Genomic DNA, 230686 nt, shown 5'->3' on the forward strand with positions numbered 1-230686 from the left:
CACCTTCAACATCGCCGGCACTTCGGCCCTGCGTACCGGCAACAAGCGACTGCCGGGCGTGATGATCGGCTGACCGTCCGGCTCCAGTAACCAGCGCTTCAACCAGGGTTCAAACATTCACTCTCCATGATGCTCGCGATGATGTTCGCGGGCCTTGGCGCTGGTTTTCAGAAACTCTTCGATATTGTTCATCTGCTCATCCCAACCGCGGCTGTCCATGCGGAAGGCCTTGAGCCTGCGCTCTTGGGGAATGTGATCGAAACCGGATTCGGTCACCTTCAGCAAGGTGCCGTCATCCATGTCTTCAAGTTCGAACAGCACCAGGGTGGTGGGCTCCTGGGAATAGTCGATGTGCGGCTCCACGGCATACGGGTGCCAGCGAAACGAAAACACCCGCTCCGGCTCGACCCGCTCCACCAGGACATTCCACAGCAAGTGCTCATAACCGGGGTAGGTAGTCTGCCCCTGGGTCCATTCACCGGCGACAAAGCGCTTGCCCTCCAGCGCCACGCCAAACCACTGGCCGAACGCCTCGGCATTGGCCAACACACGCCATACATGCGAACGCGGCGCCTTGAGCACAATCTTCCTTTCGATGCGATCTGATGCTGGGTTCATAAGTCACCTCCTGTACTGAACAGTAGGCCTGTAAGACCACAAGACCAACCCTAAAGTTGTATCAAGCGAGTGCGATCGTCGCTCTCGGGATCTTGGTTACGCCTCGAAAAGTGCGCGAAGGTGCATGTTAAAGTGCGCAACGTGTGAATTTCAGGCCAAGGACGATCCATGCCACTCCCCCCCCTGCGCGGCAGCTGCCTGTGCAAAACCATCGAATATCAGCTCGACGGCCTCGACATGCCGATCGTTCATTGCCACTGCCAGACTTGCCGCAAGGCCCACGCCGCGGCGTTCGCCTCGACCGCCGGAGTCTTGCGAGAGCATTTCCGTTGGACCAGGGGGCAGGATCGGTTGAGTACCTTTGAATCGTCGCCGGGCAAACTTCGCCATTTTTGCTCGGTGTGTGGTTCGCATTTGATGGCGCAACGGCTGGCTCAGCCGCATGTGATCGTGCGGGTGGCGACGCTGGATGATGATCCGGGAATGTTGCCGCAGGCGCATATCTGGACATCTCATGATGTGCCTTGGCTTGACGATGAAGGCGTTGAAAAATTCCCTGAATGGCAGACATGAATGGTGAGTCGCAGATTCGCTACACTGCCCTTCACTTCCCCACTACACCACGAGAATCCCCCATGCACCCACGCTTTCTCCTGGCCCTGACGCCGCTGCTGTTCATCACCGCCGCTCACGCCGTGGACTGTGACAACGCCACCACCCAGGGCGATATGAATCAGTGCGCCGGCCAGCAGTTCAAGGCTGCTGATAAAGAGCTGAATACGCTGTATCAGCAGATCACCAAAAGGTTGAAGGACAGTCCCGATGCCAAGAAGCTGCTGGTCAGCGCCCAGCGCAATTGGGTGGCGTTCAGGGATGCCGAGTGCAAGTTCTCCGCTTCCGGGGTGGATGGCGGCAGTGTTTATCCATTGATTTACAGCAACTGCACGACCAGTCTGACGAAGTCGCGGGTCGAGGCGTTCAAGAATTATTTGAAGTGTGAGGAAGGGGATTTGAGTTGCCCGGTGCCTGGGGCTTGATGATTGTGTGTCTGTGAGGGCCTCTTCGCGGGCAAGCCTTGCTCCTACAGGGGAATGTGATCATCTGTAGGAGCGAGGCTTGCCCGCGAAGGCGTCCGTCCAACCGCCGCAATTACCGAACAAATATCTGCGCCGTAGTAATCGCCATATCCCCACCCGGCAACTTGATACTCCCCACCTGCTTCAAGCTGTCGGCATCAAAAATCGCCACATCATTGAACGTCCCGGCCAGGTAGATCTTGCTGCCGTCCTTGTTGAAGGAAATGCAGTAGTAGGAATGATCCAGCGTCGCCGCCTGGAGCATTTTCTTCTGCTTGATGTCGTACTTGGCCAGGCGATTGAGTACGCCGAACATCAGGTTCGGGTCCTTGGGCGAGCGCATGCCGCTGAAGTAGATTTCCGTTAGCGGGCCGAAGTCGGTGGTTTCGGTCTTGCCCGTTTTCAGGTCGATGCTGAACAGCCCGTAGAGGTACTCGGCGGTTAAAGGATCCTGCTTCTTGTCCTTGAATTTCGCCGCGGTGTAGAGCAGCGAGAAGTCATGGCGATACGTCTGCTGGTTCCACACGTAGAGCACGTCCGGCGCACTGTAGTTCTCGCGTTTCCAGTGCCGGCTCGGGATCAGCACGTCGAACTTGCCGGTTTTTACATCGACCTTGTAGACATCCGCCCCCGCCACATACAGCGTGCCATCGTCGCCACTTTGCATGATGGTCAACTGCCGTGGCGCCGGGAAGCTGCGCACAGGTTTGGCGTCCATGCCGGCGTCGGTGGCGTACACGTCGAGCCGAGGCTGTTGCACTTCGTAGCGGTCGTTAAGCATCAACGTCGGGTTGGCGATGGCAAACAGTTCCTTGCCATCGTGGCTGAGGGTGAAGGCGAACATCGACTTGGCTTTCTCACCCGGTTTCTGAGTGATGCTGGCGTGGAACACCTGTTTGCAGCTGTCGAGTTCGACGCCGTAGATGTCCGCGTAGTGGTTGTTCAACACGTAGGCGGTCTTGCGATCCGGCGCCAGCTGCACGGTGCCCGGGCCGAAGGCGTCCGGCAGCTTGCAGGTCTTAAACAGGGTGTCGGTGGCGAGGTCGATCACGTGCAGGTTGTTCGGGTAATTGGTGGTCAACATGTACTCGTGACCGTCTTGCAGTGCAGTGTTTTCATCGGCCAGAACGTTGAGCGAACAAACGCTCAGGACGGCGAACGCGGCCAGGCCGCAGGCTTTGATGCTAGGCATGCTGGAATCCTTTTATCTGACCGATCACTTGTCTTTTGGAAAGACAGTCCCGAGGTTGCGCCAGTTTTCGTTGGACGCCTGGGCGTCCTTGTTCCAGTCCGGGTAGGTGCTCATCATGTCGGGCACCTGGGCCGGCCACCAGCACGGGTCGGAGCAGCCATACAAGTCGGCTTCCATCGGCTGGCACAGCGACGACACCCCGCCAAACGCATCGATTTCCCAACCCGGGTCGGTGGTCGAGGCGCAACCGGCAACGGAACTCATCGCCACCACTTCTTCAATGCGGTTTTCGGCGGCGGCCTGGTCGAGCTTCAGCGCTTTGTTATTGATTGCCTTGAGATGTTTCATATCAGTGAGCCTTGCGCGGAGTGATGTAGCTGCTGATAAACGCAGGGTTGTGGGCCATGATCCGGGTGTAGACCTCGATGCCGAAGTCGACCCAGTCACGCATCAGTTCGCAGTAGTGATAGGTCGGGTGGGTCGGGTCACCGTAACGGGCATAGCTTTCGTGGTAGCAGCCGCCGGAGCACAGGTTGCGGATCTGACAGTCCTCGCAGCCGGTGTTGGTGCGGTCCAGGCGTTGGGACAGGAAGTCGTTCAATTCCACCTGTTTCACGCCGCTGTGGACATTGCCGAAGGTCGGCAATGACGAACCAGTGAAGCGATGGCACAGGTTCAGCTCGCCCTTGTGATCCACCGCCAGCATCTTCAAACCGGCGCCGCACGGCAGGGCTTTTTTGTGGCCTTCGTGGATGTCGGTGATCAACTGGTGCAGGTTGGAGAAACCGATGTTGCGGTGCTCCAGCGCCGCTTCCAGATACCGCCGACCGAGCTTCTTCATGTTGGCGAAGACTTCGATCAGCTCATCGCTGGACAGGTTGAACGTGCTGATATCGCCCGAAGTCACCGGGGCAAACCCGACTTCGGCAAACCCCAGTTCGTTGAACAGGTGATCCCAGATGGTTTCGACGTCAGTAACCCCAGTGGTCAGGGTCACCCGCGCGCCCACCGGGCGGCTGTTGTAGCGCGACAGCAGCATCTCGGCTTTGCGCCGCACCACGTCGTACGTGCCCTGCCCGCCTACGGTGATACGGTTGCGATCGTGCACGGTTTTCGGCCCGTCGATACTCACCGACAGCCCGAAGCGGTGGGCGTTGAGGTAGTCCACGGTGTCTTCGGTGAGCAGCGTGGCGTTGGTGGTCATGACGAATTCGACGAACTTGCCGGCTTCCGAAAACCGCTTCTCACAGTAATCGACCATGTACTCGATCAGCTTGCGATTGCTCAGCGGTTCGCCGCCAAAAAACACCACGGTGAACCGTTCTTCATCCGGGGACTCACGCAGCAGCATTTCCACCGAGGCGACCGCGGTTTCGACGTCCATTTTCTTGCCCGCCGACGGCTTGTCGAGGTCTTCCTTGTAGCAGTAGGTGCAGCTCAAGTTGCAACCGGTGTTGACGTTGAGCACCACGGTGTTGATCGCCGTGCGTTCCACCCGTTTGGTGCCGATGTCCGGGGTCAGGGGCGAGCCGTCGCTGACCAGTTCCAGGGCCATCAGCTCGCGCAAGGTCTCGGTGATTTCCTCACCGTTGAAGCGCGCGGCCAAACGCTGGATCAGGTCGTCCGACGAGCAGCCGGGACCGCGCAAGGTATCGATGATGGCGCCGGTCAGCTCATCGCTGGCGAACAGCGAACTGCTGGGAATGTGAAACAGCATGCGGTCGGCATCGACGTGCACTTCGTGCAGGTTCCGTTCGACCAGATTCAAAATAGCGCCCATTGCAACCTCCTGTGCAAACCCCGGTTGGCGGGGCCTGCGGTCATTCCAAAAAAGTGTCTGAAACCGTTAACGATCAGCCAACTCATGGAATGGGTGGATTGTTCCAGCGTTGCACCGTGACGATCATGTGGCCTTCGCCGGTCAGGGATTTTCCTGCGTCGTCGACGGCGGCGATCACCTTGAGGTTGCCGGCATTGTTGGTGGACATCTTGCGCTGCGGGTTCGGCCCGGCATCGCCTGGGGTGAACACGCCGCTGTCGGCCTGCATGGTGCCGGCGAACTTGACGTCTTCGTCTTCCTTGGCGCGGTCGTCGAACGCTTCGACTTTCCATTGCGCCGGGAACACGCCGATGCGGTACGGCTTGCCGTCAGCACCTTTGCCCCACGCTTCCGCATCGAAACGGCCCTGGACTTTCGGCGTCGAACCGCCCCCCTCGCCGATCCGCGCCACGGAGAATTGCGGCACGACTTTGACGCTGGCAATCGAGCTGTAGACCGACAGGGTCGGGCCTTTCAGCGTGCCGACGGTGACATTACGCAGCCCCGGTTGGGCATTGGCCGCAGCCTTGAGTTTGACGCGCATCCGCTCAGGACTTTGCTCGATGACAGATACCACTTCCACGCCTTTGCCGAAGTTCGGTTTGCCGCTGAGCCCGCTGCCGATCAACGTCACTTCAGTTTCAGCGCCCGCCTTCAGATAGCCCGGCTGCACCGCCAGCAAACGACTGCTGCCCTGCTTCGCTGCGACGAAGTCCAGACCGCGCTCATCGTGCTCGGCCTCGAACATCCGGCCTTGCATCGCGTTGCCCTGGGCGGCGAATACCTGGCGCATGGTCACGCCATCGACGGTCACGTTGCCGCGCCATTCGTAGCCGCTGTAGAGAATCGCGCTGCCGTCGCCGTTGAACGGGCTGCCATCGGCGTATTGGCCTTTGACGCTGACCTTGAAGGTGTCGCCGGCATCGGCGCTGACGCTCATCACGCCGGCCAATTCACCCTTGCCCGGCAAGTGACCGCTGAAGCTCCAGTCGCCCACCAGCGCATCGCTTTTCGGCGCGGTGCTCAGCCACTTTTTCCAGGCCGGGTTGTCCAGTGGATATCGCTTGGCCAACAGCGGCACCATGTCCTTGCGGGCAATGTCGAACCAGTCGCGATCCCGGGCCAACGCCTGGTACTCCAGGGACGGCCATTGACCGAGGTGGAAGTTGACCAGGCGTTCCCATTCCTGGGCGGGACGCCGTTGCAGGGCGACCCGCGCACCGGAGTGGCAGCGGCCGCACATCTGGCTGGTCTGGTCGTCGAATTTTTCGACGGTGTTGAGTCGCCGTTCCAGCGCATAGCGCACGCCGTCGGTTTCGCTCGGCGCCAGGCCCTGGGTGTCGGCCAGGTATTTGACCAGGGTGCGGCGGTCGTCATCGCTGATCTGCAAACCGTGCATGGTCTGCATCCGGGCGATGCTCATCAGCCAGCCTTCGGGGGTTTTGCGCTGGTGGCTGATGCGGCTCAGGGTGTTATCGGCTTCAGGGGTGTGACAGCCCTGACAGGTTTCCTTGAGGATGGTCTGGGCATCGCGGGCTGCCAGGCTGTCAGGCGAATGCAGCGCCACACAAGCGGCCACGGCCAGCAGGCCGGCGCTTATGCCTGATCGGAGTCTTCTCTTCATCAACGTCGAACCTCGCACGGTGCTTTCTTATTGTTGTGGCTTATCGTTTTTATGGTTTCTACCGCCGGCGGCGCACCGCAGACGGAGGCAAGAGAAACGTCTGCCATGAGCAATACACGGAGCGTGCCAGCTTATCGATATCCTTATTAATCAATTAGTTACTTGAATATTCCTGCCGAAAGCCCGGCCCGACCCGGATCGCCTGCGTCTAATATCGCGACAGCTGTTGCAACCTGAGACAAGCGTAGCTGCCCCGGCGCGAACACTTCATCGCCCGACGATTGACGGCTGATCGGCCCGGGTGCGAAATGGCTGTTCACCGATTGCCAAGCAGGGGATACCACAATGGCAAGCATCACTGTCCTGGCGGGGGACTTTCTGCAGGGTGATGGAGAGTACCTGGACGGCGTTTTTACCCTTCGAACGTCGCTTCATCCATGGCCCGGCATTACCCTTCCACTGTCATCGTTCAAGCATCTGGAAGTGGCCAACGAGGATTCGATCAAGGACGTCAAGGACGCCATCGGCTTCGGCGTGGCCGGGGCCATGCTGCTGGGCCCGATCGGCGCGATCGCCGGGTTCATGCTGGCCGGGAAGGAAACCGAAGTGACCTTCCTGGCCACGCTCAAGGATGATCGAAAGTTGCTGGCTGCGGTGGATGGCCACACGTTCGAGGATATTTACCGCAAGATGGCGTCATAAGCCTACGGCGTCATGCCGCCCCGTCGCGTGGGGGCGGCATGCCGTCGGTTCAGATGTAGAAGGTCGGGTGAACGCCTTTGTGAACCTCGATTTCCTGGCGCATGTCAGCCACCAGCGAGGCGATGGCATGGGGACTGTCCAGGGTCCAGAGCGGGACGTGGGTCGCCACCATGTCGACTTTCCCGGTCATGCAGTCGCAGACCCGAATCGTCAGCGACTGGTCTGCCTCCATGTTGCAGGTGCAGACCGAGGGCAAAAAGCTGCGTTCAATGATGTTTTGAATTTCCAGGGTTGAAAGGAACATCGTTACCTCCCTCACGCCAGATATGTGGCCGGGCAAAGGCTCCCTCGTTTCGCCCGTCGAGCCTGAAAATTCTAGTCCTCAAAAGTGAGTGCCTCAAGGGCGCAACACGGCTGCTCGTCGTCTCAGGCGCTGTCGCAATTTGCGAAAAAATCCAGCGTTACCTCCTTCGTGAAAGCCTGCAAAACCCGGCCAATCAAGGGTCGTCCCGCGCTTGTCGACACTTGGCACAGCCATTGCGAAAGCCTGGATCTCATGAATAAAAAGAGATCGCGCCATGTCCCTCCCTTATCTGCTTCCCGCCACCTCGGCGTTCATCCAGCGCGCCCCGCGCATGTTGATCGGCGGTGACTGGGTCGAGGCCGCCGACGGCCAGACCATGCCCCTGCATAACCCGGCCACTGGCGACGTGCTGTGCGTGGTGCCGCGAGCCACGCCCGAAGATATGGACCGCGCCGTGCTCGCCGCGCGCCGGGCCTTCGATGATTCAACCTGGACCCGCACCCGCCCCCGGGAGCGGCAGAACCTGTTGTGGAAACTCGCCGACCTGATGGAGCGCGACGCCGAGCTGCTGGCGCAACTGGAATGCCTGAACAACGGCAAGAGCGCGGCGGTGGCGCAGGTGATGGACGTGCAACTGTCCATCGACTTCCTGCGCTACATGGCGGGTTGGGCGACCAAGATCGAAGGTTCCAGCGTCGAGGTGTCGTTGCCACTGATGCCCAACGATCAATTCCACAGCTTCATCCGCCGCGAAGCGGTGGGCGTGGTCGGCGCCATCGTGGCCTGGAACTTCCCATTGCTGCTGGCCTGCTGGAAACTCGGCCCGGCCCTGGCCACCGGTTGCACCGTGGTGCTCAAGCCTGCGGATGAAACCCCGCTGAGCGCACTGAAACTCGCCGAACTGGTGCTGGAAGCGGGCTACCCCGAAGGCGTGTTCAACGTCGTGACCGGCACCGGCATCACCGCCGGTTCCGCGCTGACCCACAACCCGTTGGTGGACAAGCTGACCTTCACCGGCTCCACCGCCGTGGGCAAGCAGATCGGCAAGATCGCCATGGAGTCCATGACCCGCGTGACCCTAGAGCTGGGAGGCAAATCGCCGACCATCGTCATGGCCGATGCCGACCTGAAGACTGCCGCCGCCGGTGCCGCCAGCGCGATTTTCTTCAACCAGGGCCAGGTCTGCTGCGCCGGTTCGCGACTGTATGTGCAGCGCAAGCATTTCGACAATGTAGTGGCGGACATCGCCGACATCGCCAACGCCATGAAGCTCGGCAACGGTATGGACCCGACCGTGGACATGGGGCCGTTGATCTCGAAACGTCAGCAGGAACGGGTCTACGGCTACATCGAACAGGGCCGGGAAAGCGGCGCGACCATCGCCTGCGGCGGTGAGCAGTTCGGGCCGGGGTTTTTCGTCAAGCCGACAGTGATTGTCGATGTCGATCAGAAGCACTCGTTGGTGCAGGAGGAGATCTTCGGCCCGGTGCTGGTGGCGATTCCGTTCGATGACGAGGCCGATGCGTTGCGCATGGCCAATGACAGCCCTTATGGGTTGGGCGCGAGTATCTGGTCCAACGATCTGGCGGCGGTGCACCGGATGATTCCGCGGATCAAATCGGGGTCGGTGTGGGTCAATTGCCACAGCGCGCTGGATCCGGCACTGCCGTTCGGCGGGTACAAAATGTCCGGGGTCGGGCGGGAGATGGGGTATGCGGCGATTGAGCATTACACCGAGTTGAAGTCGGTGTTGATCAAGCTTTGACACACTGATCGTTCCCACGCTCTGCGTGGGAACGCATCCCGTGACGCTCTGCGTCACCTTCAGACGCGGAGCGTCCCTGGCGGCATTCCCACGCGGAGCGGGGGAACGATCAGTGTCAGGGTTTGAATCCTTGGGCCAACAGCCAACTACGAACAACCCTGCCCTGCTCCACCGTCAACCCGGCCAACGCCTGCTCAGCCGGTTCAGCCCACAACCGCCGCACCAATGGCGCCAACTCAACCCCCTGTACATGCCAGATCCCCAACGGCTGATCCGCCGTGATCACCACCTCGGCCTCATCCACAAACCCATCGCGCAGTACGGGCGCCCGCTCAATTCGCAACAAGGCAAAATCCGCCTCGGCGTGGGCCACTTCAGCATCCGGCCAACAGCGCCGCGCCTGCCAGAAAGGCCGCTCCCGCCAGCGCTGCTCATCGGCATAAAAATCCCGGCCAATGCGCGCAAAGCGCAAAAACAATTGCTCCACCCGCTGCTGATGAAAGTGCCGGGCCAACGCCGCTCGCTCGGGTTTACGCAACAACGTGTTGATCACCGTCGGCGCCTGCAACGCCGAGGACAGGGACTGGAAAATCCCGTTGCCCGACAACGGATCCACCGCCATCGCTGCGTCGCCTACGCGAATCCAGTTATCACCACAGACCTGCGGAGACAAAATCGCCGTGCTGCTACGGGCGTGCAATTGCAGATCGTTCTGCGGCTGATCACCGAAAAACGCCCGAGCCACTGCCGATTCGTGGCGCCGCTGGCGACAGTACTCGAGCAACATCGCCTTACCCGGTAACGAAGCGCTGGCCACGTCCACCGTCCATTGCCAGTAACACTGCCCGTCGGCCCGTCGCGCCATCCAGGCCCAGCCGTCCTCAAGGCTTTCCACGGCGCTGGCGGTGTCGCCCGGCGTGCCTTGCCAGCGATTGAGCAGGCTAACCGTCTCCGGGCCGCGCAGGCCTTTGCCGAGGGCAGGCGCCGACCGTCCGCGCGCTTCCACCAGGAAATCCGCGACCAATGTTTCGCGCCCTTCGATCTCGACCCGATGCCCCGCCGCTGAGGTCTGCACCGTCAGCACTCGGCCTTCGATCAACTCGACCCCAGCCCCACGCAAATCCTCGCGCAGGCCGCGATCAAAACTCGGGCGATCCAGTAAAAATTCGATGTTCTGCGCGTGCTGCTGGCCGTTCCACGACACCTGCCGTTGTGAAGGCAGCGCCGCGTCTGCCAACGCGTGGTTCAGACCCGCGCCACGCAACGCCTCCAGCACCCGTACGGAAACGCCTTCCAGCGCAGCAAAACGTCGCCATTCGCTGACCAGCGTCACCGGGTAACCGAGCCGGCGCAAACCCAAAGCCACCGCCGCGCCCGCCGGGCCTGCGCCTAGAATACAAATCACGGTCCGAAGCGCCGTTCAGGGCCGCGATAACGGGCGTGATCGCGCAGCCATTCGATGACCTGCTGATTGCTCGCATCGGGATACACCACCAGAAACCCGGCGATATGCCCGCTCAACGCCGCACACCCCAGACTCGCGCCGGACTGCCCCGGATACGTCCCATGCACACACGCGGCGAAATCCGCCTGGGCGCTGTTGAGCCACGACCATTCGTGCTCGGCGCATCGCGCATCGCCGGTCACCCGCAACACCTGCGGATACTTCGCCGGAAACACGCCCTCGCCCTGGGCCGGACTCGATGCACACAGCAAGACGCCTCGCGCCACGGCTGCCGCACACGCTTCGCGCAACAGGCTGCGATCCTGACGCAATCCGAGGCTCAGATTAATCAGCCGCACGTCCTGCGCCACCAGCCAATCAATCGCCGAGGCAATCTGCAAGGCACTGGTCACGCCACGCTGGTCGAACACCTGCGCCACACAGAACACCGCTGCCGGCGCTCGCCGCCCAATCGCCTCGATCACCGCGCTGCCGTGACCGAGCGGATCGTCGCGCAAATCCCCTTGCGCCAATCCATCCTCCAGCAACGAAAACCTGCGCCCCGCGACCACCTGCACCCGCTGCGCCGCCGAGTGACCGCTGTCCACCACGCCAATCCGCAGTTCAGGCTTCATGCAGCACCGTTTTTGATGTGAGCACGCCGTCGAGCAATTCAAAGCGCAGATCGGCGTCAGCCAACGTCGAAGGGCGATGGCTGATGAGGATGCGCGTGCGTCCGGCAAACAAGCGGTCGATGGCTTCGATCACTTCGCGCTCGGTGGCTTCATCCACCGCCGAAGTGGCCTCGTCGAGCACCAGGATCAACGGGTCCTGCAACAGCGCCCGGGCAATGGCGATCCGTTGTTTCTGCCCGCCGGACAACTGCTGGCCACGCTCGCCCAACGGACTGTCGAGGCCTTCGGGCAAGGATGCGATCAGGCTGTCGAGTTGCGCCAGCCGTGCGACTTCAGCGATGGCGTCGCGACTGGCGTCCGGCACCGCGTAGGCCAGGTTATCCGCGAGGCTGCCGCGAAACAGCACGATGTCCTGACTGACCACCGCAATGCGCCGCCGCAGCTGGAACAGGTCCAGATCCCGCAGGTCTACGTCCCCGAGCAGCACCTGGCCCGACTGTGGATCGTGATGCCGTTGCAGCAGGTCGATCAGGGTTGTTTTACCCACGCCAGAGCCGCCGCTCAGGGCGACTTTCAAGCCGTAAGGGATGCGCGCATCGATCCCGCTCAAGGTGCTCGGGCGCCCCGGATGACTGAAATGCACATTGTCGAAACGCAACTCGCCAGAGCTCGGCATCGGCTGCGGCGTGACCGGGGTGAGCACGGTCGGTTCTTCGCCGCGCAACTCCATGACCCGCCCGAGGCTGACGGTCATGCGCTGGATCGCCACGTAGAGCCCGAGCAGGCTCTGCACCGGCCCCACCGCCATCCCGAGGTAAGTGGAAAACGCGATCAGCGCACCGAGCTGCCACGTGCCCTGCACCACCCAATAACCGCCGATCAAGAAGGCACAGGCACGGGACAATGAGGTCAAAGTGCCCGGCACAGCCTGGGTGAAAAACTCGGTGACTTGCAGGCGCAGCAACTGGCTCATATAGCCCTGGCCCAACGTCTCCAGCCGTCGCGCTTCGCGCTGTTGCTGGCCGGCAGACTGGATGAATTTCATCACCGGCAAGGTCTCGACCATAAACGAAGACATGTCCGCCGAACGCTCGCGTAATTGCCGAACATCGCGCTCGACTTTGCGCCGCATCCAGCGCAGCCACAGCACGTCGAGGGGAATCAGCACCAGCGCCAGCAGCGACAGTTTCCACGACAAGGTCAGCAGCATCGCCACGGAAAAGAACAGGCCGATGACGCTCGATACCGCCGAAAACAGCGAGTCCACGGCAAAGCGCTGGATCTCCGCCACATCGCCATCCAGGCGCGACATCAAATCGCCGATGCGCCGCTGGCCATAGAAGCTCGGTGACAAGGTCTGCAAGTGCCGATACAAGTCATCACGCAGGGCAAACAGAATCCGCCCGGAGAGCCGCGTGTGCAGGTAACGGTTGATCCCCGACAGCGCAGTGCCAAGCAAACCGGCGACGATCATCAAACCGGCAATCAGCACCAGCATCGGGAAGTTGCGCCCCAGCAGGCCATCGTCGATCAGCAACTTGGTCAGCCAAGGTTGCACCAGCACCAGCAACGAAGCGCAGACTGACAACCCGAGCAACCCGGCAATCGCCAGCCGATGGGGCCGCACAAAACTGTAGAGCCAGCGCAGCGCCGCTTGCAGGGCTTGCGGGTCGCGGCTGTCGATCAGCCGCACGATCAGGCGCTGCATCACAGGCGCAACTGCTTGAGTTTGCGATACAGGGTCGCGCGGCTGATGCCGAGGGCGTCGGCGGCGGCCGAGACGTTGCCCTGGTGCGCGTCCAGGGACTGGCGAATCAGCTCCAGTTCGTTCTCACGAATGCTGCCGGCCTGGGGGCGTTCGGTGGCGGTGAGGTCGTCGAGCATGCTGTCGGGCAAGTGGTCGAGGGTGAGCACGGTGTCGCCCGCCTCGCGCATGGCCAACGCGGTGCGCAACACCATCTCCAATTGGCGAATGTTGCCCGGCCAGTGATAGCCGCCGAGCAACTTGCTCAAGTCATCGTGCAAGGTCACGGCCGGGGCATCGAGTTTGGCCAGCAGGCGACCGACCAGACCGCTGAAATCCTCGCGCTCGCGCAGGGCCGGGAGCATCACGCTGATGCCGTTGACCCGGTAGAACAGGTCTTCGCGAAAGTGTTTGTCTTCCACCAGGCGCTTGAGGTCGCGGTGGGTGGCGCAGATCAGGGCGACGTCGATGTCTTGCTCTTCGCCAGCGCCCAACGGCGCGACTTTGCGATCCTGCAACACCCGCAACAACCGGGCCTGCAAGGCCAGTGGCATGTCGCCGATTTCATCGAGGAACAAAGTGCCGCCGTGGGCCTGTTGCAGGCGCCCGACCATACCGCCACGCCGGGAACCGGTGAACGCGCCTTCGCGGTAGCCGAACAGTTCCGACTCGATCAGGCCTTCGGGAATCGCCGCGCAATTCACTGCGACGAAGGGTTTATCGCAACGGGTGCCGGCCATGTGCAGGGCGCGGGCGATGACTTCCTTGCCGGTGCCGGTTTCGCCGAGCAGTAGCACCGGCAACTCATTGGCCAACCCTTGGCGGGCCATGCGCAAGGCGCGGGCGTAACGGACATTGCTGCCGGCCAGGGATTCAAGATCCGGTTGCGGTTTGGCGGGTTTGGCCACCGGGCGGGTTGTGGTGCCAACGTTGATCGACCGCTGGGGCGCGCGCAGGGTTTTGTAGAAGAATTCGCCCTTGGCGGTTTGCAGACTGCCGATGCCGCCCTGTTGTAAACGAGCCAGCAATTGCAGGCCATCGACGCCGAGAAACTCTTCGCAACGATGCCCCACCAGCGCCGAACGCTCGGCCCGCAGCAATTGGCAGGCCTGGGCGCTGACCGCGAGAATCTGTCCGCCGAGGCTCACCGCCAACAGGCCCTGCCACGGGGATTCGAGGTACTGCCGACGGCTGTGGAACGCGAGGACGATTTGATCCGGATAACTGGCGTTGAACACCCGGCTTTCGATCTGGCTGACCGCCATGGCCAGCAGCGCGGTGCTGTCGTGGACGCGGCCGAGAGGGCCTTCGCGGGTCAGGTCGAGGACGCCGAGGATATCGCCTTGGGGGCAGTGAATCGGCACCGAAGTGCAGGAGAAATCGCTCAGGCGATCCAGGTAGTGTTCGCCGCAATCGATCAGGGTTGGCCGGGCTTCCACCAAAGCGGTGCCGAGGGCATTGGTGCCGCGAGCGGCTTCGCTCCAGCAGGCCCCAAGGGTGATGTCCTGCAGGCCGGAGCCCTTGAGGCGGTCGGCGCGGCCTTCGACGGCGAGGATGGTGGCGTCGGAATTGGCGAGGATGATCAGGCCTTCTTTGCCCTGGCGTTCGGCCAGGTAATCGATGGCCGGCATCGCGGCGTCGATCAGCAAACGGTTGCTGGCCAACAGCGCTTCAAGGCTGGCGCTCGATTCCAGGGTCAGCTCGTGCTTGCCATTGAAATGCACGCCATGGCTGAGGCTGCGCCGCCATGAAGCGTCGATTTCCGCACGCAGTACGCCATCAGGGACTTCGCCTTCGAGGTGAAGCTTTTCCCGGGCCAGCCGGGCTTCCTGATGGGGTTTGGGGTGTGTTGTTTTTATGAGTGTCATCAAGCGCTCCGCAGCGGTCCGCTTTGCGCTTTTTGAGATCAGCGCCGTGGCGTCAATCTTTACGTTAACGTCAGGGCGATGGCAAGTGCCTTACAGCGCTAGTGGTGCATCAGACGTGAGGATCGCCCGGTGGTTTGGCCGGCGTGGCGTATTGCGGCTTGAGATGGCCGTCCTGGTCGAGTAGCCAGGCGTCCATGATCTGCCGCACCACAGGACCGGCCACCCGACCACCGGCTTCGCCGTTTTCGATCATCACCGAGATCACAATCTTCGGGTGTTCGGCCGGGGCGAAACCGACGAATAAGGCGTTGTCGCGGTTACGCTCCAGGGTTTTCGCCCGGTTGTAACGCTCACCCTGCTTGATCGCCACCACCTGCGCGGTACCACTCTTGCCGGCGATGCGGTACTGGGCGCCCACCGCTGCTGCCCGGGCGATGCCGCGTGCATCATGCATCACCATTTGCATGCCATGGTTGACCTGCTCCCAATCACGCGGATCCTTGAGCAGGATATTCGGCATCGGGTTCTCGTCCACCGGCGCAACGCCATCGACAGTCTTGGCCAGGTGCGGCCGGTTCCACACGCCTTTGTTGGCAATCAGCGCCGTGGCCTGGGCCAGTTGCAGCGGCGTGACCTGCATGTAGCCCTGGCCGATGCCGAGGATCACCGTTTCACCCGGGTACCATGGCTGACGGCGCGTGGCGCGTTTCCAGGCTTGGGATGGCATCAGGCCGGCCGATTCTTCGAACATGTCCAGGGAGACTTTCTCGCCAAGGCCGAACATGGCCATGTAGTCGTGCAGCCGATCAATGCCGAGCTTGTGCGCCAGGTCGTAGAAGTAGGTGTCGTTGGAACGCATGATCGCCGCGTCCATGTCCACCCACCCGTCGCCGCTGTGATTCCAGTTGCGGTATTTGTGATCGAAGTCCGGCAGTTGGTAGTAACCCGGATCGAAGACGCGGGTTTGTGGGGTGACCACACCGGAGTCGAGGCCGGCAATGGCCACTTCCGGCTTGATGGTCGAGCCCGGCGCATAGAGACCGCGCAGGACGCGGTTGAACAGCGGCCGGTCGATGGAATCGTGCAGCGCCGCGTATTCCTTGAAGCTGATGCCGGTCACGAACATGTTCGGGTCGAAGCTCGGCTTGCTGACCATGGCCAGCACTTCGCCGGTCGATGGATCGAGGGCGACCACCGAACCACGGCGATCCCCCAAGGCATCCTCGGCGGCTTCCTGAAGGTGGACGTCGAGGCTCAGTACGATGTTTTTGCCGGGGGTCGGATCGGTGTGCTTGAGCACCCGCAGCACGCGGCCCTGGGCGTTAGTCTCGACTTCTTCGTTTCCGACGTGGCCGTGCAACTCGGACTCGTAGAATTTTTCGATGCCGGTTTTGCCGATGGACTGAGTGCCGCGGTATTCCACCCCGTCCAGCGCCTTGGACTCTTTTTCGTTGATGCGACCGACGTAACCGATCGAGTGGGCAAAGTGCGCACCCATCGGGTAATGGCGGACGAATTGCGGCTCGACATCCAGACCCGGCAGACGGAATTCGTTAACCGCGAGGACAGCGATCTGCTCTTCGGTAAGCTCGTAAAACAAGGTCACCGGGACGAACGGATGCCGTGCCTGCTTCATCGCCTTGTCGAACAACGCGCGGTCTTCGGACGGCAGGTGCAGGAGATTGATCACCTCATCCAGTTCTTCTCTGACGTCTGTGGCGCGTTCGCGGGTGATGGTCAGGTTGAAGCTGGGCCGATTGTCCGCCAGGACCACCCCATTGCGGTCATAGATCAGCCCGCGTGTCGGGGTGATCGGCAAAACGTGGACGCGGTTGTTTTCGGAGATGGTCGAGTGGTAGTCGAATTCGACCACTTGCAGCACGTACATGCGCACGACCAGTGCGCAGGTGATGGCGACCACAAACAAGGCGCAGGCCATCAGTCTTTTATTGACCAGGCGCGTCTCTTTTTCGTGATCCTTGATGGGTATCGGTTCGGGCATTTCTGCAGCAGCTCTTTGACTATGAAGGGGGTGCCGATCCTCAGCGTTGTCATCAGTCCATTAAAAAACGAGCTGCACCATACCAAAAATGACGCCGGCACTTTAGCGCGATTTCCTCGAACGGTTGTCCTTGAGGGCCAAAACGACGGTCGGGCGTGTGTGGTTTTTTGGGTGAACTCGTGCGTTTTACTCAAGATTGATATTCCCATTCATGCATTTTTCTTGCAGATGGGCCTGTAGATACTGGGTGCATGTCATTCCCTCTCTGGAGTTTTTCATGCACTCACGATTTCAACGATTACTGGGCTCGAATGGATTTTCCATTGGCCTTGAATTGCCGCTGGATAACGATTGGTCCAGTGATGGGCAACGGTTGCGAATGGCCGAGGACAGACCTTTTGGTGTTCCTGACCTGAAGCAGCACGCCGCCATGGCACGCTTGGCCGACAAAGCTGGGTTTGCTGCGCTTTGGGTTCGCGATGTACCGGTGTACGACCCCAATTTCGGCGATGCGGCGCAGGTATTCGAAGCCTTTTCGTATTTGGGTTATCTGGCGGGGATTACTGACAACATCATGTTGGGGACGGCAGCGGTGGTATTGCCGTTGCGTCAGCCGTGGTTGACGCTCAAGGCTGCCAATAGTGTCGATGAGCTGAGTGATGGGCGGCTGCTTCTGGGCGTCGCCAGTGGTGACCGGCCGATGGAGTATCCGTTGTTTGGTGTGGACTACGGCCAGCGTGGCGAGATCTTTCGCGATACGGTTGAGCTGTTGCGTAGCCAGGGTGAAGGTCGCTTGCCTGAAGGCGCTCGGTTGCTACCAGAGCGTGATCAGGCGGTGCCGTTGCTGGTGGCGGGGCTTGGTCAGCAGTCACCGGCCTGGATAGGTCAGCATATGGACGGTTGGCTCGCCTACCCTGGCACGCCGGATGAGCATCGTCGTCGCGTGGGGTTATGGCGTGAGGTCGGCGGCGATAAACCTTACATCAGCTTTGTTCATCTGGATCTGGAGGCCAATCCGCATGCACCGATGCGACGTGTACGCTTCGGCGGCAGTTGCGGACGCCTGGCATTGATTGATGAGCTGCAGGCTTTGCGGGACACCGGTGTGCAGCATGTCGGCCTGCACGTGCGCCGTAGCGAACGACCGGTGGCGGAAGTGATTGAGGAGATCGCTGAACACGTACTGCCAATGTTTCACTGAGGGTGCGGTTGGTTGTATTCAGGGATAGCCATTGAGCTGTCCCTTTTCTTTGCGCCACTTTTTCGAGGGCAAAAACAAAACCCCTACCTGCATACGCAGATAGGGGTTTCGGAATTTAATCTTGACGATGACCTACTCTCACATGGGGAAACCCCACACTACCATCGGCGATGCATCGTTTCACTGCTGAGTTCGGGATGGGATCAGGTGGTTCCAATGCTCTATGGTCGTCAAGAAATTCGGGTACTGAGTCGCGGCCAGCTGGCCTCGCTTCAGCAAATTGGGTATGTGATAGCCTTCGGTGTTTTGTGAGTCTTTCGAACTTTCGGTTCGTTTCGTCTTCACACACCGCAATCTGCTCTTTCGACGCAAATTGCTTGGGTGTTATATGGTCAAGCCTCACGGGCAATTAGTATTGGTTAGCTCAACGCCTCACAGCGCTTACACACCCAACCTATCAACGTCGTAGTCTTCGACGGCCCTTCAGGGGACTCAAGGTCCCAGTGAGATCTCATCTTGAGGCTAGTTTCCCGCTTAGATGCTTTCAGCGGTTATCTATTCCGAACATAGCTACCCGGCAATGCCACTGGCGTGACAACCGGAACACCAGAGGTTCGTCCACTCCGGTCCTCTCGTACTAGGAGCAGCCCCTCTCAAATCTCAAACGTCCACGGCAGATAGGGACCGAACTGTCTCACGACGTTCTAAACCCAGCTCGCGTACCACTTTAAATGGCGAACAGCCATACCCTTGGGACCGGCTTCAGCCCCAGGATGTGATGAGCCGACATCGAGGTGCCAAACACCGCCGTCGATATGAACTCTTGGGCGGTATCAGCCTGTTATCCCCGGAGTACCTTTTATCCGTTGAGCGATGGCCCTTCCATACAGAACCACCGGATCACTAAGACCTACTTTCGTACCTGCTCGACGTGTCTGTCTCGCAGTCAAGCGCGCTTTTGCCTTTATACTCTACGACCGATTTCCGACCGGTCTGAGCGCACCTTCGTACTCCTCCGTTACTCTTTAGGAGGAGACCGCCCCAGTCAAACTACCCACCATACACTGTCCTCGATCCGGATAACGGACCTGAGTTAGAACCTCAAAGTTGCCAGGGTGGTATTTCAAGGTTGGCTCCACGCGAACTGGCGTCCACGCTTCAAAGCCTCCCACCTATCCTACACAAGCAAATTCAAAGTCCAGTGCAAAGCTATAGTAAAGGTTCACGGGGTCTTTCCGTCTAGCCGCGGATACACTGCATCTTCACAGCGATTTCAATTTCACTGAGTCTCGGGTGGAGACAGCGCCGCCATCGTTACGCCATTCGTGCAGGTCGGAACTTACCCGACAAGGAATTTCGCTACCTTAGGACCGTTATAGTTACGGCCGCCGTTTACCGGGGCTTCGATCAAGAGCTTCGCGTTAGCTAACCCCATCAATTAACCTTCCGGCACCGGGCAGGCGTCACACCCTATACGTCCACTTTCGTGTTTGCAGAGTGCTGTGTTTTTAATAAACAGTCGCAGCGGCCTGGTATCTTCGACCGGCATGGGCTTACGCAGTAAATGCTTCACCCTCACCGGCGCACCTTCTCCCGAAGTTACGGTGCCATTTTGCCTAGTTCCTTCACCCGAGTTCTCTCAAGCGCCTTGGTATTCTCTACCCAACCACCTGTGTCGGTTTGGGGTACGGTTCCTGGTTACCTGAAGCTTAGAAGCTTTTCTTGGAAGCATGGCATCAACCACTTCGTGTTCTAAAAGAACACTCGTCATCAGCTCTCGGCCTTAGAATCCCGGATTTACCTAAGATTCCAGCCTACCACCTTAAACTTGGACAACCAACGCCAAGCTGGCCTAGCCTTCTCCGTCCCTCCATCGCAATAACCAGAAGTACAGGAATATTAACCTGTTTTCCATCGACTACGCTTTTCAGCCTCGCCTTAGGGACCGACTAACCCTGCGTCGATTAACGTTGCGCAGGAAACCTTGGTCTTTCGGCGTGGGTGTTTTTCACACCCATTGTCGTTACTCATGTCAGCATTCGCACTTCTGATACCTCCAGCAAGCTTCTCAACTCACCTTCACAGGCTTACAGAACGCTCCTCTACCGCATCACCTAAGTGATACCCGTAGCTTCGGTGTATGGTTTGAGCCCCGTTACATCTTCCGCGCAGGCCGACTCGACTAGTGAGCTATTACGCTTTCTTTAAAGGGTGGCTGCTTCTAAGCCAACCTCCTAGCTGTCTAAGCCTTCCCACATCGTTTCCCACTTAACCATAACTTTGGGACCTTAGCTGACGGTCTGGGTTGTTTCCCTTTTCACGACGGACGTTAGCACCCGCCGTGTGTCTCCCATGCTCGGCACTTGTAGGTATTCGGAGTTTGCATCGGTTTGGTAAGTCGGGATGACCCCCTAGCCGAAACAGTGCTCTACCCCCTACAGTGATACATGAGGCGCTACCTAAATAGCTTTCGAGGAGAACCAGCTATCTCCGAGCTTGATTAGCCTTTCACTCCGATCCACAGGTCATCCGCTAACTTTTCAACGGTAGTCGGTTCGGTCCTCCAGTTAGTGTTACCCAACCTTCAACCTGCCCATGGATAGATCGCCCGGTTTCGGGTCTATTCCCAGCGACTAGACGCCCTATTAAGACTCGCTTTCGCTACGCCTCCCCTATTCGGTTAAGCTCGCCACTGAAAATAAGTCGCTGACCCATTATACAAAAGGTACGCAGTCACCCAACAAAGTGGGCTCCCACTGCTTGTACGCATACGGTTTCAGGATCTATTTCACTCCCCTCTCCGGGGTTCTTTTCGCCTTTCCCTCACGGTACTAGTTCACTATCGGTCAGTCAGTAGTATTTAGCCTTGGAGGATGGTCCCCCCATATTCAGACAAAGTTTCTCGTGCTCCGTCCTACTCGATTTCATGACTAAGAGATTTTCGCGTACAGGGCTATCACCCACTATGGCCGCACTTTCCAGAGCGTTCCGCTAATCTCAAAGCCACTTAAGGGCTAGTCCCCGTTCGCTCGCCACTACTAAGGGAATCTCGGTTGATTTCTTTTCCTCAGGGTACTTAGATGTTTCAGTTCCCCTGGTTCGCTTCTTAAGCCTATGTATTCAGCTTAAGATACCTAACTTATGTTAGGTGGGTTCCCCCATTCAGACATCTCCGGATCAAAGTCTGTTTGCCGACTCCCCGAAGCTTTTCGCAGGCTACCACGTCTTTCATCGCCTCTGACTGCCAAGGCATCCACCGTATGCGCTTCTTCACTTGACCATATAACCCCAAGCAATCTGGTTATACTGTGAAGACGACATTCGCCGAAAATTCGAATTTCTCAATTAAGAGAACTCACAAATTTTACCTTAGCCTGATCCGTTACCAGTGAAAGTAACGTTCAGTCTATCTTTCTATCACATACCCAAATTTTTAAAGAACGATCTAATCAAAGACTAGAAATCAACATTCATCACCGTCTTGGTGGAATGCTCATTTCTAAGCTTTCAACAATCAGAAGCAGTAGTGGTGGAGCCAAACGGGATCGAACCGTTGACCTCCTGCGTGCAAGGCAGGCGCTCTCCCAGCTGAGCTATGGCCCCGTATTTCTACAGGCGTTTCCCACACAAGCAAAATTGGTGGGTCTGGGCAGATTCGAACTGCCGACCTCACCCTTATCAGGGGTGCGCTCTAACCAACTGAGCTACAGACCCAATTTCGGGCTGCTTCTTTATCGTCTTCTTCAATGAATCAAGCAATTCGTGTGGGAACTTATGGAGCAGCTGATGTCGTCGATTAAGGAGGTGATCCAGCCGCAGGTTCCCCTACGGCTACCTTGTTACGACTTCACCCCAGTCATGAATCACACCGTGGTAACCGTCCCCCCGAAGGTTAGACTAGCTACTTCTGGTGCAACCCACTCCCATGGTGTGACGGGCGGTGTGTACAAGGCCCGGGAACGTATTCACCGCGACATTCTGATTCGCGATTACTAGCGATTCCGACTTCACGCAGTCGAGTTGCAGACTGCGATCCGGACTACGATCGGTTTTCTGGGATTAGCTCCACCTCGCGGCTTGGCAACCCTCTGTACCGACCATTGTAGCACGTGTGTAGCCCAGGCCGTAAGGGCCATGATGACTTGACGTCATCCCCACCTTCCTCCGGTTTGTCACCGGCAGTCTCCTTAGAGTGCCCACCTTAACGTGCTGGTAACTAAGGACAAGGGTTGCGCTCGTTACGGGACTTAACCCAACATCTCACGACACGAGCTGACGACAGCCATGCAGCACCTGTCTCAATGTTCCCGAAGGCACCAATCTATCTCTAGAAAGTTCATTGGATGTCAAGGCCTGGTAAGGTTCTTCGCGTTGCTTCGAATTAAACCACATGCTCCACCGCTTGTGCGGGCCCCCGTCAATTCATTTGAGTTTTAACCTTGCGGCCGTACTCCCCAGGCGGTCAACTTAATGCGTTAGCTGCGCCACTAAGAGCTCAAGGCTCCCAACGGCTAGTTGACATCGTTTACGGCGTGGACTACCAGGGTATCTAATCCTGTTTGCTCCCCACGCTTTCGCACCTCAGTGTCAGTATTAGTCCAGGTGGTCGCCTTCGCCACTGGTGTTCCTTCCTATATCTACGCATTTCACCGCTACACAGGAAATTCCACCACCCTCTACCATACTCTAGCTCGACAGTTTTGAATGCAGTTCCCAGGTTGAGCCCGGGGATTTCACATCCAACTTAACGAACCACCTACGCGCGCTTTACGCCCAGTAATTCCGATTAACGCTTGCACCCTCTGTATTACCGCGGCTGCTGGCACAGAGTTAGCCGGTGCTTATTCTGTCGGTAACGTCAAAACACTTACGTATTAGGTAAATGCCCTTCCTCCCAACTTAAAGTGCTTTACAATCCGAAGACCTTCTTCACACACGCGGCATGGCTGGATCAGGCTTTCGCCCATTGTCCAATATTCCCCACTGCTGCCTCCCGTAGGAGTCTGGACCGTGTCTCAGTTCCAGTGTGACTGATCATCCTCTCAGACCAGTTACGGATCGTCGCCTTGGTGAGCCATTACCTCACCAACTAGCTAATCCGACCTAGGCTCATCTGATAGCGCAAGGCCCGAAGGTCCCCTGCTTTCTCCCGTAGGACGTATGCGGTATTAGCGTCCGTTTCCGAGCGTTATCCCCCACTACCAGGCAGATTCCTAGGCATTACTCACCCGTCCGCCGCTCGCCACCAGGTACAAGTACCCGTGCTGCCGCTCGACTTGCATGTGTTAGGCCTGCCGCCAGCGTTCAATCTGAGCCATGATCAAACTCTTCAGTTCAAACATCTTTGGGTTTTTAAGAAACCCTAAACTTGGCTCAGCAATCGTTGGTTACATCTTTGATTTCTCGCGGAGTAACTTGTGATGCTGATAATCTTGTTGACTATCAGTCTGACTCCACAAGCACCCACACGAATTGCTTGATTCAGTTGTTAAAGAGCGGTGGGTTAAGATCTTTCGTCTCAACCGAGGCGCGCATTCTACAGCAGCGCCAGTTACTGTCAAGCGGTTATTTTCAGAAGTTTTCAAAGTTTCCTTTGCAACTTCAACCACTTGCGCTTCCGATCTCTCGTTAGCGGGAGGCGAATTCTACAGCGTTACTCGCTGCTGTCAACACCTCTTTTGCTCCGCTTTCGACCGAGAAGATCGAACCGTTAACAAGGCGACAACACACTGCCTTATCAACTCCTTCTGGGCTTCGATGACCTGAAGCAACTCGCTATCGAAAACTGCATAACTCTTTGTTTACCAAGGAGTTTTCCGTTTCGACTGCGCCGGAAGTGGGGCGAATTATAGACTTCCAGAATCTGCCGTCAAGCACTGATTTGGCTTTTCTATCGACAGGTGCAAAATCACTGCTTATATATAGACGCGCCCGCAATCAATGCGCAGTATATTGCCCAACACCTAGAACATTACTTTGCTCCCCACCTCGGACGATGCCTCGCAATGAATGACCAACCCCGCAGCCTTGCCTCGACCCTCTTCTCGGTTGGCCTGCTATTAATAGCCATGGCATCAATCCAGTCCGGCGCCTCCCTGGCCAAAAGTATGTTCCCCATTGTTGGCGCCCAAGGGACCACCACTCTGCGACTCATCTTTGCCAGCGTGATCATGTTGCTGATCCTGCGGCCGTGGCGGGCGAAGCTCACCGCAAAATCACTGCGCACCGTCATCATCTACGGGATGGCGCTGGGCGGCATGAACTTCCTCTTCTATATGTCGTTGCGCACCGTCCCGCTCGGCATTGCCGTAGCCCTGGAGTTCACCGGCCCTCTAGCCGTCGCTATCTATGCCTCACGGCGCGCCATCGACTTTCTGTGGATCGCGCTCGCGGCGGTGGGCTTGCTGCTATTGATACCTACGGGAGCAACATCGGCCGGGATTGATCTGGTGGGTGCCGGTTATGCACTCGGTGCCGGCGTCTGCTGGGCGTTATACATTCTGTTCGGCCAGAAGGCCGGGGCCGACAATGGCGTAACGACCGCCGCCCTGGGCGTCATGATTGCCGCACTCTTCGTCGCCCCTATCGGTATCGTTCACGCAGGCGCCGCCCTGCTGACTCCATCACTGATCCCCGTGGCCCTCGGCGTTGCGATTCTATCCACCGCCCTGCCCTATACCCTGGAGATGGTTGCGCTGACCCGAATGCCAGCACGCACCTTCGGCACGCTGATGAGCATTGAACCTGCGATCGGCGCGCTCTCAGGCCTGCTGTTTCTCCATGAGTACCTTTCCTTGTCACAGTGGATGGCCATCCTGTGCATTATCCTGGCTTCCGTCGGCGCCACCATGACCATGGGCAGTACCGCCAAGCCTGCGGTCGCGGCGGATTGATACAGGATTTGACGAAGCTCTGGTATTTGCCGCTCAATTAGGCCATGTTTAGGCCCGCAACCCAGTGTCACGCATGGACTTTTTCAGATAGGGATATCGGAGCGCGTCAAGCGAAAGTAAAAGCGAACGCAGCCAGACCCGGGCGTAAGATCCGGGCGCTTAAGGACAGTAATGAAACGAATTTTGATACTGATCGCCATACTTGCAGTTGCGGGCTGCGCGGCGACCTCGAAAACCCAGGTCAGACACGGCAAGAAAGGGCTGCATATCAACTGTTCAGGGCTCTCGTCCTCTTGGGACAAGTGCTACACCAGCGCCGCCAATTCGTGTGCGCCAAAAGGTTACAAGGTCATCGCCAAATCCGGGGACGCCGTGGAAGAGCCCGGTGACTATCCGTTCGGCCTCAACCCCGCCGGTTACACCAGTCGCAGTATGATCGTCATTTGCAAGTAGCTTGATGCCGCCCGGCAATCTGGCGGCCAATCTCGTCTTGACTGGACTGCAGCACGGTTCGCTGTATATCCGCAGTGGCCAACATTCGCGCCACGACCAGTGCACCGATGCATTGCGACAGAATCGCCCACGCCAGGCTGTCGCTGTCCAGGATCCGTGCCCAAACCTCCTGAAGCCGACAAATCCAGATCTCTGCCTGCTGGCGTACCGCAAGGTCTGAGCGGGCAATCTCCGCCCCCAGCGCCGGCAAAGCACACCCGGACTCAGGCTGCTCGACATGGGCCATGCTCAAGTAATGCTTGAGGCAGCGTTCAAGCCTGGCGTGATCCTGCTCACCACTGCCGCCCAACCGCGCCAGACTTTGGCACAGCTCTCGTTCGACGATCGCTGCGAACAACTCGTCCTTCGACGAAAAGTGACTGTAGAACGCCCCGCCGCTCAAGCCGATCGCCTTCATCAAACTGTCGACGCCGACCATAGCAAAACCAGACTTCTTGGCTGACACCGCACTGCTTTCCAGCAGTTTTTCTTTGGTTTCCTGCTTGTGATTGGGCGAGTAGCGCATTGCCTTGTCCTCGGAATTGATCGCCTTGACGTTCGCCGGATCGTAGCATAACGTTCGTTCAGTTAACGATCGTTTACCAAAGGGATCTACCTATGAATAACAAGAAGGTCGTACTGGTTGTCGGCGCCGGAGATGCTACCGGCGGCGCCATCGCTAAACGTTTTGCCCAGGAAGGCTTCATTGCTTGCGTCACCCGTCGCAGCGCCGACAAACTCCAACCGCTGGTGGATGCCATCAAGGCCAGCGGTGGCGAGGCTCACGGTTTTGCCTGTGACGCACGCAAGGAAGAGGATGTGATTGCACTGGTCGAGCAGATCGAAACCCAGATCGGCCCGATCGAAGCATTCGTCTTCAATATCGGCGCCAACGTGCCGTGCAGCATCCTCGAAGAAACCGCCCGCAAGTATTTCAAGATTTGGGAAATGGCCTGCTTCTCCGGATTCCTTAACGCTCGGGAAGTGGCCAAGCGTATGGCGAAACGCCAACAAGGGACGATCCTGTTTACTGGTGCCACCGCTGGCCTGCGTGGTGCGGCAGGGTTTGCCGCATTCGCCGGTGCCAAGCACGGCATACGCGCCCTCGCACAAAGCATGGCCCGGGAACTGGGGCCGATGAACATCCATGTCGCCCACATCGTGGTCGACGGCGCCATCGACACCGACTTCATCCGCGACAATTTCCCGGAAAAGTACGCGACCAAGGATCAGGATGGCATTCTCAACCCCGAGCACATCGCCGAAAACTACTGGTACTTGCACAGCCAGCCGAGGGACGCCTGGACGTTCGAACTCGACCTGCGCCCGTGGAACGAACGCTGGTAAGTCCTCCCCCACAACAACAATAAGCAGAGTGCATCAACCATGAGCAAAACCGTGGAGTTCTATTTCGACCTGGGTAGCCCCGCCACCTACCTGGCCTACACCCAACTGCCAAAGATCTGCGCGCAGACCGACAGCCGGCTGACCTACATCCCCATCCTGCTGGGCGGCGTTTTCAAAGCCACCGGCAATGCCTCACCCGCGACCATCCCGGCCAAGGGTCGCTATATGTTCGAGGATCTGGACCGCTACGCCAAACGCTATGGTGTGCCGCTGAAATTCAACCCGCATTTCCCGATCAATACGCTGATGCTGATGCGCGCCGTCATGGGCATGCAACTGCGGCATCCGCAGCGTTTCCAGGCATTTATTGATTGTCTGTTCACTGCGCTGTGGGTCGAAGGTCGGAGCCTCGATGACCCGGCGACCGTCGCGGCCGTGCTGACGCAGAAGGGTTTTGATCCGAACGAGGTGCTGGCCCTGACCGCCGACGAGGAAGTCAAAGCCGCCCTCAAGGACAATACCGAGAAGGCGGTGCAACGCGGCGTGTTCGGTGCGCCGAGCATGTTTATCGATAATCAGCTGTTCTTCGGCCAGGACCGGCTGGACTTCGTCGCTGAAGCCCTGAGCTGAATGGCATGAGCCAGGCGCTCGTTGGAGCGCCTGAACTCACTCCGCTCAGATGGCCGCAGTCCGCGTGTTCAACCACTCCAGCGCCGCACCGTCGAGCAACGGGCTCAAGCGTTCGCGCACTTCAGCGTGATAACCGTTGAACCACTGTTTCTCATCCTCAGTCAGCAGCGACGGCTCCAGGCAACGGGTGTCGATCGGGCACAGGGTCAGGGTTTCGAATTTCAGGAATTCACCGAACTCGCTTGTTCCCGCCTCACGGTTCAACACCAGGTTTTCAATCCGCACGCCCCAGCGCCCTGGACGATACGTCCCCGGCTCGATAGAAGTGATCATCCCTGGCTGCATCGCGGTTTGTGGCGCGGCCGCGGCTTGATAGGCAATCACTTGCGGGCCTTCGTGAACGTTGAGGAAGTAGCCGACGCCATGCCCGGTGCCGTGACCATAATCGACGCTTTCCGCCCAGATCGGCGCACGAGCGATGGCGTCCAGCAACGGCGACAAAATCCCTTTTGGAAACTGCGCCCGGGACAAGGCGATCACGCCCTTGAGCACCCGCGTGCAATCGCGTTTCTGCTCGTCGGTTGGCGTACCGACCGGCACCATCCGCGTAATGTCGGTGGTGCCGCCCAGGTATTGGCCGCCGGAGTCGATCAGCAACAGACCGTCGCCCTCGATCACCGCGTGTTCTTCTTCAGTGGCGTGGTAGTGCGGCATCGCGCCATTGGCGTTAAACGCGGCGATGGTGTTGAAACTCAGCGACACATAATCCGGGCGCCGCATACGCGCTGCGGTCAGATGCTCGTCGATGGTCAGTTCGGTGATGCGTTCACGGCCCCAGGCCGACTCCAGCCAGGCGAAGAATTCGCACAGCGCCGCGCCGTCCTGCTCCATGGCCTGGCGGATGTGTTTGGCGTCATCCAGGCTTTTTTTGGATTTGGCCAGGGTGGTCGGGTTCAACCCTTCCAGCAGCTTCACGCCGCTGTTCAGGTTTTCCAGCAGCCCGGCGGTGACGCGGGCCGGGTCGACCTGCAGGCTCGCCCCGCCTGGCACGGCGCGCAATGCGTCGGCCACTTCGCTGTAATCGCGCAGGGTCACGCCGTCTTGTTCCAGGATTGCGCGCAGTTCGGCGCTGACTTTGCTCAAGGCGACGAACAGGGTGGCCTGCTCCTGGCTAATCAAGGCGAAGGAGACAAACACCGGGTTGAACGACACATCGCCGCCGCGCAAGTTAAACAGCCACGCGATGTCATCCAGGGTCGCAATGAAATGCCAATCGGCACCGCGCTCTTTCAAAACCTCGCGCAACTTGCCGAGTTTCTCGCCACGGCTGACCGTCGCTTGCGGCGGCAAATGTTGATAAATCGGTTCGTTCGGCAGGCTTGGCCGGTCACTCCAGACTTCGCTCAGCAGGTCGATGTCAGTGCGCAGGCGAGCACCGCGCTCTTCGAGCTTGCCCCCCAGCGTGCGCGCCGAAGCCACGGCCATCACCGCACCATCAACGGCAACCACGCCACCTTCGGGGGTTTGTTCGGCCAGCCAGTCCAGTGGGCTCGGTTGACCCGGTTGCAGCTTGACCAGTTCGATACCGCTGCCCTTGAGCTCCTTGCTCGCTTGCTCCCAGTAACGGCTGTCGGCCCAGACGCCGGCGAAATCCGGCGTAACAATCAGGGTGCCCACCGAGCCGTGAAAGCCCGACAGCCATTGCCGTCCTTGCCAGTAACCCGGCAGGTATTCGGACAAGTGCGGGTCGGCCGACGGCACCAGCAGGGCGTGAATGCCCTCCCGGCTCATCAGCTCACGGGTTTGCGCCAGGCGCTGGGGTACCAATCCATTGGTCAAAGGCTGCGTACTCATCATGTCTCCTGCTAACCACTTCATCATTATTGTTGAGTGCCGATCTGAGTCGGCGCTTTAACGGCTTACTGCCAGAACGCCGGCGCGCTGGCACAGGCCGCTTTAACCAGTTGAACCGCTTGGTCGATATCCTGCTCGGTGGTGAACCGCCCCAGGCTTAAGCGGATGGTGCGACCGGCCGAACGGGCGTCGTGCCCCAAGGCTAGCAGCACATGGGAAGGCGTATTGCTCGCGGAGTTGCAGGCCGAGGTCGCGGAAAACGCGATCGACTGGCCCAGCGTCGCGGCATTGAACTCGCCTTCGCCGAAGGTCAGGCTCAAGGTGTGAGGAATACGCTGGGCCGCGCTGCCGTTAAGGCGCACGCCGGGAATACTCAATAGGTGTTCGAGCAAGCGCTCGCGCAGATGAACGATGGTGGCTTTCTCGTCATCGAACAAGCTCGCCGCCAACGCAAACGCTTCGCCCATGGCCACGATCTGATGCGTGGCCAGGGTGCCGGAACGCAACCCGCCCTCGTGACCGCCGCCGTGGATCTGCGCCTGCAAGCGCTGTTGCGCCCGCGGGCCGACATACAGCGCGCCGATGCCTTTGGGGCCGTAGATTTTGTGCGCGGAAAACGACATCAGGTCCACCGGCCACTCGGCCAGATCGATCACGACTTTACCCGCACCCTGGGCGGCGTCGACGTGAAACAACGCGTCGCGATTACGCACCACCTGACCGATGGCCGGGATGTCGTTGACCGTTCCCAATTCGTTATTGACCAGCATCAGCGACACCAGGAAGGTGTCGTCGCGCATGGCTTCGCTGACCGCTTGCGGAGTAATCAGGCCATCGGCGTCCGGCACCAGATAGGTCACCGCCACACCGGCGTCCTGCAATTGTTTCGCTGTGTCCAGAATCGCCTTGTGTTCAATCTGGCTGGTGATGATGTGGCCGCCGGACACACCCCGGGCCTGGGCGACGCCCTTCAACGCCAGGTTATTCGATTCGGTGGCGCCGGAAGTCCAGACGATCTGATCGGCCTGGGCACCGACCAGTTCGGCGACTTGCTGGCGCGCTTGCTCGACCGATTGCCGGGCCTGTTGGCCAAACGCATGGGAGCTGGACGCCGGGTTGCCGAAATTTCCGTTGAAACCCAGACACTCGACCATGACCTTGATGACCCGTTCATCCACCGGCGTGGTGGCGGCGTAGTCGAAATACAACGGACGTTTATTCATAAAAAGGCTCGCAGAGCGTGTTCCGGGATCAGGTATGCGGGGTAAGGACACCAGCAATACCTGATCGGATGCTGTTAAAGAAATACGACTTCATTTCAAAGTGCGTAGGAACGCTCCTGAAGTCGAGCTTAACAGGCATCGGGCAACCGGTTGAAGCAATGCGTCAGCTAAAGCTTTCGATCAACAACGGATACAGCGAAGCCACCAGCAGCAAGGCCATGCCCCAGTTGAAGACGCGCAACCAGCGACGATCCTTCAATACATTGCGCAACAACGTGCCGCAACCGGCCCAGACGCCGACGCTCGGCAGGTTGATCAAGGCAAAAACCGCGGCAATCACGATCACATTGGTGAAATAACCCTGCATCGGCGTGTAGGTGCTGATGGCGCCAATGGCCATGATCCAGGCCTTGGGATTGACCCACTGAAACGCCGCGGCGCTGAGGTAACTGATCGGTTTGCTCTCACCCTTATCGCTGTCGGAAACCGGCCCGGAGTGGGCGATTTTCCAGGCCAGGTACAGCAAATATGCCGCGCCGACGTAACGCAGCACGGTGTAGAGCAACGGATAGGTCTTAAACACCGCGCCCAGGCCAAAACCCACCGCGACCACCAGGACAAAGAAGCCGCAGGTGATGCCAAGCATATGGGGGATGGTGCGGTTAAAGCCGAAGTTCACGCCCGATGCCAACAACATGGTGTTGTTTGGGCCTGGGGTGATGGAGGTCACGAGGGCAAACAGGGCGAAGCCCAGCAGCAGATCGAACGAGAGCGTCATCGGTGGCAGTCCGTCAGGGTCAGTCAGGTATTGACCCTATCCCACACCTACCGGGAAACCCACGGACAGTTGCGTAAAAGTTCGAGCGGTACAGTCGCGGCTTAGCTTGGACGACCGTGCAGGTGTATGGCACGTTCGGCGTTCATCTCGCCCTGGCTATCGAAACCGAATGACTTCTGTGGCTGGCCGAGCAGCGCGGCTTTTTTCGCGTGGTATTCGTCGAAGGACAACCCCTGGCGGTTCAAGGTTTCCAGCGCCAATTCCCTGGTTTCTTCAGCGGTATAGGGCCGCAATTCCGGTGAAACATGGCTGGCACATCCGGCGAGAACAGAAACGGCGAGGAGCAAGGAAACAGTGAGTAGGCGGTTCATGGGGAGCGTCCTGACAAAGTTGTGTTTGGCGATGGGTGAAGGCTACGCCCGGCCTGGGTCTGGCAGAAATCAACGCTCTCGATAGTGGGTATCAGGATCAAACGCCCGCATCTCACATATTCAATAAAGATCTATAAATATCTTTTAATGATCTTTTACGGAATAACAGAGAGCCTTTATAACAACGACATCGCTGCACCCACTGTTGCCCACGCAACTGTTTGCCTGGCAACAGTCATTCAACAAACAGCCCTGCCAATCGCACAGTTCGCGTCGATCACCGCGCTCAAAGCCCCGGAAAACGGGGCTCCGAAGGATTGGTACAGGTCTTGCTCAAGCCCAGTGACTCTTCACTGCTCCCTGAGCAACTGTTTAAAAAGGAACTGATCATGTCGCGTCCATTGAAAGTCGTTGCCCTCTCCGGCGGTACCTGGCGTCCGTCCCGCACCCTGGTGCTGACCCAAGCGCTGTTGGCCGAACTCGGTGAACAGTTGCCGATCGAGAGCAAGCTGATCGAACTGGGCGACATCGCCCGACCACTGGGTGCGGCGCTGGCCCGTCAGGAACTGAGCGCCGAGGTCGAAGCCGAGCTGCAAGCCATCGAAAGCGCCGACCTGCTGATCGTCGCCGCGCCGGTTTACCGCGGTTCCTACCCCGGCCTGCTCAAGCACCTGTTCGACCTCATCGACCTGAATGCGCTGATCAACACCCCGGTGCTGTTGGCGGCTACCGGTGGCAGCGAACGTCACGCGCTGGTGCTCGATCATCAACTGCGCCCGCTGTTCAGTTTCTTCCAGGCCCTGACCTTGCCGATTGGCGTCTACGCCACCGAAGCCGATTTCTCGAATTACCAAATAACCAGTGAGCCCTTGAAGGCCCGCATTCGTCTTGCTGCAGAACGCGCCGCGCCGCTGTTTGGCGTGCACCCCAAAAATCTGCTGAAAATCGCTTAAGGATCTCTTCATGGATGTTTTCTGGTTTCTGCCGACCCACGGCGACGGCCATTACCTGGGCACCACCCAGGGCGCCCGCCCGGTGACGCTCAACTATTTGAAACAAGTGGCCCAGGCCGCCGACAGCCTCGGCTACCACGGTGTACTGATTCCCACCGGCCGCTCCTGCGAAGACTCGTGGGTGATTGCCTCGGCGCTGGTGCCGTTGACCGAACGCCTGAAATACCTGGTGGCGATTCGTCCGGGAATCATCTCGCCGACGGTATCGGCGCGCATGGCTGCCACCCTGGATCGACTGTCCAACGGCCGTTTGCTGATCAACGTGGTGACCGGCGGCGATCCGGATGAAAACCGGGGCGATGGGATCTTCCTCGATCACAGCGAACGCTACGAAGTCACCGATGAGTTCCTGCAGATCTGGCGTCGCGTGCTGCAAGGCGAGTCGGTGGATTTCGAAGGCAAACACCTGCAAGTGCAGAACGCCAAGGCGTTGTATCCGCCGGTGCAGAAACCCTATCCGCCGTTGTACTTCGGCGGTTCCTCGGAAGCGGCCCACGAACTCGCCGCCGAGCAGGTCGACGTTTACCTGACCTGGGGCGAGCCACCGGCCGCCGTGGCGGAAAAACTCGCCGATGTGCGTGAACGTGCCGCACGCAATGGGCGCACGGTGAAGTTCGGGATTCGCCTGCATGTGATCGTGCGCGAGACCGCCGAAGAGGCATGGAAAGCCGCGGACAAACTGATCGAGCACATCAGCGACGAGACCATCGCCGCCGCGCAGAAATCGTTCTCGCGCTTTGATTCCGAAGGTCAGCGACGCATGGCGGCGTTGCACGACGGGCGTCGCGACAACCTGGAAATCGCGCCCAACCTGTGGGCCGGTGTTGGCCTGGTGCGTGGCGGCGCCGGGACCGCGTTGGTGGGCGATCCGCAGCAAGTGGCGGCGCGGATCAAGGAGTACGCGGACCTGGGGATCGAGAGTTTTATCTTCTCCGGCTATCCACACCTTGAAGAGGCGTATCGCTTTGCCGAGCTGGTGTTCCCGCTGTTGCCGGAACCGTACGCGAGCCTGGCCGGACGTGGCGTGACCAACCTCACCGGGCCGTTTGGCGAAATGATTGCCAATGATGTGCTGCCGACCAAAGCCACGGCTTGACCGCCACGCCTGATCGTTCCCACGCTCTGCGTAGGAATGCAGCCCGTGACGCTCCGCGTCACTGGACGCGGAGCGTCCCCAGAGGCATTCCCACGCAGAGCGTAGGAACGATCGGTCACCAGAAATAAGGAATCCCCCGCGTGACGGCCAAACCACAAAGCGCCCTGCTCTCGCCCTTGCACACCACTCGCCAACTGGCGGCTGAGTTTGCCCTGACCGCCGTTGAGCGCGACGAACGTGGCGGCACGCCCAAAGCGGAGCGTGATGCCCTGCGCCGCAGCGGTCTGCTCGCGCTGAGCATCCCCACCCAGTACGGCGGCCTCGGCGCCAGCTGGAGTGAAACCCTGACCATCGTGCGCGAGTTCGCCAAGGTCGACAGCTCCATCGCGCATGTCTTCGGTTTCCATCACCTGATGCTCGCCACCGTGCGCCTGTTCGCCAAGCCCGAACAGTGGCAGCCGTGGTTCGAGCAAACGGCGCGCAAGAACTGGTTCTGGGGCAACGCCCTCAACCCGCTGGACACCCGCACCGTGGTGAAAAACCTCGGCGGCTGGCGCGAGTTTTCCGGCAAGAAAAGCTTCTGCTCCGGCGCCAGCGATTCACAAATGCTGATCGCCTCGGCGGTGGATGAAAGTGCCGGCGGCAAGCTGTTGATCGCCGCAATCCCCAGCGGTCGCAGCGGCATCACCCTGCACAACGACTGGAACAACATGGGCCAGCGCCAGACCGACAGCGGCAGCGCGACTTTCGAACGGGTGCGGGTCGAAGAGTCGGAATTGCTCCTCGATCCCGGCCCATTGAGCACGCCGTTCGCCTGCCTGCGGCCATTAATCGCCCAGCTGACTTTCACCCATATGTTCCTCGGCATCGCCGAAGGTGCCTTCGAAGAAGCGCGGCAATACACCCTGACCGAAACCCGGCCCTGGCATAAATCCAGCGCCCAGGATGTGCGCGAAGACCCGTATGTGCTCGCCCATTACGGCGAATTCTGGGTCGCCCTTGAAGGCGTCCGCCTGTTGGTGGAACGCGCCGCCGACCTGCTCGACAAGGCCTGGGCCAAAGGCCCCAATCTCAGCGCCGAAGAGCGCGGGCATCTGGCAACCGCCATCGCCACGGCCAAGGTCGCCGCCACCCGCAATGGCCTGGAACTGTGCAGCCGTCTGTTCGAAGTGACCGGCGCGCGCTCGACTCACGCCTCGCTGCGCCTGGATCGCCACTGGCGCAACCTGCGCACGCAAACCCTGCACGACCCGGTGGATTACAAACTCCATGAACTGGGTGATTGGGCGCTGAACCAGTCCCTGCCGATTCCGACTTTCTATTCCTGACCTTCTCTTCATGGAGCCTGCCATGCAACTGCTGACCCTACCGCCCTCGCCCGCCCTCGCCACGTCGATCCGCGCCACCGCGCAGGTGTTCGAAGACCCGAAATCCCAGGCCTTGCTCGCGCATTTGCAACAGGTCGCACCGAGTGAAGCCAGCGTGCTGATCATCGGTGAAACCGGCACCGGCAAGGAGTTGGTGGCGCGGCACATCCACAACCTCAGCGCCCGGCGCAACCGGCCATTCGTGGCGGTGAACTGCGGTGCGTTCTCCGAATCTCTGGTGGAAGCCGAGTTGTTCGGTCATGAGAAAGGCGCCTTCACCGGCGCCCTGAGTGCCAAGGCTGGATGGTTTGAAGAGGCCGACGGCGGCACCTTGTTCCTCGATGAAATCGGCGATTTGCCGATGGCGATCCAGGTCAAGTTGCTGCGGGTATTGCAGGAGCGGGAAGTGGTACGCCTGGGCTCGCGCAAGAGCATTCCCATCAACGTGCGGGTTCTGGCGGCGACCAATGTGCAACTGGAGAAAGCCATCAACGCCGGGCATTTCCGCGAAGACCTGTATTACCGCCTCGACGTGGTCAGCCTGGAGTTGAGCCCCTTGCGCGACCGCCCCGGCGACATCCTGCCCCTGACCCGGCATTTCGTCGAAGCCTACAGCCAGCGCCTCGGCTACGGCACCATCACCATCAGCAAAGAGGCCGAGCTGAAACTGCGCAGCTACAGTTGGCCGGGCAATATCCGCGAACTGGAAAACGTCATTCACCACACCCTGCTGATCTGCCGTAACGGCGTTATCGAACGGGATGACTTGCGCCTGTCGAACATGCGCATCGAGCGTCAGGACGATCACCACGGCACGGTCGACGATTCACCGGAAGCCTTGCTCGACCGGGCGTTTCAAAAGCTTTTCGAGGAACAGGCCGGAGCGTTGCACGAAAAAGTCGAAGACGCCCTGCTGCGCGCGGCGTATCGCTTCAGCCATTACAACCAGGTGCACACCGCCGCATTGTTGGGATTGAGTCGCAACGTGACCCGCACGCGCTTGATCAAGATCGGCGAACTGGCGGTGAACAAGCGCCGCCCCACGGAGAACGTGCAGGGCGAGCGCTTGATGCAGTTGTCGATCTAACTCACTAGGTTGCAGTGCAGCGCATCGTCGTGACTGCGCTCCAGGCTATGCAGCACCTGGAAGGAACCGAAAGTGACGGTTTTCGCCTGATGGGCGCGGATCAGGTGCCAGAAATCCTGCTCGCCGCTTTCAAAGCGCTGGAACGCGGCTTCCCCGGCCTCCCGGGATTGCCATTGCAAGTAATTGAGCACCCGCCGGCCGTCGTCGCTGGCCTGGATGCTCGCGCTCAAGAAGCCGCTGAAATCCTGGGCCAGGCGCTCGGTCTGAGCGGACAGCGCCGAGACCAGCGCGGGTTGTTGATGCGGCTCGATCTCGAATTCGATCAGCTGGGTGAAACTGCGGTTTTTCGCTGACGTTGGCATGAATAGTCCCCACTCACCTTTTAACCGGATCTTGCGATCCGAAGGCCTGCAGGGTAAAACCTCTAGTTAACTAGAGGTCAAGAGGCTTTTTTAAATGGTTACCCCGGAAAACCTGCACAAGGAACTGACCGTCGGCCAAGTCGCCACCCGCAGCGGCGTGGCCGTGACCGCCCTGCACTTCTATGAAACCAAGGGCTTGATCAAAAGCCATCGCAACCAGGGCAACCAGCGCCGCTATCCGCGGGAAGTGTTGCGCCGAGTGGCGTTGATCAAGGTCGCGCAACGGCTAGGGATTCCGTTGGCGGAGATTGCCGAAGCCTTGAAGTCGCTGCCGGACAACCGCGCGCCGACGGCGGCGGATTGGCAGGTGTTGTCGGCGCGGTGGAGCCGGGATCTGGATCAGCGGATTCATCAACTGACCTTGTTGCGGGACCGGCTCAATGGCTGCATTGGCTGTGGGTGTCTGTCGATGGAGGCATGTCCGTTGCGCAACTTTGGCGATGTGCTCGGGGAGCAAGGACCTGGGGCGCAGCTGCTGGAGTGATCGTTCCCACGCTCCGCGTGGGAATGCAGCCGGGACGCTCCGCGTCCCATTGGAACGCGGAGCGTCCCTTGAGGCATTCCCACGCAGAGCATGGGAACGATCGTTTAGAACCCCGGCGCAATCTGCCCTTTATAGCGGGTCAGAATGAACTGCCGTTCCGGGAGGTTAAACGGCGTTAAAGGTGGCAAACCCTGGCAATCTGCTGCTTCGCTGTTGATGGCTGAACAGTGGCGCTGCTGCTCGTCGGGCACTCGGTATCGGCGGTAGCCCTGACCTATAGTTATCCGACCGGAAACCGGCGAAGGAACACCTTCAACTCACAACAACAAGGGAGAACCGTTATGAGCGTCCAACCCATTCCAGAGGGTTATCACAGCATCACCCCCTATCTCGGCATCCAGAAAGCCGCCGAGGCCATCGAGTTCTACAAAAAAGCCTTCAACGCCATTGAAGTGATGCGCCTGAGCATGCCCGACGGCGGTATCGGCCACGCCGAACTTCGCATCGGCGACTGCCCGATCATGCTCGGCACGCCGTGCGATCAAGGACCGCTGAGCAACCCGGACAGATCACCGTCCGTGGGCCTGCACTTGTATGTGACCGATGTCGACAAGTCCTACAAACAGGCGATTGCCGCCGGGGGCACGGTGGTGTCCGAGGTCAAGGATCAGTTTTATGGCGACCGCTCGGGGACTTTGAAGGATCCCTATGGGCACTTGTGGTTCCTGGCGACGCGCAAGGAGGATCTGACCCAGGAGCAGATTGAGCAACGGGCCAAGGAGATGTTTCAGCAGGGTTGAGCACCATGATCGTTCCCACGCTCTGCGTGGGAATGCCTCCACGGACGCTCCGCGTTCGGCTTTGGAGGGACGCGGAGCGTTCCGGGCTGCATTCCCACGCAGAGCGTGGGAACGATCAATGCATTCGCAGATTTCAGGGCCGCTTCGCAACCCAACGGGGGCAAGCCCCCTCGCCACAGGTGGTTCTACACACTTCATGAACAACCACCCCACGCTTTGCGCCTTGCCGTAGCCGCCGAACAATTTCAGGATGCAGGCAACTACAACAAGGAGTCATTCCCCATGTTCGCCGGATTCCTGAAAGACCAGCGCCACGTCAACGGCGTGGACATCGCCTACCGCATCGGCGGCACCGGCCCAGGCTTGCTGTTGCTGCACGGGCACCCGCAAACCCACGTCATCTGGCACAAGATCGCCGAGCAACTGGCCGAGCATTTCACCGTGGTCGCCGTCGACCTGCGGGGCTACGGCGACAGCGGCAAACCGCCGGCCAACGACCACCACACTAACTATTCCAAACGGGAAATGGCCAAGGACGGCGTCGAACTGATGAAGTCCCTGGGCTTCGAGCAGTTCTCGGTGCTGGCCCACGACCGTGGCGCCCGGGTTGCCCATCGCCTGGCGCTGGATCACCCCGCCGTCGTGCAACGCATGGTGCTGCTGGATATCGCGCCGACCCTGTCGATGTACGCCCAAACCAACGAAGCGTTCGCCCGTGCTTATTGGCACTGGTTCTTCCTGATCCGCCCGGCGCCGTTGCCGGAAACCCTGATCGAAGCTGATCCCGAATCCTACCTGCGCAGCGTGATGGGCAGCCGCAGCGCCGGGCTCAAGCCGTTCACCGCCGAGGCGTTCGGCGAATACCTGCGCTGCCTGAAGTTGCCCGGCACCGCCCGGGGGATCTGCGAGGACTACCGCGCCAGCGCCGGCATCGACCTTGAGCATGACCGCGCCGATCTCGACGCCGGCCGTCATTTGAACCTGCCCTTGCTGGTGCTGTGGGGCGCCGAAGGCACTGTCGGCCGTTGCTTCGAGCCGCTGAAGGAATGGCAACTCGTCGCCACCGACGTACGCGGTAAAGCGCTGCCCGCCGGCCATTACATCGCCGAAGAAGCCCCCGAACTGTTGCTCGCCGAGGTCCTGCCTTTCCTGCGCTGACACCCGAAACAGCCTGACCTGAATCCACCTCCCATCGCGGGCCTTAACGGGCCTGCGCGGGATCGTCATGCCCAAAAACCGTCTCGAGATAATAAAAATGACAATCAGAAAACTGCTGGGAACCCTCTATGTGCAGGTGCTTATCGCCATCGCGATGGGCATTGTGATCGGTCATTACTGGCCGCAGATCGGCATCGACCTCAAGCCGTTGGGCGACGGTTTTATCAAACTGATCAAAATGATCATCGGCCCGATCATCTTCTGCACCGTGGTCTCCGGGATCACCAGCATGCACGACGTGAAACAGGTGGGTCGGGTCGGCGGCAAGGGGCTGTTGTATTTCGAAGTGGTGTCCAGCATCGCGTTGTTGATCGGCTTGCTCGCCGCCCATGCGTTGCATCCGGGCGCGGGTTTCAACATCGACGTAAAGACCCTCGACACCTCGGCCATCGCCGGTTTTGTTGGCCAGGCGCAACACGGCGAAGGCGTGACCGGGTTTCTGCTGCATGTGATTCCCACCACGTTTTTCGAGGCGTTCTCCCAAGGGGAAATCCTGCCGGTGCTGTTCGTTTCAGTGCTGTTCGGCATTGCCCTGGTGATGGTCGGGGAAAAGGCTCGGCCGCTGGTGGGCATCATCAATCAGGCCAGCGAGGTGTTTTTCCGCATCGTCGGCATCATCAGCCGCGTGGCACCGATCGGGGCGTTTGGCGCGATTGCGTTCACCATCGGCAAGTACGGTCTCGGCTCGCTGCTGCCGCTGCTGAAGCTGATCGGCACCTTCTATCTCACCGCGTTTATCTTCGTCGTCTGTGTGCTGGGCAGCATTGCCCGGTATGCCGGGTTCAGCATTTTCAAGTTGCTGGCATACATCAAGGCTGAGTTGTTGATTGTGCTCGGCACCAGTTCTTCGGAATCGGCGCTGCCGCAGTTGATCCAGAAACTGGAAAGCCTCGGTGCGTCGAAAGGCGTGGTGGGGATCGTGGTGCCGACCGGCTACACCTTCAACCTCGACGGCACCAACATCTATATGACCCTCGCGGTGTTGTTCCTCGCTCAAGCGACCAATATCGACCTGACGCTGGAGCAGCAACTGACCTTGCTGGCGGTGGCGATGCTCACGTCCAAAGGTGCGGGTGCGGTGGTGGGTGCCGGTTTTGTTGCATTGGCGGCGAGCCTGGCGGTGGTGCCAACGGTACCGGTGGCGGCGATGGTGCTGATCCTCGGCGTTGACCGCTTCATGGCGGAATGCCGATCCCTGACCAACATCATCGGCAACGCCGTGGCAGCCTTGGTGGTCGCCGCGTGGGAAGGTGAACTGGACCGCAGCAAAATGGCGCCTATTGCCCTCAAGCGTGGGCGACATGCCCGGGCGGCCGCCAACGTTACCGCTGAATAAATCCTGCAAACGGCGATGCTATGCTGGCGGCTCATGCCGCCAGTGCTCGTTCTGCCATGACCCTCAAGAAAGACACCGTGCCCCTACCCGAAGACCTGCGAGTCCTGCTCACCGTCATCCGCAAAAACGGTTTCGCCGCAGCCGCCGATGAGCTGGGGCTGTCCCCTGCTTATGTCAGCAAGCGCATCCAGATTCTCGAAACCACCCTCGGTACCCGCCTGCTGCATCGCACCAGCCGACGCATTGCGCTGACCGAGGACGGCGAGCGGGTGCAGCGCTGGGCCTTGCGCATTCTCGATGACTTCCAGCAACTGCAAGACGAACTCTCCGACGCCCACGACAGCCCTCGTGGGCGCCTGCATGTGTGCAGCAGTTTCGGTTTCGGCCGTAACCATGTGGCGCCGGCCGTGTCGCTGTTGGCCGAGCGTTATCCGGAACTGGAGATTCGCCTGGACCTGTTCGACCGGGTCGTGGACATCGTCAGCGAAGGTTTCGACCTGGAGATCCGCGTCGGCGATGACATTCCCGGCCAGCACATCGGTCGGCGGCTGGTGAGCAACCGGCGCGTGTTGTGCGCGGCCCCCGGTTACCTGCAACGCCACGGCACACCGCAGACCCTGGCGGATCTGGAGCAGCATCATTGCCTGGTGATCAAGGAGCGCGACAACGCGTTCGGCATCTGGAACCTGGAACGCGACGGGGTCCAGGAAAGCGTGCGGGTCAGCGGGCCGTTGTCGTCCAACAACGGCGAGATTGTCTTGCAGTGGGCACTGGATGGGCGCGGGGTGTTGTTGCGCTCATTGTGGGATGTGAAGCCGTTGCTGGAGCAAGGCCGGCTGGTGCAGGTGCTGGCGGATTACACCCAGAGTGCGAATGTGTGGGCGGTGTACCCGACGCGGTTGGCGTATTCCGGGAAGTTACGCGCGTGTGTGGAGTTTTTGCAGGCGCATTTCAAAGAGCTGTCGGTTTGAAGTGCGGTGAATGGGCGGGCCTCTTCGCGGGCAAGCCTCGCTCCAACGGTTCAACGTAGACCGTGTAGGAGCGAGGCTTGCCCGCGAAAGCGATGTCAGCCCAACCAGGGATTCGCAGCCAGATGCTCACGCTCAAAGGCTTTGATCTGTTCGCTGCGCTGAAGGGTGCTGCCAATGGCATCAAGCCCCAGCAACAACGCGGTCTTGCGCAAGGTATCGATTTCGAACGGGATGACCTGGCCATCGCTCAAGCGAATCTGCTGCGCCTCCAGATCGACGCTGATTTGCGCACTGTCCGGCTGGCTGACAACCCGCCCCAGCCGCTGCACCACCGCCTCGTCCAAGGTAATCAGCAACACCCCGTTGCGCTGGCAGTTGTCATAAAAGATCCCGGCAAAGCTCGAGCCGATCAGCGCGCGAATGCCCATCTGTTTCAACCCCCAGACCGCGTGTTCCCGGCTCGATCCGCAGCCGAAATTCGGCCCGACCACCATAAAACTCGCGCCCTGCCACGCCGGTTGATTCAGCACGAACTCAGGATTGAGCGATCCGTCCGGCAAAAACCGCAGGTCGAAAAACAACCCACGATCCAGCCCCGCGCGGTCGATGCCCTTGAGGAATTGCTTGGGCATGATCACGTCGGTGTCGATGTTGGCTGCGAGCATCGGCGCGGCTTTGCCGCTGACGTGGGTGAAGGGTTGCTGGCTCATGGGCGATCTCCAAAATGACGGATGTCGGTCAGGCGCCCGGTGATCGCGGCGGCGGCGACCATCGCCGGGCTCATCAGGTGGGTGCGGGCTCCGGCGCCCTGGCGGCCTTCGAAATTGCGGTTGGTGCTGGAGGCGCAGCGGTCGCCGGGGGCCAGCACGTCGTCGTTCATTGCCAGGCACATCGAGCAACCGGACTGGCGCCATTCGAACCCGGCCTCGATAAAGATCGCCGCCAGCCCTTCGGCCTCGGCCTGATCGCGCACTTCGGTGGAACCGGGCACGATCATCGCCCGCACATGCTTGGCCACGTGTTTGCCGCGCACCACGCTGGCGGCATCGCGCAGGTCTTCGATGCGCGCGTTGGTGCAGGAACCGATAAACGCATGGCTGATGACGATCTCGCTCAGGGGCATGCCGGCTTCCAGGCCCATGTAGGTAAGGGCGCGGCGCATGTCCTGGCGCAGGATCAGGTCGCTGACGGCTTGCGGGTCCGGAACCCGTGCGCCGATGGGTGAGGCCTGGTCCGGGCTGGTGCCCCAGGTGACCATGGGTTCCAGAGAACTGGCATCGACTGAAACTTCACGGTCGAACTGCGCATCTGCATCGCTGTGCAGGCTTCGCCATTGCTCGACGGCGCGGTCCCACAACTCGCCTTTCGGGGCGCGAGGTTTGTCCTTGAGGTAGGCGAAGACTTTTTCGTCCGGGGCCATGAATGCGCCTCGGGCACCCGCCTCTACCGCCATGTTGCAGATGGTCATCCGCGCTTCGACGCTCAAGGCATCGATGGTCGAGCCGCGAAATTCGATGGCGTAGCCGGTGGCACCCGATGCGCCGATCTGGCCGATGAGCGCCATGATCACGTCCTTTGAGGTCAGCCCGGTACCCAATTCGCCTTCGACGCTCACGCGCATGCTTTTCAGGCGTTTGTAGACCAGGGTCTGGGACGCCAGCAGGTGTTCGATCTCCGAGGTGCCGATGCCGAAACCGAAGGCCCCGAGAGCGCCATAGGTGGTGGTGTGGCTGTCGCCGGCGGCGATGACCATGCCCGGCAGGATGAAGCCCTGCTCCGGGGCGATCACGTGTTCGATGCCCTGGCGTTTGTCGAGGATGTCCAGCAACTCGATGCCGAAGTCCCGGCAGTTTTCCGCCAGGTACGACACCTGCCGCGCCCCGCCGGCATCCGGCATGGCGGCAATGCGTACCGGGGCCGTGGGGTTGACGTGATCGACCACGGCCAGCGCGGTGTCCGGGCGCCACACAGCGCGCTTGGCTTCGCGCAAACCGCTGAAGGCTTGGGGGCTGGTGTATTCGTTGATGACCTGGCGATCGATGTACAACAGGACATGGCCCTGGTCATCGAGGCGGCACACCGTGTGGGCGTCGATGTGTTTGTCGTAGAGGGTTCTGGCTCGGGTCATGGAGGTGCTCGCTCGGGGGACGTCTGGGTTCCATCTTAAGGAGCGGGGGTTGGGCATCAATGGCCGCAGAGTGATGGCTTGGAACATGGATCGTGTTGGATGAAGGAGGGCTGCGATCTTTTCCCACGGTCTACCCCACTCCCAAACTGCAATACGAAACATTTACTTTCATATCACCCTTCGGGATTTTCGTTGCTCATCCGTCTTATGTAGATGCAGTCAGGCCGCGTAGGCAAAAGCCACGGCCTGGCCTTTCAGGGGTCACCGTGCGACGAAGCCCGTGGCAGAGGCCCTCTCATCGAAACAAGACCTTTAATCATGTCGAAGAAATCCCGTTCCAAACTCTGGTTTCTGGTGCATAGCTGGCTGGCGCTGCCGATCTGGTTTTTCGTGCTGATCGTCTGCGTGACCGGCACCCTGGCCGTCGTCAGCCAGGAGATCGTCTGGCTGGCCAACCCGCAAATGCGCGCCAGCCCACCGTCGGACGATGCGCCGCTGCTCAGCTACGACCAGATTCTGGCGGCCATGAAAAAAGCCGAGCCGCAAACCCTGGTCCAGGCCATCAGCCGTCCCGATGAATCGCATTTTGCCCTCGACGTTGACGTCAGTTACCCCGACGGGCGCTCGGTGACGGTGTACGTCAACCCGTACAGCGGCGTGATCCAGGGTGTCGCGCCGGAGTTCAACTTCAAGGCCTTCACCCGCGCCTTGCATGGCTGGTGGCTGGTGCCGTTCACCAATGGCTACAGTTGGGGCTGGTACCTGGTGTCGTTCCTCGGCTTGCCGCTGCTGGTTTCACTGATTACGGGGCTGGTGGTCTACAAGAAGTTCTGGAAGGGTTTCCTTCGCCCGACGTTACGCATTCGTCACGGCGCGCGGATTTTCTGGGGCGACTTTCACCGCCTCAGCGGGATCTGGTCGATCTGGTTCATCGCCGTCATTTCCATCAGCGGCACCTGGTTCCTGATTGAGGCCATTCTGTTTGACAACCAGGTGTCCATTTCCAGCGCACAAATCATTCCCGCCATGGCCCGTGAAGCCGTGCCGCTCTCGCCGGACGGTACGCCACCCGCGCAGATCGACATTGATCGCGCGATTGAAATCGCCATGCAGAAAATACCGGGGCTGGAGGCCAGTTTTGTCAGCCTGCCGGGCAACGCCTATAGCCACCTGGATGTGGGGGGACGTGGTTGGTATCCGCTGATGTTCCAGACCGCGACCATCAACCCGTACAACGGTGAAATCGCCGCCTCGCGGTTGATCTCGGACCGCAGCACGCTGGAGTTCGTCACCGAATCCATGCGCCCGCTGCACACCGGGGATTTCGGCGGCCTGTGGATCAAGCTGATCTGGTTTTTCTTCGGTCTGGTGCTGAGCATGATGGTGCTCAGCGGCCTGCTGATCTGGACCAAGCGCACCGCCCTCGCTACCGCCAATGCGCTCAAGCGCAGCCACAAGAAACAGCGCAGCGCCACGGCGCCAGTCAACCGCGAAACGTCGGAGGCCAGCCTGTGAGCAAAATCACTGTCGCCCCAACACCCTCGCGCCTGAGCGTGCTGTGGCACAAATGGCGTTTCCACTTGAACATCCTGTTGCTGCTGATCCCGCTGGGTTTCATGCCCAAGTACTTCAGTGACGCCGCGTTGTTTCGCGGTGACAGCGGCCTCGGCGAACGGGAAATCGGCGAAATCCAGGTCGGCCCCTGGAGCCTGCGCCTGGCCGAGTTGCGCAATGAAGCGCCGCGCCGCGATGGCCCGGCCGGCTACATGAAAGGCTTCAATGCCGCGCTGTGCGATGCCTGTATCGAGCCGGTCAAGGCCACCTACCTGCGCATCGGCAAACCCCGCAGCCTGCGCGCCGCCGGGGTGATTTTCTTCGGCACGCCATACCGCATGGGCGCCTCGATGCCGGTGCCGGAAAAAACCAAAGCCGACGCCGAGCTGTGGATCACCATGGAAGGCTGGGACGGCAGCATGCACCAGGCCTCGATCCCCCTGAGCCAGGCATCCCCGGCCACCATCGCCTGGCTGAACCAACAAGGAGGCAAACCATGATCAACCTTTTTCGACCTCTACGCGTCGCACTGCTGGTACTCGGTGCCGGTTTCAGCGCCCATGCCCTGGCCCACAACCCGATGTGCGAGTGCAAAGCCATCGACGCCGAGCAGATCAAGTGCACCGGCGGTTTCTCCGACGGCAGTGGTGCGCCGGGGGTGACGCTGGATGTGATCGGCTACGACGAAACCATTCTCGTGCCGGGCAAGCTCGGTGCCGATTCGACCGTGGTCTTCAAGAAACCCGCCGCCGAGTTCTACGTGCTGTTCGACGCCGGCCCCGGCCACGTGGTCGAGATCGACCAAGCCGACATTGAGGCACCGTGAACATGAGTACGCCCACCACCCAACTCGTGCGCCCGGCCGGTGCCGGTCATGAAACCCTCTATGTGTTGCTGTTGTGCCTGATGATCCTTGGGGTTGCCGGCTCGGTGGTTGCCTGGCGCCACGAGTCCCAGGAAACGAGCAGCGTCAGCAGCCATCAACTGGATGCGCGCCGCGACCTGAGCGCCTCCGAACAAGGCATCTACGCCGACCTGCGAGTGACCCTGGACGAGATTCACCTGCTGCGCCAGGAGCAAACCACGCTGCCGACTCCCGAAGCCCTGGCCGATGAAGGTTTTGCGCCGTTTGCCCAGGACGCCAGTTCAGTCAGTCGCGGCGGACATGCCTGGCAGTTGCTCGATGCCAAGGCGTATTTCGGCCAGAGCCAGACGCCGACCGTGGCCGGTTCATTCCTGATGCGCCTGACCGCTGACGATGATGCGCCGGACGTCTGGCTCAATCGCGGCAAAGCCCTCACGACGCCGACCGACCTGACTGACGCCGCGCTGGAAAGCGCCGGCTGGCAGCAGATCGTCGCGCAATTCGATGCCGGCGTGACCCGCCAGCACCGGCACTGAACCCTCGCCATCACCCGAGAGAAGACCGCTTTCCCATGCCTATTTCATCGCTTCGTTCTTTCTCGCGCCTGATCGTGGTCGGCCTCCTGGCTTGCCTGTTGACGCCACTGGCCAGCGCCGATCAGGCCAAGCGCCTGCGCATCGGCATCACCCTGCACCCTTATTACAGCTACGTGGCCAATATCGTCGGCGACAAGGCCGAAGTGGTGCCGCTGATTCCGGCCGGTTTCAATCCCCACGCCTACGAACCCCGGGCCGAAGACATCAAGCGCATCAGCGGGCTCGACGTGATCGTGCTCAACGGCGTGGGCCATGACGACTTCGCCGACCGCATGATCGCCGCCAGCGAAACCCCGAACATCCCGGTGATCGAAGCCAACGAAAACGTGCCGCTGCTGGCCGCCACCGGCACCGCCGCCCGGGGTGCCGGCAAGGTAGTCAACCCGCACACCTTCCTGTCGATCAGCGCCTCGATTGCCCAGGTCAACAACATCGCCCGGGAACTGGGCAAGCTCGACCCGGACAACGCCAAGACCTACACCCTGAACGCCCGCGCCTACGGCAAACGCCTGCGGCAGATGCGCGCCGACGCCCTGGCCAAACTGACCCAGGCGCCGAACGCCGAACTGCGAGTGGCCACGGTCCACGCGGCCTACGACTACCTGCTGCGCGAGTTTGGCCTGGAAGTCACCGCCGTGGTCGAGCCGGCCCACGGCATCGAACCGAGCCCGAGCCAGTTGAAAAAGACCATCGATCAACTGCGTGAACTGGACGTGAAGGTGATCTTCTCCGAGATGGATTTCCCCTCCACCTACGTCGAGACCATCCAGCGTGAATCCGGGGTGAAACTGTATCCGCTGTCGCACATTTCCTACGGCGAATACACCGCCGACAAATACGAAAAGGAAATGACCGGCAACCTCAACACCGTGGTACGGGCGATTCAGGAGTCCGGCGCATGACCGCTCAAGAAAACCTGGCGCTACAAAGCGCCGGCCCGACCCTGGATTTCGCCGACGTCAGCCTGACCCTCGGGCGCACGACAATCCTCGACCAGGTGACCTTCCAGGTCCAGCCCGGCAGCGTGCATGCGCTGGTCGGCCCCAACGGCGGCGGCAAGAGTTCGCTGATCAAGACCTTGCTCGGGCAAATGCCCCATCAGGGTCGCTTGAGCCTGCAGTGGCCCGGCGCGCCCGGCACCATCGGCTACGTGCCGCAAGCGCTGGAGTTCGACCGGGGCTTGCCGATGACCGTCGACGATTTCATGGCCGCCATGTGTCAGCGGCGCCCGGCATTTCTCGGCTTGAGCAAGCATTACGCGGCAGCGATTGGCGAAGCACTGGAGCGGGTCGGCATGCAGGACAAACGCAAGCGGCGCATGGGCGCGTTGTCCGGCGGTGAGCGCCAGCGCGTGTTGCTGGCCCAGGGGCTGATCCCGGCGCCGCAATTGCTGGTGCTCGACGAACCGATGTCGGCGCTGGATGAAGCCGGGATTCAGGTGTTTGAACGCCTGCTGGGCGACTGGCGCCAGAGCGGCATCACGGTGCTGTGGATCGAGCACGATCTGGAAGCGGTCGGGCGTCTGGCGGATCGGGTCACCGGGCTCAATCGCCGGGTGCTGTTCGACGCCACGCCGAAACAGGCACTGACCCCGGAGCGTTTGCTGACCCTGTTTTCGACCCATCCACGGAGCGCGGCCTGATGAGTTATGAAGCCTTTCGCTTGATGGTCCAGGGCTGGGCCTCTGCGGGTTATCTGCCGGAGGCGCTGGCCTATGGATTTGTGGTCAACGCGCTGCTCGCCGGGCTGTTGATCGGCCCGGTGCTCGGTGGTCTGGGCACGCTGGTGGTGGTCAAGCGCTTCGCGTTTTTCTCTGAGGCGGTGGGTCACGCGGCGCTGACCGGCGTGGCCATCGGGATCCTGCTCGGCGAACCCTACACCGGGCCGTATGGCAGCCTGTTCGGTTATTGCCTGTTGTTCGGCATCCTGCTCAATTACCTGCGCAACCGTACCGGCCTGGCGCCGGACACGCTGATCGGGGTGTTCCTGTCCGTATCCCTGGCGTTGGGCGCGAGCCTGTTGTTGATTCTGGCGGGCAAGATCAACGTGCACATTCTGGAGAACGTACTGTTCGGTTCAGTGCTGACGGTCAACGGCAATGATTTGCTGGTGCTGGCGATTGTCGGTTCGCTGGTGATGGCCCTGGCCCTGCCGCTGTACAACCGCATCATGCTCGCCAGTTTCAACCCGCAACTGGCGGCGGTGCGTGGGGTGGCGGTCAAGACCCTGGATTACCTGTTCGTGATTCTGGTGACGTTGATCACCGTCGCGGCGGTGAAGGTAATCGGCGCGATTCTGGTCGGTGCGTTGTTGGTGATCCCAGCAGCGGCGGCGCGGTTGCTCAGTCAGTCGTTGAAGGGTTTCTTCTGGTGTTCGGTGGCGATCGCCACGGTCAGCACGTTGTGCGGGATTCTGGCGCCGATTGTGTTCGACCTGCCCATCCCGTCCGGCGCCGCAATCATTCTGGTGGCCGGTATCGCTTTCGCCCTGTCCGCCATTGCGCGCGGTGTCGTTCCAAGCCTGAAAGGGAATCTCGGATAAATGACTTTTAATCTGCGTCAACTGACCCTGGCCATGGCCCTGTGCGGCGTGGTCCACACCGCTTTTTCGGCGGACAGCGCCAAACCGTTGCGGGTGCTGGCGTCCTTGCCAATCACTTACGGCTTGGGCGAAGTCTTGCTCAAAGGCACCGACGTCAGCCTCGAACGGGCCGCACCCGACAATCTGCCCGGCAGCCGCCAGACCGCTTACTTCACCGGACGCGGCGCCCCGGCGCTGGCCAAACTGGCAACCGACGCGGATGCGGTGATCGGCCTGCGCTCGCTGTGGGCGGATGACCCGCTCTACCCCATCGCCCGGCGCAGCAATATCCGCATCGTCGAAGTCGACGCCGCGCGGCCGGTGGACGGTGCCCTGCCCGGCATCGCCGTGCAACCGGGTAACAAGGTCGATGGCTTGAACAGTCAGCCATGGTTTTCCAGCAACAACATGGGACGCATGGCGGACGTGATGGCGGCGGATCTGGTGCGCCTGGCGCCGACGGCCAAACCGAAAATCGAAGCCAACCTCGCCACGCTCAAGCAGCGTTTGCTCAAGCTCAGCGCCGACAGCGAAGCGCGCCTGGCCAGTGCCGATAACCTCACGGTGCTGAGCCTGAGCGATCACTTCGGCTACCTGATCAGCGGGCTCAATCTGGAACTGGTCGGCCTCGATGCCCGGCCGGATGCCGAATGGACACCCGAAGCGCTCAAGCAACTGGGCGCAACGCTCAAGGGCAATGATGTGGCGGTGGTGTTGCATCATCGCCAACCGTCAGAGGCGTTGAAAGCGGTGATCAGCGAGGCCGGGAGTCGGTTGGTAGTGTTGAGTACCGATGGGGTCGATCCGGTGGCCGAACTGGAAGGGAATGTGGATTTGCTGATCAAAGGATTGAGCGGCGCATAACCCTGCAGGAGCGAGGCTTACCTGCGAAGGCGGCCTCACAGACAACACAAATCCCGAACCTGAAAAACGGACGCTCCGCGTTCGGCTTTGAAGGGACGCGGAGCGTCCCGGGCTGCATTCCCACGCAGAGCATGGGAACGATCATGCGTCCTTCTGTAGGAGCGAGGCTTGCCCGCGAAGACGGCCTCACAGTCAACATAAATCCCGAACCTGAAAAAGCCCGCTGACCTTCTCGGTCCAGCGGGCTTCTCGTTCCCACGCTCTGCGGGGGAATGCCTCAACGGACGCTCCGCGTTCGGCTTTGAAGGGACGCGGAGCATCCCGGGCTGCATTCCCACGCAGAGCGTGGGAACGATCATGCGTCCTTCTGCAGGAGCGAGGCTTGCCTGCGAAGGCGGCCTCACAGACAACACAAATCCCGAACCTGAAAAAGCCCGCTGACCTTCTCGGTCCAGCGGGCTTCTCGTTCCCACGCTCTGCGGGGGAATGCCTCAACGGACGCTCCGCGTTCGGCTTTGAATGGGACGCGGAGCGTCCCGGGCTGCATTCCCACGCAGAGCGTGGGAACGATCATGCGTCCTTCTGTAGGAGCGAGGCTTGCCCGCGAAGACGGCCTCACAGTCAACATAAATCCCGAACCTGAAAAAGCCCGCTGACCTTCTCGGTCCAGCGGGCTTCTCGTTCCCACGCTCTGCGGGGGAATGCCTCAACGGACGCTCCGCGTTCGGCTTTGAAGGGACGCGGAGCATCCCGGGCTGCATTCCCACGCAGAGCGTGGGAACGATCATGCGTCCTTCTGCAGGAGCGAGGCTTGCCTGCGAAGGCGGCCTCACAGACAACACAAATCCCGAACCTGAAAAAGCCCGCTGACCTTCTCGGTCCAGCGGGCTTCTCGTTCCCACGCTCTGCGGGGGAATGCCTCAACGGACGCTCCGCGTTCGGCTTTGAATGGGACGCGGAGCGTCCCGGGCTGCATTCCCACGCAGAGCGTGGGAACGATCATGCGTCCTTCTGTAGGAGCGAGGCTTGCCCGCGAAGACGGCCTCACAGACAACACAAATCCCGAACCTGAAAAAGCCCGCTGACCTTCTCGGTCCAGCGGGCTTCTCGTTCCCACGCTCTGCGGGGGAATGCCTCAACGGACGCTCCGCGTTCGGCTTTGAAGGGACGCGGAGCGTTCCGGGCTGCATTCCCACGCAGACCATGGGAACGATCATGCGTCCTTCTGTAGGAGCGAGGCTTGCCCGCGAAGGCAGCCTCACAGTCAACATAAATCCCGAACCTGAAAATGCCCGCTGACCTTCCCGGTCCAGCGGGCTTCTCGTTCCCACGCTCTGCGGGGGAATGCCTCAACGGACGCTCCGCGTTCGGCTTTGAATGGGACGCGGAGCGTCCCGGGCTGCATTCCCACGCAGAGCGTGGGAACGATCATGCGTCCTTCTGTAGGAGCGAGGCTTGCCCGCGAAGACGGCCTCAAAGACAACACAAATCCCGAACCTGAAAATGCCCGCTGACCTTCTCGGTCCAGCGGGCTTCTCGTTCCCACGCCGAGCATGGGAACGATCACAAAAAAACCGCTGACCGTTACCGGTCCAGCGGTTTTTTATGCGCAGTGACTTTAGTGAGCCACAGCCGCCTGCTCATCCATCTTCTGGCGCAAGCTCAGCGGACGCATGTCGGTCCAGGTCTCTTCGATGTAGGCCAGGCATTCTTTCTTCAAACCGCTCTTGCCCACGGTACGCCAGCCTTGTGGCACGGCTTTGTAGTCGGGCCAGATCGAGTATTGCTCTTCGTGGTTGACCACGACCTGAAAGAGGATGTCCTCGCGGTCGAATACTGACGTCATGGTGTGTCTCCATCGCTGTAGGGGTGGGCTGCACGGCGTGTGCAGCCGGTATGTAGAAGGAACGTTCGGGGCCGCGGAAAATTTAGAGCGTGGCGGTGGCCGCCGCCAACGCACGGCCGAAAATCTCTGCGACGCGGTCGATTTCGGCAGCGGTGATCACCAGCGGCGGCAAGAAACGCACCACCGCCCCGTGGCGACCGCCCAGCTCCAGGATCAAGCCGCGCTTGAGGCATTCGCGCTGCACCAGCGGTGCCAGACGCCCGAACGCCGGCGGATGGCCTTGCACGTCCGGGATGCCGCTCGGGTTGACCAACTCGACGCCGAGCATCAAGCCGCGACCGCGAATATCCCCCAGTTGCGGGAAGTCCCGTTGCAGGATGCGCAGGTGTTCGCTCAGGCGTTCGCCCATGGCAGCGGCGTGGGCGCAGACATTGTTGTCTTTCAGGTAACGCATCACCGCGGAGCCGGCGGCCATGGCCATCAGATTACCGCGGAAGGTCCCGGCGTGGGCGCCCGGCAGCCAGGTGTCGAGCCAGTCGCGATAGACCACCACCGCCAACGGCAGGCTGCCGCCGATGGCCTTGGACAGCACCACCACGTCCGGAATGATCCCGGCGTGTTCAAAGGCAAACATTTTGCCGGTGCGGGCAAAACCGCTCTGGATTTCATCGACAATCAGCGCCACGCCGGCCTGCTCGGTGATGCGCCGCAAACCGCGCAGCCAGTCGAGATCCGCCGGAATCACCCCGCCCTCGCCCTGCACCACTTCGACGATCACTGCCGCCGGCAATTGCACGCCAGCCTCGGGGTCGTTGAGCAGGTTTTCCAGGTAGTTGAGGTTGACCTGTACACCCTGCGCGCCGCCGAGGCCGAACGGGCAGCGGTAGTCGTAAGGGTACGGCATGAATTGCACGCCGCTGCTGAGCAACGCGCCCAAGGGCTTTTTCGGCCCCAGGCTGCCCATCAGGCTCAGCGCACCCTGGCTCATGCCGTGGTAACCGCCCTGAAATGACAACACGGTGCTGCGTCCGGTGGCGGTGCGCACCAGTTTCAGCGCGGCTTCCACGGCATCGGTGCCGGTGGGGCCACAGAACTGGATCTTCGCTTGGGCGGCCAACGCGGGCGGCAGCAAGCCAAACAGATCCTGAACGAATTGATCCTTGACCGGCGTGGTCAGGTCGAGGGTGTGCAGCGGCAATTCATCGGTCAGCACTCGCTGGATCGCTTCGATCACCACCGGGTGGTTGTGCCCCAACGCCAGCGTGCCCGCACCGGCCAGGCAATCGATAAAACTGCGGCCTTCGACGTCTTCGACGTAAATGCCCTTGGCACGCTTGAGGGCCAGGGGAATCCGTCGCGGGTAGCTGCGGGCGTTGGATTCCTGCTGGCTCTGACGGGCCAGCAACGGCGATTCGTTGAACTGGTAAAGCGTCTCGGCAGGCGTCGGGGCGACCCGGACCGGCTGATCTTCGATAAGGCTGGTAGCGACTGACATCTCTCGACCCCTCAATACGCTGTGGATAGTGACCAAAACTGCACACCGGGCAGGTGCGCGTTCCGGTCATGGGGCGCACTTGCAGGTTTTCCTGTTCTGGAAACGCATCAGGGGCGTGGGGATTTAGACCCGCGATCAGCTTTCTATGAAGGTGGCGTCAGCGCCTTGTGCATCGGAATGGCGTGAAGCCCCGCCACGCTGAAGGTTTCAGCGCTGGCGCGATAACCCAGGTGCCGATAAAAGGCTTCGCTGGTGCGGGTGCTGTTGAGGTGTACCTGGTGCACGCCCTGATTGAGCAACCAGGCTTCCAGGTCGTGAATCAAGGCCTGCCCGGCGCCGCGACGAAACCATTCCGGCTGCACGTAGCAGAAGGCGATTTTGCCGCTGATCGCCGCCATGGCCACGCCGATCGGTTTGTCCTGAAGCAGGGCAATGCTCAGGTAAAACCGTTGGTCGGTGAGCCAGGTGTGGATATGTTCGGCGGTTTTGTTGTGGGTCCAGGCGGCGACGATTTTCGCGTCGTTGCGGTGGTCGAGTGCGCAACCGATACGGATCGAGCGATCAACGATGCGGCTGATGATTCCGGCGTCGGCAGGCGTTGCGTTGCAGATGTGCAGGGCTGTTTCCATGGCGCTGTTACCTCAATCCATTGAGTCAAAGCTGCCGGGAAGATAGCCCCGAGGGCGGCTGGATGGCTAATGGAGAGAAGTTACATTTGATGTGCAACACAGATCCCGTGTAGGAGCAAAGCTTGCTCGCGAAAGCGGTGTGTCATTCAACAACGTCGTTGCCTGACACACCGCTTTCGCGAGCAAGCTTGGCTCCTACAGGGGTTGTGGTGTCAGACCGTTTGCAGCGGCATCGTCAGTTCAACCCGCAACCCGTCCGGCCGGCTGTCGAAATGCAACGTGCAGGCACAGCGCTGAACAATCGCCTGAACAATCGCCAACCCCAGCCCGCAACCGGTGCTCTGGCCGTTGCGCCAGAAGCGCTGGGTCAGGTGCTGCAGATCATCTTCGGCAATCCCCGGCCCATGGTCGCGGACCACGAAACGCACGCGGTTGCCGGTGGTTTCCAGGCTCAGTTCCACTGCGCCGTCGCTCGGGGTATGGCGCAGTGCGTTGTCCAGCAGGTTGCGCAGCGCGGCTATCGACAACACCGCCGGCATTTGCACCGGGGCGGCCGAGCACTTCGCCGGCGCTTGAAACTTGATGCGCTGGCGATCACCGCTGGCGGCATCCTGAATCGCCAGTTTCGCCACCTGCTCGGCGCTGCATTGCACGCCGTCATCGAATGACAAACTGCCCTCGACCCGCGCCAGCAACAGCAATTGTTCAAGGGTGCGGTGCAGGCGATCGGCCCCCTCCTCGGCCCGGGCCAGGGATTGATCCCGGGCTGCGCCGTCGGTCATGCGCGCCACTTGCAGGTGGGTCTTGATCGCGGTCAACGGGCTGCGCAGTTCATGGGCGGCGTCGCCGGTCAGGCGACGTTCGCGCTCGATGGTGCGGCCGATGCGCTGGAACAGTTGATTCTGAGTATCGAGCAACGGCTGCAACTCGCTGGGCAACGGTTGGATCTGCAACGGTTCGAGGGAATCGGCGCTGCGGCGCATCAAGGCATCGCGCATGCGATTGAGCGGCGCCAGCCCCTGGCCGATGCCCAGCCAGAGCAGGCACAGGCAACCGAGCAACGCCACACCGACTGGCACCGAAGCGGCCAACAGGATCGACATGTTCAGGGCTTCGCGCTCGATCTGCCGGTCCGCCGTGGTGATGCGCAAATCACCGCGTGCCAGGGTGAAACTGCGCCACGGCGCGCCATCGATAATCTGGTCGTGGAAGCCCATTTTCTCGGCTTCCAGCTTCTGTTGCGGGTCGGTGTGGCTGCGGGCAAGGATTTCACCGCGCAGCGAGCTGACCTGACAGGCCATACCACCGGGGACGTTCAATTGTTCGGCACTGAAATGCGTGCCCTCGCCCTTGGTCGGCAGCGCCGGCAATTGCTCCATCAGCCCGGCAACCATCCGCGCCGAGGCCACCAGGCGCTGGTCGAGGGAAAACATCATCTGGTTACGCAGGTCGCTGAGCATCCAGGCCGCCGCCAGCGCCCAGATCAGCGCAAACGCGGCGCCGAGGGTCAGGCTCAGGCGCAAACGCAGGCTCATCACTTCGATTGATCTCCGCCATCGGCTGGCCCGAGGCGATAGCCCAGGCCGCGCACCGTTTCGACGATGCCATTGCCGAGTTTACGCCGCAGGTGATGGATATGAACGTTGAGCGCATTGCTTTCCAGCTCATCGTTGAAGCCGTAGACGCTGTCTTTCAATTGCTCGGTGGACAACACGCGGCCACGGTTGTGTAGCAAGGCTTGCAGCAGCGATTGCTCGCGCCGCGACAAGTCCACCGGCTGGCCGGCGAGCAGGGTTTCGCGGCTGCTCGGGTCGTAGGTCAGCGCACCGTGCTCGATCAGGTTGACGCTGCGCCCGGCCACCCGCCGCAACAAGGTGTGCAGGCGCGCGGCGAGTTCACGCAGGTCGAAGGGTTTGAGCAGGTAATCGTCGGCGCCGGCCTGCAAACCATCGACGCGGTCGGTGACCGAGTCCCGCGCCGTCAGGATCAGCACCGGAATTTCCAGGCCACCATTGCGCAATTGTTGAAGCAACTTGAGGCCGTCTTCGTCCGGCAGGCCGAGGTCGAGCACCATGACGTCAAACTCGGCGACCTTGAGCATCGCCCGCGCCGACGATGCGGTGGCGACATGTTCCACGGTCAGGCCCTGGGCGGTGAGGCCGGCGACGATACCGCTGGCGATCAGCTCATCGTCTTCACAAACCAGTACGTGCATGGGAGCTCCATCAGCCAAAAAGGCGAGTCAAACAGAGAAGGATTAAGCCGCAATTATGGCAGGGCCACAACCGATCGGAATGGAGGGAGGCCAGCGACGCCGCAGCGGTATAGGACGCTATAGCCCCGAACAGCGTTATTCAACAGGGCGTTATTTAAACAATCAAACTTCCAGAAGAAACAATCTTCAATACTTTGCAACTATACAGCGCCCCGACCCACTCACTAACCTGCCCACCCATCGCACTGACAACCACACCTTATTTAAAAGATATTTTTATATGCCCGCACTGAGCAGTTTTGTTGCCGTCGATTGGCGCTCCGGCCCCGACCAGATCTATTTCTTCTTTAAGGAAACCAACACTTATTCACGTTTCAGCATCGCTGACAATCGGGTGCCTTCGGGTTATCCTCGGCCCGTTCCGTCCCACTGGGATACCTTTAACAACGCACAAGATCTTCGCTTCGGATTCAGCACTACGGGAATAAGCCCTGCGCAACCATTCGGATTTGATTCAGATATCTTATGGCTGTTCTATAAGGAAGACGGCGTTCCCATGGTCTGCAAATATGATCAGGATACGGACAGCGTCAATGGCACCTACCGACTGGTGGACTCCATCTGGTATCAGCTACTGCCCTTTTTCGACAACATCGTTGCAGGTACATGGTGGCAAAGATCGCCGCAGCCTCGCTTATTTCGTTTCCTGATGAATAACGGGCACTTCCTGTCCCTTAACCTCGCTATCAATAAACTGAACCAAGAACCCATCACCCATAAAACCTGGCCGGGACTGGAGCCGTACAAGGACCGAATCATTACAGCCGCACAAAATGACCGGACATTCGCCCACAGTTACTTCTATATTTTTCTGAACGATAACGAGTACCTGAGATACGACGTCCAAGGCAACAGATTGGACGCCGGTCCCATTGCCGTGGATGACGTCTCCTGGCCCGGGTTATTGCGCAACTGAACACGTCACTTCAATTTGAAAGGAATCAATAAATGCCAGTGCTTAAAAACGTGGTTGCCGTCGATTGGCGCGCCGGGATGGACCGCTGTTATTTCTTTTTCAAGGACAGCCTCACATATTCCCGTTTTGATATCGGTGATAACAAAGTTGCGCAAGGCTACCCCGCCAACGTCAGTGCCAGCAACTGGGATGACTTCCATTCCCATATCAAGAACCTGCGCTTTGGATTCACCACCACCGGGATACACCCCACTCGCTCGGGAATCAATGGCGTAGATTCAGATATCTTATGGCTCTTCTATTATGAAGAGGGTTTGCCCATGGTCTGCCAATACGATCAGGACACTGACAAAGTACACAGTCTTGCCCGCTTGGAGGATTCACCGTGGAATTCCCTGAGTCCTTACTTCAGCCGCATTGTCGCTGGTACCTGGTGGCAAAATTACCGTGACGTGCAACTGTTCCGGTTTTTATTGAATGACGCAAAGGCGCTCTCCCTTGATCTGCGCACAAACAAACTGACCCTGGAAGCCATTACACACACCACGTGGCCCGGCCTGGAAAACTATAAACATCGCATCATTACCGCTGTACAAAATGATCGAACCTGGGCAGACAGCTATTACTACATCTTTCTGACTGATAACGAATACATCCGATACAACATCCCGAAGAACAAGGCTGAATCAGGCCCGATCAAAGTGGATGACGTAAGCTGGCCCGGATTGTTGCGAGACTGAAATGGGTGAGGGTGCAGAAAACGATAAATATGTAACGCACCCCGCCCTGCTTTGCTCAATACCCTGTGTGGACGTTCAATCAACTCACTCACACAGGTATTGACCATGCAAGCCTACCCCGACGATTTAACCGCCCTGTTCAACCTGCTCAACAACGTGACCGCCCTGATCGCCGACTTGAACATCCATCAGGAAAACGCCCGCAAAAAGGGACTGGAACTCTACAACCTCGGCAGTTTCAGGGCGTCGGAGCCCTACCTGACCATCGCGGCCGCCGCCGGTGAACGGGCCTCGCAATATGCCTTGGGCGAAGTGCTCAGGCGCCGTGAAGGCAGCGTCACCGAGGACGCTAAAAAGTGGTACCGACTGGCTGCCGCCCAAGGCGATGTCTACGCCTTGTTACGGCTCGGCGACAGCGACTCGCTGGACACGGCGCGGCAACTCCTGACGCCCCGTATCGAACAGGGTGATGGTGAAGCCATGCTGCAGATGTACGAGCTGACCCGGGAGATCAAGTGGCTGAAAAAATCGGCCAACACCCGATTCCCGGAGGCCATGTACATCCTGGCGTTGGCGTACGACCGGGATAACAGCCTCGTCCCCCAGGGCCAGGATGCCGACACCCTGATTGATGTGTGGCTGCGAAGGGCCGCCCTGGCCAATCTGCCCCTGGCAATGAACTGGTACAGCAATCGCCCGGAGGTGACCCGGTTCCCATCGCTAAGGCGTGAATGGCTGGAAAAGACCGCCAATGCGGGTGATCTCTACGGCATGCTCAAATATGGCTTCGCCGTCGGCCACGGTGAAAGCGGACGCGACCCGGAATACGGCTACGCTAAAAACTATCCCTTCAGCTATATGCTGATCTGGCTGGTGGTAGACGCCGCCAAGGAGTATCAACTCCACAACAGCGCCGCTACGTTCCTGACAGAACTGGCCAAGGACATGAGCCAGGAACAAATTGACCAGGCCGTGGGTTTTGCCCACAGCTGGAAGAGCACCCATCCCCCCATGTCGGAGAACCGCCTGACCTATCACGGCGCCTGACCCGCGCCATGACGGTGTGACCCGATCTCGTTGCCGGGCTGGCCCGCCCGGCAACCTTCTATTAATCACCGGTTAATCGCCACCCACCATTGTGCTTCTCACTTGCACCGGGACAAGGCTTAACCCATGCGTCGATTGTTTTTCCTCTTTGCTCTCTTGATCTCGGGTCTGGCCCAGGCCGGGACCAATCCGTTTGAAACCAAACCCGACTTTCTCCCCGTCGAGCAGGCTTTCATCTTCACCTCCGAACGTCTTGAAAGCGGCGAAACCCAGCTGTTCTGGCAGATTGCCGACGGTTATTACCTGTATCAGAAACGCCTGAAACTCGATGGCCTGGCCCCGCAGCAGATGCCGGTGTTGCCCGAGGGCGAGTCCCACAGCGATGAGTTCTTCGGTGAACAACCGGTGTATCGCCAGGGCCTGGAACTGAAGATCCCGGCCGGTGCCACCGGTCAGATCAAGGTCGGGTTCCAGGGCTGTGCCGATGCCGGCCTGTGTTATCCGCCGCAGACCCAAGTGGTCGATCTGGGTGGCGTGGTGGCAACAGCGATTGCCAACGAAGCCCCGGACCAGGCCCTGGCCAGCAACCTGCAACAGCGGGCGCTGGGCTGGAGTTTGCTGGTGTTCTTTGGTCTGGGCCTGTTGCTGGCGTTCACCCCTTGTACGCTGCCGATGCTGCCGATCCTTGCGGGTTTGATCGTTGGCAGTGGCGCCACGCCCAAACGCGGTTTCGCCCTGGCCAGCAGTTATGTGATCTGCATGGCGCTGGTGTACGCGGCGATGGGGGTGCTGGCGTCGTTGCTCGGCGCGAACCTTCAGGCGCTGCTGCAAAACCCGTGGTTGCTCGGCAGCTTCGCCGCCGTGTTTGTGTTGCTGGCATTGCCGATGTTCGGCTTCTTTGAGCTGCAATTGCCGGTGGCGCTGCGCGATCGCCTGGAAAACGTCTCGCGCAATCAGCGCGGTGGCAGTCTGATCGGCGCCGGTGTGCTCGGGGCCTTGTCCGGTCTGTTGGTCGGCCCGTGCATGACCGCGCCTCTGGCCGGCGCCCTGCTTTACATCGCCCAGAGCGGCAACGCGGTGCATGGCGGGCTGATTCTGTTCGCCATGGGCATCGGCATGGGGATTCCGCTGTTGCTGCTGGTGACCGTTGGCAACCGTTTCCTGCCCAAGCCCGGCGCTTGGATGAACTTGCTCAAGGGCGTGTTCGGTTTCCTGTTCCTGGCCACTGCGCTGCTGATGTTGCGCCCGGTGCTGGATCAATCGTTGTGGATCGGCTTGTGCGGCGCCTTGCTGTTGATCGCTGCTTATAGCGCCTGGAAGCAATCCGAAGGGTTTGGTCGAGTGGCCCAAGTGTTCGGCGCCAGTTCGTTGTTGCTGGGGGTGTGGGGCAGTCTGTTGATGGTCGGTGCGGCGGGTGGCAGTGATGATCTGTTCAAGCCGTTGCAGGTGTATAGCGCTGCACGGGCAGACGGCGCCCCGGTCGGCCACGACGCTTTCACGACGATTAAAGATCCCGCCGCGTTGCAACGGGAACTCGACGCCGCCCAGGCCCAGGGTCAATGGGTGCTGCTGGACTACTACGCCGACTGGTGCGTGGCGTGCAAAGTCATGGAAAAACAGGTTTTCGCCAAACCCCAGGTATTGGACGCGCTGAAAGATGTGCGCTTGCTACGGCTGGACGTCACCGCTGACAATGCCGCCAGCCGCGAGCTGCTCGGCCGCTATAAAGTGCCGGGGCCGCCAAGCCTGTTGTGGATCGGTGCCGATGGCAGCGAGCGCCGCAGCCAGCGCATCACCGGCGAGGTGGATGCCGAGACTTTCCTGCAACGCTGGAACACTACCCGAGAAGCCCGTTAATGCTGACCTTTACCCTCGGCACCTTTGCCATCGCGCTTAACCACCTGCTGCTGATCAGTGCCCTGGCGCTGGCGACCTTTGTCGGTTGGCGGGTGGCCAAGCGCGGCGGCGACAACCCCGAGTCGGTGCTGTTCAGCCTGTTCCTGCTGGGCATGCTGGCGGCGCGGGTCAGTTTCGTGGCCGCCTACTGGGCCCACTATCGCAACGATCCATGGCAGATCATCGACCTGCGCGACGGCGGTTTCCTCGCCTGGCCCGGGGTGATCGTGCTGGTGCTGGCGGCGTTGTATCGCGGCTGGCGCCGGCCGGGGTTGCGGCGGTCATTGGGGTTCGGCGTCGGCAGCGGTTTGCTGTTCTGGCTGCTGGCGACCTTCTCCCTGAGCCTTTACGAACAAGGCACGCGCCTGCCGGAGATCACCCTGCGCAATGCCGCCGGGGAAACCGTGCAACTGACCGACTATCAGGGCGGCCCGCTGGTGATCAACCTCTGGGCCACCTGGTGCCCGCCATGCCGCCGGGAAATGCCGGTGCTGGAAAAGGCCCAGCAACAACGCCCGGACCTGACCTTCCTGTTCGTCAATCAGGCCGAAAGCATGCAGAGCGTCAGTACCTTCCTGGAAACCCAGGGCCTGAGCCTGTCCAACGTGCTGTTCGACGGCAGTGGTCGCCTGGGCCAGGCCGTCGGCTCCATGGCCTTGCCGACTACGCTGTTCTATAGCAACGACGGTCGCCTGCTGGGCAGCCACCTGGGCGAATTGTCGGAAGCCAGTCTGGCCCGCGCCCTGGAAAACTTCGACGCCCCCACTCACGCCACAAGGAAATTGCCATGCCCCGCCTCCGCCACCTGCTGACCCTGACCCTGGGCGCAGCCCTGCTGCACCTGCCGTCGGCGCAGGCTGTTGAAGAACTGCCCGAGGCGATCAAGAAGATCGAAGCCAAAGGCGCGAAAATCGTCGGCCAGTTCGATGCACCCGACGGCTTGCGCGGCTATGCGGCGCAATATCAGAACCGTGGCATGGCGCTGTACCTTACCCCGGATGGCAAGCATGTCTTGCTCGGCAACCTGTACGACGCCGACGGCAATGACCTGAGCAGCGCACCGTTGCAGAAACTGGTCTACGCGCCAATGTCCAAGGAAGTCTGGGGCAAGATGGAAGCGAGCAACTGGATCGGCGACGGCAACAAGGACGCCCCGCGCGTCGTCTACCTATTCAGCGACCCGAACTGCCCTTACTGCAACTTGTTCTGGGAACAGGCGCGGCCATGGGTCAAGTCCGGCAAGGTGCAGTTGCGGCACATCATGGTCGGCATCATCCGCGAAGACAGCCCGGGCAAATCCGCCGCGCTGCTGGCGGCCAAGGACCCGAGCAAAGCCCTGGCAGAACACGAAAAGGCCGGCAAGGAAAGCGCGCTCAAAGCCCTGAAAGACGTGCCCCCGGCGATCCAGGCGAAACTGGCAGCCAACATGCAGTTGATGGAAGACCTGGAGTTGCAGGCCACCCCGGCGATTTTCTACATGGACGACAAGGGCGAGTTGCAGCAACAGCAAGGCGCGCCGTCGCCGGACAAGTTGTTGAAGATCCTGGGGCCGAAGTAATCCCTACCGACGCCTTCGCGGGCAAGCCTCGCTCCTACGGGTTTTGCGTCGGCCGCATATGTTGATCGTTCCCACGCTCTGCGTGGGAATGCATCCTGTGACGCTCTGCGTCACGCCTGCGAAGGGACGCGGAGCGTCCCGGGCGGCATTCCCACGCAGAGCGTGGGAACGATCTTGATCAGCGTTGCGCCAAAAACGTCAACAAAGTCTCGGTGACAAACCCGGCATTCTCCAGATTGGAGATATGCCCCGCCTCCGGCACCAGCACACACGGGCAGCCAATCAACTCAGCCATCTCTCTGGCTTCCGATGGCGGCCGCGGCTTGTCCTGATCGCCGCACATCACCAACGTGGTTTCAGCATCCAGTTCCGCCAGACGCGGCAACAGATCATCCCGGCCAAAGGTAATGCGCCCCATCGGCACAATGCTCTCGCGCAAACGCTCGGCGGGCAGCGCCGCCAGGGATGCGCGAAATTCCTGATACAGCGCCGACTGCGGATCGATGCCCGGACGGAAGAAAATCGGCACCACGATGTCCAGCAACTGCGGCGCAATCACGCCGCTGTCTTCGATCTGTTTGAACAGCGAGAAATAGTACTGGCGCGTCGGCTCGGGCTCGACACCGACGTAAGTGTCCATCAGCACCAGGCCGTTGAGCCGCTCGGGTGCCGACAGCGCCAGGCGTACGCCCCACATGCCGCCGACCGACAACCCGACCAGAGTGACGCGATCGATGTCCAGATGGTCGAGCAATGCCAAGGCCTGGCGCGCGATGTCATCCAGCGAGGTCGTGCCTTCGGGGAGTTTTCCGGATTGACCGTGGCCCCAGAGGTCCAGGGCGATCACCCGGTACTGCCGGGATAACGCGGCAATCTGCGGCGCCCACATGGCCTGGTCCCACAGATAGCTGCCCGCCAGCAGCACGGCGGGGCCGGTGCCTTGGTCGGTGTAGTGCAGGGGTTGTCCGTCTATTGTTGCGAAGGGCATCAGCTGTCTCCTCACCAAAATGGAGGGGGAAGACTGGGCCGCTGTGGCTTGGCAGTCAACCTTGGGGTGTCTGGGCTGACGCCTTCGCGGGCAAGCCTCGCTCCTACAGGTATGTGTCGATCACAAGGGTTGTGATCACTCGATACCTGTAGGAGCAAGGCTTGCCCGCGAAGAGGCCATAACAGACGCTAGAGAATCAAAGCCCCTCCAACTCCGCCATCAGGTCATTCAACCGATCCACCTTCTCCTCGGTGATATCACTCGCCGCCAACCCTTCGATGTACTCCGCCAATTCCTCCACCGAACTGCACTCGAACATCGCCCGCAGCGGCACGTTGCGTTGCAGGGCTTTTTGCACCCGCGAGGCAATCTGGGTCGCCAGCAGCGAATGGCCGCCCAGTTCGAAGAAGTTGTCGCGCACGCCGACCTGCTCGACTTTCAGCACCTCAGCCCAGATATCCGCCAGGGTCTGCTCCAGATCATTGCGTGGCGCCAAGTAATCCTGGCTCTGCAACTGACCGATCTCCAACGCCGGCAGGGCCTTGCGATCCAGTTTGCCGTTAGCGTTCAGCGGCAACTTGTCCAGCCACAACCAGTGCAGCGGCACCATGTATTCCGGCAGCTCGGTGCGCAGGCGTTGCTTGATGCGTTCCAGGCGTTCACTCGGGTTAAGCGCCGAATCCGCCGCCACCAGATAGCCGACCAGATGCTTACCGTTGACGCCTTCCTGCACACCGACCGCCCCGTCGCGGACTTCCGGTTGCTCATGCAGACGCGCTTCGATTTCCCCCAACTCGATGCGGTAACCGCGAATTTTCACTTGATGGTCGATGCGTCCCACGTATTCCAGTACGCCATCGCTACGCCGACGGGCCAGGTCGCCGGTGCGATACAAACGGTCCCCGGGTTCGCCAAACGGGTTCGGCACAAACACCTGGGCGGTGCGCAGCGGGTCGCTGACATAACCGCGACCGACGCCCGTACCGGCGACACACAACTCCCCCACCGCGCCCAACGGCATCAGTTCCAGCGCGCCATCGAGCAGGTACAAACGGTTGTTGTCGGTCGGCGTGCCAATCGGCAAATAGCTGCCGCGAGTCGAGGCCATGTCGACGCGGAAGAACGCCACGTCATCGGAACATTCCGCCGGGCCATAGGCGTTGACCAGTCCGATCTGCGGGTAGCGCAGCAGCCACTGGTGCGCCAGTTCCGGCGGCATCGCTTCACCGGTCGGCAACATCCAGCGCAGACCGTCGAGGCTCATGCGCTCCTGGGCGAGCATGCCCTGGATCAGCGACGGCACGCTTTCCAGCACGGTGATGCCCTGGCTCTGGACGTGGGCCAGCAAGCCTTGCGGATCATGAGCAATGGTGTTCGGCACGATGTCCACCCGCGCCCCGAACAACGGCGCGGCGAGGAACTGCCAGACCGAAATATCGAAGCTTTGCGACGCGGTTTGCGCGATCACATCGGCGGTGCTGAGGTTCAGGTACGGCACTTTGCTCAACTGGTTATTCAGCATGCCGCGCTGTTCGACCATCACGCCTTTCGGCAACCCGGTGGAGCCCGAGGTGTAGATCACGTAGGCCAGGTTATCCGGGGCGCTGTAGATGCCCGGGTTTTGCACCGAGGCATCGCTCGCTTGCACCTCTTCCCAGACCAGCAACTTCGGCCGATTGGCACACCCAAACTCTTCCAGCAATGCCACCGCTTGCTCACGGCAAGCCTGGGTGCAGACCAGCAACGGCGTGCGGCTCAGGTCGATGATGCGGCTCAGGCGCTGACTCGGCAGACCCGGGTCCAGCGGCAGGTAACCGGTACCCGCCTTGAAGCTGCCGATGATCATGCCGAGCAAATCGAGATTACGTTCCGCCAGCAACGCCACCGGTTGATCCAGCCCGACACCCGCTGCGATCAACGCATGACCGAGACGGTTGCTGCGCTGATTCAACTCGACGTAGCTGTGCAAGCGGTCGAGGCAACTGGCGGCGATGCGCTGCGGGTGCTGCGCGACCTGGGCTTCGAACAGCTCGACGTAGCTTTTCTCCAACGGGTAGTCGTGTTCGCTCTGGTTGCAGCCATGGACCAGGAAGTCCTGTTCCTCGGCGCCCAGCAGCGGCAAGTCAGCCATGTCGCCATGGAAGCCTTCGACCAACGCCAGCAACAGTCGCTTGAACTCACCGAGCATGCGCTCGACCGTGGTTTCGTCGAAATAGCGTTGGTCGTAGGACAGGTGCAAGCCGAGGTCATCCCCCGGATAGCACACCGCCGTCAGCGGGAAGTTGGTGTGGGTGCGGCCCGAATCCGAGGTGGCATTGAGGCTTTGCGCACGGTCCAGCACCGAGACTTCCACCGGGGCGTTTTCGAACACGAACAGGCTGTCGAACAGCGGCTGGCCTTTGGGCAATTCGCTGTTTTCCTGGATCGTCACCAGCGGCAGGTATTCGTACTCGCGCAGTTGCATGTTGCTGTCGAGCAAGCCGCTGAGCCATTGGCGCACGCTGACACGCTGATCGTCTTGCGGCATCTTCACCCGCAGCGCGATGCTGTTGATGAACAGCCCGACGGTGCGTTGCATCTGCGGCATGTCCACCGGACGCCCGGCCACCGTGACGCCGAACAGCACGTCGCGATCACCGCTCAAGCGCCGCAGCACCAGGGCCCACGCTGCTTGGGCGAAGGTGTTGATGGTCAGTTGATGGGCCTGGGCCAGTTCACGCAGTTGCGCGCCGTCGCGGGCATCGAGCCGGGTGTAGCGGTCGCCAACGATCATGCCGCCGCTGTCGCCCGCATGTTCACGCAGGAACGGACGGTCGCTCGGGATCGGCGTGGTGCGCTCGAAGCCTTGCAGGTTGGTTTTCCACCACTGCCGCGCCTCGGCCAGGCTCTGGCGTTGCAGCCAGCCGATGTAGTCGCGATAACGCGGCGGCCCGGCCAGTTGCGCGTCCCGGCCTTCGCCCAGAGCCATGTAGATTTCAAAGAAATCGCTCATCAGCAGCGAGCGGCACCAGGCATCGATCAGGATGTGGTGGTTGCTCATCATGAACCAGTAGCGCGCCGCGCCGACCTTGATCAGGCGCAGGTGGAACGGTGCCTGGTTGAGCAGATCGAACCCGGCCTCGCGCTCGGTTTTTAGCAGTGTTTGCAGCTTCGGTTCTTGCTCGGTTTCGGCGATAGCAGTCCAGTCGAGGTACTCGATCGGCGTGCTGCCCGGTTTGTGGATAACCTGCAACATGTCTTCGCCGACGTTCCAGCAGAACGACGCACGCAGGGCTTCATGACGGGCGATCACCGCTTGCCAGGCCTGGGCGAAACGCTCGGGGTCGAGTTCGCTGTTGATGCGGTAGCGGTCCTGCATGTAGTAGAGGCCGGTGCCCGGTTCCAGCAAGGTGTGCAGCAACATGCCTTCCTGCATCGGGGTCAGCGGGTAGACGTCTTCGATCACAGCGGCCGGGATCGGCAGCGCGTCGAGTTGTGGCTGGGTCAGTCGGGCCAGCGGGAAGTCGGACGGGGTCAGGCCACCGGCCTCATCGAGCAGGCAATGTTCGATCAGGCTTTGCAGCTCGCCCACATACGCATCCGCCAGATCGCTGATGGTTTGCAGATCATGGCGTTCGGCGCTGAAGGTCCAGCGCAGCACCAGTTCGCCGCCGTAGACCTGACTGTCGACGCTCAGCTCATTCGGCAGCGGCGCATGGGGATCGTGGGCCGCACCGACCGGTTCATCGAGGGGCCGGAACAACGCGTCCGCGCCGAAGCTCTGGTCGAACTGGCCGAGGTAGTTGAAGGTGATCGGCGCCGCCGGCAGCGCGGCCATGGTCTGGCGGCACAGGTCATCGGCGAAATAACGCAGCACGCCATAACCCAAACCTTTGTGGGGCACGGCGCGCAGTTGTTCCTTGATCGCTTTGATCGAGTCGCCCTGCTCCGCCGCTGGCACCAGACGCAGCGGATAAGCGCTGGTGAACCAACCCACGGTGCGGGTCAGGTCGATCTCGTCGAACAGGGTTTCGCGGCCGTGGCCTTCGAGTTGAATCAACGCCGATGCGTGACCGCTCCAGCGGCACATCACCCGAGCCAACGCGGTCAGCAGCAGGTCGTTGACCTGGGTGCGATACGCGCTCGGCGCCTGTTGCAGCAATTGCCGGGTGCGCTCGGCATCCAGCTTCACACTGACGGTTTGCGCATGCCGATTCTGCTGCCCGCCCTGAGGCCGCTCACACGGCAGGTCGGTGCTTGGCCCGGCCAGTTGCGCTTGCCACCAGTCCAGTTCTTCGCGCAGGGATTCGCTGCCGGCATAGGCTTGCAAGCGTGCTGCCCAGTCCTTGAAAGCGCTGGTCTTGGCCGGCAACTTCACCGACTGCTCGGCGTCGAGTTGACGATAGACCGTTTGCAGATCGTCCAGCAAAACCCGCCACGAAACACCGTCGACCACCAAGTGGTGAATGGCGATGAACAAGCGTTGCCGGCCTTCCGGACCATCGACCAGCAAGGCACGGACCAACGGCCCCTGTTCGAGGTCGAGGCTGCGCTGGGCATCGGCGAACAGCGCCGGGCATTTGTCCATGGACGCGACGCGCACCTGCCACAGCACCGGGGTGTCGTTGATCGCCTGGTGCTCGGCGTGCCACTGGCCATCGGCCTTGGTGAAGCGCAGGCGCAAGGCGTCGTGTTGCTCGATCACCGTCAGCAGCGCTTGCTCCAGGCGATGGGGTTCCAGGGCCAGGGTCGGTTCCAGCAGCAACGCCTGGTTCCAGTGCTGACGCTCAGGGATGTCGGTGTCGAAGAACCAGTGCTGGATCGGGGTCAAACCCGACTCGCCAACCAGCAAACCTTGCTCGGCGCGGACCTGCTCGGTGCGGGTCGCCATGGCGGCGAGGGTCTGCACGGTCTGGTGCTGGAACAGGTCGCGCGGGCTGAAGTGAATGCCCTGCTGCCGTGCGCGGCTGACCACCTGAATCGACAGGATCGAGTCGCCGCCCAGTTCGAAGAAGTTGTCGTTGAGCCCGACCTGCGCCACGTTCAGCACGTCGCACCAGATCCCGGCCAGGGTCAGCTCCAGTTCATTGCTCGGTGCCACGTAGTGCTGGCGGTTCAGCTCCGGGTCCGGCGCCGGCAGTGCGCGACGGTCAAGTTTGCCGTTGGCGGTCAGCGGCATGCTGGCCAGCAGGATCAGGTGCGTCGGCACCATGTAGTCCGGCAGTTGCGATTTGAGGTGGGCTTTCAACGCTTCGCGCAGTGCGGCTTGTTGCGCTTCGTCCTGTTCGGCCACTTCAGTCACCAGATAGCCGACCAGTTGTTTGCCGCTCGGCGCATCCAGCGCCAGGACCACGGTTTCACGGATGGATTCGTGCTCCAAGAGGCGGGTTTCAATCTCGCCCAACTCGATGCGGAAACCACGGATTTTCACCTGATGGTCGATACGGCCGAGGTACTCGACCAAACCGTCGGCACGCTGACGCACCAGGTCGCCGGTGCGATAGATGCGCCCGCCATGGTCGGCAAACGGATCCGCAACAAAACGCTCCGCCGTCATCCCCGCCCGTTCGTGATAACCCTGGGCCAGGCCGGCACCGCCGACGTACAACTCGCCGGTCGCGCCTTGGGGCACCAAGGCCAGGTCGGCGTCGAGGATGTACGCCACACGGGCGCCGATCACGCTGCCAATCGGCACACTGCCCAGGCCTTCTTCCAACACTTGCGGGGCCAGACTGGCCAGCGGCATCACAACCGTTTCCGTCGGGCCGTAGGCGTTGAAGAACAGGCCCGGTTTGAACGCCGCGCGAATCCGCGACAGGTGTTCGCCGGTCAGGGCTTCGCCGCCGGTGATGATCATGCGCACCGGCAGGGTTTCACCTTGGGTCGCCAGCCATTGCGCCAACTGGCTGCCGTAGCTGGGGGTGAAGCCGAGGATGTTGATCTGATGCTGGCGAATCAGGCCGCAGATTTCTTCCGCGTCCCATTGCCCTTGGGCACGCAACACCACTTGCGCACCACTCAACAGCGGCACCAGCAGACGCTCGGTGGCGGCATCGAAGTTGATCGAATAGAAGTGCAGTTCGCAGTCGTCGGGACGCATGCCGAAGCGCTCGATCACCGCTTGGCAGTGCATGGCGATTTCGCCGTGGGACACCACCACGCCTTTCGGTTTGCCGGTGGAGCCCGAGGTGTAGATCAGGTACGCCTGATGCTGCGGCAGGCTGATAAACGGCAGCTCGGTGGCCGGGTAATTGGCCAGTTCGGCGGCATCGTCTTCCAGGCACCAGCGGGCCACGGTCGCCGGCAATTCACCGAGGGCGTTGAACAGGGCGGTGTCACTGAGCAGCAGACCAATGCCGCTGTCTTCGATCATGTAATGCAGGCGATCGAGCGGGTATTCCGGGTCCAGCGGCACGTAGGCGCCGCCGGCCTTGAGGATCGCCAGCAGGCCGACGACCATTTCCAGCGAGCGCTCCAGCGCCAGGCCCACCCGAACCTGCGGGCCGACACCCCGCTCACGCAGCACCCAGGCCAGGCGATTGGCGCGGCTGTCGAGTTCGGCGTAGCTCAGGGTTTGCCCGGCGAAGGTCAGGGCCGGCGCATCTTTACGCACCAGGGCTTGTTCGCTGAACAGGTGATGGATGCATTGGTCGAGGCGATGTTCGCCCGGTTCGATGCCGAGGCTGTCGAGCAGGTTTTGCTGCTCCGTGGTTTCGAGCAACGGCAGTTCGCTGAGGCGCTGTTGCGGATTGGCCAGCAGCGCTTCCAGCAGATTGCGCCAATGCCCGGCCATCCGTGCGATGCGCGGTTCGTCGAACAGGTCGGTGCTGTACGTCAGGCAGCAACCCAGGCGATGGTCGAGGTCGGTGACTTCCAGGTTGAGGTCGAACTTGGTGGCGCGGGCATCGTTGGCCAGGTACTCGACGGTCATGCCGGCCAGGGTGCGGCTCTGCTGGAATTCCCAGCGCTGCACGTTGCACATCACCTGGAATAACGGGTTGTACGCGGCGCTACGCGGTGGTTGCAGGGCTTCCACCAGATGATCGAACGGCAGGTCCTGATGGGACTGGCCTTCGATCACGGTGTGGCGAACCTGCTCGAACAACTCGCCAACGGACATCTGCCCGTCGAGTTGGCAACGCAACACTTGGGTGTTGAGGAAGGCGCCGATCAGCCCTTCACTTTCCGGGCGAATGCGGTTGGCCACCGGTGCGCCGATGCGCAAATCGGTCTGGCCGCTGTAGCGGTAAAGCAGCACGGCCAGGGCGGCGGTCATGGTCATGAACAGGGTCAGGCCGTTTTGCGCGTTGAAGGCTCGAACCCGGGCGGCGAGATCATCGCTCAGGTCGAAACGGAACAGTTCGCCCTGGTGGCTTTGTACCGGTGGACGCGGACGGTCGGCGGGCAATTCCAGCAGCGGATGTTCACGGCCCAGTTGCGCGGTCCAGTAGTCGAGCTGGCGTTGACGCTCACCGGATTCCAGCCACTGGCGCTGCCAGACGCTGTAATCCAGGTACTGCACCGGCAGCGGTTGCAGCGGCGATTCGCGGTCATCGACGAAGGCCTCATAAAGTGCACTGAGTTCCCGGGCAAAGATGTCCATCGCCCAGCCTTCGGTGACGATGTGGTGCAGGGTCAGCACCAGGTAGTGTTCCTGCTCGGCGGTCTTGACCAGGCAGGCGCGCAGCAGCGGACCGGTTTCCAGATCGAACGGTTTGTGCGCTTCGTCATCGGCCAGGGTCTGAACCCGTTGCTCGCGCAGGTCGGCGTCCTGGGCCGAGAAATCTTTCCAGTCCATGCGCAGGCCAGTGTCAGCATGCACCTGTTGCCGGGCCACGCCATCGACGCTCGGGAACGTGGTACGCAGGGTTTCGTGGCGCATGATCAGCGCTTGCAGCGCCGCTTCGAACCGCCCGACATCCAGCACCCCGCGCAGCCGCGCCATGCCACCGACGTTGTAGGCCGGGCTGTCCGGCTCCATTTGCCAGAGAAACCACATGCGTTGCTGCGAATAAGACAGCGGCACCGCTTGGCTGCGGTCGACTTTTTCGATCGGCGGCTGCTGGTTGGTTTTGCCGCTGGCCTGGACCAATTGAACCTGTTCGGCGAAGGCGCCCAGTTCGCTGTTTTCGAACAACGCCCGCAGGGGCAATTCGACGTCGCAGGCCTGGCGGGTGCGGGAGATGATTTGTGTCGCCAGCAGCGAATGACCGCCGAGGGCGAAGAAATCGTCGCGCAGACCGATTTGCTTCTGGCCCAGCACTTCACGCCAGATGCCGGCGATTTGTTGCTCCAGCGCGGTGACCGGTTCGACGTGTTCGCGAACCTGCCATTGCGGTTCCGGCAAGGCGCGGCGGTCGAGTTTGCCGCTCGGGCTCAAGGGCATTGCATCCAGGCGCATCAACTGCGCCGGGACCATGTAGTCCGGCAGCTCGGCGGCCAGCGCGGTTTTCAGGCGTTGGGTTTGAACATCAATGTCTTCGGCGTAATCAGTTGAGGTGTAGTAGCCGATCAACTGCCCACCCGCTGATGTTTCGCGCACCAGCACCACGGCTTGGGCAATGCCGTCCTGGGCCAGCAGACGCGCTTCGATTTCTTCCGGTTCAACCCGGAAGCCGCGCAGTTTGACCTGCTGATCGAGACGGCCGAGGTACTCGATCACGCCATCAGCGGTCCAGCGCGCACGGTCGCCGGTGCGGTACAGCCGCGCACCGTTCTCGCCCAATGGATCGACGACAAACCGTTCGGCAGTCAGGGACGGACGACCGAGGTAGCCACGGGCCAGGCCGATACCGCTGATGCACAGTTCACCCGGCACACCGGCCGGCACGGGGTTGAGGTCGCTGTCGAGCACGCGGCAGACCACGTTGCCCAACGGCCGGCCAATCGGCGAACGCTCGCCATCGGCCGTGGTGCAATGCCAATGGGTGACGTTGATCGCGGTTTCGGTCGGGCCGTAGCGGTTGTGCAGTTGCACCGCCGGCAATTGCTCCAGCACGCGGTTGCGCAGTTCGGCAGGCAAGGCTTCGCCGCCGGAGAACACCCGGCGCAGGCGGGTGCATTCGGCGGTCAACGGTTCTTCGATAAACAGCGCCAACAGCGGTGGCACGAAGTGCAGCGTGGTCACGCCGTATTGCTGGACAAGCTGCGCAATGCGATGGGGATCGCGGTGCTCGCCGGGGCCGGCAATCAGCAAACGCGCACCGGTGATCAGCGGCCAGAAGCATTCCCACACTGACACGTCGAAACTGATCGGCGCTTTTTGCATCAGCACGTCGGTTGCGTCGAGGCGATAAGTGTTTTGCATCCATTGCAAACGTTCAGCGAGGGCGGCGTGGGTGTTGCCGACGCCTTTTGGCTGACCGGTGGAGCCCGAGGTGTAAATCACGTAGGCCAGGTTGTCGCCGTGCAGGTGCAAATCGGGTGCCTGGCTCGGCCAGTTCTCCAGGTGCAAGGCGTCCATCGCGATCACGCTGACACCGTCGGTGGCCGGCAAGCGGTCGAGCAGTTCGGTCTGGGTCAAGAGCAATTCGACGCCGCTGTCGCTGAGCATGTAGGCCAGGCGTTCGGCCGGGTAATCCGGGTCCAGCGGCACGTAGGCGCCGCCGGCCTTGAGGATCGCCAGCAAGCCGATCAGCAGTTGCGGCGAACGCTCGGCGGCGATGGCCACGCACACATCCGGGCCCACGCCTTTGTCGCGCAGGTAATGGGCGAGGCGGTTGGCCTGGGCGTGCAGTTCGGCGAAGTCCAGTTGGCCGCCGTCCCAGATCAACGCAGTGCGCTCCGGGGTCAGACGCAGTTGCTCGTTCAGACGTTCGGGCAGCCATTGGCTGGCCGGGGTGCAGGTTGCCGTGCCCCACGAGGCTTGCTGATCATGCTCGCTAGCGGTCAACAGATGCAGATCGCCAATGACCTGCTGTGGACGTTCGCAAACGTCGCGCAGCAGGTTGGTGAAGTGCTCGGCCAGGCGCTCGATCGTCGCTTTTTCAAACAACTCGTCGGCGTAGTCGAAGGACAGGCTCAGGCGACCATTTCGGTCTTCCTCACTGTGCAGTTGCAGGTCGAACTTGGCCTCGCGGCTGTGCCACGGCAGTTCTTCAGCCAGCAACCCCGGCAGGCGGCGCAGGGCGCTCAAGTCGCGCTGTTGGTGGTTGAACATGACCTGGAACAAACCGGATTCGCGAGCCTGGGGGAAGGCTTCCAGCAGTTGCTCGAACGGCAAATCCTGATGGGCTTGCGCACCCAACGCCGCTTGGCGGGTTTGTGCCAGCAGCTCTACGAACGGCAGACGCGAATCGACGTCGGCACGCAGCACTTGGGTGTTGATAAAGAAGCCGATCAGCCCCTGGGTTTCCAGGCGTGGACGGTTGGCGTTCGGCACGCCGATGCGGATATCGCGTTGGCCGCTGTAGCGGTGCAACAGGCTCTGGAATGCCGCGAGCAATAGCATGAACGAGGTGGATTCGTGGGCCTGGGCGGTCTGGCGAACGGCTTCGCTCAGGCTCACGCCCAACCGCACGGAGTGGCGGGCGGCACTGTGGACGTGATGCGCGGAACGCGGATGGTCGGTGGCCAGACTCAGCACCGGATGCTCATCGCCCAGCTGGTTTTTCCAGTAGGCCAGTTGCCGCTCGCCCTCGCCTTGCGCCAGCCATTGACGCTGCCAGCCGCCGTAATCGGCGTACTGGGTCGGCAATGCCGCGAGCGTGGCTTTCTGGCCTTGGGACGCCGCCGCATACAGCCGCGAGAACTCGTCGATCAGCACGTTCAGCGACCAGCCGTCGGCGATGATGTGGTGCATCGTCACCAGCAGTTGATGGTCCTCGTCGTCGAGACGTACCAGGGTTACCCAGAGCAGCGGGCCCTTTTCCAGATCGAACTGGGTGCGGGCTTCGTCTTCACGGATTTGTTGCGCGCGGACTTCACGTTTGTCGACGGGCAAATCACTGATGTCGATCAGTTGCAGGTTGAACTCACCGGCCGCATCGACCTGTTGCAGGGCCACGCCGTCACGTTCGAAGAAGCGCGTGCGCAGGGATTCGTGGCGTTCGATCAACTGCTGGAAACTGGCGCGCAACGCGTCTTCGTCCAGCTCGCCACGCAGACGCAGGGCACCGGGAATGTTGTAGGCGCTGCTCTGGGGGTCGAGTTGCCAAGTGATCCACAGACGGTTTTGTGCCAGGGATTGCGGCATCGCTTCAATGCGCGACAGCGCGGTGATCGTGCCTTGGGCAAGACCGCCGTCGTGTTGCTGTTGCGCCACAGCGGCGGCAAATGCGCCCAGCGTCGGCGCTTCGAACAGCAGGCGCAGGTTCAGCTCCAGACCGAGTTCTTCACGCAACCGCGCGACCACTTGGGTGGCGGCGATGGAGTTGCCGCCGAGCAGGAAGAAGTGATCGTCGGCGTTGACCTGTTTGACGCTGAGTTGCTCGCGCCAGATGTTGGCGATCAGGGTTTGCAGCTCGGAAGCGGATTGCTCAGCCAGGATGTTTTCGGCGTCTGCCGAGGGAAACAGCGCATAACTGTCGAGGCTGCCATCCGCCAGGCGATTGCGGCACGCCGAGCGCTGCAGTTTGCCGCTGGAGGTCTTGGGCAATGCGCCGGGGTTGAGCAATACAACCACGCTCGGCGCTTCCTGATACGCCTCGGCCACCGCTTGACGGATGGCTTTGATCAGGGCGTCGGGCGGGAGGATTTTCTGCACGCTGCGGCTGATTTCCGCGGCGATGCCGATGCCTTCCTGGCCGTCGATAGTGACCGCGAACGCTGCGACGCGGCCCTTGCGCACCACTTCCACTTCGCGCTCGACGGTTTGCTCGATGTCCTGCGGGTAGAGGTTGTGGCCGCGCACGATCAGCATGTCTTTCAGGCGCCCGGTGATGAAAAATTCACCGTCACGCTTGAAGCCCAGGTCACCGGTGCGCAGCCAGGTGCGGCCGTCGTGCTGGACGAAGGTCTTGGCGCTGGCCTCGGGGTTGCGCCAGTAGCCATGGGCGATGCTCGGCCCGCTGGCCCAGACTTCGCCGACGAGGTTGTCGGCCAGTTCGGTGAGTGCATTGGGCTCGACAATCAGCACCGCGTGATCCGGCTGGCTGATGCCGCAACTCATGATCGCCGCGCCCTCGCCCGCTTCGGCACGGTTTTGCGCCAGGGCCTGATCGTCGACCCGCAGGTTGCCAATCCCCTGGCCACGAGGGGTGCCGGCGACGAACAGCGTGGCTTCCGCCAGACCGTAAGACGCCATGAAACTGCCCGGGGTAAAACCGCACGGGGCGAACTTGTCGGCGAAGCGTTCCAGGGTGTCGAGGCGGATCGGCTCGGAGCCGGAATAGGCCACGCGCCAGCCGCTCAGGTCGAGGCGTTCCAGGGCCGATGCGCTGACCCGTTCGCTGCACAGGCGATAGGCAAAATCCGGCCCACCGCTGATGGTGCCGCCGTATTCGCTGATCGCTTCGAGCCAGCGCAATGGTCGGCCGAGGAAGTAGGCCGGTGACATCAACACGCACGGCACACCGCTGAAAATCGGCTGCAACAGGCCGCCGATCAAGCCCATGTCGTGGTACAGCGGCAGCCAGCTGACGATCACGTCGTCCGGGTTCAGGTCGATGCCGAAGCCGTGACGGATCAGCAGTTCATTGGCCACCAGGTTGCCGTGGCTGACTTGCACGCCTTTGGGCAATGCGGTGGAGCCGGAGGTGTATTGCAGGAAGGCGATGTGGTCGTGCTCAAGGTTCGGCAACACCCAGCCGTCGGCCATCGATGGGTCGAGGGTATCGACACTGAGCAGCGGCGGCGCGCCTTCAATTTGCAGCAAGGCTTCTTGCAGGCCGGCGCTGGTCAGCAGCAGGCGCGGCTCGGCGTCGCTGATGATCGAAAGCAATCGGTCCTGGTGATGACGCTTGGTCGATTCCGGCGGGTAAGCCGGCACGGCGATCACGCCCGCATACAGGCAACCAAAAAACGCCGCGACGTAGTCCGGGCCGCTGGGAAACAGCAGCACCGCGCGGTCGCCAAATTCAGCCTGGGCCTGCAACGCGCCGGCAATGGTCCGCGCGCGCTGATCCAGATCGCGATAACTGAGCACCACCGTTTGATCCGCGGTCTCGGCGAGAAAACGCAAAGCGACTCGGTCCGGCGTCAGGGCCGCGCGGCGCTGGAGGGCTTGGACCAGTGTGCTGGGGAGTTCGAACGCGTCGGTCATGAGGTTTCCTGCCTGAATTCGGCTTACAAGTTGGAATCGGTTTTCCTACGTCACGCTCATAAAAATGGCGTGCAGGGCGCGGTCTTCGCCGACCGCGCAAGGCTTGGGAATGCGGTTATGGCCGGAGCGTGTCCGGAACCATTCACCAATGAGAACGATTGATGTCTTGAAATAATTAGTCCGCAGGCCTCAACCCCAACAGCGACGGGCGCGACAGCGTGTCGCAGTTCGCACTCAGCATTTTTGCGGCGCATTAATTCTCTTTCTCAATTGACAATCATTATCATTCAACATAATTTGTCGCTCGATGTGTAGGACGGCTCCCCAACGCTTGTCGTCCCACAACCCTATTTGCAGCAAGGTGATTTCCATGACGGAACAAGTATCCACAAGCAGGTGCGATTCACCGCTACTTCAGGCCTTTGTCGACAACCGACTGATTCTGGTCAAAATTGCCGCCCGCATTACCGGCTGCCGCTCGCGAGCTGAGGACGTGGTGCAAGATGCGTTTTTCCGGCTGCAATCGGCGCCGCAGATCACGTCTTCGATCAAGGCCCAGCTCAGCTACCTGTTCCAGATCGTGCGCAACCTGGCGATCGACCACTACCGTAAACAGGCGCTGGAGCTGAAGTACTCCGGCCCTGAAGAAGAGGGTTTGAACGTGGTGATCCAGGGCGCTTCGCCGGAAACCTCGCACATCAACTTCTCGACCCTGGAGCACATCGCCGACGCGCTGACCGAGCTGCCGAGCCGCACGCGCTACGCGTTCGAGATGTACCGCTTGCACGGCGTGCCGCAAAAGGACATCGCCAAGGAACTCGGCGTCTCGCCGACCCTGGTGAACTTCATGATTCGCGACGCGCTGGTGCATTGCCGCAAAGTGTCGGGCAGTCGTGCGGATACGTTTGCCCGTCGTTGAGATCCGATATTTTCGTCGCCCCGTTCGCGGGCAAGCCTCGCTCCTACAGGTTTTGCGCCAACCCGCAATGGCACGGTTGGCGTTAAACCTGTAGGAGCGAGGCTTGCCCGCGAAGGCTGACTCAAGATCGATGCAAACCTTGAGTCATACCCCATCAAGCCAATTTGCACCGATCAAAAAACCGCTCACGCCCCAACACCATCAACGCCGCGCGCTTGTGCGGGAAGTCGAATTCTTTCTCGCAGTGGAAACACTGGTTGTGCAGGTGCCCGATCATCTTTGCGTTGTCGGCGCGGGGTTCGGCGACGACTTTCTGCGTGCGCGGATCGTCGAGGAACAGGTAATGCACCAGCGCCGATAACCAGCTCGCCACCTTGTGCGGGCCGCGGTGCGCTTCTTCACCCACCAGCATGTGAATGCCGCGGTCGTAATCGCCGGCGTCGTAGAACGGCGCGATGCGATCTTCCTTGGCCCAGTAGGCTTCAAAGTACGCAAATGGCTGATCATCGAAACAACCGATCAGCGTCAGCGTGTGCGGATCGGCGTCGAGCTTGCTCAGGTATTCGCGATGTTTGTCGAGACTGCCCTCCTCCTGCCAGAAACTGGCCACCCGCGGGCTGTTCTGCCAGCGATTGAAACGCGGCAAATCCTGTTCGATTTCGACCGTGCGCAACGACACCCACGCACCCAGGCGCGCATCGAAACGTCGATAGACTTCGCCGCGCGGTTTGGCCGGGCGCAAGGGATGACGCTTGCCGCCGCTGCTGACCATCTGCTGCGGATAGCTGCCCGTCAGCGATTCGCCGAGCCACGGCTGCGGCAACTGCCAGAACAGGGTGCGTTCGCAGCGGTACTCGCCCGCCGTTTCGGTCGGGATCAGCAAACCGCTGAACAGCGCTTCGGTGGGCGCCTCGTCCAGGCGCCAGGTCAGGCGCTGGCACGCCGGATCCCGGGCAAACAGCCAATAACAGGCGGCCCAGAAAGCTTGACCCGCTGGCAAGCCGAAGCGTTCGTCGACTTCGATATGCAACGCGGGTTCACGACTCAGGCGCAAGCGGATCAGCGGCTGCCCTTCCAGGGTGAGGCTCAGGCGGCTTTCGGTTTCATCGGCTACAAGACTGCGCCCTGACGGCAAGGCCAGGGCAGTCAGGTCATTCAGATTGGACATGGGTCGGGCTCACAGTAATCGTCGACAGTTCAACGATGTGACGTGAGCCGGAGCGGGAAATTTAAGCGAACGCGTTAAATCCGCGACCTGCGGCAGGTTTTCAGGATTTTGGCACCGGCACCACGGCAATCTTGTACGGCTGGAAGATCTTCAGCATCTGGCCGTTATCACGCAAGCCTTGCAGCAATTTGCTGAATGCCGGGCCACTGATCGGCGCGGCCGGGCTGAGCAGCGCGTAGTGGTGATAGACCTGATCGATGCGCTGGGACACCAGCAGTTGATCAGCGACTTGCTCGTTGCGCAGCAGGTAATCGCTCAGGTAAGAGCGCGTGACCAGAGCAATGTCGGCCCGGTCGCGCAAGACCATCAGCAGGTTGCTGTCATGGGAATAGGTCAGCGTGGCGTTGAAGTTCTGCGCGAGGAATTTCGGGTCGGCGTTAAAGTTGGCGAACTCATAGTGATAGCCGCTGAACAAGGCCAGGCGCTTGCCCGTGAGGTCGGCAAAATAGCTCTCGTGGCGCTCGGGTTTGCGTTGGGCGACAAAAATCTCGGCGTCTTCCAGGCCCATGTCGACGGTGGTGTGAGGAATCTCCTTCCAGCCCCAATCCGGGTTCTCGAAGATCGCCATGTCCACCCGACCTTGCTTGAAATCGCCGAAACGCCGGGGGATGGAGGTCGGCACCAGCACGAACTGGTAATCGGTTTGCAACTGGTTCAAGGCTTCCACCAATTGCGGCAGCAGGCCCGTGTCGGCGCCGGACTCCGGGCGCACGGTGTAAGGCGGGAAATGTGCAGCACCGACCCGCACCAGTTGTGCCGCCTGGGACGGCAACACCCATAGCACCGCTAATGCCGCCAGCAAGAGCCGCGACACCGTCCACATTGGCGAAGACATCAAAACAACCCACTCCCCAAATAAAATACGCATCAATGCATTCAAGCTAGGCGGTTTCGCCTACTTAGCCAGTTTATCGTCGAGATAGACGTCTCACGGCTTCTCTTCAAGCACCAGAATCAACGCCTCTTCGGCCAATTGCTCAAGGCTCATGCTGCCGCCGGCGCGAAACCAGGTGGTGGTCCAGGACAAGGCGCCCGTCAGGAACCGCCGGGTGATGAACACATCACCGCGGATAAAACCGGCTTCCTTGGCTTCCCCGAGCACCTGCAGCCAGATCGCTTCATAGATGTCCCGCAGCGCCAGCACCTGGACCTGGCCGTCTTCGGACAGCGAACGCCATTCGTAGACCAGCACCGCCATGGCTTCGCCGCTGCCGCCCATGATCGACTGCAATTCGCAGCGGATCAGCGCCAGCACCCGCTCGCGCACGTTGCCGGCCTCGGCCAGGGCCGCTTGCATCAACGCGGTGTTGTAGCGAATGGTCTCTTCCATCACGGCGCGCAGGATCTCGTCCTTGCTTTTGAAGTGATGAAAAATACTGCCCGACTGAATGCCCACCGCGCCGGCCAGGTCGCGCACCGTGGTGCGTTCATAGCCTTTATTGCGGAACAGGTGAGCCGCCACTTGCAGCAGTTTGCCGCGGGCGCTGTCCGGGTCGGTCAATTGGCCGTTGTCGACCAATTCGCGCATCACCCCGAGGGCTTTTTGCTCGTCCACCCGTTATCTCCTACAGTCGTTCAGTCAAATGCGCCCTTCGCCGCTAAAACAGCGGGGTTGCGCGGGCAATTTAAGCTGGCCGGGACGACCAAGCAAGCGCTTGGGCCGAAGATATTTCAGGCGTTTACAAACCAAGCGCTTGCTTGGTAGTCTCGGAGCACTTCTGTCGGAGCTGAGCATGGAGTCGACTGTGCCAAAAACAATCCGCATCGGTTGCGCCAGTGCCTTCTGGGGCGACACCTGCACCGCCGCTGCGCAACTGGTGCAAGGCGGGCGCCTGGACTATCTGGTGTTCGATTACCTGGCCGAGATCACGATGTCGATCATGGCCGGCGCCCGGATGAAAGATCCCCAGGCCGGCTACGCCACTGACTTCATCGAAGTCCTCGGTCCTTTGCTGCCACAACTCGCCGAACAGAAGATCCGCGTCATCAGCAACGCCGGCGGGGTCAACCCGCAGGCCTGCGCCGCCGCCCTGCAAGCGGCGTGCGACAAGGCCGGGGTGGCACTGAAGATTGCCGTGCTGCTGGGCGACGACCTGCAACCACAGTTCAAACAACTCGCCAGCCAAGGCCTGCGCGAGATGTTCAGCGGCGCGCCGTTGCCGCCGATGTGCGTGTCCACCAACGCCTACCTCGGCGCGCCGGGCATCGTCGAAGCCCTGCGCCTGGGCGCGGACATCGTGATCACCGGCCGGGTGGTCGACAGCGCCGTGGTCAGCGCCGCACTGGTGCGTGAATTCGGCTGGTCGTGGCACGACTACGACAAACTGGCCCAGGCCGCGCTGGCCGGGCACATCATTGAGTGCGGCGCCCAGTGCACCGGCGGCAATTTCACCGACTGGCGCGAGGTGCCCGACTACGAGCACATCGGCTTCCCCATCGTCGAAGTCAGCGCCGACAGCCAGTTCATCGTCAGCAAACCCGAGGGCTCCGGCGGATTGGTCACGCCGCTGACCGTCGGCGAGCAAATGCTCTATGAAATCGGCGACCCACGGGCCTATCGGCTGCCGGATGTGGTCTGCGATTTCAGCCAGGTCAAGCTTCAGCAACAGGGCAAGCATGGGGTGCAGGTCCACGGCGCGAAAGGCTTGCCGCCGACCGATCAATACAAGGTCAGCGCCACTTACCCCGACGGTTTCCGCTGCACCGCCAGTTGCCTGATCGCCGGCATCGATGCGGTGGACAAGGCACGGCGGGTCAGCGCAGCGATCATCAACAAGACGTCAGAGATTTTCAGCCAGCGCGGCTGGGCACCCTACAGCGAAGTGAACATCGAACTGCTCGGCAGCGAAGCCACCTACGGCCCCCACGGCCAGCGCCACGACAGCCGCGAAGTGGTGATCAAACTCGCCGTGCGCCACCCGAGCAAACAGGCGCTGATCGTGTTCTCCCGGGAAATCGCCCAGGCCGCCACCGGCATGGCACCCGGGTTGACCGGGATCGTTGGCGGGCGGCCTTCGGTGTATCCGTTGATCCGGCTGTTCTCGTTCCTGATCGACAAAAACGCCTGCACGCTGGAGATTGAACTCAACGGTCAGCGCCATGCCTGCGCCCTGCCCAGCCTCGATCCGCTGGACACCGACGCCCTGCCCGCCCCGCATGAACTGCCCAAGCCCCTGGGCCGGGCCGACGCCAGCGTGGCACTGGTCAAACTCGCGGTGGCGCGCTCCGGCGACAAGGGCAACCACAGCAACATCGGGGTCATGGCGCGGCAGCCGCAGTTCCTGCCCTGGATCGCCGAAGCGCTGACACCGGAAGTGATCGTCGACTGGATGAGCCACGTGCTCGACCCGGTCCACGGCCGTGTCGAGCGCTGGTACCTGCCCGGCACCCACAGCTTGAATTTCCTGCTGGAAAACGCCCTCGGCGGTGGCGGCGTGGCCAGCCTGCGGATCGATCCGCAAGGCAAGGCCTTCGCCCAGCAACTGCTGGAGATCCAGATTCCGGTGCCCCAGAGCATCGCCGACCAGGTCAACTAGAGGACCGCTGCCATGGCTTACGACTCGATTTTCAAACCCGACCTGTTCGCCGGCCACACCATCATCGTCACCGGCGGCGGCAGCGGCATCGGCCGTTGCACCGCCCACGAACTCGCAGCCCTCGGCGCCCATGTGCTGCTGGTGGGGCGTAACGCCGACAAACTGCGCAACGTCGCCACCGAGATCGCCGAGGACGGCGGCAAGGCGGACTGGAAGACCTGCGATATTCGCGAGGAAGAAGCGGTCAAGCATCTGGTCAGCGAGTTGATCCGCCTGTTCGGACCGATCCATGGCCTGGTCAACAACGCTGGCGGCCAGTTCCCGTCGCCCCTGGCCTCGATCAATCAGAAAGGTTTCGAAACCGTGATGCGCACCAACCTGGTGGGCGGTTTCCTGATGGCCCGGGAAGTGTTCAACCAGTCCATGAGCAAACACGGCGGGGCCATCGTCAACATGCTCGCCGACATGTGGGGCGGCATGCCCGGCATGGGCCATTCGGGGGCATCGCGCTCGGGCATGGACAACCTGACCAAGACCGCCGCGTTCGAATGGGGTTATGCCGGGGTGCGGGTCAACGCCGTGGCGCCGGGCTGGATCGCCTCCAGTGGCATGGACACTTACGAAGGCGCGTTCAAGGCCGTGATCCCGACCCTGCGCGAACATGTACCGCTCAAGCGTATCGGCACCGAATCGGAAGTGAGTGCGGCGATTGTGTTCCTGCTCAGCCCGGCGGCGGCGTTCGTCAGCGGCAGCACCTTGCGCATCGATGGCGCCGCGAGCCTGGGCGGTCGGGCGTGGCCGATTCACAAGGCGCAGAACAGTGAGTCGTACAACGGCTTCCATCGCGCCTATTTGCCGGACGTACTCAAGGACAAGGAATAAACCATGCCGGTGATCGAGTCCCAGATCGACCCTTTCAGCGAACAGTTCAAGCAAAACCGTGCAGCGATGCTGGTGGGTATCGAGCATATCCGTCAGCTCGAACAGAATTTGCTGAACAAGGCCTTGGAGGCCAAAGCCAAGTTCGACAAGCGCGGGCAATTGCTGCCCCGTGAACGCCTCAATCTATTGCTCGACCCCGGCGCACCGTTCCTCGAACTGGCAAGCCTGGCCGGCTACAAGCTGCACGACGACAAGGATGGCAGTTCGGCCGGCGGCGGCTTGATTGCCGGGATCGGCTACGTGTCCGGCGCACGGGTGCTGGTGGTGGCGAACAACAGCGCGATCAAGGGCGGGACCATTTCCCCCAGCGGTTTGAAAAAATCCCTGCGCCTGCAACAGATCGCCATGGAAAACAAACTGCCGGTGATCACCCTCGCCGAAAGCGGCGGCGCCAACCTCAATTACGCCGCCGAGATTTTCATTGAAGGCGCGCGCAGCTTTGCCAATCAGGCGCGGATGTCCGCCATGGGTTTGCCGCAGATTACCGTGGTGCATGGCTCGGCCACCGCCGGCGGCGCCTATCAGCCGGGGTTGTCGGATTACGTGGTGGTGGTGCGCGGCAAGGCCAAGCTGTTTCTCGCCGGCCCGCCGCTGCTCAAAGCCGCCACGGGCGAAGTCGCCACCGATGAAGAATTGGGCGGCGCCGAAATGCACGCGCAAACCGCCGGCACCGCCGAATACCTGGCGGAAAACGATGCCGACGGTGTGCGCCTGGTGCGCGAGATTGTCAGCCTGATGGCGTGGAACGAGCAGTTGCCCTGGCTGCCCGAACCGCAGTGGAAAGAACCGCTCTACCCCATCGACGAACTGCTGGGGCTGATCCCGGATGACCCGAAAAAACCCTACGACGTGCGCGAAATCATCGCCCGGATTGCCGACGCCTCGAACTTCCTGGAATTCAAGGGCGAGTTCGATCAACAGACGATTTGCGGCCATCTGAAAATCCAGGGCCGCGCTTGCGGGTTTATCGGCAATAACGGCCCGATCACACCGAAGGGCGCAAGCAAGGCGGCGCAGTTTATTCAGCTGTGCGACCAGAGCCAGACGCCGCTGCTGTTTTTCCACAACACTACCGGGTTCATGGTCGGTACCGAATCGGAGCAGCAAGGGGTGATCAAGCACGGCGCGAAAATGATCCAGGCGGTGGCCAATGCCCGGGTGCCCAAACTGACCATCGTCGTCGGCGGTTCCTACGGCGCCGGCAACTACGCGATGTGCGGCCGTGGCCTGGACCCGCGTTTCATTTTTGCCTGGCCCAACAGTCGCACCGCCGTGATGGGTGGCGCCCAGGCCGGCAAGGTGCTGCGGATCGTCACCGAGGCCAAGCAGCTCAAGGACGGTTTGGTGCCGGACCCGAAAATGCTCGACATGCTGGAGCAGGTCACTGCGCAGAAACTCGACAGCCAATCCACCGCGCTTTATGGCAGCGCCAGTTTGTGGGACGACGGGCTGATCGATCCGCGGGATACCCGGACCTTGCTCGGTTACTTGCTGGACATTTGCCACGAGGCCGAGGTTCGGCCGCTGCAAGCCAACAGTTTTGGTGTCGCCAGATTTTGATCGTTTGATCGTTCCCACGCTCTGCGTGGGAATGCAGCCCGGGACGCTCCGCGTTCCAAAGCGGACGCAGAGCGTCCATAGAGGCGTTCCCACGCTGAGCGTGGTAACGATCATGGATATAAGGAGAACAATAAAAATGATCTTCACCCAGGAACACGAAGCACTGCGCCGCACCGTTCGCCAGTTTGTCGATCACGAGATCAATCCGCACGTCGAAGCATGGGAAAAGGCCGGACGCTTTCCGATCCATGAGATTTTCCGCAAGGCCGGCGACCTCGGTTTGCTGGGGATTTCCAAGCCGGAGAAGTTCGGCGGCATGGGCCTGGACTACAGCTATTCGATCGTCGCCGCCGAAGCGTTCGGCACCATTCATTGCGGCGGGATTCCGATGTCCATCGGCGTGCAGACCGACATGTGCACCCCGGCCCTGGCCCGCTTCGGCTCCGATGAGTTGCGCGAAGAATTCCTGCGCCCGGCGATCACCGGCGAGCAGGTCGGTTGCATCGGTGTCTCGGAAGTCGGCGCCGGTTCCGATGTCGCCGGGCTGAAAACCACCGCGCGCAAGGACGGCGACGACTACGTGATCAACGGCAGCAAGATGTGGATCACCAACTCGCCGAGCGCCGATTTCATTTGCCTGCTGGCCAACACCTCGGACGACAAACCCCACGTCAACAAGTCGCTGATCATGGTGCCGATGAACACGCCCGGCATCAGCCTGAGTTCGCACCTGGACAAGCTCGGCATGCGCAGCTCGGAAACCGCCCAGGTGTTTTTCGACAACGTGCGCGTGCCGCAACGCAACCGCATCGGCCATGAAGGCGCGGGGTTCATGATGCAGATGTTGCAGTTCCAGGAAGAACGCCTGTTCGGCGCGGCGAACATGATCAAGGGCCTGGAATACTGCATCGACAGCACCATCGAGTACTGCAAGGAACGCAAGACCTTCGGCAACGCGCTGATCGACAACCAGGTGATTCACTTTCGCCTGGCCGAACTGCAAACCGAAATTGAATGCCTGCGGGCGCTGGTCTATCAGGCCACCGAGCAGTACATCAAAGGCCAGGACGTCACGCGCCTGGCGTCGATGGCCAAACTCAAGGCCGGACGCCTGGGCCGGGAAGTCAGCGACAGTTGCCTGCAATATTGGGGCGGCATGGGCTTCATGTGGGACAACCCGGTAGCCCGGGCTTACCGCGATGTGCGGCTGGTATCGATTGGCGGCGGCGCCGACGAAATCATGCTGGGGATCATCTGCAAACTCATGGGCACCCTGCCGGGGAAAAAGAAATGAACAGCCTGCCGGTTTGCCAGACGCTGTTGCTCGAACTGCACAACGGCGTGCTGCACATCACCCTCAACCGCCCGGAAAGCCGCAACGCCATGAGCTTGCAGATGGTCGCCGAATTGCGCGCGGTGCTGGCGGCGGTACGCGATGACCACGCGGTTCGCGCCCTGGTGATTGGCGGTGCCGGCGGGCACTTCTGCGCCGGTGGCGACATCAAGGACATGGCCAACGCCCGCGCCCAAGGGCCGGAGGCTTATCGCGACTTGAACCGGGCATTCGGTGCCTTGCTGCAAGAAGTGCAGCACGCGCCGCAAGTGGTGATCACCGTGCTGCAAGGCGCGGTGCTGGGCGGTGGTTTTGGTCTGGCGTGCGTCAGCGACGTGGCGCTGGCCGATCATCAGGCCCAGTTCGGTTTGCCGGAAACCAGCCTCGGCCTGCTGCCGGCGCAGATCGCGCCGTTCGTGGTCCAGCGCATCGGCCTGACCCAGGCCCGGCGGCTGGCCCTGACGGCGGCGCGGTTCGATGGCACTCACGCGCGTCGCATGGGCCTGGTGCATTTTGTCGAACACGACGCGCAAGCCCTGGCCGAGCGCCTCGAAGAGGTGTTGGCCCATGTCTTGTGCTGCGCGCCGGGGGCGAATGCCTTGACCAAAAAACTGTTGCTGGCGAGCGCCGGGCAACCTTCCGATGCCTTGCTGGATCAAGCGGCGCAGTGGTTCAGCGAAGCGGTGTCCGGGGTTGAAGGGGTCGAGGGGACGATGGCTTTTGTGCAAAAACGTAAGCCGGGGTGGGCCCTGTAGGAGCGAGGCTTGCCCGCGAAGAGGCCGTCACATCCACCGCAAAACCAAGGGAATAAGCCATGCCCGGATTCAACAAAATCCTGATTGCCAACCGCGGTGAAATCGCCTGCCGCATCCAGCGCACCGCCCAGGCCCTGGGCTACCGCACTGTCGCCGTATTCAGCGACGCCGACGCCGATGCCCTGCACGTGCAAATGGCCGACGAAGCCGTGAACATCGGCCCGGCCCCGGTGCAGCAGTCCTACCTGAATATTCCGGCCATCATAGACGCCGCCCGCCGCACCGGCGCCGATGCAATCCATCCCGGCTACGGTTTCCTCTCGGAAAACCCCGGGTTCGCCCTTGCCTGCCAACAGGCCAACATCACCTTCATCGGCCCCAGCCCCGAAGCCATCGAGTTGATGGGCAGTAAACGCCTGTCGAAACTCGCCATGCTCGCGGCCGGCGTGCCTTGCATCAAAGGCTATCAAGGCGCCGAGCAGGACGACGCCACCCTGAGCCGCGAAGCCGAACGCATCGGCTATCCACTGATGATCAAGGCCAGCGCCGGCGGTGGCGGACGCGGCATGCGTCTGGTCCACGACGCCAGTCACTTGTTGGAGCAGTTGCGCACCGCACGGTCCGAAGCCCTGCACGGGTTTGGCCATGACGAGCTGATCCTTGAGCAAGCGCTGATCGATCCGCGCCATGTCGAGGTGCAAGTGTTCGGCGACCAGCATGGCAACCTGATCTACCTCGGCGAACGCGACTGTTCGATCCAGCGCCGGCACCAGAAAATCATCGAGGAAGCGCCCTGCCCCGTCATGACGGCCGACCTGCGCCAGGCCATGGGCGAAGCGGCGCTCAAGGCCGGGCGAGCGGTGAACTATGTCGGCGCCGGCACCGTGGAATTCCTGCTGGATGCTCGCGGGCAGTTTTACTTTCTGGAGATGAACACCCGGCTGCAGGTGGAACACCCGGTGACCGAACTGATCACCGGCCTCGACCTCGTTGCCTGGCAGTTGCACGTCGCCGAAGGCTTGCCGCTGCCGCTGCGCCAGGAGGAAGTGCAGCTCAACGGACATGCCCTGGAAGTGCGCCTGTACGCCGAAGACCCGGCCCGGGGTTTCCTGCCGCAGACCGGGCAGATCAGTGCCTGGGAACCGGCGATGCACGGTGGCGTGCGCATCGACCATGGCCTGATCGACGGCCAGCACATCAGCCCCTTCTACGACCCGCTGCTGGGCAAGCTGATCGCCCACGGCGCCACCCGCGAAGAAGCCCGGCGCAAGCTGCTGCGAGCGGTGCAGGACTGTGTGTTGCTGGGGGTGCAAAGCAATCAGCGCCTGCTCGCCAGCCTGCTGCAACACCCGCAATTTATCCGCGGTGAATTCGGCACCGGGTTTATCCCGACGCATTTTTCCGACCATCCTTGCCTGCACGCCCATGTTCCGAGCGCTGAAGAACTGGCGATCGCGGCGGCGCTGCTCTATCACGCCTGTGCGCAACAGCACCGCGCGCCATTGGCCGGTTGGCGCAACAACGCCAGTGTGCCGCTGCACTACCGCCTCGGAGTGGAAGACAAGGACTGGGCCGTGGAACTGAACGCGGTGCCGGACGAGCCCTACCGGCTACAGGTCGGCGAGCGGAAACTCGCCCTGAAAATGATTCATTGCGACGGACACCAGGCCACCCTGGAAATCGACGGCATCCGCCAGCGCCACGCCTATCGCCTCGACGCCGGGCAACTGTGGCTGTTCACCCGCCCCGGCAGCCTGCGCCTGGAAGATCGCACCCAGTTACCGGTCAGCAGTCAGGCCAGCATCAGTTCCGGCACACTCAAGGCGCCGATGGACGGAGCGATCGTCGATGTGCTGGTCAGTGAGGGCAGCCCGGTCAGCAAGGGCCAGCTCCTGGTGGTGCTGGAGGCGATGAAAATGGAACATCCGCTCAAATCCGGCATCGACGGCGTGCTTAAACGGTTGCAGGTACGGGTCGGCGATCAGGTCAAAAATCGCCAGATTTTGCTGGAGGTCGAATAAGGCGCTAGGCGGATCCGCCGGGTTTGGCTACGCTCAAGCCCTATCAGCACGCGGATACCAGGAACCCTGCGATGCCTCACTGGTTGGTCATTGATCTGGAAGCCACCACCGATGAGGGCGGCTGGCCAGTTACAGAAATGGAAATCATCGAAATCGGTGCCACCCTGGTGGACCGAAAAGGTCGAGAGCTGGACCAGTTCCAGCGCTTCGTACGCCCGACGCGCCGGCCTTTGTTGACGCCGTTTTGTCGGGAGCTGACTCACATCACCCAGGCCAATATCGACACCGCGCAGCCACTGACCGAGGTCTGGCCGGCGTTCGAGCGCTGGCTCGGCCAGCATCACTCGCGCCTGGAAGGCTGGGCCAGTTGGGGCGATTACGATCGCAAGCAACTGCTACAGGAATGGCAACGCCTGCAACTCGACAGCTTCCTGAGCCAGGTGCCGCACATGAACCTCAAGCAGCGTTTCGCCAAGGCCCGGCGGCTGGAGCGTCCGCTGGGTCTCAACGGCGCGCTGCAACTGGCGGGCATGCAATTCAATGGGCAACAGCATCGGGCGCTGGAAGATGCGCGCAATACCGCGCGGCTACTACCGCTGGTGCTGCCCCTCTAGGAAGGTGACGGCGCCAGGGGTGTTGTGCATACTGGCCGGCCCTTTTCAGCCCTTTTCGAGGAATCGCCCATGTTTAAAGTCAACGAATACTTCGACGGCACCGTCAAGTCGATCGCTTTCGGCACCGCTGAAGGTCCGGCGACCATCGGCGTCATGGCACCGGGCGAATACGAATTCGGTACCAGCCAGCGTGAAATCATGCACGTGGTCACCGGTACCCTGAGCGTCAAACTGCCGGACAGCAGCGACTGGGAAACCTTCGCCGCCGGCAGCCAGTTCAACGTGCCCGCCAACAGCAAGTTCCAGTTGAAAGTCGCCGTCGACACCGCTTACCTGTGCGAATACCGCGGCTAAACCCCTGGGTTTTCACAGCGACAAAAAAAATGCCCGTGTCCAACGACACGGGCATTTTTCATTCACGGGGCGGCTATTCGAGGATCGTCACCGGCATGCCGACTTCCAGTCGACCGTTGCTGTCGTTGACCAGGTTCTGGCCGAACATCGCCCCGTCCGCCTCGGCCCGATACTTCTGCAGCGTGGCCAGGGGCTCGCGATCATCACTACGGGTGCCGGTCTGCGGGTCGATGGTGGTCAGGATGCACCGTGAGCACGACTTGACCACCCGGAACTCGACATCACCGATGCGGATGCGCTTCCAGCCATCCTCGGCGTAGGCCTCGCTGCCCTCAATGACCAGATTTGGCCGGAAGCGCAGCATTTCCAATGGACGCCCGACTTTTTGCGACAAGTCTTCCAGTGACGCCTGGCCGATCAGCAACAACGGAAAACCATCGGCGAAGGCCACCTGATCGTCGTCCTTGCCGTAGCCGGCCTGGGTGGTGCGCGCGCGATCCAGCGGCACTTGCACCAGCCGTGTCGGTTTGCCGATGAACTCACTGACCCAGGCCCCCGCCACGTCGCCGGCATCGGGCACGCGCAAGGTGTCGCGCCAAATGGTCACGCCGCGCAGTTCGGCGTCGCTGCCGGGCAAGGCGATATCGATCGGTGAATGGCCTGGGGCGTTGAGGGTCAGACCGCCGTCGGTATTCCATAGCGCCGACAACTGGCTCATCTGCGCCACCGCGCGTTGGGTCAGGAAGCGCCCGCTGGCCTCGTCCACCAGCATCCAGCGTCGATCTCCGTCCAGGCCCAGTTTGTCGAGGCTGACCTGTTGCAGGGTCTCACCCTTGCCGGATTTCAACGGATAACGATAAAGCGCGCTCAGACGCAGCATGGCCAGCTCCCTGGTGGGCAAAAAACGCCACCCTATACGAGCTTGATCGCCGAATCAAAGGCTGACGCGATGTCAGCCTTTGGCGTCGGGATCAGGCCGGCACTTCGTCGAGCATCAGGCGCTGGCGCACCACGTCGACGAGTTTGTCTGGCTGGAACTTGGAGAGGAAGTTGTCGCAGCCGACCTTTTTCACCATCGAGTCGTTGAAGCTGCCGGACAGCGAGGTGTGCAGGACCACATACAGACCGCGCAGACGCGGGTCGTTGCGGATCTCGGTGGTCAGGCGGTAGCCATCCATTTCCGGCATTTCGGCGTCGGTGAAGATCATCAGCAACTTGTCGGTCATGACCACGCCGGTATCGGCCCAGGCCTTGAGCATGTTCAGTGCCTTGAGGCCGTCGCTGGCGATGTGCATCTTCACGCCCAACTGGCCGAGGGTGTCGCGCAATTGCGAGAGCGCCACGTTGGAGTCGTCCACCAGCAGCACTTCACGGCCACGGGCTCGTTCCAGCACCGGATCATCCAGTTTTTCCTTGGAGACCTTGGCGTTGTACGGGACGATTTCAGCGAGGACTTTTTCCACGTCGATGATTTCCACCAACTGGTCATCGACCTTGCTGATGGCGGTCAGATAGTGCTGGCGACCGGCGCTGGTCGGCGGCGGCAGGATGGCTTCCCAGTTCATGTTGACGATGCGGTCCACGCCACCGACCAGGAACGCCTGCACCGAGCGGTTGTATTCGGTGACGATAATGGTACTGGTGGGGCTTGGCACCAACGGACGCATGCCGATGGCCTGGGACAGGTCGATCACGGGCAGCGTCTGGCCACGCAGATTGACCACACCGCAGACAAACGGATGGCGCTGGGGCATCAAGGTCAGTTTCGGCAGTTGCAGCACTTCCTGGACTTTAAATACGTTGATTGCGAACAATTGCCGCCCGGCCAGCCGGAACATGAGAATTTCCAGGCGATTCTCACCCACCAGTTGCGTGCGTTGGTCTACCGTGTCGAGAATGCCGGCCATCAATGACTCCTGGGCTTGTTCTGATGAATTCACTAAAGAGGGTTATCGGCTGTTATTGCTAGAGCTTGACCCCCAGACAAAATGCCACGTCCAGGCATTGATGCCACATTAACATCATGCTTTACTGGCCTCGCGATTTCATCTGCTTCATCCCCTGCCGCGCGACCTCGGTTTGCACGTTAGGTTCCCCTGCGTAAGGGATTCCCCTAGTAACAATCAGGCCCAACCTGATATTCGCAATATCCAATAGCCATTAATGTGACGCCATTCTCATTGCATGAACGGAGTCAGGCTTTTGTGTGCGATCGCAGGTCAGTGGCCCCCCACCCTCTCGAGTTATCCAGCGCACGCAATAGCGAGGCGGAGCATGCTCGGGCGACAACTCGTGATCTTCGACACACACGACATTCCCTCATCAGCCATGACGTGGTGGAAATAAGTATGCCGAACGACCATAAAGAGGGGGCTCAACGCCTTCCCGAGTTTCTCGTCGAGGCTGAAACACTCCTGGCCAAGTCCGAGGAATGCCTCAGTCATCTGCAACTGATCAGCAATGATACGGACGCCATCGACTGCATGCTCAGCAGCCTGCTCAAGCTGGCGAACAAGGCCGATGCCCTGGCGCTGGAGGCAGTCTCGGAGTTTTCGCTGCACATCCATGGCTTGTTGAACCATGCCCAACACCACATGGCCCTGCACGAGCAGGCCCTTGAGGCGTTGAAAGACTGCTTTACGCTGATGGCCTGGCAACTCGAACTGATCGATCCTGCAACCGGCCAGTTGAGCCTCGATGACAGCGAGCAGGCGTTGCTGATCGAAGCCTTTGCCTTTCAGGTCGGACAAAGCCGCTTTCAGCCACCGGCCCACGCCAAGCCGCTCACCCTCGTGGCATTTTCGGAACGGCAGGCTTAGATTTGCCGGGGCGCTCTACGACGCCTGGTTCTCGTATTGCCCAGCCCCGACTCGTAACTAGAATGCCCATGTCGCAATTGAATAGTTCATACCTGCCAGCGACAGCTGAATAAACACAATTAATCTAGTTGTGCGCGGACTGTCTGTTCCGAGCGCAGGTAATGCAGGACTTTAAAAATAAATCCCGGGCGTGCTCACTATATTCGAGAGGCAAGAAACCAATCTTTTTCCATTATGGAACCATCGTCCAGATAACGTAATTCCTGACTGTCTGGACATATATACCAAACGCGACCAACGGTATCTTAAGTGGTATTATGCCGGCCATTAGTTGGCTTCAAATAATGGCACTGTGATTCAAGACGAGAGCAGCCCGCTAACTTCATGGCTGGATTTCGTCCTCTGGTTTGCCCCATTGAAGTTGGTGATTCACCCTACAGTTTTTCAGACAGAGACCCGTCAGCCATCATGGCCGGTCTGCCCGCAGCGAACATCCATTGGCTCCATCTGCTATGTACGCCAGCCTCAAGTCAATTACCACGTGGCCCCCTTCCCGAGAAAACGCGCGCCGGTTCACGCTGTTGCTGTGCACCTGCTCGGCGCTTGGCAGCTTGTTGGTCTATGGCTTTTCCACTCGCCTGCCGGCAAGCCTGCTGTTCCTCAACATGGCCGCACTGGCCTGTGTCTGGGTCGGGCATCGCCTGTCGCGCAAATCGATCAAGTTTCAACCTCAAGAACTGGCCGACCGCCTCCTGCAAGTACAGGAGAACGAACGTCATCGGCTCAGCCGCGAGTTGCACGACGACATCGGTCAGTTGCTGACGGCGGCAAAACTGCAAAGCGAATGGCTCAAGCGCCGCCTGCCCGACGAGTTGCAGGGCCAATGCTCGGTGCTCTGTGAAACCCTGGAAGAAACCCTGACCAAGGTGCGTGACGTCTCGGCCATTCTCAACCCCCGGCAGTTGACCAGTCTCGGGCTGGAAGCCAGCCTGCGGGCACATTTGCTCAAGACGCTGGCCAATACCTCGGTGCACTGGAGCCTGGAATGCCACCAGCGCCTGACCGGCATCCCGGAAGAAATGGCCGTGGCCGCGTTTCGGATTACCCAGGAAGCGGTGACCAATATTCTGCGCCATGCCGACGCCAGGAACCTGCTGGTGCGCGTGCAGCGCCTGCCTCAGGGCCTGACACTGCTGATCAGCGACGACGGCCTGGGCTTTGCGCCCGCGGCCAACCCCGGGCGCGAAGGGCAACGCGGCATGGCCGGGATGTCGGAACGGATCGAACAATTGGGCGGGACCTTGGCCGTGACCAGCGAGCCGGGCAAAGGCACTCAAATCGAAGCACTTTTCCCCTGGGCGCCCCGTGCGCTCGAGCGGGCCAGTACGAATAAGGTTATGCGTTGACTTGTAACTTACTTCTGGTGGATGACCACTCGCTTATCCGGGCAGGCGTACGCGCTCTGGTGCTGGATATTCCCGGCTACGCAGTCGTCGGCGAGGCCAATGACGGCTCGCAACTGCTGGAGATGGTCGAGCAACTGTCCCCGGACATCGTCCTGCTGGACATTTCCATGAAGGAAACCGGCGGCCTCGAAGCCTTGCAGCGCCTCAAAAAGGTACGCCCGCAAAGCAAGGTGCTGATCCTGTCGATGCACACCGACCCGGCGCTGATCATGCAGGCGCTGGAATCCGGTGCCCATGGTTACTTGCTCAAAGACACCACGGCCACCGAACTCGAACACGCCCTGGACGCCTTGCGCAACAACGAACGTTACCTGAGCCCGGCGATTGCCCACACGGTGATCAACCAGGCGCTGACCCGCACCCAGAAAAACCAGGCGCCGGCCCCGGACACCCACAACCTAACGGCACGCCAGTTGGAAATCCTGCGGTTGATCGTTCGTGGCAAATCCACCCGGGAAATCGCCAACGGCCTGGGCCTGAGCATCAAGACCGTCGAAACCCACCGTTCGCAAATCATGAAACGCTTGCAGATCTACGACGTGGCCGGCCTGGTGCTGTTCGCCGTGCGTGAACAGATCATCAGCCTGGACGATTGACGGTCCGGGATGAACCCAGCAACGGCGAGTTTGGCGGCAAGTGCACGCGCAAGGCCCCCGGACGCGCCTCGAAACGCAGGTTGTCACCCTCCAGGGGTTCACCATCGAGGTTGATGTGCAGGCCTTCCGACACCTTGATCTCGACCCACGGCAAACGCGCTCGCACAAACATGTTGTCGATGCCGAAGCCCTCGGTCAGCAGGTTTTTCAAGGTGCCGACCACCTCCTGCGGTGCCGGCAGAATGCTGATATCCAGCAATCCATCGTCCGCCAGCGCCTGCGGGCACAACACACGGCCGCCACCGGCCTGTCGACCATTGCCGATACCCAACGCCAACAGCTCGCCACGCCAGTGAAAGTCCGGCCCCTGCAATTCGCCATAGGCCGCGTGCAATTCGCTGAAGCGTGATAAACCGGTGAACAGGTACGCCGCGCCCCCCAGGATTTTTTTCAGGTCTTCCGAGGTATTGGCCGTGACGTTACTGCCAAAACCGCCCGTGGCCATATTCAGAAACACTTGTCCGCCGACCTCGCCCAGATCAATCGGCACCGCCGCGCTGTCCAGTAGCTCCAGAGCCTGGGCAGGCTCCAGGGGAATGCCCGCGGCACGCGCGAAATCGTTGGCAGTGCCCAAAGGCAGCAGCACCAGGCTGGCCTCGTTCGGATGCGCTGCCATGGCTTCGGCGATATCGCGCAACGTGCCGTCACCGCCACCGGCAATCAGTTGCCGATACCCCGCCGCCAGTGCTTCATCCACCAGGCGCCGGGCATCGCCGGCCTCCCAGGTCACCCGAACGGCCAGTTCCCACCCCTGCTTGCGCTTGCTTTCAACCGCCGCGCGGACTTCCTCGTTGAGTGCCTGCTTGCCATGCAGAATCAACAGCGCCTTGCGCTCATCCATTGCGATCACTCCCATGATTGGCATCCGTATGGGAGATGTTGACCACACAGATACGCAAAAAAGTCAGCTGAACTTCAATAAATTCAAAGCCACAGCGTCTTGCGTCCTACAGAGCGGTATTTTTTCTTACAAACTGTGAGGAATCGGCTCAATTGACCGACTCGGGTGATTGGTACACCGTGGGGCCCTGCGGTATCAATCATGAAATTACAAACACACAAGGATGTGCACGCAATGAATGCAAACGCCCTAAGGGCTCATCAGGCAGAGTTCAAAAACGGCGCAAAAGCCGCTGGAGAAGTTGATATGGAACCTCGCGTCGTCGAACTGGAGACACACCTCAAATACATCCGTCGGGACATGGACGAAGTGCGTGGCGACGTCAAATCCATCAAGCACCGACTGGCCTACTCTGCCGGCGCAATCGGTGTGATCCTGGGACTTCTGGGGTGGATCGCCAACAGCCGGTTTGAACAGGTTGTGACGCTTCTGTCGCAATAAGGCGAGGGTGGACGCAAGGCCCGGCTTGATCAACCGGGCTTGCAGGGTCAGTCGATGGCAGGCATCAGCTCAAGACTTCACTCAAGGGAATGAAGCTGACCTGATCGCCCTCGACCAGGGTGCGGCCTTCCAGGACCTCCACAAGGCCTTCGGCCCAAGCGGCGCTGCGCAATACACCAGAACTCTGATTCCGGTAAATGGTGGCCCTACCCTGTTCGAGACGCCCACGCAGGTACTCGCGTCGATTGCCAGCCTTGGGCCAGACGAACCCTGCCGGCACCTGGAATTTCAGCGGCTCGACGTCCTGGACACCTTGGCGCCGCAAGAGATAAGGCCGGGCCAGCAACGCGAAGGCCACCAGCGTCGACGCCGGGTTACCCGGCAAACCGATCACCGGCACGCCCCGGAAATGCCCGAATGTCAGCGGCTTGCCGGGTTTGATGGCGAGCTTCCACAGGCTCAGCTCTCCCTCCTCTCGCAAGGCAATACCGAGGAAGTCGGCTTCGCCCACTGACACACCGCCAGTGGACAGGATCAGGTCGACATCAGTCAGTTCACCCAAGCGAGCGCGAGTCACCGCCAGGTCATCCACCAGGATGCCGGCATCAATCACCTCGCAGCCCAAGCGCTGCAACCAGCTGCACAGCAAGACACGGTTACTGTTGTAGATCTGCCCAGGCCCCAAGGCCTGGCCGGGTTCGATCAGTTCATCGCCGGTGGACAGCACTGCTACACGCACTTTGCGCACGACATCCAGCTCGGCACATCCCAGGGAGGCCGCCAGCCCCTGCTCGATAGGCCCCAGACGCGTGCCGGCCGTCAGGACCAACTCACCGACTGTGGTTTCCTGGCCTTGAGGTCGAATGTTCTGGCCAGGGGTGATGATTTCGGTAAACACCACACGCTCATTCGCCTGGACTTCGGCGTTCTCCTGCATTTCGACACAGTCAGCGCCCTCAGGCACCGGCGCACCGGTGAAGATTCGCGCACAGGTCCCTGGCTGCAAGGGTTGCGGTGCCTGGCCAGCGAAAATCTTCTGACTGACCACCAACGGTTCACCGGTCCAGTCGGCCACGCGCAATGCATAGCCGTCCATGGCACTGTTGGGCCAGGGCGGCAGGTCGAGTGTCGAGACCAGATCCTGCGCCAGTACGCGCCCCTGAACCTGCGCCAACGGCAAGCGTTCCCGCTCGCGAATCGGCGCCGCTTCGGCCATTTCCAGCAAGCGCGCCAGCGCCACCTCGACAGGCATCAAGCTGCCGGTCTTGCCGGGCTTACCCGCGGGATTCACAGGGTGCCGCCTGTTTCAGGTGAGGGACGAAATTGCACGGACGGTGCCGCGAATCCAGCTGCTCGGCGAGAATCCCATCCCAACCGGTACGCACCGCGTTGGTCGAACCCGGCAAGCAGCACACCAGCGTGCCGTTGGCCAAACCGGCGAGTGCGCGGGACTGCACCGTCGAGGTGCCGATGTCGGCCACGGAAATCTGCCGGAACAGCTCGCCAAAGCCATCGACCTGCTTATCCAGCAGGCAGCTCACCGCTTCCGGCGTGCTGTCGCGGCCGGTGAACCCGGTGCCGCCGGTGATCAACACCACCTGCACCACATCGTCGGCAATCCAGGTGGCGACTTGCGCGCGAATTTTGTAGAGGTCATCTTTAAGCAACACCCGCGCCGCCAGGTTATGACCGGCAGCGCCCAGGCGGTCGACAAAGACCTGGCCGGAGGTGTCGGTTTCCAGGGTCCGGGTGTCACTGACAGTCAGTACCGCGATGTTGAGCGGTGCGAAAGGTACATCAGCCTTGGCTTTCATAGGCTCGTCCAGTTGTAGGGGAAACAGCCCGGTGTTATATCACAGCGCCTCAATTTTTCGCCGCCCCCATGGAGAGCTGCCATGACTTCGAATACTGCGCTACCCCCCTGTTCAATTCTGCTCCTGGCGGGCGGGCGCGGCCAGCGTATGGGCGGCCAGGACAAGGGGCTGATTGAGTGGCACGGCGAACCGCTGATTGCGCACCTGCATCGCAAGACCCGCGCGCTGAGCGATGACCTGATCATCTCCTGCAACCGAAACCAGGACACCTACGCGCCTTACGCCGACCAACTGGTGGTTGACGATCACGCCGGTTTTCCCGGCCCCCTGGCGGGTATCCGGGCCGGCCTGAAGGCTGCCCGTCATGCTCACCTGCTGGTCCTGCCCTGCGATGTGCCGCGCATCGATGCCGCCCTGCTTCAAGACATGCGCGAAACCGCCGCCCAGCATCCGGATAAGCCGCTAATGCTGCGCCACGGCGATCATTGGGAACCGCTGCTCTGCGTTATCCCCGTGGCCCTTTCGCAGGCGTTCGAAAATGCCTGGGACGAGGGTGAACGCAGTCCGGGCCGAATCATGCGGCAGCTGGGCGCCACAGCCCTGCAATGCCCCGACAATGACCCTCGCCTGGCCAACCTGAACACACCGGAACTGTTAAGTGCACACCACAGTGTGTCAGACTGACACGAGAAGGAACTTGCACGCGTTGCATACGTCTACAAGCTCAGTAACCAAAAGAATTCATATTCGGAGATACACTCATGACTCAACGGACCCTCGCCACTTTCATGCTCGCACTGGGCCTCGCTACCCTCGCCGGTTGCGCATCGCCAACAGTGATCACCTTGAATGACGGTCGTGAAATCCAGGCCGTCGACCAGCCTAAATACGATGAAGAGTCGGGTTTCTACGAATTCGAACAGCTGGACGGCAAGCACACCCGTGTCAACAAGGATCAGGTGCGTACCGTTAAGGATCTGTAATCCTTGCGGTGGTAACCGGATACAAAAAAGCCCGCTGATTGCGGGCTTTTTCATGGCTGGAGAAAAGTATGGTGCGCTATCACCACTGCAAGGTGATGCTGCTCTCGAAGCTACGCTCCTGACCAGTCACCGGGTCGACAAAACGTAGCCCCTGGGCCAGCAGCTTCAACGGATTGGCGTAGTCATCCTCGACATCCTTGAGCACCTGCGGATAGAACGGATCATTGCAGATACTGGCGCCCAACGCCGTCATGTGCACCCGCAACTGGTGCTTCTTGCCGGTCAGCGGGTAGAGCCCGTAACGCCAGAGATCGCCGTTTTTCTCCCTGACCTCGACCGCCGTCTCGGTGTTGCTGACGCCCGCCCCTTCCTGCATGCGAAAGAACGGCTCGCCATCCACCAGTCGGCTTTTATGGACTAACGGAAAGGACAATTCCGGCAATGCCCGGGCAATGGCCTCGTAGCGCTTCTCGATCTGCCGCGTCGGAAACAGCGACTGATACGCCGAACGCGTCTGAGGGTTGGCGGAAAACAGCACCAGCCCCGCCGTATGCCGGTCGATGCGATGCAAAGGCACCAGATGCGGGTTGTCCAACCGGCGGATCAGCCGCCGCAGCAGGGTTTGCTCAACGTATTCGCCAGCAGGCGTCACGGGCAGGAAGTGCGGTTTGTCCGCAACCACCAGGTGCTCATCGGCGTACAGGATCGTCTCGATCACCGGGATCGGCTTTTCGTCCGGCACCTCGCGAAAATAGTGAATCCTCAGGCCTTCCTTGTACGGCAGGTCAATGGCGATTGGCAGGCCCTGGCCGTCGAGGACCCGACCACGCGCGATCCGGTCCAGCCATTGCTCACGACCGATAGCGCGAAAATGTTCGCACAGGCAATCGAGTACGGTCTGCCACGAGCCGGGCGGCAGGTAGAGGGTGCTGGCCTGGCTGTGTGCAGCGCAAAACGATGAAGTGGACATACGAAAAGCTCTAACCCTCAATGCAGGGCGGCATTATCCAACAGTGGCCAGCACGAACCTAGCGCAGAATCCTCACGCCGGTATCGACTGTGCCCGCGCAGCCGCTTCGGTGAACTCCTTGAGCCAGCGCAACACATCCACCGCTTCCCAGCGGCCGGGATCGTAAAGCGCATACATCAAGCCCTGGTAACCCACGACATCCAGTTGCCGGTGATACCCCGCGCGCTGGAACAACGCCTCGATTTCGGCAAAACAGGTATTGAAGTGCAGCTTGTTGAAAGGGGTTTTACCTTCGGTGACCAGGCCATCCAGGCGCAGTTCGATCACTGCCTCGCGCACCACGTCGATCGACATCCGGTTCACGCTGCTCTTCAATTGTTCGACATTGACCACGATTCATCCCTCTGACTAGCGGGATCACCTGGCCAATTCCGAAATAGGAGGATGCGAGGCAGGCAATCCGAATAACTGTATGCACGTACAGTAACCGAATAACCGGTTTTTCGCCAATGGACGAACACAACGCCGCGACGGGCGGGAAGACTTAGCGCAAGAACGCCACAACCTGCTCGGCATCGAAAGGCCAATCGAGTTCAGCCCCGGTATCCAGGCGCCGCAACACCGGGATACGCAACCCGTACTCATCGACCCAGGCTTCGTTTTCCGCGATATCGACCAACTCCACCATCAAACCGTGCTCGACCAAGGGCATCAGTTCTTCTTCGGCCACTTCACAAAGATGGCAACCCAGGGTGCTGAACAGCTGACATTCAGGAGGCATGACAAACAAACTCGTTCAAGTAAGGGTTCATTCTAGGCCCACCATCGCCGCCGAGCCAATGAGCGCAAGCCCTGCAGACGCCCGTCAGTAAAATTTCAAAAAATTTCGGCAATTTCCTGATGCATATCATTTGCCCTGAATCCCGTCTGCGCGATGCTCTGGTCTTTTTTTGCCTCTACGCTTGGGTTGCCCGCACCCGTCACCGGAGTTTTTTGTGTTTGCCAATCTGTTGATCATCCTCGCCTCCTCCCTGGTGGTCATTGCCCTGTTTCGGCGCCTGCGTTTGCCGCCGGTGCTGGGCTACCTCTGCGTGGGCCTGATGGTCGGGCCCTCGGCACTCGACTGGGTCAACAAAAGCGACGAATTGCCGGATCTCGCGGAGTTGGGCGTGGTGTTTTTGCTGTTCTCCCTGGGGCTGGAGTTTTCCCTGTCGAAAATGATCGCGCTACGCCGGGTGGTATTCGGACTTGGCAGCCTGCAAGTGTTGATTTCCGGGCTGCTGCTGGGGATCTTGCTAATGCTGTTCGGCATGTCGGTCACCCCGGCCTTGCTGCTCGGTGCCGGTCTGGCGTTGTCGTCCACGGCCATCGTCAGCAAGGAGCTGGGCAGCCTGGGGGAAATTTTCAGCAGCCACGGCCAGAATGCCATCGGCGTATTGCTGTTCCAGGACGTGGTGGCGGTGTTGTTGCTGACCCTGGTGCCGGTGTTCGCCGGCAGCAGCGAACAAGCCTGGTATTGGGCGCTGCCCCTGACCCTGGCCAAGACCGCGCTGTTGTTCGTCGGCCTGCTGCTGGCCAGTCGCTGGTTGCTGCCCCGGCTGTTCCACGAAGTCGCCGCCTCCCGCTCCGCAGAACTGTTCGTACTGCTGGCGTTGGTGATTGTGCTGCTGACCGCCTGGCTGACCCACCTGCTCGGCCTCTCCCCTGCCCTCGGCGCCTTCCTCGCCGGCATGCTGCTGGGGGAAAGCCATTACCGGCATCAGATCGAGGCCGATATCCGGCCATTCCGCGACATCCTGCTTGGGTTGTTTTTCGTCAGTATCGGCATGCTGATCGACTTGCAGCTGTTTGCCAGCCACGGCGTGCTCATCCTCGGCTTGACCCTCGGGTTGCTGCTGATCAAGGGCAGCGTGGTGGCGCTGCTGGTCAAATGGCGCGGCAGCGATGGCGAGACCGCCTGGCGCAGCGGCCTGGCATTGGCTCAGGGCGGCGAGTTCTGCTTTGCCTTGATGGCCCAGATGCAGCAGAACAAGATAATGCCCGCCGACCTCGGCGCACTGCTGCTGGCAGCGACCTTCTGCTCAATGCTGGTCACGCCATTGTTGCTGCGCGCCGCACCGCGGATCGCCGCCAGCCTGCACCGCAAGCCCAACGAAGAAGCCAAGCTCGAAGAAATCAGCGCACTCAACGCCGGCCTGCACGGCCATGTGGTGATTTGCGGTTACGGGCGCGTGGGGCAATCCATCGGACGGTTCCTGCACAACGCGCAACAAACCTACATCGCCCTGGACAATGATCCCGTGCGGGTTCAGGAAGCCGCCGCCGGTGAAAGCAGCGTGCATTACGGCGACTCACGGCGCGGCGAACTGCTGGCCGCCGTCGGGCTGGAACGCGCCCGGTTGCTGGTGATCGCGGTGGACCAGACCGACATCGCGCTGCTGATCCTCAAGGAAGCGCGCCGATTCAACCCAAGCGTGCCGATCCTGGTGCGCACCCGGGACGACAGTCAGTGGGCCGAATTGAAAGCAGCCGGCGCCAATGAAGTGGTGCCGGAGTTGCTGGAGTCGAGCCTGATGCTCGCCTCCCATGCGCTGATCATGCTCGGCTTGCCCGCGCATCAGGTCCAGGAGCGGGTCGATCAGGTCCGGCATGACCGCTACAGCCTGCTGCACCGGTTTTACCCCGGTGCTGAAGATGTAGAAAACTAGTCCTGGCTCACGGCGCCGATCTTGTGCACCGACAAGTCCGCGCCGTAATACTCTTCTTCCTGGCTCAGGCGTAAACCATGGAATGCCTTGATCGTGCCATACACCGCAAAGCCACCGGCGAGCGCCACGATCACGCCCAGCGAGGTGCCGATCAACTGACTGATCAGACTCACACCGCCCAAGCCGCCAAGCGCCGTCTGACCGAAAATGCCGCAAGCAATCCCGCCCCACACGCCACACAAACCATGCAACGGCCACACACCCAGCACATCGTCGATGTGCCATTTGCCTTGAGCGGCGGTAAAGCACCAGACGAACAACGCCCCGGCGATCGCACCGGTCAGCAGCGCGCCCACCGGGTGCATCAGGTCGGAACCGGCGCAGATCGCCACCAGCCCGGCCAACGGGCCGTTATGCAGGAAGCCCGGGTCATTGCGCCCGACGATCAACGCCGCCACGGTGCCGCCGACCATGGCCATCAACGAGTTCACCGCCACCAGGCCGCTGACGCCTTGCAGCGTCTGCGCGCTCATGACGTTAAAGCCGAACCAGCCGACGATCAGAATCCACGAACCCAAGGCCAGGAACGGAATGCTCGACGGCGCGAACGCCACCAGTCGACCGTCGCGATAGCGCCCCTGGCGTGGCCCGAGCAACAGCACCGCCGCCAACGCCAGCCAGCCGCCCATGGCGTGGACCACCACGGAGCCGGCGAAGTCATGGAAACTGGCGCCAAAACGCTCCAGCAACCAGGCCTGCACACCGAAGTTGCCGTTCCAGATCATGCCCTCGAAAAACGGGTAGATGAACGCCACGATCAATGCGGTCGCGCACAACTGCGGAACGAAGCGTGCACGTTCGGCAATGCCGCCGGAAATGATCGCCGGGATCGCCGCCGCGAAGGTCAGCAGAAAGAAGAACTTCACCAACGCGTAACCGTGATCGGCATTGATCACTGCCGCCGGGTGCATGAAAGTGACGCCGTAGGAAATCCAGTAGCCTATAAAGAAATACGCGAGGGTCGAAATGGCGAAGTCGCTGAGGATCTTCGACAAGGCATTGACCTGGTTCTTTTGTCGAACCGTGCCGACTTCCAGAAACGCAAACCCGGCGTGCATGGCCAGCACCATGACTGCACCGATCAAAATGAACAACGTATTGGAGCTATGGACCAGACTGTCCACAGCGCTTTGCAGATTTTCCATGGGGTTGGCAGACCTGAAGGCTAAAAAGCACCAAAGCAGTTCGCGCAGGCAATCCATGCACCAATTTGCGACGCATTGGAACCAACGCATTAATTCCAATGAACCGCTTTGGCGCACAAGGTCACGACCTTTGCGCGGGTTTTGATTATTTGAGTTATGGTTTTGCTCAAATCACGCCCGGCAACAGCGCAACGGCGCGGGCTGACGCACCATGACATAGCAAAAGTTGTACCAGTCATTTGTACTGAACCTTCACCCAAGGCTCATACTCGAACGCATCAGAAGCCACTTACGGAGATCCACCCATGGCCAGCATCAAGGCAAAGACTGCTCAAGAAATCCTGATGAACGATTTTCAAACCCTGGTCAGCGACACCGAACGGTTGCTGGAACACACCAAATCCATCGCCGGTGATCAGGCCGATGAATTGCGTGACCAGATCCACGACAGCCTCCTGCGTGCCCGGGAAACCTTGAAACTGACTGAAGACTCCCTGCGCCAGCGCGGCCAGGCAGCCGTCACCGCGACCGAAGATTACGTCCAGGCCAACCCATGGCAATCGGTCGGGATCGCCGCGGGCGTGGGCTTCCTGATTGGCCTGCTGGCCACGCGGCGCTGATATGTCTATCGGCGAATCCGGCCCGTCCGCGACGGGCACAAGCGCTTCCTCGCGGCGGCTGGGTGCGGCATTTCTAGGGTTGCTGCACAGCCATGTCGAGTTGTTCGGCATCGAATTGCAGGAACAGAAAGCCCGCACCGTCAGCCTGTTGCTGTTTGCAGGCCTGGCGCTGGTGTTTGCCTTGCTGTTGCTGGTGGGGTTGTCGACGCTGGTGTTGATCCTGTTCTGGGACACCTATCGCCTGGCTGCGATCATCGGGCTGTGCGTGTTCTACACCCTGGCTGCGATTTTTTGCGGGATGCGGCTCAAAGCGGCCGTGTTCGATGAGTCCTCGCCCTTCCACGGTACTTTGGAAGAATTGGCCAACGACCGGGAGCGCCTGCTGCCATGAGCCTGCCCCAATTGCCTCACAACAGTTCGCGCACGGAAATGCGCAAGGCGCTGATCCGCTTGCGCATGGAAATGCACCGCCAGGAAATCCGCCAGGAATCCCGGCAACTGCTGCAACCCTTGCAGCGGGTGCGCGGGATGACGCAAAACCTGCAAGACGGTTTCGGCATCAAGCACGCTCCGCTCTGGGGCATGGCCGCCGTAACCCTGCTCGGTTTTCTGACCGGCAAGGGTACCAAAAGCGGCGGCGTCAGCAGCGTGACGCGCCTGGTTCAGTTGGGCACCAGCCTCGGTCCGCTGATCAAACTGGTGATGCAGGGTTCCTCGCGTAAACCCTGATCACCCGTTATCTGGCTGCATTCTTGCAATAACACCGGGATGAACCTCTTTATCGAGGGGTTCCATCCTGCGTGCCTACCCGGCACCGGGTCTATCCAAAAACAAGACCTTACTAAGGAGGCCTCGTGATCGACGGGCAACCGCTCGCCTGCTTTCAGCCGTTCATTGATACCGCCACCGGCCGTATCGCCGGCGTCGAGGCACTGGGTCGACTGCGCCAGGCCGATGGTCAATTAACCTCGGTAGGGCCGCTGTTCGCCGACCCGCGAACTCCCGCCATTGCCCTGCGGCGCCTCGATCGGCAGATCCGTGATAACGCCCTGAGCCGTTTGCACGAAGCCCCTGCGGAATGGTTTCTGAGCCTGAACATGTCGCCGCGCTGGATCAGCCGCTTACGCCCGGACCAGGCGCTGCCGAGTCTCAAGCAACTGGCCAAGCATGGGGTCGACCCACAACGCATCGTCTTCGAGATCACCGAACTGGGCGGCGACAGCCAACGCCTGGCCGACGTCGTGGTGCGCTACCGCCAGGCCGGCGCACGGATCGCGATCGATGACTTCGGCGCCGGGTATTCGCAACTCGATCGCGTGCTGGCCCTGCAACCGGACATTCTCAAGCTCGACATGCGCCTGTTTCAAGCCGCCGCCCTGGGCGGACCGAGCAGCGAAGTGGTCAAGGCCCTGGCGCTGATGGCCGAGAAAACCGGGTGCTGGATCATTGCTGAAGGGGTGGAAACCGAAGCCCAGCTGAATTTCGCCCTGGAGTGCGGTTCGCGCTATGTGCAGGGTTTCCTGTTCGCCCGGGCGCAAACCGATTTCTTTGCCACCGACGCCTTCGTCGAACAGTTCGCGCAACTGCGCCAACGCTACGTGCAGCGCAAACTGATTGAACGCGGGCAATTGATGGTCATGCGCCGGCAACTCACCGAACTGATGGCGATCCTGCAACACTGGGCCCAGACCCGCGCGCCCCTCAGCGCCCTGCCACAGCTGGATGCTTTCCCCTGGTTGTTGCGCTTCTACCAATGCGACCGCCACGGCACGCAACTGACACCCAACCTGGAATGGCGCAACAACGCCTGGGAAGCCGATAACCGCTACCTGGGCCACAACTGGTCATGGCGGCCGTACTTCTATCACCTGTTGGCCGAGGGTTGGGATGAGCGACGGCTGACCCTTTCCACGACCTATCGCGATGCCACCAGCAACCAGTATTGCCTCACCGCCGGACAGTTTTTCGATAATGGCGAGCGCCTGCTGCTCATCGATATCGACGCCGCCGGGCTGTAGTTCTGCTTGCAGGCCTTGATGCGAGACAGGACACTGGCCCCATCAGTCCCTTGACGGAGAGAACCAGCCTTGGATTGGCAAACCCTGCTTACTCGCGAACGCCTCGGAAAGCCTGTGCACAGCCCGGAAGAACTCGGCCGCAGCCCTTTCCACAAAGACCACGACCGCATCATTTTCTCCGGTGCGTTCCGCCGCCTGGGGCGCAAGACCCAGGTCCATCCGGTGTCCAGCAACGATCATATCCACACGCGCCTGACCCACTCGCTGGAAGTCAGTTGTGTCGGCCGCTCCTTAGGCATGCGCGTCGGCGAAACCATCCGCAGCGCCCTGCCCGACTGGTGCGACCCGAGCGACCTGGGCATGGTCGTGCAATCGGCCTGCCTGGCCCATGACATCGGCAATCCACCGTTCGGTCACTCTGGTGAAGATGCGATCCGTCACTGGTTCCAGCAAGCCGCCGGGCGGGGCTGGCTCGATGGCATGAGCGAGGTCGAACGCAATGACTTCCTCAACTTCGAAGGCAACGCCCAGGGCTTTCGCGTGCTCACGCAGCTGGAATATCACCAGTTCGACGGCGGCACCCGACTGACTTACGCCACCCTCGGCACGTATTTGAAATACCCCTGGACCGCCAAGCACGCCGATTCCCTGGGCTACAAAAAGCACAAGTTCGGCTGCTACCAGAGCGAACTGCCGCTGCTGGAACAGATCGCGCACAAGCTCGGCCTGCCACAACTGGAAGACCAGCGCTGGGCGCGTCATCCGTTGGTGTACCTGATGGAAGCCGCCGATGACATCTGCTACGCGCTGATCGATCTTGAAGACGGCCTGGAGATGGACCTGCTGGAGTACGCCGAAGTCGAGTCCCTGCTGCTGGACCTGGTGGGTGATGATATTCCGCAGACCTATCGCCAGCTCGGCGCGCAGGATTCGCGTCGGCGCAAACTGGCGATCCTGCGCGGCAAAGCCATCGAACACCTGACCAACGCCGCCGCCCGCGCCTTTGTCGAGCAACAGGACGCGTTGCTGGCCGGCACGCTGCCCGGCGATCTGGTGGAGCACATGCACGGCCCGGCCAAGCGATGCGTGCTGAATGCCAAGGACATGGCGCGTAAAAAGATCTTCCAGGACAAGCGCAAGACGCTGCATGAAATCGGCGCCTACACCACGCTGGAAATCCTGCTCAACGCCTTCTGCGGCGCGGCGCTGGAACAGCACAACGGGCGCTCGCCGTCCTTCAAGAGCCGCCGGGTGTTGGACCTGTTGGGTAACAACGCGCCCGATCCCCACGGCCCGTTGCATACCTCGTTTCTGCGCATGATTGATTTCATCGCCGGCATGACCGACAGCTATGCCAGTGAGATGGCCCAGGAAATGACTGGCCGCTCGATCCACGGATAAAAACCTCAAGATCAGCCGTGTCAGACGCTTCTGACCGGCTGATTGAAGGCGCTCGCCCTTCAACGCCCTTTCAACAGCCGCTGAATCTCCCTACGCGCCGCGCTGAGCTGACTGATCGAATACCCGGCCGGCTCGCGCAATCATCAGGCGCTCACTGCTGGCGGCGTATTCCATTCAATGCAAACCCCACTGTTCGACTTCGACTTGCACATCCTGCTGGTGGAAGACCACCCCTTTCAGTTGCGGGAAAAACGCGCGATTTTCTGATACGTCTCATACGCAATCAACTACTGCGCATTACTTACATACCAACCCTAATCAATTTCCGATTACACAATCAGAACTTTCACATTCCTTATGCAAAACCCAGTTTATACGTAGCCCCATTCTTTTTCATTTGTAGGAAAAGTCCTATATTGCCGCTACAGCCCCGTCCGTTCATGCGCCCTCACAATTAACTGAGCTAAGGTGCGCGCTTTATTCGCGCACGTATGGGACTTGATTATGAACTCCGTTTTTATTGTCGACGATCACCCCGTCATCCGCCTTGCCGTGCGGATGCTGTTGGAGCATGAGGGTTATAAAGTCGTGGGCGAAACCGATAATGGGGTCGATGCCATGCAGATGGTTCGTGAATGCATGCCCGACTTGATCATTCTTGACATCAGCATCCCCAAACTGGATGGACTGGAAGTTCTCGCCCGTTTCAATGCCATGAGCACACCGCTGAAAACCCTGGTGCTGACCGCGCAATGCCCGACACTGTTCGGCATTCGCTGCATGCAATCCGGTGCCTCGGGGTATGTGTGCAAACAGGAAGACCTCAGCGAACTGATGAGCGCCATCAAGGCCGTATTGTCAGGTTATAACTACTTCCCCAGCCAAGCCTTGAATCCCGTACGCCCGGATGATGTGCGTTATGCCGAACTTGAACTATTCAAATCCGTCAACGATCGGGAATTGATGGTCTTGCAACTCTTCGCTCAAGGACGCACCAATAAGGAAATCGCCAAAGGCATGTTCCTGAGTAACAAGACAGTCAGTACTTACAAGAAACGCCTCATGCAAAAACTCAAGGCCAAATCCCTGGTAGCACTCATCGAGATGGCAAAACGTAACGCGTTAGTGTGAGAGACAGGATGCCCAGTCGCCTAAAGGACTATCTAATAACATTGAGTGCAGGTTTATGCCTGAGCGCCTCAGTTTGTGCAGCACCCACCGCCTTCGAGAACTACTCCCTGCTCAGCCGCTCAACGGGTGGACACCTGGAAGTCCAGCTGGATAAAACACAACGCCAATGGGCACAGAACAAACGCGAACTGATACTGGGCTCCTCCGCCCCGGACTATCCCCCTTTCGACCTGACCGTCAGTGGCCAGGACTATGAAGGTTTCACCGCTGACTATGCCGGGATCCTCGGGCAGGCCACGGGATTGCCGGTCAAGGTCCAGCGCTACGCTTCGCGCCAGGCCGCCATCAAGGCATTGCAACTGGGAGAGGTCGACCTGCTCGGCACGGCCAATGGCTTCGAAGCCCAAAACCCCGACATTGTGCTGTCTGCTCCCTATGCCGTGGATCGGCCGGTGCTGGTAACCCGCGAGGGCGAAACCCGATCGTTGACCGATGGCCTCGCCGGGCTGCGACTGAGCATGGTGTATCACTACCTGCCGCTGGAGGAAGTGAAGGCGCTGTACCCCAAGGCGCTCATCATCGACTACCCGTCCTACCAGAATGCAATCAATGCGGTGGCTTTCGACCAGGCGGACGTCTTCCTCGGCGACACCATTTCCACCCACTACATGATCAACAAGGGTTACCTGAACAACATCCGCATGGCCAACTTCGGTAAACACGAAGCACACGGTTTCAGCTTTGCGGTGCGCAAGGACAACCCGCAACTGCTGCAGATCGTCAATGCGATCCTCGCGGCCGTCCCCACCAGCGAGCGAGACAACATCGCCAAACGCTGGAGTGCCGGCAGCGACATTCTGCTCACTGATCACAAGCTGCAACTGACCGACCGTGAGCAGCAGTGGCTGGTACAGCACCCGGTGGTGCGCGTGGTGGTCAACGAAGCGTTCGCACCCCTGACGTTTTTCGACAGCGACGGCAATTTTCGTGGTGTCACCGCCGACCTCCTGGAGCTGATCAGGCTGCGTACCGGGTTGCGCTTCGAGATCCAGCGCAGCCGCGGCGACGATCAAATGATCGCGCGCATCAAAGACAATCAGGCCGACCTGATCGCCGCGCTGCTCCCCAGCGTTCAGCGTCAGACCCAGTTGAATTTCAGTCGCCCCTATCTGGAAAACTCCTTTGTGCTGGTGACCCGCAAGTCCGCCGACAGCGCGACCCACCTGGCGCAACTGCAAGGCAAACGCCTGGCCATCGCCCAGGGCAATCCGCTGATGGACTACTTGCGCAGCGAATTTCCACGGATTCACCTGATTGAAACGCCGGACACCTTTCATGCCGTGGAACTGCTCGCCGAGGGCCAGGTCGAGGGCGCCGTCAATTCATTGGTCATCGCCAACTACTTTATTTCGTCGCACATCTTTGAACACAAACTGCAGATCAGCACCACCATCGGTACCCGGCAAGCGGCGTTCTCCCTGGCCACGGCCCGGGGCGCCACGGAACTGAGTTCGATCATCGACAAAGCGCTGCTGAGCATCGCCCCGGAAGAGCTGGGCGTGATCAACAGCCGCTGGCGTGGTTACTCGGCGGCCTCGGAAAAAACCTGGAACAACTTTCACCGGGTGTTCTATCAGATCGTCGCCGCCGCCAGTTTCCTGTTGCTGATTTCCATGGCCTGGAATGCCTGGATGCGGCGCCAGATCAACCAGCGCAAAGCAGCCGAGCGGGCGCTGAACGATCAGTTCGAGTTCATGCGCTCGCTGGTCAACGGCACGCCTCACCCGATTTACGTGCGTGACCGCCAGGGGCTGCTGAAAAGCTGCAACGACAGTTACCTGGAGGCGTTCCAGGCGAAACGCGAAGATGTGATCGGCAAAAACGTCATGCAGGGCAAGATGAGCAATGCCTTCGAAGCCCGGGAATATCAGGCTGACTATCAACGGGTCGTCGCCGAAGGCACACCGTTGATCCTTGATCGCCCGCTGCACATCGGCGGCCGTCGACTGACGATCTATCACTGGATTCTCCCCTACCGTGATTCGAGCGGTGAAGTGCAAGGCGTCATCGGTGGCTGGATCGACATCAGCGAACGGCGGCAATTGTTCGACAAGCTGCGGGCCGCCAAGGAACAGGCCGATGAGGCCAACCGGGCCAAGAGCACCTTCCTGGCGACCATGAGTCACGAAATCCGCACGCCGATGAACGCGGTGATCGGCATGCTCGAGCTGACCCTCAAGCGCATGGATCAGGGGCGCCAGGAGCGTTCCGCGATCGAAACCGCGTACAGCTCGGCGAAAGACTTGCTGGCCTTGATCGGCGACATTCTGGACATTGCCCGGATCGAATCCGGGCGCCTGAGCCTGAGCCCGGAGCGGGTCAATCCGGGCGAAATCGTCGCCTCGGTGGTGCGGATTTTCGACGGGCTGGCCCGGCAGAAAAATCTGCGCCTGCTGTTGGTCTTCAATCCGCCGCAACCGCCCGTCGATGTGCTGCTCGACCCGCTGCGCTTCAAGCAGGTGCTGTCCAACCTGATCAGCAACGCGATCAAATTTACGGAGCAAGGTGAGGTCAGGATTACCGTTGACCTGCTTGCGGGTGAAGAACCCGAACGAACGCAGCTGCAAGTGCAGGTCCAGGACAGCGGGGTCGGCATCAGCGAGAAGGACCAGCAGCGCCTGTTCGAGCCCTTTGCCCAGGTCGGCAACAGCGGACAGCTGGCCCGGGGCGGCGCGGGGCTTGGGCTGGTGATCAGTCGCAGCTTGTGCGAAATGATGGGCGGCAGCCTGCAACTGCGCAGCCAGCCCGGGGTAGGCACCCAGGTCAGCATTTCACTGTACCTGCCGACGCTGCCACCCAAGCAGGTGCCGGACCGGGTCGAGCCGGCCATCCCTACCAGCGGCGCGTCCTTGAACGTGCTGGTGGTCGACGATCATCCCGCCAATCGCCTGCTCATGTGCCAGCAACTGGAATACCTGGGGCATCGGTTTACCGGCGCTGATGATGGCCGTGCGGGACTGGAAGCCTGGCAGCGCGAGCCCTTCGATCTGGTGGTGGTCGATTGCAACATGCCGATCATGAATGGCTACGACCTGGCCAGTACCATCCGCCAGCAGGAGCAGCAGGCCCAACGCTCGCCCTGCACCATCCTCGGCTTTACCGCCAATGCGCAGCCGGAGGAAATCCAGCGCTGCAAGCACGCCGGAATGAACGATTGCCTGTTCAAGCCCCTGAGCCTGACGGTATTGAGCCAATGGGTCGAAGGCATCAAGCCAGCGGTCCGTGAACAGGCATTCAATCTGGAAGGGCTGGCGCTGTTGACCGGCGGCAACCCGGAAATGGCCCGGCGCCTGCTGGACGAGCTGCTGAGCAGCAACCGCCTGGATCGCCAGGAGCTGCTGGGCTTATCCGGACTTGGGGACCGCCAGGCACTGGTGGACGTCGCGCATAAAATCAAAGGTGCGGCCCGCATCGCCCAGGCGTGCCGATTGATCGATTGTTGCCAGGCCCTTGAGCAAGCCTGCCACGACGCAGCACCCGCGGATGACATCGCCCACTGCATAAAAACCATGAACCAGGTCATGCTCGAACTGGAGCAAGCATTACTGCACCAGATACGCTGCAACGACAACGGCAAAACGGTGACGCCTTAACTATGCTTGGACGCTGAGCAGTGCGTTAATCACTATGGAGAGAACCGTAATGCCCAGCCCACTGCGCCCGGATCGACGCCGGTTCCCCTTGCACGTGCATATCAGCGTCATGTTTACCTTCCTGTTGCTGTTGACCGGTGTGGTGCTGGGCATTTTCAACTACAGGCAAACCACGCAGATCATTCTTTCGAGCAGTGAAAAGCTCTTCGAGCGCATCGATCAGGATGTACGCCTGGACCTGCAGGCCACCTATGAACCGATTCGCCACCTGCTGAGCCTGCTGGCCGAGACCCCGGCCACCCAGGCCCCGAACCTTGAGCAGCGCCTGGCGCTGCTCAAACCGTTCAGCCAATCGCTCCAGGACAACCCCAACCTGGCCTCGCTGTACCTGGGCTACGCCAATGGCGACTTCTTCATGGTGCGTCCGCTGCGCACCGAGGCGTTGAAGGCGCTGCTCAAGGCCCCGGACATGGCGGCCTATCAGGTGTGGAGCATCGAGCACCCCGCCAGCGGCACTGCGGTCGTCTCGCAATCCCTTTTCTACGATCAGGCCCTGAACCTCATCAGTCGCCAGGACATGCCCGACGAAACCTATGACCCGCGAACCCGCGCCTGGTTTACCAGCGCTCGGGCGGAGGCGGACCAGATCACCACCGAACCCTACGTTTTTTTCTCCACCCACAACGTCGGCACCACCCTGGCCCGACGCAGCGGCGACGGTGCGGTGATGGCCGCGGACCTGACCCTGGCCGAACTTTGCGCCACCCTGGCCAAACACGTGGTGACCCCCAGCACCGAGATCGTGCTCTTCGATGCCGAGGGCAATGCCATTGCCTACCCGGACAGCGGCAAACTGATCATCGACGACCAGACCGCCCGCCTCGGCAAAGCCGCAGACCTGAATCCGGCCCTCGCTGCCCTGCTGGCCAGCCCGGCGGCGGGTAATCGTCTGGACGTCGCCGGCCGGCAGTGGATCGTCGCCCGCAGCCACATGCCGGAAGGAGGGCCCCAGGGTTTGCAAATGGCACTGCTGGTGCCCGAGGATGAATTGCTCGTCGATGCCTACCGCATGCGCTGGCAAGGGGCGCTGATTACCCTGGCCACCTTGCTGCTGTGCCTGCCGATGGGCTGGCTGACCTCGCGCATCCTGGTCAAGCCGCTGCGTGCGCTGGTGAAGGAAGCTGATGCGATTCGCAGTTTCGATTTCAACTTTCCCGTCAGCCGCCGCTCGCCGGTATTAGAGGTCGATCAATTGAGCCTGTCGATGGCGCGAATGAAGGACACCCTCGGCAGTTTTTTCCAGATCACCGACAGCCTGTGCGCTGAAACCCGCTTCGCGCCGCTGCTGCAACGGGTGCTGTTTGAAACCGTGAAAATCGCCCAGGCCCAGGCTGGCCTGATCTACCTGCGCGAAGGTGACGGCGAGCGCATCGAACCCCAAGGCCTGATCATCAATGGCACTTCCCACCCCTTGCCGTCGTTCGACCTTCAAGGCCACGAACTGCAGAACCCGCAGAACCCGGCGTGGCTGCAACAGCTGGCGAATGCGGACAATGTGGTCGCCAACCTGGGTTACGAACAAGCGGGGGATTTGCAGAAAGTCTTGCTCGCCATGCAGAGCCCGCGGGTGCACCTGATCGGCATTCGCCTGCGCAACCGGCATAACGAGACGGTTGGTCTGCTGATACTGCTGCTGGCCGACAGCGGCAACCAAAGCGACCTGGAAAAACTGCGCCCGGATCGCATCGCCTTTCTGCAAGCGGTGTCCGGCGCGGCGGCGGTGAGTATCGAAAGCCAGCGTCTGCAAGCCAAGCAAAAACAGCTGCTCGACGCCTTCATTCAACTGCTGGCCGGTGCGATCGACGCCAAAAGCCCCTACACCGGAGGCCATTGCCAGCGCGTACCGGCGCTGACCCTGATGCTCGCCCAGGCTGCGGCGGCCAGCCAGGACCCGGCGTTCAGCGGCTACCACCCCACCGAAGATGAGTGGGAAGCCTTGCACATCGCGGCCTGGCTGCACGATTGCGGCAAGGTCACCACGCCCGAATATGTGGTCGACAAGGCCACCAAACTGGAAACCCTGAACGATCGCATCCACGAGATCCGCACCCGTTTCGAAGTGCTCAAGCGCGATGCCTGGATCAACTACTGGCAGGCCATCGCCCTGGGTGGCGACGAGCAGCACCTGGCTGAATTGCGCAACGCCAACCTCGCCGGTCTGGACGATGACTTCGCCTTTATCGCTCGCTGCAATCTGGGTGGCGAGGCGATGGCCGAGGCCGACCTCCAGCGCCTGAATGTGATCGCCCAACGGACCTGGACCCGAACCCTGGATGATCGATTGGGGGTTTCCTGGGAAGAGAACCGGCGTCAGGCGCGCACCCTGGCGCCGACGCTACCGGTCAGTGAACCGCTGCTGGCGGACAAACCCGAACATCTGCTGGAACGCGCCGAAGGCGAACTGATCCCGCCAGACAATCCCTGGGGCTTCAAACTCGATGTGCCGCCGCACAAATACAATCGCGGCGAGCTGTACAACCTGAGCATTGCCCGCGGCACCCTGACCCGCGAAGAGCGCTACATCATCAATCACCACATGGTGCAGACGATCCTGATGCTCAGCCACCTGCCCTTCCCCGGCCACCTCAACAACGTCGCGGAAATCGCTGGCGGCCACCACGAAAAAATGGACGGCACCGGTTATCCCAAACGGTTGAAGCGCGAAGACATGAGCCTGCCGGCGCGGATGATGGCGATTGCCGATATTTTCGAGGCGCTGACCGCAGCCGATCGCCCCTACAAGAAAGCCAAGTCCTTGAGCGAAGCGCTGGGCATCATGGCGACGATGTGCCGTGATGCCCATATCGACCCTGAGTTGTTCGGGCTGTTTATCAACGAACAGATTTACCGGCAATACGCCGAGCAGTTCCTCGACCCGAAACAGATCGATGCCGTGGACCCGGCAAGCCTGCTGGTCAAGGCAGGCTTGCGGGCGTGATCAGCAATCGGTCAGGCGCAGGAAAATCGCGGCCAACTGTTCGATACCGGCCTGGTCGTCGGCAGTGAAACGCGCCAGTTTCGGGCTGTCCAGGTCCAGCACGCCGATCAGTCGGCCGTCCTTGACCAGTGGCACCACCAGCTCGCTGTTCGAGGCGCTGTCGCAGGCGATATGCCCGGGGAACGCGTGCACATCCTCGACCAATTGGGTTTGCAAGGTAGCGGCTGCCGCCCCGCACACGCCCCGACCGAACGGAATTCGCACGCAGGCGATCTGGCCCTGGAACGGACCCAGCACCAGTTCTTCATTGCGATTGAGGTAGAAACCGGCCCAGTTCAGGTCATCGAGCTGGTTGTACAGAAACGCGGAAAACTGCGCGGCGTTGGCGATGAAATCCCGCTCGTCCGCCAGCAAGGATTCCAGTTGCGCCCACAGCATGCCGTAGCCTTCAAGGCCCTGGCCGCTTTGTTTTAAATCGATCATGCCTTGTGCTCCAACAGCTTTAACCCAACCCAATAACGCGCAAATTGATAGGCGCAACGGCCATTGCGATTGCCCCGGCCAGTGGCCCAGCGGACGGCGAGAATGTCGAGTTCCTCGTTGCGTTGCCAGGCCAGGTCGGCCTTGTCGGCCAGTTGCCCGATCCAGTGCTCGACCACATTAAGGAAGTGTTCTTGAGTGAACGGATAAAACGACAGCCACAGCCCGAATCGATCCGACAACGCGATTTTGTCTTCCACGGCCTCGCTGGGATGCAGTTCGCCGTCAACGCGTTTCCAGTTTTCGTTATCGCTTTCCTTTTCCGGCACCAGGTGGCGACGGTTGGACGTGGCGTACAGCAGCACGTTGTCCGGCGCCTGTTCGAGAGAGCCGTCGAGCACGCTTTTGAGTACGCGGTAATCGCCTTCGCCGGATTCGAACGACAGGTCATCGCAGAACAGCACAAAACGCTGGGGCAGCTTGGCGACCTGCTCGACGATACGCGGCAAGTCCGCCAGGTGATCGCGCTCGATCTCGATCAGGCGCAAACCGGCCGCGTGATGTTCGGCCAGCAACGCGCGAACCAGCGACGATTTGCCGGTACCCCGCGAGCCCCAGAGCAACGCGTGGTTGGCCGGCATGCCGTCGATGAATTGTTGGGTATTGCGCCCCAGTTGCTCCACCTGGCGGTCGACACCGATCAGGTCGGTCAAGCGGGTGTCGAGGCTGACTTGCAGCGGCAACAGGAAACCGATGCGGCCCTCACGCTGCCAGCGCGCGGCCAGGCAATGCACCCAGTCGATGGTTTGCCGAGGGGCCGGCAGCAGGGGTTCGATACGGGCCAGAACGGCATCGGCGCGTTCAAGAAAAGCATTCAATCGGGAATCCACGTCTTCTCCTCGGGCACGTTTCACAGTAATGATGGTGATACGGCAACTTACATCAACCGCCCCCCTCAAACTGGGGCGGTGCGGGAACATCGGTATCCATGCATGATCGACTATGCTTGAGCAGCGAAGGGAAACGGAAGTGGTTCAACACCCCATGGATATCAAGTTCACCCACCGGCTTTCATACAAACAAGCCCGGCTCACTGTGCTGGTCGGTTTCATATTGGGCACCTTGCTCAGTCTGGTGCAAATAGGCATCGATTATGCCAGCGAAGACGCCTCCATCAACCGTGAAATACTGTCTTTACTGGAAATCAGCCACAACCCGGCCTCACGCATCGCCTACAACATCGATGCCGAGCTCGCCCAGGAACTGACTATGGGCCTGCTACGCTCGCCCGCGATCATCAGCGCGCAATTGACCGACAACAACAATACCGTGCTCGCCAGCGTCAAACGCCAGGGCCAGCAGGACGGTTATCGGCTGATCAGCGACTTCCTGTTTGGCGCCAACCGCCAGTTCGAAGACCGCCTCTACCTCGACCACTTGCCTGCCGAATCCCTCGGCACCTTGCAACTGGAGGTCGACACCTATGCCTTCGGCAGCCGTTTCCTGCGCCGGGCCGAAGTGACGCTGCTCAACGGGTTCGCCCGCAGCCTGATCCTGACCGGGATCCTGCTGGCGTTGTTCTACGTAATGCTGACCAAGCCACTGGTGCGGGTTATCCGCGAACTCAGCGGCCGTGATCCGCGCAGCGCGGAACCGACGTGGCTGGAGTACCCGGCGGGGCATGAAAACGATGAAATCGGCGTGTTGGTCAAGGTCGCCAATCAACAGTTCGAAAACATCGCCACCGAAATCCAGCAACGACGCAACGCCGAAAATCGCCTGACCGATTACCTCGGGCAACTGGAAAATATCGTCTCGGCCCGCACTGCCGAACTCAAGGCGATCAACACCCGGCTCAGCCAATCCAACGAGGAACTGGAAGTCGCCCGCCGGACGGCCCTGGACATGGCCGAAGCACGCTCGGCGTTCCTGGCCAACATGAGCCATGAAATCCGCACGCCGCTCAATGGCCTGCTGGGGATGATCGCGCTCTCGCTCGATGGACCGCTGAATGCCGAACAACAGCAACAGCTGTCCATCGCCCATGACTCGGGCAAGGTGTTGGTGGAGCTGCTCAACGATATTCTCGACCTGTCGAAATTCGATGCCGGCCAACTGGAGCTCGAACACATTCCGTTCGACCTCGGCTCGCTGATCGAGGACACCGCCAACCTGCTGTCGCAGAACGCCGCGCCCAGCGTCGAACTGGCCTGCCTGATCGATCCGCAGTTTCCGGCCCTGGTGCTGGGCGACCCGACCCGGGTCCGGCAGATTGTCAGCAACCTGCTGTCCAACGCGCTCAAGTTCACCCGTTTCGGGCGGGTCGATGTGCGGCTGTCCACCTTTGAGGACGGCGTGCGCATCGAGGTCTGCGACACCGGCATCGGCATCGCCCAGGACGCCCAGGTGAAAATCTTCCAGCCCTTCACCCAGGCCGGCGCCGGCATTACCCGGCAATTCGGCGGCACCGGGCTGGGGCTGGCGCTGACGTTCAACCTCTGCGAAGCCATGCAGGGACGGTTGACGATCAGTTCCGAAGCCGGGTTCGGCAGCCAGTTCTGCGCTGACCTGCCGTTGCCCGCCCACACCCGCGCCATCGCGCCGCAGCCGTTGCAAGGCAAGGTCATCGCGATTACGGCCGCCAGCAGTGGCCTGGCGGAACTGTTGAAAGGGTTGTTGCCGTTATGGGGGCTCGACTATCAGCAGCGCTCCATCGAGGATTCCTTGCTCGGCCTGGAACCGGATGTGTTGATCACTGACTGCCCGGAATGCCTGTTCGGCCTGCGTACCACGCTCAGCGCACCGATCCTGCTGGTCACCGCTTATGGCAGTTTCATGCCCAGCGAAGAAGCCGCGGCCCTGGCGCCGTTGCAGCAACAGGCGCGGCCATTGGCACGTAACGCGCTCTATCAGACATTGCGCCGGATCCTGCAACCGGACACCAGCACAATCAACGACGCCCGCCTCGACGCCCTCACCCCTCAACGCCGCGGTCGGGTGTTGCTGGTGGAGGACAACCCGGTCAATCAATTGGTGGCCAAGGGCATGCTCGGCAAACTCGGTTGCGAGGTGATTGTCGCGGCTCACGGTGCCGAAGCCCTGGATCAGCTGGAGCTGAGTGAATTCGATCTGGTACTGATGGACTGCAACATGCCGGTGATGGACGGCTACGAGGCCAGTCGGCACATCCGCCGCAGCGGGCGCTGGCCGCAGCTGCCGATTGTCGCCCTGACCGCCAACGCCATGTCCGAAGAACGCGAGCGCTGCCGTGCGGCGGGCATGAGCGACTACCTGGCCAAACCCTTCCGCCGGGAAGAACTGGCCGCCCTGCTCGACTTGTGGATACCGACTACGACAGTGCTTTGATCTGCCCCAACAGCTGATCAAGGCCCTCGCGCAGTTCATTCAAGTGATTGAGATCAACGCCGCTGTCGCAGAGCAGGCGCGCCTTGAGCGGCCCGACCTGCTCGCGCAAGGCCAGGCCGGCTGGCGTCAGGCTCAGGTGCACCTCACGCTCATCCCGCGCCGAACGCTGGCGCTGGACCAGTTGCAGTTGCTCAAGCCGTTTGAGCAACGGCGTGAGCGTGCCGGAATCCAGCGCCAGGCGTTCACCCAGGGCTTTGACGGTTGGCTGCTGCGGAGCCGCTTCCTGCCATTCCCACAACACCAGCATCGCCAGGTATTGCGGGTAGGTCAGGCCGAGCTGATCGAGCATCGGCTTGTAGCCACGAATCACCGCCCGGGAAGCGGCATACAGCTTGAAGCACAGTTGGCTGTCGAGCTTCAGCGAATCGGCGGACACGCTGTTCATTTGAGCAGGGCTTCAATCTCGGCGCTCAGGTCCTGCGGCTTGGTGGCCGGGGCGAAGCGCTTGACCAACTGGCCGTCCTTGCCGATCAGGAACTTGGTGAAGTTCCACTTGATGCCTTGGGAACCCAACAGGCCCGGTGCGCGCTTTTTCAGTTGCACGAACAGCGGATGGGCGTCGGAACCGTTGACATCGATCTTTTTGAACAGCGGGAAGCTGACGCCGTAGTTCAACTCGCAGAACTCGGATATCGCCCCTTCATTGCCCGGCTCTTGCTTGCCGAACTGGTTGCAGGGGAAGCCGAGCACCACCAGCCCTTGATCCTTGTAGGTCTGCCACAGCGCTTCCAGACCTTTGTACTGTGGGGTGAAGCCGCATTTGCTGGCGGTATTGACCACCAACACGGCTTTGCCGGCGAAGTCGGACAGGGTTTTCTGTTCACCCTTGATGGTGGTCACCGGGATGCTCAGCAGGTTGTCGCTCATGGTTCGGGCTCCAGAGGATGGAAGAAGCGTTGAACATAGCGAGCAATTGAATTGTGTGCAATTTAATAAATCAATAGAACGCCCGCCAATCCCTGTACCTGTACCTGTAGGAGCGAAGCTTGCTCGCGAAAGCGTCGGATCAGTCAACATCATTGTTGAATGTTAAGACGCCATCGCGAGCAAGCTTTGCTCCTACAGCAGGGGGATTCGGGTTATTCGCGGGGAACCAGGTCCAGGCACACCGAGTTGATGCAATAACGCAAACCGGTCGGTGGCGGGCCATCCGGGAACACATGGCCCAGGTGCGCATCGCACTTGGCGCAGACCACTTCGGTGCGGATCATGCCGTGGCTGACGTCGCGGATCTCGACCATCGCACTGTCGCCGATCGGCGCGTAGAAGCTCGGCCAGCCGCAGCCGGAATCGAACTTGGTCCTGGAATCGAACAACGGCTCGTTGCAGCAGATGCAGTGGTAAACGCCGTCGACCTTGCTGTCGTTGTACTTGCCGGAGAACGGACGCTCAGTGCCCTTGAGGCGGCAAACGTTGTACTGCTCCGGGTCGAGCATCGCCTTCCATTCTTCCAGGGTTTTATCCAACTTTTCCATCGTCACACCTCAGCAGCTGAAAAAGCCCGATCTGTACCTTTTCCAAGGATCGGGCGGCACGTATGATTGCGCCTCGTCAAACGCCAGTCTGGCAGCCAGACACCGCGCATTCAAACGGATTATGAGTGTCGCCATCGCAGGCGTCAGGCCTGTGTGAATACGCAGGATTCCCAGTACGGTCGTTCACACGCCGCCTGGATCGTTCATTTTCGGGAACACATCGCCATGCAGGTCAGCAAATCGAACAAGCTCGCCAACGTCTGCTACGACATTCGCGGCCCAGTGCTCAAGCACGCCAAACGCCTGGAAGAGGAAGGCCATCGCATCCTCAAGCTGAACATCGGCAACCCGGCGCCCTTTGGTTTCGAAGCGCCGGATGAAATCCTCCAGGACGTGATCCGCAACTTGCCGACCGCCCAGGGCTACAGCGATTCCAAAGGCCTGTTCAGCGCGCGCAAAGCGGTGATGCAGTACTACCAGCAGAAACAGGTCGAAGGCGTCGGCATCGAAGACATCTACCTGGGTAACGGCGTTTCCGAGCTGATCGTGATGTCGATGCAGGCCCTGCTCAACAACGGCGACGAAGTGCTGGTGCCGGCCCCCGACTATCCGCTGTGGACCGCCGCGGTCAGCCTGGCCGGCGGCAACCCGGTGCATTACCTGTGCGATGAAGGCGCCGACTGGTTCCCGGACCTGGCCGACATCAAGGCCAAGATCACACCGAACACCAAGGCGCTGGTGATCATCAACCCGAACAACCCGACTGGCGCGGTGTATTCGAAGGAAGTGCTGCTGGGCATGCTCGAACTGGCCCGCTCGCACAACCTGGTGGTGTTCTCCGACGAAATCTACGACAAGATCCTCTACGACGACGCCGTGCACATCTGCACCGCGTCCCTGGCGCCGGACCTGCTGTGCCTGACCTTCAACGGTCTGTCCAAGTCCTACCGCGTGGCCGGTTTCCGTTCCGGCTGGATCGCCATCTCCGGGCCGAAACACCACGCCCAGAGCTACATCGAAGGCATCGACATGCTGGCGAACATGCGCCTGTGTGCCAACGTACCGAGTCAGCACGCGATCCAGACCGCACTCGGCGGCTACCAGAGCATCAATGACCTAGTGTTGCCGCAAGGTCGCTTGCTGGAACAGCGTAATCGCACCTGGGAATTGCTCAACGATATCCCGGGCGTGAGCTGCGTCAAGCCGATGGGCGCGTTGTATGCCTTCCCGCGCATCGACCCGAAAGTCTGCCCGATCCACAACGACGAGAAGTTCGTGCTCGACCTGCTGCTGTCCGAGAAGCTGCTGGTGGTGCAAGGCACGGCGTTCAACTGGCCGTGGCCGGATCACTTCCGCGTGGTCACCCTGCCCCGCGTCGACGAACTGGATCAGGCCATCGGCCGGATCGGCAACTTCCTCAAGACTTACCGCCAGTAAGCTGACGGACACCGTGCGACTCGGTTCCGGGTCGCACGGTGATTGATTCAGCAACACATCTCTACACCCTGTCGGCCATCCTGGCCGTCATCCCTGCCTGCTGACCGATTTCCTGCTCGCGTCTAACAAAGACGGGGGCCGCGTCGTCCATCGACTGACAACCACGTCCTGCATCAGCGTCGGAAATTGCCTGCACGCGGCTAAACTGTTGCTGTAGGACACAGTTTGAAATAGTCACTCGGTTGAATAGCACGGTGCAGCACCTTATATACCCCGCAGTACGCTACATCTTAAGCATGAGGAGATTTCTACAACCATGATGCGCATTCTGCTGTTTTTGGCCACTAACCTGGCGGTCGTGCTGATTGCCAGCATCACCCTGAGCCTTTTCGGCTTCAACGGGTTCATGGCGGCCAACGGGGTTGATCTGAACCTCAATCAGCTGCTGATTTTCTGTGCGGTCTTTGGTTTCGCCGGCTCGCTGTTCTCGCTGTTCATCTCCAAGTGGATGGCGAAGATGAGCACCAGTACCCAAATCATCACCCAGCCGCGCACCCGTCACGAGCAATGGCTGCTGCAAACGGTCGAGCAACTGTCGCGCGAAGCCGGGATCAAGATGCCCGAAGTCGGGATTTTCCCGGCCTACGAGGCCAACGCCTTCGCCACCGGCTGGAACAAGAACGACGCGCTGGTCGCGGTCAGCCAGGGCCTGCTCGAGCGGTTCTCGCCGGATGAAGTCAAAGCCGTGCTGGCCCACGAGATCGGTCACGTGGCCAATGGCGACATGGTCACCCTGGCGCTGATCCAGGGCGTGGTGAACACCTTCGTAATGTTCTTCGCGCGGATCATCGGCAATTTTGTCGACAAGGTGATCTTCAAGAACGAAGAAGGCCAGGGCATCGCCTACTACGTGGCGACCATCATCGCCGAACTGGTGCTGGGTATCCTCGCCAGCTCGATCGTCATGTGGTTCTCGCGCAAACGCGAGTTCCGTGCCGACGAAGCCGGCGCACGCCTGGCCGGTACCAGCGCAATGATCGGCGCCCTGCAGCGCCTGCGGGCCGAACAAGGGATGCCGGTGCACATGCCGGACACCCTGACCGCATTCGGCATCAACGGTGGCATCAAACAGGGCTTCGCCCGCATGTTCATGAGCCACCCGCCGCTGGAAGAGCGTATTGACGCGTTGCGTCGCCGGGGCTGATAGCCCTGCGCAGAAACACGAAGGGGCGATCGATTGATCGCCCCTTTTTTGTGTCTTCTGCTTTTTGAATCAACTCACCAAGCGATACACCCGCTCTTCAAGCCGCGTCACACCGCTCTCGATAAACTTCCAGCTCTCGCCCAGCACATCCTGATCTTCCAGAATCTTCAATTTCCAGGCTGCCCCGAACAACCGCTGCACTTCATCGTCCAGTACGGCAAACGGCGGTCCGTCCTTTTGTGCCTGCTCGTAATCCAGGGTAATCAACAGCCCCAGGGAGTCCTTCGGCACAATCCGCTTCAGATGCTCGGCGTATTGCTCACGCATCTTCGGTGGCAAGGCGATCAACGCCGCGCGGTCATACAGCGCGCTGCAATCGGCAACATCACCGGCGGTCAGGGCGAAGAAATCACCACACCAGATTTCGATCGAGCCGGCGCGATAGACCGTGAACGGGCCCTGGTCGCTCACGTCCGGGTCAAATTGATGCTCGTGGAAAAAGTCCTCCACGGCCTTTTCCGACAATTCGATGCCCAATACCTCGTGACCGCATTTTGCCAGCCACAGCAGGTCCAGGCTTTTGCCACATAACGGCACCAGTACGCGCGCGCCCTCTTCCAGGCCCAGTTGCGGCCAGTACCGTTGCAGATATGGATTCACTTCCGGCAGGTGAAAGCCGATCTGATTCGACGTCCACCGCTTGTGCCAAAACTCCGGCTGCATAATTAATCCCGAAAATTCGATCAAAAGACCCTAAAACTTATATTAGATTTAGATCAATGATCTGACTGAAGATGACGCCATCTTACCCCTCAGGAGCTCTTACATGTTCCCCAGCCTCTACATATCCCATGGTTCGCCGATGTTGGCACTGGAACCGGGCGCCAGCGGTCCCGCCCTGGCGCGCCTGGCGGCAGAAATGCCCAGGCCAAAAGCCATCGTGATTGTGTCTGCGCATTGGGAAAGTAATGAGCTATTGGTCAGCGGGAACCCCCAGCCAGAAACCTGGCATGACTTCGGCGGTTTTCCGAAGGCGCTGTTTGAGGTGCAATACCCGGCGCCGGGCGATCCGCAACTGGCGGCCGAGGTGGTCGAGCTGCTCAAGGCGAATGACCTGCCGGCGCGCATCGATGCCAAGCGCCCGTTCGATCACGGGGTGTGGGTGCCGCTGTCATTGATGTACCCCCAGGCCGACATCCCGGTGGTGCAGGTCTCACTGCCGACCCGTGGCGGCCCGGCCCTGCAAACCCGTGTCGGCCATGCGCTGGCCAGCCTGCGCGAGCACGGCGTGCTGTTGATCGGCTCTGGCAGCATCACCCACAACCTGCGTGAACTGGACTGGCACGCCGGCCCGGAAAGTGTCGAGCCGTGGGCCAAGGCCTTTCGCGACTGGATGATTGAAAAGCTTGCCGCCAACGATGAAGCCGCATTGCACGATTATCGTCAGCAAGCGCCAAACGCGGTGCGCAATCATCCGAGTGATGAGCACTTGCTGCCGTTGTACTTTGCCCGCGGGGCCGGGGGCGAATTCGGGATTGCGCACCAGGGGTTCACCATGGGTGCCTTGGGCATGGATATTTACCGCTTTGGTTAACTGATCGTTCTCACGCTCTGCGTGGGAACGATCAGGCAAAAAAAATCCCCGAACCAGTCGGGGATTTTTTATGTGCGATCAATCAGCTCAAGAGCGGATTAATCTTCGCGATAGCGACGCAGCTTCAACTGCTTGCCAGCAACGCGAGTGTCCTTCAGTTTGGTCAGGAGTTTTTCCAGACCATCTTCCGGCAGCTCGACGAGGCTGAAGCTGTCACGCACCTGGATGCGACCGATGGCTTCACGAGCCAAACCGCCTTCATTCAGGATAGCGCCCAGCAGGTTCTTGGCAGCAATGCCATCACGCGCGCCCAGCGCGGTACGGCAACGAGCACGGCCTTCGGCCAATGGAACCGGAGCGCGACGCTCACGATCACCACGGTCCGGACGATCACCGGTGCGCTCTGGACGATCGCCACGCGGTGCGTTGTTCGGCACCAGTGGACGTTCCTTCTCGATCGCAGCCAGGGTCAGCGCCTGAGCGTTGGTGGCTTTGCGCAGCAGTGCAGCGGCCAGGGCACGCGGGGTGCAACCGATGTCGGCGGTCAGGCGATCGAGCAGATCACCGTGAGTCGATTCGGCATCAGCCACCAGTGGCGACAGGCTGTTGGTCAGTTTCTTGATGCGGGCATCAAGAACAGCTTGTGCGTCCGGCAGGCGAACTTCGGCAACCTTTTGACCGGTTACACGCTCGATCACTTGCAGCATGCGGCGCTCACGTGGAGTCACCAGCAGCAGTGCACGACCTTCGCGACCGGCACGGCCAGTACGGCCGATACGGTGAACGTAGGATTCCGGGTCGTACGGCATGTCAACGTTGAACACGTGAGTGATGCGCGGAACGTCCAGGCCACGGGCGGCAACGTCGGTCGCCACAACGATGTCCAGACGGCCATCCTTGAGGGATTCGATCACGCGCTCACGTTGGTTCTGAGCAATGTCACCGTTCAGCGCAGCGGCTTTGTAGCCTTTGGCTTCCAGGGCACTGGCCAGGTCCAGGGTCGCTTGCTTGGTGCGCACGAACATGATCAGGGCATCGAAGTCTTCGACTTCCAGCAGGCTCAATACAGCCGAGGTCTTCTGGTCAGCGTGAACCAACAGGTGAGCCTGTTCGATCGCGGTAACGGTCTGAGTCTTGGTCTGGATCTTTACGTGCTGCGGATCACGCAGGTGACGCTCGGCGATCGCACGGATCGACTGCGGCAGGGTCGCCGAGAACAATACGGTCTGACGGGTCGGTGGCAGAGCCTTGAAGATAACTTCGAGGTCGTCCATGAAACCCAGTTTGAGCATTTCGTCCGCTTCGTCCAGAACCAGGTGGTTCACGGTCGACAGGACTTTTTCGTCACGACGCAGGTGGTCGCACAGACGACCCGGAGTGGCGACAACGATCTGTGCGCCATTACGGATTGCTTTCAGTTGTGGGCCCATCGGGGCGCCGCCGTAAACGGCCACAACGGTAACGCCCGGCATTTGCTTGGCGTAGGTTTCGAAAGCGGTTGCTACTTGCAGCGCCAACTCACGGGTTGGCGCCAGGATCAGGGCTTGCGGCTCGCGCTTGGCAGGATCGATGCGATGCAGGATTGGCAGAGCGAACGCGGCGGTTTTACCAGTACCGGTTTGCGCCTGGCCAATCATGTCGTGGCCGGCCATGATGATCGGGATCGATTGCTGCTGAATAGCCGAAGGTTCTTCGTAGCCAGTCGCGATGACGGCTGCAAGAATATTCGGATTAAGATTAAAAGCGGCGAAGCCGCCGGTTTCCTGGGTCATGGGTCTGCCTCTAAGTGCATCCGCAAAGACCCATGCTCCAAAGCTGCGCATGCCGTGTAAGACTCAAGAGTCGCCCTGGCTGCTTTGTCGGCGGGGATTTGCGAAAACGAATGAATGAAAAAGATTCGTCAAGGAAGAGTCCGCTGTGCGGACGTGCAGCCGAAGCTGACTTCGGGGAATTGCGCTACCTAAACGCGGCCCGGTTAAAGGCCGGCGCGCACTATACCGGAATTCGCCCAAAAAGGGAGCATTATTTGTCGGAAAACTGACGCATACGCCGTTGTGTCACACGCTTTGCGGATAATCGTGCAACGGTCTATTTTTCAAAGGCCCGGCCCTGCTGGCGATGGCGCTAAAACGGTTCACCCTGATGACCCGGACCTTCGGTCTGGCACCCCCTTCCCGCCCGAGGAAATACCTCATGAATCAGCCTGTTTCCAGTCGTGTCAGCCGCGAACGACGTGGTCATGTGTTGTTGCTGGGCCTGGACCGGGTCGCCAAACGCAACGCCTTCGACCTCGATCTGCTCAACGACCTGAGCCTGGCCTACGGCGAGTTCGAAGCCGACAACGAGGCGCGGGTCGCGGTGGTGTTCGGCCACGGCGAGCATTTCACCGCCGGGCTCGACCTGATCAATGCCAGTTCCGCACTCGCCGAAGGCTGGCAGGCACCGCCCGGCGGCTGCGATCCGTGGGGCGTGTTCGCCGGACCGAGGGTGAGCAAACCGGTGATCGTCGCCGCCCAAGGTTATTGCCTGACCATCGGCATCGAGCTGATGCTGGCCGCCGACATCAACCTGTGCGCCAGCAATACCCGATTTGCCCAGATGGAAGTGCAGCGCGGGATCTTTCCGTTTGGCGGCGCCACCCTGCGTTTGCATCAGGTGGCCGGCTGGGGCAACGCCATGCGCTGGCTGCTGACCGGTGATGAGTTTGATGCCCATGACGCGTTGCACCTGGGGTTGGTGCAGGAAGTGATGGCCAGCGAGGATCTGCTGCCGAGGGCAATTGAACTGGCAGAACGCATTGCCCGGCAGGCACCGCTGGGGGTCCAGGCAACATTGATGTCGGCCAGACAGGCGCGTTATGAGGGAGAAACCGCGGCGGCGCAGGCGTTACCGGCGATGGTGAAGAAGTTGTTGAACAGTGAGGATGCCAAGGAGGGGGTGCGGTCGATGGTCGAGAAGCGGCCCGGCGTATTCAAAGGCTGCTGACAACGCTTTTGTGGCGAGGGAGCTTGCTCCCGCTGGGCTGCGAAGCGGCCCCAAAAATCTTCGCAATCAATGCAGATCTTGTGAGTGCTGCGCACTCAAGCGGGAGCAAGCTCCCTCGCCACAGGACCTCACCGCATCACGTCGCCGGCCGAATCGCCTTGATCAACGACAACAACGAATACCCCAACCGCGGCGCCAGCCCTTCGGCCCGGGCGATCAAGACGTCCATGTCCAGTTCCTGATCCAGCTCCGACGGCACGATCAGGATCACGTTGCCCTCCTTCACCGGCAGTTCCCAGTAATGCCGGTGATAGAGCCCGCGAAACAACGCCGCGCCCAGGGGTTTGCCGTCATCGGTGGCCCATTGGTTGATCACCAGCCAGCCCCCCGGATTCAAGCGTTTCTGACAGTTTTCCAGAAAACTCCAGGCCAGATGCCCGACACCCGGCCCGACATCGGTATAGAGGTCGACGAAAATCAGGTCCGCCGGCTCAGCCGTCTCCAGCAAGTCCAGCGCATCGCCGACGCGGATATACAGCCGGGGATCATCATCCAGCCCCAGGTATTCGATGGCCAGGCGCGGCACGTCGGGGCGCAGCTCAATCGCTTCGACGTCTTCCAGCGGCAGGAACTTGAGGCAAGCCTGGGTCAGCGTGCCGGCGCCGAGGCCGAGGAACAGCGCGCTTTCCGGCTGTTCATGGCACAGCGCACCAATCAGCATGGCGCGGGTGTAGTCGTATTCCAGCCAGCTCGGGTCAGCAGTGAACACGCAGCTTTGCTCGATGGCATCGCCGAATTCGAGAAAACGGTAATCGGCTACTTCCAGCACGCGAATCACGCCGAACTCATCCTGTACCTCGGCGAGCAGATGCTCGACGCGCTCCTCAGTCATTTCGTCTCCTGATCGTCACCGATGCCGGCAACGCGACAAGCCGCCACATGAAGCGGCAAAGGCGCGATTGTCCGCGAAGCGACGGGAACAGGTCACGCACTAATTGCTGATAACATAAGCGCCCGTGCGTAAACACTAGAGACCGTGATGAGCCAACCCTGGAGCCCTGACAGCTGGCGTGCCTTGCCGATCCAGCAACAACCCCGCTACCCCGACGCCGCGCATTTGGCGCAGGTCGAGCAAACCCTGGCCAGTTATCCGCCGCTGGTGTTTGCCGGTGAAGCCCGGGAATTGCGCCGTCAGTTCGCCGAAGTGACCCAGGGCCGCGCGTTTCTGTTGCAGGGCGGCGACTGCGCCGAAAGCTTCGCCGAGTTCTCCGCCGCGAAAATCCGCGACACCTTTAAAGTGCTGCTGCAAATGGCCATCGTGATGACCTTTGCCGCCGGTTGCCCGGTGGTTAAAGTCGGGCGCATGGCCGGCCAGTTCGCCAAGCCCCGCTCAGCCAACGACGAAACCATCGACGGCGTGACCCTGCCCGCCTACCGTGGCGACATCGTCAACGGCATCGGTTTCGATGAAAAAAGCCGCGTGCCGGACCCGGAACGCCTGCTGCAGTCCTATCACCAGTCCACCGCCACCCTGAACCTGCTGCGCGCCTTCGCCCAGGGCGGTTTTGCCGACCTGCACCAAGTGCACAAGTGGAACCTGGACTTCATCGCCAACTCGGCCTTGGCCGAGAAGTACAGCCACCTCGCTGATCGCATCGATGAAACCCTGGCCTTCATGCGCGCCTGCGGCATGGACAGCTCGCCGCAATTGCGCGAAACCAGTTTCTTCACCGCCCACGAAGCGTTGCTGCTGAACTACGAAGAAGCCTTCGTGCGTCGCGACAGCCTGACCAACGATTACTACGACTGCTCGGCCCACATGCTGTGGATCGGCGACCGCACCCGTCAGCTTGACGGCGCCCACGTCGAGTTCCTGCGCGGGGTGAACAACCCGATCGGCGTGAAGGTCGGCCCGAGCATGAATCCGGAAGACCTGATTCGCCTGATCGACGTGCTCAACCCGGACAACGATCCGGGCCGCTTGAACCTGATCGCGCGGATGGGCGCGAACAAGGTCGGCGATCACCTGCCGCAGCTGATTCGCGCCGTTGAGCGCGAAGGCAAGAAAGTGCTGTGGAGCTCCGACCCGATGCACGGCAACACGATCAAGGCCAGCAGTGGCTACAAAACCCGCGACTTTGCGCAGATCCTCGGCGAAGTGAAGCAGTTCTTCCAGGTCCACGAAGCGGAAGGCACTTATGCCGGCGGTATCCACATCGAAATGACCGGGCAGAACGTGACCGAGTGCATTGGCGGGGCGCGGCCGATTACCGAGGATGGGTTGTCGGACCGGTATCACACCCATTGCGATCCGCGGATGAACGCGGATCAGTCGCTGGAATTGGCGTTTTTGATTGCCGAGACGTTGAAACAAGTCCGCCGCTGAGTCAGTGATCGTTCCCACGCTCTGCGTGGGAATGCAGCCCGTGACGCTCCGCGTCACTGGACGCGGAGCGTCCCTAGAAGCATTCCCACGCAGAGCATGGGAACGATCAGGTTAAGGCCTAATTACTCAATCTGCGCCAATGCCACCCGCAACCGCCCAGCACTCACCCGCTGACAATTCAACTGCACCCGCTCCAGCCCCAACCAATCCGCCATCTGCCGCAAATTCACCGCCAACGCCAGCATCCCCGCGTCATCCAGCCCCGGCTCTTCTTCGTGCACCGCATGCACCGCCAACCGGCCCAGCGCCCGATCCGCCCGCAGATCCACCCGCGCGGCAATCCGCTCATTGTGCAAAAACGGCAGCACGTAATAGCCGTAGACCCGCTTGTCCTGCGGCGTATAAATCTCCAGCCGATAACGGAAATCGAACAACCGCTCGGTGCGGCTGCGCTCCCAGACCAGCGAATCAAAGGGCGACAGCAAGGCGCTGGCCTCGACCTTGCGCGGGACCTTGGGCTCGGGCAGGCAATACGCCGGTTGGCGCCAGCCCTGAACTTCGCAGCTCAACAACTCACCGGCCTCGACCAGTTCCGCCAAACGCGGCCGGGCGTCACCGGGGTTGAGCCGAAAATAGTCCCGCAGGTCTTTTTCCGTCGCCACACCCAGGGCATTCGCGGCATGCAGCAACAGACCGCGCTGGGCTTCGGCTTCAGTGAGCAACGGCTGTTGGAGAACGGCCGAAGGAATCACCCGTTCCGGCAAATCGTAAAGCCGTTCAAACCCGCGTCGGCCGGCGACGGTCACTTCACCGGCGGCAAACAACCATTCCAGCGCATGCTTTTCGGCGCTCCAATCCCACCAGGGACCGGCGCGTTCCTGACGGGTCGACAAGCTACCGGCGCCCAATGCGCCGAGTTCTTCGACCGAGCCCAGTACCCGGCGAATCGTGTCCTGCTGTTCACGACCAAACTTCGCCAGTTGCTGGTAGATGTCTTCGCCGCGGGTAGCGCGCTGCATGCGCCAGCGCATCAGCGGGTACATGGACAGCGGCAATAACGAAGCCTCGTGGCCCCAATATTCAAACAACGTACGACGCCGCCCCTGACTCCAGGCAGCCTGGTCAAGCAGGTCGGATGAGTAATTGCCAAGACGGGAAAACAAGGGAAGGTAGTGCGAACGCACCAACGCATTGACCGAATCGATCTGCAAAATGCCCAGCCGTTCAATCAGGCGATTGAGCTGGACCGGTTTGATCGCCGCTGGCGGCTGGCGCCCGTTGAACCCTTGGGCAGCCAGTGCCAGACGTCGAGCCTGTTTGATGGAAAAGGACAGCGTTGCGGGCATGAGCATCTCCTTGTCTGCTCGCAACCTACCTCACCAGAGAGGGGTTTGTGTAGCAATGGCCTCATCATTTATGCATCGGATCGTCCCAGAACGGCCGGACCGATTCGTGCTCGACATCCGCACGGCTGACGCCGATGTCCTTCAGTGCTTCATCGCTCAAGCTCGCCAGCAGCTCACGTTCGCGGTGAAGTTCGTACCAGCGACTAAACTTGTGCAGCAAATCGGAAACCGCGTGGATCGAGAATTTTTCTGCCGTTACCTGCTCGTGTTGACCTTTCATCATGTCGCCCTCCTTTAGGGATGGCTGTAGTCTCGCGCTGGAGCTAAGATCAATCCAACGAATGTTTCTGATGCCATACATCTCGGAGATTGATGAATGTCTGCGTTCCCCAGTATCGATACCGATGTACTGCGCACGTTTGTCGCCATCGCCGACCTGGGCGGTTTCACCCGCGCCGGGGAACTGGTCAACCGCACGCAATCGGCGGTGAGCATGCAGATGAAGCGCCTGGAAGAAGACGTGTTGCAGCGCCAGCTGTTCGAGCGCGACGGGCGTCAGGTCAAGTTGACCGCCGAGGGCCAGGTGCTGCTCGGCTATGCGCGGCGCATCCTCAAACTGCACAGCGAAGTCTTCAATACCCTGCGCGAACCGCACATGGTCGGCACCGTGCGCATCGGCACGCCGGATGATTATGTGATGCGGTTTCTGCCGGGGATTCTGTCGCGGTTCGCCAAATTCTATCCGCTGATCCAGATCGAAGTGCATTGCGAGTCGACCAGGCAGTTGTTGCAGCGCCAGGACCTGGATTTGTCGATCGTCACCCGCGAACCGGGGACCGAGATCGGCCAGTTGCTGCGCAAGGAGCGTTTTGTCTGGGCCGAAGCGCAATGTTTCAGCGCCCACGAGCAGACGCCGTTGCCCCTGGCGATGTTCAACAGTGATTGTTTCTGCCGGTTATGGGCGTGCAATGCCCTCGACGCCATGGGCCGGGATTACCGCATTGCCTACAACAGCTCGAGCCTCTCGGCGTTGATGGCCGTGGTCAGTGCCGGCCTCGCGGTGACCGCGCAACTGGAAAGCCTGATCACCCCGGACATGCGCATCCTCGGCGCCGCCGAAGACCTGCCCATGTTGCCCGAGGCCAGCATCATGCTGGTGCGCAACCTGCACAACCCGTCGCCGATCACCGAATGCCTGGCCGAGCACATCGTCGAAGGCTTCAAACTTTAAGAGCGAGCATCACCGCACAGAACACCAGGAAACCGCAGAACAGCCCGCGCAGCAGCCGCTCCGGCATGGCGTGGGCGATTTTCACGCCCCAACTGATGCTCATCAATCCGCCAATTGCCAAGGGTAAACCGATCATCCAGTTCACCTGATGATGCACCGCGTACGTCACCAGGGTGACGCCGGTGCTTGGCAACGCCAGGGCCAGCGACAAGCCTTGAGCCACCACCTGCGAGGTGCCGAACAGGCTGGTCAGCACCGGCGTCGCCACCACCGCCCCGCCCACACCAAACAACCCGCCCATGGTCCCGGACGCCGCGCCGAGCACGCCCAGCCATGGCCAGGAGTAATGCATTTGCGAAGTCGCCGGTGCGTTGGCGGTAAACATTCGCACCAGGTTGTAGGTCGAGAGCGCCACCAGAAACGCGACAAATCCCACGCGCATGGTTTGCGCATCGATGCCCACGGCCCAGATCGAACCGATCCAGGCAAAACAAAACCCCATCGATGCCAGCGGCAATGCGTGACGCATTTCGATGCGATTGCGCTGGTGATAGCGCCACAGCGCCAGCATCACGTTCGGTACCACCATCACCAGTGCGGTGCCTTGGGCGATCTGTTGATCGAGACCGCACAACACCCCGAGCAGCGGAATGGCAATCAGGCCACCACCGATGCCGAACAAACCACCCAGAGTGCCCAAGGCAGCGCCGAAGATCAGGTACAGCAGAAACTCAAGCACAGGTCTATTCCCTCTTGTCAGGCGTTTCATCCTACGCAGTCGGCCCTGGCAGGGAAACGCATAGCAACGCACAATGGCTGTGCCGATTTCGCACAAGCGCTGGTAAACCATGAATCCCAATCAATTGACCGACCAACTCGGGCTGTTCCTCGATGTGCTCGAAACCGGGAGTTTTTCCGCCGCCTCCCGGCGCCATCCGCTGACGCCTTCGGCCGTGGCTCGGCGCATCGATAGCCTGGAAAGCGCCGTGGGCAGCCAGTTGTTCCTGCGCAGCACCCATGCCGTCCGGGCGACACCGGCCGGTCTGGCGTTTGCCGAGCGCGCGCGGCGAATCGTTGCCGAACTGCGCCTGGCCCGGGCGGAAGCGGTTTCTCTCAGTAGCGCCCCCGAAGGCTTGATTCGAGTGGACGCGCCCGCCGCGTTTGGTCGCCGACATCTGGCGCCGGTCATTGCCGATTTTCTGATGCTGTACCCCGGCCTCGATGTACAACTGCACCTGATCGACAGCTTTGTCGACATGCAGGGCTTGAACCTGGGCAAGGTCGATCTGGTGCTACGCGCCGGGCAGATGGCCGACACCCGGCTGGTGGCCACGCCGCTGGCGAACATGGTGCGCATCGCCTGCGCCAGCCCCGCCTATCTGAAGCGCCGGGGCGTGCCGACCAATCCATCCCAACTGAGCGAACACGACGGCCTCGACTGGGACGGCCTCGCCCCGCCCTTTGCCTGGCGTTTCGAGCAAGAGGGGCGCATGCAGTTGCACCGGCCCGCGCGCATTCGCATGAGCGCCAACAATGCCGAGGCGCTGGTCTGCGGCGCACTGGCCGGGCTGGGTATCGCGCATTTACCGACCTGGCTGGCCAGCGAATACCTGTTGCGTGGCGAACTGCTGCCATTGTTCTGTGAAAACGGCCTGCCGAAGCCGGAAACCGCCGGGATCTACGCCTTGCGTCTGGAACAGCAGGCCAGCTCCCGCAGTCGCCTGTTACTCGAATACCTGAAGACGCGCTTCAGCCCGATTGCGCCGTGGGATCTGGCCCTGCAAGGCAACCTTACCGGCTACTGAGCCATAATTATCTGGCGCATTAAAGATTCGCCCGCTAGATTCATGGCGATTACAGATCAAGGCTTTGACATGACCACCGACAGCAACACCCCGGACACTTGCGACCACCTGCTGCTGGACAATCAGGTCTGCTTCGCCCTGCATTCCACTTCGCTGCTGATGACCAAGGTCTACAAACCCTTGCTACAAGCGCTCGGCCTGACCTATCCGCAGTACCTGGCGATGATGGTGTTGTGGGAACGGGATGGTTTAACCGTAGGCGAAATCAGCACAAGGCTGCTGACCGATCCTGGCTCGTTGACCCCTTTGCTCAAGCGACTTGAAGTTGAAGGACTGCTCAGTCGTACTCGCAGCCGTGAAGATGAACGGGTGGTGATCGTCGAACTGACCGAACAGGGTCGCGCGTTGCGGGACAAGGCTCGGGATATTCCGCAGTGCATATTGGGGGCTAGCGGGCAGACGATCGAGCAATTGAAGAAGCTGCAAAATGATCTTCAAGCGCTGCGTAGCCACTTGCAGGACAGTCTTTAGGGACATTTGCTAGACCGCGTTTTCGTTCTTCGCGGGCAAGTCGAATCGTCGCACCGCTCGCTCCTACATTTGGAATGCGTTCCCCCTTGTAGGAGCGAGGCTTGCCCGCGAAGGCGCCCTCAAAAGCCGCAAATAATTTCCCGCCTGCACAACCCGCACAAACCCCTCTATTCCAAGCCTCTGCGGCGATTCGCATCTAAGACATCTCTCACAAGCCAAACTTTTTCAAAAATTTATCTTGCGCGCTAAATATTCGCGCGATACATTCACCTCGTACTTACTTAGCGCGCAAACATTTAGCGCAAAATACCCAAACCCGAATGAGGCTCACACCATGCAAACTCTCTACACCGCAATCGCAACTTCCACCGGTGGCCGTGACGGTCGTGCGGTTTCCAGCGACAACGTCCTGGACGTCAAACTTGCCACCCCGAAAGAACTCGGCGGTGCCGGCGGCGCGGCGACCAACCCTGAGCAACTGTTTGCAGCCGGCTACTCCGCTTGCTTTATCGGCGCACTGAAGTTCGTCGCCAGCCAGACCAAACGCACCATCCCTAACGACGCCTCGATCACTGCCCATGTCGGCATCGGCCAGATTCCTGGCGGTTTCGGCCTGGACATCGACCTGCACATCAGCCTGCCAGGTCTGGAACAAGCCGATGCGCAATCCCTGGTTGAAGCTGCCCACCAGGTCTGCCCGTACTCCAACGCCACCCGTGGCAATGTCGAAGTGCGTTTGCATGTGACCGTTTAACGTCCGGGCTGCGATCAGTTGATCTTCAAATCCAAGGCGAAAAAAAGCCCGACTCAATGGTCGGGCTTTTTCATTCCTGGGGCTGTGCTTATTTAGCACGGCCTTTGTAGGAACCGCCTTCGCGGGTGTCGATTTCGATGCGGTCACCGATTTCGATGAAGTCAGCCACTTGCAACTCAGTACCGTTGCTCAGCTTGGCAGGCTTCATGACTTTGCCAGAAGTGTCACCGCGAGCGGAACCTTCGGTGTAGTCAACGACGCGCACGATAGTGGTCGGCAGTTCTACGGAAACCAGACGCTCTTCGAAGAAGATGGCTTCGCAAACATCGGTCATGCCTTCTTCAACGAAAGGCAGAACAGCTTCGATGTCTTCAGCGTTCAGTTCGTACATGGTGTAGTCGGTGGTGTCCATGAACGTGTAGGTGTCGCCGCTGATGAAGGACAGGGTCGCTTCTTTGCGGTCGAGGATTACGTCGTCCAGTTTGTCGTCAGCGCTGTAAACGATCTCGGTCTTGTAACCGGTCAGCAGGTTCTTCAGCTTGGTCTTCATGATCGCGCTGTTACGACCGGACTTGGTGAATTCAGCTTTCTGAACCAGCCAAGGATCGTTTTCGAGACGGATCACGGTACCGGGTTTCAGTTCTTTACCAGTTTTCATTGCGAATATCCGAATTTGGATGGGATTTACAAAAATCTAGGCCGCGTATCATATCCAATTTACATAAAACTGTACCAGCGCCGCGGCAAGATCAGCTTGCAAGGCTTGTTCCAGACACCACGCTTCGGCGTGTTTTTGCAGCTCTGGCCAGTGTTTGCGGGTCGCGAGCCACTGGTCGGCCATGTCGTCGCCAGCATCCCAGGCTCGCCAAAGACCGCTGATCGCCTCTGTGGCGGGCGCCGACAGGCCTTTTGTATAGAGCGTGAGGAAGGCTTCGAGCTTGTCGAGGTGAATGTCTTCGTCCTGCTGGTAGATGTGCCACAGCAGCGGCCGCCCCGCCCATTGCGCCCGGACAAACGAGTCTTCGCCGCGTACGGCGTTGAAGTCGCAGCACCAGAGCAGGTGATCGTATTGATCCTGCCGGACGAACGGCAGCACCTGAAGGGTCAGGGCATCGCGCACATACAACGCACCCGCGGCGAGATCACTGACCCCGAGCCAGCGTTCAACGTCGCCGAGAATCCGCCCTTCCGGCACCAATAGATGCGTGGGCACCGAATCGCTCGCCAATGTATCGAGCCAACTGGCCAGCCCGGCATTTTCGTAGGCAAACAGCGAGATCAACTGCGCACCTTGCGCACGATCGACCCCTAACCCTTGCAGGAATTCGCGCTGGGCCGCGGGGCTTTGCTGAAACTGGCGACGCCGCTCCAGTAATCCGCTTTCCCGCAGCAAGCCACCGGTGCCTTTCTGGAACCCCGGGAAGAAGAAATATTTCTGCACACTCTTGTACTTCACCGACGGCAAACCGTGGCACCCGATGACCCAGTCTTCAGCGCTCAGGTAGTCGAGGTTCATCCACAGCGGCGGTTTTTCGCGCTCGGCCATGGCGTCCATGTAGGCGCTGGGCAGTTGGCAGGCGAACGCGGCGATCACCACGTCGGCAGCATCGGCAGGCTGCCACTCAGTCGGCCATTGGCACACCTCGACACCTTGCTGCCATTGCCGGGGTGCATGGATGTCGATCTCAGGGCACAGGCGTTCAAATGCCCGCAGATCATCGACCCACAAACGCACATCTAGCGCATGCTCGGCCACCAATTGCCGGGCCAGCCGCCAGGTCACGCCGATGTCGCCAAAATTGTCGACGACGATGCAAAAAATATCCCAGCGGGCTTTCAGTTCAGGCATTCCAGGAATCCGTTGGCAAAGGCGGCGATTGTCCGCATAAATTACCCCGTGCAGAAGAGCCAACGACGATTAATCTTCGTGCGACAATCGCCATCCGCCCGCGACCACCCGCCAGGAGGCAGCCATGCCCTACCGTCCCAACCCACGCCGTCCGTTGCCGATCCGCCTCAACGTCCTGCAACTGACCGGCAGCATTGCCCTGGGTCTGTGGCTCGGGTTCCTGGCCATTGCGCTGACGTGCTGGCTCGCTTCGCGTTTTATCTTCCCGGAGCAATTGGCGCCAGTGGCCCAGGCCGTGCAGCAACTGGCGCAACCGCCGGTGGTCCAACAGCCGGTGCCGGATATTCCGCCGCAGAGTCCGTTGTTCGAGCAATACAAAGAAAACCTGCGCAAGAACGAGCAACAGCAATTCCTCGATCAGGCCCGTACCAATAACCGTAATCTGTCGAACCCCAAATGCCAGTTCTGGTTGCAACAGGACCAGACCGCGCCGAACGAAAAAAGCCGCGCTAACGTCCAGCAATTCTGCGATTGATCATGAATAAGCACATTGTCCACCAACTGATTCTCGACAAGCTGCGCATCGACCTCGACATCGCCGAACGCGCTGCGCAAACCGCCTACGAAACCGCGACCCACGAAGAGAACATCGCCGAAAACAAATACGACACGCTCGGACTGGAGGCGTCTTACCTGGCGGCCGGGCAGGCGAAGCGAGTCGAGGAAATCCGCCATTCACTGACGCTTTGCCAGAACCTGGCGTTGCGCCCGTATGACGATCAGCGTGGCATCGAAGTCGGCGCCCTGCTCGGTCTGGAAGACGAAAAGGGTCGCGAACAATGGCTGTTCCTGGCCCCCGACGCGGCGGGCCTGAAGGTCGATCTGGTGGGGCAGATGATTACCGTCATCACCCCCCGCTCGCCGCTGGGCAAAAGCCTGCTGGGCAAGTTCGAAGGGGACGAGGTGGAGATTCTGGTGGCGGGCGCTCGGCAACAGTTTGCTGTTACCGAGGTTGTCTAACGAAGCTTAGTGGACCGGCAGTTCGACGCCGTCGAACAGCTCTTCCAGTTCCTGCTTGTTGTGGCACTGAATGGCTTTGGCCATGACTTCGCGGGTCAGGTGCGGGGCAAACTTCTCGATGAAGTCGCACATGAAGCCACGCAGGAAAGTGCCGCGACGGAAGCCGATCTTGGTGATGCTGGACTCGAACAGATCGCTGGCATCGAGCATCACCAGATCGCTGTCGAGCTTGGCGTCGACCGCCATTTTCGCGACGATGCCCACGCCCAGGCCCAGGCGCACGTAAGTCTTGATCACGTCGGCGTCGGCGGCGGTGAACACCACTTTCGGTGTCAGGCCACGATGACTGAAGGCTTCGTCGAGTTTCGAACGGCCGGTGAAACCGAACACGTAGGTCACGATCGGGTATTCGGCCAGGGCTTCGAGGGTCAGCTTCGGCAGCTTGGTCAGCGGGTGGCCCTGAGGCACGACCACGCAGCGATTCCAGCGGTAGCACGGCATCATCACCAAGTCACCGAACAGCTCCAGGGCTTCGGTGGCGATGGCGAAATCCACGGTGCCGTCAGCGGCCATTTCGGCGATCTGCATCGGCGACCCCTGGTGCATGTGCAACGCCACGTCCGGGTACTGCTTGATGAAGTTGCTGATCACTGGGGGCAACGCATAACGTGCCTGGGTGTGAGTGGTGGCGATCGACAGAGTGCCTTTCTTCTCGTTGGAGAATTCCTGGGCAATCTGCTTGATGCTTTCAACCTTGCGCAGGATTTCGCCGGCGGTGGTGATGATGCGCTCGCCGGCCGGGGTGACGCGGGTCAGGTGCTTGCCGCTGCGGGCGAAGACCTCGACGCCCAATTCGTCTTCCAGCAAACGAATCTGTTTACTGATGCCCGGCTGCGAGGTGTAGAGACTTTGGGCGGTAGCGGAAACGTTGAGGTCGTGGTGCGCCACTTCCCAGATGTAGCGCAATTGTTGAAGCTTCATATGAATCCCTCAAAGCAGGTAGACGCCACGGGCATCAGCGACGGTATATAACTATATTAATGGTTTGAAGAATAAATCTAGAACTTTTTTATCAGAACGCCATTATTCGTGTTCTTGTGCCCTGCTTCTTGAATACGTTCCTCTTTTGACGAGGGGCTGTTGCTGCCAGGCAAGGCGCCGCGACGAGTCATAGCCCGCGCGCACTACCGATCGCCCTGACGCCGACGCTCCACCAGCGGCACCAGATAGACCGGGACCCTGGCCAACTGCAACACCCGCGCCGCCGTGCGCCCCAAAGGCGTTTCCGCACCGGCGCGATGGCTATGACTACCTACGATCAGCAAATCCACCGAGAGTTTCTGCACCTGGTCGAGAATCACCTGCGACGGATCGCCCTGCAGCACCCGCACCGCTTTGATCCGTTCCAGATCCTGCTCCCCCTCATCCCCCAGCTCTTCACGAAAGCTTTCGAGTACCCGTTGCTCGATATTGGCGATCACCGTGTTCAGGCCCTGGCTGTGAAACTCGTTCAACGCCTGCTCATCGAGATAGCTTTGCAGCACCGACTCGGCGAACAGCCCCATCGGTTCCACGGCGTGCACCACATACAAGTCGGCATCGAAGGTTCGCGCCAGCGCCAAGGCGTGCTGCATCACCAAAGGTGCGTACAGGCCGAGGTCGGTGGCATACAGCATGGAACGAATCATATGACCTCCTTGCGTGCCGACATGGCGGAGATTGATTCAGCTTAGCAGTGCCTTGCCGAGTACGACGGGCCGCGTAACACCTTGACGCAGGAGCTTAAACTTTCTGCTCATTGCTTATGCCATGAGGCACGTGACCGGTGGCGACCACTTCGCGCGCCAGTTCGCAATGGCCGGCCTGATCGTCGAAAAACACGTCGGCGGCAAAGGCTTCCAGAAACGCCGCTTTGGTCAGTCCCCCCAGAAACAGCGATTCGTCCAGGCGGATGTCCCACTCGCGCAACGTGCGGATCACCCGTTCGTGGGCCGGTGCCGAGCGCGCGGTCACCAGGGCGGTGCGGATCGGACAAGCATCGTCGGGGAACTCGCGCTGCAACAGATTGAGCGCCGCCAGGAAGCCTTTGAACGGCCCACCGCGCAACGGCTCGCGGGCGGCTTCGCGCTCGCTGGCCTGGAACGCTTCCAGCCCACCAGCCTGATAGACCCGCTCCGACTCATCGGAAAACAGCACCGCGTCACCGTCGAAGGCGATGCGCAATTCGTCACTGGCGGCGCGGCTCGCGCCCCCCGAGAGAATGGTTGCCGCGGCAAAACCGGCGTCCAGTGCGCTGCGCACATCCTCGGCATGGGTCGAGAGAAACAGGTCGCAGCCGAATGCCTTGAGGTACGGATAAGGACTGCGTCCGCCGACAAACGCCGCCCGGGAAATCGCCAGGCCGTAATGGTGAATCGAGTTGAAGACCCGCAGGCCGGTGTCGGCACTGTTGCGCGACACCAGCACGACTTCGACCCGCGCGCGGCCAAGACTGGCGTTGAGCTTCAGCAGTTTTTCCACCAGCGGGAAGGCATCGCCGGGCTCGAGGATTTCGTCTTCGTGTTCGATCTGGTACTGCCGATAGGCTTCGACGCCGCTCGACAAATACACCTTGTGGCTCTCGCTCAAGTCGAACAACGCTCGCGACGAAATCGCCAGCACCAACTTGTCATCTATGTCTTTTGCCATGCCCTTCCCCTCTGGTGGATCGACTTAAACGTTACGTCGATCAATAAAACCGAGCGCCCGATACAGGGCCTCGATGCGCGGCAATTCACAGCCCGTCGCTTTCGCCGCCGCCAGGGGCCGGGCATAAATCGCCTCCAGCTCCAGCGGGCGTTTGTGCAGCAAATCGTGGTGCATGCTCGGCCAATAGTCGGGCATTTTCTCGGTCATCATGAACAGGTAGTCGGCATAACCGGGCGGTATGGCGTGACCACAAGCCTGGGCGCCCTGCACCACCTCGGCCATCAACGCCTGGATCAGCGCGCGGCTATCGGCATCGGCCATCAATGGCGTGGTACTCGCCCCCAGCAACACCGACAGACCGTTGTAAGGAATATTCCAGACCAGTTTCTGCCAGCGCGCCTGATGCAGGTTGGGCATGGCTTGCGAGTCGATGCCGGCGGCACGGAATAGGCCGGCGCCCTCCTCGACCAGCGCCATGCGCGCTGCTTCATCGCTGGCCGGGCCGCTGTGGTAGCCCACATTGACCGCGCCTAGCGCTTGATGGGTGATCACGCCCGGGCTTTCGCGGTGGACGCAAATCAGGCACAGGCCACCGAGCAGGTGCAGCGAGTCGGGCAGCACTTCACGCAGGCTGTCCTCGACATCCAGGCCGTTTTGCAACAACAGGACTTTGGCGCCGGGGGCAGCAGCCTGGGTAATGATCGGGGCCAGGCCCGAGCTGGTGCTCTTGGCCGCCACCAGCAACCAGTCGCAGGGTGGCATGTCTTCGGCCGCTGAATAGGTCTGGACCGGATTCAGGCTCAGCGCGCCATGCACCGCACTGTTGACTTGCAAGCCGTGCTCGGCGACTGCGGAAAACTCACTGCGCAACAGAAAGTGCACATCGAAACCGGCCCGCGCCAGCATCAGCCCGTAGAAACCACCGATCGCCCCGGTCCCGATAATGCCGATTGTCGGCTTGGCAACTGCTCCCATCATGGCAACTCCTCCGCAATTCGATTCAGCGCCTGCCCCACCGCTGCATTGAGTTCGGTGCTGGTCAGGCGTGACTGTACCGCCCCAAAAAACTCACCGTCGCGCACCAAAAACAGCGCCGGTAAATGAAAGACCTCATAACGCGCCACCAACCCGCCATTGTCCCCGGCGTCGATCCAGCACAGCTGATCCACCCTCAGATCGAGCCTGGGCAATTGCTCTCGGGCAAAACGACAACTGGCGCAGCCGACGCTGGTGAAAATCACAAGGGAAGTGCCGCTCATCGCCAGCAGCCGCTGGTCGGCGTCGAAATCGGTCAGTTCCGATTCGACCACTATACTGGGGGAAACAATGTCAAATGGGCGACACAGGGAGTCCGTGTTCATGGGACGTTTTCTTCCTCATCCTGACGATGTACCCGTGGAGCTGACGCTACTCAAACATGAGTGCATTTCACGGCAACGGCTGCACACTATCAGCCTCGGGGGCATGGCTTGCAATTACCACCGCGCCTGGCGTCACGGTACGGCGCTGGAAGTGCGCATGCCGACCTTGAACCCCGACTTGCGTTATCTGGGCTATGTGGCCTGGTGCCTGCGACGAAAGCGCGGCTATCTGGTGGGCATCGCGTTTGTGGACGAGCAGATGCTATTCAGTGCGCGGATGGGTGAGCAGGTGTGCCAGATTGAACACTATCGCCGGCTGCATGAGGCACATGATGACTTGCAGGATATTCAGGCCCTGGCCCTCGAATGGGTCCAGGAGCATGCCGACGAGTTCTCCCACGACACAGTCCGCAAGGCTTTTGCTCAGCCTGTGCTGGATTAAAGCGGTGTCTGCCCATTGTCGAATCACGGTGTAACGCGCTAAGGTTCCGCTCCCCGACGCGCTTAATTTGCTGTGCTCCGCCGCGCGGGTTCGCTGGCGGATGGCACCCGTGACCTGACGAGTAAACGATGGCTGATTTACCGATCAACGACCTAAACGTCGCTTCCAACGAAACCCTGATCACTCCCGATCAGCTCAAGCGTGATATCCCTTTGAGCGACGCTGCCCTGCGCACCGTGACCAAGGGCCGCGAAGTCATTCGCAACATTCTTGATGGCACCGACCACCGCCTGTTCGTGGTGATCGGGCCGTGCTCGATCCACGACATCAAGGCTGCCCACGAATACGCCGAACGCCTGAAGACCCTGGCCGCCGAAGTGTCCGATACCCTGTATCTGGTGATGCGCGTGTATTTCGAGAAGCCGCGGACCACCGTTGGCTGGAAAGGTCTGATCAACGATCCGTACCTGGATGACTCGTTCAAGATCCAGGATGGTTTGCACATCGGTCGCAAGTTGCTGCTGGACCTGGCCGAGATGGGCCTGCCGACCGCCACCGAAGCCCTCGACCCGATCTCCCCGCAGTACTTGCAGGACCTGATCAGCTGGTCGGCCATCGGCGCACGCACCACCGAATCCCAGACGCACCGTGAAATGGCTTCCGGCCTGTCCTCGGCCGTCGGCTTCAAGAACGGCACCGACGGCGGCCTGACTGTGGCGATCAACGCCTTGCAGTCGGTGTCCAGCCCGCACCGTTTCCTCGGCATCAACCAGGAAGGTGGCGTGTCGATCGTCACCACCAAGGGCAATGCCTACGGTCACGTGGTATTGCGTGGTGGCAACGGCAAGCCGAACTACGATTCGGTCAGCGTCGCGCTCTGCGAGCAAGCGCTGAACAAGGCCAAGATCAAGCCGAACATCATGGTCGATTGCAGCCACGCCAACTCCAACAAGGACCCGGCCCTGCAACCCCTGGTGATGGAGAACGTCGCCAACCAGATCCTCGAAGGCAACCAGTCGATCATCGGCCTGATGGTCGAGAGTCACCTGAACTGGGGCTGCCAGGCGATCCCGAAAGACCTCGCCGACCTGCAATACGGCGTGTCGATCACCGATGCCTGCATCGACTGGTCCGCCACCGAAAACACCTTGCGCAGCATGCATGCCAAGCTCAAGGACGTGCTGCCGAAACGCGATCGCAGCTGATCTACGTTTTTCGGGCACAAAAAAACGCCGGGCTTAACCCGGCGTTTTTTTATGCGTTGCGTTTACTGGCTCAGCTTCGCGGCGTGCCGCTGATGACGCTCCATGTAGCGCTCCACGTAGGAGCACGACGGGATCACCGTGTAGCCCATTTCTTCGGCGTACTGCAGCGCCTGCTCGGTCAATGCTGCCGCAATGCCGCGTCCACGCAATGCGTTGGGCACGAACGTGCGATAGATATCCAGGGTCTGTTTCCCCAGATCCATATAGGTCAGGTAGGCACGATGACCGTCCACATTGGTCTCGAACTGATGACCAGCCTGGTCATGGTGGATGGACAACGCCTCGCTCATCACTACTCCTCGCGGGTCTTGGATTCTGACCCCTACCTTACCGATGTTTTTCCGGCGAAGGAACATCTACGCCACCCTGTGCCTGAATGGACACCGAGAAGAGCGACACCGATCTCGCGCAACCTGGCACGTATCAAATAGTAGGCACCATTGGCGAAAATGCTCAAGGTGCGCTCGTCATCATGCTTAGGCGGCGACGGGTGTTGCTCATGGGTGACGCAGGGACGGCCCGACCGAAGATCTTCCCGGGTCGAAAGCCTGAACATTGCCGGATGTTGAGACTTAAGACGAGCGCCCTTGGTTAAAGTCACCTCTACATGCAGAAAGATATGAGAGCCGCTGCTCAAAATCCGAACAAAAGTGTAGACGAAACCATCTAGACAGACTTTAACAAATACCGGAAATACAGCCTTCGCAATAGGGAACTTTTCCCATGGGGCTCGCTCAGCTCGGGCCTCGCAGCTGGGTATTTTTTAAACAGCGCAGTTAAAAGTTGCTCGAAAAAGAATCAACGCCTACAATTTTTTTTGCTTCTTGCTTTACGTCAGTTTACTTACGACAAGTAATGGGTAGTATGTACGCCGGCTATTTCCTCACTCTGAGGAGACAGCCACTTAATAGAAAGTCCTTGAAGGGGAACACGATGAACAACGTTCTGAAATTCTCTGCTCTGGCTCTGGCCGCAGTTCTGGCTACCGGTTGCAGCAGCGTATCGAAAGAAACCGAAGCACGTCTGACCGCTACTGAAGACGCAGCTGCTCGCTCCCAGGCTCGTGCAGACGAAGCTTACCGTAAAGCTGATGAAGCTCTGGCTGCTGCTCAAAAAGCACAACAGACTGCTGACGAAGCTAACGAGCGTGCTCTGCGCATGCTGGACAAAGCTAGCCGCAAGTAATAGTCCTTCGGGATTGTTATCAAGCCGATCCATTTATGGGTCGGCTTTTTTTATGTCCGCCGTTTAGTCCCGGCCATAAAAGAACCCGCCGACGGCCAACGTCGGCGGGTTCTTTTGGAGTGCTTACTGCTGCAGATCGACCGGCACGCTCGACACCATCGGTGCGGAGGTGTTCGGTACGGCGATCTCTACTGGCAGGCCATCTTCGGCCGCCACCACGTCACGCACCACATCCCAGTTCATGCGCAGGTTGTTGGTGATGTCTTCACGCTTGAGCATCGCGTTGATCACCGCGGTGTGCTTGTCGACCACCGACGGGTTGCCGTTGTCGTCGAGCGGCGTGTGCGCTTCGAGGTAGACCTTGCCGCCACTCATGCCGAATTTGTACGGGTCATTGATGATGCGCACCGACGTACCGACCGGCACCATACCCGCCATTTCGAGCACGTTGTTGTTGAACATGCGGAAGCAGCCATGGCTGGTGCGCATGCCGATACCGAATTTTTTGTTCGAACCGTGGATCAGGTAGCCCGGGGTGCCCAGGCTGAACTTGAACGGCCCCAGCGGGTTGTCCGGGCCGGCCGGCACCACATTCGGCAACGGATCACCGTCAGCAGCATGCTCGGCCTTGATCGACGCTGGAGGGGTCCAGGTCGGGTTCGGCGTTTTCGCCGTGATGGTGGTGTGGGCGATTGGCGATCCCCAACCCTCACGACCGATCCCCAGCGGGAAGGTGTACACCACGTTCCGGCCTTTGGGGTAGTAGTAGAGGCGGTATTCAGCCAGGTTGATGACGATCCCTTCGCGCGGACCCGGTGGCAGGATGAAGCGGGTCGGCAACACGATTTCAGTCCCGGCGCCCGGCAGCCAGGCGTCGACGCCCGGGTTGGCCGCAACCATTTCCGTATAGCCCAGATCGTAGGTTGTACCAAGGTCGGCGAAGGTGTCTTCGTACTTGGCCTTGATCACTTGCACCTGACCGATGATGTCTTCACCAGGTGGCGGTAGAGGCAGCTCTAGTGCTGAAACCGGACCGGCTGCACAGAGGGCAGCAAGGGTCAGGCAGCGGGTGACGGCAGGAAAGCGCGGCAACATCCGGAAAATCCTTCGCAGGGTCGACAAGGGTATAAGAACGCGATTGTACACCGACACCCGTAAATTCGGGGAGGTCGAGAACGTGGCAGGCGATACATGACGTTTTTTTCATGTACAGGGGTGTGTGGTTGGAAAGCTTTTGTGGCGAGGGGGCTTGCCCCCGTTCGGCTGCGAAGCAGTCGTAAATTCATCACACGCGGTGTGTCAGTTGAAGCCCGGCGGCAGGATTTGGCACTGCTTCGCAGCGCAACGGGGGCAAGCCCCCTCGTCACAAGGGCTGTCGCACTGGCCTAAAGCTCGAAACGCAACTCAGGCCAGATCGGCGAGGTGCCGCGTTTTTGCGATTCCAGGATCGCCCGGCACAACGAGCACAAGCGCTGGTCCTGGAACACCCGGCGATCCACACTCGACCAACGCGGCTGCGCCGGCAGCAGGCTGCCGCACAAGGTCCGGTCCGCAGAGCCGCCGAGCTCCAGCTGACGGGTCACCAGATGCACCCGCACTTCCTGGCAGGCGAACAGATCCAGCTGCTCGTCAGGCTCGATCAGTTGGTAAGCAAAAAGGGACCAGGCGGGACGCGGCATCGGGGGCTCCAAATCGGGGGCGCCACCTTAGCCGAAACACCGCCACTAGAAAAGCGTCAAAGGAGCGGTTTCAGCGTCGGCCAGACATTTTCCAGCAACTTGTCCTGAGCCGCCGCTGCCGGGTGCAGGCCGTCGGCTTGCATCAGGTCTGGATGACCGCCGATCCCGTCGAGGAAAAACGGTACCAGCGGGATTTTTTTCTCCTCGGCCAGCGTGCCATAGACCTTCGCAAATGCCTCGGTGTAGCGGGCGCCGTAGTTGGGCGGCAGTTGCATGCCCAGCAACAAGACCTTCGCACCACTGGCCCGGGAGCTGTCGATCATCGCCGCAAGGTTTTGTTGCAATTGCGTTGGCAGCATTCCGCGCAAGCCGTCGTTGCCTCCCAATTCGAGGATCACCAGCTCCGGTTTATGCTCTGCAAGCAGCGCTGGCAGGCGTGCCTGGCCTCCGGCACTGGTGTCGCCGCTGATGGAGGCATTGATCACTTTATCGTCGAAACCTTCGCGCTTGAGCCGTTGCTCAAGCAGCGACACCCACCCCAAGCGGGTATCCAGTCCGAAACCGGCGCTGATACTATCGCCAACGATCAGGACTGTACCCGCCGCTGCGTTCTGGGCCATGCACATCAAGGCCAGGCCAGCACTCAAAAACCAAACACGCATCGGATTCTCCATGGGCGCAAGCATTCTCACCGCGACGAACCTCAGCAAAGTGGTTCCCAGCGCGGAAGGTGAACTGACTATCCTGCACGAACTCAGCCTGGAACTGAACAAGGGCGACAGTCTGGCCATCGTCGGCGCCTCCGGTTCGGGCAAATCCACCCTCCTCGGTTTGCTCGCCGGTCTCGACCTGCCGAGCAGTGGCGAAGTCACCCTCGCCGGGCAGGCCCTGAGCAATCTCGACGAAGACCAACGGGCGCGCATCCGCGCCGAGCACGTGGGCTTTGTCTTCCAGTCGTTCCAATTGCTCGACAGCCTCAACGCCCTGGAAAACGTCATGCTGCCGCTGGAACTCGACGGCCGCAAAGACGCCCGGGAGCGCGCCACCGAGTTGCTGCAACGGGTGGGCCTGGGCCAGCGCCTGACCCATTCGCCACGCCAGCTCTCCGGTGGCGAGCAGCAGCGCGTGGCGATTGCCCGGGCGTTCGCCGCCGAACCCGACGTGCTGTTCGCCGATGAACCCACGGGTAACCTCGACAGCCACACCGGCGAGCGCATCAGCGATTTGCTGTTCGAATTGAACCAGGAACGCGGCACGACCCTGGTGCTGGTGACTCACGACGAACGCCTGGCACATCGTTGCCGGCGCCTGATCCGCCTTGAAGCCGGCCTGCTGGTCGCCCCTCTGGAGCCTTGATGGCACGCTTGCCGCTATTGCGCCTGTTCAGCCTCGCCATCCGCCAATTGCTGCGCGACGCCCGCGCCGGTGAGCTGCGGGTGTTGTTCTTCGCCTTGCTGGTGGCCGTGGCGGCGAGTACCGCCATCGGCTATTTTGGCGCCCGCCTCAACGGCGCCATGATGCTGCGCGCCACCGAGTTTCTCGGCGCCGACCTGTTGCTCGAAGGCAGTTCGCCGGCGCGGCCCGAACAGATCAGGAGTGGCACCGAGCTGGGCCTGGAACATGCCCAGGTGGTGGAATTTTCCAGTGTTATCGCCACGGATAACGGCATTCAACTGTCGAGCATCAAAGCTGCCGACGATGTTTATCCCTTGCGCGGCGAACTGAAAAGCGCCCCGGCGCCCTTCGCTGCGGAAGAATCCGGCGGCGGACCGAAATCCGGCGAAGCCTGGGTCGAAGCGCGCCTGCTGACGGCGCTGGACCTGAAGATCGGCGACAGCATCGACGTCGGCATGAAAACCCTGAAGCTGTCGCGGGTGCTGACCTATGAGCCGGATCGTGCCGGTAATTTCTACAGCCTGACCCCGCGTGTATTGATCAACCTCAGCGACCTCACGGCAACCGGTGTGGTGCAACCCGGCAGCCGGGTCAGCTACCGCGAACTCTGGCGCGGCAAGGCTGAAGCGCTGGAAACCTATCGTCAGTTGATCAAACCGGGGCTGGCCGCCAACCAGCGCATCCAGGATGCCCGGGACGGCAACCGACAGATTGGTGGTGCGCTGGGCAAGGCCGAGCGCTACTTGAACATGGCCAGTCTGGTCGCCGTTTTACTCTCGGGTGTGGCGGTGGCGCTGTCGGCAACGCGCTTCGCCACGCGCCGCTTCGATGCCAGCGCCCTGCTGCGATGTCTGGGTCTGTCGCGCCGGGAAACCATGGTGCTGTTCAGTTTGCAGCTGACAGTACTCGGCCTGCTTGCCAGCCTCAGCGGTGCCCTGCTCGGCTGGCTGGCGCAGCTCGGGCTGTTTGCACTGCTGCACGATTTATTGCCCACCGATGTTCCGCCGGGTGGCTTGCTGCCGGCTGTTGCTGGCATCGGTACTGGATTGGTCGCACTGGCCGGTTTTGCCCTGCCCCCGCTGGCGGCCCTCGGTCGGGTGCCGCCCTTGCGCGTATTGCGTCGGGACATGCTACCGATCCCGTCCAGCACCTGGATGGTCTATGGCGCGGCGTTGGGCGCACTCGGGTTAATCATGTGGCGCCTGAGCCTGGACCTGGTCCTGACGTTTGCCTTATTGGGCGGTGGCGTGATTGCGGCCGTGGTGCTGGGCGGCTTGCTACTGTTACTGCTCAAAAGCCTGCGCCGGATGTTGGCCCGAGCCTCGTTGCCGTGGCGTCTGGGCCTGGGTCAATTGCTACGTCACCCATTGGCGGCGGCTGGCCAATCCCTGGCCTTCGGTTTGATTCTGCTGTCGATGGCATTGATCGCATTGCTGCGTGGCGAGTTGCTCGATACCTGGCAAAACCAGCTACCGAAAAACGCGCCGAATTATTTCGCCCTGAACATTCTGCCGGCGGACAAGCAAGCGTTCACCGATCGCCTGATCGAACTGTCGGCGCAATCGGCACCGTTGTACCCGGTGGTGCCCGGTCGGCTGATCAGTATCAATGGCGAAGCGGTGCAAGACATCGTCAGCAAGGATTCGGCCGGCGACCGGGCGATCCAGCGTGACCTGAGCCTGACCTGGGCGGCGGATTTGCCGGCGGGCAACAAGCTCACCTCGGGCAACTGGTGGACCGAACAAACCCCGGATGAGATTCCCGGGGTATCGGTCGAAGGAAAGGTCGCCGAGAGCCTGAAGCTCAAGCTGGGCGATCACCTGGTGTTCACCGTCGGCGGGGTCAATCGCGAAGCGAAAGTCACCAGCCTGCGGGAGATCAACTGGGACAACTTTCAGCCGAACTTCTTCATGATCTTCCAGCCCGGCACCTTGAAGGACCTGCCGGCGACCTACCTCACCAGCTTCTATCTGGCGACGGGTCACGATCAGCAGATTGTCGACCTGTCCCGGGCGTTCCCGGCAGTGACCATCCTGCAAGTCGAAGCCTTGCTGGAGCAACTGCGCAGCATCCTCGCCCAGGTCACCCTGGCGGTGGAGTACGTGTTGCTGTTCGTGTTGGCGGCGGGGATGGCGGTGCTGTTCTCCGGCCTGCAAGCAACGCTGGATGAACGCATTCGCCAAGGGGCGTTGTTGCGCGCATTGGGGGCTGAGCGGCAATTGCTGGTCAAGGCCCGGCGCATCGAGTTCGGCTTGCTCGGCGCGGTCAGCGGCTTGCTGGCGGCGCTGGGTTCGGAGTTGGTCAGCCTGGTGCTGTACCGCTACGCCTTCGACCTGCCTTGGCATCCGCATCCGTGGTTGCTGGTGCTGCCGTTGATTGGTGCGGTGCTGATCGGTGGTGCCGGCGTGTTCGGCACCCGTCGCGCCTTGAACGCCAGCCCCCTGACAGTCTTGCGCGAGGGTTGATAGACTCGTGACTCATTTCCACAAGAAGTCGCCATGAGCCGTTATCGCCCTCCCCGCACCGCTGGCACCGCGCTGATCACCCCCGAAGGTGAAGCGCGGATGCGCGCCGAGTTCCACGAGTTGTGGCACGTGCGCCGACCACAGGTCACGCAATCGGTCAGTGAGGCGGCGGCCCAGGGTGATCGCTCGGAAAACGCCGAGTACACCTACGGCAAGAAAATGCTGCGTGAAATCGACAGTCGTGTGCGTTTTCTCACCAAACGCCTGGAAGCCCTGAAAGTCGTCAGCGAAAAACCCAGCGATCCGAACAAGGTGTACTTCGGCGCCTGGGTCACGATTGAAGATGAGGAAGGCAAGGAGTCGCGCTATCGCATCGTCGGCCCGGATGAGCTGGACCTGAAACTGGGTCTGATCAGCATTGATTCGCCACTGGCGCGGGCATTGATCGGCAAGGCACTGGATGCCGAAGTTCGGGTGCAGACACCGACGGGCGAACAATGCGTTTATATTGTGGACATTAGCTACCCCTAAATCCCAACTATAAAAAGCACCCAACTTATTCACTCCGCAATATTTCGCGAAAGTTATAACTCGCAGGCGCTTTGACAATAGGCAACGCCTGAGCGAGATTAATAGCGCGCCCTATGAGCGCACTTACTTTAATCGCACTTATTCAAGGATGAATAAACATGACTCAGAACATCCAAGGCCTGGACAGCTGGATGGATAATACCCCCGGCCTTTACAAACTACGCATTGATGAACTTATTCTGCCGGGGACTCACGATTCCGGCGCCGACAAAAAGGCATCGATCCTGAACTACCCTCAGGAAATTACTCAGGACGTTCCGGCTTCCGAGCAAATCAAGGCGGGCTTCAGGGTCCTGGATCTGCGCGTGAGATTCCTGCCCGGCAAGGCGGCTAACGATCCCAAGCGCTTCCAGCTATATCACTGGCATGACCTGAACCGCTTTATCAGCACTGATATTCTCGATATGTTGAACGACTTCTACGACGGTTCTTCGAGCAGAGCGAAAGAACTGATCATCCTGAACTTTCACCAATTCGACAACTTCACCGATGCGGCCCATGACGAACTCCATTTGCTGATTAACGAAAAAATTGGCAAACGCCTCATTCCACCGAGTTACAGGTATTCGACCATTGCCGACATCTGGAAAAAAATTCCCGGCCAGACCGTAGTCATTTCTTATAACAAATACACTAGCTACCCTGATTACTGGGATGGCGTGCAACAACAATGGATGGGCGAGAACTACGTCTCTACCGACAAACTTAAAAAGTTCATGGATGAAGTTTCCCTCGAGCCGAAAAGAGCGTATGGACTGCGCTCGATCCAGTGCGCCAAATACACCGGCTTGTTTGTCCCGGATGATTTCAGCGACAAGATCGATGAGTGGTTCCATTCCAAGGACAGCAACAGCTACATCCAGCGCTTCCACATCATCAATACCGACTGGTCAACCCGCAGTCGCATCGTGCAGAACTGTCTCCACGCCAACCAGTACCGGGCGAGCGCCAAGGGCTGATACGACCTCAGCGTCGAGTAATCAGCCCTTGCCGGGCGACACGGGTCAGCTGCTTGATCACTTCAGGCGCGTCTTCGAGGTTCGGCGACTGAATCACCGCCAGATCAAAGCTGTCGTTGGCAAATCGCGCCAGGGACTCGCCATCTTCGACAAACTGGATCAGGAACGCGGCGGGACCGCCGGTGCGACGTGGCCAGCCATCGAGATAACGCAGGAGCGTCGGCTGATGTTTGCCGCCAAGCAGGATTTTTGGATTGCGCTGGGTGAGGTGTGCCGTAATCGGCGCGGGGCGTACAACGGGGCTTAGTGCATTCATTGGGTCGTGTCTCTGCCTCAAAAGTCTGCATGGCAGGTGAGAGGCAACACCGAACCAGCGCTTTAGCGGTATTTCGAAGCCTGTTCCAGGCTTCTATCGGCAACTGAATGAGTCACCTGGCGCCCCGCAAGTAGCTGTTTAAATCGGCGCATGGGCAGCATCCTAGAGAACCTGACCGGACAGTGTCAAGAATGACGCGCAACAAAAAAGGCCCGCACAATGCGGGCCTTTTCGTTGAGCCAGAGCGGTCAGCCAGCGATGGCGCGGTCCGCCGAAAGCTTGCCGGCGCCTTCAATCAGTACCGCGATGCTGCCACCGAGCAAGGCCAGGGCGAACTCATAACCGTTGTTGGCCATGAACAAACCGTTAGGCAGGTGCACGGTGAAGATCGCCACCAGGGAAAGGAAGGTCAGCCCCAGTGCCGCCGGACGCACCAACAAGCCAATGATCAACGCCAGGCCAGCGAAGAACTCGGTACCACCGGCCAGGATCGCCATCAGGTGACCCGGCGCCAGGCCGATGCTTTCCATGTACTGCGCGGTGCCGGCGATGCCGTAACCACCGAACAGCCCGAAGAGTTTCTGCGAGCCGTGGGCCGCGAAGATGATGCCGACAAAGATCCGCAGAACAGTCAGGCCGTAGCCAGCGCGGGTAAACAGAACCTTGTTGATCAGAGTGCTCATGCTGTGTCATCCATTGAGTGTGTGTTGGTTGGCCGCTATATTAATCAGTAAATCAAATGTTAAAAGCGCAAATATTCCGCCATAACAATCAGTTTATTCGATCACTTCCGTGAGGCCACTTTTTGCCCCTGGGGCTCCAACGACTCCCGCTCCCGATCGAACGCCAAGTAATACTTGTTCACGCTATTAACATAGCTGACGGCGCCCATCCCCACCTGCTCCATGGCAATGCGCTCGACCTGGAAGAACCACTGGTTCGGGTTCAGCCCCCGACGCCGAGCCTCGGCGCGCATGCCCTGGACCCGTTCCGGTCCCATGTTGTAGGCCGCCAGCACAAAGGCCATGCGCTCGCGCTCATTGAGTTTGGGGCTGGAGAAGAATTTGCGACGGATCATCGCCAGGTACTTGGCCCCGGCCTGCACATTGGCATCGAGGTCCTGGATATTGTTGACCCCGACCCGCTGGGCAGCAGACGGGGTGATTTGCATCAAACCCGTGGGGCCACTGCCACCGCGGGCCCCGGGTTGCAACGCCGACTCCTTGAACGCCAGCGCCGCCAGGTTCAACCAGTCCATGCCTTGGGCATCCGCGTGCTTCTGCAGCACCGGACGCAGTTTTTCCAGACGCTGTCGATCAGCCTTGGCCAATGGATAGTGCACTTGGTACAAGCGTCGGTAGATACGCAGAAACGCCACGTCTTCATCCGACGGCTTTTTGTAGGTGGTCAGGAACCGATCAATGCTCGCCCGCAGCATTGAAGCATCGCGGCGAACGAACCAGTATTCCTCGCCGGGCTCGCTGATCAGCACTTGTCGATCGAAACGCAGCTTGGGCAGGATCTTGCCCCAACGCTCGGCAATCGGTTGCTCGACGATGGTCAGGTGGAAAATGCCACCCTGGACCATCTCCAGCACATCTTCGACCGCCAGGCTGGGGTCGACCCACTCGACCTTCACCGGTGCCAATTTGTGCAGCGCGAGTTTTTGATTGATCTGGCTGACCGCATCCCCGGCGGCGCTCCCCGTCGGCAGCGCCAGGGTTTTGCCGGAGAGTTGTTCGAGTTTGGTGTAGCGGCGTTCGCCCTTGATGCCGACCAGCATCAGCGGCACGTTGCTGGCAATCGGTTCACTGGTGCTGACGGCGTGCCCCGATTGCGGATCGAGCAACTCCCCTGGCGCCACCAGATCACCCTCGCCGCGCTGCAAGGCGCCGAGCAGTTGATCCTTGGCTTTGGGGATGATCTTGAGGGTGATTTCCTGGCCGTCGCGCGCATGGCCGTTGAGGTATTGCTCGAAGGCGCGCAGGCGATGGTATTCGACGCCAATGGCCTGGCCCTGGACTTCGCCGGAGCTGTTGCGGCTCTGGTTGACCAGGACCTTCAGCACACGGCTGCTGCGGATGTCCGCCAGGTCGCGCACTTTGGTCGACGGCACGGCTTGCAGCGGTCCGGCCAGACGCGCGACCGCCGGCATCGGCAGCAGCAACGAACAACACAGCAGTAGCAAAACCGAGGGACGTGTCATCCACTCTCCGGAAAGAATACTGGTCGACATCATGAAAAATCATGGCATCGAACGACAGAAACAGAGCGCCGTGAGCGCTGGCAAAGTGCGAAAGACTGGCACAGTGATGGCAGTTTCACCAACCCGACCTGTCTAGCGGCATCAACAGACAGCTTTAACTCGTTGTAGTTCTTGGCTTTTCTTATAAATCTACAGCTCTGATATGCTTTCCGGCCTTTGGTCCGAGGTAGCACCATGCAACTCATCGATATCGGCGTCAACCTGACCAACCCCAGTTTCGACGATAAACACCAGGCTGTACTCGATCGCGCCTATGCCGCCGGGGTCTGCCAATTGGTGCTCACCGGCACCAGTGTCGAGGGCAGCGAACAGGCCCTGGAACTGTGCCGGCGACTGGATGAAAGTGCGCAACGGCTGTTCGCCACGGCCGGCATTCACCCCCACGCCGCCAGCGACTGGAACGCCGACAGCGAGCGCAGCCTGCGCAGTTTGCTCAAAGAGCCGAACATGGTGGCCGTGGGCGAATGCGGGCTGGATTTCAATCGCGACTTCTCGCCGCGCCCGCAGCAGGAAAAAGTCCTCGAACAACACCTGGCCATGGCGGTCGAGTTGCAATTGCCGGTGTTCCTGCATGAGCGCGATGCCAGTCAGCGCTTGCTGGAAATCCTGCGTGACTACCGCGATCAGTTGCCCGCCGCCGTGGTGCATTGCTTCACCGGGGAAAAGAAAGCGCTGTTCAGTTACCTCGATCTGGATTTGCACATCGGCATCACCGGGTGGATCTGCGACGAGCGTCGGGGCACGCATTTGCATCCGCTGGTCAAAGAAATCAAACGCGGCCGCTTGATGCTGGAAAGCGATGCGCCTTATCTGCTGCCGCGCAGCCTGCGGCCGAAACCGAAGAATGGGCGCAACGAGCCGGCGTACTTGACCGAAGTGCTGCGCGAAGTGGCGTTGCATCGGGGCGAGAGCGAGGACGACCTGGCGGCGCACACCACGGCCTGTGCGCGGGCATTCTTTGGGCTGCCTTCAATCGATTGAAACCGTGTTGACGCTATCGCGGGCAAGCCTTGCTCCTACGGATTGATGTTGTCCGCCCGCGATGCGTCCTTGCGCCAGCGCCCCACTCAAACTTGACCCATATCAAAACCGCCTGACCTGCATAGCGGCACAATGCTGGCACCTTGCCAATGCTGTTTCCGCTATCAGAGAAGACCTTCCTATGGGTGCCTGGCTTAGCAACATCTCGCTGAAATACAAATTCTGGGCGGTCAACGCGGTCGCCTTCGTCACTACCCTGCTGTTGGTGTTGTACGCCGTGCAACTCGAACAACAGGCCCGCAGCCACGCCTCCCAGGCATCGGCCCAGGCCCAGGCGCGGTTGCTCGATGCCTGGCCTGCCGGGCAGCTGTTACCCAAGGCTGACAACGTGCTGATCTTCAGCCACGGCCAGGCGCCACGCTTGAATGATCAACCGGTGCTGGAGCTGACCGATACCCAAAACGGTTGGACCGAGATCAACCGCATGCCGCTGTTCGGTGACAACCCGTTGATGGGCGCCGAAGTTTTCAGCCGCGCCGACGGCCAGCAGGTCGCGGTAATCGCGTACGGCCCGAGCCTGAGCCAAGTGTTCAGCGAACGTTTCTTCAACTATGCGATGGCGGTGGCGATCCTGATGCTGGCGATGCTCGGTGCTTCGCAGTTATTGATCCGCTTCTTGCTCAGCCAACTCAACACGTTGAAAGACGTGATGCTGCACGTCGAGAAAACCGGCGACCTGTCGGCCCGTGTACCGCTGGCCGGCAAGGATGAAGTCGGGCAAATGGCCAATGCCTTCAACGCCATGCAGGCCGGTTATCAGCGGGTGGTCAACACCGTCGCCAACACCGCCCGGCAATTGGATGTCGGCGCAGCCCGGCTGGCGTCGAGCATGAACGAAGTGCGCCACGGCATGCTCGGCCAGCAAAGCGAAACCGACCAGGCGGCCACGGCGATCAATGAAATGACCGCCACGGTCTACCACATCGCCCAGCATGCAGGCGCCACCCGCGACCTGTCGCAAAGTGCTGACACCCTCGCGGGCAGTGGCCAGGAAGTGGTCAGTCGGGTGCAGAAGTCGATTGCCGGGTTGTCCAGCGGCGTGCAGCAGACCGCCGAGATGATCCAGCGCCTGGCCGAAGACAGCCAGAAGATCAACGGCGTGGTCAGTGTGATTCACAGCATCGCCGAGCAAACCAATCTGCTGGCGCTCAATGCGGCGATTGAAGCGGCGCGGGCCGGTGAAATGGGGCGTGGTTTTGCGGTGGTCGCCGATGAAGTGCGCAACCTGGCCAAGCGTGTGCAGGCCTCGACCGATGAAATCACCCTGATGGTTTCCGCGTTGCAGGCCGGGACCCGGGACGCGGTAGATTTCATGCAGGAGAGCACGTTCAAGGCTGACGATTGCGTGCAACAGGCGCAGGAAGCCGGCGCAGCGTTGGCGCAAATCACCAGTGCGGTGGCGCAGATGCGCGAAAGCAATACGCAGATCGCCGTGGCCGCCGAGCAGCAGAGCCATGTGGCCGAGGAAATGAATCGATCCGTGGTGAGTATTCGCGACGTGACCGAGAACACCGTGCAACAGACCGTGGATTCGGCGAACACCAGTAATGAGTTGGCGACGTTGGCGGGGGAATTGAGCAAGGCGATCGGGCAGCTCAAGCTTTGAGGGCCCCTTCGCGGGCAAGCCTCGCTCCTACACGGGACCGCGTTCGTTCAAAAATATTGCGAACGACTCAATCCTGTAGGAGCGAGGCTTGCCCGCGAAGGCGTCCGCCCGGTCAACATCAATTTGCGCCATTGCCGCTATCGCTGCGATAGCCAACCTCGATTCGCCGCCCACCCGCGCCACGCCTATTCTTCAAGCATGTGTTCAACATGGATTTGAGGAGTTTCATCATGGGCAAACGTCACCCCAACCTTCCGGCCTGGCAATGGAAGTCCTACCCCAACAATCATCAGCACCCGACCAATCTGGCCTTGCACCTGATCGCCGTGCCGCTGTTCATCATCGGCTTTCTGTTGATTGTGTCCGGGGTGTTCAGCCTGAACCTGTTGAATGTCGTGATTGGCGTCATCGGCGTGATTGCCGGCCTGGGCCTGCAGCGCCACGGTCACAGCCTGGAGGCGCAAGCCGCCGAGCCGTTCAGTGATCGCAAAGATGCAATGTCGCGCTTGCTGGTCGAGCAGTTCCTGACCTTCCCTCGATTTTTCCTCAGCGGCGGCTGGTGGCGTGCCTGGCGCAAGCGCCACCGGCGCTGAGTCAGGCGAAGATCGTCACGGTCTGGCGGCTCATGGCGATCAATTGACCGTCCGCGCTCCACAGCTTCGCCGCTGCGTGACCGTAGCCGTCCGCGGCGTGTTCGATCTCCACCAGGTACTTGCACCAGTCCAGGGTGCTTAGCGCCAGCAACGGCTGGACGAATTCGATGGTCCAGGTCAGCGTGCTGCCCATCGCCGGTTTGTTCAGGTGCGGCAACAGCGCCGGTGGCCAGGCGTCGACCAGCGCCAGGATATGCGCCTCGCCCAGCGCTTCTTCCTTCACATCCCCCCGCAAACGCACCCAACCGCCCATGTCTCGGGATTTGTTGCCGGTGAACGGCAGCCCGCCAACGCTCCAGCGCATCGCCAGGTGCTTCATGAATTCTGGGGTCACGCCTTTGATGTAAGGCAGTTCCTGGCAGTCGTCCCAGTGTTTGAACTCGGGAGCAGGCTCGGCCGCCACGGCCACTTCGGAAGGACGCGAGGCGCCAAAACTGCCCTGGACCAGGGTCACCACCTGGCCTTTCTGCATCGCCCGGCCCAGCACCTGGCTGACGGCCTTGCCTTCGCGCAACACATCCACTTCAAAACTCACCGGCACATCGGGCTCGACCGGGCCGACAAAGGTGATCGCCAGCGAGCGCACCGGACGATCCGCCGGGACTTGCGCGCGCATGGCTTCGTACTGCAACGCCGCAACCAGGCCACCAAAACTGGCGCGACCCTGGCCCCATTCGGCAGGAATGGACAGATCCTGCGGCTGGCTGCGTACAGCGTCGAGCAGATCGGAAAAGCGCATGGAAACCTCAAAGATGCAGGAAAAGGATGAAGGGATGGTAACCAGCCTGAGAGGGGGATACAGCGCTTATTCCGGACAAATTGACTGACAGAAGAGCCGCGCAGGTCTTATGTCTGACACAAAACCAACTGTGGGAGATTCTATGTTGCCCAGCAACCCCAAATTCTCAGGCCAACCGCATGCGATGGATTTACGACTGCTTCGCAGCCGAACGGGGGCAAGCCCCCTCGCCACACAGGCTCGTTCCCACAGGGGTTACGCAGTGTTCTTGATCGTTCCCACGCTCTGCGTGGGAATGCCTCAACGGACGCTCCGCGTTCGGCTCTGGATGGGACGCGGAGCGTCCCGGGATGCATTCCCACGCGGAGCGTAGGAACGATCAACAGAAGCCGTGGTGTTCTCAGGATTTGAAACAGGCCGCGCCGAGTTTGTCGAGGACTCGGTCGGCACGCCCTTCAGCCTTGGCCATGGTGGTTTTCCACACGGCGACGCAGGGTTTCAAGTCCGCTTCCTGTTCGGCCCGCAGCAGCCACTGCCAGCAATCGTGCCAATCACCCAACGCGGCCTGGGCAGACTTGAGTCGTGGCAAGGCTTGCTTGGGCAAACGGTCCAGTTCGGGATAGGCCTCGATGCCGTAGCGCACCCGCTTGATCAACAAGCGCAAGCGATGGCGATCATGGGCCGGATCGTGCAGGGCTTCGTCGAGTTTTTTCCATTGCTTGGCCAGGCGTTTTTCGATGCGTTTGCGCAAGCCCTTGAGCAACCCCTGACGCTGGGAAGCGCGCAGGAAACGCGGAAACGCGTCGAGGATCATCAGCAATTGAATGACTTGCGGGCTGGTCGCCACGGTGGGATAGGCCACGTCCATTTGCGCCATGCGTCGCTGCGCCGCTTCGGGTTGATGGTGCTCGAGCAAATACGCCGCCAACACTTCGCGATCACGCAGCGGCGTGGTCAATTGACCGACACCGGACGCCGCCACTTCCAGTTGCTCGACCCCGGGCAAACCCCGCAACGGTCGCAACAGGCTGCGCAAGCGGCGAACCGTGGTGCGCAGATCGTGCAGCGCCTCCGGGTCGGTGCGGGCAGTCAAGCGAGCCTGGCAGGCCAGCAAACGGACTTCAATGCTCAAGACTTGAGCCACCAACCGGTCAACCAAGGCAGACATCACTTGCTCCCTGAATCGAATGTGGATTTTCCCGCTCGACGTATCGTGCCCGCATCGAAACCCGGCGTCCTTGCCCTAGATCATGGGCTTAACGACCGGCGCGGGATTCACGAATATAGAAACGCGCCTTCTCGGCTTTGCTGGTGCAGCCTTCGTAGGCTTCGAATTGCTGCTGGGTCTTGGCACCGGTCAACAGCGACAGAGCTTTAGAGTAGCTCACCGTGCCAGCAAAACCTTCGGCCTTGGCCAGGTCCAGTTCGTGCCACGCCGCATCAATCTGGGTGCCGCAGCTATCACGGTACGCAGTTTTCCCGGCACAACCGGCCAATGCCAGGGCAATCAAAGGCACACAGATCCAGGCTTTCATCGATAACACCTCAAAGTTAGATAAACAGTCGTGCAGGTAAGACGGTGCGGCACGCAAAAAGTGCCTTGCCTCGCCCGTACAAACTATAGCGCTCGCGAGCATACCCATCTGTCGCCATGCAGTGTCGAAAAAACGACGCCCCTGCCCCGGCAAACGACCTTGGTGATTGAAGCGCCACCCTCGATGGGTGCATTGTTGAACCTTGTCAGACGAGGGGGATTCATGAAAAAGCGTGTCGCACTGGTGCTGGGCTCAGGTGGAGCGCGGGGCTATGCCCATATCGGTGTCATTGAAGAGATCGAACGGCGTGGCTACGACATCGCCTGCATCGCCGGTTGCTCGATGGGCGCCGTGGTCGGCGGGATTTATGCCGCCGGCAAACTCAACGAATATCGCAACTGGATCGAAAGCCTGGATTACCTCGACGTGTTGCGTCTGGTGGATGTCAGCTTCCGGCTCGGCGCGATTCGTGGCGAAAAAGTCTTCGGCCAGATCCGCAAAATCGTCGGCGAGATCAACATCGAAGACCTGCGGATCCCCTACACAGCGGTGGCCACCGACCTGACCAACCAGCAGGAAATCTGGTTCCAGGCCGGCTGTCTGCATCAGGCCATCCGCGCCTCGGCGGCGATTCCCAGTCTGTTCACGCCAGTGATGCAGGGCAACCGCATGCTGGTGGATGGTGGTTTGTTGAACCCGTTGCCAATCGTGCCGGTGGTGTCGAGCCATTGCGATTTGATCATCGCGGTCAACCTCAACTCGACCAACCAGCGCCACTATCAACTGCCGGTGATCCCGCGCCCTCCGGCGTTCAAGTCACGCTTCAACAGCCTGGTCAATTCGCTGGGTTCGAAGATGCCGTTCCGACGCAAACAGGCTGAGCAATTGCTGCTGCTGGAACAGGAAGCGTTGAAGGCCGAAGCGGCGGAGATCAATCCGTGGATCGAGTCTGCCGAACCCGAAGCCCAGCAACCCGCCGCCGCTCCGCAAGGCGATGGCGCGCCGAAGTCCGCTACCGGTTCGTTCATCATCGACAACGTCGGGCCGGCGTCTTTGCTGGACTTGATCAACCAGAGTTTCGAGGTGATGCAGACTTCGTTGGCGCAGTACAAGATTGCCGGGTATCCGCCGGACATCCTGATCAACGTGCCGAAGCGTGTGTGCCGGTTTTTCGAGTTCTACAAGGCGCCGGAGTTGATCGCGCTGGGACGGGAGATTGCGCGGGATACGATGGATCGGTATGAGAATGAGCAGAATTGAGCATTTGAACGTTACCTGATCGTTCCCACGCTCCGCGTGGGAATGCCGCCATGGACGCTCCGCGTCCGCTCTTGAAGTCGTGACGCGGAGCGTCACAGGATGCATTCCCACGCGGAGCGTGGGAACGATCAGCGCGTGGGGACGATCAGGGCTCGATCAACCGATACCCCACCCCCGCCTCGGTCACGATAAACCGTGGCTGGGTCGGATCATCCACCAGTTTCTGGCGCAGATGCCCGACCACAATCCGCAGGTAATGACTGTCCTCGGTATGGGTCGGCCCCCAGATGTCCTTGAGCAATTGCTGCTGGGTGATGACCCGCCCCGGATGCCGCGCCAGTTGCGCCAGCACCGCATACTCCTTGCGGGTCAGCGCGACTTCGGCGCCGTCGAGCAGCACTCGGCGATAGGCCAGGTCCACGGTCAATGGGCCGAACGTCAGGGCCGCTTGCTGGGCTTCACCGGCCGGCGCCTGACGCAACAAGGCGCGAACCCGGGCCAAAAATTCCTGAATACCGAACGGCTTGGTCACGTAATCGTTGGCGCCGCCATCCAGCGCTTCAACCTTCTGCCCCTCGCTGGCGCGCACCGACAGCACCAGCACCGGCACGGTTGACCACTCACGAAACTCGCGCAGCACTTGCTGGCCGTCCATGTCCGGCAGGCCGAGGTCGAGCACCAGCAAATCGGGTTTGTTCAGCGCAGCTTGCGCCAGGCCTTCGTTGCCGGTGCCGGCCTCCAGCACTTTGTAGCCCTGGGAAGCGAGGCTGATGCGCAGGAACTTGCGGATCTGCGGTTCGTCGTCGATGACCAAAATGGTCGCGGTCTGGCTCATGAATTCCCATCAACACAAAGAAGTGGCAAGAGAGTAGCGCAAGCGTGTTCAGGCTTCACATTCGGCTCTTAATTTTCAAAATCCGGCTGTTCCTGCAATGGCAGATGAAGCGTGATGCAGGTGCCCCGTCCTTCAATGCCATCGCCGACGCTGATCCGCCCGCCATGTGCGCCGACCATGCCCTGACAAATCGCCAGCCCCAACCCCGTGCCCTGCCCGCCGCGATCACCGCGAGCGGCGGTGTAGAACATGTCGAAAATCTTCGCTCGTTCATCCTCCGGAATCCCTGGACCTTCATCGCTCACCGCGAAAAACAACTCGTTGTCATCCGCCCCGGCGCGCACTTGCAGGCGTCCGTGCGCCGGTGAAAACCGCGCGGCGTTTTCGATCACGTTGACCAGTGCCTGTTCGATCAACGCCGCATGCACGTACAGCAACGGCAACTCGGCCGGCACTTCGGTGCTGACCTGCAACGGCGCCAGCACCGCGCGCAGGCGATTAAGCGAACTGCCGACGATATCCGCTGGCGACACCCAGTCCCGGGCCAGTTTCAGGGCGCCGTGACCCAGGCGAGTCATGTCCAGCAGGTTTTGAATGTAGCGGTCCAGGCGTTCGGCTTCGTCGCGGGTGCCTTCAAGCAGTTCGCGGCGATCCTCCAGCGGGATCGCCTCGCCGAGGGCCAGCAGGCTGTCGATGCTGCCGCGCATGGAGGTCAGCGGCGTGCGTAAATCGTGGGACACCGAGGCGAGTAAAGCGCTGCGCAGTTGCTCGGTTTCGCCGTGCAACCGCGCGGCTTCCAGGTCTTCAGCCAGTTGCGCACGGGCCAACGCCTGGGCCAGCGGCTGGCTCAGGGCGGTCAACAAACGCCGACGCTGGCCGCTCAAGGTCTGGCCTTCGTTGGCACAAACACCGAGTAGGCCCAACGGCCCATCCTCGACCGACAACGGCCACCACCACCAACGCCCGAACGGCAAGGTGCCGGTGCCCGCCCCCGCCGGTTGATCGTGTTGCCAGGCCCAATCGGCGGCAGCGCGTTCGGCTTCGGAGAACTCCAGCGGGCCACCGGTCTCGACTTTCCAGCCGCCCTGCCCGTCACGGTTGAGCAGGCACAATTGCAGGTCGCTCCAGCCGTTCAAATGCTGGGCGGCGGCGCTGACCACGGCTTGGCGGTCGGTGGCGGCGGTGAGTTTGCGTGACAGGTCGAGCAGTTCGCTGGTTTCTTCCTGGGTGTCGCGCAACGCCTGCAATTGCCGACGCTGACGGGCCGCGAGGTTACCGGTGAGCGCCGCCATCAGCAGGAAGAACAGCAAGGTCAGGACGTCTTCTTCGCGCTGGATGCTGAAGGAGAAATTCGGCGGGATGAACAGAAAGTCGTAGGTCAGAAACGACAGCGCCGCACACGCCAGCGCCGGGCCGAGGCTGCTGCGTACCGCCACCAGCAACACGGCGGCGAGGAACACCAGGGAGATATTCGGCAGCGGCAGAACACTCGCCACTGCCCAGGCCAAAGCACTGGCCAAAATCGTTGCCACCAAGGCGAGTGCGTAATCGAACCAGACCAGTGAATGGGCTGAACGCTGACGCGGTGCATGAGTTTCCTGATCGCTGTCGAGGACGTTGATTTCCAGACCACGGGCATCGCGCAACAAACGGGACGCCAGACCGCCGCCGAACAAGCGTCGACGCAAACGCTGCCGCGACTGACCAACCAACACCAGACTGGCGCGGCGTTCGGTGGCGTGCTGGATCAGGGTTTTCGCCACCTCGCCGGCCCGCAGCAGCACCACTTCGCCACCGAGGCGCTCGGCCAGTTGCTGGGCACTTTGCAGGCGCAGGCGCGATTGCTCATCGCGCACGCGGCCGTTGTCCACGTGCACCAGGCTCCACGGCAGATGCCGACGCTGGGCGACGCGGCTGGCGTGACGCACCAGGCGCTCGGCCTGGGCATCGCCATCGACCCCGACCAATAAACGACCGCGCACCGCTGGCGCCGCCTGACCGAGCTGGCGATAACCCTGGGCCAGGTCATCATCGACCTGGGCCGCCGCGGTTTGCATCGCCATTTCCCGCAGGGCGGTCAGGTTGGTCTGGGTGAAAAACGCATCGATGGCCGCCCGCGCCTGCTCCGGTACGTAGACCTTGCCATCGCGCAGACGCTCCAGCAGTTCCCGGGGCGGCAGGTCGATCAGCAGCAGTTCGTAGGCTTCTTGCAGGACCCAGTCCGGCAGGGTTTCGCGAACCTGGACGCCGGTGATGCCGCGCACTTTATCGTTGAGACTTTCCAGGTGCTGGACGTTGACCGTGGTGTAGACGTCGATGCCGGCGGCGAGCAGTTCCTGGATGTCTTGCCAGCGCTTGGCGTGGCGACTGCCCGGGGCGTTGCTGTGGGCCAGTTCGTCGACCAGCACCAGTTTCGGCTTGGCTTTGATCAGGCCGTCGAGGTCCATTTCTTCAAGCATCACGCCACGGTATTCCGAGCGCACCAGCGGCTGTTGCGGCAGGCCGCCGAGCAGGGCTTCGGTTTCGGCGCGGCCGTGGGTTTCCACCACGCCGGCGATGACTTTCACGCCTTGGCGCAGTTGGGTGTGGGCCGCTTGCAACATGGCGTAGGTCTTGCCGACACCGGGGGCGGCACCGAGGAACACCTTGAGCCGGCCACGGCCGTCGCGGGGCAGGTCTGCTAACAGCGCGTCGGCGCGGCCGGAATCACTCATGCTTGAAGTTCTCTTGATCGTTCCCACGCTCCGCATGGGAATGCAGCCCGGGACGCTCTGCGTCCCAACAGCGGACGCAGAGCGTCCATTTGATGCATTCCCACGCAGTGCGTGGGAACGATCCTCTCTTACAGTTTTTCCAGCGCGATGTTCAATGCCAACACATTCACCACTGGCGGCCCCACCAGCGGCTGCTCGATGTTCGCGTTCAGCAGTTGCTCAAGCGTAGACACCGGCACATTACGCGCCGCCGCAACACGCGCCAGTTGATAGGCAATCGCCGCCGGAGGCAAGTGGGGATCGAGGCCGCTGCCGGAGGTGGTCAGCATCGCCAACGGCACCGGACCTTGCCCCGGCACTTGCAGTTTATTGGCATCGTCGATCACCCGCGAGGCCAGCGCCGGGTTGCTCGGCGACAGGTTACTGGCACTGCTCGATACCGTGGCAAACGCACCGGCCGAGGGCCGTGGGTGGAACCAGGCGTCACCGACGAAATCCTGGGCAATCAGCGACGAACCACGGACCTTGCCGTCGGCATCACGCACCAGGCTGCCATTGGCCTGGTCCGGGAACGCGACTTGCGCGACGCCGGTCACCACCAATGGGTAGGCGACGCCGGTGATCAGGGTCATCAGCACCAGCAGGCTCAGGGCCGGACGTATCATTGTGGACATTTCAAAATCCTCGAATTCGGACATCACTGTGAAGACACACCGATCACCTGTGGCGAGGGAGCTTGCTCCCGTTCGACTGCGAAGCAGTCGCTAACCCGGTGAATGCGGTGTGCCTGAACCAATACGATTGCGGGGATGGGGGCTGCTTCGCAGCCCAGCGGGAGCAAGCTCCCTCGCCACAAAAAGCAGCGCTCATCCGCCCATCAACCGTCAAACCAGATGCAACGCCGTCAACAGCATGTCGATCGCCTTGATGCCCACGAACGGCACCACAATCCCGCCCAAGCCGTAGATCAGCAGGTTGCGGCGCAGCAATGCCGCCGCACTCGCCGCCTGCACCCGCACACCGCGCAGGGCCAGGGGGATCAGCACGACGATGATCAAGGCGTTGAACACAATCGCCGAGAGGATCGCGCTCTGCGGGCTGCTCAGGTGCATGACGTTCAGCACGCCGAGTTGCGGGTAGATCGAGGCGAACAGCGCTGGCAGGATTGCGAAGTACTTGGCCACGTCGTTGGCGATGGAAAAGGTCGTCAACGCGCCACGGGTCACCAGCAACTCTTTACCGATCTGCACCACGTCCAGCAGCTTGGTCGGGTCGCTGTCGAGATCGACCATGTTCGCCGCCTCGCGCGCAGCTTGCGTGCCGTCGTTCATCGCCATGCCGACGTCTGCCTGGGCCAGGGCCGGGGCGTCGTTGGCGCCGTCGCCGCACATCGCGACCAAACGACCGTCGTTCTGCTCGTGGCGAATGCGCGCCAGTTTCTTCTCCGGGGTGGCTTCGGCCAGCACGTCATCGACGCCCGCTTCGGCAGCAATCGCGGCGGCGGTCAGCGGGTTGTCGCCGGTCACCATAACGGTGCGAATGCCCAACTTGCGCAACTCGGCGAAACGTTCGCGAATGCCAGGCTTGACCACGTCCTTGAGGTGGATCGCGCCGAGCAATTTACCGTCGGCACAGACCAGCAACGGGGTGCCGCCGCTCTGGGCAATCTTGTCGATTTCCCGGGACAGAGACGGCGCCAGGTCGGCGCGTTTCAGGCCGACGAAGGCCAGCAACGAATCCACCGCGCCTTTGCGGTACACGCGGCCCTGATAGTCGACACCGGACAGGCGCGTCTCGGCGCTGAACGGCACAGCGGTCAGCAGCTCGGGACTTGGCTCTGGCTGCGGATGCAGGCCACGCAGGTACTCGACGATGGACTTGCCTTCAGCCGTGTCATCGGCCAACGAAGCGAACAACGCACCTTCCGACAGCTCTTTAGCGCTGACGCCCGGTGCCGCATACACGGCGGTGCAACGACGGTTGCCGAAGGTGATGGTGCCGGTCTTGTCCAGCAGCAGGACGTGCACGTCCCCCGCCGCTTCCACGGCGCGACCGGATTTGGCGATCACGTTAAGGCGCACCAGACGATCCATCCCGGCGATACCAATGGCCGACAACAAACCGCCAATCGTGGTCGGAATCAGCGTCACCAACAGCGCCACCAGGAACACCAGCGGCAGGCTGCCATTGGCGAAGTGGGCGAACGGTTGCAGGGTCACGACCACCAGCAGGAAGATCAGGGTCAGGCCGATCAGCAGGATGTCGAGCGCCACTTCGTTCGGGGTTTTCTGGCGTTTGGCGCCTTCGACCAGGGCGATCATACGGTCCAGGGTCGACTCGCCCGGGTTGGCGGTGATGCGCACCAGCAGCCAGTCGGACACCAGGCGGGTGTTGCCGGTGACGGCCGAACGGTCGCCGCCGGACTCGCGAATCACCGGCGCGGATTCACCGGTAATCGCTGCTTCGTTGACCGCTGCGATCCCTTCAATCACCTCGCCGTCACCGGGGATCATTTCCCCGGCTTCGACGCGCACCACATCGTCCTTGCGCAGGCTGGTGGCGGGCACCACCTGGAAGGTGCCATTGGAAGTTTTGCGGCGTGCGCTCAAACCTTCGCTGCCAGCCTTGAGGCTGTCGGCGCGGGCCTTGCCGCGACCTTCGGCCAAGGCTTCGGCGAAGTTGGCGAACAGCACGGTGAACCACAGCCACAACGCAATTTGCGCCGCGACAAAGGTCGGCACGCTGCCGTCGGGAATGAAGCACAGCACGGTGGTCAGCACGGCGGTCAGTTCGACCACCAGCATCACCGGCGCACGCTGCAGTTGCCGAGGGTCGAGCTTGACGAAGGCTTGCACCAGCGCCGGGCGCCACAGGGCCGAGATCGCGGTTTTCGGTTGCTCCGGGGCTTTGACGACCACCGGTTTATTGACAGGCATATTCATCATCAGCTCCTTAGAAGCCCATGCTCAGATGTTCAGCGATTGGGCCCAAAGCCAGGGTCGGCAAGAAGGTCAGGCCACCCACCAGCAAAATGGTCACGGTCAGCAAGGTCACGAACAGCGGGCCGTGGGTCGGGAAACTGTTCTGGCCGATCGGTGCGGTTTTCTTCATCGCCAGGCTGCCGGCCAGGGCCAGAACCGGGAGGATGTAACCGAAGCGACCGATCAACATGCCCAGGCCCAGCATCAGGTTGTGGAACGGGGTGTTGGCACCGAAACCGCCGAACGCCGAACCGTTGTTGGCACTGGCTGAGGTGTACGCATAAAGCAACTGACTGAAACCATGGGCACCGGGGTTACTCACCGCCGCCACCGGACCGGGCAGGCTGGCAGCAATCGCGCCGAGTACCAGCACGCCGACCGGCATCACCAGCAAGGTCACCACCAGCAATTGCACTTCCTTGGCTTGCAACTTTTTACCGAGGTATTCCGGGGTGCGGCCGATCATCAGGCCGGCGAGGAACACCGCGATCAACACGTTCAGCAACATGCCATAGAGCCCGGCACCGACGCCGCCGAAGATCACTTCGCCGACCATCATGTTGACCAGCGCGACCATGCCGCTCAGCGGGTTGAGGCTGTCGTGCATGCCGTTGACCGAACCGTTGGACGCCGCCGTAGTGGTCACGGACCAGAGCACGGTGGCCGTGGTGCCGAAACGCGCTTCCTTGCCTTCCAGCGGCGCGGTCTGCTCGACGGCAGCGTTGGCCAGGCTTGGGTTCGGTTGGTACTCGGCCCACAACGAGGTCGCGCCGCCAATCAGGAACAGCGCCAGCATGCAGGCGATGATCGCGCGGCTCTGACGCAGGTCTTTCACGTAGTGGCCGAAGGTGAACACCAGGGCGACCGGGATCAGGATGATCGAACCGACTTCAAACAGGTTGCTCCACGCCGTCGGGTTCTCGAACGGATGCGCCGAGTTGACGCCGAAGAAGCCGCCACCGTTGGTGCCCAGTTGCTTGATCGCAATCTGACTGGCGGCCGGGCCGAGCGGGATCACCTGATCGACGCCTTGCATCGTCACGGCATTCACGTACTGAGCAAAGGTTTGCGGCACGCCCTGCCAGACCAGGTACAGCGCCAGCAGCAGGCACAGTGGCAACAGGCCGTAGAGGGTGGCGCGGGTCATGTCGACCCAGAAGTTGCCCAGGGTCTTGCTCGACTTGCGACCGATACCGCGACACAGGGCTACCAACACGGCGAGGCCGGTGGCAGCGCTGACGAAGTTCTGCACGGTGAGGCCGGCCATCTGACTCAGGTAGCTCAGGGTCGCTTCGCCGCTGTAGGACTGCCAGTTGGTATTGGTCATGAAGCTGACGGCAGTATTGAACGCTTGCGTCCACTCCTGACCCGGCAGGTTTTGCGGGTTGAGCGGCAGGTGGTCCTGGAACAACAGGATCGCGAACAACAGCAAAAAGCCCGCGAGGTTGAAGGCGAGCAAGGCCAGGGTGTATTTCTGCCAGGTCTGTTCTTCCTGCGGGTCCACGCCAGAAATTCGATAACAGCCGCGCTCGACGGGGCCGAGGATCGGTGACAGCCAAGTGCGCTGGCCTTCCATCACCTTGTAGTAAAAACGCCCCAGGAACGGTGCCGGAATCAGCACCAGGGCGAAGAAGGCCAGGATCAGCCAATAGTCATAACTGTGCATAGCCGCTCCTAGTTCCGATCCGCGCGCAACAGCGCAACCAACAGATAAATGAACAGCCCCACTGCCAGTAGCAGTGACACCCCGTCCAGAACGCTCATGGAAGTTCTCCGTGTTACGGCGTATTGCCGCTTGTGCAGTCATTGTCGGCAGGGAGGCTGTAAAGGAACGAGAGCGAGGGGGTTGGCTGGGCATAAAGAAAGCGTAAAGAGTGGGTTTATGCGGGCGTTACAGGCCGATATTCGTGGCGTCTGGGCGGGCCTCTTCGCGGGCAAGCCTCACTCCTACAAAAGCGGGTTCGCGGTGAACCTGTAGGAGCGAGGCTTGCCCGCGAAGACGGCAGAACAGCCACCACCGCCCCCAACTGGCGCACAAAAAACCCGCATCCGGCGGCGATCATCCCCGATACGACAGCTTTCAGCCCTTTACGACGCACAAATTCAAAATGGCACGCCCACTGCAATGCCCTCCCCCGAGCTTTCCAAACCGTTCAGGGAGCAACGCATGAACACACAACTCAAACCCACGCTGGGCACGTTGCACCTGTGGGGCATTGCGGTGGGGCTGGTGATTTCCGGTGAATACTTCGGCTGGAGTTATGGCTGGGGCGTGGCCGGGACACTGGGCTTTCTGGTCACGTCCTTTATGGTCGCAACCATGTACACCTGCTTTATCTTCAGCTTTACCGAGCTGACCACCGCGATTCCCCATGCCGGCGGTCCCTTTGCCTACAGCCGCCGCGCCTTTGGCGAGAAAGGCGGACTGATCGCCGGGCTGGCGACGCTGATCGAATTCGTCTTCGCCCCGCCCGCCATCGCCCTGGCGATTGGGGCGTACCTGAACGTGCAGTTTCCCGCTCTCGATCCGAAACACGCGGCGGTTGGCGCCTACATCGTGTTCATGGGCCTGAACATCCTTGGGGTGAAACTCGCGGCAACCTTCGAGCTGATCGTCTGCGTATTGGCCGTGGCCGAACTGCTGGTGTTCATGGGCGTGGTTGCCCCGGCGTTCAGCTTCAGCCACTTCGCCCTCAATGGCTGGGCCGGTTCCGATGTGTTCGGCGCGCCAGCGATTGCCGGGATGTTTGCGGCGATCCCGTTTGCGATCTGGTTTTTCCTCGCCATCGAAGGCGCGGCCATGGCCGCCGAAGAAGCCAAGGACCCGAAGCGCACGATTCCGAAAGCCTATATCAGCGGCATCCTGACCCTGGTGCTGCTGGCCATGGGCGTGATGTTCTTTGCCGGCGGCGTCGGCGATTGGCGCACCCTGTCGAACATCAACGACCCTTTGCCACAGGCGATGAAAACCGTGGTTGGCGAAAGCTCCGGCTGGTTGCACATGCTGGTGTGGATCGGCTTGTTCGGCCTGGTGGCGAGCTTCCACGGGATCATTCTGGGCTACTCGCGGCAGTTCTTCGCCCTCGCCCGGGCCGGTTACTTGCCCAAATCCCTGGCCAAGCTCTCGCGCTTCCAGACCCCGCACCGGGCGATCATCGCCGGCGGCCTGATCGGCATCGCGGCTATTTATAGTGACGGCTTGATCAACCTCGGCGGTATGACCCTGACGGCGGCGATGATCACCATGGCCGTGTTCGGCGCGATTGTGATGTACATCATGAGCATGCTCAGCCTGTTCAAACTGCGTAAAACCGAGCCGAACCTGGAGCGCACGTTCCGCGCGCCGTGCTACCCGCTGGTACCGATGATCGCGCTGGTGCTGGCGGTGGTGTGCCTGGTGGCAATGGCCTGGTTCAACGCGTTGATCGGGGTGATCTTCCTCGGCTTTATGGCGGTGGGTTTCGTGTACTTCATGCTCACCGCGCAATTGCGTGCGGATGCGCCGGCGGATGCGATGTTGACCGGGCTTTAAACAGCGCAGGTGTTGCTGCCATATCAGGCATAGAATGGAACCACTGCGAAAATGAATCGCTCAAAGTGGTATGCACGATCGGTTGGCAAAATCCGCCAACCGGCCTGCCCTCAAGGAGAGCCCTATGCCCTGGTATGCCTGGTTGATTCTGGTCGTTGCAATCGGCTCGATCGTTGGTGGTTTGATGATGTTGCGCGACACCGCCACCAAGGTCGATCTGACCGAAGAGCAACGTAAACGCGTCGCCGAACGCAATGCGGAAATGGATGCCAAGGAAGCGCAGGACCGCTAATACAAAAACTGTGGCGAGGGAGCTTGCTCCCGCTGGACTGCGCAGCAGTCCCATAAGGGGGGCGCTGCGCGACCCAGCGGGAGCAAGCTCCCTCGCCACAAATGCGTTTCTACTTCTCCCAATCAGCCTTGGCTATGTGCAAGCCATGCAGCCCCTTGTACGCCGCTCGCTCAGGCTGGCTCCAGCCTTCGAGCAACGAATCCTCCAACCGATAAATCTCCACCCCCAGCGGGCGGCACACGCTCAGTGGATCCTGCGCATCCGGCCCCCACATGGCCAACGACAGATCGCCGCCGGGGCAGGTCGACAGCGCACACAGCAAATCGATTTCGGCAAAGAACTCCAGGTAATCGCCCTTCTGCGCCGGGCACGCCTTCATGAAGTACATGTCGTCCTGGTTCAGGCCGGTGCACTGAAAAATATTCAGCACGTCATGCACGTCGAACTCGGTCAGGCCATGGGGCAGCACGGCGCGGGTCAGGTTGGAGTGACAGTGATGATGGAAGTCCTCGCCGGTGAGCATTTTGTTTACATACGGATCGCAACGCGTGCCCAGCAGATCGTGCAAACGACCGCCGTGCTCATCGATGCCATAACCGGCCAGGCTGTCGTCGGTGATGGTCACCAGTGGGCGCAGAAACGGCAGGTTCGACCAGAGCCGGTCGTGGGTGCTGACATGGGCGCCCTGCAACTGCCGGGTGCGCGCCGCCCACAGACGTTCCCGCGGATCATGGGCATTCCAGACGTTGAAATCCCCAACCTGCGGGCCAACAGGGGTGGTGACTCGAAAGACGTGCCCGGCCGGCACGTGCCAGGCGCGGCCGGTGCGGATCGGCACTTCGAATTGCTCGATCAGCGTGCGCCCGTCCTTGCTGTCGCGGACCCGTTCATAGAACGCCTTGTCCACCTGCAACGCCGAGCCTTTGCTGACTTGATAGGCCGCCGGATAGTCTTTGTACATGGCACGAATCCTCGATCAGTGATGGGGAACAGGGGTCAGTAGCTGCAACAGCAGTTGCTCGGAATCGTCGAGATACAGGCTCAGCGCATCCAGCGCGCCAGCCTTGTCACCCTCGGCGAGCAGGTCGTGGATCAGCCGGTCGCGGGCCAGCCACGGCGCCTGGAAGCGCGACTCATCGGGCGCGCTGCAAAACACCAGGCGCAATTGCGCGACGACGTTGGTGAAGAATTCATCGAACAACGGGCTGCGCAGCAACCCGACGATATGTTGATGAAACGCCAGACCGTGGGTGCCGACCGCGCGCCAGTCTTCCCGATCCCGGGCCAGTTCCGTGGCCTCCAGGGCTTCGAGCATGCGGTCGGACTGGTACTCGCGTAAGGGCTGGCTGCTGCTGATGGCTTGCAATTCCAGGGTGCGACGAACCTTGAACAGGTCGCGCACGTCATCGGCGCCGACCCTGCGCACCATCACGCCTTTGTTGCGCACATAGCGGGTCAGACCTTCCTGTCCCAGCCGATGCAGCGCTTCGCGAATGGTATTGCGCGAGGCGTTGTAGGCCGACACCAGATCGTTTTCCACCAGCGCCATGCCCGGTAGCAAACGCCCGCCAATGATGTCGGCGCGCAACTCCAGGGTGATGTGGTCGGCCAGGGACAGTCCGCTGCTCATGTGGGTCGCCTCGTGATTGTTCAACAATCGTTAGCGAATGAGTAATCACTATTCATGCCAATGACCTGGAATTTCCCAGCCGAGTTGGACGCATCTGCATGCTTTTTAGAAGTAGAAGTACAGTCACCATTCAACATTCATTGGTTAATATGGCGCATTGTCGCGGAGATTAGAGATGCGTTACTCGCAAGACCATAAAGCCCAGACCCACCAACGCATCATCAAGGAAGCGTCAGCACGTTTCCGCCGCGACGGAATCGGTGCTACCGGCTTGCAACCACTGATGAAAGCCCTGGGCCTGACCCACGGCGGTTTCTATTCTCACTTCAAGTCCAAGGATGAACTGGTGGAAAAGGCTCTGGTGGCCGCAGGCGAAGAAGTTGAAGGGTTGTGCGCCGAGCTGTTCGCGTCCGAGCGACCGCTGGACGCCTTCATCGATACCTACTTGTCCGAATGGCACCAGACGTCACCCCATCAAGGATGCCCACTGCCGACCATGTCGTCGGAACTCGGGCTGCGCGGGCAAGCGAGCCCCACCAGCGATGCGGTGCTAAACGCGCGACTGAAACAGGTGCAAGGCACCCTGGAAGGCGAAAACGCCGCCGAGCGCAGCATCGTCATCATGTCGACGCTGGTCGGGGCGCTGCTGTTATCACGCAGTGTCGAGAACCCTGAGCTGGCGCAGCGGATTCTCGACGTGACTCGCGATCATCTCAAACAGGACAACAACTAGTCCTGCCAGCGCTTGAACAGCACACTGGCATTGACCCCACCAAAGCCGAAGCCGTTGGACAAGGCGTATTCGATCGGCATCGGCCGCGCCTGGCCGTGGACGATATCCACCCCTTGCGCCGCCGGGTCAGGGTTTTCGAAATTGAGGGTTGCGGGCACGATCTGATCGCGGATTGCCAACAGCGTGAAGATCGCCTCGATCCCGCCAGCGGCGCCGAGCAGATGCCCGGTGGCGGACTTGGTCGAAGTCACGGCAATCTTGTTATCCGTGCCAAACAACGACTTGATCGCCGCCAACTCCCCGAGGTCCCCAACCGGTGTCGAGGTCGCATGAGCGTTGAGGTGCTGGACCTGCGCCGGCGAAATCCCCGCCTGCGCCAACGCCAGCGACATCGCTCGACGTGCACCGCTACCATCTTCAGGCCCGGCCGTCAGGTGATAGGCGTCGGCACTGGTGCCGTAACCGACCAGCTCGGCAATGGGCTTCGCCCCACGGGCCAGCGCATGCTCCAGGGATTCGATCACCAGCAGACCCGAACCCTCACCCATTACGAAGCCGTCGCGATCACTGTCGAATGGCCGCGAGGCGCGCTCCGGCGTTTCATTGAAACCGCTGGACAAGGCACGAGCAGCCGCAAACCCGGCCAGGCTGACGCGATCGATCGCAGCCTCCGCCCCGCCGCACACGGCAATATCAGCCTCGCCACAACGAATCAGTCGCGCCGCATCACCAATCGCCTGGACGCCGGCGGCGCAGGCAGTCACCGGCGCACCCAACGGACCTTTGAAGCCATGCTGGATCGACACATGCCCAGCCGCGAGATTGACCAGAAACGACGGAATGGTGAACGGCGACAACCGTCGCGGCCCGCGAGTGTCCGTGGTGCGCACCGCATCGGCGATCGCGCCAAACCCGCCGACACCGGAACCGATAATCGTCGCGGTCCGCTCCTGGGCATTGGCGTCCCGCGCTTGCCAACCGGCCTGCTCCAGCGCCTGGCGTGCAGCCTCCATGGCAAACATGATGAAGCGGTCCATCTTCTTCTGTTCTTTGGGCGGGGTGGCCCGGTCCGGGTCGAACCCGGCTTCAGCGTCTTCAGCCATGCTCGGCACGGCACCACCTACCTTGGCCGGCAAATCGGCGACCACTTCGTCCGGCAACACGCGCAACCCGGAGCGCCCGGCCAGCAGGCGCGTCCAGACAGCCTCGACGCCACTGCCCAGCGGCGACACCAGGCCCATACCCGTTACAACGACTCGACGATCACTCATACCGCATTCACCTCAAACCGATTCATGGCGCCTCACTTATAGCGTGGGGCGGCTTTGTCTCGAGACAAGTTCGGCGCCATCACATGACGGGCCGCAACAAAAGCTTCCCACTCGGACGCCTCCGGCAACGAAGGAATGGTGATCAGCTCACCCTGGTCCAGACCGGACAACGCCGCGTCGACCATATCCCCTGTCTCCATGACCATTTCCGCCGGAATGCCACTGGTGTCGATGCCGGAACGCTCCCAAATCTCGGTGCGTGTCACCCCAGGCAACACCGCTTGCACCTGGACCCCGGTGCCATTCAATTCAGCATTCAACGATTGGGTCAGACTCAGAACATACGCCTTGCTGGCGCTGTACGTCGCGTTGAACCGCTCGGGGAACAACGCCACGACCGACGCAATATTAATGATCGTCCCCCGACCGGCCTTGGCAAAACTGGCCGCTGCCGCCGAAGCCAGACGCGTGACGGTGGTGACGTTGAGCTGAATCAAACGCTCCAACTGGTCCAGATCAGCGTTGGCCAACAAGCCATCGGCGGCAACGCCGGCGTTGTTGAGCAACAGGCTGATACTCGAATCACTGCGCAGACGCTGCTCAAGCTTCAACACTTCTTCTTTTTGCGTCAGGTCCGCCTTGAGCACTTCGATCCGAACGCCATGCTCAGCGCGCAACTTGCTCGCCGCCGCCTCCAGCCGCTGCTCGTCGCGAGCGACCAACAACAAATCAAAACCACGGGCCGCCAACCGCTCGGCGTAAACCGCCCCGATACCGGACGAAGCACCGGTGACGAGGGCCGTACCTTGGGACTGGGTGGAAGTCATGACTGTGCTCCTGAGTATGCTTGAGGGAAAGCGAGCGCCAGAGCGCTCCCGCCCTTTTATTATAGGCATAATCCAAACGCAATATGATAGCCGTAATTTTTCATGCGCCGACGAAAGGCCGCTCACCCACGCTGGCGCCAGAACGAAAAAAGGCCGGTCAATGACCGGCCCCTTGGCGTTGATCTACAAGCTTAGTTCACTTCGAGCTTATCGCGATTCCTGTCCAGAATCGCCTTGCCGATCCCCTTCACTTCCAGCAACTCATCCACCGATGCGAACGGCCCATTAGTCTCACGATACGCAACAATCGCCCTGGCCTTGGCCTCACCGACACCCGCCAGTTCCCGCTGCAGCGTCGGGGCATCGGCGCCGTTCAGATCGATTTTTTCGCCCTGCGCCTTGGCGGCGACGTCCAGCACCAACGGTGCATTAACCGCTTCAGGCTTGGTTGCAGGTGCAGCAATGGCAGCGATAGAGGCGCTGGTGAGCAGGGCAAAAACCAGGGAGGAGAAATAACCAGTACGCATAAATGAAGCTCCATGACATCGATTGGGAAAGCAGCTTTTCCGAAGCTGCTCTCCAAACTTAGGCGATGACGTGGAGCTGTCAAAAGTGTGTACGTTACAGGATGTGAAACAATCAGGGTTCGAGACGGCGTTGCTGGTGGATCCAGTCGACGATTTCGCCGTCAGGGGTATAGCCGCTGACGGTTTCGCGCAGGAGTTGGCGGACGCGGGAGTAGTCGTCTTGTTCGACGGCATTGAGCAAATCCGTCAAACGCGCCTTCAGCACCTCCCAGCTCAGGTGATCTTCATGAGCACTCATGATCATCGGATGCTGAGTCGCCACAACGTTGTCACCGATCAACAACTCTTCGTAAAGCTTTTCACCCGGACGCAACCCGGTGAACTCGATCGAGATGTCACCTTGAAGGTTTTTCTCGGAACGAATACTCAAGCCAGACAGGTGAATCATCTTCTCCGCCAGTTCGACGATTTTTACCGGCTCGCCCATGTCCAGCACAAACACATCACCACCCTGGCCCATGGAGCCGGCCTGGATCACCAATTGCGCGGCTTCGGGGATAGTCATGAAATAGCGGGTGATTTTCGGGTGCGTAACCGTCAGCGGGCCGCCGGATTTGATCTGGCTGTGGAACAGCGGGATGACTGAACCGGAAGAGCCCAGCACATTGCCGAAACGCACCATGGTGAAACGGGTTTTGTTAACGCGGGAGACATTGGCTTTGTCACCGAACAATACCGGGGCAATTTCGCGGCTGAGGGCTTGCAGGGTCAGCTCTGCCAGGCGTTTGGTGCTGCCCATGACGTTGGTCGGACGTACGGCTTTGTCGGTGGAGATCAATACGAAGTTGGAAACACCCGACTGCAAGGCTGCCTGGGCGGTATTGAGCGTGCCGATCACATTGTTCAGGACGCCTTCGGCAATGTTGTGCTCGACCATCGGGACGTGTTTGTAAGCCGCAGCGTGGTAGACGGTGTCTACGCGCCAGGTTTTCATCACGTCGAGGAGTTTTTCCTGGTGGCGGATGGAGCCTAGGATCGGGAGCAATTTGACCGGCAGCGACTCGCGACAGCCACGCTGTTCCAGCTCGGAAAGGATGCTGTAGAGGTTGAACTCACTGTGATCGAAGAGCAAAAGCGTGGTGGGGTCAAGCGAGAATATCTGCCGACAAAGCTCCGACCCGATGGATCCGCCGGCGCCCGTGACCATCACAGTCTTGCCTTTGATACAACGCGCGAGCAAATCCGGTTGCGCGGGGACCGAGTCGCGGCCCAGCAAGTCGGCGATGTCCACTTCCTGGATGTCTTCGACTTTTACGCGGCCACTGGCCAGGTCGGTGAAGTTTGGGACGCTTCGAACGTGCAGTGGAAAACCTTCAAGCAGGTGCAGAATTTCCCTACGACGTGCGCGAGTCGATGATGGCAGCGCGAGGAGGATTTCTTGTGCGCCGGTCACGTCGATCATTTGTTGGATGTGTTTGGGCTTGTAGACCTGGAGGCCTGAAATCGAGCGATCCGAGATGCTTGGATCGTCATCGATGAACGCCACGGGGCGCATGACTCGCCCCATGCGCAGCGCAGCAACCAATTGATTACCGGCAACGCCAGCACCGTAGATGGCAACTTTGGTGAGACCGTCGTCGCGATTAGTGAACGGAACGTGCTGGGCGGCGGTGAACCAGTCCCCCATGAAGTACTGGCGCATGCACAGGCGCAGACCGCCGATGATGACGAGGCTTAGCCACCAGTAGTTGAAGATGATCGAGCGGGGAACGACGGCTTCATGGTTGCTGTACCAATAGACGACAAGCGCAAGGATCAGGGAAGAAAGACTAACCGCCTTGACGATCGCGATCAGCGCGTCATTGCCAAAGTAGCGCATGACTGCGCGATACATGCCAAAGCGTATGAAAAGCGGTATGGCTATGATCGGGGCGCAGACGAACAGCCAAAAATGAACCCTGAGGGGGTTGTACATATCATCGATGCCGAGGCGAACGATAAACGCGAGCCAGAGAGAACCCCAGACCAGAAAAACATCTGTGGCGACTTGAATCAGTCGTTTTTGCCTACGTGGCAAACCTAACAAAAAGGCACGTATTTTATCCATAAACCTCAACCGACCAGGCCCGTTCCTTGACGAAATCTGCCGTCATTGTACGGAATAATCCGAAACCATTCTGAATTTATCCAGTCATCAGCGCTTTACGGTCAACACCTCCATTTCTCCTGCTTTATACCTAACGGCTAATACCAGTAATGGGGTGTAGGCAATTACCACCCCAAGCGCCCCATCCAGCCCCAAAGTGGTCACGCAAAGCGCAAGGGGCAACAGCCATAACACATTGATCAACGCCACCGCGGTCGTCACTGGTAAATGTCGCCCGTATTGGCGGGAAGCGTACTGATAAGCGTGGCTTCTATGGGCTTCATAGACCTTGTCGCCACGCAATAGACGTCGTAACAAGGTAAACGTTGCGTCAACAATAAAAACACCCAGCAAAATCAACCACATCCACAGAAAACGCGGCTCGACCGCTGCGCCCTGAAGCGACAACGCCCCAAGAATGATTCCAAGGAATCCGCTCGCCGCATCGCCCATGAATATTTTTGCAGGTGGAAAATTCCAGAACAGGAAACCAAGTACTGACATCGTCAGTAGTAACGGCCCCCAAATCAAGCCTTGGTGCCCACTGACCCAGTAAAGCAGACAAGCGCCCAAGCATACGCAGATAGCCTCGACGCTAGCGATACCGTCAATTCCATCCATGAAGTTATAAAGGTTCAGCAACCACACCAGATAGAACAACGCCAAAAAATCTCCGGCCCAACGCAAGTTCAAGACCACTCCGGCCACTTCAATCGGAGCAAGCCCCCCTGTCCATGCCAGCACCCATGCAGCACCGGCAAAATGACCAAGCAAGCGCCAGCGAGCGGCAATATGGCCATGGTCATCCATGAAGCCGACGACCGCCACGAGCAAACCTGCCCCCGCAGCACCGAAAAAAAACGGGGTATCGACAAAGCTCCATCTCCACATTACCGCCAGGGACGTCAGAAACGCCACTACGATTGAAACGCCCCCGCCCCTTGGAGTAGGCACCGTATGTGAGCTGCGATCATTCGGTAAATCGAGCATGCTGCGTGCCAGCGCATATCGACGCAATGCTGCAGTCAAAACGAAAGAAAGGCCGCAGACAGCCGGTATGAGCCACCAGAAAATCATTGATCAGAACACTCCGAAAATGTAAGTCGGTACATGCAGCACATCCTCCCGCTGATATCGATCCGATACCATTGCGCGCACCTGGACCGCAGCCCGTCACGTGTACGATATTTGCCAAATTGATAAAGGGTACACGATGTATCGTGTAGTCGTGCACCGGAAGGTAGGTTCAAGAAGCGCTGAAACACAGGGTTTGTGAGCGATTGCAATCAAATGGCCACGAATGAAAAGAGTGACGTCCTCTACCCCGCAGATTAAGATTACGCGCTTTTTTTTCGAAAACATGGACGACGGCCAAAAGGTTGGCGTCTGGAGGAACTCTAAATGGTATTTTTCCCAGTATTTCTCTCGGTTGTGTTTGTTGTCCGCAACCAATCAAACCATATTGGAAGTGTCCTGGCAGACGCCGTCGAACGGATGTCCTCGCTCGTTAGCGATTACGAACTAATTGTTGTCGACAATGCATCGGATGATGACAGTATCTCGATACTAAAAAGTCTGACTGCCGAAAACGGCCTCCCCAACTTGCAAGTTTACGCACTGACCAAGGAAGTCGACACCGACACCGCATCCTGGGCAGGCCTGGAAAATGCCCTGGGCGACTTCGTAGTGGTGGTAGATCCTTTGGCCGACGACATCGCCTTTCTGCCCGAAATGCTCGATAAGGCAGTCAGCGGCGCGGACGTGGTATTCGCCAACAATAAACAAAAACCACCACAAAGCTTCGCTTACGAGACCGCCTACAAAATATTCAACAAGGTTTACAAATCATTCAACGGCATACATCTGGCCACCGAAGCGCCTCAGTATCGCCTGCTCAGCAAACGAGTGATCAACTTCATCCTGCAACACCCACAGCCCTCAGTGACCTATCGGCATCTTCCAGCCACAGGTGGGTTTGCTCGCGCCAATCTCGAATACAACTCCACCCCGCGAGTGACACAAGCCAAGCGTCTGCGTGAGAGCGTGGATCGGGGCATGCTGTTGCTGGTCTCAACAACTCGAGCCCCAATGCGATTAGTCACCTCCCTCTCACTGTTTGGTGCCATGGCCAATTTGGTCTATTCGTTTTATGTCGTCGCCAGTGCCTTCCTGAACCCGCATATTGCCCCGGGCTGGGTCAGCCTTTCTTTGCAACAGTCCGGCATGTTCTTCCTGATATCGCTGGTACTCATGGTGCTTGGGGAATACATCCTGCACATGACCAGCCTATCAAATGAGGGTCCGCTCTATCACATCGCACAAGAGTTCACGAGCGCGCGCATAACACGGCACGAAAAACTGAACATTGAAGAAGTCGCTTCCAGCCCGCCACCCTCCGCCCCGACTGCCGCTGGCCGAGTTGCCTGATGACATCTGATAACACGCAAGATGCAGTTGTCATCGGAGGGGGGTTTTACGGCGCGGCTATCGCCGTCTACCTGGCCAAACAACGCGGCATGAAACGCGTCACCTTGATCGAGCGTGAATCTACATTGTTGTCCCGCGCCTCTTACAATAATCAGGCACGCGTGCACAACGGCTACCACTACCCTCGAAGCTTCACCACGGCATACCGCAGTCGCATTAATTTGCCAAAATTCGTAATGGACTGGCCTGATGCGGTCAAGCAGGATTTCACGAAGCTGTACGCCATCGCTCGGCGCAACTCCAAAGTTACGGCTAATCAGTTTGAACGGTTTTATCGAGAAATCGGCGCCAAAATCGAACCGGCAAGTCCAGCCTTGCGTGCATTGTTTGAACCACGCTTGATCGAAGAAGTTTTTTTGGTTGAAGAGTATGCATTCGATACGACAAAGCTTGCTGAATGGGCGCGGCGCGAGCTGAGCGAAAGTGGTGTGGAAATCCGCTTGCAGACAAGGGCCATCGCAATATTCAACAGCCCTGAAAAGGCCCTGAGTGTTACCTTGGCCCCCAAAGGTAAAGCGCAAGAGCTCATCGACTGCCGATATGTATTCAATTGCACCTACAGCGGTCTCAATCAATTCGGCGGCGACTTTCCTGGTACACAAACAGGTTTGAAGCAGGAAGTCACAGAAATGGCCCTCGTGCAGGTACCGCCCGTGCTTCAGGAACTGGGCATCACGGTCATGGACGGACCGTTTTTCTCAATCATGCCGTTTCCTGCCCGTGGCTTGCATACCGTTTCGCACGTGCGGTACACACCTCACATGCACTGGATTGATGAACCGGATAACGACCCCTACCAAAAACTGGATACCTACGATCGCGCAACGCGTGTCGACCGCATGATTCGCGACATAAGTCGCTACCTGCCCTCGGCACTGGATGCCAAATACGTAGAATCGCTGTTTGAGGTAAAAACCATTCTTACCAAGAATGAAGGCGACGATGGCAGGCCGATCCTGTTCGAAAAACATAATGGACTTGCGGGGTGCTACTCGATCCTGGGTGGGAAAATCGACAACATCTATGACGTTCTGGAAAAGCTAGAAACTGAAAACCTCACCAGCACCCAGACATCCCTTTCAGAGCAAAGAAAATGAATGCATCAATTGAAATTACAATTCCCATCCTGAACGAAGAAGCAACACTTGCGGATCAAGTCAATAAAACCCACGACTACATCCTCAATAACCTGACAGATATTGGCGACATCCTTATCGTGCTGGCTGACAACGGATCAACCGATAGAACGCAGAAAATTGCCCGCGAGCTGCAAAATACACTACCCGGCGTCCGATACCTACGCTTGGAAGAACGTGGCGTCGGCCGTGCCCTCAAAGCCTCTTGGAGCCAATCCTCCGCTGACATTGTCGGCTACATGGATCTCGATCTGGCAACCGACTTACGCCACTTAAGACCGGCACTGGAAGCTCTCAAGGCGAACAACGCGGACATTGTTACCGGCTCTCGCCTCGCAAAGGGAGCCAAAGTAATAGGCCGAAAGCCTCTGAGGAACGTCACAAGCTTTGGCTTCAACTTTATTGTGAAGCTTATTTTCAATACCTCGTTCAGTGACGGCATGTGCGGATTCAAATTTCTGCAGCGGAAAATTCTCGGCCCGCTGATGAAAACCGGTGCACAAAGTGATGGCTGGTTCTTCGCTACCGAAATCCTGATCACTGGCGAACACTTGAAATACCGAGTGCTGGATCTGCCAGTCACCTGGACCGACGACCCTAATTCAAAAGTCAAAATCATCAAATTAGTCATCGAGTATCTGAAGGCTATGTTCTCCTTGCGTCAGCGCCTGAACAACACCAAGCCCGGAGCCTGACATGACACCGTTTGCACCTGACAACAAAAAACTGGTGTTGGGCACAGCACTTTGGGGCTGGGGCATAGATCGCCGCGAAGCCTATGAACTACTTGAACACTTCTTGCAAAGTGGCGGCAGCATTGTCGATACGGCCACCAATTACCCGATCAACAAGCACAAGGAAGATTTTGGGCTTGCCGTCAAATGGATGGCTGACTGGGTACACCAACACGGCGACGCCCACCTGGCGCTGACCATAAAAATCGGCTCCCGAGACAACATGGGTTCCCCCGATGTAAACCTCACGCCCGACCACATTGAGCGATCTGCCGATATCCTGAAGAATCAGTTTGGCAGTGCACTGTCCTGTGTTTCAATCCACTGGGACAACAGGGGCGAAGACGAAAACCAACTGGCAGCCATCACGCAAACAGTCAGGGCTATGTCGAAGCTGGATCAGGAGGGGTTTGGCATCGGTTTGTCAGGCATAAAACATCCAGAACTATACTATAAGGCCGACCCAATCCTGGCTGAAAAGTGGATAATCCAAGTAAAAGAAAACTTCATGACACGTGTTGCACGTGAGGCGTACCAAACATGGTTTTCGAAGGCAAAGTATCTTGCCTATGGGATCAACTTGGGCGGATTAAAAATCGAAGCTCCGAAGACAAACAGCTCAATAGAATTGCGCCAAATAAACATTCCGCAATTATTGACAGAAAAACTCGGAAACTTTCTTCATTCTAAACACGGGTTCGAACCTCGCCCCGCGACACTCAACGAACTCGCACTGGCCGCATCTTATGTAAACCCTTCGCTATCAGGAATAGTCATAGGCCCGAGGAATGTAGAGCAACTGCAAAACACCCTCACCTATTGGAAGTCTTTAAAAGAGCATGACGGCATGGCCAAAGGCCTTCAATTATTCACTCAACTCTCCAAAGACTTATCTTCCCTATAGGAAACCCCGCAAACTATGCAACCTCTAAAATACCTTTTTGCCGGCGTCGTCAATACCGTAATCGGCTACGGCGTATTCATTGTATTGGTCACTCTATTCAATACGGATCCGGCTTACGCTAACGCCCTTGGTTATGGAGTGGCGTTGATTGCAGCATATTTGCTTAACAAGATTTTTGTCTTTAACCAATCGGCAACTGACCGAAGCACGATTCCAAAATTCGTTCTTGCCTTTGTACTTTCATTTGCCTTAAACCAACTGGTGTTGATGATCGCCTATCAGTGGTTAGGGATTCGCGTCGAAATAGCACAAATTCTTGCGATGGCCACGTACACGGTGATTTTCTATCTTCTCAATAAAGAATTTGTATTCAACAAAAAAGCAAACCTGAGCCAACACCAATAAAACCAAAACGACAACAGGACGCACCCCGTGCTGAACACACACCTCAACAACAGACGCAACAACGTGCTGAATTTTTCCACTACTACGTACGTCTTCTCTATTATCATTTCGATTCTAACGGGGACCTTCCTCTTTTTTGTAAACAACGCGACCAGAATCACCAGCTTACCTACAGAACAAAATTATATTCCCGAGATAAAGGCCAACTTTGACAAGTGCGAAATCGGAGAGTCCTGGATATCAGTAGTTGGCTGGGCACTTATAAACCCACCCAGCGGAACAATAAAGATCCATATCATAGCCTCGGGAAAAAACGGGGCCATTGAACTGATCACGCGCCGACTGAGCAGAAAAGATGTGAGCGAGTTCCTACAGATAAAAAGCGAATTCAACTTGCACGGATTCTTTGCATCAGCCGTAGGCTACCAGCTCCGCGAGAGCTATGGCGATACCGTTAAGCTGTACATTGAAGATTCAAAAGGCGTTATGCATTACGGAGGCGAAAATGTCTGCACTACAATCTGAATCAAACACCAAAAAAATATTTATTTTTTTGCTATTCCTTGCATTTTTCTATTCTAGCTTCTACTTTAATCTGCAACTAAAACCTTTTTCAGACGACTACACATTCCTTTCAGTCGCCACGTCAGGCACGACGCCTCTAGCCTACTTACTTAAGCGCTACTACACATGGACAGGCCGGATAGCCATTGAAGGCATCATGTTTACAACTATAAACTTACCCACATTCTGGAAACTTGCGATCCCCAGCTTTTTGCTTTTGAGTGCTTATTCTACTTGGAAAGCTTTTTTCTCAAGTACACTCCATTACACCTACGGAATTATTTTCTGTATATTCCTGACAATGCTCATTAGCCACAGTGTTCTCAACACTACGGCGTTCTACGTCACAGGCTTCTACAATTACTTACTACCGGTTACATGTGCCGTTTTCGTTTGCACAATCTTCATGCGACCATCCGCCTTTTCAACACCAGAAAAAATACTCTCCCTCCCACTCGCCTTTATTGCATCGCAATCAGAACAAGGAGGGATCTCAATGCTCAGTGTTTTAGCGGTTTCTTTAATTTGGGATAGAAAAACCGCTTTGACCTATCGCTTCCTCATACTGGCGATAGCATTGTCCGGCTTTGCTTTTCTACTGTCTGCACCGGGAAACTATCTACGCTTGGCCTCAGAATTGCGGTACATGCCAGAGTTCACTGACTACTCTTTCTTCAAAAAGATATCAACGGGGTTTGACGTCTTCAACTACCATTTCACCGACCAAAAAAATCTGTATCCGAAAATAATAGCCCTGCTGTTGATAACTCTATCTATCGGCAAAGGCTTTCCTTTAAAAAAGCTGGCCTTCCTGCTTGTTATTTGTGGAGTGTTCCAAGGTAACATTTTTGGATACATATTCGATGTTGGAGGAAACGAATATTTTTCAATTCGCTTCTTAAATTCGGGATTTGGCCTTAACTACTTCGCCTCCTACACGCTAACACTCTTATCGCTAGTGAGTATTATCTACATAGTAAGAAGCGTCATCAGCGATAATAATAAATTCTACTTCGCATCCTTTCTCTTGCTACTACATGTGGCGGTAACTGCACTGGTTGGTCTCTCGCCGACGGCATATGAATCTGGATACAGAGTGCTATTGGCAGGCGACATGATAAGTCTCATGTTCATATGCATGTTACTTAAGGAAGAAATGAGACGACGCGCTGCAGTCGCTCTAAAAAGCTGACTGGAAAGAATGGTTTTCTGGCGCGCTTAAGAGGGCTACTTATTTAGCCCTCTAACACAGCCCAGGCCGAACGAATCAAGTTGTACAAGCCACTCCGCCCTAAGCTGTGCAATCAAACACCGCCCTTGCAGAGGGAGGAAAACTTTCACCTCCAAGCCACCAGCACGGCTTCTTGAGTCTTCGGCTCGTGCGCAATACACTTCGCCTTACGCTGCCCCTTTAGTGCTCCTGTAGAGCGCGTCGCTGACTTACGTTCAGACTGCCTCTTTTTTTTGAATGGCAGTTTCTTGTGATTCCAATTGAGCGTTTGCGGCACCCCGCAAAGGCTTTAGTTTGAGTGCCGGTTTTTCAACCAGATACCAACTGGCCAAACAAACTGCAAGCAAAGGCAGCGGGAGCCATATCGCCATATTGCTAGTAGTAGTCGCGATATCATGCCGTATCAAGTAAATAATAATTGGCATATGATATATGTAGACACCATAGCTAATATCTGGGAATCGGAATGGGACTACCTTAAGACCCGCCATGCCCACCCATACAACAGCAAACGCTTGAAAACTTACTTGGCTAAATAGGACTAACTGGGCGAAATACGGAATACGGTAATAAAAAATAACTGCAAATAGGAAAAACCACGGAACTATCGGATTGACCTTTAGCAAGGTATGACGGTGCAGGTATGCCAGATTACCAATGAAGAACGACGGCAAAAGGAACAATATTATTTGAGTGTGTCCATCAAGGACACGCCCCCAATACACGATTGCGGACGAAGCAGCCAACAATAGCCAAATAATTATCCGATGTTTGTAAGCACCGACCATCCAGAGTAAAGCCAGACAAAGATACGCGATCTCTTCCCACATAAGTGACCAGACGGGGCCATTGGCTACACCTGGCAATGTGTACAAGCCGCCTGTAATCCAGTTCAATAATGAGTTATATACCGCAAACCAGTCGAAAAGCACCCAACACAGAATCATTGAAACCATTAATGCCGGTAATAATCGCAGTGCTCTCTTTCGAATGAAGATACCCCACGAACCGGATTCCTCATAACTTTTTAGCACCAGAAACCCACTGATCGCCAAGAATGCGGGCACCGCCATAATATAATCCGCCCAATTAAACGCGACGTCGGTCATGGCCCAGCCGTGAACAAATACTACTTCTACTGCAAGTAATAAGCGAAGTAGATCAAAGTTTGGATATCTTATATTCATTGGCCTGCACTTCACCTAAATTTTTGTGCGCTCCTGCGAGTCGCCACAGTATCTGAAAAATAAAACACCCTACCTATTTACAGACTCCACGTCGAACGAAGCCCCAAAATACGGGCCGCCTCCCTGCCAGCCAGCACCAACGAGCTCCATGCCGCATGCGAGTTTTATGGGGTTATTACGGACAGGCTCGTTTCCGAGCGTATGCAACAGGACCCACATCTCGTTGACTACGGCCTTCAGAGCTCTCTATCGCCCCATAGCTAACGGGATAGTTTTCAGCGAATTAGGTTGACCAGACTGGTCGCGAGAGATTTCGCATGTTGCCGTAACTCAGGAACTGCCGTGGCTTCCCAAAGATCCGCCTTGAGCATGGGGCCTATGTAGTGCAGCCAAGTGGATGATTCACCGTCAGCACCTTTCACCGCAAGACGTTCATCTACATTCAGACCCAGGCCGAAAGGATCAAGTTGCACAAGCCCCTCTGCCCTCAGCTGAGCAATCAGACCGTCATCGACACGTCGCAAATTTGTATTCGGGCCGGTGCAGTTAATGACCCGGGCCACATTGATTTGCTCAACCCGCGGTTCACAGCGCAACTGAATATCAACTATCAAACCAGCGGCGTCTGGACTGACCCGTTGAATTCTCCCAGCCATTGAATGGATCTGCCCGCTGGTCACCGCGTCTTCGAAGCACTGGTAAGCCGCTGGCGCCACCCGATGGCGATGCACATCCCAGTAGGGCTGGACGTGGCGTAAGAAGCGCCGGCGCTCAACATCCGACAACCGCATCCACAATTCCGGTGTACTGGAACGCAAAACCGCAAGCAGGTCGCGCCAATCAAGTCCTTGTAATCCGGCGGCCTCAATTTCGCGGCGAATCAGACGCATGTACTCAGACACCTTCGGCGGAGCTTGCATCAGTATGTCGACGAGACCGACCGGAACTTCGTGCGCCGGACGCTGGGGGCGATGTGGCAATGGACGAAGTCCACGCCGAGATATCATGTGAATAGGCCCACGATGCCCTTGCTGTAACAAACCAAGCGATACATCTAGAGCCGTCAGCCCCGCGCCCACTAACAGTACAGCACGATCTACTTCAGCCTCGGACGCTACTCCACCAGCCCAAGGGTCTGACTGATAACGGCTCATTGATTTGGAGAATCCTGGAGGATCAAGCGGGGAAAAGTTGCCGAACGCTAACACTACCTGATCGGCCTGGATGCTCTGGCCATTAACCAACTCCAGCACAGCCCCCTTCCCTTCTCCCCGCAGACAACGCACCTCCGAGACCAGGCGCTCAAGTTTCACGCCTACGGAACTGTGCTTTTCAGCATGATCCAGCACCGACGCCAGGTAATCGCCGTACAATTTTCGGGGTACAAATGATGACGCAGTGTATGCAGGATTCAATGCCTGGCAAAACCGCAGAAAATGATCAGGCTCTTCAACATAGGCACTCATGTTGCCGGCAGGCACATTGAGCAAATGCAGTGAGCTGTTTGTGCCGTAGGCCAGACCTCGCGCCATGGTTCCGGAACGATTGATCAATACGACTCGCACATCAGGTGGGCTATGGCGCAGGAACTGCGCTGCAGTGACCGCGCCACTGAAACCAGCCCCGATAATGACGAGTGTCTTCATTGAGCGACCCCTTTATCGAGGTAGTCCAATACCCGCTCAACGGATACCGCCAGATCTTCTGTAACCGTGTTAATGCGAATATTCGGGTTGATGGGCGCTTCATACGCCGAGTCGATACCCGTGAAATTTTTGATCTCACCTGCCCGCGCTTTACCATACAACCCTTTAGGATCGCGGCGCTCGCATTCTTCCAGCGACGTATCGATGAAGACTTCGACAAACACATCGCTTCCAATCACTTCACGCGCCATGGCGCGCTCGCGATGAAATGGCGAAATGAATGCGGTAATTACGATCAACCCTGCATCAACAAGCAACTTTGAAACTTCCGCTACACGTCGAATATTTTCCACGCGATCCGCATCTTTAAACCCCAGGTCCTTACACAGACCCATGCGTAGATTGTCGCCATCCAACAGGAAGGTATGTCGACCTTTAGCAACCAAAGCCTGCTCAAGCGCGTTGGCGATTGTCGACTTTCCGGCACCGCTCAGTCCCGTGAGCCAGATAACTGCAGGCTTTTGCCCCTTCACCTGGGCTCTTGCCGAAGCACTGACCGCGGTAGCGTGAAAAACCAGATCCTTACTCATACTGATAAACCTTAAATGAATCAGACGACCAAGGCCCGCCCATGGCAACGGCGGGCCTATTTCACGTTATGCCTTCACAATCAGACGATCGCGCAAGGCCTTGATGCGAGCTTCACAGATTCGATACGACTCACTGCCCAGCAAATCCACCCGCTGCTGCTCATCAGTGAGCGCGAGTGTATGGGTGTCACCTCCGATACGGTGAATGTAGTCACCGATGAAGCCGCAGGTTTGCAATGAAGCCCAGTCAGTCCCGTCTCGAGAAAACAACTGCATTGTCAGGTAGTAATCTTCCATGTACTTCATGTCATCGAAGTAGTGGATCGCCTCAAGATCACATTTATCCAGATCCAGCATGAAGCTGTGCAATGGCGCGTGGTTGTGCTGTACAAAATCGAGATAGGAGTCACCATAATCATAGATCTTGTCGCGCTTGATGATGCACCCCGTTGCAGCCTCCACCATGGTGGAGTAAACGCGCGCAAAGGTGGCATTCTTGCCGCTTGCCTTCAGTTGTTTCAGAAGCACGCCATAGGCTTCCGGGAACAACAAATCGTCGTAGTCAAGGAACGCCGCATAGCCTGTGCCGACCGCTTTTAGCGTGTCGTTAAGCATCAGCGAACGTAGATCCGGAGTTTGTTCTGTAGAAAAATAGCGACGGATCACTGGCGCGCATTCCACATTCCAGGGCAGCTTGGCGAGTTCAACTTCAAGTTCCGCTATTTCTTCGTCGCTCATATCCTGAATCGCAAGAACCGGTTTTACCTGGCACCCCGACTGAGCGATCAGGGAAAAAAGCGCATTCATCAGCGCTTGTCTGTCACCACGACGGTGGTAGCGCATAATGGTTGAAACAGTCTCTACGGCAACTCCTGTGCTCGCAGATTGCGGCAGCAGGCGGAAACACGAAGCTTCGCAGCAGACTTTGAAGCCCACAGCCGGCGCATCCGGGCGCAACTCCATATAAGAACGCTGAGCAGCGTCGATCGTGAAGTTGATGATGCTTTCACTTTGCAAAGACGCCGGATCATTGCGCACGCTGGCAGAGACATTAAAGCCTTTATGCCGCAGCGCCATCTTCAGAAGCGATTCAATAGCCTCTGGCGTAAACAGGCAGGCGTCACTGAATACAAGAGTGAAGTCGGCAGCGCTACTTTCGTTGATGGCGGTTTTAACGCCTAACGCCTGCAATGCCTCATTCAGTTGCACATCTTCAACAGCGACCGAGCAACGTTCAAACACACTTGAGCTGGCAAGGCACGTCAGAAACTTGCGAAGTGATTCAGGCTCGGCCTGCAAGCGCGACAGCGCCTCGGACGTTACTACCACTTTGAGCGTCAGGTTCGAACCTGGCACGATATGGCCGGTGGCCGAGAACGATTGACCGGACAGTGCACGCCCGATGGAGTTGAGATAACCGTAGCCGAACCGAGTATCTGGTTCCAGGTGCGCGCCTTCAGCCCATTCGTTCCATGCATTGACTACCAGGAATCGACGGTCAGCCGGCAGGTTTTGTTCGGAATACTGAACCAGATATTCCATCCAGCTCTGGAATTTCGCGGTGGTGAAATTGTTGAGCACATAAGCATTGGAACCATAACGTGCGGTGTTGTCCCACGTTGGAACCAGGGAACGAAACAGGGTGTAGTCTTTGCCCAGATCCTGCCCCATGTAGTGATCCGCGACTTCGCTGTACTCCAGAACGCTGCCGTTGAGCGGCCAGTACGGACGCAGCTCAGGGCGTCTGTCATCTACCGCATCGGCAGTCCAGTCGTGCAGCACCCGCTCGACAGCAGCCTCCATACCGTAGTCTTGAGGCAACGTTGCGCCACGGGTCAGTGTTGCCACTACATAAGGAGCCTTCAGACCGCTGTTTTCGCACTCCTGGCGCCAGATAGCCATGTAATCGTGGACATGCTCCATCGACGAAGGACGATAGACAAACAGTACGGGACGCCCTTCTATCTTGATGTAGCGCTCATCTTTGAAGAACGGGATGACGTACTGAATGAACGCCCTGGCGTCATCTTTCGAATAGACCTGACCCAGCAGGATTTCCTGCTCGTTACCGTCCCAACGGCGCGTCCAGTTTTCATTCGCCCAACAGAAACAAAATGGCATGCTGATCTGTGGATTATCCAGCAGCATCTTCGCCGGTTTTTCCAGGATTAGTTTCCCGGAGAACCAGTAGTGATAGAAAATCAGACCATGAACGCCTGACTTTTGCATCATGTCCGCTTGTTGGCTCAACTGTGCTGGAGAATCCAAGTGGTAGTAGCCAATGTCCTGGTGGGGAACATGCTGCTGGTAATGGCCATAGAACAACGGATTCGCAGAGCGAACCTTGTGCCATTCAGTGAAGCCAGTGCCATGCCACTCGTCATTCTCGGGTGTCGGATGGAACTGTGGCAGATAGTACGCCAGCACCTTAATCGTATCGTGCACGATCGTAGCGGAGTAATCACACTGCGGCTCGTAATACGCCAGTGGCTCTTGGGTAAGTTCAGTCGATTCAAGCTGATAATTGCGCCCTTGTGCCCGCGTTGTGCAAATCAACAGCAAACGTTCAAGGCAACGAGCGAGCATCGCGGGTGCTGCAGCCTCTGACTCGTCCACAAAGTCATCATACTGCAAAGGCAATTGAACAAAATTTTCCACGGCGCTTGCGCGAGCCCAGAACATGCCGCAGCGAGGGATCTCTTTAGTCGGGAACGCTGCCGTGTCGATCGAACTGTATTTCTCCAGAGCTGCCGAAATCACGCCTCGGGCATCGCTCCAACCTGACTTGTGATAAGCAGCAGGCTCCACCTGGCTCTCTACCGGGTAGGCAATTTTCGCGTCGTCATTCAACAAAGCGAAAATTTGCGCGACATAGCTGCTGGAACCACAGAGAAGATCCAGCATAGCATTCGAATGTGCTAGCGCACCGGCATCCGATTCATGACCACCCACATGGAGGTGCGCCACATAATCGTAGACGCTGAGACGACTGCCAAATTGAATGATAAAAGGCGCAATATGCCCGACGTTATCCGGCACCGACTCGACGATCAATTTACGCAATAGCGGCACGGCGCCACGCAGGGACTTTTCATCCAGAGCCTGATCGCCTTTGCCGGGTATGGAAACGTAAAGATCAAATTCGACAGGAACATTGGCGAGGTATGCGTATCCTGTCTCAGCCATATTGCCGTCATTCAGATGAAGGTGAACGGCGACCTTTTTCTGCTCGATTTTCGCAACGTCTTCCTGATAAGGGTTCAGATAGTACGGTATTACTTTGAATACCTCGTACTCCATCACCGCGTTGTCACGCAACGGCTTCAACGGTACGAGGTCAAGGAGCTTCTGACTGCGCTTGAGTTTTCGCGTCGCAATGGCCACGGCGTGCCGCAACCCGCCACGGCGAGCCTCACGCACAAACCGCCCCAGCAACGCTGGCTGCTGTATTACCAGACTCAGTAGCTGCACGACCGTACGGTTGCGGCTGCCTTTTCGAGAAAGATGATAGTTGCGACCACTGGTGTCGAAAATTGACCGACCTTCGTAATAACCATGGCGCAAGTAGTGAACCAATGGATTGATACGTCTCAGGCGTACGTCTTCATACCGTTCCAGATAAGCCTGTGTCGAGAAGCCGGCGGATGGATCACGCCCTTCGCGCCAGCCTTGCTCCAGATAATGCTGCAACGGATTGACACCTGCCGCCCTGACATCTTCATAAGTGCTCAGGTAGTAATGGGCGTCGAACAACTCGCTTTCACTAGGATTGTCATCCCGATAACGAAGACCCACACGCTTGGCAATGATTGAAGCCAGTGACTTGAGCAGGAAACGCCCGGACGCATAGCGTTGCAAGTCTTCCTTGAGCGCTTCCATTGAGCGCTCGGACTCAGCTACGACGGACTGGGCGGTGCTTACATGATGCTCAAGTGCGCCAAGTTGAGTCTGGAGTAAACCGAGATGAGTCTTGAGTGCGCTGCGATCAGCCTTGAGGGTGGCATATTCTGCCTCCAAGCTGCTGAACTCAGCCTTGAGCGCCTTGATGTTTTGGCTACTGAGGGCGGTTTGATTGATAAGCTGCTCCGCCAGCTCGGTTCTGTTTTCATCAAAACGGCGCATCAGACGATAGGCCGGCAAACGCCCCACCATGGCTTGGTAGAGTTCATCCAGCTGCCTTTGAAGGATCTGGTCATCGGCCCGCAAATCACTGGAAAGCTCTAGAAGCAGCTTGCTGAGTTCCAGAATATCATTCGAAACCGCGCTGTCCTGGTTGAGCTCTTCCAGAGTGAAATTGTTGTGCTGCAGCGAATGCTGAAGAAACTTGTGCTGGTACTCCAAGAAGTCCGGACCTTGTGGGTCAAACGGAAGATCCAGAGACGCAGAAATACGCTTGAGCTGTTGCTCAGGATCCTGAAGCATCAAGTCATAGTTAACAAAAACGCGCGAGGCACCCTGGCTATACCGGAGGCTGAGCAACATGTGCTCCAACCAGAGAAAATAACCCTTTGCCAGTTCGAAATCATTACGCTTGACTAACGAATGTGCGACACTTTTCGGGTTGCGAAAGGCCACGACATAGCTGACTTTCAGATCCAGTTCAGCAAAAACGCTCTGCCAAAAAGGCAGAAGTCTTGCCATACGCGGATCTTTGACACCGAAACAATCAATGCCCGACAACTTGCTGCGCAAAATTTCCACTGCACGAACCTTGCGGTTCTGGGCAATTTGCGACTCCAGCTCATGCGGCATGATTGGAGTCAGGCTGTGCCAGTCATGGCCCAGCTCCTTGAGAAATTCGTCATTGAATGCAGTGACATCGATGTCTTCCCAAAAGCCCTTATCATTGATACCTGCTTCTGGCGATAAGAGTTGGCTGCCCAGTTCGACACCAAGAACTTTTAAACCACGAGTGATGGCACTGGTACCGCTACGGTGCATGCCTAACACGACAACTATTTGTTTATGATCCATAAGATTAATTATGCTCAACACTTGAAATGGTAAAAGCTGAAGTACACTTAAAGTCTACTGTCCCGGTCGCGGTACTCTCCGTTTCCGGAAGAACGCGAAATAGGCATGCATCAATCAAGCGGTGCAGATAGGTTTCCCCCTCCCCCGCCACGCCCACGACGCCGCAATTAAGAAAATAGGTGCCAGGGTTCAAGTTGCACTCAAATTTAAACTCGACCTCAATGTCGGTTTCCGGCGGCACATAGGTAATGGCGTCCTGAACCTTTGCCGAACTCGCCGCTCCGCCGATCTCAATACCCGCCAGCGTTTTGATCATCATACCGAAGCGAACGGCCACGGAGCCCGTGGAAAACGCTACCCGATACGTATAACGGTAGACGTCCCCACGCTTGATACAGTTCACTTGCTTGCCGGCAGCATTGAGGATGCGCGGATCGCTGATCAGCACGCCGTGGGACTCGTAGGACAGCACGCTTTTGGAAACGATGTGGGGATCGTAATACTCATCCAGACCGTTATCGGTGGCTTGCGAAATCTCAACAGCAATCGCTGACTTTACCGCCTCCCGCTCCAGCTCTAGTCGCTCGATACCACCCGACTTTATCGCTTCGCGGATGACCGCGACTTTATCGGCAGGCGCATACAGCAACTTCTGGTACTGGCCAACGATGACTTTCGGTACACCCTCCGCCAGTTTTTCGCCTTTATCCAGCAACACTGCGCGGTCGCAGAGCTCGATCACCGCACTACCCGAGTGCGAGACAAAAAGAATGGTTGCACCGCTGGTCTTGATCGCTTCGATGCGGGCAAAGCATTTACGCTGGAACAGCTCATCACCGACAGACAGCGCCTCGTCGACAATCAGGATCTGCGGGTCAACGTTGATGGCCACCGCAAAGGCTAGGCGCACCATCATGCCGCTAGAGTAGGTCTTGACCGGCTGATCGATAAACTCGCCGATCTCGGCAAACGCCTCGATCTCGGCAAAACGAGCATCGGTTTCGACCCTCGAAAGCCCCAGCACCGCCGCATTCATGTAGACGTTTTCTCGCCCACTGAACTCCGGGTTAAACCCCGACCCCAACTCCAGCAGGGCAGCAACGCGACCATGAGTAAGGATGTCGCCATGGGTCTGATTAAGCGTGCCGCAGATCATCTGCAACAGCGTGGATTTGCCGCTTCCGTTACGCCCCAGAATACCGACCGTTTCACCCTTGCTGACGGTAAAGGAAACGTCCTGCAACGCCCAGAACTCTCGAAAATATTGCTTCCCGCCCCGGGCAAACATTTGTAGAAGCCGGTCTCTAGGCTTGTCGTAGATGTGGAAGCACTTGCTCAGACCGTTAACCGCGATTGCTGTATTAGAGGACATCGGCAAACCCTTTACGCGTTTTTTGGAACCACGCAAATCCTAGCCAAAAGACAAGGGCTGCAGCGATATAGAAGAAACCCAAGTGAACCAGACTCGGCAGCTCACCACGGAAAAGCAGCGCCCTCGCACTTTCAATGGCGGGCGTCAGGGGGTTGAGGAACAGCAAGTGCCTGTATTCTTCCGGCAGTGCGGTAATAGGGTAGAAAATTGGTGAAAGGAACATCAGTACAGACGTGATGACGCCGATGATCTGACTTACATCTCGCAGATACACACCCATGGACGCCAAAAACCAGACAAGACCGATGATAAAGATCAGCAAAGGTCCCAGGAACACGGGAAGAAGAAGTGCAGTGTATTGGAGCTTTCCAAAAAAAATCAGATACGCAATCAACCAGACGCTCAGGCTGACCAAGAAGTGAAATAGCGCCGCCCCCAAGGTAACCCAAGGCAGGATTTCCAGTGGGAAGACGACTTTCTTCACATAATTGACATTGCCAAGAATCAGGCTGGGCGCCCTGTTGATGCACTCTGCAAACAAGTTGAACACTATCAGGCCGGCAAACAGCATCAAGGCAAATTCTGTTTTTGAACTGCTGTCAACGCTCCACCGGGCCTTGAACACGACACTGAACACGAAGGTGTAGATCACCAACATGACGATGGGGTTGAACAGAGACCAAAGCATCCCCATGATTGATCCGCGATAGCGTCCGATAATTTCCCGCTGCACCAAGGCTTTGACCAAGCCGCGATTACGCCAGAAACTGCCAAGCATCTCCTTCGGCGATGTAGAAAAATTCATCATTATGCAAAAACCTCAACAAAACCGAGGGCGTTGAACTTCATCAGTAAACTCTCTTGTTCAAACATTACTTGAGTTACCGCAGAACGATTCCCTAAGGAGCCGTCCAGGCTCGTGTGCGCTTCAAATACCATTAAATAGCGTGGCCAAAACAAGCCCTAAATTGCCCAGGAGGGTCTGTCGATAGACGCCAGACCGTCGTAACCAAATGAGCCTGGCAAATCCTCGTGAGTTACGAGCTCTTTTATAGAGATCCAGCCTCATTCGGTTTTCTTCATTCAATCGGGACCGAACCGAATCCAGTGCCGCGATATTTTTTTGGTTCCAGCCACGGAACCGTCCCCTGAAGAGCATCCGCAGACGTTGCGCTTGCGCCAACAACCCGGAGTTCGAACCAATCAGATTCGAATCATGCTGCCTATAAAGTATGGAGGGGGAAAAGTCATAAAAAACCTGACCGCCGGCGCCGGAAATAAGCAAATACGCCCACCAGTCATGAGAGACGATTTCCAGCTTGTCACCCGCTTGCTGAAACAACTCACGAGCGGAGCGATTGAAGACCATCGTGTTGCCACCACTGATACTCTGCACCAGCGCATTGGCAAAACCGGCAGGGCGTCCGAACAATGGTGAGAGGCCGATGTGTACTCCGTTTTCGTCGATCAGCTCTGTGCGTCCGCAATAAAGTGACGGAGTATCCACGGCCTGGGATTGCAGAAACTGCAGGGCCAACTCCAGCTTGTTCTCCTGCCAGATATCGTCTTGGTCCGCCCAGGCATAAAAGTCGGAATCAATCGACCGATCACAGGTGACCGACATGAAATTCGCGGCAAAACCAAGCCCCGGCCCGAAACGAACAGTCAGCTTGTCTGCACCCCAGCGTTCGCTATATTCACGCAGCAGTTCGAGGGTGCCGTCAGTGGAGCCGTCGTCCGACACCACGACGGTCCAATGAGGGTAGGTTTGACGTGCTATCGAATCCAATTGCTGAACCAGAAAGCGCTCACCGTTGAACGTGCACACCAAAATCGCCACACACCCCAATTGCGCCGTTTCTTTTTGCTGAAAATCGCTTGCGTTGCCGGCATCCGATTCGTTTGTTTTAACAATCGGGAAAAGGGGGGCTACCACCTAGCGCTCCATTGCTCAAATGATAAATCATCATCTATGTTCATTCGTTCAACATAGAGTTGCATTCGCCGGAAAGGGGGAGCGTGAGATGACCAGCTCCACTCTCAGCGGCGAAAAATTTGCGATTATAACGATTATGCATAGCCATTTGATAGCCCAGTGACAGTATCGCTTCTAGTAAGCAGAAGGCGACAATCGGGGGGACGAAAGTAAAAATAGAGATTAGGTGGCACCTCCATCCAACGCGAAAACGTCCCCGGATTCAGGGGGGGGGTTAGGTTACCAAGCGCCCCTCACCGGAAAAATGGTGGCAATATGCCAAAGAGCAGCGCATACAAGTCGCTGCGTTCGACACCGCGAACTCAATGAGTTCACTTCCCGCAGAATTGACTGGCTGTGCGACGCAATGCCTTATCCACGCTGACGGGAGGAAACCATCCGAGCGTGGTACGCGTTTTGTCGATATTTACCTGCAATGACCCACATAACCTCTGCGCCATAGACCGTCGCCCGAGGAGCCGCGCGCCAACGCTCAACATCCACCCGGGTACAGCCAGCAAACGTGGACGAACATTCATGGCGTCAGCCATCCGCCGAAGCAGTTGGGACGTGGACAAATCTTCACCATCACTGACAAGAAACGTGTTGTCCGCTGCGGCGGGATGATCGATACAAACGATTACCAGATCTACCAGATTGCCGACTGCCACCAGACTGCGCCGGTTGTGAATAGCCCCAAGCGGGAGCGGCACTCCCCGTTGCAGCCAGCGCATCATATTCAAAAAGTTGGCTTTAACACCGGGCCCGTACACCAGCGGCGGCCTGATGATAACGATCTCCATTCCGGTGTCACGCCCGACCTGTCGTAGCGCATCTTCAGCCTCACGCTTCGAAACCCCGTACGGATCGACCGGGGCCGGCGGGTCGTCAGCCGTGAATGGCGCCCCCGGCTCGGTCTCCTCCCCGTTGACCTTGATCGAACTGATGAAGATAAACCGTTTAACACCGGACTCCGCTGCCTTGCGAGCCAGCCGGGCGGTCCCTTCGACATTGATCTTGCGAAAATCCGCCAACGGATCTGTCGCCATCTCAGACATCACGTGCACCCGAGCGGCACAATGAATGACAACGCCAACATCATTCATGGGGGGCTGAGCGAGTTCGTCGCTCAGATCAAACGGCACGACAGGGCACAGGCCACTCACCCGCGTTGCCCCCCGCACTGAGGCGACAGGCGTGAACACCCTGTCGAGCAACAGCCGGAACACCACGGCCTCCCCCACAAAACCACTCGCGCCTGTGACTAAAACCCGAGGACGACTCATTTGGTTTTCCGTCCGATCATCGCAGAGGTGCAGCAAGCAAAAAAGAAAAACACCTTATCCCGCGTACGCCGGCGACATTGCCAGGCACTCAGCGACAACCTCAGCAATTGTCGGCGCCCCAATGGCAGCCATTGCCGAACGAAGGCGTCGGTTTCCTGCCCTACCAGACAAGCGATCATACGAACCTGGGAAAACCACCAACCATCATGGATCGTCTTATAACGCGCGATCAACGGATTGATGCCGGTATTGGCTCCTACCTGGTTGTGCTCGTGCTGGCGATATCGCATGGACGGCTGCGCATCGATAAACCAAGTGAAACCATGGCTCCGCGCAAAAGCGTAACAATACCAATCGTGCAGGCTGACTTGCTGCAATTCAGCCCAACTGGCCTGCATGCTGGCCTTCAATGGCATCATCACTTTCCGGCTCATCACATACGTGCAGCCTGGACCAGCCGCTTCAAAAAGGAAATCCCAGGCAACCTGGGGTTGAGCCTTGTCCAGTAACTGAGTCCGGCCATCTGGCCAGAAAGCGGTAACATTGCTGGAGTAGGCATCCACATCACGAGCCTGGATCGCATCGGTTGCGCGCTGCAATTTATCCACGTCCCAGATGTCATCCTGATCAGCAAAGGCAACAAAGTCGCACTCGGCAAAATCGACATCACGAATCAGTCTGAAAAAATTGCGCGAAGCCCCTCCAAAGGATCCGGCGGGAGGGAGAACAATGACACCAGGATGCTCAGCCGCATATTCCACGCACCAGGCTTCGGTACCGTCCGTGGACGGGTCGATACTGACGTAAACCGTTATGTCGACAGCCTCTTGGACAAGGATCGAGGTCAACTGCTCTTCAATCCACTGCATGCCATTATAGGCCGCCAGCAAAACCGCTACCTTGGGATGTTTTACTGACATGCCATTCCTGCTTGCACCGGTTAACGCTTCTGTTCGAAATGATGGAGCGTTCGAATCAGTGGGAAGGCGAGTCGAGGAGTTTCTGAAGGTACTGGCCATAGCCAGTCTTCTTCAGGGCATCAGCCTGAGCGCCCAGCTGCTCCGCCGTGATCCAACCGTTGTGGTAGGCAATCTCTTCCAAACAAGCCACTTTCAAGCCCTGGCGCTGTTCGATGGTGTGCACAAAGTGGCTGGCTTCTAGCAACGAATCATGAGTACCGGTATCCAGCCAGGCAAAGCCACGGCCAAGCATTTCAACGTTAAGCGTCTTGCGCTCAAGGTATGCACGGTTAACGTCGGTAATTTCCAGCTCACCACGCTCAGACGGCTTGATACTTTTGGCGATCTCGACAACATCGTTGTCGTAGAAGTACAGACCGGTTACCGCGTAGTTGGACTTTGGCTTCAGCGGCTTCTCTTCAATACTCAGCGCCCGGCCGGTGTTGTCGAACTCAACCACACCAAATCGCTCCGGGTCGGAAACGTGGTAGCCGAATACCGTCGCACCATGCTGCTGAGAGCTAGCCGAACGCAGGTTGTCCGAGAAGTGCTGACCGTAGAAGATGTTGTCGCCCAGGATCAGACAGCAAGGATCCTTGCCGATGAACTCCTCGCCGATGATGAAGGCCTGAGCCAGACCGTCAGGGCTAGGCTGCTCGGCATAGGTCAGCTTGATGCCGTACAGGCTGCCATCGCCAAGCAACTTGCGGAAACACGGCAAATCTTCAGGCGTGGAAATAATCAGGATTTCACGCATACCTGCCAGCATCAGTACCGACAGCGGATAAAAGATCATCGGCTTGTCGTAGATCGGCAGCATCTGCTTGGACACGCCGAGGGTCAACGGATGCAGGCGCGTACCCGAACCACCAGCGAGGATGATGCCTTTACGATTTGTCGTGGTCATTTGTTCAGAACTTCCCTAAGCATTCGGGTTACACCACTTTGCCAATCCGGCAAGTGTAGAGAAAAATTGTCACGTAGCTTCTGAGTATTCAAGCGTGAATTCAGAGGGCGACGAGCAGGTGTTGGATAAGCGCTGGTTTCGATCGGATTGACAGTCGTTACGGCAAGTTGCTCGCCATTGGCCTGGGCAAATTCGATCACATGACTAGCATAGCCGTGCCAGGACACTTCGCCGCTGGCGGCCAAGTGATAAAGCCCCGTCAGTTCGGGGCGCTGCATGACTTGCTGAATCGCTAATGCAGTCACGTCGGCAATCAGATCTGCACCCGTCGGGGCTCCGATCTGGTCAGCGATGACACTCAGGGTTTCGCGATCCTTGGCCAGGCGCAGCATGGTCCTGGCGAAATTGTTACCGCGAGCGCCAAAGACCCAGCTGGTGCGGAAGATCAGGTATTTGCAGCCCGAAGCAATAATCGCCTGCTCACCGGCCAGCTTACTGGCGCCGTAGTGATTCACCGGGGCGACTGGATCGGTTTCTTGCCACGCCTTTGAACCCTGCCCACTGAACACGTAATCGGTCGAGTAGTGAATCAGCCAGGCCCCAAGTAATACGGCCTCTTCAGCCATAACCTGGCTTGCCTGACCATTAACGCGGTCGGCCAGCTCAGTTTCGGACTCGGCCTTATCTACGGCGGTGTAGGCGGCGGCATTGACGATGACGTCCGGCTTGAACTGACGAATCGTCGTGCGCAAGGTGTCTAGATCGGACACGTCACCACCTGTGTCGCGATCAAGGGCAATCAGCTCACCCAGCGGCGCCAAGGAGCGTTGCAACTCCCACCCTACCTGACCATTTTTTCCCAGTAGGAGGATTTTCATGCCTTACTCGAACGATCCGCGTAGTTCTGGTCAATCCATTGCTGGTAGCTGCCGCTCTTCACGTGAGCAACCCACTCAGTGTTATTGAGGTACCACTCGACAGTTTTGCGAATGCCGGTTTCGAATGTTTCTTCAGGCGTCCAACCCAGCTCGCGCTGGATTTTGCTGGCATCGATCGCGTAACGCTGATCGTGGCCCGGGCGATCCTGAACATAGGTGATCAGACTGGCGTGAGGGCGATGCGCAGAATCCGGGCGCAACTCGTCGAGCAGTGCACACAAGGTGTTCACGACTTCGATGTTTTGCTTTTCGTTATGGCCACCAATGTTGTACGTCTCACCGATAACACCTTCGGTCACGACTTTGTACAGTGCGCGAGCGTGGTCTTCGACGTAGAGCCAGTCACGAACCTGGTTGCCCTTGCCATAGACCGGCAGCGGCTTGCCTTCCAACGCATTGAGGATGATCAGCGGGATCAACTTCTCCGGGAAGTGGCACGGGCCGTAGTTGTTCGAGCAATTGGTGACCAGGGTCGGCAGACCGTAGGTACGGGTCCAGGCGCGAACCAGGTGGTCGGAGCTGGCCTTGCTGGCCGAGTACGGCGAGCTTGGCTGATAAGGTGTGGTTTCGGTGAAGAGATCTTCCGGACCTTCGAGGTCTCCGTAGACTTCGTCTGTCGAAATATGGTGAAAGCGGAAGTTGGCTTTACGCGCATCATCCAGCGCAGCCCAGTAGTGGCGTGCGGCTTCCAGCAGGGTGTAGGTGCCAATGATGTTGGTCTGGATGAACTCGGACGGACCGGAGATCGAACGATCAACGTGGGACTCTGCGGCCAGGTGCATGATGGCATCTGGTTGGTGTTCACGCAGGACACGGTCGATTTGATCGCGGTCGCAGATGTCGACGCGCTCAAACGCATAACGCGGGTTCTGGCTGACTTCGGCCAGCGACTCCAAGTTACCGGCATACGTCAGTTTATCGACGTTAACGACAGCGTCGGTAGTGTTTGAGATGATATGACGAATGACTGCGGAGCCAATAAACCCGGCGCCACCGGTTACTAGAATTTTCACGCGAAACCACACCCTTTGAGTTGCTGACAGGGCCGTCGATCGAGCGCTGTCTAATCCATGAATGCAGAAGCCTTCATCTAAGCTAAAGGCTTCTGACAGAGTCAGTCTGACCGATATGGGAATATGCCATTACCGGACAAGCGCAGCATTTTACAGCTTAATGACGCTTTTACTAATGGATATAGACAAGCTGTGACGCAAATTCAACACGTCCGTTACATCAGCCGCGATCAAACGAGGCGCTTGCGGGATGCTCTGGACGAACGCCCCAGAAACCAACCCAGAATCGGCCCGATCAGCATGCCGATCAGCAGCGCCAGCACCATGACCAGCGATACCGGCAATTGCGGCCCCGCCCAGCCAAGAAACAGCAGCGACACTGATTGCTGATTTTCCAGGACAAACGCAAGAATCGCCAGGACCAGCAACAGGAGAACCAAGCCAAGGAGTACACGCTTGAGGTTACGCATGCGTCGACCCTTTAGTTGTGGAGGTCAAAACCTTCCTCCTCTTCCTCGTTCACCCGATCACGCAGTTCCTTGCCCGGCTTGAAATGCGGAACGAACTTGCCATCGAGGCTGACGGACTGACCGGTTTTTGGATTGCGACCTACGCGCGGTGCGCGGTAGTGCAGGGAGAAGCTGCCAAACCCACGGATCTCGATACGATCACCGGTGGCCAGACATTGGGACATTTGTTCGAGCATGGTCTTGATGGCCAGCTCCACATCCTTGGATGAGAGCAGCCCTTGATGGGTGACAATTCGTTCGATCAACTCCGACTTCGTCATATTTTTCCCTTCTTTTTCAAGCAGCTAGATCAGCGCTTCAAAGGTTTTAGCATGCCCGGAGGAATTTGAACAGCCCAGGGCTTGACATATATTTACCAAGCCTGTGATGCACATTTACGGAGCACCACAACACGACAAAGACGTTACGCGCTCACCGACAAATGACCAACATGGTGCGCGTCACAAACCCTGCCGGATTGAAGCCGAACGGAAACTCGTCCTCATCCTTGGCATCGTCAGATCGGGCGACCACCTTGTAACCACCCCCCTTGCACTCCCTGTCAGCTCGCTTGCGGCACTTTTCCCAACCGGAGCCCAGACCAGAACAATCGACCTCGATACCACTGACGCCACGCACGACATGAGTCTTGGCGTTAGTGGTGCAGCCTGCCAGTGTCAGTAACACTACTGCGACAATGAGCTTGTTCATTCTCTTCCTTATATCGGACGCTTGGCCCGACTGTCGTTCGCATCAAGCGTAAGCCTAGCTGCAATTAAACGATTGATCCTGTTAAAGAAAGAGACAGCAGGTTAAAGGCATTGGTTTCACTGGCACAGGATTTAGAACAGCGCTTGGGGAGCTTCACTAAATCGCAGGCACAAAAAAGGGCGACCGAAGTCGCCCTTTTTCTATGGTCTGACAGAACTTAGTTCTGTTTTTCCATTTGTGCACGCAACAGGTCGCCCAGAGTGGTAGGACCAGCAGCAGGTTCCGAAGTCGCTGGCTTGTCGCGCAGGCTCTGGATTGCTTCTTTCTCTTCAGCATCGTCTTTCGACTTGATGGAGAGCTGGATTACGCGGCTCTTGCGGTCAACGCTGATGATCTTGGCTTCTACTTCCTGGCCTTCTTTCAGAACGTTGCGCGCGTCTTCAACGCGGTCACGGCTGATTTCGGAGGCTTTCAGAGTCGCTTCGATATCGTCGGCCAGAGTGATGATGGCGCCTTTAGCGTCAACTTCTTTCACGATGCCTTTAACGATTGCGCCTTTGTCGTTCTCTTGAACGTACTCGGAGAACGGATCGCTTTCCAGTTGCTTGATACCCAGGGAGATGCGCTCGCGCTCTGGGTCAACCGACAGGATAACGGTGTCCAGCTCGTCGCCCTTCTTGAAGCGGCGAACGGCTTCTTCGCCCACTTCGTTCCAGGAGATGTCGGACAGGTGAACCAGACCGTCGATGCCGCCGTCCAGACCAATGAAGATACCGAAATCGGTGATCGACTTGATGGTGCCGGAGATTTTATCGCCCTTGTTGAACTGGCCAGAGAAATCTTCCCATGGGTTAGATTTGCACTGTTTGATGCCGAGGGAGATACGACGACGCTCTTCGTCGATGTCCAGAACCATAACTTCCACTTCGTCGCCGACTTGTACGACTTTCGAAGGGTGGATGTTTTTGTTGGTCCAGTCCATTTCGGAAACGTGTACCAGGCCTTCAACGCCTTCTTCCAGCTCAGCGAAGCAGCCGTAGTCGGTCAGGTTGGTTACACGAGCGGTAACGCGAGTGCTTTCTGGGTAACGGGCTTTGATAGCAACCCATGGATCTTCGCCCAGCTGCTTCAGGCCCAGGGAAACACGATTGCGTTCGCGATCGTATTTCAGAACCTTGACATCGATCTCGTCGCCAACGTTGACGATTTCGGAAGGATGCTTGATACGCTTCCAAGCCATGTCGGTAATGTGCAGCAGGCCATCGACGCCACCCAGATCGACGAATGCGCCGTAATCGGTGAGGTTCTTGACGATACCTTTGACTTGTTGACCTTCCTGCAGGGATTCCAGCAGAGCTTCACGCTCAGCGGAGTTCTCGGCTTCGAGGACGCTACGACGGGAAACGACAACGTTGTTGCGTTTCTGGTCGAGCTTGATGACCTTGAATTCCAGCTCTTTGCCTTCCAGGTGCGTGGTGTCGCGCACAGGACGAACGTCAACCAGAGAACCTGGCAGGAACGCACGGATGCCGTTAACGTCGACAGTGAAGCCGCCTTTAACCTTACCGTTGATAACGCCCTTGACCACTTCTTCGGCTGCGAAGGCTGCTTCCAGAACAATCCAGCATTCAGCGCGCTTGGCTTTTTCACGGGACAGCTTGGTTTCACCAAAGCCGTCTTCAACCGAGTCCAGAGCAACGTGAACTTCGTCACCGACGTTGATAGTCAGTTCGCCAGCATCGTTGTAGAACTGCTCAAGCGGGATGAGTGCTTCAGACTTCAGGCCAGCGTGAACGGTTACCCAGCGAGCTTGGTAATCGATATCAACGATAACACCGGTGATGATGGAGCCTGCCTGAAGGTTCAGGGTTTTTAGGCTTTCTTCAAAGAGTTCCGCAAAGCTTTCGCTCATTTTAATTCCTGTTGAATAAGGGCGAAGGATACGCCCATCTCCACATCCCAGACGACGTGGGTTACGTTCATTAGAAGAAGCATCGCAAGACTATGACTGGTCCCCTGCAAAGCTTCTTGGTCACCCGGTGATATCGCGAATGGCGATTTCACTCATGATGCGTTCCAGCACCTGATCGATGGATAATTCCGTGGAATCCAGCTGTATGGCGTCAGCCGCCGGTTTGAGCGGGGCTACCGCTCGCTGGGTGTCACGCTCATCGCGGACACGTATCTCATCTAGCAGACTCGACAGACTAACACCATCGACTTTGCCCTTCAACTGCAAGTATCGACGGCGCGCACGCTCCTCGGCACTGGCAGTGAGGAATATCTTCAGCGGCGCATCGGGAAATACCACCGTGCCCATGTCGCGACCATCGGCCACCAGGCCCGGTGGCTCCTGAAACGCCCGCTGGCGCTGCAGCAATGCGTCGCGCACCGCCGGCAGCGCAGCGACCTGGGAAGCCCAGGCGCCGACCTGCTCATTGCGCAGATCATCGGTAACATCGTCACCTTCGAGAATAATCCGCTGCGGATGCCCTTCCGTCGCGCCGACGAACTGCACGTCCAGATGAGCGGCCAACAGCTTCAGCGACTCTTCATTGGTCAGATCGACACCATGATTGCGCGCCGCGAATGCCAGGAGGCGATACAGCGCACCGGAATCCAGCAGGCACCAGCCCAGGCGCTTGGCCAGAATCCCGGCAATAGTGCCCTTGCCCGAACCGCTAGGGCCGTCGATGGTGATGACCGGTGGCTTGATAATCACGACTGAGCCTCTTGTGCAACACGGATACCGACCTGCGCGCACAGCGCGAGGAAATTCGGAAACGAAGTCGCGACGTTGGCGCAATCATGGATGCGGATCGGTGCCGTGGCGCGCAACGAAGCCACGCTGAAGGCCATCGCAATCCGATGATCGCCGTGACCGTGCACTTCGCCGCCGCCGATCAGGCCGCCGTCGATGATGATGCCGTCCGGGGTCGGCTCGCATTTCACGCCCAACGCCAGCAAGCCGTCAGCCATGACCTGGATCCGGTCCGACTCCTTGACTCGCAGCTCTTCGGCACCGCGCAAGATGGTGCGCCCTTCGGCACAGGCCGCCGCCACGAACAACACCGGGAACTCGTCGATGGCCAGTGGAACCAGCGCCTCGGGAATCTCGATACCCTTGAGTTTAGCTGCTCGCACGCGCAGGTCGGCTACAGGCTCGCCACCGACTTCACGCTGGTTTTCCAGGGTGATGTCGGCGCCCATCAGACGCAGGATGTCGATCACACCCGTCCGGGTCGGGTTGATGCCAACGTGTTCGAGCACCAGCTCCGAACCCTCGGCGATGGATGCGGCGACCAGGAAGAACGCCGACGACGAGATGTCGCCCGGCACTTCGATGTGGGTCGCAGTCAGCTTGTGGCCGGACTCGACCGACGCCGTGGCGCCATTGACCGTCACCGGGTAGCCGAAGCCACGCAGCATGCGCTCGGTGTGATCGCGGGTCGGAGCCGGCTCGGTGACGGTGGTCTTGCCTTCAGCGTACAGGCCAGCCAGCAGCAGGCAGGACTTAACCTGGGCACTGGCCATCGGCATGGTGTAGGTCAGGCCTTTAAGCTTGTTGCCGCCGCGAATGGTCATCGGCGGACGACCTTCTGCTGCGGTTTCGATCACGGCGCCCATCTCACGCAGCGGGTTGGCCACGCGATTCATCGGGCGCTTGGACAGCGAGGCATCACCGGTCAGCGTGCTGTCGAAACTCTGCGCAGCCAACAGGCCGGACAGCAGACGCATCGAAGTGCCGGAGTTGCCCAGATAGATCGGACCTGGCGCAGGCTTCAGGCCATGCAGGCCGACGCCGTGAATGGTCACACGACCGTGGTGCGGACCTTCGATCACGACGCCCATGTCGCGGAAGGCTTGCAAGGTCGCCAGGGCATCTTCGCCCTCAAGGAAACCTTCCACTTCGGTGGTGCCTTCGGCCAGGGAGCCGAGCATGATCGAACGGTGGGAAATGGACTTGTCGCCCGGTACACGAATCCGCCCAGTCAGGCGGCCACCAGGTTGTCCCAGGAAAATCAGGTCGTTGGAGTTCATAGCGTCCACATAAGCCCGGCGGGCCAGGATTTTACTGAAATGTTCGCGGGCAACCCGGGCGCGCGTGAACACGCCCAGCAATTGATGCCCATCCCCTGCATCGACCGCGTCGCGCAAGGCGTCGAGGTCGCTGCGAAATGTATCGAGTGTGCGCAGGACAGCTTCGCGGTTGGCGAGGAAGATGTCGTGCCACATGACCGGGTCGCTTCCGGCGATTCTTGTGAAATCGCGAAAACCGCCCGCAGCGTAACGGAAGATCTCAAGATTTTCATTGCGCTTGGCCAGTGAATCGACCAAACCGAACGCCAACAGGTGCGGCAAATGGCTGGTCGCCGCCAACACTTCGTCGTGGCGCTCGACCTGCATGTGCTCGACATCGGCACCCAATTCGCGCCACAAACGGTCGACCACGGCCAGGGCTGCCGGATCGGTTTGATCCAGCGGCGTCAAAATCACTTTATGGCGACGGAACAGCTCGGCATTGGAGGCTTCCACCCCGCTCTGCTCGGAGCCGGCAATCGGATGCCCCGGCACGAAACGCGCCGGCATGCCGCCGAACGCTGCAGTGGCCGCACGCACCACATTGCCTTTGGCGCTGCCGACGTCGGTCAGGATCGCTTGCCCCAGGTCCATGCCCGCCAAACGGCCAAGCATTTTTTCCATGGCAAGAATTGGCACGGCGAGCTGGATCACGTCAGCCCCCTGGCAAGCAACAGCCAGGTCTTCTTCGCAGCGATCCACAACACCCAACTCAACTGCCAACTTGCGCGACTGCGGATCGAGATCGACCCCGACCACTTCGCGGCACAGGCCACTTTCGCGCAACCCCTTGGCAAACGAACCACCGATCAACCCCAGACCGACCACCACCAGGCGCCCGATCATAGGTTCAGCAGATTGCAGTGCAGTGACATCAACCACGAGCCAGAACCTTGGTCAGCGCCTCAAGGAAGCGACTGTTTTCAGCCGACAGACCGATGGTGATGCGCAAGTGGTTCGGCATGCCGTAATTGGCCACCGGGCGCACGATCACGCCTTCGCGCAGCAAGCCCTGGAAGACCGGTGCAGCGACCTGCCCCAGGTCAACGCAGATGAAGTTGCCCTTGGACGGAATCCAGCTCAGCCCCAGCTCACGGAAACCCGCTTGCAGCTGCAGCATGCCGGCTTCGTTCAGGCGACGGCTTTCAGCCAGGTATTCGGCGTCCTGCAATGCCGCGCACGCAGCGGCCAAGGCCAGGCTGTTGACGTTGAATGGCTGACGTACGCGGTTCAGCACATCAGCGACAACGGCGGTGGACAAGCCATAACCGACCCGCAGCGCCGCCAGGCCATAGGCCTTGGAGAAGGTGCGCGAGACCAGCAGGTTCGGATACGCCGCGAGGAAGTCCAGGCCATCCGGCAAGTCGCTGCCTTCGGCGTATTCGATGTAGGCCTCGTCCAGCACCACCAGCACGTGGGCCGGGACGTCCTGGAGGAATTCGTCCAGCGCTTCGGCGCCGAACCAGGTCCCGGTCGGGTTGTTCGGGTTGGCGATGAACACCACGCGGGTGTCGGCATCAATCGCGGCCAGCATGGCCGGCAGATCATGACCCCAGTCTTTGGCAGGGATCACGCGGGCGTCAGCGCCCACGGCCTGGGTCACGATCGGGTAGACCGCGAACGCGTGCTCGCTGAACACCGCGTTCAGGCCCGGGGCCAGATAAGCACGGGCGACCAGTTCCAGAATGTCGTTGGAACCGTTGCCCAGCGTCACTTGATTCAGCTCGACGCGGCACTGCTCGGCCAGCAGGGTCTTGAGCGCAAAACCGTTGCCATCGGGATAGCGGGTCAGCTCGGCCAATTCTTCACGAATCGCAGCCAGCGCCTTGGGACTGGCGCCCAGCGGGTTTTCGTTGCTGGCCAGTTTGACGATTTTGGCCGGATCGATATTTAGTTCGCGCGCCAGTTCGTCCACAGGCTTGCCCGGAACGTACGGCGAAAGTTGTTGCACGCCCGGCTGTGCCAGAGCGAGGAAGTCACCACTCATTTGCTACCCCTTAGAGAACTGCTTTCGGGTAGGAACCCAGCACTTTGAGTGCTACTGCTTCCTGACTGATCTTTTCCAGCACGCCTTTGATCAATGGATCACGGTGGTGGCCGACGAAGTCGATGAAGAACACGTAGGTCCATTTACCGCTGCGCGACGGACGGGTCTCGATTCGTGTCAGATCGATGCCGTTGTCGTGGAACGGCACCAGCAACTCGTGCAGTGCGCCGGGTTTGTTGCTCATGGAGACGATGATCGAGGTTTTGTCGTCGCCGGTCGGCGGCACTTCCTGACTGCCGATCATCAGGAAGCGCGTGGAGTTGTCCGGGCGATCCTCGATTTTCTCGGCCAGACGGGTCAGCCCGTACAAGCCTGCAGCCATGTCGCCGGCAATCGCCGCCGAATTCCACTCACCCTTGACCCGCTTGGCCGCTTCAGCGTTGCTGGACACCGCCACGCGCTCGACATTCGGGTAATGGGCGTCCAGCCACTTGCGGCACTGGGCCAGGGACTGGGCGTGGGAATAAATGCGGCTGATGCTGTCAGTCTTGGTGTTTTCACCGACCAACAGGTGATGGTGAATCCGCAGCTCGACTTCACCGCAGATCACCATGTCGTGTTCCAGGAAGCTGTCGAGGGTGTGGTTGACCGCGCCTTCGGTGGAGTTTTCCACCGGAACCACGCCAAAGTTCACCGCACCGGCCGCCACTTCACGGAACACTTCGTCGATCGCCGCCATCGGCTTGCTGATCACGGCGTGGCCGAAATGCTTCATGGCCGCGGCCTGGGTAAACGTACCTTCAGGGCCGAGGTAAGCCACTTTCAGCGGCTGCTCGAGGGCCAGGCACGAGGACATGATTTCGCGGAACAACCGCGCCATCTCTTCGTTGCCCAGCGGCCCCTGGTTACGCTCCATCACGCGCTTGAGCACCTGAGCTTCGCGCTCAGGACGATAGAACACCGGCACTTCGCCTTCGGCCAGCGAGGCCATCTTTACTCGCGCAACTTCCTGGGCGCAGCGTGCACGCTCGCTGATCAGCTCCAGGACTTTGGTGTCCAGGGCATCAATGCGAACGCGCAGTGCCTTGAGTTCTTGCTCAGACATTAGCCATGTTCCTTCTCGAACTCTGCCATGTACGAAATCAGTGCGTTGACCGCAACGATATCGACGGCGTTATAGATGGAGGCGCGCATGCCGCCCACGGAACGGTGACCCTTGAGGTTCAGCAGGCCACGTTCGTCGGCGCCGGCCAGGAATGGCTTGTCCAGGCGATCGTCGGCCAAACGGAACGGCACGTTCATCCACGAGCGGTCCGACTTGTTGATCGGGTTGCTGTACAGGCCGCTGGCGTCGATGAAATCGTACAGCGTGCGCTGTTTGACTTCATTGAGCTTGCCGATGGCTTCAACACCACCCTGCTCTTTCAGCCACTCGAATACCAGGCCCGACAAGTACCAGGCCAGGGTCGGAGGGGTGTTGTACATCGAGCCGTTATCGGCCGCGACCTTGTAGTTGAGCATGGTCGGGCACAGCGAACGGGCGTGACCGAGCAGGTCTTCGCGCACGATGTTGACCAGGATGCCGCTCGGGCCGATGTTCTTCTGGGCGCCGGCGTAGATCATGCCGAAACGCGAGATGTCCACCGGACGCGAGAGGATGTCCGAAGACATGTCGGCCACCAGCGGAATATCACCGGTTTCCGGGATCCAGTTGAATTCCAGGCCGCCGATGGTTTCGTTCGGCGCGTAGTGAACGTAGGCCGCGTCTTTCGACAGCTTCCATTCGTTCTGGCCGGGAATGGCGAAATAGTCGTAAGGCTTGGCGGTAGCGGCAACGTTGACGTGACCGTAGCGCGAAGCTTCTTCGATGGCTTTCTGCGACCAGATACCGGTGTCGATATAGTCAGCCGAGCCGCCCTCAGGCAACAGGTTCAGCGGAATCTGGGCAAATTGCTGACTGGCGCCGCCTTGCAGGAACAGCACTTTATAGTTCGAGGGGATATTCAGCAGATCACGCAGATCCTGCTCGGCCTTGGTCGCGATGGACACGAACTCATCGCTGCGATGGCTCATTTCCATGACCGACAGGCCCTTGCCGTGCCAATCGAGGAGTTCACCCTGAGCGCGCTTCAGGACAGCTTCAGGCAGCGCCGCAGGACCGGCACAGAAGTTATAGGCTCTCTTGCTCACATCCAATCTCGCTCTGATTTGGTGGATCGTACAAACATATCAGTCGACACAGACCCAATGCGGGAGCGGGCTTGCCTGTGGCGAGGGGGCTTGCCCCCGTTCGATTGCGAAGCAATCGCAAACCGGCCACCACGTTCTCATGCAAGATAACGGCGACTGGTTTCAGGGGCGCTTCGCACCCCAACGGGGGCAAGCCCCCTCGCCACAAAAGCCCGGCACCCACACGGATCTCCATGGGTGTCGATATTTCATTGCGGAGAAACAAGAAGGGGGCGAATTCTCATCCGCCCCCTGTTTGCCCGCTTATTCCTGCGGTTCTTCGTCGGCGGCGGCGTCGAGTTGCTGGTCTTCGGCAACGTCGTCGATCACGACCTCACCGTCGAACACTGCACCTTCTTCGCCCTCTTCGCCTTCGAGCTCTGCGCCTTCGACTTCCGACGGCTCCTGAACCCGCTCCAGACCTACCAGCTTTTCATCGCTGGCCAGTTTGATCAAGGTCACGCCCTGGGTGTTACGCCCCAGGCTGGAAACTTCGTCGACTCGAGTACGAACCAGGGTGCCCTGGTCGGAAATCAGCATGATTTCCTCGCCGTCGAGCACCTGGACGGCACCGACCAGACGGCCGTTACGGTCGTTGCTGACCATGGCAATAACGCCCTGACCGCCACGCTTGTACTCAGGGAACTCGGTGATCGCCGTGCGCTTGCCGTAACCACGGGCCGAAGCGGTCAGGATCTGGCTGCCTTCTTCCGGGATCAGCATGGAAATCAGCTTCTGGCCTTCCGGTAGACGCATACCGCGAACACCACGAGCGGTACGGCCCATGGCGCGAACGTCGGTTTCCTTGAAGCGCGTCACCTTGCCGCCGTCGGAGAACAGCATGACTTCGCGGCTGCCATCAGTAATGGAAGCAGAAATCAGCACGTCGCCTTCGTCCAGCTCCAGCGCGATCAGGCCGACGCTGCGTTGACGGCTGAAGGATTCCAGCGGGGTCTTCTTCACGGTGCCTTTGGCGGTCGCCATGAAGATGAAGTGACCTTCGGTGTATTCGTCGACCGGCAGCATGGTGGTGATGTATTCATCACTGTCCAGTGGCAGCAGGTTGACCAGCGGACGACCACGGGCAGCGCGGGAGGCTTCCGGGATTTCGTAGGTTTTCAACCAGTACACTTTGCCTTTGCTGGAGAACAGCAGCAGCGTGGTGTGGCTGTTGGCGACCAGCAGGTGAGCGATGTAGTCCTCATCCTTGACGCCGGTGGCCGATTTGCCTTTACCGCCACGACGCTGGGCCTGGTACGCAGCCAATGGCTGGGTCTTGGCGTAGCCACCGTGGGAGATGGTCACGACGCGCTCTTCTTCCGGGATCATGTCACCCAGGGTCAGGTCGAGACGGGCATCGAGGATTTCGGTGCGGCGCACATCGCCGTATTCGGCGCGGATCACTTCCAGTTCTTCGCGGATCACTTCCATCAGGCGCGTGGCGCTGCTGAGGATGCGGATCAGTTCGCCGATCTGGTTGAGGATCTCCTGGTACTCGGCCAGCAGCTTCTCGTGCTCCAGACCAGTCAGGCGGTGCAGACGCAGTTCCAGAATGGCTTGCGCCTGTTCTGGCGAGAGGAAGTACTTGCCTTCGCGCAGACCGTATTGCGGGTCCAGGGTTTCCGGACGGCAGGAATCGGCACCGGCGCGCTCAACCATCGCGACCACGGCGGAAGATTCCCACGCGGTCTTGATCAGCGCTTCCTTGGCTTCCGACGGCGTCGGCGAGGCCTTGATCAGGGCGATGACCGGGTCGATGTTCGACAGGGCAACCGCTTGACCTTCCAGGATGTGGCCACGTTCGCGGGCTTTACGCAGCTCGAACACGGTACGGCGGGTCACGACTTCGCGACGGTGACGAACGAAGGCTTCCAGCAGGTCCTTGAGGTTCAGGATCCGCGGACGGCCGTCGATCAGCGCGACGATGTTGATACCGAACACCGCTTGCAGCTGGGTCTGGGCGTAGAGGTTGTTGAGAATCACCTCAGGCACTTCGCCACGACGCAGCTCGATCACGACGCGCATACCGTCCTTGTCGGACTCGTCGCGCAGTTCGGTGATGCCTTCCAGCTTCTTCTCTTTGACCAGCTCGGCGATCTTCTCGATCAGACGGGCCTTGTTCAACTGGTAAGGGAGTTCGGTGATGACGATCTGCTGGCGACCACCGACCTTGTCGATGTCTTCGATCATCGAGCGTGCACGCATGTAAATGCGGCCGCGACCGGTGCGGTAGGCTTCGATGATGCCGGCGCGACCGTTGATGATCGCGGCGGTCGGGAAGTCCGGACCCGGGATGTATTGCATCAGCTCATCGATGGTCAACTCAGGGTTGTCGATGAGTGCCAGGCAACCATCGATGACTTCACCGAGGTTGTGCGGCGGGATGTTGGTCGCCATGCCCACGGCGATACCGCTGGAGCCGTTGACCAGCAGGTTGGGAATACGGGTCGGCATGACCGCCGGGATCATTTCGGTGCCGTCGTAGTTCGGCACCCAGTCCACGGTTTCTTTATGCAGGTCGGCCAGCAGCTCGTGCGCCAGCTTGGTCATGCGCACTTCGGTGTATCGCATGGCGGCGGCGTTGTCGCCGTCTACCGAACCGAAGTTGCCCTGACCGTCTACCAGCAGGTAGCGCAAGGAGAATGGCTGCGCCATCCGAACGATGGTGTCGTACACCGCGGTATCACCGTGAGGGTGATACTTACCGATCACGTCACCGACAACACGGGCAGATTTCTTGTACGGCTTGTTGAAGTCGTTGCCCAGCTCGCTCATCGCGAACAGCACACGCCGGTGCACGGGCTTCAAGCCATCGCGCGCATCCGGCAGTGCCCGCCCGACAATTACGCTCATCGCGTAGTCGAGGTAGGACTGCTTCAGCTCGTCTTCGATATTGACCGGGAGGATTTCTTTGGCCAGTTCGCCCATGAGAAGCCTGATTCCTTTTTCTGGTGAAACTTCGTCACATCCATTCGGGACGAACGAAGCTCGCCGATGACGGCTGAGTGCCATGCACCGACTTACGACAAATCAACGAGTTATGCCATGGATCTGCGCAGTAAAGACAACCCCGTGGGACTGCCTCGGAAAACGCCGGATGTTATCACAGGAGCCGCCACGCACCTATCCCCCTGATGCGCATGGAGCATAGTTAGTTGACCGGTGACAGGCTTAACGGCGACGAGAGAGGCTTAGAGCCGACACAACCCTCGATTCGCAAGCGGAATATGAGGCAGTAGGGAGGAGAGATCGAGTCATCGTTCTTCGCGGGCAAGCCTCGCTCCTACAGATTCCACATTCCTGTAGGAGCGAGGCTTGCCCGCGAAGGCGCTTTAACTGACACCAAATACCGTCAATGCAGACGCTTGCGGCACATCAACTGCGCCATTTTCGCCGTATCCGGCCGCTCGACGATGCCCTTCTCGGTGACGATGGCGTCGATCAGGTCGGCCGGGGTCACGTCAAACACTGGATTGAAAGCATCAACATCTGCCCCGACGCGTTTGCCGCCAACGTCCAGCAGTTCACTGCCGGCACGCTCTTCGATAGGAATGTCGTCGCCACTGGCCAGGTTCATGTCGATGGTCGAACTCGGCGCCACCACCATGAACCGCACGCCGTGGTGCATCGCGCTGACCGCCAGTTGATAGGTGCCGATCTTGTTGGCCACGTCGCCATTGGCGGTGATCCGGTCGGCACCGACGATGACCCAGGTGATGCCCTTGGTCTTCATGATGTGCGCGGCGGCGGCGTCGGCGTTGAGCGTCACCGGAATGCCTTCGTTGGCCAGTTCCCACGCCGTCAAGCGCGAACCTTGCAGCCACGGGCGGGTTTCGTCGGCGTAAACGCGCTCGACCATGCCTTCGATGAACGCACCGCGAATCACCCCCAGCGCCGTGCCGAAGCCACCCGTGGCCAGGGCACCGGTATTGCAATGGGTGAGGATCGCCTGGGCGTTGCCCTGGTGCTTGCGAATCAAGTCCACACCCAGTTGCGCCATGGTCAGGTTGGCTTCGCGATCGCTTTCGTGGATGGCGATGGCCTCCGTTTCCAGCGCCGCCAGCGGGTCGGCATCGCCCTTGAGACGGTCCAGGCGATCACGCATGCGACCCAAGGCCCAGAACAGATTCACCGCCGTCGGACGGGAATCGGCCAGCAGCGCGTAATCCTCTTCCCACGCGGCCTGCCAGTCGCCGCCCTCGGCAATGCGAGCACGAGCCGACAGCACCATCGCATAAGCGGCGCTGATGCCAATCGCCGGAGCGCCGCGCACCACCATCGAGCGAATGGCCTCGGCCACGCCGGCGGCGCTGGTGCAGGCGATCCAGGTTTCCTCGAATGGCAGAATCCGCTGATCCAGCAGGTACAGGGCGCCATCACGCCAATCGATGGCCTTTACCTTCTCCGCAGCCAACAGTCGATCGCGCATCCCACACCCCGCACTCATGAACAAAAGCCGCCGATTATAGCGAGCCCCCCGCGAAGACGCTCGGGTATACTTCGCCATCCTTTACAAAAGCACTGGAACCGACCCTCGATGCCGAAACCTGCCGTTGCGCTCGACTTATTATTGCTGCCGACCTGGCTGGTACCCGTCGAACCCGCTGGCGTGGTCCTCAAAGAGCACGGCCTGGGCATCCGCGACGGTCGTATCGTATTTATCGGCCCGCGTGCCGAAGCGCTGAAGTGTAACGCGACTGAAACTCGCGAGCTGCCGGATGTTCTGCTCGCCCCCGGCCTGGTCAACGCCCATGGCCACGCGGCGATGACGCTGTTCCGGGGCCTGGCCGATGACCTGCCGTTGATGACCTGGCTGGAAAACCACATCTGGCCGGCCGAGGCCAAGTGGGTCGATGAAGCGTTTGTGCGCGATGGCACCGACCTGGCGATTGCCGAACAGCTCAAAGGCGGCATCACCTGCTTCTCTGACATGTATTTCTTCCCGAAGGTTGCTAGCGAACGCGTGCATAACAGCGGCATTCGCGCGCAAATCGCGATTCCGATCCTCGATTTCCCGATTCCGGGCGCTGCCACGGCGGACGAAGCCATTCGTCAGGGCGTCGAACTGTTCGGCGACTTGAAGCACCACGAACGGATCAAAATCACCTTCGGCCCCCACGCTCCCTACACCGTGGGCGACGAAAACCTGGAAAAAATCCGGGTCATCGCCGAAGAGCTGGACGCGGCGATCCACATGCACGTCCACGAAACCGCCTTCGAAGTGCAGCAATCGGTGGAGCAGCGCGGCGAGCGCCCGCTGGCCCGCCTCGGGCGCCTGGGCTTGCTCGGGCCGCGCTTCCAGGCGGTTCACATGACCCAGATCAGCGATGAAGACCTGGCCTTGCTGGTAGAAAGCAATACCAATGTGATTCATTGCCCGGAATCGAACCTGAAGCTGGCCAGTGGTTTCTGCCCGGTGGAACGCCTGTGGCAGGCCGGGGTGAACGTCGCCGTCGGCACCGATGGCGCGGCCAGCAATAATGACCTCGACCTGCTCGGCGAAACCCGCACCGCGGCGTTGCTGGCCAAGGCTGTCGCCGGCTCGGCCACGGCGCTGGATGCCCACCGCGCCTTGCGCATGGCGACGCTCAACGGTGCCCGCGCCCTCGGGATCGAAGCGGAAGTCGGCTCGCTGGAAATCGGCAAGGCTGCGGACATCGTCGCTTTCGACCTGTCCGGGCTGGCCCAGCAACCGATCTACGACCCGGTTTCGCAACTGATCTACGCCACTGGCCGCGACTGCGTGAAACACCTATGGGTCGCTGGCAAACAACTGCTCGACGACAAGCGCCTGACGCGCCTGGATGAAGCACAACTGTGCGCCACGGCCAAGGCCTGGGGCCAGCGCATCAGCGGCCACACCGAATCGTAAGCCCCCCCGGGCGCAAACCCGGGGCAACAGGATTTTTCAAGTTTTAGAGGACTTAAACCATGAGCAACGTCGACTACGCCGAAATCGCCAAATTCGAAGCCCTGGCCCATCGCTGGTGGGACCGCGAAAGCGAGTTCAAACCGCTGCACGACATCAACCCGCTGCGGGTCAACTGGATTGACGAGCGGGTCAACCTGGCCGGCAAAAAGGTGCTCGACGTCGGTTGCGGCGGCGGCATCCTCAGCGAAGCCATGGCCCAGCGCGGCGCTACCGTCATGGGCATCGACATGGGCGAAGCGCCGCTAGCGGTCGCGCAACTGCATCAACTGGAATCCGGCGTGACCGTCGAATATCGCCAGATCACCGCCGAAGCCCTGGCCGAAGAGATGCCCGAGCAGTTCGACGTGGTCACTTGCCTGGAAATGCTTGAGCACGTACCGGACCCATCCTCGGTCATCCGCGCCTGCTTCAAGATGGTCAAGCCCGGTGGTCAGGTGTTCTTCTCCACCATCAACCGCAACCCGAAGGCCTACCTGTTCGCGATCATCGGCGCCGAATACATCATGAAGCTGCTGCCGCGCGGCACCCACGACTTCAAGAAATTCATCCGCCCGTCCGAGCTCGGGGCCTGGAGCCGCATGGCCGGCCTGACCGTCAAGGACATCATCGGCCTGACGTACAACCCGCTGACCAAGCACTACAAACTGGCGGCCGACGTTGACGTCAACTACATGATCCAGACCCTGCGCGAGGAGTAAGCCGATGCGAATCAGAGCAGTCCTTTTTGACATGGACGGCACCCTGCTCGACACCGCGCCGGACTTCATCGCCATCTGCCAGGCGATGCGTGCCGAGCGCGGCTTGCCGCCGATGAACGACCAACACATTCGCGACGAGATCTCCGGCGGCGCCAAAGCCATGGTCGCGGTGACGTTCTCCATGGACCCGGAATCCCCGGGGTTCGAGGCGCTGCGCCTGGAGTTCCTGGAGCGCTACCTCGTGGGTTGCGCGGTGCACAGCAAACTCTTCGACGGCATGGGCGAGCTGCTGGCCGACATCGAGAAGGCCAACCTGATCTGGGGCGTGGTCACCAACAAGCCGCTGCGGTTTGCCGAACCGATCATGCAACAGCTGGGGCTGGCCGAGCGCTCGGCGCTGCTGATCTGCCCGGACCATGTGAAGAACAGCAAACCGGACCCGGAGCCGTTGATCCTCGCGTGCAAGATGCTCGACCTGGACCCGGCCAGCGTGTTGTTCGTCGGTGATGATCTGCGGGATATCGAGTCGGGGCGTGATGCCGGCACCAAGACCGCCGCCGTGACCTACGGCTATATCCACCCGGACGATAACCCGCGGCATTGGGGCGCGGATGTGGTGGTGGATCATCCGCTGGAGTTGCGCAAAGTGCTGGATAGCGCGTTGTGTAGCTGCTGATCCGCTTTTCGTAGGAGCAAGGCTTGCCCGCGATAGCGGTTTCGAAGACGCCATCGCGGGCAAGCCTTGCTCCTACAGGGTTCGCTTTCTGATTTGTTGAGGTTTTTATGTTTGATTATTCCGCCCGCCCTGAATTGCTCAAGGACCGGGTCATCCTGGTCACCGGCGCCGGCCGTGGCATTGGCGCCGCCGCCGCAAAAACCTACGCCGCCCACGGTGCCACCGTGCTGTTGCTGGGCAAGACCGAAGCCAACCTGACTCAGGTCTACGACGAAATCGAAGCGGCCGGTCACCCGCAACCGGCGGTGATCCCGTTCAATCTGGAAACCGCCCTGCCCCATCAATACGATGAGTTGGCCGCGATGATCGAGACTGAATTCGGGCATCTCGACGGTTTGCTGCACAACGCCTCGATCATCGGCCCGCGCACGCCGATCGAGCAGTTGTCCGGTGAAAACTTCATGCGCGTCATGCACGTCAACGTCAACGCCATGTTCATGCTCACCAGCACCCTGCTGCCGCTGCTGAAGCTGTCGCAGGATGCTTCGGTGGTGTTCACCTCCAGCAGCGTCGGACGCAAGGGCCGGGCGTACTGGGGCGCGTACGGCGTCTCCAAGTTTGCCACCGAAGGGCTGATGCAAACCCTGGCCGACGAAGTCGACACCGTGGCACCGGTGCGTTCCAACAGCATCAACCCCGGCGCCACCCGCACCAGCATGCGCGCCCAGGCTTATCCGGGGGAAAACCCGCTGAACAACCCGACGCCCGAGGAGATCATGCCGGTCTATCTGTACCTGATGGGGCCGGACAGCACGGGCATCAATGGCCAGGCGTTCAACGCTCAGTAACGCCGCACGTCGCTTTTGTGCCGCGGCATTTAATTGCCGCGGCATGCCGGATCCGCGTCAACTCCCGCCCTTTACAGTCAAACAAATGCCGCTGCCTCCAGCGGCATTTTCTCAAAACCGCTCTAATCCAATGATTTGAAACAGTTTTTATCCGAATGAACCGAATGGCACGACTTTCGCTCTAATTTTGTTCAGACACGCAGTGTGACAGCAGCTGGCGGTGGCGCCTGAGTCGATAGGTTCCTTATCTTCGACAAAGCGGACTAAACTCGTACCAAATGTCCTACGGGACTGATGGACCAGTATGACGCGCAGCCCAAAGCCGCTCTCACCCAGCCTGTAAGACAGCCTTACTGCTTTAGGGGCTCACGCCATATGAAATCACCTTCCCAGACCAACGCAATTGACTTCGACAGTGCCAAATTGCAACGCCTGGGCTTTGGTCAGCAGCCTCCTCTCCTGGAGCGGCCGGTCAGCCTCGCGCAATTGCGCCAGCAACTGGGCATGCAACTGCAAACCAGTCTTGAGCCGCAACGCATTCTCGGGCTCTTTTTCCGCGAAATTCAGCGCCTTGTGCCTCTGGATGCCTTGAGCTACCAGCACAAGACGAGTGACTTGCGCCTGGAATTCGGCCAGCGCGGTCATCATTCGGTCAGCTATAGCCTGAGCCATGAAGGTGAACATCTGGGTGAGTTGGTGTTCCGCCGCAATCAGCGTTTTAACGAGCAGGAACAGGGCAACCTGGAGTCGCTGTTGTCGGCGCTGCTCTATCCGATGCGCAATGCCCTGCTCTACCGCGTCGCAACCCAAAGCGCCCTGCGCGACCCACTCACCGGCACCGGCAACCGCGTCGCCATGGATCAGACTCTGCAACGGGAAATCGACATGGCGCACCGGCATCGCCAGCCGTTGTCGTTGCTGATGCTGGATATCGACCACTTTAAACGGGTCAATGACAGCCACGGCCACAGTGCTGGCGATGAAGTGCTCAAGGCGGTTGCCGCCTCGATCAAGGGCCAGTTGCGCAACGTGGACATGGTGTTCCGTTTTGGTGGCGAGGAGTTTTTGATCCTGCTGTCCAACACCAGCCGGGAAGCGGCGGCGATGGTGGGCGAACGCCTGCGGTTTGCAGCTCAGGCCCAGGATTATCACGCTGATGGCCGGGTGATTGAGCTGACGGTCAGCCTTGGTTGCTCGACGTTGCTGCCGGGCGAGTCGGCCGAGAGTTTGCTGCGTCGCGCTGACAGCGCGCTGTATGTGGCCAAGCGCGAGGGGCGTAATCGGTTGGCGATGGCGGGGTAATACCTGAACAGGCCCGTGTAGGCGCTGCCGAAGGCTGCGCCTACACGGGTTGACGACGTTTAGCTTTCCGCCAATGCCATCCGCTCGCGAGCGACCGGCACTCGTTCCGCGTGTTCCTGCTGCATGCAGCGCTCCAGGAACAGGAACATGTAGTCGTAGCTCTTGCACACGGCCTGGCGCAGTTCCACTTGCAGGGCTTTGCTCGGATTGGTGCCGGCCAGGGTGCAGATGATTTCCAGCGCTTCCCACGGGTGGGCATCGTCGTACTGGGCGTGCATCTTCAACCACTTCATCGCCCGCTTGCGATCCTCCTCGGGGAACGCTGCCGCGTACACACCCGTGGAACACACCAGCGCCGACCACTCCCCGGTCGCGCCTTCAATGGCGTAGTTGGTCGCAGCGATGGCCACGATCAGCGAATCCGCCGAACTGGTGTGCCAGCACCAGTGACTCAAGGCGTGCAGTTCCGGCGCAACTTGCTGGGCTTGCAGATCTTCCAGGCTGACACCGTGAGCCCGGCTCCAGTGCACCCAGTAATCGGCGTGATTGAGTTCGACACGAATGTTACGCATCAGCCAGCGCCGCGCCATGTCTTCGCCGGGGTGGCGAGCAAAGCGGGTCTTGGTGAGATTCTGTGCCATATATAAAGCGAACTGCTCAACGACGGGCCAGCCACCTATCAGGTACTGGCGCATGGTTTTTGCGCTGAGTTTGTTATCTCGCATGCGCTGATACAGTTCGTGTTCGACAACCCGGCGTTTGCTCTCGCTGCAATCCTGGATCAACTGTTGGGCCCAGGCGGGATAACTTGCAGCTTCCATGAGTGGTCCGGTTCGGTTGAATGTGTCGATCACTGTTCGGCTCCTTTTGATTTGTGATTGTAATGATCAGCAAGAGATTTCAACGGAACGTGCCAGGCGCCTTGAATAACAGCGGTTGCGGTCTGGCGGGACGACTTTGCAAACTGTCGCAGGTAAACAATTGCGGGCGTTCGATGACATACCCTTGAGCGTAATCGACACCGATCTCGAGCAAGGCCTGCTCGATCTGAGGTGTCTCGACAAACTCGGCAATGGTGCGCTTACCCATGACATGGCCGATGTGGTTTATCACCTCGACCATAGCGCGGTTAATCGGGTCGTCCAGCATGTCCTTTACGAAACTCCCGTCGATCTTCAAGAAGTCTACAGGTAAATGTTTCAAGTAAGCGAACGAGGACATTCCGGCGCAGAAGTCATCAAGTGAGAAGTGGCAACCTAAACCTTTGAGTTCATTAATAAATCTGATTGCACTTCCTAAATTCGAAATAGCGCTGGTTTCTGTAATTTCAAAACAAATCATTTCCGGAGGAATAGCGTAAGTAACAAACTGTTCACGCAAGAAGTCCAGGAACGCCTCATCTCCGATAGTAATGCCTGAAAGATTAATCGCACACATGGCCAACGGGCCTTTACGTTGTTCGGCAATACATTGGGCAATGATCTTGAAAACGTTCTCTACCACCCAACGATCCAGCGACGTCATCAGGCCATAACGCTCGGCCGCCGGAATGAAACTGTCAGGCAAAATCATCCGCCCGGCCTCGTCATGCAGGCGCAGCAGTATTTCGATGTGTCCGCCCTGTTCGACATGGCCCAGCGGCGCAATTTCCTGGGCGTACAGGCAGAAACGGTTCTCTTCCAGGGCCATGTGCAGACGCTGGACCCAAGCCATCTCGCCAAAGCGCAGGGACAGTTCCGAATCGTCGGCGTGGTAGACCTGAACCCGGTTGCGGCCCTTTTCCTTGGCCATGTAACAGGCCATATCGGCGGCGCGCAGCGAGGTTTCAAGGGTGGTCGGCGTCTGGGCGATATGGACCAGGCCGATGCTCACGGTGGTCAGGAACGGCCGCCCCTTCCACACAAAGTGCAGGTTTTGCACGGTCTGGCGCAGCACTTCGGCGATTTTTTCCGCGTGTTCCGGTGCGCAGTTCTCCAGCAGGATGCCGAACTCGTCACCGCCCAGCCGGGCCAGGGTGTCGCCTTCACGCAGGCCGGATTGCAGCAACGCGCAGATATGCCGCAGCAGTTCATCCCCCGCCGCATGGCCGCAGGTGTCGTTGACCAATTTGAACTGGTCCAGGTCGAGGAACATCAAGGCATGCCGCCCCGACTGGCGCGTCAGGTTATGCAGCGCCTGCTCCAGGCGATATTCGAATTCGCGACGGTTCGCCAACCCGGTCAAGGCGTCGTGGGTCGCTTGCCAGGACAGGTTGGCGATGTATTGCCGTTCCTGGGTCATGTCGTGCAGCACCAGCACCGTGCCGCTGACCTTGCCGGCATTGCGGATCGGCGCGCCGACCAGAGTCACCGACACGGTGCTGCCATCCAGGCGCTGGATCAGTTTGGAATGTTCGCTGCCGCCGCTGAGCTGACCACTGAGGATGTGTTCGATCAGGGTAAAGCCGTCGGCCTGGGCATTCTCGTCCAGCAGATTGAACAGCGCCGCCAGGGGCAGGCCGGTGGCCTGTTCGGCTTTCCAGTGGGTCATGGCCTCGGCGGCCGGGTTCATGTAGGCAATCGCCCCTTCGACATCCGTGGTGATCACGCCATCGCCAATCGACTGCAAGGTGATCTGCGCCCGGTCCTTCTCCAGTTGCAGGGCCTCGGCGAAGGCATGCCGTTGCTTGAGCAGTTTGTGGGTGCGCAGCAACGCCAACACGATCAGCCCCAGCGCCGTGGCCAGGTTGGTCACCAGCAACAGCCGCAGAATCACCCGCGAGCCCTCGCCCAACGCATCGCTAAACGCCTTGGCGGCCGGGGTCACGCCGTCGTTGATCGCAAAAATCTGGTCTTTCCAGCGCTTGATGTCGGTAGCGGTAGCCTGATTGTCGACGACTTGCTGGTGCATCTCCCGGGCGACGTCATCCAGTCGTACCAGATAAGAGTCGCCCACTGTCCAGAGATCAATGGCTTTTTCCAGATAACTGAAATGCCGGAAGTTCAAGTACAGCCAGATAACGCTGGAAACGTCGTCCGGATGATTACCCCCCTTGAGAATCCCCACCCGTGCCGCTTCAAGATCCGGAGGCTGTTTGTCCAGCGCCACGCGCAACTCATGCCCGCCTTGGGGCACGGCAATGGCGTTCTGGTATTTGCGGAAAATCGCCTCGTCGCGACTGTCGGCGTAGAGGTTGAGGTAATAGATGGCGTCTTTCTGGCCCTTGGACCAGAGGCTTTCCCCGGCCACATAGCCGCGCACCGCCGACAGCACGTACAGGCTGACGCCACCGAGCAACGCTTGAAACAGCACCACGGCGATAAACGGCCAGACGATGCCCAACAATCGTGGCGTTCCGAGAGTCCGTTTTGGCTTCATGAGGTCCCTTGCATAGGTACTGCCTGATCATCATCCAGATCAAACCGCTCCCGCAAGACTAGGAGGCGATCCCCGTCCCCGCAAGGACGCGTTCGTTCCGGCGCGGGCAAGTTTGCACCAATAACCGGTTTTCGACGCAATTCGGGCAAAAACAGAGGAATTCCAAGGGAAGCTTCTGCGCAATAACTATGTACAGCCCGGCGCTGAAATAGATCGCTTGTAATCGAGCCCGAATGCCGTTGCCCGCTGCAACGCGCAACTCAATCGACTATCAAGAGATCAATACGTTCATGCAAATGATGACGCCGAGTGGCCTGTACCCTCCTACTAATCCTTCCCCAGCCGAACTGCACACAGGGCAGTTGCAAGACTACGAACTCATGCTGTCCGCCATGCGCGAGCCGCAGGCAACTGTAAATCTGAACAATTTGATCCTGATCGGGCCCTTTTCACCCTTACACCGGGTAAGCGAGGACGGATTGAATGCGTTATGGCATGTGTTGCGCGATCGAGACTACATCGATATGTGCTCAAGACTGCACATCAGGCATGGCGCACTGAGTGTGACCCTCGAAGGACAGACCTATGTGTACCAAGGCTATAAAGACTCGGGAGAGCGAATCACGCTGGATCTGACGCAAAACGCAAGATGGCATGCGCTGACCCCGCTTATCGAACGGGCGGCTGCTTTATTGGGCGGGCAGATCAACGCCAATCGCAGGATCACGCTGGGCAGGATGTGCTGGTTTTACGGCCTCCTGCCCTGGCAGCCACGACATCCGCAGGAACATCCCGGCGCCATACGGGCCCTGCAAGAAAAGATCGCCAGTCACCAGCTAAGGCTGGAGGACGACTTCGAAGTCCTGGCGCTGAGGCGCCGCCCCACCGATGCCGACCGTGCCACGTTCCGGGCCCGTCGGCGCAGCTCAGCCGATCCCCTGCAAGTGGACACTGAAAAGGTCCATGCGCAAATCATCCGCGCCGAAATCATCGACACCGTCGACCAATTCCTGGCCGATCGAGGCGCATCGTCGCTGTCCTTCCTGACCGATGCGATTCTCGCTGAAGCGACCCTCGAACAGGTTCGGGGGTGCCCTTCCGTTTACCTGCAAAACATCCTGCACAGCGCTGAAGCCGAGAACCTCGGAACGCTCCTGCTGTCGGCACTGGATTGGTACGGCGGGGAAATCGGTGAAGAAACTTCACCAGGCATTCGTACCTGGCTGATCGCCCAGGCGCTGCAAATCTGGCTGGCGGGACCTGCCGACGATCCGCAACGAATCGCCGGTTATGACTGGCAAGCACGCGAACACTGGGGCAAAAGTTATCAAGTGATCCGGGCCGAGTTTGAAAGCCACCTGCTCACATCACAACGTGCCTCGTCGGCCAAAGAAGCGATCGTGATCGCGCGCCTGTTCCTCTCCAGGTTTCCCTCGGAGTTTCGGGTCACTGGCATTCCTGCTGATCTGGCCTACAGAAGTTCGTTGGTATGGGTCAACTTCCTCACTGGCGTCAATTTGATCAAGGCGAGCGATGCCCGATCACTGGACAGAATGACCTTCCAGCAACTGGTCAACCTGCCGAGCATACTCTGCGAAGAGGCGACGAAAGACATCCTGACGTTCATCAGCCTGGCGAGGCTGCAGCCGACATTGGACTGGGCGCAAACCTACGGCGTCATTGCGCATTTACCCCATGAGCCGTATGCGGCAACAGACATTGAGCAAGCGCTGACGGCCTTCGAGCAATACAGCGACGATCTGACAAAAGCCTCTGTCCAGATCGACAAGAAGGTGCCCGAGCGCCTGGCTATCAGTAAAAGAGAAATGGAAACGCTTTTCGGCAAAAACGGCTTTAACACCGATGGCAGGCAACTGGCTAAGAAGCTGTATCCGCCGCTTTTCGTTTCTCGTGACATCCCCTACCTCGAAGGCAAGGGTTATGACATCTACTCGTTTCTCGACGTATTGGCGGCTGGCAAGTTTGATCAGCAGGAAGAATGGTTTGTTACGGACATCGACGGCAGTACTGTCAGCCAGCAATGGATTCAAATTGACGAACATCGAACGATAGAAACCAACGGTCCGTTGCCGGCCCCCGGCGGCTCATTTGCAGGAACGCGCCGGGTCTGGCCGCCGAAGGCCAAGCTGGTGTTGCCAGACGTCAAGGCGCTGTTCGACGTAGAGTTCATGCGCTATTTGACGGACACGACAGACGCCTATGCCACGCTGATCAAAAGCCTGCTGGCATCCCTTCCCTACAACGACCGCCTGGCCCTGGAGTTCGGTGAAGTCAAGATTTACTCCCTGAGAAAGGAAACGAAGGGCATCGAGGCCCAACATGAAACGGCGGAAATGATATTGCCACTCCGGGCTCGCAATGGCCTGATTTTGCAGGCAACCCTCGACGAACACGTCACCCATTACGAACTGCTGCCCAGGGCGGGCGTCATGCGCCGCATCGAAAAACTGGACCCGGCGCTTTTTGGTGGCCAACTCGAGACTGAACGCTGGAGCTTGCGGAACGCCTCAAGCGTTCGCGTCGATGTTATGCGCCACAAGGATTTACCGTTCGATTGGGAGGCCCATTCAACCGGAAGCGCGCCGAACGCCGCAGCACGTTGCCAAGCCATTCTCGAACAATTGGGTGATACGCTCGACGCCGTCGTTTACGCGAAAGATCCCTCAGCACCTGCAGCGCAAACACTCTCCTCCGAGCGCACGGTGAGCATCAGCCGTGTTATCGCAACTCAACTGCTGTTCATAGACCCAAAGACGCTACGCGACGCCGCCAATGGCATCACGCAATTTGATCTAGACACTGAGTGGTACAAAAACGTCGTCGCGCTGACCAAGGCGTTCGTTCCGTTTTGGAGCAGCATCGAAGATCTGATTTCAGGCGACAGGATGCGCTTGATCAACGGTTCGTTTGGTCTGTTTACCGACGCCATTTCATTTTTCATACCGGTCGGCAAGTTTGCTTCGGGTTCGTTGCGACTGATGACCCAGACGGGCCGATCAACACTGCGGGCCGCCCTGCCATCATTCAAACAGCTGACGATGGAGTTGGTGGTGTCGATTCTGGGAGCGCTGAACCCGCTGGATGGCCCGCTCGCCCTGCTGACCGGATTGGGCACTGCCACGGTGAAACTGGCCCGGGCCGGTCGATTCAAAGTCTTGGAGCTGATGGGCAGAGCGGGCCGCTACGATTTCGTGAACAGTCGCCCCCAGATCCGTGACGCAGGACATTGGAATCCGTTGGTGAACGGTGATGAATTAGCCCGGGTAAAAGGCATTGACGACGTGCCGGTGCGCAATCTGGCAAACGCTGGCAAGTCGGACTACCGCCTGATCGATCCGCTATCGTCCAGGCTGTTCGGCCCGACCTTGGCGACCAAGGCCGGAGAACTTTCGCCGGGACGCTCTCACTACCGCCTCCTGGAAAAAACCGACAGCCATCTGATCGTTGAGCTCTCGAAAAAAAGCCAGGTCAGGGAGGTGTTCGAGGTCGATGGGCGCACCACCGTGTTTATTGACGATGTGGCGTATCGGCTGGAGAACGATACGCTGTGTCGCGCCGACAGCTTCACGATCGAACAGACCTACAAAAAGTTGCCTTGCCGCGTACGACGCGCCGGAGATCCCGTTACCTGCCAGACACAGTACGTCAACAGCCTCACCCCGGCCCCCACCCCCAAACAGGGAGTATTCGATGAAACCAACAGTTGGGCCCCCTGGTTCGGGGACAGCCACTACACGCCGGCCCCAAACAGAGCACCATTGAGTATCTCCGCACTCGCGGCACATTCAACGCTGAAAGGGACGATGGAGTTTCAGACGGGTATTTATGGGCGAGTCAAAATCAGCGTCCCGGTCCCCGAGGGAGATTTTTTCCATACCTTCAACTCCGGCGCCACGATCGTCGAAGCGAAGGACGGCTCAAGGCATTACGTATTCACACGGTTGGATGCGGGGGACTTTTACGTTGCCGAACGCCTGAAAGGCCAAAGCGTG

At 59.6% G+C, this 230686-nt stretch carries 200 protein-coding genes, 2 tRNA genes and 3 rRNA genes (2 of these 205 only partly in view); 95 read left to right on the forward strand and 110 right to left on the reverse strand.

All coding sequences use genetic code 11. The annotated features are described in order from the left end of the window. Both ACY4LX_RS23750 and ACY4LX_RS23755 read right to left on the reverse strand, forming a co-directional pair. Positions 1 to 117: the start of an aminoglycoside phosphotransferase family protein gene (locus ACY4LX_RS23750; RefSeq protein ID WP_463258019.1), read on the reverse strand. Its footprint begins 684 nt before the window's first position; 117 of the gene's 801 nt are visible here — the first part of the coding sequence; it begins with the start codon at positions 115 to 117; its stop codon lies off the left edge, out of view. Beyond that, positions 118 to 618 (reverse strand): SRPBCC family protein, encoded by a 501-nt coding sequence (locus tag ACY4LX_RS23755; protein WP_463258020.1) that lies wholly within the window; start codon positions 616 to 618, stop codon positions 118 to 120. A gap of 168 nt (positions 619 to 786) precedes the next feature. Between ACY4LX_RS23755 and ACY4LX_RS23760 the strand changes: the two genes are divergently transcribed. Then, on the forward strand, positions 787 to 1191 hold the full coding sequence (locus tag ACY4LX_RS23760; RefSeq protein WP_463258021.1) for a GFA family protein: 405 nt from the start codon (positions 787 to 789) through the stop codon (positions 1189 to 1191). 62 nt (positions 1192 to 1253) lie between these two features. Beyond that, positions 1254 to 1655, forward strand: a complete 402-nt coding sequence (locus ACY4LX_RS23765) for a lysozyme inhibitor LprI family protein (RefSeq protein WP_463258022.1) — start codon at positions 1254 to 1256, stop codon at positions 1653 to 1655. Between the two features lie 112 nt (positions 1656 to 1767). On the opposite strand, the gene peaD is transcribed toward ACY4LX_RS23765, so the two are convergent. The 4 genes from peaD to peaA form a co-directional block, all read right to left on the reverse strand. Continuing rightward, positions 1768 to 2886 carry a quinohemoprotein amine dehydrogenase subunit beta gene (peaD, locus tag ACY4LX_RS23770; RefSeq protein WP_149661274.1) on the reverse strand — a complete coding sequence of 373 codons (1119 nt, stop codon included), beginning with the start codon at positions 2884 to 2886 and terminating at the stop codon, positions 1768 to 1770. 24 nt (positions 2887 to 2910) lie between these two features. Next, positions 2911 to 3234, reverse strand: coding sequence for a quinohemoprotein amine dehydrogenase subunit gamma (gene qhpC / locus ACY4LX_RS23775; protein ID WP_105339546.1), 324 nt, complete (start codon positions 3232 to 3234; stop codon positions 2911 to 2913). A 1-nt stretch (position 3235) separates the two neighbouring features. Further along, positions 3236 to 4666: a quinohemoprotein amine dehydrogenase maturation protein gene (gene peaB, locus ACY4LX_RS23780; protein ID WP_463258023.1), complete on the reverse strand. Its 1431-nt coding sequence runs from the start codon at positions 4664 to 4666 to the stop codon at positions 3236 to 3238. 82 nt (positions 4667 to 4748) lie between these two features. Then, positions 4749 to 6329 carry a quinohemoprotein amine dehydrogenase subunit alpha gene (peaA, locus tag ACY4LX_RS23785; RefSeq protein ID WP_463258024.1) on the reverse strand — a complete coding sequence of 527 codons (1581 nt, stop codon included), beginning with the start codon at positions 6327 to 6329 and terminating at the stop codon, positions 4749 to 4751. Positions 6330 to 6674: 345 nt separating this feature from the next. Here peaA and ACY4LX_RS23790 point away from each other — a divergent pair, with 345 nt between their 5' ends. Further along, a complete protein-coding gene (locus ACY4LX_RS23790) occupies positions 6675 to 7031 on the forward strand; it encodes a hypothetical protein (RefSeq protein WP_149661271.1) in 357 nt (118 codons plus the stop codon). 49 nt (positions 7032 to 7080) lie between these two features. Here ACY4LX_RS23790 and ACY4LX_RS23795 read toward each other — a convergent pair whose 3' ends face one another. Further along, entirely contained in the window at positions 7081 to 7335 is a 255-nt protein-coding gene (locus tag ACY4LX_RS23795; RefSeq protein ID WP_054053445.1) for a DUF1652 domain-containing protein, read from the reverse strand. Between the two features lie 274 nt (positions 7336 to 7609). Between ACY4LX_RS23795 and ACY4LX_RS23800 the strand changes: the two genes are divergently transcribed. Continuing rightward, complete coding sequence (locus ACY4LX_RS23800; RefSeq protein WP_463258025.1) at positions 7610 to 9100, forward strand: aldehyde dehydrogenase family protein; 1491 nt, start codon at positions 7610 to 7612, stop codon at positions 9098 to 9100. A 115-nt stretch (positions 9101 to 9215) separates the two neighbouring features. On the opposite strand, the gene qhpG is transcribed toward ACY4LX_RS23800, so the two are convergent. From qhpG to mrdA, 5 genes are all read right to left on the reverse strand, one after another. Further along, positions 9216 to 10505, reverse strand: a complete 1290-nt coding sequence (gene qhpG / locus ACY4LX_RS23805; protein ID WP_463258026.1) for a flavin-dependent monooxygenase QhpG — start codon at positions 10503 to 10505, stop codon at positions 9216 to 9218. Next, on the reverse strand, positions 10502 to 11179 hold the full coding sequence (gene qhpE, locus ACY4LX_RS23810; protein ID WP_463258027.1) for a subtilisin-like serine protease QhpE: 678 nt from the start codon (positions 11177 to 11179) through the stop codon (positions 10502 to 10504). The genes qhpG and qhpE overlap by 4 nt, the downstream gene beginning before the upstream one ends. Next, entirely contained in the window at positions 11169 to 12887 is a 1719-nt protein-coding gene (locus ACY4LX_RS23815; protein ID WP_149661267.1) for an ABC transporter ATP-binding protein, read from the reverse strand. Before ACY4LX_RS23815 ends, qhpE begins: the two co-directional genes overlap by 11 nt. Next, positions 12887 to 14791: a sigma-54-dependent Fis family transcriptional regulator gene (locus ACY4LX_RS23820; protein WP_463258028.1), complete on the reverse strand. Its 1905-nt coding sequence runs from the start codon at positions 14789 to 14791 to the stop codon at positions 12887 to 12889. The genes ACY4LX_RS23815 and ACY4LX_RS23820 overlap by 1 nt, the downstream gene beginning before the upstream one ends. Before the next feature lie 109 nt (positions 14792 to 14900). Continuing rightward, on the reverse strand, positions 14901 to 16793 hold the full coding sequence (gene mrdA / locus ACY4LX_RS23825) for a penicillin-binding protein 2 (RefSeq protein ID WP_463258029.1): 1893 nt from the start codon (positions 16791 to 16793) through the stop codon (positions 14901 to 14903). 277 nt (positions 16794 to 17070) lie between these two features. On the opposite strand from mrdA, the gene ACY4LX_RS23830 reads away from it, so the two are divergent. Beyond that, positions 17071 to 17994, forward strand: a complete 924-nt coding sequence (locus ACY4LX_RS23830; protein ID WP_463258030.1) for a TIGR03571 family LLM class oxidoreductase — start codon at positions 17071 to 17073, stop codon at positions 17992 to 17994. Between the two features lie 119 nt (positions 17995 to 18113). Here ACY4LX_RS23830 and rrf read toward each other — a convergent pair. The 5 genes from rrf to ACY4LX_RS23855 form a co-directional block, all read right to left on the reverse strand. Continuing rightward, positions 18114 to 18229 (reverse strand): 5S ribosomal RNA (gene rrf, locus ACY4LX_RS23835). A 153-nt stretch (positions 18230 to 18382) separates the two neighbouring features. Beyond that, a 23S ribosomal RNA gene (locus ACY4LX_RS23840) occupies positions 18383 to 21274 on the reverse strand. 247 nt (positions 21275 to 21521) lie between these two features. Then, positions 21522 to 21597 (reverse strand) — tRNA-Ala (locus ACY4LX_RS23845). 34 nt (positions 21598 to 21631) lie between these two features. Continuing rightward, positions 21632 to 21708, reverse strand: a tRNA-Ile gene (locus ACY4LX_RS23850). Between the two features lie 83 nt (positions 21709 to 21791). Further along, a 16S ribosomal RNA gene (locus ACY4LX_RS23855) occupies positions 21792 to 23330 on the reverse strand. The 16S, 23S and 5S rRNA genes sit together here with 2 tRNA genes alongside, the layout of an rRNA operon. 669 nt (positions 23331 to 23999) lie before the next feature. On the opposite strand from ACY4LX_RS23855, the gene rhtA reads away from it, so the two are divergent. Together rhtA and ACY4LX_RS23865 are read left to right on the forward strand one after the other, a co-directional pair. Further along, positions 24000 to 24887 carry a threonine/homoserine exporter RhtA gene (gene rhtA, locus ACY4LX_RS23860; RefSeq protein WP_149661767.1) on the forward strand — a complete coding sequence of 296 codons (888 nt, stop codon included), beginning with the start codon at positions 24000 to 24002 and terminating at the stop codon, positions 24885 to 24887. 171 nt (positions 24888 to 25058) lie between these two features. Beyond that, on the forward strand, positions 25059 to 25340 hold the full coding sequence (locus tag ACY4LX_RS23865; protein WP_463258031.1) for a hypothetical protein: 282 nt from the start codon (positions 25059 to 25061) through the stop codon (positions 25338 to 25340). On the opposite strand, the gene ACY4LX_RS23870 is transcribed toward ACY4LX_RS23865, so the two are convergent. Next, a complete protein-coding gene (locus ACY4LX_RS23870; RefSeq protein WP_463258032.1) occupies positions 25327 to 25905 on the reverse strand; it encodes a TetR/AcrR family transcriptional regulator in 579 nt (192 codons plus the stop codon). The genes ACY4LX_RS23865 and ACY4LX_RS23870 overlap by 14 nt on opposite strands. A 92-nt stretch (positions 25906 to 25997) precedes the next feature. Between ACY4LX_RS23870 and ACY4LX_RS23875 the strand changes: the two genes are divergently transcribed. Beyond that, entirely contained in the window at positions 25998 to 26726 is a 729-nt protein-coding gene (locus ACY4LX_RS23875) for an SDR family oxidoreductase (protein ID WP_463258033.1), read from the forward strand. A 39-nt stretch (positions 26727 to 26765) separates the two neighbouring features. After that, a complete protein-coding gene (locus tag ACY4LX_RS23880) occupies positions 26766 to 27356 on the forward strand; it encodes a 2-hydroxychromene-2-carboxylate isomerase (protein ID WP_463258034.1) in 591 nt (196 codons plus the stop codon). A gap of 45 nt (positions 27357 to 27401) precedes the next feature. Here ACY4LX_RS23880 and ACY4LX_RS23885 read toward each other — a convergent pair whose 3' ends face one another. From ACY4LX_RS23885 to ACY4LX_RS23900, 4 genes are all read right to left on the reverse strand, one after another. Further along, positions 27402 to 29210: an aminopeptidase P family protein gene (locus ACY4LX_RS23885; RefSeq protein ID WP_463258035.1), complete on the reverse strand. Its 1809-nt coding sequence runs from the start codon at positions 29208 to 29210 to the stop codon at positions 27402 to 27404. A gap of 65 nt (positions 29211 to 29275) precedes the next feature. Continuing rightward, entirely contained in the window at positions 29276 to 30433 is a 1158-nt protein-coding gene (locus tag ACY4LX_RS23890) for an aminotransferase class V-fold PLP-dependent enzyme (protein ID WP_463258036.1), read from the reverse strand. Positions 30434 to 30596: 163 nt separating this feature from the next. Continuing rightward, positions 30597 to 31211 carry a LysE family translocator gene (locus ACY4LX_RS23895; protein WP_149661774.1) on the reverse strand — a complete coding sequence of 205 codons (615 nt, stop codon included), beginning with the start codon at positions 31209 to 31211 and terminating at the stop codon, positions 30597 to 30599. A 101-nt stretch (positions 31212 to 31312) separates the two neighbouring features. Beyond that, complete coding sequence (locus ACY4LX_RS23900) at positions 31313 to 31582, reverse strand: hypothetical protein (protein WP_463258037.1); 270 nt, start codon at positions 31580 to 31582, stop codon at positions 31313 to 31315. A gap of 389 nt (positions 31583 to 31971) precedes the next feature. Here ACY4LX_RS23900 and msuE point away from each other — a divergent pair, with 389 nt between their 5' ends. The 4 genes from msuE (at position 31972) to ACY4LX_RS23920 (ending at position 36145) form a co-directional block, all read left to right on the forward strand. Then, a complete protein-coding gene (msuE, locus tag ACY4LX_RS23905) occupies positions 31972 to 32535 on the forward strand; it encodes an FMN reductase (RefSeq protein ID WP_169373807.1) in 564 nt (187 codons plus the stop codon). 10 nt (positions 32536 to 32545) lie between these two features. Continuing rightward, on the forward strand, positions 32546 to 33691 hold the full coding sequence (ssuD, locus tag ACY4LX_RS23910) for an FMNH2-dependent alkanesulfonate monooxygenase (protein WP_123409526.1): 1146 nt from the start codon (positions 32546 to 32548) through the stop codon (positions 33689 to 33691). Between the two features lie 140 nt (positions 33692 to 33831). Next, a complete protein-coding gene (locus ACY4LX_RS23915) occupies positions 33832 to 35019 on the forward strand; it encodes an acyl-CoA dehydrogenase family protein (protein WP_463258038.1) in 1188 nt (395 codons plus the stop codon). A gap of 22 nt (positions 35020 to 35041) precedes the next feature. Next, positions 35042 to 36145: a sigma-54 interaction domain-containing protein gene (locus ACY4LX_RS23920; protein ID WP_054052190.1), complete on the forward strand. Its 1104-nt coding sequence runs from the start codon at positions 35042 to 35044 to the stop codon at positions 36143 to 36145. Here the strand turns inward: ACY4LX_RS23920 and ACY4LX_RS23925 are convergent. Further along, positions 36142 to 36507, reverse strand: coding sequence for an antibiotic biosynthesis monooxygenase (locus ACY4LX_RS23925; protein ID WP_133840633.1), 366 nt, complete (start codon positions 36505 to 36507; stop codon positions 36142 to 36144). The genes ACY4LX_RS23920 and ACY4LX_RS23925 overlap by 4 nt on opposite strands. A 94-nt stretch (positions 36508 to 36601) precedes the next feature. Between ACY4LX_RS23925 and soxR the strand changes: the two genes are divergently transcribed. The 5 genes from soxR to ACY4LX_RS23950 all read left to right on the forward strand — a co-directional run bounded on the left by soxR (position 36602) and on the right by ACY4LX_RS23950 (position 41376). Then, positions 36602 to 37051 carry a redox-sensitive transcriptional activator SoxR gene (gene soxR, locus ACY4LX_RS23930; protein ID WP_463258039.1) on the forward strand — a complete coding sequence of 150 codons (450 nt, stop codon included), beginning with the start codon at positions 36602 to 36604 and terminating at the stop codon, positions 37049 to 37051. Positions 37052 to 37392: 341 nt separating this feature from the next. Continuing rightward, positions 37393 to 37851 carry a VOC family protein gene (locus ACY4LX_RS23935; RefSeq protein WP_149661779.1) on the forward strand — a complete coding sequence of 153 codons (459 nt, stop codon included), beginning with the start codon at positions 37393 to 37395 and terminating at the stop codon, positions 37849 to 37851. A gap of 282 nt (positions 37852 to 38133) precedes the next feature. Then, positions 38134 to 39009, forward strand: coding sequence for an alpha/beta fold hydrolase (locus ACY4LX_RS23940; RefSeq protein ID WP_463258040.1), 876 nt, complete (start codon positions 38134 to 38136; stop codon positions 39007 to 39009). 97 nt (positions 39010 to 39106) lie between these two features. Further along, positions 39107 to 40405: a C4-dicarboxylate transporter DctA gene (dctA, locus tag ACY4LX_RS23945; RefSeq protein ID WP_463258041.1), complete on the forward strand. Its 1299-nt coding sequence runs from the start codon at positions 39107 to 39109 to the stop codon at positions 40403 to 40405. Positions 40406 to 40425: 20 nt separating this feature from the next. Further along, positions 40426 to 41376 carry a LysR substrate-binding domain-containing protein gene (locus ACY4LX_RS23950; RefSeq protein WP_149661783.1) on the forward strand — a complete coding sequence of 317 codons (951 nt, stop codon included), beginning with the start codon at positions 40426 to 40428 and terminating at the stop codon, positions 41374 to 41376. Positions 41377 to 41471: 95 nt separating this feature from the next. Here the strand turns inward: ACY4LX_RS23950 and leuD are convergent, their stop codons facing one another. After that, positions 41472 to 42086, reverse strand: a complete 615-nt coding sequence (gene leuD / locus ACY4LX_RS23955; RefSeq protein WP_463258042.1) for a 3-isopropylmalate dehydratase small subunit — start codon at positions 42084 to 42086, stop codon at positions 41472 to 41474. After that, positions 42083 to 43504, reverse strand: coding sequence for a 3-isopropylmalate dehydratase large subunit (leuC, locus tag ACY4LX_RS23960; protein ID WP_463258043.1), 1422 nt, complete (start codon positions 43502 to 43504; stop codon positions 42083 to 42085). The genes leuD and leuC overlap by 4 nt, the downstream gene beginning before the upstream one ends. Positions 43505 to 43822: 318 nt before the next feature. On the opposite strand from leuC, the gene ACY4LX_RS23965 reads away from it, so the two are divergent. The 8 genes from ACY4LX_RS23965 to ACY4LX_RS24000 are packed head-to-tail and all read left to right on the forward strand — an operon-like array spanning position 43823 to position 49963. After that, positions 43823 to 45019, forward strand: a complete 1197-nt coding sequence (locus tag ACY4LX_RS23965; RefSeq protein WP_463258044.1) for a PepSY-associated TM helix domain-containing protein — start codon at positions 43823 to 43825, stop codon at positions 45017 to 45019. Beyond that, on the forward strand, positions 45016 to 45558 hold the full coding sequence (locus tag ACY4LX_RS23970; RefSeq protein WP_463258045.1) for a thiamine pyrophosphate-binding protein: 543 nt from the start codon (positions 45016 to 45018) through the stop codon (positions 45556 to 45558). The genes ACY4LX_RS23965 and ACY4LX_RS23970 overlap by 4 nt, the downstream gene beginning before the upstream one ends. Then, the gene (locus ACY4LX_RS23975) at positions 45555 to 45884 is read left to right on the forward strand and encodes a hypothetical protein (protein WP_149661788.1); all 330 of its coding nucleotides are present in this window, start codon (positions 45555 to 45557) and stop codon (positions 45882 to 45884) included. Before ACY4LX_RS23970 ends, ACY4LX_RS23975 begins: the two co-directional genes overlap by 4 nt. A gap of 2 nt (positions 45885 to 45886) precedes the next feature. Next, positions 45887 to 46459, forward strand: coding sequence for a DUF6162 family protein (locus ACY4LX_RS23980; protein WP_463258046.1), 573 nt, complete (start codon positions 45887 to 45889; stop codon positions 46457 to 46459). A gap of 35 nt (positions 46460 to 46494) precedes the next feature. Next, positions 46495 to 47421 (forward strand): metal ABC transporter substrate-binding protein, encoded by a 927-nt coding sequence (locus ACY4LX_RS23985; RefSeq protein ID WP_463258047.1) that lies wholly within the window; start codon positions 46495 to 46497, stop codon positions 47419 to 47421. Further along, a complete protein-coding gene (locus ACY4LX_RS23990) occupies positions 47418 to 48161 on the forward strand; it encodes a metal ABC transporter ATP-binding protein (protein WP_463258048.1) in 744 nt (247 codons plus the stop codon). Before ACY4LX_RS23985 ends, ACY4LX_RS23990 begins: the two co-directional genes overlap by 4 nt. Beyond that, positions 48161 to 49060, forward strand: a complete 900-nt coding sequence (locus tag ACY4LX_RS23995; RefSeq protein ID WP_133838194.1) for a metal ABC transporter permease — start codon at positions 48161 to 48163, stop codon at positions 49058 to 49060. Before ACY4LX_RS23990 ends, ACY4LX_RS23995 begins: the two co-directional genes overlap by 1 nt. Further along, positions 49061 to 49963 carry a metal ABC transporter substrate-binding protein gene (locus tag ACY4LX_RS24000; protein ID WP_463258049.1) on the forward strand — a complete coding sequence of 301 codons (903 nt, stop codon included), beginning with the start codon at positions 49061 to 49063 and terminating at the stop codon, positions 49961 to 49963. A 1618-nt stretch (positions 49964 to 51581) separates the two neighbouring features. Here the strand turns inward: ACY4LX_RS24000 and ACY4LX_RS24005 are convergent. From ACY4LX_RS24005 to ACY4LX_RS24025, 5 genes are all read right to left on the reverse strand, one after another. Further along, on the reverse strand, positions 51582 to 51809 hold the full coding sequence (locus tag ACY4LX_RS24005; protein ID WP_057713869.1) for an MbtH family protein: 228 nt from the start codon (positions 51807 to 51809) through the stop codon (positions 51582 to 51584). 82 nt (positions 51810 to 51891) lie between these two features. Beyond that, entirely contained in the window at positions 51892 to 53304 is a 1413-nt protein-coding gene (locus tag ACY4LX_RS24010) for a diaminobutyrate--2-oxoglutarate transaminase (RefSeq protein WP_463258050.1), read from the reverse strand. Between the two features lie 143 nt (positions 53305 to 53447). Continuing rightward, a complete protein-coding gene (locus ACY4LX_RS24015) occupies positions 53448 to 53933 on the reverse strand; it encodes a GNAT family N-acetyltransferase (RefSeq protein WP_463258051.1) in 486 nt (161 codons plus the stop codon). A gap of 212 nt (positions 53934 to 54145) precedes the next feature. Next, positions 54146 to 55471: an ATP-binding protein gene (locus ACY4LX_RS24020; protein WP_463258052.1), complete on the reverse strand. Its 1326-nt coding sequence runs from the start codon at positions 55469 to 55471 to the stop codon at positions 54146 to 54148. Next, positions 55468 to 56148 (reverse strand): response regulator, encoded by a 681-nt coding sequence (locus tag ACY4LX_RS24025; RefSeq protein WP_133838200.1) that lies wholly within the window; start codon positions 56146 to 56148, stop codon positions 55468 to 55470. Before ACY4LX_RS24025 ends, ACY4LX_RS24020 begins: the two co-directional genes overlap by 4 nt. 55 nt (positions 56149 to 56203) lie before the next feature. Here ACY4LX_RS24025 and ACY4LX_RS24030 point away from each other — a divergent pair, with 55 nt between their 5' ends. The 6 genes from ACY4LX_RS24030 to dsbG all read left to right on the forward strand — a co-directional run bounded on the left by ACY4LX_RS24030 (position 56204) and on the right by dsbG (position 62365). Further along, positions 56204 to 57124 (forward strand): hypothetical protein, encoded by a 921-nt coding sequence (locus ACY4LX_RS24030; protein WP_463258053.1) that lies wholly within the window; start codon positions 56204 to 56206, stop codon positions 57122 to 57124. A 32-nt stretch (positions 57125 to 57156) separates the two neighbouring features. Continuing rightward, entirely contained in the window at positions 57157 to 57864 is a 708-nt protein-coding gene (locus ACY4LX_RS24035) for a hypothetical protein (protein WP_463258054.1), read from the forward strand. 105 nt (positions 57865 to 57969) lie between these two features. Beyond that, complete coding sequence (locus tag ACY4LX_RS24040) at positions 57970 to 58911, forward strand: tetratricopeptide repeat protein (RefSeq protein WP_463258055.1); 942 nt, start codon at positions 57970 to 57972, stop codon at positions 58909 to 58911. Positions 58912 to 59037: 126 nt separating this feature from the next. After that, a complete protein-coding gene (gene dsbD, locus ACY4LX_RS24045) occupies positions 59038 to 60768 on the forward strand; it encodes a protein-disulfide reductase DsbD (RefSeq protein WP_463258056.1) in 1731 nt (576 codons plus the stop codon). Continuing rightward, the gene (locus ACY4LX_RS24050) at positions 60768 to 61619 is read left to right on the forward strand and encodes a TlpA family protein disulfide reductase (protein ID WP_463258057.1); all 852 of its coding nucleotides are present in this window, start codon (positions 60768 to 60770) and stop codon (positions 61617 to 61619) included. Before dsbD ends, ACY4LX_RS24050 begins: the two co-directional genes overlap by 1 nt. Then, positions 61595 to 62365, forward strand: coding sequence for a thiol:disulfide interchange protein DsbG (gene dsbG, locus ACY4LX_RS24055; protein ID WP_149661800.1), 771 nt, complete (start codon positions 61595 to 61597; stop codon positions 62363 to 62365). Before ACY4LX_RS24050 ends, dsbG begins: the two co-directional genes overlap by 25 nt. A gap of 178 nt (positions 62366 to 62543) precedes the next feature. Here dsbG and ACY4LX_RS24060 read toward each other — a convergent pair whose 3' ends face one another. Then, the gene (locus ACY4LX_RS24060; RefSeq protein ID WP_463258058.1) at positions 62544 to 63353 is read right to left on the reverse strand and encodes an alpha/beta fold hydrolase; all 810 of its coding nucleotides are present in this window, start codon (positions 63351 to 63353) and stop codon (positions 62544 to 62546) included. A gap of 196 nt (positions 63354 to 63549) precedes the next feature. Next, positions 63550 to 76533, reverse strand: coding sequence for a non-ribosomal peptide synthetase (locus ACY4LX_RS24065; protein WP_463258059.1), 12984 nt, complete (start codon positions 76531 to 76533; stop codon positions 63550 to 63552). Between the two features lie 370 nt (positions 76534 to 76903). Between ACY4LX_RS24065 and ACY4LX_RS24070 the strand changes: the two genes are divergently transcribed. Next, on the forward strand, positions 76904 to 77452 hold the full coding sequence (locus ACY4LX_RS24070) for an RNA polymerase factor sigma-70 (RefSeq protein ID WP_149661803.1): 549 nt from the start codon (positions 76904 to 76906) through the stop codon (positions 77450 to 77452). A 154-nt stretch (positions 77453 to 77606) separates the two neighbouring features. Here ACY4LX_RS24070 and ACY4LX_RS24075 read toward each other — a convergent pair whose 3' ends face one another. From ACY4LX_RS24075 to ACY4LX_RS24085, 3 genes are all read right to left on the reverse strand, one after another. Then, on the reverse strand, positions 77607 to 78620 hold the full coding sequence (locus ACY4LX_RS24075; protein WP_463258060.1) for a GNAT family N-acetyltransferase: 1014 nt from the start codon (positions 78618 to 78620) through the stop codon (positions 77607 to 77609). Between the two features lie 100 nt (positions 78621 to 78720). Continuing rightward, positions 78721 to 79515, reverse strand: a complete 795-nt coding sequence (locus ACY4LX_RS24080; RefSeq protein ID WP_178129280.1) for a substrate-binding periplasmic protein — start codon at positions 79513 to 79515, stop codon at positions 78721 to 78723. A 93-nt stretch (positions 79516 to 79608) separates the two neighbouring features. Then, positions 79609 to 80235, reverse strand: coding sequence for a TetR/AcrR family transcriptional regulator (locus ACY4LX_RS24085; protein ID WP_463258061.1), 627 nt, complete (start codon positions 80233 to 80235; stop codon positions 79609 to 79611). Between the two features lie 190 nt (positions 80236 to 80425). Between ACY4LX_RS24085 and ACY4LX_RS24090 the strand changes: the two genes are divergently transcribed. The 8 genes from ACY4LX_RS24090 (at position 80426) to ppnP (ending at position 89795) form a co-directional block, all read left to right on the forward strand. Beyond that, entirely contained in the window at positions 80426 to 82216 is a 1791-nt protein-coding gene (locus ACY4LX_RS24090) for an acyclic terpene utilization AtuA family protein (RefSeq protein WP_463258062.1), read from the forward strand. 12 nt (positions 82217 to 82228) lie between these two features. Continuing rightward, positions 82229 to 83098: an SDR family oxidoreductase gene (locus tag ACY4LX_RS24095; RefSeq protein ID WP_149661807.1), complete on the forward strand. Its 870-nt coding sequence runs from the start codon at positions 82229 to 82231 to the stop codon at positions 83096 to 83098. Positions 83099 to 83101: 3 nt separating this feature from the next. Beyond that, a complete protein-coding gene (gene atuC / locus ACY4LX_RS24100) occupies positions 83102 to 84718 on the forward strand; it encodes a geranyl-CoA carboxylase subunit beta (RefSeq protein WP_463258063.1) in 1617 nt (538 codons plus the stop codon). 136 nt (positions 84719 to 84854) lie between these two features. After that, on the forward strand, positions 84855 to 86012 hold the full coding sequence (gene atuD / locus ACY4LX_RS24105; protein ID WP_463258064.1) for a citronellyl-CoA dehydrogenase: 1158 nt from the start codon (positions 84855 to 84857) through the stop codon (positions 86010 to 86012). After that, entirely contained in the window at positions 86009 to 86806 is a 798-nt protein-coding gene (locus ACY4LX_RS24110; RefSeq protein ID WP_149661810.1) for an enoyl-CoA hydratase/isomerase family protein, read from the forward strand. Before atuD ends, ACY4LX_RS24110 begins: the two co-directional genes overlap by 4 nt. A 59-nt stretch (positions 86807 to 86865) precedes the next feature. Beyond that, positions 86866 to 88827, forward strand: a complete 1962-nt coding sequence (locus tag ACY4LX_RS24115; RefSeq protein WP_463258065.1) for an acetyl/propionyl/methylcrotonyl-CoA carboxylase subunit alpha — start codon at positions 86866 to 86868, stop codon at positions 88825 to 88827. Positions 88828 to 88898: 71 nt separating this feature from the next. After that, a complete protein-coding gene (locus ACY4LX_RS24120) occupies positions 88899 to 89441 on the forward strand; it encodes a 3'-5' exonuclease (protein WP_149661812.1) in 543 nt (180 codons plus the stop codon). Between the two features lie 69 nt (positions 89442 to 89510). Beyond that, a complete protein-coding gene (ppnP, locus tag ACY4LX_RS24125; RefSeq protein WP_463258066.1) occupies positions 89511 to 89795 on the forward strand; it encodes a pyrimidine/purine nucleoside phosphorylase in 285 nt (94 codons plus the stop codon). 73 nt (positions 89796 to 89868) lie between these two features. On the opposite strand, the gene ACY4LX_RS24130 is transcribed toward ppnP, so the two are convergent. Together ACY4LX_RS24130 and ACY4LX_RS24135 are read right to left on the reverse strand one after the other, a co-directional pair. Beyond that, positions 89869 to 90675, reverse strand: coding sequence for an MOSC domain-containing protein (locus ACY4LX_RS24130; protein WP_463258067.1), 807 nt, complete (start codon positions 90673 to 90675; stop codon positions 89869 to 89871). 91 nt (positions 90676 to 90766) lie between these two features. Continuing rightward, positions 90767 to 91702, reverse strand: a complete 936-nt coding sequence (locus tag ACY4LX_RS24135; RefSeq protein WP_133838221.1) for a chemotaxis protein CheV — start codon at positions 91700 to 91702, stop codon at positions 90767 to 90769. A 441-nt stretch (positions 91703 to 92143) separates the two neighbouring features. Here ACY4LX_RS24135 and ACY4LX_RS24140 point away from each other — a divergent pair, with 441 nt between their 5' ends. From ACY4LX_RS24140 to ACY4LX_RS24150, 3 genes are all read left to right on the forward strand, one after another. Next, a complete protein-coding gene (locus ACY4LX_RS24140; protein ID WP_149661815.1) occupies positions 92144 to 92614 on the forward strand; it encodes a hypothetical protein in 471 nt (156 codons plus the stop codon). Between the two features lie 512 nt (positions 92615 to 93126). Continuing rightward, positions 93127 to 94020 carry a sensor histidine kinase gene (locus tag ACY4LX_RS24145; RefSeq protein WP_149661822.1) on the forward strand — a complete coding sequence of 298 codons (894 nt, stop codon included), beginning with the start codon at positions 93127 to 93129 and terminating at the stop codon, positions 94018 to 94020. Next, a complete protein-coding gene (locus ACY4LX_RS24150; protein ID WP_463258068.1) occupies positions 94017 to 94676 on the forward strand; it encodes a response regulator in 660 nt (219 codons plus the stop codon). Before ACY4LX_RS24145 ends, ACY4LX_RS24150 begins: the two co-directional genes overlap by 4 nt. Here ACY4LX_RS24150 and yegS read toward each other — a convergent pair. Continuing rightward, on the reverse strand, positions 94660 to 95577 hold the full coding sequence (gene yegS, locus ACY4LX_RS24155) for a lipid kinase YegS (protein WP_463260643.1): 918 nt from the start codon (positions 95575 to 95577) through the stop codon (positions 94660 to 94662). The genes ACY4LX_RS24150 and yegS overlap by 17 nt on opposite strands. 234 nt (positions 95578 to 95811) lie before the next feature. On the opposite strand from yegS, the gene ACY4LX_RS24160 reads away from it, so the two are divergent. After that, positions 95812 to 96078, forward strand: a complete 267-nt coding sequence (locus ACY4LX_RS24160) for a hypothetical protein (RefSeq protein WP_256672403.1) — start codon at positions 95812 to 95814, stop codon at positions 96076 to 96078. Between the two features lie 64 nt (positions 96079 to 96142). Here ACY4LX_RS24160 and ACY4LX_RS24165 read toward each other — a convergent pair whose 3' ends face one another. Together ACY4LX_RS24165 and moaB are read right to left on the reverse strand one after the other, a co-directional pair. Then, positions 96143 to 97330 carry a molybdopterin molybdotransferase MoeA gene (locus ACY4LX_RS24165; protein WP_463260644.1) on the reverse strand — a complete coding sequence of 396 codons (1188 nt, stop codon included), beginning with the start codon at positions 97328 to 97330 and terminating at the stop codon, positions 96143 to 96145. A gap of 22 nt (positions 97331 to 97352) precedes the next feature. Continuing rightward, on the reverse strand, positions 97353 to 97892 hold the full coding sequence (gene moaB, locus ACY4LX_RS24170) for a molybdenum cofactor biosynthesis protein B (protein WP_133838225.1): 540 nt from the start codon (positions 97890 to 97892) through the stop codon (positions 97353 to 97355). Positions 97893 to 97973: 81 nt separating this feature from the next. On the opposite strand from moaB, the gene mobA reads away from it, so the two are divergent. Beyond that, a complete protein-coding gene (gene mobA / locus ACY4LX_RS24175) occupies positions 97974 to 98576 on the forward strand; it encodes a molybdenum cofactor guanylyltransferase MobA (protein ID WP_463258069.1) in 603 nt (200 codons plus the stop codon). A gap of 77 nt (positions 98577 to 98653) precedes the next feature. Next, the gene (locus ACY4LX_RS24180) at positions 98654 to 98875 is read left to right on the forward strand and encodes a YgdI/YgdR family lipoprotein (RefSeq protein ID WP_133838227.1); all 222 of its coding nucleotides are present in this window, start codon (positions 98654 to 98656) and stop codon (positions 98873 to 98875) included. Between the two features lie 79 nt (positions 98876 to 98954). Here the strand turns inward: ACY4LX_RS24180 and ACY4LX_RS24185 are convergent, their stop codons facing one another. The 3 genes from ACY4LX_RS24185 to ACY4LX_RS24195 form a co-directional block, all read right to left on the reverse strand. After that, complete coding sequence (locus ACY4LX_RS24185) at positions 98955 to 99845, reverse strand: pseudouridine synthase (RefSeq protein ID WP_463258070.1); 891 nt, start codon at positions 99843 to 99845, stop codon at positions 98955 to 98957. A gap of 72 nt (positions 99846 to 99917) precedes the next feature. Beyond that, positions 99918 to 100238 carry a transcriptional regulator gene (locus tag ACY4LX_RS24190; RefSeq protein WP_463258071.1) on the reverse strand — a complete coding sequence of 107 codons (321 nt, stop codon included), beginning with the start codon at positions 100236 to 100238 and terminating at the stop codon, positions 99918 to 99920. A gap of 151 nt (positions 100239 to 100389) precedes the next feature. Further along, on the reverse strand, positions 100390 to 100626 hold the full coding sequence (locus tag ACY4LX_RS24195) for a glutaredoxin family protein (protein WP_463258072.1): 237 nt from the start codon (positions 100624 to 100626) through the stop codon (positions 100390 to 100392). Between the two features lie 214 nt (positions 100627 to 100840). Between ACY4LX_RS24195 and ACY4LX_RS24200 the strand changes: the two genes are divergently transcribed. Next, positions 100841 to 102553 carry a cation:proton antiporter gene (locus ACY4LX_RS24200; protein WP_463258073.1) on the forward strand — a complete coding sequence of 571 codons (1713 nt, stop codon included), beginning with the start codon at positions 100841 to 100843 and terminating at the stop codon, positions 102551 to 102553. Here ACY4LX_RS24200 and ACY4LX_RS24205 read toward each other — a convergent pair. After that, positions 102550 to 103758, reverse strand: a complete 1209-nt coding sequence (locus ACY4LX_RS24205) for an ammonium transporter (protein ID WP_463258074.1) — start codon at positions 103756 to 103758, stop codon at positions 102550 to 102552. The two genes, ACY4LX_RS24200 and ACY4LX_RS24205, sit on opposite strands and share 4 nt — an antisense overlap. A 305-nt stretch (positions 103759 to 104063) precedes the next feature. On the opposite strand from ACY4LX_RS24205, the gene ACY4LX_RS24210 reads away from it, so the two are divergent. From ACY4LX_RS24210 to ACY4LX_RS24245, 8 genes are all read left to right on the forward strand, one after another. After that, complete coding sequence (locus ACY4LX_RS24210; protein ID WP_133838233.1) at positions 104064 to 104378, forward strand: ElaB/YgaM/YqjD family protein; 315 nt, start codon at positions 104064 to 104066, stop codon at positions 104376 to 104378. A 1-nt stretch (position 104379) separates the two neighbouring features. After that, complete coding sequence (locus ACY4LX_RS24215; RefSeq protein ID WP_133838234.1) at positions 104380 to 104769, forward strand: phage holin family protein; 390 nt, start codon at positions 104380 to 104382, stop codon at positions 104767 to 104769. Continuing rightward, positions 104766 to 105107: a hypothetical protein gene (locus ACY4LX_RS24220; RefSeq protein WP_463258075.1), complete on the forward strand. Its 342-nt coding sequence runs from the start codon at positions 104766 to 104768 to the stop codon at positions 105105 to 105107. Before ACY4LX_RS24215 ends, ACY4LX_RS24220 begins: the two co-directional genes overlap by 4 nt. Before the next feature lie 125 nt (positions 105108 to 105232). Further along, the gene (locus ACY4LX_RS24225; RefSeq protein ID WP_463258076.1) at positions 105233 to 106396 is read left to right on the forward strand and encodes an EAL domain-containing protein; all 1164 of its coding nucleotides are present in this window, start codon (positions 105233 to 105235) and stop codon (positions 106394 to 106396) included. A gap of 69 nt (positions 106397 to 106465) precedes the next feature. After that, positions 106466 to 107797 carry a deoxyguanosinetriphosphate triphosphohydrolase gene (locus ACY4LX_RS24230; protein ID WP_149660146.1) on the forward strand — a complete coding sequence of 444 codons (1332 nt, stop codon included), beginning with the start codon at positions 106466 to 106468 and terminating at the stop codon, positions 107795 to 107797. Positions 107798 to 108301: 504 nt separating this feature from the next. Further along, positions 108302 to 108928 carry a response regulator transcription factor gene (locus tag ACY4LX_RS24235; protein ID WP_123510288.1) on the forward strand — a complete coding sequence of 209 codons (627 nt, stop codon included), beginning with the start codon at positions 108302 to 108304 and terminating at the stop codon, positions 108926 to 108928. An 8-nt stretch (positions 108929 to 108936) separates the two neighbouring features. Further along, positions 108937 to 112581 carry a transporter substrate-binding domain-containing protein gene (locus ACY4LX_RS24240; protein ID WP_463258077.1) on the forward strand — a complete coding sequence of 1215 codons (3645 nt, stop codon included), beginning with the start codon at positions 108937 to 108939 and terminating at the stop codon, positions 112579 to 112581. 49 nt (positions 112582 to 112630) lie between these two features. Next, a complete protein-coding gene (locus tag ACY4LX_RS24245; protein WP_463258078.1) occupies positions 112631 to 115579 on the forward strand; it encodes an HD domain-containing phosphohydrolase in 2949 nt (982 codons plus the stop codon). Here ACY4LX_RS24245 and ACY4LX_RS24250 read toward each other — a convergent pair whose 3' ends face one another. Both ACY4LX_RS24250 and ACY4LX_RS24255 read right to left on the reverse strand, forming a co-directional pair. Beyond that, positions 115580 to 116062: a GAF domain-containing protein gene (locus ACY4LX_RS24250; protein WP_149660143.1), complete on the reverse strand. Its 483-nt coding sequence runs from the start codon at positions 116060 to 116062 to the stop codon at positions 115580 to 115582. It abuts the gene before it with no gap. Next, complete coding sequence (locus ACY4LX_RS24255) at positions 116059 to 116949, reverse strand: ATP-binding protein (protein ID WP_463258079.1); 891 nt, start codon at positions 116947 to 116949, stop codon at positions 116059 to 116061. Before ACY4LX_RS24255 ends, ACY4LX_RS24250 begins: the two co-directional genes overlap by 4 nt. Positions 116950 to 117103: 154 nt before the next feature. Here ACY4LX_RS24255 and ACY4LX_RS24260 point away from each other — a divergent pair, with 154 nt between their 5' ends. After that, on the forward strand, positions 117104 to 119425 hold the full coding sequence (locus tag ACY4LX_RS24260) for a hybrid sensor histidine kinase/response regulator (protein ID WP_149660141.1): 2322 nt from the start codon (positions 117104 to 117106) through the stop codon (positions 119423 to 119425). Here ACY4LX_RS24260 and ACY4LX_RS24265 read toward each other — a convergent pair. The 3 genes from ACY4LX_RS24265 to msrB all read right to left on the reverse strand — a co-directional run bounded on the left by ACY4LX_RS24265 (position 119409) and on the right by msrB (position 120960). Next, the gene (locus ACY4LX_RS24265) at positions 119409 to 119870 is read right to left on the reverse strand and encodes a MarR family winged helix-turn-helix transcriptional regulator (protein ID WP_463258080.1); all 462 of its coding nucleotides are present in this window, start codon (positions 119868 to 119870) and stop codon (positions 119409 to 119411) included. The genes ACY4LX_RS24260 and ACY4LX_RS24265 overlap by 17 nt on opposite strands. Then, the gene (locus ACY4LX_RS24270) at positions 119867 to 120352 is read right to left on the reverse strand and encodes a glutathione peroxidase (RefSeq protein WP_149660139.1); all 486 of its coding nucleotides are present in this window, start codon (positions 120350 to 120352) and stop codon (positions 119867 to 119869) included. Before ACY4LX_RS24270 ends, ACY4LX_RS24265 begins: the two co-directional genes overlap by 4 nt. 212 nt (positions 120353 to 120564) lie before the next feature. Beyond that, positions 120565 to 120960: a peptide-methionine (R)-S-oxide reductase MsrB gene (msrB, locus tag ACY4LX_RS24275; protein WP_463258081.1), complete on the reverse strand. Its 396-nt coding sequence runs from the start codon at positions 120958 to 120960 to the stop codon at positions 120565 to 120567. A gap of 225 nt (positions 120961 to 121185) precedes the next feature. On the opposite strand from msrB, the gene ACY4LX_RS24280 reads away from it, so the two are divergent. Both ACY4LX_RS24280 and htpX read left to right on the forward strand, forming a co-directional pair. Further along, positions 121186 to 122397 (forward strand): pyridoxal phosphate-dependent aminotransferase, encoded by a 1212-nt coding sequence (locus tag ACY4LX_RS24280; RefSeq protein ID WP_054052048.1) that lies wholly within the window; start codon positions 121186 to 121188, stop codon positions 122395 to 122397. Positions 122398 to 122713: 316 nt separating this feature from the next. Then, a complete protein-coding gene (gene htpX / locus ACY4LX_RS24285) occupies positions 122714 to 123601 on the forward strand; it encodes a protease HtpX (RefSeq protein ID WP_149660137.1) in 888 nt (295 codons plus the stop codon). A gap of 69 nt (positions 123602 to 123670) precedes the next feature. Here the strand turns inward: htpX and ACY4LX_RS24290 are convergent, their stop codons facing one another. Continuing rightward, positions 123671 to 124324, reverse strand: coding sequence for a thiopurine S-methyltransferase (locus tag ACY4LX_RS24290; protein ID WP_149660136.1), 654 nt, complete (start codon positions 124322 to 124324; stop codon positions 123671 to 123673). A 103-nt stretch (positions 124325 to 124427) separates the two neighbouring features. Here ACY4LX_RS24290 and ACY4LX_RS24295 point away from each other — a divergent pair, with 103 nt between their 5' ends. After that, a complete protein-coding gene (locus tag ACY4LX_RS24295) occupies positions 124428 to 125195 on the forward strand; it encodes a DODA-type extradiol aromatic ring-opening family dioxygenase (RefSeq protein ID WP_463258082.1) in 768 nt (255 codons plus the stop codon). A 98-nt stretch (positions 125196 to 125293) separates the two neighbouring features. Here ACY4LX_RS24295 and ACY4LX_RS24300 read toward each other — a convergent pair whose 3' ends face one another. Next, positions 125294 to 126967 (reverse strand): DEAD/DEAH box helicase, encoded by a 1674-nt coding sequence (locus ACY4LX_RS24300; protein ID WP_054052043.1) that lies wholly within the window; start codon positions 126965 to 126967, stop codon positions 125294 to 125296. Positions 126968 to 127388: 421 nt separating this feature from the next. On the opposite strand from ACY4LX_RS24300, the gene ACY4LX_RS24305 reads away from it, so the two are divergent. After that, on the forward strand, positions 127389 to 128180 hold the full coding sequence (locus tag ACY4LX_RS24305) for a crotonase/enoyl-CoA hydratase family protein (protein ID WP_149660134.1): 792 nt from the start codon (positions 127389 to 127391) through the stop codon (positions 128178 to 128180). A 136-nt stretch (positions 128181 to 128316) separates the two neighbouring features. Here ACY4LX_RS24305 and ACY4LX_RS24310 read toward each other — a convergent pair whose 3' ends face one another. Further along, a complete protein-coding gene (locus ACY4LX_RS24310; protein WP_463258083.1) occupies positions 128317 to 129072 on the reverse strand; it encodes a spermidine synthase in 756 nt (251 codons plus the stop codon). Positions 129073 to 129219: 147 nt separating this feature from the next. Between ACY4LX_RS24310 and ACY4LX_RS24315 the strand changes: the two genes are divergently transcribed. Beyond that, positions 129220 to 130566 (forward strand): class II 3-deoxy-7-phosphoheptulonate synthase, encoded by a 1347-nt coding sequence (locus ACY4LX_RS24315; RefSeq protein ID WP_092279550.1) that lies wholly within the window; start codon positions 129220 to 129222, stop codon positions 130564 to 130566. 122 nt (positions 130567 to 130688) lie between these two features. Here ACY4LX_RS24315 and ACY4LX_RS24320 read toward each other — a convergent pair whose 3' ends face one another. Further along, the gene (locus ACY4LX_RS24320) at positions 130689 to 131912 is read right to left on the reverse strand and encodes a winged helix-turn-helix domain-containing protein (protein WP_463258084.1); all 1224 of its coding nucleotides are present in this window, start codon (positions 131910 to 131912) and stop codon (positions 130689 to 130691) included. A gap of 64 nt (positions 131913 to 131976) precedes the next feature. Next, the gene (locus tag ACY4LX_RS24325) at positions 131977 to 132192 is read right to left on the reverse strand and encodes a DUF1127 domain-containing protein (protein WP_149660160.1); all 216 of its coding nucleotides are present in this window, start codon (positions 132190 to 132192) and stop codon (positions 131977 to 131979) included. A gap of 96 nt (positions 132193 to 132288) precedes the next feature. On the opposite strand from ACY4LX_RS24325, the gene ACY4LX_RS24330 reads away from it, so the two are divergent. Next, a complete protein-coding gene (locus tag ACY4LX_RS24330; protein ID WP_149660130.1) occupies positions 132289 to 133143 on the forward strand; it encodes a LysR substrate-binding domain-containing protein in 855 nt (284 codons plus the stop codon). Here ACY4LX_RS24330 and ACY4LX_RS24335 read toward each other — a convergent pair. Further along, a complete protein-coding gene (locus tag ACY4LX_RS24335; protein WP_463258085.1) occupies positions 133133 to 133882 on the reverse strand; it encodes a sulfite exporter TauE/SafE family protein in 750 nt (249 codons plus the stop codon). The genes ACY4LX_RS24330 and ACY4LX_RS24335 overlap by 11 nt on opposite strands. Before the next feature lie 109 nt (positions 133883 to 133991). Here ACY4LX_RS24335 and ACY4LX_RS24340 point away from each other — a divergent pair, with 109 nt between their 5' ends. The 3 genes from ACY4LX_RS24340 to ACY4LX_RS24350 all read left to right on the forward strand — a co-directional run bounded on the left by ACY4LX_RS24340 (position 133992) and on the right by ACY4LX_RS24350 (position 136233). Further along, entirely contained in the window at positions 133992 to 134948 is a 957-nt protein-coding gene (locus ACY4LX_RS24340; RefSeq protein WP_463258086.1) for a LysR family transcriptional regulator, read from the forward strand. A 69-nt stretch (positions 134949 to 135017) separates the two neighbouring features. Beyond that, the gene (locus ACY4LX_RS24345; protein WP_149660159.1) at positions 135018 to 135479 is read left to right on the forward strand and encodes a MarR family winged helix-turn-helix transcriptional regulator; all 462 of its coding nucleotides are present in this window, start codon (positions 135018 to 135020) and stop codon (positions 135477 to 135479) included. A 334-nt stretch (positions 135480 to 135813) separates the two neighbouring features. Then, positions 135814 to 136233, forward strand: coding sequence for an organic hydroperoxide resistance protein (locus ACY4LX_RS24350; protein ID WP_149660127.1), 420 nt, complete (start codon positions 135814 to 135816; stop codon positions 136231 to 136233). Between the two features lie 88 nt (positions 136234 to 136321). On the opposite strand, the gene ACY4LX_RS24355 is transcribed toward ACY4LX_RS24350, so the two are convergent. Beyond that, a complete protein-coding gene (locus ACY4LX_RS24355; protein WP_032626910.1) occupies positions 136322 to 136891 on the reverse strand; it encodes an elongation factor P in 570 nt (189 codons plus the stop codon). 48 nt (positions 136892 to 136939) lie between these two features. Continuing rightward, positions 136940 to 138082 carry an elongation factor P maturation arginine rhamnosyltransferase EarP gene (gene earP / locus ACY4LX_RS24360; RefSeq protein WP_463258087.1) on the reverse strand — a complete coding sequence of 381 codons (1143 nt, stop codon included), beginning with the start codon at positions 138080 to 138082 and terminating at the stop codon, positions 136940 to 136942. A gap of 124 nt (positions 138083 to 138206) precedes the next feature. Between earP and ACY4LX_RS24365 the strand changes: the two genes are divergently transcribed. Both ACY4LX_RS24365 and ACY4LX_RS24370 read left to right on the forward strand, forming a co-directional pair. Beyond that, a complete protein-coding gene (locus ACY4LX_RS24365) occupies positions 138207 to 138617 on the forward strand; it encodes a hypothetical protein (protein WP_149660125.1) in 411 nt (136 codons plus the stop codon). A 2-nt stretch (positions 138618 to 138619) separates the two neighbouring features. Then, positions 138620 to 139102 (forward strand): GreA/GreB family elongation factor, encoded by a 483-nt coding sequence (locus tag ACY4LX_RS24370; RefSeq protein ID WP_149660124.1) that lies wholly within the window; start codon positions 138620 to 138622, stop codon positions 139100 to 139102. A 6-nt stretch (positions 139103 to 139108) separates the two neighbouring features. Here the strand turns inward: ACY4LX_RS24370 and cysB are convergent, their stop codons facing one another. From cysB to ACY4LX_RS24395, 5 genes are all read right to left on the reverse strand, one after another. Beyond that, positions 139109 to 140083: an HTH-type transcriptional regulator CysB gene (cysB, locus tag ACY4LX_RS24375; RefSeq protein ID WP_054052018.1), complete on the reverse strand. Its 975-nt coding sequence runs from the start codon at positions 140081 to 140083 to the stop codon at positions 139109 to 139111. A 203-nt stretch (positions 140084 to 140286) separates the two neighbouring features. After that, positions 140287 to 140790 (reverse strand): universal stress protein, encoded by a 504-nt coding sequence (locus ACY4LX_RS24380; protein ID WP_149660123.1) that lies wholly within the window; start codon positions 140788 to 140790, stop codon positions 140287 to 140289. Positions 140791 to 140884: 94 nt separating this feature from the next. Next, positions 140885 to 141790 carry a 5'-nucleotidase gene (locus tag ACY4LX_RS24385; RefSeq protein WP_463258088.1) on the reverse strand — a complete coding sequence of 302 codons (906 nt, stop codon included), beginning with the start codon at positions 141788 to 141790 and terminating at the stop codon, positions 140885 to 140887. A gap of 24 nt (positions 141791 to 141814) precedes the next feature. Beyond that, the gene (locus ACY4LX_RS24390) at positions 141815 to 142768 is read right to left on the reverse strand and encodes a putative 2-dehydropantoate 2-reductase (RefSeq protein WP_463258089.1); all 954 of its coding nucleotides are present in this window, start codon (positions 142766 to 142768) and stop codon (positions 141815 to 141817) included. Beyond that, positions 142765 to 143151 (reverse strand): thioredoxin family protein, encoded by a 387-nt coding sequence (locus ACY4LX_RS24395; protein WP_463258090.1) that lies wholly within the window; start codon positions 143149 to 143151, stop codon positions 142765 to 142767. Before ACY4LX_RS24395 ends, ACY4LX_RS24390 begins: the two co-directional genes overlap by 4 nt. Here ACY4LX_RS24395 and ACY4LX_RS24400 point away from each other — a divergent pair. Next, complete coding sequence (locus ACY4LX_RS24400; protein ID WP_123406704.1) at positions 143150 to 143593, forward strand: PilZ domain-containing protein; 444 nt, start codon at positions 143150 to 143152, stop codon at positions 143591 to 143593. The genes ACY4LX_RS24395 and ACY4LX_RS24400 overlap by 2 nt on opposite strands. A gap of 128 nt (positions 143594 to 143721) precedes the next feature. Further along, positions 143722 to 144798 (forward strand): 3-deoxy-7-phosphoheptulonate synthase, encoded by a 1077-nt coding sequence (locus tag ACY4LX_RS24405; RefSeq protein WP_149660118.1) that lies wholly within the window; start codon positions 143722 to 143724, stop codon positions 144796 to 144798. A gap of 62 nt (positions 144799 to 144860) precedes the next feature. Here the strand turns inward: ACY4LX_RS24405 and ACY4LX_RS24410 are convergent, their stop codons facing one another. Beyond that, positions 144861 to 145148: a GNAT family N-acetyltransferase gene (locus ACY4LX_RS24410; RefSeq protein WP_020800382.1), complete on the reverse strand. Its 288-nt coding sequence runs from the start codon at positions 145146 to 145148 to the stop codon at positions 144861 to 144863. A gap of 643 nt (positions 145149 to 145791) precedes the next feature. Between ACY4LX_RS24410 and oprI the strand changes: the two genes are divergently transcribed. Then, positions 145792 to 146043, forward strand: coding sequence for an outer membrane lipoprotei OprI (gene oprI, locus ACY4LX_RS24415; protein WP_002553018.1), 252 nt, complete (start codon positions 145792 to 145794; stop codon positions 146041 to 146043). A gap of 123 nt (positions 146044 to 146166) precedes the next feature. On the opposite strand, the gene ACY4LX_RS24420 is transcribed toward oprI, so the two are convergent. The 3 genes from ACY4LX_RS24420 to ACY4LX_RS24430 all read right to left on the reverse strand — a co-directional run bounded on the left by ACY4LX_RS24420 (position 146167) and on the right by ACY4LX_RS24430 (position 148384). Beyond that, positions 146167 to 147138 (reverse strand): L,D-transpeptidase family protein, encoded by a 972-nt coding sequence (locus ACY4LX_RS24420; RefSeq protein ID WP_463258091.1) that lies wholly within the window; start codon positions 147136 to 147138, stop codon positions 146167 to 146169. A 290-nt stretch (positions 147139 to 147428) separates the two neighbouring features. Continuing rightward, positions 147429 to 147722, reverse strand: coding sequence for a hypothetical protein (locus tag ACY4LX_RS24425; RefSeq protein ID WP_003226812.1), 294 nt, complete (start codon positions 147720 to 147722; stop codon positions 147429 to 147431). Between the two features lie 56 nt (positions 147723 to 147778). Beyond that, positions 147779 to 148384, reverse strand: coding sequence for an arylesterase (locus tag ACY4LX_RS24430; RefSeq protein WP_169373730.1), 606 nt, complete (start codon positions 148382 to 148384; stop codon positions 147779 to 147781). A 10-nt stretch (positions 148385 to 148394) separates the two neighbouring features. Between ACY4LX_RS24430 and ACY4LX_RS24435 the strand changes: the two genes are divergently transcribed. The 4 genes from ACY4LX_RS24435 to ACY4LX_RS24450 all read left to right on the forward strand — a co-directional run bounded on the left by ACY4LX_RS24435 (position 148395) and on the right by ACY4LX_RS24450 (position 153132). Beyond that, positions 148395 to 149078 carry an ABC transporter ATP-binding protein gene (locus tag ACY4LX_RS24435; RefSeq protein WP_133838269.1) on the forward strand — a complete coding sequence of 228 codons (684 nt, stop codon included), beginning with the start codon at positions 148395 to 148397 and terminating at the stop codon, positions 149076 to 149078. Beyond that, a complete protein-coding gene (locus ACY4LX_RS24440; RefSeq protein WP_463258092.1) occupies positions 149078 to 151582 on the forward strand; it encodes an ABC transporter permease in 2505 nt (834 codons plus the stop codon). Before ACY4LX_RS24435 ends, ACY4LX_RS24440 begins: the two co-directional genes overlap by 1 nt. Positions 151583 to 151615: 33 nt before the next feature. Next, entirely contained in the window at positions 151616 to 152113 is a 498-nt protein-coding gene (gene greB, locus ACY4LX_RS24445) for a transcription elongation factor GreB (RefSeq protein ID WP_463258093.1), read from the forward strand. A 158-nt stretch (positions 152114 to 152271) separates the two neighbouring features. Beyond that, positions 152272 to 153132: a hypothetical protein gene (locus ACY4LX_RS24450; RefSeq protein ID WP_463258094.1), complete on the forward strand. Its 861-nt coding sequence runs from the start codon at positions 152272 to 152274 to the stop codon at positions 153130 to 153132. Positions 153133 to 153139: 7 nt separating this feature from the next. Here ACY4LX_RS24450 and ACY4LX_RS24455 read toward each other — a convergent pair whose 3' ends face one another. From ACY4LX_RS24455 to ACY4LX_RS24465, 3 genes are all read right to left on the reverse strand, one after another. Next, on the reverse strand, positions 153140 to 153448 hold the full coding sequence (locus ACY4LX_RS24455) for a class I SAM-dependent methyltransferase (protein ID WP_149660107.1): 309 nt from the start codon (positions 153446 to 153448) through the stop codon (positions 153140 to 153142). Between the two features lie 248 nt (positions 153449 to 153696). Continuing rightward, positions 153697 to 154131: a DoxX family protein gene (locus ACY4LX_RS24460; RefSeq protein ID WP_463258095.1), complete on the reverse strand. Its 435-nt coding sequence runs from the start codon at positions 154129 to 154131 to the stop codon at positions 153697 to 153699. A gap of 101 nt (positions 154132 to 154232) precedes the next feature. Next, complete coding sequence (locus ACY4LX_RS24465) at positions 154233 to 155654, reverse strand: MltF family protein (protein ID WP_149660105.1); 1422 nt, start codon at positions 155652 to 155654, stop codon at positions 154233 to 154235. A 234-nt stretch (positions 155655 to 155888) separates the two neighbouring features. Here ACY4LX_RS24465 and ACY4LX_RS24470 point away from each other — a divergent pair, with 234 nt between their 5' ends. The 3 genes from ACY4LX_RS24470 to ACY4LX_RS24480 all read left to right on the forward strand — a co-directional run bounded on the left by ACY4LX_RS24470 (position 155889) and on the right by ACY4LX_RS24480 (position 158954). Beyond that, positions 155889 to 156695: a TatD family hydrolase gene (locus ACY4LX_RS24470; protein WP_463258096.1), complete on the forward strand. Its 807-nt coding sequence runs from the start codon at positions 155889 to 155891 to the stop codon at positions 156693 to 156695. Positions 156696 to 156876: 181 nt separating this feature from the next. After that, positions 156877 to 158361 (forward strand): methyl-accepting chemotaxis protein, encoded by a 1485-nt coding sequence (locus ACY4LX_RS24475; protein WP_463258097.1) that lies wholly within the window; start codon positions 156877 to 156879, stop codon positions 158359 to 158361. 230 nt (positions 158362 to 158591) lie between these two features. Next, positions 158592 to 158954, forward strand: coding sequence for an Mpo1-like protein (locus tag ACY4LX_RS24480; protein ID WP_463258098.1), 363 nt, complete (start codon positions 158592 to 158594; stop codon positions 158952 to 158954). Position 158955: 1 nt separating this feature from the next. Here the strand turns inward: ACY4LX_RS24480 and ACY4LX_RS24485 are convergent, their stop codons facing one another. The 3 genes from ACY4LX_RS24485 to ACY4LX_RS24495 all read right to left on the reverse strand — a co-directional run bounded on the left by ACY4LX_RS24485 (position 158956) and on the right by ACY4LX_RS24495 (position 161288). Then, entirely contained in the window at positions 158956 to 159753 is a 798-nt protein-coding gene (locus tag ACY4LX_RS24485) for an acyl-CoA thioesterase (RefSeq protein ID WP_149660101.1), read from the reverse strand. Positions 159754 to 160153: 400 nt separating this feature from the next. Next, entirely contained in the window at positions 160154 to 160921 is a 768-nt protein-coding gene (locus tag ACY4LX_RS24490) for a CHAD domain-containing protein (protein ID WP_463258099.1), read from the reverse strand. Between the two features lie 88 nt (positions 160922 to 161009). Next, complete coding sequence (locus ACY4LX_RS24495; RefSeq protein WP_054051974.1) at positions 161010 to 161288, reverse strand: hypothetical protein; 279 nt, start codon at positions 161286 to 161288, stop codon at positions 161010 to 161012. A 222-nt stretch (positions 161289 to 161510) separates the two neighbouring features. On the opposite strand from ACY4LX_RS24495, the gene ACY4LX_RS24500 reads away from it, so the two are divergent. Next, the gene (locus tag ACY4LX_RS24500; protein ID WP_149660098.1) at positions 161511 to 162548 is read left to right on the forward strand and encodes a patatin-like phospholipase family protein; all 1038 of its coding nucleotides are present in this window, start codon (positions 161511 to 161513) and stop codon (positions 162546 to 162548) included. Positions 162549 to 162693: 145 nt separating this feature from the next. Here ACY4LX_RS24500 and ACY4LX_RS24505 read toward each other — a convergent pair whose 3' ends face one another. From ACY4LX_RS24505 to kdpF, 6 genes are all read right to left on the reverse strand, one after another. After that, the gene (locus ACY4LX_RS24505) at positions 162694 to 163383 is read right to left on the reverse strand and encodes a response regulator (protein WP_149660097.1); all 690 of its coding nucleotides are present in this window, start codon (positions 163381 to 163383) and stop codon (positions 162694 to 162696) included. A gap of 68 nt (positions 163384 to 163451) precedes the next feature. Continuing rightward, positions 163452 to 166097: a DUF4118 domain-containing protein gene (locus ACY4LX_RS24510; protein WP_463258100.1), complete on the reverse strand. Its 2646-nt coding sequence runs from the start codon at positions 166095 to 166097 to the stop codon at positions 163452 to 163454. Between the two features lie 128 nt (positions 166098 to 166225). Continuing rightward, positions 166226 to 166771, reverse strand: a complete 546-nt coding sequence (gene kdpC / locus ACY4LX_RS24515; protein ID WP_463258101.1) for a potassium-transporting ATPase subunit KdpC — start codon at positions 166769 to 166771, stop codon at positions 166226 to 166228. A gap of 210 nt (positions 166772 to 166981) precedes the next feature. Then, a complete protein-coding gene (gene kdpB / locus ACY4LX_RS24520) occupies positions 166982 to 169039 on the reverse strand; it encodes a potassium-transporting ATPase subunit KdpB (RefSeq protein ID WP_463258102.1) in 2058 nt (685 codons plus the stop codon). Between the two features lie 10 nt (positions 169040 to 169049). Continuing rightward, the gene (gene kdpA, locus ACY4LX_RS24525; protein WP_149660093.1) at positions 169050 to 170744 is read right to left on the reverse strand and encodes a potassium-transporting ATPase subunit KdpA; all 1695 of its coding nucleotides are present in this window, start codon (positions 170742 to 170744) and stop codon (positions 169050 to 169052) included. Between the two features lie 8 nt (positions 170745 to 170752). Then, on the reverse strand, positions 170753 to 170842 hold the full coding sequence (kdpF, locus tag ACY4LX_RS24530) for a K(+)-transporting ATPase subunit F (protein ID WP_007899818.1): 90 nt from the start codon (positions 170840 to 170842) through the stop codon (positions 170753 to 170755). A gap of 403 nt (positions 170843 to 171245) precedes the next feature. Here kdpF and eat point away from each other — a divergent pair, with 403 nt between their 5' ends. Beyond that, the gene (eat, locus tag ACY4LX_RS24535) at positions 171246 to 172610 is read left to right on the forward strand and encodes an ethanolamine permease (RefSeq protein WP_149660092.1); all 1365 of its coding nucleotides are present in this window, start codon (positions 171246 to 171248) and stop codon (positions 172608 to 172610) included. Positions 172611 to 172734: 124 nt separating this feature from the next. Further along, entirely contained in the window at positions 172735 to 172902 is a 168-nt protein-coding gene (locus ACY4LX_RS24540) for a DUF2897 family protein (protein WP_081744012.1), read from the forward strand. 109 nt (positions 172903 to 173011) lie between these two features. On the opposite strand, the gene ACY4LX_RS24545 is transcribed toward ACY4LX_RS24540, so the two are convergent. Next, positions 173012 to 173863, reverse strand: a complete 852-nt coding sequence (locus ACY4LX_RS24545) for an urea carboxylase-associated family protein (protein WP_463258103.1) — start codon at positions 173861 to 173863, stop codon at positions 173012 to 173014. Between the two features lie 15 nt (positions 173864 to 173878). Then, positions 173879 to 174532 (reverse strand): GntR family transcriptional regulator, encoded by a 654-nt coding sequence (locus ACY4LX_RS24550; RefSeq protein WP_463258104.1) that lies wholly within the window; start codon positions 174530 to 174532, stop codon positions 173879 to 173881. Positions 174533 to 174707: 175 nt separating this feature from the next. Between ACY4LX_RS24550 and ACY4LX_RS24555 the strand changes: the two genes are divergently transcribed. Further along, complete coding sequence (locus ACY4LX_RS24555) at positions 174708 to 175265, forward strand: TetR/AcrR family transcriptional regulator (protein ID WP_463258105.1); 558 nt, start codon at positions 174708 to 174710, stop codon at positions 175263 to 175265. On the opposite strand, the gene fabF is transcribed toward ACY4LX_RS24555, so the two are convergent. The 5 genes from fabF to ACY4LX_RS24580 form a co-directional block, all read right to left on the reverse strand. Further along, positions 175262 to 176536: a beta-ketoacyl-ACP synthase II gene (gene fabF, locus ACY4LX_RS24560; protein WP_463258106.1), complete on the reverse strand. Its 1275-nt coding sequence runs from the start codon at positions 176534 to 176536 to the stop codon at positions 175262 to 175264. The two genes, ACY4LX_RS24555 and fabF, sit on opposite strands and share 4 nt — an antisense overlap. Positions 176537 to 176568: 32 nt before the next feature. Next, complete coding sequence (locus ACY4LX_RS24565) at positions 176569 to 177363, reverse strand: SDR family NAD(P)-dependent oxidoreductase (RefSeq protein WP_463258107.1); 795 nt, start codon at positions 177361 to 177363, stop codon at positions 176569 to 176571. Positions 177364 to 177554: 191 nt separating this feature from the next. Continuing rightward, positions 177555 to 177890: a ComEA family DNA-binding protein gene (locus tag ACY4LX_RS24570; RefSeq protein ID WP_149660086.1), complete on the reverse strand. Its 336-nt coding sequence runs from the start codon at positions 177888 to 177890 to the stop codon at positions 177555 to 177557. A 112-nt stretch (positions 177891 to 178002) separates the two neighbouring features. Next, positions 178003 to 179997: a polysaccharide biosynthesis protein gene (locus ACY4LX_RS24575; protein WP_463258108.1), complete on the reverse strand. Its 1995-nt coding sequence runs from the start codon at positions 179995 to 179997 to the stop codon at positions 178003 to 178005. 87 nt (positions 179998 to 180084) lie between these two features. Next, the gene (locus ACY4LX_RS24580; RefSeq protein ID WP_463258109.1) at positions 180085 to 181113 is read right to left on the reverse strand and encodes an MraY family glycosyltransferase; all 1029 of its coding nucleotides are present in this window, start codon (positions 181111 to 181113) and stop codon (positions 180085 to 180087) included. Between the two features lie 324 nt (positions 181114 to 181437). On the opposite strand from ACY4LX_RS24580, the gene ACY4LX_RS24585 reads away from it, so the two are divergent. Genes ACY4LX_RS24585 through ACY4LX_RS24615 form a run of 7 tightly spaced genes read left to right on the forward strand, consistent with a single transcriptional unit; the run spans position 181438 to position 187458 of the window. Next, on the forward strand, positions 181438 to 182463 hold the full coding sequence (locus ACY4LX_RS24585) for a glycosyltransferase (protein ID WP_463258110.1): 1026 nt from the start codon (positions 181438 to 181440) through the stop codon (positions 182461 to 182463). After that, the gene (locus tag ACY4LX_RS24590; protein WP_463258111.1) at positions 182463 to 183620 is read left to right on the forward strand and encodes an FAD-dependent oxidoreductase; all 1158 of its coding nucleotides are present in this window, start codon (positions 182463 to 182465) and stop codon (positions 183618 to 183620) included. The genes ACY4LX_RS24585 and ACY4LX_RS24590 overlap by 1 nt, the downstream gene beginning before the upstream one ends. Then, positions 183617 to 184354 (forward strand): glycosyltransferase, encoded by a 738-nt coding sequence (locus ACY4LX_RS24595; RefSeq protein WP_463258112.1) that lies wholly within the window; start codon positions 183617 to 183619, stop codon positions 184352 to 184354. The genes ACY4LX_RS24590 and ACY4LX_RS24595 overlap by 4 nt, the downstream gene beginning before the upstream one ends. A gap of 1 nt (position 184355) precedes the next feature. Continuing rightward, the gene (locus ACY4LX_RS24600) at positions 184356 to 185297 is read left to right on the forward strand and encodes an aldo/keto reductase (protein ID WP_463258113.1); all 942 of its coding nucleotides are present in this window, start codon (positions 184356 to 184358) and stop codon (positions 185295 to 185297) included. 15 nt (positions 185298 to 185312) lie between these two features. Continuing rightward, complete coding sequence (locus tag ACY4LX_RS24605) at positions 185313 to 185702, forward strand: GtrA family protein (RefSeq protein WP_463258114.1); 390 nt, start codon at positions 185313 to 185315, stop codon at positions 185700 to 185702. 27 nt (positions 185703 to 185729) lie between these two features. After that, positions 185730 to 186227 (forward strand): hypothetical protein, encoded by a 498-nt coding sequence (locus ACY4LX_RS24610; protein ID WP_463258115.1) that lies wholly within the window; start codon positions 185730 to 185732, stop codon positions 186225 to 186227. Beyond that, positions 186208 to 187458: a DUF6056 family protein gene (locus tag ACY4LX_RS24615; RefSeq protein ID WP_463258116.1), complete on the forward strand. Its 1251-nt coding sequence runs from the start codon at positions 186208 to 186210 to the stop codon at positions 187456 to 187458. The genes ACY4LX_RS24610 and ACY4LX_RS24615 overlap by 20 nt, the downstream gene beginning before the upstream one ends. A gap of 254 nt (positions 187459 to 187712) precedes the next feature. Here the strand turns inward: ACY4LX_RS24615 and ACY4LX_RS24620 are convergent, their stop codons facing one another. The 23 genes from ACY4LX_RS24620 to mtnA all read right to left on the reverse strand — a co-directional run bounded on the left by ACY4LX_RS24620 (position 187713) and on the right by mtnA (position 218289). Continuing rightward, positions 187713 to 188684, reverse strand: coding sequence for an acyltransferase family protein (locus ACY4LX_RS24620; protein WP_463258117.1), 972 nt, complete (start codon positions 188682 to 188684; stop codon positions 187713 to 187715). Positions 188685 to 188959: 275 nt separating this feature from the next. Next, a complete protein-coding gene (locus ACY4LX_RS24625) occupies positions 188960 to 190330 on the reverse strand; it encodes an FAD/NAD(P)-binding protein (RefSeq protein WP_463258118.1) in 1371 nt (456 codons plus the stop codon). Beyond that, positions 190327 to 190920 carry an adenylyl-sulfate kinase gene (gene cysC / locus ACY4LX_RS24630; protein ID WP_463258119.1) on the reverse strand — a complete coding sequence of 198 codons (594 nt, stop codon included), beginning with the start codon at positions 190918 to 190920 and terminating at the stop codon, positions 190327 to 190329. Before cysC ends, ACY4LX_RS24625 begins: the two co-directional genes overlap by 4 nt. A 66-nt stretch (positions 190921 to 190986) precedes the next feature. Then, entirely contained in the window at positions 190987 to 195894 is a 4908-nt protein-coding gene (locus tag ACY4LX_RS24635) for a glycoside hydrolase family 99-like domain-containing protein (RefSeq protein WP_463258120.1), read from the reverse strand. Positions 195895 to 195898: 4 nt separating this feature from the next. Continuing rightward, complete coding sequence (locus ACY4LX_RS24640) at positions 195899 to 197266, reverse strand: ABC transporter ATP-binding protein (protein WP_463258121.1); 1368 nt, start codon at positions 197264 to 197266, stop codon at positions 195899 to 195901. Further along, on the reverse strand, positions 197256 to 198074 hold the full coding sequence (locus ACY4LX_RS24645) for an ABC transporter permease (protein WP_463258122.1): 819 nt from the start codon (positions 198072 to 198074) through the stop codon (positions 197256 to 197258). Before ACY4LX_RS24645 ends, ACY4LX_RS24640 begins: the two co-directional genes overlap by 11 nt. 120 nt (positions 198075 to 198194) lie before the next feature. Beyond that, complete coding sequence (locus ACY4LX_RS24650; protein WP_463258123.1) at positions 198195 to 199202, reverse strand: glycosyltransferase family 2 protein; 1008 nt, start codon at positions 199200 to 199202, stop codon at positions 198195 to 198197. Positions 199203 to 199573: 371 nt separating this feature from the next. Continuing rightward, the gene (locus tag ACY4LX_RS24655) at positions 199574 to 200527 is read right to left on the reverse strand and encodes a UDP-glucose 4-epimerase family protein (protein ID WP_463258124.1); all 954 of its coding nucleotides are present in this window, start codon (positions 200525 to 200527) and stop codon (positions 199574 to 199576) included. After that, the gene (locus ACY4LX_RS24660; protein WP_463258125.1) at positions 200524 to 201447 is read right to left on the reverse strand and encodes a glycosyltransferase; all 924 of its coding nucleotides are present in this window, start codon (positions 201445 to 201447) and stop codon (positions 200524 to 200526) included. Before ACY4LX_RS24660 ends, ACY4LX_RS24655 begins: the two co-directional genes overlap by 4 nt. 55 nt (positions 201448 to 201502) lie before the next feature. Further along, on the reverse strand, positions 201503 to 202393 hold the full coding sequence (gene rfbA / locus ACY4LX_RS24665; RefSeq protein WP_463258126.1) for a glucose-1-phosphate thymidylyltransferase RfbA: 891 nt from the start codon (positions 202391 to 202393) through the stop codon (positions 201503 to 201505). Further along, positions 202390 to 203271, reverse strand: coding sequence for a dTDP-4-dehydrorhamnose reductase (rfbD, locus tag ACY4LX_RS24670; protein WP_463258127.1), 882 nt, complete (start codon positions 203269 to 203271; stop codon positions 202390 to 202392). Before rfbD ends, rfbA begins: the two co-directional genes overlap by 4 nt. Continuing rightward, positions 203268 to 204344: a dTDP-glucose 4,6-dehydratase gene (gene rfbB / locus ACY4LX_RS24675; RefSeq protein WP_149660065.1), complete on the reverse strand. Its 1077-nt coding sequence runs from the start codon at positions 204342 to 204344 to the stop codon at positions 203268 to 203270. Before rfbB ends, rfbD begins: the two co-directional genes overlap by 4 nt. Before the next feature lie 230 nt (positions 204345 to 204574). Next, positions 204575 to 204814 carry a LapA family protein gene (locus tag ACY4LX_RS24680; RefSeq protein WP_149660064.1) on the reverse strand — a complete coding sequence of 80 codons (240 nt, stop codon included), beginning with the start codon at positions 204812 to 204814 and terminating at the stop codon, positions 204575 to 204577. A gap of 11 nt (positions 204815 to 204825) precedes the next feature. After that, a complete protein-coding gene (gene ihfB / locus ACY4LX_RS24685) occupies positions 204826 to 205134 on the reverse strand; it encodes an integration host factor subunit beta (protein ID WP_054051920.1) in 309 nt (102 codons plus the stop codon). 151 nt (positions 205135 to 205285) lie between these two features. Further along, a complete protein-coding gene (locus ACY4LX_RS24690) occupies positions 205286 to 205564 on the reverse strand; it encodes a hypothetical protein (RefSeq protein WP_463258128.1) in 279 nt (92 codons plus the stop codon). A 217-nt stretch (positions 205565 to 205781) separates the two neighbouring features. Next, positions 205782 to 207476 (reverse strand): 30S ribosomal protein S1, encoded by a 1695-nt coding sequence (rpsA, locus tag ACY4LX_RS24695; RefSeq protein WP_123406822.1) that lies wholly within the window; start codon positions 207474 to 207476, stop codon positions 205782 to 205784. Between the two features lie 120 nt (positions 207477 to 207596). Next, positions 207597 to 208286 carry a (d)CMP kinase gene (gene cmk, locus ACY4LX_RS24700; RefSeq protein WP_149660062.1) on the reverse strand — a complete coding sequence of 230 codons (690 nt, stop codon included), beginning with the start codon at positions 208284 to 208286 and terminating at the stop codon, positions 207597 to 207599. Further along, positions 208283 to 210490 carry a bifunctional prephenate dehydrogenase/3-phosphoshikimate 1-carboxyvinyltransferase gene (locus ACY4LX_RS24705; protein WP_463260645.1) on the reverse strand — a complete coding sequence of 736 codons (2208 nt, stop codon included), beginning with the start codon at positions 210488 to 210490 and terminating at the stop codon, positions 208283 to 208285. The genes cmk and ACY4LX_RS24705 overlap by 4 nt, the downstream gene beginning before the upstream one ends. Positions 210491 to 210518: 28 nt before the next feature. Next, on the reverse strand, positions 210519 to 211631 hold the full coding sequence (gene hisC / locus ACY4LX_RS24710; protein ID WP_463258129.1) for a histidinol-phosphate transaminase: 1113 nt from the start codon (positions 211629 to 211631) through the stop codon (positions 210519 to 210521). Between the two features lie 10 nt (positions 211632 to 211641). Further along, entirely contained in the window at positions 211642 to 212736 is a 1095-nt protein-coding gene (gene pheA / locus ACY4LX_RS24715) for a prephenate dehydratase (RefSeq protein WP_028620536.1), read from the reverse strand. Next, entirely contained in the window at positions 212736 to 213821 is a 1086-nt protein-coding gene (serC, locus tag ACY4LX_RS24720; RefSeq protein ID WP_463258130.1) for a 3-phosphoserine/phosphohydroxythreonine transaminase, read from the reverse strand. The genes pheA and serC overlap by 1 nt, the downstream gene beginning before the upstream one ends. Positions 213822 to 214124: 303 nt before the next feature. Beyond that, positions 214125 to 216788, reverse strand: coding sequence for a DNA gyrase subunit A (gene gyrA, locus ACY4LX_RS24725; RefSeq protein ID WP_149660057.1), 2664 nt, complete (start codon positions 216786 to 216788; stop codon positions 214125 to 214127). A 424-nt stretch (positions 216789 to 217212) separates the two neighbouring features. Next, positions 217213 to 218289 carry an S-methyl-5-thioribose-1-phosphate isomerase gene (gene mtnA / locus ACY4LX_RS24730; protein WP_463258131.1) on the reverse strand — a complete coding sequence of 359 codons (1077 nt, stop codon included), beginning with the start codon at positions 218287 to 218289 and terminating at the stop codon, positions 217213 to 217215. A gap of 108 nt (positions 218290 to 218397) precedes the next feature. On the opposite strand from mtnA, the gene ACY4LX_RS24735 reads away from it, so the two are divergent. From ACY4LX_RS24735 to ACY4LX_RS24755, 5 genes are all read left to right on the forward strand, one after another. Continuing rightward, complete coding sequence (locus ACY4LX_RS24735; protein ID WP_463258132.1) at positions 218398 to 219732, forward strand: TRZ/ATZ family hydrolase; 1335 nt, start codon at positions 218398 to 218400, stop codon at positions 219730 to 219732. A gap of 59 nt (positions 219733 to 219791) precedes the next feature. Continuing rightward, the gene (gene ubiG, locus ACY4LX_RS24740; RefSeq protein WP_149660054.1) at positions 219792 to 220490 is read left to right on the forward strand and encodes a bifunctional 2-polyprenyl-6-hydroxyphenol methylase/3-demethylubiquinol 3-O-methyltransferase UbiG; all 699 of its coding nucleotides are present in this window, start codon (positions 219792 to 219794) and stop codon (positions 220488 to 220490) included. Between the two features lie 4 nt (positions 220491 to 220494). Further along, positions 220495 to 221166, forward strand: coding sequence for an N-acetylmuramic acid 6-phosphate phosphatase MupP (mupP, locus tag ACY4LX_RS24745; protein ID WP_149660053.1), 672 nt, complete (start codon positions 220495 to 220497; stop codon positions 221164 to 221166). Between the two features lie 107 nt (positions 221167 to 221273). Beyond that, a complete protein-coding gene (locus ACY4LX_RS24750; RefSeq protein WP_007899713.1) occupies positions 221274 to 222014 on the forward strand; it encodes a YciK family oxidoreductase in 741 nt (246 codons plus the stop codon). 375 nt (positions 222015 to 222389) lie between these two features. After that, a complete protein-coding gene (locus ACY4LX_RS24755; RefSeq protein ID WP_149660052.1) occupies positions 222390 to 223316 on the forward strand; it encodes a GGDEF domain-containing protein in 927 nt (308 codons plus the stop codon). A gap of 59 nt (positions 223317 to 223375) precedes the next feature. On the opposite strand, the gene ACY4LX_RS24760 is transcribed toward ACY4LX_RS24755, so the two are convergent. Together ACY4LX_RS24760 and ACY4LX_RS24765 are read right to left on the reverse strand one after the other, a co-directional pair. Beyond that, positions 223376 to 224137, reverse strand: a complete 762-nt coding sequence (locus tag ACY4LX_RS24760; RefSeq protein WP_372242352.1) for a TenA family transcriptional regulator — start codon at positions 224135 to 224137, stop codon at positions 223376 to 223378. Between the two features lie 79 nt (positions 224138 to 224216). After that, the gene (locus tag ACY4LX_RS24765; RefSeq protein WP_149660050.1) at positions 224217 to 226673 is read right to left on the reverse strand and encodes an EAL domain-containing protein; all 2457 of its coding nucleotides are present in this window, start codon (positions 226671 to 226673) and stop codon (positions 224217 to 224219) included. A 233-nt stretch (positions 226674 to 226906) separates the two neighbouring features. Between ACY4LX_RS24765 and ACY4LX_RS24770 the strand changes: the two genes are divergently transcribed. Then, positions 226907 to 230686, forward strand: the 5' portion of a protein-coding gene (locus ACY4LX_RS24770; RefSeq protein WP_463258133.1) for a deaminase domain-containing protein. It continues 927 nt past the right edge of the window; the window shows 3780 of its 4707 coding nt (coding positions 1–3780); it begins with the start codon at positions 226907 to 226909; the stop codon falls past the right edge of the window.

The sequence above is a fragment of the Pseudomonas sp. Emmai genome, assembly GCF_055179735.1.

What these genes read in the sequence shown, in the direction of transcription:
- ACY4LX_RS23755 (WP_463258020.1), bottom strand. Translation starts at nt 618, where the DNA reads ATGAACCCAGCATCAGATCGCATCGAAAGGAAGATTGTGCTCAAGGCG.
- ACY4LX_RS23760 (WP_463258021.1), top strand. Translation starts at nt 787, where the DNA reads ATGCCACTCCCCCCCCTGCGCGGCAGCTGCCTGTGCAAAACCATCGAA.
- ACY4LX_RS23765 (WP_463258022.1), top strand. Translation starts at nt 1,254, where the DNA reads ATGCACCCACGCTTTCTCCTGGCCCTGACGCCGCTGCTGTTCATCACC.
- peaD (WP_149661274.1), bottom strand. Translation starts at nt 2,886, where the DNA reads ATGCCTAGCATCAAAGCCTGCGGCCTGGCCGCGTTCGCCGTCCTGAGC.
- qhpC (WP_105339546.1), bottom strand. Translation starts at nt 3,234, where the DNA reads ATGAAACATCTCAAGGCAATCAATAACAAAGCGCTGAAGCTCGACCAG.
- peaB (WP_463258023.1), bottom strand. Translation starts at nt 4,666, where the DNA reads ATGGGCGCTATTTTGAATCTGGTCGAACGGAACCTGCACGAAGTGCAC.
- peaA (WP_463258024.1), bottom strand. Translation starts at nt 6,329, where the DNA reads ATGAAGAGAAGACTCCGATCAGGCATAAGCGCCGGCCTGCTGGCCGTG.
- ACY4LX_RS23790 (WP_149661271.1), top strand. Translation starts at nt 6,675, where the DNA reads ATGGCAAGCATCACTGTCCTGGCGGGGGACTTTCTGCAGGGTGATGGA.
- ACY4LX_RS23795 (WP_054053445.1), bottom strand. Translation starts at nt 7,335, where the DNA reads ATGTTCCTTTCAACCCTGGAAATTCAAAACATCATTGAACGCAGCTTT.
- ACY4LX_RS23800 (WP_463258025.1), top strand. Translation starts at nt 7,610, where the DNA reads ATGTCCCTCCCTTATCTGCTTCCCGCCACCTCGGCGTTCATCCAGCGC.
- qhpE (WP_463258027.1), bottom strand. Translation starts at nt 11,179, where the DNA reads ATGAAGCCTGAACTGCGGATTGGCGTGGTGGACAGCGGTCACTCGGCG.
- ACY4LX_RS23815 (WP_149661267.1), bottom strand. Translation starts at nt 12,887, where the DNA reads ATGCAGCGCCTGATCGTGCGGCTGATCGACAGCCGCGACCCGCAAGCC.
- ACY4LX_RS23820 (WP_463258028.1), bottom strand. Translation starts at nt 14,791, where the DNA reads ATGACACTCATAAAAACAACACACCCCAAACCCCATCAGGAAGCCCGG.
- mrdA (WP_463258029.1), bottom strand. Translation starts at nt 16,793, where the DNA reads ATGCCCGAACCGATACCCATCAAGGATCACGAAAAAGAGACGCGCCTG.
- ACY4LX_RS23830 (WP_463258030.1), top strand. Translation starts at nt 17,071, where the DNA reads ATGCACTCACGATTTCAACGATTACTGGGCTCGAATGGATTTTCCATT.
- rhtA (WP_149661767.1), top strand. Translation starts at nt 24,000, where the DNA reads ATGAATGACCAACCCCGCAGCCTTGCCTCGACCCTCTTCTCGGTTGGC.
- ACY4LX_RS23865 (WP_463258031.1), top strand. Translation starts at nt 25,059, where the DNA reads ATGAAACGAATTTTGATACTGATCGCCATACTTGCAGTTGCGGGCTGC.
- ACY4LX_RS23870 (WP_463258032.1), bottom strand. Translation starts at nt 25,905, where the DNA reads ATGCGCTACTCGCCCAATCACAAGCAGGAAACCAAAGAAAAACTGCTG.
- ACY4LX_RS23875 (WP_463258033.1), top strand. Translation starts at nt 25,998, where the DNA reads ATGAATAACAAGAAGGTCGTACTGGTTGTCGGCGCCGGAGATGCTACC.
- ACY4LX_RS23880 (WP_463258034.1), top strand. Translation starts at nt 26,766, where the DNA reads ATGAGCAAAACCGTGGAGTTCTATTTCGACCTGGGTAGCCCCGCCACC.
- ACY4LX_RS23885 (WP_463258035.1), bottom strand. Translation starts at nt 29,210, where the DNA reads ATGAGTACGCAGCCTTTGACCAATGGATTGGTACCCCAGCGCCTGGCG.
- ACY4LX_RS23890 (WP_463258036.1), bottom strand. Translation starts at nt 30,433, where the DNA reads ATGAATAAACGTCCGTTGTATTTCGACTACGCCGCCACCACGCCGGTG.
- ACY4LX_RS23895 (WP_149661774.1), bottom strand. Translation starts at nt 31,211, where the DNA reads ATGACGCTCTCGTTCGATCTGCTGCTGGGCTTCGCCCTGTTTGCCCTC.
- ACY4LX_RS23900 (WP_463258037.1), bottom strand. Translation starts at nt 31,582, where the DNA reads ATGAACCGCCTACTCACTGTTTCCTTGCTCCTCGCCGTTTCTGTTCTC.
- msuE (WP_169373807.1), top strand. Translation starts at nt 31,972, where the DNA reads ATGTCGCGTCCATTGAAAGTCGTTGCCCTCTCCGGCGGTACCTGGCGT.
- ssuD (WP_123409526.1), top strand. Translation starts at nt 32,546, where the DNA reads ATGGATGTTTTCTGGTTTCTGCCGACCCACGGCGACGGCCATTACCTG.
- ACY4LX_RS23920 (WP_054052190.1), top strand. Translation starts at nt 35,042, where the DNA reads ATGCAACTGCTGACCCTACCGCCCTCGCCCGCCCTCGCCACGTCGATC.
- ACY4LX_RS23925 (WP_133840633.1), bottom strand. Translation starts at nt 36,507, where the DNA reads ATGCCAACGTCAGCGAAAAACCGCAGTTTCACCCAGCTGATCGAATTC.
- soxR (WP_463258039.1), top strand. Translation starts at nt 36,602, where the DNA reads ATGGTTACCCCGGAAAACCTGCACAAGGAACTGACCGTCGGCCAAGTC.
- ACY4LX_RS23935 (WP_149661779.1), top strand. Translation starts at nt 37,393, where the DNA reads ATGAGCGTCCAACCCATTCCAGAGGGTTATCACAGCATCACCCCCTAT.
- ACY4LX_RS23940 (WP_463258040.1), top strand. Translation starts at nt 38,134, where the DNA reads ATGTTCGCCGGATTCCTGAAAGACCAGCGCCACGTCAACGGCGTGGAC.
- dctA (WP_463258041.1), top strand. Translation starts at nt 39,107, where the DNA reads ATGACAATCAGAAAACTGCTGGGAACCCTCTATGTGCAGGTGCTTATC.
- ACY4LX_RS23950 (WP_149661783.1), top strand. Translation starts at nt 40,426, where the DNA reads ATGCTGGCGGCTCATGCCGCCAGTGCTCGTTCTGCCATGACCCTCAAG.
- leuD (WP_463258042.1), bottom strand. Translation starts at nt 42,086, where the DNA reads ATGAGCCAGCAACCCTTCACCCACGTCAGCGGCAAAGCCGCGCCGATG.
- leuC (WP_463258043.1), bottom strand. Translation starts at nt 43,504, where the DNA reads ATGACCCGAGCCAGAACCCTCTACGACAAACACATCGACGCCCACACG.
- ACY4LX_RS23965 (WP_463258044.1), top strand. Translation starts at nt 43,823, where the DNA reads ATGTCGAAGAAATCCCGTTCCAAACTCTGGTTTCTGGTGCATAGCTGG.
- ACY4LX_RS23975 (WP_149661788.1), top strand. Translation starts at nt 45,555, where the DNA reads ATGATCAACCTTTTTCGACCTCTACGCGTCGCACTGCTGGTACTCGGT.
- ACY4LX_RS23980 (WP_463258046.1), top strand. Translation starts at nt 45,887, where the DNA reads ATGAGTACGCCCACCACCCAACTCGTGCGCCCGGCCGGTGCCGGTCAT.
- ACY4LX_RS23985 (WP_463258047.1), top strand. Translation starts at nt 46,495, where the DNA reads ATGCCTATTTCATCGCTTCGTTCTTTCTCGCGCCTGATCGTGGTCGGC.
- ACY4LX_RS23990 (WP_463258048.1), top strand. Translation starts at nt 47,418, where the DNA reads ATGACCGCTCAAGAAAACCTGGCGCTACAAAGCGCCGGCCCGACCCTG.
- ACY4LX_RS23995 (WP_133838194.1), top strand. Translation starts at nt 48,161, where the DNA reads ATGAGTTATGAAGCCTTTCGCTTGATGGTCCAGGGCTGGGCCTCTGCG.
- ACY4LX_RS24000 (WP_463258049.1), top strand. Translation starts at nt 49,061, where the DNA reads ATGACTTTTAATCTGCGTCAACTGACCCTGGCCATGGCCCTGTGCGGC.
- ACY4LX_RS24005 (WP_057713869.1), bottom strand. Translation starts at nt 51,809, where the DNA reads ATGACGTCAGTATTCGACCGCGAGGACATCCTCTTTCAGGTCGTGGTC.
- ACY4LX_RS24010 (WP_463258050.1), bottom strand. Translation starts at nt 53,304, where the DNA reads ATGTCAGTCGCTACCAGCCTTATCGAAGATCAGCCGGTCCGGGTCGCC.
- ACY4LX_RS24015 (WP_463258051.1), bottom strand. Translation starts at nt 53,933, where the DNA reads ATGGAAACAGCCCTGCACATCTGCAACGCAACGCCTGCCGACGCCGGA.
- ACY4LX_RS24025 (WP_133838200.1), bottom strand. Translation starts at nt 56,148, where the DNA reads ATGCACGTACTGGTTTGTGAAGACGATGAGCTGATCGCCAGCGGTATC.
- ACY4LX_RS24030 (WP_463258053.1), top strand. Translation starts at nt 56,204, where the DNA reads ATGGCAGGGCCACAACCGATCGGAATGGAGGGAGGCCAGCGACGCCGC.
- ACY4LX_RS24035 (WP_463258054.1), top strand. Translation starts at nt 57,157, where the DNA reads ATGCCAGTGCTTAAAAACGTGGTTGCCGTCGATTGGCGCGCCGGGATG.
- ACY4LX_RS24040 (WP_463258055.1), top strand. Translation starts at nt 57,970, where the DNA reads ATGCAAGCCTACCCCGACGATTTAACCGCCCTGTTCAACCTGCTCAAC.
- dsbD (WP_463258056.1), top strand. Translation starts at nt 59,038, where the DNA reads ATGCGTCGATTGTTTTTCCTCTTTGCTCTCTTGATCTCGGGTCTGGCC.
- ACY4LX_RS24050 (WP_463258057.1), top strand. Translation starts at nt 60,768, where the DNA reads ATGCTGACCTTTACCCTCGGCACCTTTGCCATCGCGCTTAACCACCTG.
- dsbG (WP_149661800.1), top strand. Translation starts at nt 61,595, where the DNA reads ATGCCCCGCCTCCGCCACCTGCTGACCCTGACCCTGGGCGCAGCCCTG.
- ACY4LX_RS24060 (WP_463258058.1), bottom strand. Translation starts at nt 63,353, where the DNA reads ATGCCCTTCGCAACAATAGACGGACAACCCCTGCACTACACCGACCAA.
- ACY4LX_RS24065 (WP_463258059.1), bottom strand. Translation starts at nt 76,533, where the DNA reads ATGACCGACGCGTTCGAACTCCCCAGCACACTGGTCCAAGCCCTCCAG.
- ACY4LX_RS24070 (WP_149661803.1), top strand. Translation starts at nt 76,904, where the DNA reads ATGACGGAACAAGTATCCACAAGCAGGTGCGATTCACCGCTACTTCAG.
- ACY4LX_RS24075 (WP_463258060.1), bottom strand. Translation starts at nt 78,620, where the DNA reads ATGTCCAATCTGAATGACCTGACTGCCCTGGCCTTGCCGTCAGGGCGC.
- ACY4LX_RS24080 (WP_178129280.1), bottom strand. Translation starts at nt 79,515, where the DNA reads ATGTCTTCGCCAATGTGGACGGTGTCGCGGCTCTTGCTGGCGGCATTA.
- ACY4LX_RS24095 (WP_149661807.1), top strand. Translation starts at nt 82,229, where the DNA reads ATGGCTTACGACTCGATTTTCAAACCCGACCTGTTCGCCGGCCACACC.
- atuC (WP_463258063.1), top strand. Translation starts at nt 83,102, where the DNA reads ATGCCGGTGATCGAGTCCCAGATCGACCCTTTCAGCGAACAGTTCAAG.
- atuD (WP_463258064.1), top strand. Translation starts at nt 84,855, where the DNA reads ATGATCTTCACCCAGGAACACGAAGCACTGCGCCGCACCGTTCGCCAG.
- ACY4LX_RS24110 (WP_149661810.1), top strand. Translation starts at nt 86,009, where the DNA reads ATGAACAGCCTGCCGGTTTGCCAGACGCTGTTGCTCGAACTGCACAAC.
- ACY4LX_RS24115 (WP_463258065.1), top strand. Translation starts at nt 86,866, where the DNA reads ATGCCCGGATTCAACAAAATCCTGATTGCCAACCGCGGTGAAATCGCC.
- ACY4LX_RS24120 (WP_149661812.1), top strand. Translation starts at nt 88,899, where the DNA reads ATGCCTCACTGGTTGGTCATTGATCTGGAAGCCACCACCGATGAGGGC.
- ppnP (WP_463258066.1), top strand. Translation starts at nt 89,511, where the DNA reads ATGTTTAAAGTCAACGAATACTTCGACGGCACCGTCAAGTCGATCGCT.
- ACY4LX_RS24130 (WP_463258067.1), bottom strand. Translation starts at nt 90,675, where the DNA reads ATGCTGCGTCTGAGCGCGCTTTATCGTTATCCGTTGAAATCCGGCAAG.
- ACY4LX_RS24135 (WP_133838221.1), bottom strand. Translation starts at nt 91,702, where the DNA reads ATGGCCGGCATTCTCGACACGGTAGACCAACGCACGCAACTGGTGGGT.
- ACY4LX_RS24140 (WP_149661815.1), top strand. Translation starts at nt 92,144, where the DNA reads ATGCCGAACGACCATAAAGAGGGGGCTCAACGCCTTCCCGAGTTTCTC.
- ACY4LX_RS24145 (WP_149661822.1), top strand. Translation starts at nt 93,127, where the DNA reads ATGTACGCCAGCCTCAAGTCAATTACCACGTGGCCCCCTTCCCGAGAA.
- yegS (WP_463260643.1), bottom strand. Translation starts at nt 95,577, where the DNA reads ATGGATGAGCGCAAGGCGCTGTTGATTCTGCATGGCAAGCAGGCACTC.
- ACY4LX_RS24160 (WP_256672403.1), top strand. Translation starts at nt 95,812, where the DNA reads ATGAATGCAAACGCCCTAAGGGCTCATCAGGCAGAGTTCAAAAACGGC.
- ACY4LX_RS24165 (WP_463260644.1), bottom strand. Translation starts at nt 97,330, where the DNA reads ATGCCTGTCGAGGTGGCGCTGGCGCGCTTGCTGGAAATGGCCGAAGCG.
- moaB (WP_133838225.1), bottom strand. Translation starts at nt 97,892, where the DNA reads ATGAAAGCCAAGGCTGATGTACCTTTCGCACCGCTCAACATCGCGGTA.
- mobA (WP_463258069.1), top strand. Translation starts at nt 97,974, where the DNA reads ATGACTTCGAATACTGCGCTACCCCCCTGTTCAATTCTGCTCCTGGCG.
- ACY4LX_RS24180 (WP_133838227.1), top strand. Translation starts at nt 98,654, where the DNA reads ATGACTCAACGGACCCTCGCCACTTTCATGCTCGCACTGGGCCTCGCT.
- ACY4LX_RS24185 (WP_463258070.1), bottom strand. Translation starts at nt 99,845, where the DNA reads ATGTCCACTTCATCGTTTTGCGCTGCACACAGCCAGGCCAGCACCCTC.
- ACY4LX_RS24195 (WP_463258072.1), bottom strand. Translation starts at nt 100,626, where the DNA reads ATGCCTCCTGAATGTCAGCTGTTCAGCACCCTGGGTTGCCATCTTTGT.
- ACY4LX_RS24205 (WP_463258074.1), bottom strand. Translation starts at nt 103,758, where the DNA reads ATGGAAAATCTGCAAAGCGCTGTGGACAGTCTGGTCCATAGCTCCAAT.
- ACY4LX_RS24210 (WP_133838233.1), top strand. Translation starts at nt 104,064, where the DNA reads ATGGCCAGCATCAAGGCAAAGACTGCTCAAGAAATCCTGATGAACGAT.
- ACY4LX_RS24215 (WP_133838234.1), top strand. Translation starts at nt 104,380, where the DNA reads ATGTCTATCGGCGAATCCGGCCCGTCCGCGACGGGCACAAGCGCTTCC.
- ACY4LX_RS24220 (WP_463258075.1), top strand. Translation starts at nt 104,766, where the DNA reads ATGAGCCTGCCCCAATTGCCTCACAACAGTTCGCGCACGGAAATGCGC.
- ACY4LX_RS24235 (WP_123510288.1), top strand. Translation starts at nt 108,302, where the DNA reads ATGAACTCCGTTTTTATTGTCGACGATCACCCCGTCATCCGCCTTGCC.
- ACY4LX_RS24240 (WP_463258077.1), top strand. Translation starts at nt 108,937, where the DNA reads ATGCCCAGTCGCCTAAAGGACTATCTAATAACATTGAGTGCAGGTTTA.
- ACY4LX_RS24245 (WP_463258078.1), top strand. Translation starts at nt 112,631, where the DNA reads ATGCCCAGCCCACTGCGCCCGGATCGACGCCGGTTCCCCTTGCACGTG.
- ACY4LX_RS24250 (WP_149660143.1), bottom strand. Translation starts at nt 116,062, where the DNA reads ATGATCGATTTAAAACAAAGCGGCCAGGGCCTTGAAGGCTACGGCATG.
- ACY4LX_RS24260 (WP_149660141.1), top strand. Translation starts at nt 117,104, where the DNA reads ATGGATATCAAGTTCACCCACCGGCTTTCATACAAACAAGCCCGGCTC.
- ACY4LX_RS24265 (WP_463258080.1), bottom strand. Translation starts at nt 119,870, where the DNA reads ATGAACAGCGTGTCCGCCGATTCGCTGAAGCTCGACAGCCAACTGTGC.
- ACY4LX_RS24270 (WP_149660139.1), bottom strand. Translation starts at nt 120,352, where the DNA reads ATGAGCGACAACCTGCTGAGCATCCCGGTGACCACCATCAAGGGTGAA.
- msrB (WP_463258081.1), bottom strand. Translation starts at nt 120,960, where the DNA reads ATGGAAAAGTTGGATAAAACCCTGGAAGAATGGAAGGCGATGCTCGAC.
- ACY4LX_RS24280 (WP_054052048.1), top strand. Translation starts at nt 121,186, where the DNA reads ATGCAGGTCAGCAAATCGAACAAGCTCGCCAACGTCTGCTACGACATT.
- htpX (WP_149660137.1), top strand. Translation starts at nt 122,714, where the DNA reads ATGATGCGCATTCTGCTGTTTTTGGCCACTAACCTGGCGGTCGTGCTG.
- ACY4LX_RS24290 (WP_149660136.1), bottom strand. Translation starts at nt 124,324, where the DNA reads ATGCAGCCGGAGTTTTGGCACAAGCGGTGGACGTCGAATCAGATCGGC.
- ACY4LX_RS24295 (WP_463258082.1), top strand. Translation starts at nt 124,428, where the DNA reads ATGTTCCCCAGCCTCTACATATCCCATGGTTCGCCGATGTTGGCACTG.
- ACY4LX_RS24300 (WP_054052043.1), bottom strand. Translation starts at nt 126,967, where the DNA reads ATGACCCAGGAAACCGGCGGCTTCGCCGCTTTTAATCTTAATCCGAAT.
- ACY4LX_RS24305 (WP_149660134.1), top strand. Translation starts at nt 127,389, where the DNA reads ATGAATCAGCCTGTTTCCAGTCGTGTCAGCCGCGAACGACGTGGTCAT.
- ACY4LX_RS24310 (WP_463258083.1), bottom strand. Translation starts at nt 129,072, where the DNA reads ATGACTGAGGAGCGCGTCGAGCATCTGCTCGCCGAGGTACAGGATGAG.
- ACY4LX_RS24315 (WP_092279550.1), top strand. Translation starts at nt 129,220, where the DNA reads ATGAGCCAACCCTGGAGCCCTGACAGCTGGCGTGCCTTGCCGATCCAG.
- ACY4LX_RS24320 (WP_463258084.1), bottom strand. Translation starts at nt 131,912, where the DNA reads ATGCCCGCAACGCTGTCCTTTTCCATCAAACAGGCTCGACGTCTGGCA.
- ACY4LX_RS24325 (WP_149660160.1), bottom strand. Translation starts at nt 132,192, where the DNA reads ATGAAAGGTCAACACGAGCAGGTAACGGCAGAAAAATTCTCGATCCAC.
- ACY4LX_RS24330 (WP_149660130.1), top strand. Translation starts at nt 132,289, where the DNA reads ATGTCTGCGTTCCCCAGTATCGATACCGATGTACTGCGCACGTTTGTC.
- ACY4LX_RS24340 (WP_463258086.1), top strand. Translation starts at nt 133,992, where the DNA reads ATGAATCCCAATCAATTGACCGACCAACTCGGGCTGTTCCTCGATGTG.
- ACY4LX_RS24345 (WP_149660159.1), top strand. Translation starts at nt 135,018, where the DNA reads ATGACCACCGACAGCAACACCCCGGACACTTGCGACCACCTGCTGCTG.
- ACY4LX_RS24350 (WP_149660127.1), top strand. Translation starts at nt 135,814, where the DNA reads ATGCAAACTCTCTACACCGCAATCGCAACTTCCACCGGTGGCCGTGAC.
- ACY4LX_RS24355 (WP_032626910.1), bottom strand. Translation starts at nt 136,891, where the DNA reads ATGAAAACTGGTAAAGAACTGAAACCCGGTACCGTGATCCGTCTCGAA.
- earP (WP_463258087.1), bottom strand. Translation starts at nt 138,082, where the DNA reads ATGCCTGAACTGAAAGCCCGCTGGGATATTTTTTGCATCGTCGTCGAC.
- ACY4LX_RS24365 (WP_149660125.1), top strand. Translation starts at nt 138,207, where the DNA reads ATGCCCTACCGTCCCAACCCACGCCGTCCGTTGCCGATCCGCCTCAAC.
- ACY4LX_RS24370 (WP_149660124.1), top strand. Translation starts at nt 138,620, where the DNA reads ATGAATAAGCACATTGTCCACCAACTGATTCTCGACAAGCTGCGCATC.
- cysB (WP_054052018.1), bottom strand. Translation starts at nt 140,083, where the DNA reads ATGAAGCTTCAACAATTGCGCTACATCTGGGAAGTGGCGCACCACGAC.
- ACY4LX_RS24380 (WP_149660123.1), bottom strand. Translation starts at nt 140,790, where the DNA reads ATGATTCGTTCCATGCTGTATGCCACCGACCTCGGCCTGTACGCACCT.
- ACY4LX_RS24385 (WP_463258088.1), bottom strand. Translation starts at nt 141,790, where the DNA reads ATGGCAAAAGACATAGATGACAAGTTGGTGCTGGCGATTTCGTCGCGA.
- ACY4LX_RS24390 (WP_463258089.1), bottom strand. Translation starts at nt 142,768, where the DNA reads ATGATGGGAGCAGTTGCCAAGCCGACAATCGGCATTATCGGGACCGGG.
- ACY4LX_RS24400 (WP_123406704.1), top strand. Translation starts at nt 143,150, where the DNA reads ATGGGACGTTTTCTTCCTCATCCTGACGATGTACCCGTGGAGCTGACG.
- ACY4LX_RS24395 (WP_463258090.1), bottom strand. Translation starts at nt 143,151, where the DNA reads ATGAACACGGACTCCCTGTGTCGCCCATTTGACATTGTTTCCCCCAGT.
- ACY4LX_RS24405 (WP_149660118.1), top strand. Translation starts at nt 143,722, where the DNA reads ATGGCTGATTTACCGATCAACGACCTAAACGTCGCTTCCAACGAAACC.
- ACY4LX_RS24410 (WP_020800382.1), bottom strand. Translation starts at nt 145,148, where the DNA reads ATGAGCGAGGCGTTGTCCATCCACCATGACCAGGCTGGTCATCAGTTC.
- oprI (WP_002553018.1), top strand. Translation starts at nt 145,792, where the DNA reads ATGAACAACGTTCTGAAATTCTCTGCTCTGGCTCTGGCCGCAGTTCTG.
- ACY4LX_RS24420 (WP_463258091.1), bottom strand. Translation starts at nt 147,138, where the DNA reads ATGTTGCCGCGCTTTCCTGCCGTCACCCGCTGCCTGACCCTTGCTGCC.
- ACY4LX_RS24425 (WP_003226812.1), bottom strand. Translation starts at nt 147,722, where the DNA reads ATGCCGCGTCCCGCCTGGTCCCTTTTTGCTTACCAACTGATCGAGCCT.
- ACY4LX_RS24430 (WP_169373730.1), bottom strand. Translation starts at nt 148,384, where the DNA reads ATGCGTGTTTGGTTTTTGAGTGCTGGCCTGGCCTTGATGTGCATGGCC.
- ACY4LX_RS24435 (WP_133838269.1), top strand. Translation starts at nt 148,395, where the DNA reads ATGGGCGCAAGCATTCTCACCGCGACGAACCTCAGCAAAGTGGTTCCC.
- ACY4LX_RS24440 (WP_463258092.1), top strand. Translation starts at nt 149,078, where the DNA reads ATGGCACGCTTGCCGCTATTGCGCCTGTTCAGCCTCGCCATCCGCCAA.
- greB (WP_463258093.1), top strand. Translation starts at nt 151,616, where the DNA reads ATGAGCCGTTATCGCCCTCCCCGCACCGCTGGCACCGCGCTGATCACC.
- ACY4LX_RS24450 (WP_463258094.1), top strand. Translation starts at nt 152,272, where the DNA reads ATGACTCAGAACATCCAAGGCCTGGACAGCTGGATGGATAATACCCCC.
- ACY4LX_RS24455 (WP_149660107.1), bottom strand. Translation starts at nt 153,448, where the DNA reads ATGAATGCACTAAGCCCCGTTGTACGCCCCGCGCCGATTACGGCACAC.
- ACY4LX_RS24460 (WP_463258095.1), bottom strand. Translation starts at nt 154,131, where the DNA reads ATGAGCACTCTGATCAACAAGGTTCTGTTTACCCGCGCTGGCTACGGC.
- ACY4LX_RS24465 (WP_149660105.1), bottom strand. Translation starts at nt 155,654, where the DNA reads ATGACACGTCCCTCGGTTTTGCTACTGCTGTGTTGTTCGTTGCTGCTG.
- ACY4LX_RS24470 (WP_463258096.1), top strand. Translation starts at nt 155,889, where the DNA reads ATGCAACTCATCGATATCGGCGTCAACCTGACCAACCCCAGTTTCGAC.
- ACY4LX_RS24475 (WP_463258097.1), top strand. Translation starts at nt 156,877, where the DNA reads ATGGGTGCCTGGCTTAGCAACATCTCGCTGAAATACAAATTCTGGGCG.
- ACY4LX_RS24480 (WP_463258098.1), top strand. Translation starts at nt 158,592, where the DNA reads ATGGGCAAACGTCACCCCAACCTTCCGGCCTGGCAATGGAAGTCCTAC.
- ACY4LX_RS24485 (WP_149660101.1), bottom strand. Translation starts at nt 159,753, where the DNA reads ATGCGCTTTTCCGATCTGCTCGACGCTGTACGCAGCCAGCCGCAGGAT.
- ACY4LX_RS24490 (WP_463258099.1), bottom strand. Translation starts at nt 160,921, where the DNA reads ATGTCTGCCTTGGTTGACCGGTTGGTGGCTCAAGTCTTGAGCATTGAA.
- ACY4LX_RS24495 (WP_054051974.1), bottom strand. Translation starts at nt 161,288, where the DNA reads ATGAAAGCCTGGATCTGTGTGCCTTTGATTGCCCTGGCATTGGCCGGT.
- ACY4LX_RS24500 (WP_149660098.1), top strand. Translation starts at nt 161,511, where the DNA reads ATGAAAAAGCGTGTCGCACTGGTGCTGGGCTCAGGTGGAGCGCGGGGC.
- ACY4LX_RS24505 (WP_149660097.1), bottom strand. Translation starts at nt 163,383, where the DNA reads ATGAGCCAGACCGCGACCATTTTGGTCATCGACGACGAACCGCAGATC.
- ACY4LX_RS24510 (WP_463258100.1), bottom strand. Translation starts at nt 166,097, where the DNA reads ATGAGTGATTCCGGCCGCGCCGACGCGCTGTTAGCAGACCTGCCCCGC.
- kdpC (WP_463258101.1), bottom strand. Translation starts at nt 166,771, where the DNA reads ATGTCCACAATGATACGTCCGGCCCTGAGCCTGCTGGTGCTGATGACC.
- kdpB (WP_463258102.1), bottom strand. Translation starts at nt 169,039, where the DNA reads ATGAATATGCCTGTCAATAAACCGGTGGTCGTCAAAGCCCCGGAGCAA.
- kdpA (WP_149660093.1), bottom strand. Translation starts at nt 170,744, where the DNA reads ATGCACAGTTATGACTATTGGCTGATCCTGGCCTTCTTCGCCCTGGTG.
- kdpF (WP_007899818.1), bottom strand. Translation starts at nt 170,842, where the DNA reads ATGAGCGTTCTGGACGGGGTGTCACTGCTACTGGCAGTGGGGCTGTTC.
- eat (WP_149660092.1), top strand. Translation starts at nt 171,246, where the DNA reads ATGAACACACAACTCAAACCCACGCTGGGCACGTTGCACCTGTGGGGC.
- ACY4LX_RS24540 (WP_081744012.1), top strand. Translation starts at nt 172,735, where the DNA reads ATGCCCTGGTATGCCTGGTTGATTCTGGTCGTTGCAATCGGCTCGATC.
- ACY4LX_RS24545 (WP_463258103.1), bottom strand. Translation starts at nt 173,863, where the DNA reads ATGTACAAAGACTATCCGGCGGCCTATCAAGTCAGCAAAGGCTCGGCG.
- ACY4LX_RS24550 (WP_463258104.1), bottom strand. Translation starts at nt 174,532, where the DNA reads ATGAGCAGCGGACTGTCCCTGGCCGACCACATCACCCTGGAGTTGCGC.
- ACY4LX_RS24555 (WP_463258105.1), top strand. Translation starts at nt 174,708, where the DNA reads ATGCGTTACTCGCAAGACCATAAAGCCCAGACCCACCAACGCATCATC.
- fabF (WP_463258106.1), bottom strand. Translation starts at nt 176,536, where the DNA reads ATGAGTGATCGTCGAGTCGTTGTAACGGGTATGGGCCTGGTGTCGCCG.
- ACY4LX_RS24565 (WP_463258107.1), bottom strand. Translation starts at nt 177,363, where the DNA reads ATGACTTCCACCCAGTCCCAAGGTACGGCCCTCGTCACCGGTGCTTCG.
- ACY4LX_RS24570 (WP_149660086.1), bottom strand. Translation starts at nt 177,890, where the DNA reads ATGCGTACTGGTTATTTCTCCTCCCTGGTTTTTGCCCTGCTCACCAGC.
- ACY4LX_RS24575 (WP_463258108.1), bottom strand. Translation starts at nt 179,997, where the DNA reads ATGGATAAAATACGTGCCTTTTTGTTAGGTTTGCCACGTAGGCAAAAA.
- ACY4LX_RS24580 (WP_463258109.1), bottom strand. Translation starts at nt 181,113, where the DNA reads ATGATTTTCTGGTGGCTCATACCGGCTGTCTGCGGCCTTTCTTTCGTT.
- ACY4LX_RS24585 (WP_463258110.1), top strand. Translation starts at nt 181,438, where the DNA reads ATGGTATTTTTCCCAGTATTTCTCTCGGTTGTGTTTGTTGTCCGCAAC.
- ACY4LX_RS24590 (WP_463258111.1), top strand. Translation starts at nt 182,463, where the DNA reads ATGACATCTGATAACACGCAAGATGCAGTTGTCATCGGAGGGGGGTTT.
- ACY4LX_RS24595 (WP_463258112.1), top strand. Translation starts at nt 183,617, where the DNA reads ATGAATGCATCAATTGAAATTACAATTCCCATCCTGAACGAAGAAGCA.
- ACY4LX_RS24600 (WP_463258113.1), top strand. Translation starts at nt 184,356, where the DNA reads ATGACACCGTTTGCACCTGACAACAAAAAACTGGTGTTGGGCACAGCA.
- ACY4LX_RS24605 (WP_463258114.1), top strand. Translation starts at nt 185,313, where the DNA reads ATGCAACCTCTAAAATACCTTTTTGCCGGCGTCGTCAATACCGTAATC.
- ACY4LX_RS24615 (WP_463258116.1), top strand. Translation starts at nt 186,208, where the DNA reads ATGTCTGCACTACAATCTGAATCAAACACCAAAAAAATATTTATTTTT.
- ACY4LX_RS24620 (WP_463258117.1), bottom strand. Translation starts at nt 188,684, where the DNA reads ATGAATATAAGATATCCAAACTTTGATCTACTTCGCTTATTACTTGCA.
- ACY4LX_RS24625 (WP_463258118.1), bottom strand. Translation starts at nt 190,330, where the DNA reads ATGAAGACACTCGTCATTATCGGGGCTGGTTTCAGTGGCGCGGTCACT.
- cysC (WP_463258119.1), bottom strand. Translation starts at nt 190,920, where the DNA reads ATGAGTAAGGATCTGGTTTTTCACGCTACCGCGGTCAGTGCTTCGGCA.
- ACY4LX_RS24635 (WP_463258120.1), bottom strand. Translation starts at nt 195,894, where the DNA reads ATGGATCATAAACAAATAGTTGTCGTGTTAGGCATGCACCGTAGCGGT.
- ACY4LX_RS24640 (WP_463258121.1), bottom strand. Translation starts at nt 197,266, where the DNA reads ATGTCCTCTAATACAGCAATCGCGGTTAACGGTCTGAGCAAGTGCTTC.
- ACY4LX_RS24645 (WP_463258122.1), bottom strand. Translation starts at nt 198,074, where the DNA reads ATGATGAATTTTTCTACATCGCCGAAGGAGATGCTTGGCAGTTTCTGG.
- ACY4LX_RS24655 (WP_463258124.1), bottom strand. Translation starts at nt 200,527, where the DNA reads ATGAGTCGTCCTCGGGTTTTAGTCACAGGCGCGAGTGGTTTTGTGGGG.
- ACY4LX_RS24660 (WP_463258125.1), bottom strand. Translation starts at nt 201,447, where the DNA reads ATGTCAGTAAAACATCCCAAGGTAGCGGTTTTGCTGGCGGCCTATAAT.
- rfbA (WP_463258126.1), bottom strand. Translation starts at nt 202,393, where the DNA reads ATGACCACGACAAATCGTAAAGGCATCATCCTCGCTGGTGGTTCGGGT.
- rfbD (WP_463258127.1), bottom strand. Translation starts at nt 203,271, where the DNA reads ATGAAAATCCTCCTACTGGGAAAAAATGGTCAGGTAGGGTGGGAGTTG.
- ACY4LX_RS24680 (WP_149660064.1), bottom strand. Translation starts at nt 204,814, where the DNA reads ATGCGTAACCTCAAGCGTGTACTCCTTGGCTTGGTTCTCCTGTTGCTG.
- ihfB (WP_054051920.1), bottom strand. Translation starts at nt 205,134, where the DNA reads ATGACGAAGTCGGAGTTGATCGAACGAATTGTCACCCATCAAGGGCTG.
- ACY4LX_RS24690 (WP_463258128.1), bottom strand. Translation starts at nt 205,564, where the DNA reads ATGAACAAGCTCATTGTCGCAGTAGTGTTACTGACACTGGCAGGCTGC.
- rpsA (WP_123406822.1), bottom strand. Translation starts at nt 207,476, where the DNA reads ATGAGCGAAAGCTTTGCGGAACTCTTTGAAGAAAGCCTAAAAACCCTG.
- ACY4LX_RS24705 (WP_463260645.1), bottom strand. Translation starts at nt 210,490, where the DNA reads ATGATCGGGCGCCTGGTGGTGGTCGGTCTGGGGTTGATCGGTGGTTCG.
- hisC (WP_463258129.1), bottom strand. Translation starts at nt 211,631, where the DNA reads ATGAGTGGTGACTTCCTCGCTCTGGCACAGCCGGGCGTGCAACAACTT.
- pheA (WP_028620536.1), bottom strand. Translation starts at nt 212,736, where the DNA reads ATGTCTGAGCAAGAACTCAAGGCACTGCGCGTTCGCATTGATGCCCTG.
- gyrA (WP_149660057.1), bottom strand. Translation starts at nt 216,788, where the DNA reads ATGGGCGAACTGGCCAAAGAAATCCTCCCGGTCAATATCGAAGACGAG.
- mtnA (WP_463258131.1), bottom strand. Translation starts at nt 218,289, where the DNA reads ATGCGCGATCGACTGTTGGCTGCGGAGAAGGTAAAGGCCATCGATTGG.
- ACY4LX_RS24735 (WP_463258132.1), top strand. Translation starts at nt 218,398, where the DNA reads ATGCCGAAACCTGCCGTTGCGCTCGACTTATTATTGCTGCCGACCTGG.
- ubiG (WP_149660054.1), top strand. Translation starts at nt 219,792, where the DNA reads ATGAGCAACGTCGACTACGCCGAAATCGCCAAATTCGAAGCCCTGGCC.
- mupP (WP_149660053.1), top strand. Translation starts at nt 220,495, where the DNA reads ATGCGAATCAGAGCAGTCCTTTTTGACATGGACGGCACCCTGCTCGAC.
- ACY4LX_RS24750 (WP_007899713.1), top strand. Translation starts at nt 221,274, where the DNA reads ATGTTTGATTATTCCGCCCGCCCTGAATTGCTCAAGGACCGGGTCATC.
- ACY4LX_RS24755 (WP_149660052.1), top strand. Translation starts at nt 222,390, where the DNA reads ATGAAATCACCTTCCCAGACCAACGCAATTGACTTCGACAGTGCCAAA.
- ACY4LX_RS24760 (WP_372242352.1), bottom strand. Translation starts at nt 224,137, where the DNA reads ATGGAAGCTGCAAGTTATCCCGCCTGGGCCCAACAGTTGATCCAGGAT.
- ACY4LX_RS24765 (WP_149660050.1), bottom strand. Translation starts at nt 226,673, where the DNA reads ATGAAGCCAAAACGGACTCTCGGAACGCCACGATTGTTGGGCATCGTC.